Origin of the sequence: Paenibacillus sp. UMB7766-LJ446 (assembly GCF_030226665.1) — a bacterium.
GTDB lineage: Bacteria > Bacillota > Bacilli > Paenibacillales > Paenibacillaceae > Paenibacillus > Paenibacillus vandeheii.
This window is the reverse complement of record NZ_JASOYM010000014.1, coordinates 1-181,850: the sequence shown is the minus strand read 5'-3', so window position 1 is coordinate 181,850 and position 181,850 is coordinate 1. Positions and strand designations below refer to the sequence as shown.

Annotated in this window: 175 protein-coding genes, 2 tRNA genes and 3 pseudogenes; 37 read left to right on the top strand and 143 right to left on the bottom strand. The window is 46.4% G+C overall.

Annotation, left to right across the window (positions count from 1 at the left end; all coding sequences use genetic code 11):
- Positions 1-1,038: 1,038 nt before the first annotated feature.
- Positions 1,039-2,802 carry a methyl-accepting chemotaxis protein gene (locus QP794_RS27690; protein WP_483311961.1) on the top strand — a complete coding sequence of 588 codons (1,764 nt, stop codon included), beginning with the start codon at positions 1,039-1,041 and terminating at the stop codon, positions 2,800-2,802.
- Positions 2,803-3,054: 252 nt separating this feature from the next.
- Here QP794_RS27690 and QP794_RS27685 read toward each other — a convergent pair whose 3' ends face one another.
- The 5 genes from QP794_RS27685 to QP794_RS27665 all read right to left on the bottom strand — a co-directional run bounded on the left by QP794_RS27685 (position 3,055) and on the right by QP794_RS27665 (position 7,746).
- Positions 3,055-3,222: a DUF3934 family protein gene (locus QP794_RS27685; RefSeq protein WP_081718007.1), complete on the bottom strand. Its 168-nt coding sequence runs from the start codon at positions 3,220-3,222 to the stop codon at positions 3,055-3,057.
- Between the two features lie 142 nt (positions 3,223-3,364).
- Positions 3,365-4,585: an MFS transporter gene (locus QP794_RS27680; protein WP_024631260.1), complete on the bottom strand. Its 1,221-nt coding sequence runs from the start codon at positions 4,583-4,585 to the stop codon at positions 3,365-3,367.
- A gap of 39 nt (positions 4,586-4,624) precedes the next feature.
- Positions 4,625-5,224: a TetR/AcrR family transcriptional regulator gene (locus tag QP794_RS27675; protein ID WP_285079959.1), complete on the bottom strand. Its 600-nt coding sequence runs from the start codon at positions 5,222-5,224 to the stop codon at positions 4,625-4,627.
- A gap of 120 nt (positions 5,225-5,344) precedes the next feature.
- Positions 5,345-6,493: a S1C family serine protease gene (locus QP794_RS27670; RefSeq protein WP_285079952.1), complete on the bottom strand. Its 1,149-nt coding sequence runs from the start codon at positions 6,491-6,493 to the stop codon at positions 5,345-5,347.
- Between the two features lie 14 nt (positions 6,494-6,507).
- On the bottom strand, positions 6,508-7,746 hold the full coding sequence (locus QP794_RS27665) for an FxLYD domain-containing protein (protein ID WP_285079951.1): 1,239 nt from the start codon (positions 7,744-7,746) through the stop codon (positions 6,508-6,510).
- Positions 7,747-8,049: 303 nt separating this feature from the next.
- On the opposite strand from QP794_RS27665, the gene QP794_RS27660 reads away from it, so the two are divergent.
- A complete protein-coding gene (locus QP794_RS27660; RefSeq protein WP_285079950.1) occupies positions 8,050-8,805 on the top strand; it encodes a class I SAM-dependent methyltransferase in 756 nt (251 codons plus the stop codon).
- A gap of 102 nt (positions 8,806-8,907) precedes the next feature.
- On the opposite strand, the gene QP794_RS27655 is transcribed toward QP794_RS27660, so the two are convergent.
- The gene (locus QP794_RS27655) at positions 8,908-11,040 is read right to left on the bottom strand and encodes a penicillin-binding transpeptidase domain-containing protein (protein WP_285079948.1); all 2,133 of its coding nucleotides are present in this window, start codon (positions 11,038-11,040) and stop codon (positions 8,908-8,910) included.
- 147 nt (positions 11,041-11,187) lie between these two features.
- Here QP794_RS27655 and QP794_RS27650 point away from each other — a divergent pair, with 147 nt between their 5' ends.
- Together QP794_RS27650 and QP794_RS27645 are read left to right on the top strand one after the other, a co-directional pair.
- Complete coding sequence (locus QP794_RS27650; protein WP_024631266.1) at positions 11,188-11,592, top strand: CBS domain-containing protein; 405 nt, start codon at positions 11,188-11,190, stop codon at positions 11,590-11,592.
- A 279-nt stretch (positions 11,593-11,871) separates the two neighbouring features.
- The gene (locus QP794_RS27645; RefSeq protein ID WP_285079947.1) at positions 11,872-13,020 is read left to right on the top strand and encodes a hypothetical protein; all 1,149 of its coding nucleotides are present in this window, start codon (positions 11,872-11,874) and stop codon (positions 13,018-13,020) included.
- Between the two features lie 175 nt (positions 13,021-13,195).
- Here the strand turns inward: QP794_RS27645 and QP794_RS27640 are convergent, their stop codons facing one another.
- A complete protein-coding gene (locus tag QP794_RS27640) occupies positions 13,196-13,642 on the bottom strand; it encodes a hypothetical protein (RefSeq protein ID WP_285079945.1) in 447 nt (148 codons plus the stop codon).
- On the bottom strand, positions 13,639-14,088 hold the full coding sequence (locus tag QP794_RS27635; RefSeq protein WP_285079944.1) for a hypothetical protein: 450 nt from the start codon (positions 14,086-14,088) through the stop codon (positions 13,639-13,641). Before QP794_RS27635 ends, QP794_RS27640 begins: the two co-directional genes overlap by 4 nt.
- Before the next feature lie 359 nt (positions 14,089-14,447).
- Between QP794_RS27635 and QP794_RS27630 the strand changes: the two genes are divergently transcribed.
- Both QP794_RS27630 and QP794_RS27625 read left to right on the top strand, forming a co-directional pair.
- A complete protein-coding gene (locus tag QP794_RS27630; protein WP_285079943.1) occupies positions 14,448-15,017 on the top strand; it encodes a hypothetical protein in 570 nt (189 codons plus the stop codon).
- A gap of 121 nt (positions 15,018-15,138) precedes the next feature.
- Positions 15,139-15,351, top strand: coding sequence for a DUF6366 family protein (locus QP794_RS27625; RefSeq protein ID WP_285079942.1), 213 nt, complete (start codon positions 15,139-15,141; stop codon positions 15,349-15,351).
- 255 nt (positions 15,352-15,606) lie between these two features.
- Here QP794_RS27625 and QP794_RS27615 read toward each other — a convergent pair whose 3' ends face one another.
- The 15 genes from QP794_RS27615 to QP794_RS27545 all read right to left on the bottom strand — a co-directional run bounded on the left by QP794_RS27615 (position 15,607) and on the right by QP794_RS27545 (position 33,863).
- On the bottom strand, positions 15,607-16,638 hold the full coding sequence (locus tag QP794_RS27615) for a LacI family DNA-binding transcriptional regulator (protein ID WP_285079941.1): 1,032 nt from the start codon (positions 16,636-16,638) through the stop codon (positions 15,607-15,609).
- A 69-nt stretch (positions 16,639-16,707) separates the two neighbouring features.
- A complete protein-coding gene (locus QP794_RS27610; RefSeq protein WP_285079940.1) occupies positions 16,708-17,772 on the bottom strand; it encodes an ABC transporter ATP-binding protein in 1,065 nt (354 codons plus the stop codon).
- Between the two features lie 2 nt (positions 17,773-17,774).
- Positions 17,775-18,812: an ABC transporter ATP-binding protein gene (locus tag QP794_RS27605; RefSeq protein ID WP_285079939.1), complete on the bottom strand. Its 1,038-nt coding sequence runs from the start codon at positions 18,810-18,812 to the stop codon at positions 17,775-17,777.
- Between the two features lie 32 nt (positions 18,813-18,844).
- Positions 18,845-19,990: an ABC transporter permease gene (locus QP794_RS27600; RefSeq protein WP_285079938.1), complete on the bottom strand. Its 1,146-nt coding sequence runs from the start codon at positions 19,988-19,990 to the stop codon at positions 18,845-18,847.
- A gap of 2 nt (positions 19,991-19,992) precedes the next feature.
- Positions 19,993-20,991 (bottom strand): ABC transporter permease, encoded by a 999-nt coding sequence (locus QP794_RS27595; RefSeq protein ID WP_024631276.1) that lies wholly within the window; start codon positions 20,989-20,991, stop codon positions 19,993-19,995.
- Between the two features lie 95 nt (positions 20,992-21,086).
- Complete coding sequence (locus QP794_RS27590; protein WP_285079936.1) at positions 21,087-23,033, bottom strand: ABC transporter substrate-binding protein; 1,947 nt, start codon at positions 23,031-23,033, stop codon at positions 21,087-21,089.
- A gap of 419 nt (positions 23,034-23,452) precedes the next feature.
- Complete coding sequence (locus QP794_RS27585; RefSeq protein ID WP_285079934.1) at positions 23,453-25,567, bottom strand: DUF5054 domain-containing protein; 2,115 nt, start codon at positions 25,565-25,567, stop codon at positions 23,453-23,455.
- Between the two features lie 132 nt (positions 25,568-25,699).
- A complete protein-coding gene (locus QP794_RS27580; RefSeq protein ID WP_285079933.1) occupies positions 25,700-27,190 on the bottom strand; it encodes a Vps62-related protein in 1,491 nt (496 codons plus the stop codon).
- 388 nt (positions 27,191-27,578) lie between these two features.
- The gene (locus QP794_RS27575; RefSeq protein ID WP_285079932.1) at positions 27,579-28,718 is read right to left on the bottom strand and encodes a GntR family transcriptional regulator; all 1,140 of its coding nucleotides are present in this window, start codon (positions 28,716-28,718) and stop codon (positions 27,579-27,581) included.
- Between the two features lie 134 nt (positions 28,719-28,852).
- Positions 28,853-29,383: an HAD family hydrolase gene (locus tag QP794_RS27570; protein WP_053779262.1), complete on the bottom strand. Its 531-nt coding sequence runs from the start codon at positions 29,381-29,383 to the stop codon at positions 28,853-28,855.
- A 204-nt stretch (positions 29,384-29,587) separates the two neighbouring features.
- A complete protein-coding gene (locus tag QP794_RS27565; RefSeq protein ID WP_285079931.1) occupies positions 29,588-30,592 on the bottom strand; it encodes a phosphotransferase enzyme family protein in 1,005 nt (334 codons plus the stop codon).
- Between the two features lie 390 nt (positions 30,593-30,982).
- On the bottom strand, positions 30,983-31,570 hold the full coding sequence (locus tag QP794_RS27560) for a hypothetical protein (RefSeq protein WP_285079930.1): 588 nt from the start codon (positions 31,568-31,570) through the stop codon (positions 30,983-30,985).
- A gap of 5 nt (positions 31,571-31,575) precedes the next feature.
- On the bottom strand, positions 31,576-33,159 hold the full coding sequence (locus QP794_RS27555; RefSeq protein WP_285079929.1) for a glycosyltransferase family 39 protein: 1,584 nt from the start codon (positions 33,157-33,159) through the stop codon (positions 31,576-31,578).
- Positions 33,160-33,359: 200 nt separating this feature from the next.
- A complete protein-coding gene (locus QP794_RS27550; RefSeq protein WP_285079928.1) occupies positions 33,360-33,569 on the bottom strand; it encodes a helix-turn-helix domain-containing protein in 210 nt (69 codons plus the stop codon).
- A gap of 81 nt (positions 33,570-33,650) precedes the next feature.
- Entirely contained in the window at positions 33,651-33,863 is a 213-nt protein-coding gene (locus QP794_RS27545; protein ID WP_285079927.1) for a helix-turn-helix domain-containing protein, read from the bottom strand.
- Between the two features lie 119 nt (positions 33,864-33,982).
- Here QP794_RS27545 and QP794_RS27540 point away from each other — a divergent pair, with 119 nt between their 5' ends.
- Both QP794_RS27540 and QP794_RS33250 read left to right on the top strand, forming a co-directional pair.
- Positions 33,983-34,270: a DUF6809 family protein gene (locus tag QP794_RS27540; protein ID WP_285079926.1), complete on the top strand. Its 288-nt coding sequence runs from the start codon at positions 33,983-33,985 to the stop codon at positions 34,268-34,270.
- 97 nt (positions 34,271-34,367) lie between these two features.
- On the top strand, positions 34,368-34,448 hold the full coding sequence (locus QP794_RS33250) for a putative holin-like toxin (protein ID WP_350338901.1): 81 nt from the start codon (positions 34,368-34,370) through the stop codon (positions 34,446-34,448).
- A gap of 183 nt (positions 34,449-34,631) precedes the next feature.
- Here the strand turns inward: QP794_RS33250 and QP794_RS27535 are convergent, their stop codons facing one another.
- The 3 genes from QP794_RS27535 to QP794_RS27525 are packed head-to-tail and all read right to left on the bottom strand — an operon-like array spanning position 34,632 to position 36,305.
- On the bottom strand, positions 34,632-35,165 hold the full coding sequence (locus tag QP794_RS27535) for an isochorismatase family protein (RefSeq protein WP_285079925.1): 534 nt from the start codon (positions 35,163-35,165) through the stop codon (positions 34,632-34,634).
- A 48-nt stretch (positions 35,166-35,213) separates the two neighbouring features.
- Positions 35,214-35,600, bottom strand: a complete 387-nt coding sequence (locus tag QP794_RS27530) for an iron chaperone (RefSeq protein WP_285079924.1) — start codon at positions 35,598-35,600, stop codon at positions 35,214-35,216.
- 42 nt (positions 35,601-35,642) lie between these two features.
- Positions 35,643-36,305, bottom strand: coding sequence for a M48 family metallopeptidase (locus tag QP794_RS27525; RefSeq protein ID WP_285079922.1), 663 nt, complete (start codon positions 36,303-36,305; stop codon positions 35,643-35,645).
- A gap of 168 nt (positions 36,306-36,473) precedes the next feature.
- On the opposite strand from QP794_RS27525, the gene QP794_RS27520 reads away from it, so the two are divergent.
- A complete protein-coding gene (locus tag QP794_RS27520; protein WP_285079920.1) occupies positions 36,474-37,238 on the top strand; it encodes a GNAT family N-acetyltransferase in 765 nt (254 codons plus the stop codon).
- A gap of 51 nt (positions 37,239-37,289) precedes the next feature.
- Here the strand turns inward: QP794_RS27520 and QP794_RS27515 are convergent, their stop codons facing one another.
- Together QP794_RS27515 and QP794_RS27510 are read right to left on the bottom strand one after the other, a co-directional pair.
- Complete coding sequence (locus QP794_RS27515) at positions 37,290-37,709, bottom strand: ester cyclase (protein ID WP_285079919.1); 420 nt, start codon at positions 37,707-37,709, stop codon at positions 37,290-37,292.
- A 184-nt stretch (positions 37,710-37,893) separates the two neighbouring features.
- Positions 37,894-38,796, bottom strand: coding sequence for an SDR family oxidoreductase (locus QP794_RS27510; protein WP_024631293.1), 903 nt, complete (start codon positions 38,794-38,796; stop codon positions 37,894-37,896).
- 428 nt (positions 38,797-39,224) lie between these two features.
- On the opposite strand from QP794_RS27510, the gene QP794_RS27505 reads away from it, so the two are divergent.
- The gene (locus QP794_RS27505) at positions 39,225-40,208 is read left to right on the top strand and encodes a MerR family transcriptional regulator (protein ID WP_285079917.1); all 984 of its coding nucleotides are present in this window, start codon (positions 39,225-39,227) and stop codon (positions 40,206-40,208) included.
- A 26-nt stretch (positions 40,209-40,234) separates the two neighbouring features.
- Here the strand turns inward: QP794_RS27505 and QP794_RS27500 are convergent, their stop codons facing one another.
- The 13 genes from QP794_RS27500 to QP794_RS27440 all read right to left on the bottom strand — a co-directional run bounded on the left by QP794_RS27500 (position 40,235) and on the right by QP794_RS27440 (position 55,566).
- On the bottom strand, positions 40,235-41,695 hold the full coding sequence (locus tag QP794_RS27500; protein WP_285079916.1) for an alpha/beta hydrolase family protein: 1,461 nt from the start codon (positions 41,693-41,695) through the stop codon (positions 40,235-40,237).
- A gap of 268 nt (positions 41,696-41,963) precedes the next feature.
- Positions 41,964-43,343 (bottom strand): amino acid permease, encoded by a 1,380-nt coding sequence (locus QP794_RS27495; protein WP_094938936.1) that lies wholly within the window; start codon positions 43,341-43,343, stop codon positions 41,964-41,966.
- Positions 43,344-43,493: 150 nt separating this feature from the next.
- On the bottom strand, positions 43,494-44,015 hold the full coding sequence (locus tag QP794_RS27490) for a GNAT family N-acetyltransferase (RefSeq protein ID WP_024631297.1): 522 nt from the start codon (positions 44,013-44,015) through the stop codon (positions 43,494-43,496).
- Positions 44,012-45,220 (bottom strand): Gfo/Idh/MocA family oxidoreductase, encoded by a 1,209-nt coding sequence (locus QP794_RS27485; protein ID WP_285079915.1) that lies wholly within the window; start codon positions 45,218-45,220, stop codon positions 44,012-44,014. Before QP794_RS27485 ends, QP794_RS27490 begins: the two co-directional genes overlap by 4 nt.
- A complete protein-coding gene (locus QP794_RS27480; RefSeq protein ID WP_285079914.1) occupies positions 45,217-46,071 on the bottom strand; it encodes a metallophosphoesterase family protein in 855 nt (284 codons plus the stop codon). The genes QP794_RS27485 and QP794_RS27480 overlap by 4 nt, the downstream gene beginning before the upstream one ends.
- A 14-nt stretch (positions 46,072-46,085) precedes the next feature.
- Positions 46,086-46,865, bottom strand: coding sequence for a carbohydrate ABC transporter permease (locus QP794_RS27475; protein ID WP_285079958.1), 780 nt, complete (start codon positions 46,863-46,865; stop codon positions 46,086-46,088).
- Between the two features lie 151 nt (positions 46,866-47,016).
- On the bottom strand, positions 47,017-47,907 hold the full coding sequence (locus QP794_RS27470) for a carbohydrate ABC transporter permease (protein ID WP_285079913.1): 891 nt from the start codon (positions 47,905-47,907) through the stop codon (positions 47,017-47,019).
- A 130-nt stretch (positions 47,908-48,037) separates the two neighbouring features.
- Positions 48,038-49,405: an ABC transporter substrate-binding protein gene (locus QP794_RS27465; RefSeq protein ID WP_285079912.1), complete on the bottom strand. Its 1,368-nt coding sequence runs from the start codon at positions 49,403-49,405 to the stop codon at positions 48,038-48,040.
- A 42-nt stretch (positions 49,406-49,447) separates the two neighbouring features.
- Positions 49,448-50,314, bottom strand: coding sequence for a DUF6923 family protein (locus tag QP794_RS27460; protein WP_285079911.1), 867 nt, complete (start codon positions 50,312-50,314; stop codon positions 49,448-49,450).
- 172 nt (positions 50,315-50,486) lie between these two features.
- Complete coding sequence (locus QP794_RS27455) at positions 50,487-51,338, bottom strand: helix-turn-helix domain-containing protein (RefSeq protein ID WP_024631304.1); 852 nt, start codon at positions 51,336-51,338, stop codon at positions 50,487-50,489.
- Between the two features lie 175 nt (positions 51,339-51,513).
- A complete protein-coding gene (locus QP794_RS27450; protein ID WP_285079910.1) occupies positions 51,514-52,866 on the bottom strand; it encodes a sensor histidine kinase in 1,353 nt (450 codons plus the stop codon).
- Entirely contained in the window at positions 52,863-53,537 is a 675-nt protein-coding gene (locus tag QP794_RS27445; RefSeq protein WP_053779283.1) for a response regulator transcription factor, read from the bottom strand. Before QP794_RS27445 ends, QP794_RS27450 begins: the two co-directional genes overlap by 4 nt.
- 55 nt (positions 53,538-53,592) lie before the next feature.
- Complete coding sequence (locus QP794_RS27440) at positions 53,593-55,566, bottom strand: serine hydrolase domain-containing protein (RefSeq protein ID WP_285079909.1); 1,974 nt, start codon at positions 55,564-55,566, stop codon at positions 53,593-53,595.
- Positions 55,567-55,728: 162 nt separating this feature from the next.
- Between QP794_RS27440 and QP794_RS33245 the strand changes: the two genes are divergently transcribed.
- The 3 genes from QP794_RS33245 (at position 55,729) to QP794_RS27425 (ending at position 57,349) form a co-directional block, all read left to right on the top strand.
- Complete coding sequence (locus QP794_RS33245) at positions 55,729-56,100, top strand: DUF6713 family protein (protein WP_350338900.1); 372 nt, start codon at positions 55,729-55,731, stop codon at positions 56,098-56,100.
- Positions 56,101-56,359: 259 nt separating this feature from the next.
- The gene (locus QP794_RS27430; RefSeq protein ID WP_285079908.1) at positions 56,360-57,124 is read left to right on the top strand and encodes a DUF4003 family protein; all 765 of its coding nucleotides are present in this window, start codon (positions 56,360-56,362) and stop codon (positions 57,122-57,124) included.
- The gene (locus QP794_RS27425; protein ID WP_285079907.1) at positions 57,125-57,349 is read left to right on the top strand and encodes a DUF4003 family protein; all 225 of its coding nucleotides are present in this window, start codon (positions 57,125-57,127) and stop codon (positions 57,347-57,349) included.
- 89 nt (positions 57,350-57,438) lie between these two features.
- Here QP794_RS27425 and QP794_RS27420 read toward each other — a convergent pair whose 3' ends face one another.
- The 3 genes from QP794_RS27420 to QP794_RS27410 form a co-directional block, all read right to left on the bottom strand.
- Positions 57,439-58,431 (bottom strand): phosphotransferase, encoded by a 993-nt coding sequence (locus tag QP794_RS27420; RefSeq protein ID WP_285079906.1) that lies wholly within the window; start codon positions 58,429-58,431, stop codon positions 57,439-57,441.
- Between the two features lie 165 nt (positions 58,432-58,596).
- Positions 58,597-60,372, bottom strand: a complete 1,776-nt coding sequence (locus tag QP794_RS27415; RefSeq protein ID WP_285079905.1) for a SulP family inorganic anion transporter — start codon at positions 60,370-60,372, stop codon at positions 58,597-58,599.
- 169 nt (positions 60,373-60,541) lie between these two features.
- Positions 60,542-60,871 carry an ArsR/SmtB family transcription factor gene (locus tag QP794_RS27410; protein ID WP_285079904.1) on the bottom strand — a complete coding sequence of 110 codons (330 nt, stop codon included), beginning with the start codon at positions 60,869-60,871 and terminating at the stop codon, positions 60,542-60,544.
- Between the two features lie 175 nt (positions 60,872-61,046).
- Between QP794_RS27410 and QP794_RS27405 the strand changes: the two genes are divergently transcribed.
- A complete protein-coding gene (locus QP794_RS27405) occupies positions 61,047-61,331 on the top strand; it encodes a hypothetical protein (protein WP_285079903.1) in 285 nt (94 codons plus the stop codon).
- A gap of 19 nt (positions 61,332-61,350) precedes the next feature.
- On the opposite strand, the gene QP794_RS27400 is transcribed toward QP794_RS27405, so the two are convergent.
- Both QP794_RS27400 and QP794_RS27395 read right to left on the bottom strand, forming a co-directional pair.
- The gene (locus tag QP794_RS27400; protein WP_285079902.1) at positions 61,351-61,683 is read right to left on the bottom strand and encodes a hypothetical protein; all 333 of its coding nucleotides are present in this window, start codon (positions 61,681-61,683) and stop codon (positions 61,351-61,353) included.
- 474 nt (positions 61,684-62,157) lie between these two features.
- A complete protein-coding gene (locus QP794_RS27395) occupies positions 62,158-62,358 on the bottom strand; it encodes a hypothetical protein (protein WP_285079901.1) in 201 nt (66 codons plus the stop codon).
- Positions 62,359-62,728: 370 nt separating this feature from the next.
- On the opposite strand from QP794_RS27395, the gene QP794_RS27390 reads away from it, so the two are divergent.
- Entirely contained in the window at positions 62,729-64,069 is a 1,341-nt protein-coding gene (locus tag QP794_RS27390) for a lytic polysaccharide monooxygenase (RefSeq protein WP_285079900.1), read from the top strand.
- A 274-nt stretch (positions 64,070-64,343) separates the two neighbouring features.
- Here QP794_RS27390 and QP794_RS27385 read toward each other — a convergent pair whose 3' ends face one another.
- From QP794_RS27385 to QP794_RS27375, 3 genes are all read right to left on the bottom strand, one after another.
- A complete protein-coding gene (locus QP794_RS27385) occupies positions 64,344-65,174 on the bottom strand; it encodes a GNAT family N-acetyltransferase (RefSeq protein WP_285079899.1) in 831 nt (276 codons plus the stop codon).
- Positions 65,175-65,490: 316 nt separating this feature from the next.
- Entirely contained in the window at positions 65,491-67,671 is a 2,181-nt protein-coding gene (gnpA, locus tag QP794_RS27380; protein ID WP_285079897.1) for a 1,3-beta-galactosyl-N-acetylhexosamine phosphorylase, read from the bottom strand.
- 13 nt (positions 67,672-67,684) lie between these two features.
- Positions 67,685-68,704, bottom strand: coding sequence for a glycoside hydrolase family 88/105 protein (locus QP794_RS27375; RefSeq protein WP_285079896.1), 1,020 nt, complete (start codon positions 68,702-68,704; stop codon positions 67,685-67,687).
- Between the two features lie 171 nt (positions 68,705-68,875).
- On the opposite strand from QP794_RS27375, the gene QP794_RS27370 reads away from it, so the two are divergent.
- Positions 68,876-69,820, top strand: coding sequence for an AraC family transcriptional regulator (locus QP794_RS27370; RefSeq protein ID WP_285079895.1), 945 nt, complete (start codon positions 68,876-68,878; stop codon positions 69,818-69,820).
- 269 nt (positions 69,821-70,089) lie between these two features.
- On the opposite strand, the gene QP794_RS27365 is transcribed toward QP794_RS27370, so the two are convergent.
- The 4 genes from QP794_RS27365 to lpdA form a co-directional block, all read right to left on the bottom strand.
- Entirely contained in the window at positions 70,090-71,262 is a 1,173-nt protein-coding gene (locus tag QP794_RS27365; protein WP_285079894.1) for a DUF4317 domain-containing protein, read from the bottom strand.
- 226 nt (positions 71,263-71,488) lie between these two features.
- Positions 71,489-72,661 (bottom strand): ABC transporter permease, encoded by a 1,173-nt coding sequence (locus QP794_RS27360; protein ID WP_285079893.1) that lies wholly within the window; start codon positions 72,659-72,661, stop codon positions 71,489-71,491.
- Entirely contained in the window at positions 72,645-73,277 is a 633-nt protein-coding gene (locus QP794_RS27355; RefSeq protein WP_285079892.1) for a biotin/lipoyl-containing protein, read from the bottom strand. The genes QP794_RS27360 and QP794_RS27355 overlap by 17 nt, the downstream gene beginning before the upstream one ends.
- A gap of 262 nt (positions 73,278-73,539) precedes the next feature.
- Positions 73,540-74,943, bottom strand: coding sequence for a dihydrolipoyl dehydrogenase (gene lpdA / locus QP794_RS27350; RefSeq protein WP_285079891.1), 1,404 nt, complete (start codon positions 74,941-74,943; stop codon positions 73,540-73,542).
- 389 nt (positions 74,944-75,332) lie between these two features.
- Here lpdA and QP794_RS27345 point away from each other — a divergent pair, with 389 nt between their 5' ends.
- The gene (locus tag QP794_RS27345; RefSeq protein ID WP_285079890.1) at positions 75,333-75,902 is read left to right on the top strand and encodes a TetR/AcrR family transcriptional regulator; all 570 of its coding nucleotides are present in this window, start codon (positions 75,333-75,335) and stop codon (positions 75,900-75,902) included.
- Between the two features lie 81 nt (positions 75,903-75,983).
- On the opposite strand, the gene QP794_RS27340 is transcribed toward QP794_RS27345, so the two are convergent.
- From QP794_RS27340 to QP794_RS27300, 9 genes and pseudogenes are all read right to left on the bottom strand, one after another.
- Positions 75,984-76,691, bottom strand: coding sequence for a DNA alkylation repair protein (locus tag QP794_RS27340; RefSeq protein WP_285079888.1), 708 nt, complete (start codon positions 76,689-76,691; stop codon positions 75,984-75,986).
- 244 nt (positions 76,692-76,935) lie between these two features.
- Positions 76,936-77,643 carry a DUF7832 domain-containing protein gene (locus tag QP794_RS27335; RefSeq protein WP_285079887.1) on the bottom strand — a complete coding sequence of 236 codons (708 nt, stop codon included), beginning with the start codon at positions 77,641-77,643 and terminating at the stop codon, positions 76,936-76,938.
- A gap of 279 nt (positions 77,644-77,922) precedes the next feature.
- On the bottom strand, positions 77,923-79,083 hold the full coding sequence (locus QP794_RS27330; RefSeq protein ID WP_285079886.1) for a uroporphyrinogen decarboxylase/cobalamine-independent methonine synthase family protein: 1,161 nt from the start codon (positions 79,081-79,083) through the stop codon (positions 77,923-77,925).
- A gap of 255 nt (positions 79,084-79,338) precedes the next feature.
- A pseudogene (locus tag QP794_RS27325) lies at positions 79,339-79,446 on the bottom strand (tRNA-dihydrouridine synthase); the annotation flags it as partial.
- A gap of 11 nt (positions 79,447-79,457) precedes the next feature.
- The gene (locus QP794_RS27320; protein WP_285079885.1) at positions 79,458-80,474 is read right to left on the bottom strand and encodes a carbohydrate-binding protein; all 1,017 of its coding nucleotides are present in this window, start codon (positions 80,472-80,474) and stop codon (positions 79,458-79,460) included.
- A gap of 214 nt (positions 80,475-80,688) precedes the next feature.
- Positions 80,689-80,835: a histidine phosphatase family protein gene (locus tag QP794_RS27315; protein WP_143812670.1), complete on the bottom strand. Its 147-nt coding sequence runs from the start codon at positions 80,833-80,835 to the stop codon at positions 80,689-80,691.
- 13 nt (positions 80,836-80,848) lie between these two features.
- Positions 80,849-81,137, bottom strand: a pseudogene (locus QP794_RS27310) (NUDIX hydrolase); the annotation flags it as partial.
- Between the two features lie 135 nt (positions 81,138-81,272).
- Positions 81,273-81,977, bottom strand: coding sequence for a demethylmenaquinone methyltransferase (locus QP794_RS27305; RefSeq protein WP_285079883.1), 705 nt, complete (start codon positions 81,975-81,977; stop codon positions 81,273-81,275).
- Positions 81,978-82,037: 60 nt separating this feature from the next.
- On the bottom strand, positions 82,038-82,604 hold the full coding sequence (locus QP794_RS27300; RefSeq protein ID WP_285079882.1) for an SF0329 family protein: 567 nt from the start codon (positions 82,602-82,604) through the stop codon (positions 82,038-82,040).
- Between the two features lie 254 nt (positions 82,605-82,858).
- Here QP794_RS27300 and QP794_RS27295 point away from each other — a divergent pair, with 254 nt between their 5' ends.
- Complete coding sequence (locus QP794_RS27295) at positions 82,859-83,191, top strand: hypothetical protein (RefSeq protein WP_285079881.1); 333 nt, start codon at positions 82,859-82,861, stop codon at positions 83,189-83,191.
- Positions 83,181-83,306 (top strand): hypothetical protein, encoded by a 126-nt coding sequence (locus tag QP794_RS27290; protein WP_285079880.1) that lies wholly within the window; start codon positions 83,181-83,183, stop codon positions 83,304-83,306. Before QP794_RS27295 ends, QP794_RS27290 begins: the two co-directional genes overlap by 11 nt.
- Before the next feature lie 207 nt (positions 83,307-83,513).
- Here QP794_RS27290 and QP794_RS27285 read toward each other — a convergent pair whose 3' ends face one another.
- Positions 83,514-84,491: a tRNA dihydrouridine synthase gene (locus tag QP794_RS27285; protein WP_285079879.1), complete on the bottom strand. Its 978-nt coding sequence runs from the start codon at positions 84,489-84,491 to the stop codon at positions 83,514-83,516.
- Positions 84,492-84,941: 450 nt separating this feature from the next.
- On the opposite strand from QP794_RS27285, the gene QP794_RS27280 reads away from it, so the two are divergent.
- The gene (locus tag QP794_RS27280; RefSeq protein WP_024633494.1) at positions 84,942-85,148 is read left to right on the top strand and encodes a DUF2536 family protein; all 207 of its coding nucleotides are present in this window, start codon (positions 84,942-84,944) and stop codon (positions 85,146-85,148) included.
- Between the two features lie 195 nt (positions 85,149-85,343).
- Here QP794_RS27280 and QP794_RS27275 read toward each other — a convergent pair whose 3' ends face one another.
- Positions 85,344-89,795 (bottom strand): endo-1,4-beta-xylanase, encoded by a 4,452-nt coding sequence (locus QP794_RS27275; RefSeq protein ID WP_285079878.1) that lies wholly within the window; start codon positions 89,793-89,795, stop codon positions 85,344-85,346.
- 420 nt (positions 89,796-90,215) lie between these two features.
- Between QP794_RS27275 and QP794_RS27270 the strand changes: the two genes are divergently transcribed.
- Entirely contained in the window at positions 90,216-91,097 is an 882-nt protein-coding gene (locus QP794_RS27270; RefSeq protein WP_285079877.1) for a GNAT family N-acetyltransferase, read from the top strand.
- A gap of 184 nt (positions 91,098-91,281) precedes the next feature.
- The gene (locus QP794_RS27265) at positions 91,282-93,159 is read left to right on the top strand and encodes a leucine-rich repeat domain-containing protein (RefSeq protein WP_285079875.1); all 1,878 of its coding nucleotides are present in this window, start codon (positions 91,282-91,284) and stop codon (positions 93,157-93,159) included.
- A 473-nt stretch (positions 93,160-93,632) separates the two neighbouring features.
- Here the strand turns inward: QP794_RS27265 and QP794_RS27260 are convergent, their stop codons facing one another.
- On the bottom strand, positions 93,633-94,382 hold the full coding sequence (locus QP794_RS27260) for an SDR family NAD(P)-dependent oxidoreductase (protein WP_285079873.1): 750 nt from the start codon (positions 94,380-94,382) through the stop codon (positions 93,633-93,635).
- A 210-nt stretch (positions 94,383-94,592) separates the two neighbouring features.
- Here QP794_RS27260 and QP794_RS27255 point away from each other — a divergent pair, with 210 nt between their 5' ends.
- Positions 94,593-95,480 carry an AraC family transcriptional regulator gene (locus QP794_RS27255; RefSeq protein ID WP_285079872.1) on the top strand — a complete coding sequence of 296 codons (888 nt, stop codon included), beginning with the start codon at positions 94,593-94,595 and terminating at the stop codon, positions 95,478-95,480.
- A gap of 378 nt (positions 95,481-95,858) precedes the next feature.
- Here QP794_RS27255 and QP794_RS27250 read toward each other — a convergent pair whose 3' ends face one another.
- The 14 genes from QP794_RS27250 to QP794_RS27185 all read right to left on the bottom strand — a co-directional run bounded on the left by QP794_RS27250 (position 95,859) and on the right by QP794_RS27185 (position 108,780).
- Positions 95,859-96,020, bottom strand: a complete 162-nt coding sequence (locus QP794_RS27250) for a hypothetical protein (RefSeq protein ID WP_285079871.1) — start codon at positions 96,018-96,020, stop codon at positions 95,859-95,861.
- 647 nt (positions 96,021-96,667) lie between these two features.
- On the bottom strand, positions 96,668-96,811 hold the full coding sequence (locus tag QP794_RS27245; protein ID WP_285079870.1) for a YolD-like family protein: 144 nt from the start codon (positions 96,809-96,811) through the stop codon (positions 96,668-96,670).
- Between the two features lie 8 nt (positions 96,812-96,819).
- Positions 96,820-96,999 carry a YolD-like family protein gene (locus tag QP794_RS27240; RefSeq protein ID WP_285079869.1) on the bottom strand — a complete coding sequence of 60 codons (180 nt, stop codon included), beginning with the start codon at positions 96,997-96,999 and terminating at the stop codon, positions 96,820-96,822.
- On the bottom strand, positions 96,989-97,219 hold the full coding sequence (locus QP794_RS27235) for a LexA family protein (protein WP_285079868.1): 231 nt from the start codon (positions 97,217-97,219) through the stop codon (positions 96,989-96,991). Before QP794_RS27235 ends, QP794_RS27240 begins: the two co-directional genes overlap by 11 nt.
- A gap of 145 nt (positions 97,220-97,364) precedes the next feature.
- Positions 97,365-98,300, bottom strand: a complete 936-nt coding sequence (locus QP794_RS27230) for a glycoside hydrolase family 25 protein (RefSeq protein WP_285079867.1) — start codon at positions 98,298-98,300, stop codon at positions 97,365-97,367.
- The gene (locus tag QP794_RS27225) at positions 98,287-98,565 is read right to left on the bottom strand and encodes a phage holin family protein (protein ID WP_285079866.1); all 279 of its coding nucleotides are present in this window, start codon (positions 98,563-98,565) and stop codon (positions 98,287-98,289) included. Before QP794_RS27225 ends, QP794_RS27230 begins: the two co-directional genes overlap by 14 nt.
- 1 nt (position 98,566) lies before the next feature.
- Positions 98,567-98,962, bottom strand: coding sequence for a hypothetical protein (locus QP794_RS27220; RefSeq protein ID WP_285079864.1), 396 nt, complete (start codon positions 98,960-98,962; stop codon positions 98,567-98,569).
- 53 nt (positions 98,963-99,015) lie between these two features.
- Positions 99,016-103,107, bottom strand: coding sequence for an LPD38 domain-containing protein (locus QP794_RS27215; protein WP_285079863.1), 4,092 nt, complete (start codon positions 103,105-103,107; stop codon positions 99,016-99,018).
- Positions 103,108-103,120: 13 nt separating this feature from the next.
- A complete protein-coding gene (locus tag QP794_RS27210; RefSeq protein WP_285079862.1) occupies positions 103,121-103,699 on the bottom strand; it encodes a VgrG-related protein in 579 nt (192 codons plus the stop codon).
- A gap of 47 nt (positions 103,700-103,746) precedes the next feature.
- Positions 103,747-105,447, bottom strand: a complete 1,701-nt coding sequence (locus QP794_RS27205) for a hypothetical protein (protein WP_285079861.1) — start codon at positions 105,445-105,447, stop codon at positions 103,747-103,749.
- Between the two features lie 69 nt (positions 105,448-105,516).
- On the bottom strand, positions 105,517-106,017 hold the full coding sequence (locus tag QP794_RS27200) for a stalk domain-containing protein (RefSeq protein ID WP_285079860.1): 501 nt from the start codon (positions 106,015-106,017) through the stop codon (positions 105,517-105,519).
- A 78-nt stretch (positions 106,018-106,095) separates the two neighbouring features.
- Positions 106,096-106,818 (bottom strand): hypothetical protein, encoded by a 723-nt coding sequence (locus QP794_RS27195; protein ID WP_285079859.1) that lies wholly within the window; start codon positions 106,816-106,818, stop codon positions 106,096-106,098.
- Between the two features lie 10 nt (positions 106,819-106,828).
- Complete coding sequence (locus QP794_RS27190; RefSeq protein WP_285079858.1) at positions 106,829-108,226, bottom strand: hypothetical protein; 1,398 nt, start codon at positions 108,224-108,226, stop codon at positions 106,829-106,831.
- Positions 108,223-108,780 (bottom strand): phage adaptor protein, encoded by a 558-nt coding sequence (locus QP794_RS27185; protein WP_285079857.1) that lies wholly within the window; start codon positions 108,778-108,780, stop codon positions 108,223-108,225. The genes QP794_RS27190 and QP794_RS27185 overlap by 4 nt, the downstream gene beginning before the upstream one ends.
- 189 nt (positions 108,781-108,969) lie before the next feature.
- Here QP794_RS27185 and QP794_RS27180 point away from each other — a divergent pair, with 189 nt between their 5' ends.
- The gene (locus QP794_RS27180; RefSeq protein WP_285079856.1) at positions 108,970-110,058 is read left to right on the top strand and encodes an O-antigen ligase family protein; all 1,089 of its coding nucleotides are present in this window, start codon (positions 108,970-108,972) and stop codon (positions 110,056-110,058) included.
- A 27-nt stretch (positions 110,059-110,085) separates the two neighbouring features.
- Here QP794_RS27180 and QP794_RS27175 read toward each other — a convergent pair whose 3' ends face one another.
- The 11 genes from QP794_RS27175 to QP794_RS27125 all read right to left on the bottom strand — a co-directional run bounded on the left by QP794_RS27175 (position 110,086) and on the right by QP794_RS27125 (position 120,721).
- Positions 110,086-112,269 (bottom strand): right-handed parallel beta-helix repeat-containing protein, encoded by a 2,184-nt coding sequence (locus QP794_RS27175; RefSeq protein WP_285079855.1) that lies wholly within the window; start codon positions 112,267-112,269, stop codon positions 110,086-110,088.
- 2 nt (positions 112,270-112,271) lie between these two features.
- On the bottom strand, positions 112,272-112,853 hold the full coding sequence (locus QP794_RS27170; RefSeq protein ID WP_285079854.1) for a phage adaptor protein: 582 nt from the start codon (positions 112,851-112,853) through the stop codon (positions 112,272-112,274).
- Positions 112,854-112,864: 11 nt separating this feature from the next.
- Entirely contained in the window at positions 112,865-113,344 is a 480-nt protein-coding gene (locus tag QP794_RS27165) for a head fiber protein (protein WP_285079852.1), read from the bottom strand.
- On the bottom strand, positions 113,253-113,543 hold the full coding sequence (locus QP794_RS27160; RefSeq protein WP_285079851.1) for a hypothetical protein: 291 nt from the start codon (positions 113,541-113,543) through the stop codon (positions 113,253-113,255). The genes QP794_RS27165 and QP794_RS27160 overlap by 92 nt, the downstream gene beginning before the upstream one ends.
- Positions 113,544-113,584: 41 nt before the next feature.
- Positions 113,585-114,547, bottom strand: coding sequence for a Mu-like prophage major head subunit gpT family protein (locus tag QP794_RS27155; RefSeq protein WP_285079849.1), 963 nt, complete (start codon positions 114,545-114,547; stop codon positions 113,585-113,587).
- 30 nt (positions 114,548-114,577) lie between these two features.
- Positions 114,578-114,997, bottom strand: a complete 420-nt coding sequence (locus QP794_RS27150; protein WP_285079848.1) for a hypothetical protein — start codon at positions 114,995-114,997, stop codon at positions 114,578-114,580.
- Between the two features lie 14 nt (positions 114,998-115,011).
- A complete protein-coding gene (locus QP794_RS27145; protein ID WP_285079847.1) occupies positions 115,012-115,980 on the bottom strand; it encodes a hypothetical protein in 969 nt (322 codons plus the stop codon).
- 58 nt (positions 115,981-116,038) lie between these two features.
- Positions 116,039-118,114, bottom strand: coding sequence for a portal protein (locus QP794_RS27140; protein WP_285079846.1), 2,076 nt, complete (start codon positions 118,112-118,114; stop codon positions 116,039-116,041).
- Positions 118,111-118,332, bottom strand: coding sequence for a hypothetical protein (locus QP794_RS27135; RefSeq protein WP_285079845.1), 222 nt, complete (start codon positions 118,330-118,332; stop codon positions 118,111-118,113). Before QP794_RS27135 ends, QP794_RS27140 begins: the two co-directional genes overlap by 4 nt.
- 222 nt (positions 118,333-118,554) lie before the next feature.
- On the bottom strand, positions 118,555-120,009 hold the full coding sequence (locus QP794_RS27130; RefSeq protein ID WP_285079844.1) for a terminase large subunit domain-containing protein: 1,455 nt from the start codon (positions 120,007-120,009) through the stop codon (positions 118,555-118,557).
- On the bottom strand, positions 120,002-120,721 hold the full coding sequence (locus tag QP794_RS27125) for a terminase small subunit (protein WP_285079843.1): 720 nt from the start codon (positions 120,719-120,721) through the stop codon (positions 120,002-120,004). The genes QP794_RS27130 and QP794_RS27125 overlap by 8 nt, the downstream gene beginning before the upstream one ends.
- 336 nt (positions 120,722-121,057) lie before the next feature.
- On the opposite strand from QP794_RS27125, the gene QP794_RS27120 reads away from it, so the two are divergent.
- Positions 121,058-121,324, top strand: a complete 267-nt coding sequence (locus QP794_RS27120; protein WP_285079842.1) for a hypothetical protein — start codon at positions 121,058-121,060, stop codon at positions 121,322-121,324.
- 39 nt (positions 121,325-121,363) lie between these two features.
- Here the strand turns inward: QP794_RS27120 and QP794_RS27115 are convergent, their stop codons facing one another.
- The 10 genes from QP794_RS27115 to QP794_RS27070 all read right to left on the bottom strand — a co-directional run bounded on the left by QP794_RS27115 (position 121,364) and on the right by QP794_RS27070 (position 127,423).
- Positions 121,364-121,579 carry a hypothetical protein gene (locus QP794_RS27115; protein WP_285079841.1) on the bottom strand — a complete coding sequence of 72 codons (216 nt, stop codon included), beginning with the start codon at positions 121,577-121,579 and terminating at the stop codon, positions 121,364-121,366.
- A 31-nt stretch (positions 121,580-121,610) separates the two neighbouring features.
- Positions 121,611-121,967 (bottom strand): Acb2/Tad1 domain-containing protein, encoded by a 357-nt coding sequence (locus QP794_RS27110; RefSeq protein WP_285079840.1) that lies wholly within the window; start codon positions 121,965-121,967, stop codon positions 121,611-121,613.
- A gap of 71 nt (positions 121,968-122,038) precedes the next feature.
- Positions 122,039-122,114 (bottom strand) — tRNA-Pro (locus QP794_RS27105).
- A 7-nt stretch (positions 122,115-122,121) separates the two neighbouring features.
- A tRNA-OTHER gene (locus QP794_RS27100) sits at positions 122,122-122,207 on the bottom strand.
- Between the two features lie 134 nt (positions 122,208-122,341).
- Positions 122,342-122,953 carry an RNA polymerase subunit sigma-24 gene (locus QP794_RS27095; protein ID WP_285079839.1) on the bottom strand — a complete coding sequence of 204 codons (612 nt, stop codon included), beginning with the start codon at positions 122,951-122,953 and terminating at the stop codon, positions 122,342-122,344.
- 3 nt (positions 122,954-122,956) lie between these two features.
- Entirely contained in the window at positions 122,957-123,796 is an 840-nt protein-coding gene (locus QP794_RS27090; protein ID WP_285079838.1) for a hypothetical protein, read from the bottom strand.
- Positions 123,797-123,919: 123 nt separating this feature from the next.
- Positions 123,920-124,144 carry a hypothetical protein gene (locus QP794_RS27085; RefSeq protein ID WP_285079837.1) on the bottom strand — a complete coding sequence of 75 codons (225 nt, stop codon included), beginning with the start codon at positions 124,142-124,144 and terminating at the stop codon, positions 123,920-123,922.
- A gap of 3 nt (positions 124,145-124,147) precedes the next feature.
- Positions 124,148-124,546 carry a RusA family crossover junction endodeoxyribonuclease gene (locus QP794_RS27080; protein ID WP_285079836.1) on the bottom strand — a complete coding sequence of 133 codons (399 nt, stop codon included), beginning with the start codon at positions 124,544-124,546 and terminating at the stop codon, positions 124,148-124,150.
- Positions 124,536-124,808 carry a hypothetical protein gene (locus QP794_RS27075; protein ID WP_285079835.1) on the bottom strand — a complete coding sequence of 91 codons (273 nt, stop codon included), beginning with the start codon at positions 124,806-124,808 and terminating at the stop codon, positions 124,536-124,538. The genes QP794_RS27080 and QP794_RS27075 overlap by 11 nt, the downstream gene beginning before the upstream one ends.
- A 347-nt stretch (positions 124,809-125,155) precedes the next feature.
- The gene (locus QP794_RS27070; RefSeq protein ID WP_285079834.1) at positions 125,156-127,423 is read right to left on the bottom strand and encodes an AAA family ATPase; all 2,268 of its coding nucleotides are present in this window, start codon (positions 127,421-127,423) and stop codon (positions 125,156-125,158) included.
- A 167-nt stretch (positions 127,424-127,590) separates the two neighbouring features.
- Here QP794_RS27070 and QP794_RS27065 point away from each other — a divergent pair, with 167 nt between their 5' ends.
- Positions 127,591-127,833, top strand: a complete 243-nt coding sequence (locus QP794_RS27065; protein WP_285079833.1) for a hypothetical protein — start codon at positions 127,591-127,593, stop codon at positions 127,831-127,833.
- A gap of 72 nt (positions 127,834-127,905) precedes the next feature.
- Here QP794_RS27065 and QP794_RS27060 read toward each other — a convergent pair whose 3' ends face one another.
- The 12 genes from QP794_RS27060 to QP794_RS27005 all read right to left on the bottom strand — a co-directional run bounded on the left by QP794_RS27060 (position 127,906) and on the right by QP794_RS27005 (position 135,918).
- Positions 127,906-128,607 (bottom strand): hypothetical protein, encoded by a 702-nt coding sequence (locus QP794_RS27060; RefSeq protein WP_285079832.1) that lies wholly within the window; start codon positions 128,605-128,607, stop codon positions 127,906-127,908.
- Positions 128,608-128,621: 14 nt separating this feature from the next.
- Positions 128,622-128,873, bottom strand: coding sequence for a hypothetical protein (locus tag QP794_RS27055; RefSeq protein WP_285079831.1), 252 nt, complete (start codon positions 128,871-128,873; stop codon positions 128,622-128,624).
- Between the two features lie 2 nt (positions 128,874-128,875).
- Positions 128,876-130,456: a DEAD/DEAH box helicase gene (locus QP794_RS27050; RefSeq protein ID WP_285079830.1), complete on the bottom strand. Its 1,581-nt coding sequence runs from the start codon at positions 130,454-130,456 to the stop codon at positions 128,876-128,878.
- A gap of 10 nt (positions 130,457-130,466) precedes the next feature.
- The gene (locus QP794_RS27045) at positions 130,467-131,069 is read right to left on the bottom strand and encodes a hypothetical protein (RefSeq protein ID WP_285079829.1); all 603 of its coding nucleotides are present in this window, start codon (positions 131,067-131,069) and stop codon (positions 130,467-130,469) included.
- Between the two features lie 29 nt (positions 131,070-131,098).
- Entirely contained in the window at positions 131,099-132,175 is a 1,077-nt protein-coding gene (locus tag QP794_RS27040; protein ID WP_285079828.1) for an ATP-binding protein, read from the bottom strand.
- Between the two features lie 20 nt (positions 132,176-132,195).
- Positions 132,196-133,500 (bottom strand): AAA family ATPase, encoded by a 1,305-nt coding sequence (locus QP794_RS27035; RefSeq protein ID WP_285079827.1) that lies wholly within the window; start codon positions 133,498-133,500, stop codon positions 132,196-132,198.
- Positions 133,501-133,543: 43 nt separating this feature from the next.
- On the bottom strand, positions 133,544-134,023 hold the full coding sequence (locus QP794_RS27030) for a hypothetical protein (protein ID WP_285079826.1): 480 nt from the start codon (positions 134,021-134,023) through the stop codon (positions 133,544-133,546).
- 111 nt (positions 134,024-134,134) lie between these two features.
- Positions 134,135-134,383: an AbrB/MazE/SpoVT family DNA-binding domain-containing protein gene (locus QP794_RS27025; RefSeq protein WP_285079825.1), complete on the bottom strand. Its 249-nt coding sequence runs from the start codon at positions 134,381-134,383 to the stop codon at positions 134,135-134,137.
- Positions 134,384-134,582: 199 nt separating this feature from the next.
- Positions 134,583-134,888 carry a hypothetical protein gene (locus tag QP794_RS27020; protein ID WP_285079824.1) on the bottom strand — a complete coding sequence of 102 codons (306 nt, stop codon included), beginning with the start codon at positions 134,886-134,888 and terminating at the stop codon, positions 134,583-134,585.
- A complete protein-coding gene (locus QP794_RS27015; RefSeq protein WP_285079823.1) occupies positions 134,857-135,405 on the bottom strand; it encodes a hypothetical protein in 549 nt (182 codons plus the stop codon). Before QP794_RS27015 ends, QP794_RS27020 begins: the two co-directional genes overlap by 32 nt.
- Positions 135,402-135,710, bottom strand: a complete 309-nt coding sequence (locus tag QP794_RS27010) for a helix-turn-helix domain-containing protein (protein WP_285079822.1) — start codon at positions 135,708-135,710, stop codon at positions 135,402-135,404. Before QP794_RS27010 ends, QP794_RS27015 begins: the two co-directional genes overlap by 4 nt.
- Positions 135,697-135,918: a helix-turn-helix domain-containing protein gene (locus tag QP794_RS27005; RefSeq protein ID WP_285079821.1), complete on the bottom strand. Its 222-nt coding sequence runs from the start codon at positions 135,916-135,918 to the stop codon at positions 135,697-135,699. Before QP794_RS27005 ends, QP794_RS27010 begins: the two co-directional genes overlap by 14 nt.
- A 191-nt stretch (positions 135,919-136,109) precedes the next feature.
- Between QP794_RS27005 and QP794_RS27000 the strand changes: the two genes are divergently transcribed.
- The 3 genes from QP794_RS27000 (at position 136,110) to QP794_RS26990 (ending at position 138,239) form a co-directional block, all read left to right on the top strand.
- Positions 136,110-136,514, top strand: coding sequence for a helix-turn-helix domain-containing protein (locus tag QP794_RS27000; RefSeq protein ID WP_285079820.1), 405 nt, complete (start codon positions 136,110-136,112; stop codon positions 136,512-136,514).
- 5 nt (positions 136,515-136,519) lie between these two features.
- On the top strand, positions 136,520-136,927 hold the full coding sequence (locus QP794_RS26995) for an ImmA/IrrE family metallo-endopeptidase (RefSeq protein ID WP_285079819.1): 408 nt from the start codon (positions 136,520-136,522) through the stop codon (positions 136,925-136,927).
- A gap of 79 nt (positions 136,928-137,006) precedes the next feature.
- Positions 137,007-138,239 (top strand): tyrosine-type recombinase/integrase, encoded by a 1,233-nt coding sequence (locus QP794_RS26990; protein WP_285079817.1) that lies wholly within the window; start codon positions 137,007-137,009, stop codon positions 138,237-138,239.
- Here the strand turns inward: QP794_RS26990 and rlmD are convergent.
- Together rlmD and QP794_RS26980 are read right to left on the bottom strand one after the other, a co-directional pair.
- Entirely contained in the window at positions 138,224-139,837 is a 1,614-nt protein-coding gene (gene rlmD, locus QP794_RS26985) for a 23S rRNA (uracil(1939)-C(5))-methyltransferase RlmD (RefSeq protein ID WP_285079816.1), read from the bottom strand. The genes QP794_RS26990 and rlmD overlap by 16 nt on opposite strands.
- Positions 139,838-139,978: 141 nt before the next feature.
- On the bottom strand, positions 139,979-140,860 hold the full coding sequence (locus tag QP794_RS26980; protein WP_024633504.1) for a diacylglycerol kinase: 882 nt from the start codon (positions 140,858-140,860) through the stop codon (positions 139,979-139,981).
- Positions 140,861-141,481: 621 nt separating this feature from the next.
- On the opposite strand from QP794_RS26980, the pseudogene QP794_RS26975 reads away from it, so the two are divergent.
- A pseudogene (locus QP794_RS26975) lies at positions 141,482-142,188 on the top strand (NPP1 family protein).
- 67 nt (positions 142,189-142,255) lie between these two features.
- Here the strand turns inward: QP794_RS26975 and QP794_RS26970 are convergent.
- Complete coding sequence (locus tag QP794_RS26970; protein ID WP_285079814.1) at positions 142,256-142,672, bottom strand: DUF4395 domain-containing protein; 417 nt, start codon at positions 142,670-142,672, stop codon at positions 142,256-142,258.
- A 141-nt stretch (positions 142,673-142,813) separates the two neighbouring features.
- Positions 142,814-143,740 carry a ketopantoate reductase family protein gene (locus QP794_RS26965; RefSeq protein WP_285079812.1) on the bottom strand — a complete coding sequence of 309 codons (927 nt, stop codon included), beginning with the start codon at positions 143,738-143,740 and terminating at the stop codon, positions 142,814-142,816.
- A gap of 168 nt (positions 143,741-143,908) precedes the next feature.
- Here QP794_RS26965 and QP794_RS26960 point away from each other — a divergent pair, with 168 nt between their 5' ends.
- Entirely contained in the window at positions 143,909-144,469 is a 561-nt protein-coding gene (locus tag QP794_RS26960; protein WP_285079811.1) for a TetR/AcrR family transcriptional regulator, read from the top strand.
- Positions 144,470-144,493: 24 nt separating this feature from the next.
- Here QP794_RS26960 and bioC read toward each other — a convergent pair whose 3' ends face one another.
- The 8 genes from bioC to QP794_RS26920 all read right to left on the bottom strand — a co-directional run bounded on the left by bioC (position 144,494) and on the right by QP794_RS26920 (position 151,853).
- Positions 144,494-145,357, bottom strand: a complete 864-nt coding sequence (gene bioC / locus QP794_RS26955) for a malonyl-ACP O-methyltransferase BioC (protein WP_285079809.1) — start codon at positions 145,355-145,357, stop codon at positions 144,494-144,496.
- On the bottom strand, positions 145,347-146,135 hold the full coding sequence (locus QP794_RS26950; protein WP_285079808.1) for an alpha/beta fold hydrolase: 789 nt from the start codon (positions 146,133-146,135) through the stop codon (positions 145,347-145,349). The genes bioC and QP794_RS26950 overlap by 11 nt, the downstream gene beginning before the upstream one ends.
- A complete protein-coding gene (gene bioF, locus QP794_RS26945) occupies positions 146,132-147,310 on the bottom strand; it encodes an 8-amino-7-oxononanoate synthase (protein ID WP_285079807.1) in 1,179 nt (392 codons plus the stop codon). Before bioF ends, QP794_RS26950 begins: the two co-directional genes overlap by 4 nt.
- Before the next feature lie 13 nt (positions 147,311-147,323).
- A complete protein-coding gene (bioB, locus tag QP794_RS26940) occupies positions 147,324-148,322 on the bottom strand; it encodes a biotin synthase BioB (protein WP_483311960.1) in 999 nt (332 codons plus the stop codon).
- 6 nt (positions 148,323-148,328) lie between these two features.
- A complete protein-coding gene (gene bioD / locus QP794_RS26935; RefSeq protein ID WP_285079805.1) occupies positions 148,329-149,063 on the bottom strand; it encodes a dethiobiotin synthase in 735 nt (244 codons plus the stop codon).
- A complete protein-coding gene (bioA, locus tag QP794_RS26930) occupies positions 149,060-150,415 on the bottom strand; it encodes an adenosylmethionine--8-amino-7-oxononanoate transaminase (protein ID WP_285079804.1) in 1,356 nt (451 codons plus the stop codon). The genes bioD and bioA overlap by 4 nt, the downstream gene beginning before the upstream one ends.
- A gap of 365 nt (positions 150,416-150,780) precedes the next feature.
- A complete protein-coding gene (locus tag QP794_RS26925) occupies positions 150,781-151,560 on the bottom strand; it encodes a sirohydrochlorin chelatase (protein WP_285079803.1) in 780 nt (259 codons plus the stop codon).
- Positions 151,561-151,562: 2 nt separating this feature from the next.
- Positions 151,563-151,853 (bottom strand): YerC/YecD family TrpR-related protein, encoded by a 291-nt coding sequence (locus QP794_RS26920; RefSeq protein WP_017690665.1) that lies wholly within the window; start codon positions 151,851-151,853, stop codon positions 151,563-151,565.
- Between the two features lie 449 nt (positions 151,854-152,302).
- Between QP794_RS26920 and QP794_RS26915 the strand changes: the two genes are divergently transcribed.
- On the top strand, positions 152,303-152,929 hold the full coding sequence (locus tag QP794_RS26915) for a tyrosine protein kinase (protein WP_285079800.1): 627 nt from the start codon (positions 152,303-152,305) through the stop codon (positions 152,927-152,929).
- Positions 152,930-153,113: 184 nt separating this feature from the next.
- Positions 153,114-154,205, top strand: coding sequence for a DNA alkylation repair protein (locus QP794_RS26910; protein ID WP_285079799.1), 1,092 nt, complete (start codon positions 153,114-153,116; stop codon positions 154,203-154,205).
- A gap of 386 nt (positions 154,206-154,591) precedes the next feature.
- On the opposite strand, the gene corA is transcribed toward QP794_RS26910, so the two are convergent.
- The 4 genes from corA to QP794_RS26890 form a co-directional block, all read right to left on the bottom strand.
- A complete protein-coding gene (gene corA / locus QP794_RS26905; RefSeq protein WP_285079797.1) occupies positions 154,592-155,551 on the bottom strand; it encodes a magnesium/cobalt transporter CorA in 960 nt (319 codons plus the stop codon).
- Between the two features lie 353 nt (positions 155,552-155,904).
- Positions 155,905-156,894 (bottom strand): inorganic phosphate transporter, encoded by a 990-nt coding sequence (locus QP794_RS26900; RefSeq protein ID WP_024633520.1) that lies wholly within the window; start codon positions 156,892-156,894, stop codon positions 155,905-155,907.
- 14 nt (positions 156,895-156,908) lie between these two features.
- On the bottom strand, positions 156,909-157,526 hold the full coding sequence (locus QP794_RS26895) for a DUF47 domain-containing protein (RefSeq protein WP_024633521.1): 618 nt from the start codon (positions 157,524-157,526) through the stop codon (positions 156,909-156,911).
- A gap of 216 nt (positions 157,527-157,742) precedes the next feature.
- On the bottom strand, positions 157,743-158,804 hold the full coding sequence (locus QP794_RS26890; protein WP_285079796.1) for a DUF3048 domain-containing protein: 1,062 nt from the start codon (positions 158,802-158,804) through the stop codon (positions 157,743-157,745).
- A gap of 336 nt (positions 158,805-159,140) precedes the next feature.
- Here QP794_RS26890 and QP794_RS26885 point away from each other — a divergent pair, with 336 nt between their 5' ends.
- Both QP794_RS26885 and QP794_RS26880 read left to right on the top strand, forming a co-directional pair.
- On the top strand, positions 159,141-159,680 hold the full coding sequence (locus tag QP794_RS26885; protein ID WP_029881392.1) for a DoxX family protein: 540 nt from the start codon (positions 159,141-159,143) through the stop codon (positions 159,678-159,680).
- Between the two features lie 174 nt (positions 159,681-159,854).
- Positions 159,855-160,067 carry a hypothetical protein gene (locus tag QP794_RS26880; RefSeq protein ID WP_285079795.1) on the top strand — a complete coding sequence of 71 codons (213 nt, stop codon included), beginning with the start codon at positions 159,855-159,857 and terminating at the stop codon, positions 160,065-160,067.
- A gap of 178 nt (positions 160,068-160,245) precedes the next feature.
- On the opposite strand, the gene QP794_RS26875 is transcribed toward QP794_RS26880, so the two are convergent.
- The 3 genes from QP794_RS26875 to QP794_RS26865 form a co-directional block, all read right to left on the bottom strand.
- Complete coding sequence (locus tag QP794_RS26875) at positions 160,246-161,031, bottom strand: DODA-type extradiol aromatic ring-opening family dioxygenase (RefSeq protein WP_285079794.1); 786 nt, start codon at positions 161,029-161,031, stop codon at positions 160,246-160,248.
- Positions 161,032-161,211: 180 nt separating this feature from the next.
- A complete protein-coding gene (locus tag QP794_RS26870) occupies positions 161,212-162,042 on the bottom strand; it encodes an alpha/beta hydrolase (protein WP_285079956.1) in 831 nt (276 codons plus the stop codon).
- A gap of 348 nt (positions 162,043-162,390) precedes the next feature.
- On the bottom strand, positions 162,391-162,627 hold the full coding sequence (locus QP794_RS26865) for a hypothetical protein (RefSeq protein ID WP_079344063.1): 237 nt from the start codon (positions 162,625-162,627) through the stop codon (positions 162,391-162,393).
- 413 nt (positions 162,628-163,040) lie between these two features.
- On the opposite strand from QP794_RS26865, the gene QP794_RS26860 reads away from it, so the two are divergent.
- Entirely contained in the window at positions 163,041-163,877 is an 837-nt protein-coding gene (locus QP794_RS26860) for a DUF1129 family protein (protein ID WP_285079793.1), read from the top strand.
- Positions 163,878-164,189: 312 nt separating this feature from the next.
- Here QP794_RS26860 and QP794_RS26855 read toward each other — a convergent pair whose 3' ends face one another.
- A complete protein-coding gene (locus QP794_RS26855) occupies positions 164,190-167,369 on the bottom strand; it encodes a copper amine oxidase N-terminal domain-containing protein (RefSeq protein WP_285079792.1) in 3,180 nt (1,059 codons plus the stop codon).
- A gap of 293 nt (positions 167,370-167,662) precedes the next feature.
- Here QP794_RS26855 and QP794_RS26850 point away from each other — a divergent pair, with 293 nt between their 5' ends.
- On the top strand, positions 167,663-168,634 hold the full coding sequence (locus QP794_RS26850; protein WP_285079791.1) for a hypothetical protein: 972 nt from the start codon (positions 167,663-167,665) through the stop codon (positions 168,632-168,634).
- Positions 168,635-168,756: 122 nt separating this feature from the next.
- On the opposite strand, the gene QP794_RS26845 is transcribed toward QP794_RS26850, so the two are convergent.
- From QP794_RS26845 to purM, 11 genes are all read right to left on the bottom strand, one after another.
- Positions 168,757-169,344, bottom strand: coding sequence for a GNAT family N-acetyltransferase (locus QP794_RS26845; protein WP_285079790.1), 588 nt, complete (start codon positions 169,342-169,344; stop codon positions 168,757-168,759).
- 14 nt (positions 169,345-169,358) lie between these two features.
- The gene (gene ilvA, locus QP794_RS26840; RefSeq protein WP_079344059.1) at positions 169,359-170,651 is read right to left on the bottom strand and encodes a threonine ammonia-lyase IlvA; all 1,293 of its coding nucleotides are present in this window, start codon (positions 170,649-170,651) and stop codon (positions 169,359-169,361) included.
- A gap of 66 nt (positions 170,652-170,717) precedes the next feature.
- Positions 170,718-170,924, bottom strand: a complete 207-nt coding sequence (locus QP794_RS26835) for a hypothetical protein (RefSeq protein WP_285079789.1) — start codon at positions 170,922-170,924, stop codon at positions 170,718-170,720.
- Positions 170,925-171,200: 276 nt separating this feature from the next.
- Positions 171,201-171,806 (bottom strand): alpha/beta hydrolase, encoded by a 606-nt coding sequence (locus QP794_RS26830; RefSeq protein ID WP_285079954.1) that lies wholly within the window; start codon positions 171,804-171,806, stop codon positions 171,201-171,203.
- A gap of 14 nt (positions 171,807-171,820) precedes the next feature.
- Positions 171,821-172,771, bottom strand: coding sequence for a ring-cleaving dioxygenase (locus tag QP794_RS26825; RefSeq protein ID WP_285079788.1), 951 nt, complete (start codon positions 172,769-172,771; stop codon positions 171,821-171,823).
- Positions 172,772-173,070: 299 nt separating this feature from the next.
- Complete coding sequence (locus QP794_RS26820; RefSeq protein WP_094938660.1) at positions 173,071-174,153, bottom strand: hemolysin family protein; 1,083 nt, start codon at positions 174,151-174,153, stop codon at positions 173,071-173,073.
- 275 nt (positions 174,154-174,428) lie between these two features.
- On the bottom strand, positions 174,429-175,766 hold the full coding sequence (locus QP794_RS26815; RefSeq protein ID WP_285079787.1) for a hemolysin family protein: 1,338 nt from the start codon (positions 175,764-175,766) through the stop codon (positions 174,429-174,431).
- A 654-nt stretch (positions 175,767-176,420) separates the two neighbouring features.
- On the bottom strand, positions 176,421-177,692 hold the full coding sequence (gene purD, locus QP794_RS26810; RefSeq protein WP_285079786.1) for a phosphoribosylamine--glycine ligase: 1,272 nt from the start codon (positions 177,690-177,692) through the stop codon (positions 176,421-176,423).
- Positions 177,693-177,810: 118 nt separating this feature from the next.
- On the bottom strand, positions 177,811-179,358 hold the full coding sequence (purH, locus tag QP794_RS26805) for a bifunctional phosphoribosylaminoimidazolecarboxamide formyltransferase/IMP cyclohydrolase (protein ID WP_285079785.1): 1,548 nt from the start codon (positions 179,356-179,358) through the stop codon (positions 177,811-177,813).
- Between the two features lie 295 nt (positions 179,359-179,653).
- A complete protein-coding gene (gene purN / locus QP794_RS26800; protein ID WP_285079784.1) occupies positions 179,654-180,271 on the bottom strand; it encodes a phosphoribosylglycinamide formyltransferase in 618 nt (205 codons plus the stop codon).
- Positions 180,271-181,311 carry a phosphoribosylformylglycinamidine cyclo-ligase gene (gene purM / locus QP794_RS26795; RefSeq protein WP_024633540.1) on the bottom strand — a complete coding sequence of 347 codons (1,041 nt, stop codon included), beginning with the start codon at positions 181,309-181,311 and terminating at the stop codon, positions 180,271-180,273. The genes purN and purM overlap by 1 nt, the downstream gene beginning before the upstream one ends.
- Between the last annotated feature and the right edge of the window lie 539 nt (positions 181,312-181,850).

The window sequence follows — 181,850 nt, the reverse complement described above, 5'->3', positions numbered from 1 at the left end:
AGGATCAAACTCTCCAATAAAGTATTGAAAAGAGCGATATGCTCATTTTGAAACTGACGAGATTAAAAATCTCATTTGTGCTTCGAAATCATACGGTCCGAAGACGTGTACCGATTTCTCAGCGTCGATCTTGCAAGCAAGATCGTTACTCACTCGTTGTTCAGTTTTCAAAGATCAAACTTATTTCGTCACTAAGTTTCGTTCATCTCAGCAACTCTTATATATTATCACGTCCGAACCAACTTTGCAAGCATCTTTTTTTAAGTTTCTTTCGAAGCTTAATTTTCATTCGCTTGCCGCACCGTGTTTCTTGTGTTTTCTTGGCCGGATTAATAATATATCATGTTCTATTATTAATTGCAACCCATATTATAAATTATTTTATTTCACTACAATGACTATTGATTATAATTGTACTCTAGTGATTGATAAGCTAAAGGAATTTCGAGATACTCTCTAGACTTCTGACTTCTAGAGACAGCCTATATTGAATGTAATCCCAACGCCTAATCTCTAAAGGATAGTTTAACTCAGAGGGCCGTAAATGCTTTTCTTCATTAATGTAACTACTTATTAAGTTAGCTTCATCTATATACTGCTGTCTTTCATTATAGTAACAGGATAGTGTTCAGTGATTTTGCTGATTCACCAAAATCTTGCCTCGAGTCATTTTTGCGTAATAATGCATTTCATATATGCGCATATCTTTATTTCAATGTAAATCCCTCTTCCCTCTATGTATATACATGTTAGGCAACAATTCACTCATCAAAACGAACTCGCCTTATCCTTCTTGGCAATCCATTTTCTCAATCTTTAAGGAAATGGGCGTAAAGAACTTGCGCATTTTTCATTTATGAACACAATAGTGAAATAAACGAGAAACATTCTGAAAAACCTTGGTTCTAAAGCATCATTTTCATTCCAAATGCTAACATTAAACTAAATCTATTACGATATATCACATGGATACAAAGCACCATACGCAAAGCGAATACGCAACCAGATGGTCTCAATTAGAAAAAGGAGTGAAAGATATTGTTAGATAAGATACGGTGGAGTACCCTTCCTTTCTTTGCTAAAAGTCTCGTTATTTCGTTCGGTAGCATTATGTTGATTGGCGTCATCCTGATAACTGCGGGATATCAACTGCAAAAGGATATTTTGAGTCAACAACTGTACGATCAGGCTGAAGTTACGACACAGAAATGGTTTGATGACCTGGATACAGACAAAGTACTTGAAGCGGTAAACGAGAAAAGTTATTCCGGACCAGTTCAGAAACAATTAAGAGAATATCTGGATTCCATCCACGAGTTATATCCCAATATTGCACAAGCCTATATCTTCGGTACTGAACTGAAGGAAGGAAATCAGACGTCCATCATCGCGATTCCTACCAACCTGCTCGGGCCTTTTGAAGAAAGCAATATGGCAGCAGGTTCAATGTATCCATTACCACAGAAGAATGTTATAGCTCTTGAAGGTATGAAAAAAGATGAGAAGCCTGCATTAAGCAACTTTTATACGGACGAATACGGTACTTGGACTACAATTATGTACCCTATTAAAAATGCAGAAGGAAAAATGTACGCCGCACTTTACTTCGACGTTGATGCAAATGCTGTTCCAAAAGGACTTCATAAACTGATTACATACAGCAGTATTTTCCTTATCGTTTTCCTGATTCTGTTTATGGTACTACAATATATTCTGTTAAAGAAAACACTCAAGCCAATCCGTGACCTCATGGAGGGTATTGAGGCTGCCAGCTCTGGTAATCTGGATGTAACCATCCAAACCGGACGAGATGATCTAGGAATTATTAATCAAAAATTCAATACGATGATTCAGCGATTCAATGACACGATGTTCAAAGTCCAAACGACATCCCATCACCTCTCTGATTCATCCAAGAAATTATTAGACATTTCCGAAAAAAATAATGATAACATCCAGATGATCAGCAGTAATATTCGGGATATCTCACTGGGCCTACGTTCTCAGGATCAAGCCAGCGTGGAAAGTGCCCGAGCGATGACTGAGATGTCTACCGTTGTGCAGACGATTGCCAGCAGTTCTGCAGATGTAGCGGATGAGGCATTAAGCATGGAACAACGTTCTAATTCAGGCCATGAGATTATGCAACAAGTTATTGAGCAGATGAGACTGATCTCCGGTGCGGTGAAACATACGTCGGAATCTATACAATCTTTGGAAAGCCGCTCCAACGAAATTAGCAGCATTGTAAATATGATTACACAGATTGCAGAACAGACTAATTTGCTCGCCCTGAATGCTTCCATTGAGGCAGCTCGTGTTGGTGAGGAAGGAAAAGGATTCGCCGTGGTCGCAGGGGAAGTACGCAAGCTCGCTGAACAGTCCCAGGACTCAGCCAAACAGATCCGTACCTTGATTGACGGAATTCAACGCGATATCCTTCAATCCGCCGAAGCTATGCAGCTTGGCTCTCAAGAAGTAGAGAAGGGATCTAATGTCACCCTGGAGACAGGTCAATTCTTTGAGGATATTCTGACAGCTACGAACAAAGTCGCCAACCAAATTCAGGATATCTCCAGCTCTACCGAAGAAATATCCGCCAGCACACAGGAAATGTCAGCTACTGCGGATGAATTGTCTTCGAGCGTAAGCAAAGCAGCACATAGCAGCAAACAGATTGAGCAATCTATTGCGGAACAGGAAGCATCCATGGCTTCCATTGTATCGGCCTCGGATGAACTCTCCGCTGTATCAGCCCAATTGCAGGAACTGATTTCATTCTTCAAAGTAAAAGCCGGCTAGTCTTGTGTAGAGTGTAGCAAGCTCAATGAGGTCATTCATATCAAAGAACCAAGATGTTAGGGTAGTTCCTTGCGTCTTGGTTTTTTTTACTGCTCGGGGATGATTTAACCACACGTGCCGAAAACTCCGCTTCTCTAACCTTATTTCCTCAGCCTTTTTTCAATATATAAAGATGAAATAAAAAAAGAGACCGTCCCTATATATAGGTCAGATCTCTGCTCCATGAACTCCTCTGGTATCGTCAAGCCCCACTTACTGTGGCTTGTCAGTGGAAGCTTCGGTATCGTCCTTCTTCTTCGTGCCTTTACTCTTATAAGGCTTCGGGGCACTTTTCGCCCGGTTGGCGGCGGCTTGCCAACGGTTCCAGCCTTTTTTGCCAGTACCACGGCCGGTGCCACCTTTTCCTTTTGCTTTGCTCATGTTATCACTCCAATAATCCTGTATATGCTTAAAAATGACCGTCCTCGGTAACTTGTTATGCAACCCAGCCCATCTTCTTCACTTCCAGCATTTCTTATTATAACAAAATTGATGTCTTTACGTTCATTTACATAAATCAGGATTACATTTCAGCCTTCGCACTGCCTGTGGATTTAACACCTCTTAATACCCGCAGAGATAACAGGAAACAGATCGCCAGAACGGCAGCTGCCGAAACATAAGGGTAGTTAATATTCACATCAAATAGTGCTCCCGCTACAATTGGACCTGCGATATTGCCCAAACTTGTATAGGCTGAGTTCAATCCAGCTACAAAGCCCTGCTGTTCTTCCGCCAGTTTGGACATCTGCGTGCTGATTGCCGGACGCAAAATATCCATGCCCAGGAAGACGATGAATGTAACGACCAGAATCATCCAGTATGTGTTTACAAACAGGGTTAACAATACAAATACCGCCACAAAGAGCAAGCAGACCGAAATGACTTTTTTCTCACCAAATCGGTTTAACAACCAGCCAATCAATGAGACCTGTACCACAGCTCCCGCAATGGAACCAAACGTTATAATGAAGGCAATATCCTTGGTGGTAAAGCCAAATTTGTGATCCACAAATAGAGAAAAGACCGTCTCATAGTTAGCCAAGCCAAACGCCATAACAAATACGATGACCAAACTGAAAAAGTAGGGCTCACGGTACGAACGAAGCAGCTGGGAAACCATGCCCGGACCTTTGACCTTCGCTGCACCCGCGACAGGTTTGGTCTGTTCTCCAGTAATTCTGGTTGATTCCGGCAAAATAATCAGCGTAATGATGGATGCCAGCAAACCCGCAATACCTGCAGCATAGAAAGGAATCCGAATGCCAAAGTCCGCAATATATCCGCCGATCCCCGGACCGATGATAAATCCTGTAGTAATTGCGGCATTTATTAATCCCATACCTCTACCGCGTTCTTCCTCTGTTGTAATATCTGCAGTGTACGCCATAACCGCCGGGAAGATCATCGCTGCGCCAATCCCGCCAAGCATCCGTGCCGCGAAGAGCAGCGATGGTGCATTTACAGCACCAAACATAAACTCGGATACAGCAAAGATTAACATGCCGCCAACGATAATTTTTTTACGTCCCAAGATGTCTGACCAACGGCCCGCAATGGGAGAAAACAGAAACTGGGTGAAGGAGAATGCCGCTACCAGCAAACCAACCGTGAATCCAGTGATATGCAGTAGATCCATGTACGCAGGCATAATAGGCACAACAAGGCCTATACCTGTAAAAACGAGAAAAATATTAAACATTAACAGCAGCAATGCGCCCCTGTTCCGTGTAAGTAGTGCCATGATTCCATCCTCCGTAGTTGTCAAAATGTTACCTTAATCTTAATCTTTATCTTTTGCAATTCCATACAAGTATACGCTAGCCGCCTTGCGGTATAAGGCAAGAGCCTGTTCTGGCTCCATGCCGCGCGACAGCTGACTGAGACCAATAATGGTGCTTTCAAGAATGAGCGCTAGATGGTCTGCGTTGTCTGCTTTAAATTCCCCGCTCTCAATTCCCTGTTCCACCAATTGTTTGTTAAATTGAATATGCCGCTCAAACATTAAAGCTATTCGTTCTTCAATATCATTTTCTTTCTTCTCACCGGTAAAAAACTCATCTGCCGCCTTCGTCAGTGGGTGATTCATGTCATCAAGGATTAATTGTTCCGCCAAGCCGTATATCTTCTCCGTAGAAGTATGATACAGATGTTCCTTGGCTGCCCAATTTTCCTCCCACTCCCGATCCCATTCATCAATCAGGTAGAGAAACAGACCTTCCTTACTTTTAAAGTGGTAATATATATTGCCTTTACTGCTGCCCGTCGCAGACACAATATCTTCAATGGACGTTGCTTTATAGCCTTTTTGCACAAAAAGGGCTCTTGAGGCATCCGCAAGTTTCTTCTTGGTCTGCTCGGTTTGTAGTTGCTTTTTATTCATACTCATACATTTCACTCCACCTCTTGCATACTGAACGTTCGTTCTGTATTTTAACAGATGAATCGAACATAAGCAATCAAAAAGGAGAGCCGGCCAATTGGCCAACTCCCTTCCTACACTTTATTTCATCTTTTTGCCCTGACCATGCAATATTTTCAGCTGGCCATTCTCATAACCAACCTGATACGTAACCTTATATTTCGTGGTTACATACTCACCATCTCTACGCTCATCTGCTGTAATGACCGCAGTCACTTCCATCTCTTTATTTTCGTTGGTTGTAGAGGAAATATCACCGATAGTTACATAGCTCGTATTGATATACCCTTCGCGAAACTTCGCATACGTCGTCCCGCTCTGCCATTCGCTACCGAGCAATGCATAGGCGGTGACATAATCGCTCAGATTCAGGCTCGTATAAAAGTCCGTCACCAGTCCCTCTGCTTCCAATGCTGCTGAGCTTGATCCCGAATACGTATCCCCTGCCGTCTTAACCGCTGCTGTGCCGGAAGGATTTTTGGACCAGTTCTGCACCTGCTTGAGCACACTAGTCATAGGGATGCTGAATCCAATTCCACCCTCCTGCTCCACCACAGCTGAATTGATGCCGAGTACTTCGCCAGTCTCCGCACTAATCAGTGGTCCACCACTGTTACCATGGGTTATGGGAGCTGATATCTGGTAAAGGTTGCTATAAATATAAGGTGCTATTTCAAAGCTACGGCCTACACCACTAATAATCCCTGTAGTTACGGTGTTCTCTAACCCGAGTGGACTGCCCAGCGCCAGAATTTCGTCTCCGGTCTCAGCTTTGGATTTGGCAATGGATAGCGGTTTGATCTTTTTCATATCGGGTACCCTGACAACTGCTACATCCGTCTCTTCCCCTATCCCGATTACCGTTCCCTTATATTCCTCATGATTAAGGGTACGGACGGTCACTTCTTTTGAGCCTTCCACCACATGTGCATTGGTTACAATATCCCCCTGATCATTGTAAAGAAAGCCAGAGCCCAATCCACTGCTGCTCTCGATCGTAACGACTTTCTTCTGGCTCTCTTCAATAATCTGTTTGCGTGTCTTCTTCACAGGTTGCTTGGAAGCAGTCGTCGCTGCCGCATTTTCCGTTTCCTTCGCAGCGACAACTGCCAATCTGGGCCCATCCTGCAACTGATCCGTTGAATGCTGATGTATCCAGAACACGCCTCCTGCTCCAGCACCAATAATCATGGCACAGGATATGATCGTACTCCATGTTCGCTTGGCCATTCCAACTTGTCCTCCTATTCCAGATACCACGTTGCATTCACAACAGAGACTTCCGCTTCCTGATACACACCATAATAATAGGTTTCAAAGAACCCTTCTTCCCCCACATCCAACCAGCTTGGATATACATCCACATAAGACTGGCCCAAATAGCTACCGTCTGTACCATAAATGTCGACCATGACAGTGACGGAGGAAATCGGCCGGGTCGCATTGTTTACGATTGAACCGCTAATATAAAGGTCACCGTACATATCGAGCGCTGCGTCAACGCTCACTATGCTTACTGCCGCTGTTCGATTCTTCAGATCTTCTTCCGCAGCCTGCTGCTCCGCCAGTTCGATTCGTTCCGCTTCCGCTTTTTCAAACGCCTTTTTTTCACTGAGCACCCTATCACGATACGCAGTGAGTTTTTCATTTTCCGGCGCATAGGACAACCCTTGATCCACAGTTTGTAAAGCTGCTGTGAAATCCTTTTTCTTCACTTGTTGTTCAGCTTGCTTATAGCTAAGGCCAGCCATCTTGTCGATAATTTGTTTCTGAACCGCCTCGGCTTCTTTGCCCTTCAAATTCGATACGGTATCCAGCTTCTCGGCAAGTGCCTCTACCGTCGTCAAACTATCGATTTCCTTCTTCACCTTCAGTACGGCCAGTGTGACCTTTCTATTGTTTAATGTCGCACGCACTTTGGAAAATACTGGTTCTTCCCGCTCGTTCAGCACTTTGGTTACAGCCTGTATGGTCTTGTCTCCTGCTGAGAGTTTCCCTGTCTTCAAACTTGTGGCCGCCTCATTTAACTGATTCATCAGATTGAACGCCTTCGCCGTAATTTGGCGATCCTGTACAAGTGCATTATAGTTCGGTCGTTTTGCTAAAGCGGTGTCCAGCAACTGAAGTGCTTCTTTATACTTACCTTCCAGGGCTGCTTGTTCTGCCTGTTGATGCAGCGATTTCACCTCTGAATTAATACCCATCTCCTGCTTGTAATAGTACGTCAACAAAGCCCCCATCACCGCTGCCAGAAGCAGTGGAATAATCCAGCTAAATGCGCGACCTTGGTTGCTCTGCTTCGGTGCAGACTGATGCTGCCTGGATAATAAATTGACTGCTTTTCCCGCTCCACTCTCCAAACCAACCGCTGTTTCTGCCCAAATCTGTTCTTCTGTAGAGCCTGAGTCTTTTAATTTCGTTCTACACTTTCTACATGTGCTGTCCCCTGGACTGCTTTTGGTCCCACATACGTGACAATACACCCTGATCCCTCCATCAAAAAGAACGTATGTATACTATGCTTTTATTACATGAATCGACACTTATCATATAGCAAAAAGGTAAATTGCACCATATATTTGTGGTGTATAATGGAAGTATTCCAACTGTGAGGTGAAACGGATGTTATGTCGTATCGTTCGAAGTAATTAGTCGTCGGGCTGGGTCAAAACGCGTACCAGCTATCATGGGATACGTCTGCCCTTTTGAGCCTGTTCGGCATCTATCGTAACGATTTCGCACAACATCTGCCTAGAATGAAGAACTCACATTGGAGGGAAATTATAATGAAGAAAAAAATGGATTATACTGCTTTTTACGAACGCATAGGCCAAATGAATGGCTGGGATTTTAGCTCTTTGAAAGTGACTTCAGAAGACATTGGATGGAATTTTTACGAGGAAGTTACACGCTGCACCGAACCGTCCGATCTAATGCTTGATATTGGCACAGGTGGTGGAGAAGCTGTTCTTTCCATCGCGCATGCCGCACTGTTATTGGTTGGAATCGACCTTTCCCATGGCATGATTGAAACTGCACAGCGTAATCTCAAGGCATCCGGTTCCAAGTCGAATGTCCGTTTGGTGCATATGAATGCAGAGCAACTGACATTTCCAGATCAATTCTTTAATGTGGTATCCTCCAGACACTGTGATTTCTGCGCTACAGAAGTATACAGAGCTTTGGGAGATGGGGGTATATTCCTTACTCAGCAAGTCAGTGAAAACGATAAATGTAACATCTCAGAGGCCTTTGGCCTTGGACAGTCAATGGGCGTTCAACCAGGCACATTGATGGAACGATACAAACATGAACTTGGCGAAGCAGGTTTTCAAGATATTCAGGTTCGGGAATATAATGCTACGGAGTATTACACCACACCTGATGATCTGCTATTCCTCCTGACCCATGCACCGATCATTCCCGGTTTTGGTGAGAGGGAATTTGACTTCGAGTGTTTCCAACAGTTCGTCGAGCAAAATCGCTGCGATAAAGGGATTCGAACGAACTCAGCACGTTTTATGCTGACTGCCCGGAAATAAATCTATAACATAAAGGCAAAAATAAGAGCCCATCCACCATTTTGGTAACATGAATGGTGGATGGGCTTTTCAAATACTATTTAGATCGTATTTAGTACCAAATTACTGCGTGACTCCCTTTTTCTCCAGGAACGGCTTTAATTTATCCAACACATGATGACTGCCGCCTCGTCCGTTCACTTGTTCAATAACCGCGGCTATAAGGAAGGAAGGTGAATCCGTATCAAACACCACGACAAAACCGTTCTCCTGTCCCTTCTCTCCCTTTTTGGCCTTCAACTCGGCAGTCCCTGTCTTCGCCGCCAACCCTTCAGGAAGTGAGTCCAAGGAATGGGCCGTTCCTCCCGATCGGGTTACGACTTGGCCCAAGGCATCCTTCACCGTATTTGCGACTTCAGGCGTAATTACAACTTCCGGTTTGGTGGTTTCCTTTTCCTCGATCAGTACAGGCTTCACCATTTTCCCTTCATTAATAAAAGGGGTGAAGGAGGACGCCAGATGGATCGGCGACATCAACATTTCTCCCTGTCCATAGGATGTGTCAGCGAGCAACACCTCGGATGACAGATCGAGATGAGCCTCGTTCGCATACTGGCTTGGTTTCAAATACAGTTCATCCAGTCCAAAGTTATCTCCAAAACCGAACTTCTGGATACCCTCTATAAACTTGGCGCTGCCCATCTCAACAGCTTCCTTCGCAAAATAAATATTGTCCGAGTAGACCAGCGCATCAACCATGTTCACCGGGGTTACACTTTTCACACGCTTCACATAGTAACCGCCCCAGCTCTCATCCTTGCGCCATTGCAAACCAGAGATATCATGGGATTTATCTGCTGTGGTAACCTTCTCCATCAGACCTGCCGCTGCCGTAATGGCTTTGAAGGTTGAACCTGGTGCATAGCGATTCGTAAACCTATTGATAAAAGGAAGCTGCTCATCTGCTGAATATGCATCCCATTCTGCCTGTGTCAGTCCCGTAACCATCTTGTTTGGATTATAGGAAGGCGCACTGACCAGTGCCAGCAGATTACCATCCGTTGGATTCATCATCACCATCGCTCCGGCATCACCACCACTGGATAGTGTCTTATACAACTTACGCTGTTGCTCGGAGCTGATCGTCAGTTGAATATTCTGTCCATCCACTGCATCCTTGCGGATAAGCTCTGAGCGAGTGTTGCCAGATTCATTGGTGATCTCGATCAGGCCACCTCGTTCGCCGCGAAGCTGTTTCTCCAGTGATTGCTCCAGTCCGGCTTTGCCAATCCAATCTTCCGCACGATAATAGCCTTCCGTATCTTTCTCCAGATCCTCCTTGGTGGCCTTACGAACATAGCCGATCAGATGAGCGGCAGCCTCCCCAAGCGGATAATACCGTATTTCCTTGGATTGAACTTGCACACCAGCCAGTGCTGCAGGCACCCTGGAGTCCTCTGTTGAAGCAATGGGAACAAAATATTCCGGCTTCACCCATTTCTGTGCAAGTGCAGTGTTAATGATATCTGCTGTGACTTTGTAATGCTCCGCGATTCGGGCGATCATCGTGTCCGGATTTTCTCCCAGCTTCTCAGGTATGATCCCCCATTCATACATATTTCCCTTTGTTGCTAGGGGCAGCCCTTCACGATCAACAATGTCTCCACGTTCCGGGAAAAGCGTTCTCACCCGAACTTTGCTCCCTTTGACCATGTCGGTCAGAATCATGGATGGCTTCCAGTTGATCCGCCAGACTTTCGCTCCGTCCTCAAGCTCTTCACGTACCAGTTTCAATGTATGCGTCTCATTCACTTCCCCCAGGAAGGTCGTTAGTTGCAGGCTGTAGTCCACCTCATAGACATCCGGGTTTTGATTTTTATTTCCACTATTCGTCCCATTCTTGTTCTCTTTATCACCGTTATCCTTGCCTTGCTGTGAGCTGCTGTCCGTTGTCTCTTCGGTTACCTTCGGTATCAATTCTGCCTTTACCGCAGAAACCTCCATACCCGAATAAATCGCGTTGTATTTTTCCACAAATTGCTCACGGTTCATGCCAGACTCATTCAATGAAGCAGGCGTCATCAAGGGATACAGTTGATCGAATTCTTTCTTTTGTAAATGCGCTATGTATTGATCAACGGTTGCCTGGGGTTTCACTTCCTCTGTTTTGCTATTCTGCATGTATAAGTACATTCCAATTCCACCGGCAAACAAGATGGGAAGCAGTCCGTATATAATTTTACGTTTTGATTTCATGGTCATATCACCTCTAATATACACTATAGATTTCCAGCCGCATTTAAACAATGGAACAAATCTGACGAATTTATCATTAAAAATAGCCGAAAGCTCACATAATATGTTTAAATAAGGATAGTGAGATTACAGTAAAGGAGCCCGATGATGGAAATCAGCTATTTTTTACTCCCCAAAGCCGAAGTGGCCTATATCAAGTCTTCCGCTTCCATGAAAGATGCGATCGAGCAGCTTGAATTGCAACATTATACCGCCATTCCCGTGATTGACCAGGATGGAAAATATGTTGCCACCCTGTCCGAAGGCGATTTGTTATGGAAAATGCGGAGCACCCCCGGACTGACATTTGAAACGATGGATCAGGTTCAGGTGCATGAGATTGACAACCGGGTATATAATGAATGCGTCTTTATCAAGGCCGAAATGGAGGATATGCTGACGCTCGCAGCTGACCAAAACTTTGTGCCTGTGGTGGACGTGGATCGTGTCTTCCTTGGTATCATCCGTCGCAAGGATATTATTGAGTATTACACGCGCAACATATCCGACTGATTTTCAATTGAATATAGCCCTTTGCCGATGAAAGATGAAAGATATCAAAAGGCTGAAACAAAAATGACGAGCCCTGGCTTGTCATTTTTGTGTTGGGTGCTCATGTCAGATCACATCTTCCGCTTGGCGAAAACCTCTCACTGGAATGCGTATGGGTGCAATCCCTGCGTGACAAACAAGGTAACCTGTACACTGCACCCCAGGGCAAGAACGACATCTCTCCAGACGAACTGAACGAGATGGCTTATCTATATTCTATAGAGAGGAGGCAAGTAAAGCATGATCAAGAAGTGGAAAAAACTGACGCTTGTCGCCAGCCTTGCTGTGTTATGGAACGTATATCCCATTCAGGCTGTTCAGGCAGAGCAGCTCAAGGTGAGTGGGAATACACTCCATGAATGGAACAACGGAGCCAAGGTAGACGCCAGCGTTGATAACAAAGGCAGTATTCAGATTAAGACCTCCACACAGGGGCTCAAAAAAGGAAACTATTCGGCCTACGTCTATGAGCTGAAAAATCGGGACTGGTCAGGCTATGGTGCTTTGACTTTCTCCATCCGCAATGAGTCGGACCAAAAGCTGCCTCTTAATATCGTACTGACCCGATCGGATAAACTTTCCCTGACTGTGTCTGATAATCGAAACGTCATCGTAGTCGAGAAAGCAACCGGACAGGCTCAACTGGTTCGCCCGGTATCCGGCCTGATTGAGTTGGAGCCAGGATTTGTCGGACAGATCCGCATTCCCTTTTCCAGCCTAATGGTTCAGAACAAAGCCAACACGACAGGTCAAGTGATCTTGGGCAAAGTCATTGGTTGGGGCATTACAACCACTACTCCCGAAAACGCCAAGCTGAGCTTCCGCATCGGCAATATCAAGCCTTTGTCCAGGAAGCAAGCTGTGGCGGAGAACGGGCTCACTACCTTGCAAATGACTGGTGACGAGCGTGTGGTGAAGCCTGTAACCGGGGAATCCACAGTCCAATACGGTGTTCAATCCGCCTCAGAAGAAACGCCTGATGTAAAATTCCAGCTCGACACCCCCGTTCAGGGAGTATCCATTACACCGGATGGACTGCTTACGCTTCATACCGATGCCGATGCCGAACAGACCACCATCCGCGTACTTGTAAGTGGCAAATGGAATCTGACAACAACCGTCATACTGGATCGCTCTTCGGCCATGAATGTTCAGGAGAATGATGGGTCGCCACGTTCTATTCCTGACCCATCTGAAGTTACCAAGGTGCTCAGCCCTGCGGACCCACTGATGAAAACATCGGTGGGATGGTTTATTCGGCTCTTGTTAACAGCTGCCGGAATCCATGGACTCATACTCTACTGGCTATGGAAAAGACAACGGAAAGCCCCTGGCGCCAAGCGACGTTCCCGGGAAGATCGACAAGCAAGGCGTCCTTTTCGCATGTAAACGCACGTATTTGAATCCATATCGCCGCAGGATCTCGTGGATGAATTTTTTTCTTACGGAGCGAAAGATTAACCCGCTGAAAGATCATACTTATATAAAAAATTAAAAGGAAAGGGTACCCCACGGCCAATGATTTGGCAGATAGGGTACCCTTTTCATCTTGTAATCCGTAGAATCAGTTTCGTTCACGCTTCATCTTTTGTTCCTTATAATATTGCAAAACGTCACGCGGACTGCCTTGAAACGCTCTTTCCTTGCCATATGCGTATGCCTGGTTCAAATGAGTAAAAGCTTCATCATGCTGCTCTAGCCTCATGCAGACGATACCAAGATCAATTATAGGACCCGTATTAATATCCGAACCTCGTGTTTGCAGGGCTATTTCAGCCCACGGCTTCGCCAGTGCATATTGCCCCAAGTCCATATGCGCATTCATGTGACAGGAAGCAATCCAGCTCGCCATTTCCCAGTCGGTCTTCGGCTCAGGCAGCATCCCCCAAGCCTGATCATAATAGATCAGGGCTTGCTCATGCTGCTGCGTTTCATCCAGAACATTGCCTGCTTCTACCGTTTCAATAATTTCTCTCTCCAGTTCGGGATACTCCGGTGTCAGATCCTTCACACCGCAACCTCCTCCTCCAGTTCGAAATACCATTCCAGAAAGTTATTGAAACTCGCCCACTGCGGTGTGCTTTCACCGCTCAGAAAACGTTCGATCGATTCGCCCAGCTCCACCAGAGCCACATCTCCCGTTTGGCGGTTATAAAAGAATCCACCCTCGCCCTCAAAGCTGTCCAGCGGTATGTAGGCTTCTGGCAATCCCAACGTAAGTTGAGCCACTGTCATGTCCTCCAAGTATACGGTGTTTTCCATAACCCAGCAGATCTGATAGATCTCCTGATGTCTGCTGTAAAAGGTCGGACCATCATCAGCATGCAAATAAAACTGTGCAAACTCCGATTCAAGATCTATACCCAGTTGACGTAAAGCTTCTACATACTCTGCTGGTACATCTTCATGCCACCAACCCTGATTTTGACAATAATCAATCACTTTATTGGATAACATATTAAGCCTCCTAATGAATCAAACATGATGAGTGTAAGCCCTCTGGCTGTAAGATGGCTTTTAACTTTATAACCTAACCTGTTATCCCGTTAGACAACTTAATTGCAGAACGTATCGAGTGTGGTTGCCCATCACCCATTCATGAAACATATAAATACTGTATCAAAAGAAGAAGTCGAATGGAAATGGAGACATTTCTATTTACCCATCCAAAAGCCCACGATGAGCAGAACACTCCGCAACCAGCCTCAATTTCCTTATTCTGGCGCAACTTCCCCCTCATTCTTTCGTCTAATAATTGATTAACAACGAAGGAGATGACTATGCGAATAAGTTGCAGTCCTGGTTTCCCCGGAAGCATGATTGGTTCAATTGAACTCCAGCCGTCCAAGTTTAATACGGGCGTTTCCCATAACAGTGAGATTACTCATCATGTTGATCCTGACCTCATTGCTATTCCTTACATCGAAGACCCCGGATTCGGTTCATTCTTTGATGCGATGAAGATGATGAAGGGAACGTTCCAAGAAGAGTTTCACGTAAGCTATGATGTGGAATTTACGATTGATGTGGATAAAAAGGGGTACATCACCCAGTTTGAGCATACCTTTGCACTGGAGCGTTATCTTGATCTTGTGCGGACGAAGTCCTATAAAGTGATTAAGACGAATTGGAAGGGACGTTCCTTCCATGTCATGACTTACAGTTATATGGAGGAAGTGTGCAACCCGGATAATGTAATCTTCAAATGTAACCATGCAGAGGATGTTTTTGTCGTAGCAGAACTTGTCCCCTATTCTGTCGGTGGTGTTGTGGTGCAGCCCAACAATCTGTACCTTCACCTCCGTGCATTAATCTCGGCGAGAGATGATCTCTATCCGATCGACTATATGTGTGAACCTGATTTCGATCTAAGCATTGAAGCCTAAATTCCACATCATTTAAATACAGCAAAGAGCACAAGGCGTTCCTGGCTTACTCCGGATCACCTGTGCTCTTGTTTAATATAGGTTCTGCTTACCGAAAAAATCAAATCTCAGGGGTGGTTAAATGGATTTTCGAGAAGAAACACCCGAAGCCAAAAGAGAACGGTTGAGACAAGAAGAATTAAAGGGAAACTCCGTGGGTACGTTTGGTGATGGTATCAATCGTGCTCAATTTGGAAGCTTATCCGATTTAGTTGGCGGTTTGGGATGGAAAGGCACCGGAATTCTCATTATATTATTGGTAGTAGGCTATGTAATTTATAAATTAGCGTTCTGAGAAGGATAGGCATAACGATGCATTCTTTGCTACTTGAATAAATAAGCGTATTCAAAGCTTTCCACCGAACACGCTTATTCGTTTGCAAAATTACTCGCGCTGCAGATGTCAAACCTTTCACTTCAAATCCCGCCTTCATAATCAGCCCTGCTCCGAGAAAACCGCGGCCCGAGACAATCTGAGCTGCCAAGCACATTGGGTTCGGGATGTAACCGTTATCATATTTAACCTCACTACATCCGAAACTCATTCTGGCTAATTCTTGATCGAGGAACAAGAGTTTCTCTCTATTATTTTGCTCGGAACGATCCTGTTATTCTCGTACGTTCCTTCCAGAATACCCAGCTTATGCATGAGCAGCCTTACCGATTGAACCCCCAGCTCAGATGGCTGCAGATCCATTCCCGTCAAAGAAGGCCTTACCTGGTGCATCATGGACTGATCGCCGCAGATGACAAACAAAGAGATATCTTCCGGCACACGAAGACCCGCGTCGTTGATGGCATTATGGGCACTAAATGCAGTACGGTCGTCGTCTGCAATAATGGCTGTTGCTCTCTCCGTCTGGTTCTTCACATTATGAAGTGTCTCATCATAGCCATATTTAATATACTTGTCCGAATGAATGCCCGGTTTATAATGGATCATTCCGGGCTGGATCATAACACCATGCTCTTGCAGCACCCGGACAAACTCTTCCGTACGTTCAATGGACACGGTCATCTGCTCCCCGGCGTTCAGGAACATGATGTTCCGGTGCCCCAGCCCAAGCAAATAATCGCAAATATCGCGGATAATCTGTTTGTTATCGTTATTGACGGTAGCGACACCCTGAAGTCCCTTGTTAATAATTTTGCCAATGGTAACGAACGGGATTTCATGCTGATACAGCAGATTGATCCGGTCATCCTCTTCTGTAGGCCCCAGCACAATGGCCCCGTCAATAGGATAGCTCGCCAGTGAAGGTGTCTTCACCTCTTCCGCAGCAATCATGTCCAGAAGCACCCGATATCCGTAAGTGGAGGCTTCCAGAATGACGCCGTTGATAAACTGATTATGGAACACGCTGAAAAAGAATTTACCGTGCGGAATCGTAAGCCCGATCGCCATTGTTTTCTTGGTGACCAAGCTTCTTGCAATATGATTCGGCACGTAATTCAATTCCTTCGAGATTTGCAGCACTTTCTCGGTTACCTTTTTGCTCGTCGGCCTTTTCTGGCTGAATACGTTGGATACCGTTCCCTTCGATACACCCGCCAGACGGGCCACATCGTCAATCTTTGCCATTAGGAACAACCTCTCCTCAACACTAGTTCGATTTCATCCTCGCGAGTTTAAAGATGACTGTTTGTATCATCAGGTACATGTCGATGGTAAGGATGTCCTGGATTGCACCTCATCCTCAGTCTCGATTGGAACGCCGCGAAGCTGAAGCTGCTCGGCATAATGACAGGCAGCAAAATGATTATATCCTACTTCTCGGAGTTCAGGAACGTGCTGGATGCATTTATCCGTCTTGTACGAGCATCGGGGATGAAAGTGACAGCCGCTTGGCGGATTGGCCGGATTCGGCACTTCCCCTTCCAGTATAATTCGTTCTTTTTTGAAATCCGGATTCGGTTGGGGCACGGCTGACATAAGCGCCTCTGTATAGGGATGCTGAGGATGCGAAAACAACGATTCCGTTGTCGCCAGTTCCACAATTCTGCCCAGATGCATGACCGCTACCCGGTCGGAAATATTCTGTACGATGGAAAGATCATGCGAAATAAAAATATACGTGATCTTGAATTGCTCCTGCAAATCCTTGAGCAGATTGATAATCTGTGCCTGAATCGAAACATCGAGGGCTGAGACCGCTTCATCACAGACAATCAGTCTGGGCTGTGTAATCAGTGCACGTGCAATAGCTATCCGCTGCCGCTGTCCCCCGGAGAAGGCATGCGGGTAACGTTTCAGGTAACCCACATTCAGACCTGTTTTCTCGGCAATCTCCATTACTTTCGCTTCCACTTCCGCCCTGCTCAGCTTAAAGTTCGCAATCAGCGGCTCGGCAATAATATCGAATACGCTCATTCGGGGGCTGAGTGAGGAATAGGGGTCCTGAAAAATCATTTGGATGTCCTTGCGATATGCCTTGATCTCTTTCCCCTTCAAGTTAAGGTAATTCACTTCTTTTCCATCTTCCGCGTGATAGACTACACTGCCTGAGGAAGCATTCACACCTCTGACAATACAGCGTCCTAGCGTCGTTTTCCCACAGCCGGATTCCCCTACAATACTCAAGGTTTCCCCTTCAAGGAGTTCAAATGAAATTTCGTTCAGAATGTGAATGGGTTTGGGCTTTTTGAACAGGGCTTTTTTGGATTTGACCTGAAAGCTTTTGTTCAGGTTGAGGACTTCAAGAATGGGCTTGGTCATTGCTATTCTCCTTCTCTCTGGTCCGCGTACAGGAAACATCTGACCATATGCTGGTCTGAGATCGCGGTTTTCGGTACAGCCTGACGATTACATACGCCTTCAATCCTGTCCTTGCAGCGATCATAGAATCCGCACATCGGGGGCATGTTGATCGGCATCGGAACAGAACCTTCGATGGAATCCAGCCGTTTGCTTTTGTTTCCTCCCAGTCTGGGCATTGATTTAAGCAACCCCTTCGTATAGGGGTGCTTCGGATTGTTAAAGATTTCTCTCATTGGGGCTTGCTCAACAATTCTTCCGAGGTACATCACCGCAACCTCGTCACACATCTCCGCGATAATACCCAGATCATGGGTCACCAGCAGAATGGCCATGCCAAATTCCGCCTGCAGGCTTTTCATGAGTTCCAGTACTTGAGCCTGAATGGTCACATCGAGCGCTGTGGTGGGCTCATCGGCAATCAGAATTTCAGGGTTGCAGGACAACGCCATGGAGATCATCGCCCGTTGACGCATACCTCCCGAGAATTCATGCGGATATTGATCGAAACGCTTGGCCTGATCGGAAATACCGACTTTGCTCAGCATCTCTAATGCGATTTTTTTGGCCTCTTTTTTGTTCTTCGTCTGATGGATTCGGATCGCTTCCATGATCTGATTCCCGATGGTATACATCGGTGAAAAGGCCGTCATCGGCTCCTGAAAGATCATCGAGATTTTGCGACCTCGGATGGAGCGAATCTGCTTGCCCGTCGGTTTCAGGGATAACAGATTCAGACCATGGAGGGCCAATTCCGAGTCTGAATTGTAAGTGATTGTTCCACTCGTTTCACATTCCTTGGGATTGATGCTGATGATCGATCGGCTTGTCAAGCTTTTGCCGCAGCCCGATTCCCCTACAAGCCCAAGAGTTTTGCCTTTGTATATATTGAAGTCGACTCCATCCACGGCATTCATGACGCCGTTTTCCATCTGAATCCGAATCTTCAGGTCTTGTACGGACAGTAAAGGTTGCTCCTTATGAACAGCTTGAATTGCCATGCTATCCCCTCGCTTCCCTAGTATTTGGACAATTATTTTTTGTACGGATCTGCCGCGTCACGCAAGCCATCGCCGATAAAGTTATAGGTCAATACTGTCAGAATGACAAAAGCCAGTGGAATGAGCTTCCATGGATACAGAGCCACATTTTCAATCTTTTGGGCCTCCTGAAGCAGTACGCCCCAACTGGTTGCCGGCGAACGGACGCCAAGGCCGAGGAAACTCATCGCCGTCTCACCCAGAATCATGCTGGGAATCGCCAGGGTTGTCGCCACGACCAAATAACTCATGAAGCCTGGCAGCAGGTGTTTGATGATAATCTTGGCGTCCCCTACCCCAGCGATCTTTGCAGCAATTACATAATCTTCATTCTTCAATGAAATGAACTTGCCTCTGACGACCCGTGCCAGATCCGTCCAGCCAATAAAAGCAAAGATGATAACGATGTATAAATACATAGTCACTACCGGAATGCGCGGTGGAATTGCAGCGGATAATGCCATCCACAGCGGCAGCGTCGGAAAGGAACGGATGATTTCGATGATGCGTTGAATCAAGGAATCAATCCAGCCGCCGAAATAACCGGAGATGCCTCCAATAATCAAGCCCAGAATAAAGCTAATGCCTACGCCGACCAGCGGAATGCTGAGTGAAATTTGACTGCCCAACACGATCCGGGAGAACAGGTCACGACCCATGCCGTCCGTGCCTAGCAAGAATATTCTTCCTGGCTCATCTACGGCGAACAAATGCGTGGACATCGGAATCAGGCCAAGAAACTTATATTCTTCTCCTTTTACAAAGAATTTGAAGAAGTGCTTTTTTTCGGTATCCGGGACAAACATTTTACGCAATGTTTCGGGGTCACGCTCACTTTTCAGCTCATACACAAACGGCTTGATGTGAAACTTGCCTTCCGCATCGACAAATCGAAGTCCCATAGGCGGTGCATTGACGTACTTGCTGTCATAGCTTTGCAGCCCATAGGGCGCAATAAACTGCGCGAACAGCGCAATGACGTAAAATGCAGCCAAAATGAACATACTGATTCGGGCCAGCTTGTGTTTCTTGAATTTCTGATAGATCAGCCGCCACTGCGAGCTGTAAACGGTATCTTTGGGTACTGCTGTAATTGGGACTGCCGGCCTTTGACCTTTAAATAACGGTAGTGGTCTCATGATTAAGATCCTCTGAACTCTGTACGTATTTTGGGATCAAGCCAAGCCAGCAAAATATCGGAAATAAGCGTTCCGAGAACCGTCAGCAAAGCCATGATCAATAAAAAAGTTCCAGCAAGATACATATCCTGACCGAGCAGTGCATTATGCATAACTGGCCCTTGAATCGGCAGGTTTAATACGATTGCTGTAATAGTAGCGCCGGTAAAGATGGAGGATAATGACCAGCCAAAGGTACTCACAATGGGATTCAAGGCTGCACGTGTTGGATACTTGAACAGAATCTGCATCTCTGATAGACCTTTGGCACGAGCTGTGATGACATTCGGTTTATTCAGCTCATCGAGCATCTGTCCCCGCATGATCCGAATCAGATCCGCAGTACCCGAAAGTCCGATAACAATGACCGGAATCACCATATGCTGCATTAAGTCTTTTACCTTGTCCATGGACCACGGCGCATTCACGTATTCGTTGGAGAATAAGCCGAGCAACGGATTGCCGAACCACTTATAGGAAAAAAACATGAGAATGATAGCTAACAAAAAGTTGGGCGTTGCCATTCCGATAAAGCTCAGGCCGGAGAAGAAATAATCGCCCGCAGAGTACTGCTTTACCGCCGTGTAGATCCCGACCGGAATCGCGATTATATAATGGAAGGCCATCGTTACCAGCGAGACGACCAGCGTCAGTCCCATATACTGCTGGATTACCGCCATCACCGGTTTGTTGTAGTTGAACGAGAAACCAAAGTCGCCATGCAGTATTATTTTCTTTACCCAGACGAAATATTGTTCATAGATTGGCCGGTCCAGCCCGAGATTCGCCCGCATGTCATCCATTTCAGCCTGAGTCATGATATCCCCGGAAGCGGACATCTTGGCCGAGTAGGAGGATACGTAATCGCCAGGCGGCAATTGAATAATATAGAAGACGATAAAGGAGATCACAACAACAACGGGAATGGCCAACAGAATTCGTTTTAAAATGTATTCAAACATCTATTCCTCTCCTCTGCACCGCGTGAATGACACAAAAGGAAACAATAGCAAGGATAAATCCCTCCTCACTATTGTTTACCTGAATGCTTCACCAGCTATTGCTTGATGAAAAATTGTGCCGGATGGCCTTGACCCAGCGAGCGATACTCATCGGACCAGATGAGATCCGTAGGAATGTTATGAATTTTATTCGAAGCCGTAATCAGCACCGGAGTTGGTCCCGCATATCCGATGACCCATTGATTCTTCTGGTGCAGTTTTACGATTTCATTGCTATACTGATTGATTTCATCCAGTGTCTTGCTAGCTTTGACCTTTTCCCAATACTCAAGGATTTTAGCGACATCGCCTTCAGGCTTGATGCCTTCTTTGCCGCCAGATTGGGAGTACAAACCGTAATGACCGAACCATGGAGTGATTACACGGAGCGGAACCATGGTATCCGGCCGGAAGGCTACGTTGACGACAGAAATATTCTCGGTAGTCATCGGAATCTGGTTGGCATATTTCATATCAAAATGAGTGCCGCCGTCAACCACTTTCAGGTTCGTGCGCAGTCCCATATCCTCGTAGTATTTCTTAAGCAATTCGAGGAAGGATGCCGTATCGGTCGTGTTCTCGATCACGGTAAGCGTGAGCTCGGAGCCGTCAGGGTTCAGACGAAAGTTATCTTTATCCCGCTTGTTCAAACCAAGCTCGTCAAGAATCTGGTTGGCTCGTTCAGGATCGTATTCCGCCCACTGCTGAGCCCACCCTTCCTGATAACCCATTACGCCTTGCGGTACGGAAGCTTGAATCGGTTCGCCCAGTCCACTGGTGACAATCTCAGATACCTGGTTACGGTCTACCCCAATAGAGAGTGCTTCCCTGAACTTGATATCCTGAAACAATTTGCGGAGATTCGAGTCCTCTGTTGTCTGGTTTAACTGTATTCCGGCGCTGGACCAAGCTGGTTGTGTCCAAGGGATAATACGGTAGTCGCCTTTTTTCTCATTCTCTTTCAACACTGTGAAGTCTTTGGAATCAAAGATCACCAGGTTGTAATCACCGGCAAGGGTTCCAAGTACCTTTTGGCTTGGATCTTGAATCTTGGTCGCTACAATTCGGTCGATATACGGAAGCTGTTTGCCTTCTTTGTCTGTTTTCCAGTAGTACGGGTTGCGCTCCATGACAAACTGATCGCCGTTCGGATCATTGGTTGGCACCCATGCTCGGAGTGTAGGGATCTGGTAATGCAGCCAGTCCGTATACCCTGTTTCCATCAAGAACACTTTGGGATCTTCATAGCCCCACTGCTTCGTGATCTCTAGTGTTTTGGCATCACCAACAAACTCTGGAAGGATGGTTTTGTGGAAGTGTGCGGGAGCGAAGAACCACTTGTTATCAATGGCTACACGTTCCAGGAAGAGCACGCTCGGATATTTGTGGGTTACGGTAAACGTGTAGTCATCGACCTTTTTCACTTCAGCCAACGCTCTATCTCCGGTAACAGGGTCAACGGAATAATAAGCGTCATAAATCTTTTTGCCGAAAGTTTCTTTGGTCAACATATGCTCCCAATAGAAGAGGACATCATCCGCTGTGAAAGGAACACCGTCGGACCACTTCATGCCTTCCCGCAAATGGATGGTGAACACGGTGGAATCTTCATTCACTTCATAGCTTTTGGCTACGTTAGGCTCAACCTTGTTACCCTCCTTGTTGAAGCGGAACAGCGCTTCTTCTGTCGGTTGGCCTATGCTCCACTTATCAGGAACGCCAGTCCAAGGCATATTCCAATCTCCACCGTATTGCCCGATTTCTTCAACAACCTCTTCAACCATAATGTCTTTGGAAGCCGGCAAGCGCTCAGCCAGTGCAGGCAATTTACCTTCATCAACAAGCTTTGCCAGCATCGGCGCTTCTTTTGCACTGTTGTCCGTAACGATAGGTTCTTTCACATTTGATTCCTCATTATCGTTGTTAGCAGAAGAAAACGAACATCCTCCCAGCACAGTCGTGATTAGAACCAGAACAATTAACAAATTGCTTTTCCTCTTCAAGCTAAACCCCTCCACATTTGGATTTACCATTAAACTTGCCTGCATTGCTCTGGTTGGCGCTCACCTCCCTGACGGAATAAACCACTATGTAAATATGTAGGCATAATTAAACCGGTTTAATAATGAGGCGAAAAAGAAGTTCTCCTTGGGAAAACATCACTCCGAATTAAACCGGTTTAATTACTATATAAGAAAATGTAAAAGATTTATTTGTATCAAAATACTTGGCTTACTGTGTTCAAGCAATAGCGATTCATCAAGAAATTGTTGTTTCTTCAAAATGACTTTCAGGAATTTTTCAGGAACAGCTTGGTTCATTTCAAATCATATCCACACTCACAAATCCAAGTATAGGTTCCAATTGTACTTGGATTATTATCCAATCATCAATTTTTGGTAAAATTCCACAATATCTTCTTTTATTTGCGGTTTGCAGTTGTATTTAGTCGGAAGCGGAATTTGGCATCCTCGCCGTACCACATGGGAAAATTGGTGCCCCAGATATTGTTATGCAGATTAAACTGCCATCCGGATTCAAGCGAAACAAACGAATTGTCGAATTGCAGCAGTCTTCTCTGTCCAGGTGCGACTAAAGGAGAATCCAGCGTTTCAATAGAGGCGTGTCCATCTGTGCCCTCATAGAACACTCCCCTGTCTACAGCGTGTAGATTGCGGTTGCCGTCTTTTACAACATTCAACGGGGAGATTCGTCCACCAAGCTTATCCATCATCCACAGATTGGGGTTATCCACCTTGAGCCCGCATCCGAACCAACTGGCCTCCGGAAGACGATTGGCTTCTTTTCCAAACCATTGCAAGCTAACCTCAATCACTCCTGCCTGCGTAAAAGTGTACACCAGCTCCAGTTCCCTGGGTGCTCCGTACAATTCATGACTTTCTGCTGGCATGGATAACCGGAACCCGTACGTATCGCCATGAGCACTGCCTGAAATGTTCATGTCGGTCACGATTGGCAGGTACACCTGATGGCTTGGCTGCGGGCGCACAAATTCAAAGCCAGGCTTGCTGAAATCGGCATCTGCCCAAGGATGGGTCACCGGAAGGTTCTGCATATAAGTGCGGAAATATCGATCGTAATCCTCCGTACCGAAGGTCTCATAGGCATAGGCCCCGAACGGTTGCTTTGCGTCCACCCAATTCTTTCCCTTCCCGTCCTTCAGCTGAATCAACGCCCCATTGTTATTGAAGGCCAACTGATATCCGCCACTGTTATACACTTGATGGGTTGCTGCAAATACGTTGCTGGATAACACACTTTTAACCGGGTTCAATTGTTCAAAAGCTTGCTGCGCTTCCTTCTGTTTATCATCACTCAGGCACGCCACAGCCTTGTCCAAATAGCCTCGCTGTTCCGCCCAAGAGCGCTCTATCATGGAATAAGTGCGACGGCTCGTCTCAGAGGAAAATAATCCACTGGAATGACTGTCGAACTCATCCATGGCGAACGCACCGATATATTGAAACTTTGCTGGGATATCATCCACATCGACGTCATTAATTTCCCGCGCCCGGTTGAAGTCAGACTTAGCATAATTCCGGAAATCCGGAAGCCATTTCTTCACATCAAGCCCCCACGTATGTTCCACAACAAGCAGCATGGCATCACTCATGCCTTTATATTCAGCGTCTGCCGGATCGATCCGGCCTTCGGTCAGCCACTTGTCTCTTAACCGCTGCAACTGGCGGAATCGGGCTATTTTCAGCGGGTCGGTACCGCCTCCATGAATCCAGGTATCCCCGAGCTCTTCACGTACAACAGGCAGTTGGTCCCGAACCTGATCAAGATGCATTGCAAATGCATCCAGAGACGAAGCCATAATCTGTGCATCGGGGTAACGTTCCTGGATATGGTGGAACTGTTCACGAATCTCTTCTGCGCTTGGCGGTCCGCAATTGTCGCCCGTATGAGCGAATAACAGGATATCATAGATACCTTCGATTTCGACCGCCTCCCCGTAAGTGTCCGCATAGTTGACGATGATCTCACTGCCATCCGGTGCCTGCCACCTGAACAGCTTGGGCACATCCGGGCGCATGGAAGCCGGATTAACCCCAAGATGCATATAACGGATTCCGGCTTCACTCATTAAAGGCACCATGGACAGGGTATGGCCGGGTACATCGGTCATTTTTGCTGCAATGGTTGTTTTACCAAACTGTTTATCCAGATCCATTCCAATGGACAATCCGTAGCGAAATAATGAGGCGTCCATCAGTTCGGTATGCGTCGTGAACGGCAGACCGTGCCACACGATATGACCTTTGCGGATCGCCTGTTCCATGGCCTGTTTTCCCTCTTCGGACGCATGATTCAGATAATGGCGGATCAGCCAGGAGCCTGTGGTCCATATGAATCTCTCCCGTCCTCCCTCCGCTTCCAACTGCTCAGAAAGTGCGATTGCTTTGGGCACATATTCTTCCACGTACTGCCTTACGACATTTTCCGCCAAGTGGGTAAATCCGATATCCAGGTGCGTTTTGAAAACGACATGTACTCTTTTTGGGTTAGTCATTGTTGTCTGAGCCTCCGTTGATTCACAGTTATCACTGTTTTTTGAATAATCCCGGTCGATCTCTGGTGCAGTCCTTTAATAAGCATGGGAGACCCGCTTCACGTGAAAGCGAGTCCCCCTGTTTGATTTCGTTTAATCTAATATAACGTCATTCGTTAGTGCACCTTTTTCCTGCGGTCCTGTTGGTCCCCCTGCAAGCAGCGGCTGACCAAAGAAGGAGCCTTGAGACGGATTTCCAAATCTGTAAACCGACAGGCTATTGGGATTGCTGTAATCCCTGTCCAGCCATGACGGCCAAGCATTCCCCAGGCCACTGCCTGTCCGGTTATTCGGATCATACTGAAAAGCCTGGATGTTGTTCCAGGTATCCCATGCCGTTCCCTGATTGGTTACATCAATCAACTGGGTCACGACAAGTTCCTGATAGACATGATTGCCGGGGTCTTTCCACATCCCATGGGAACCAAACGCCGAATAGGCGACAGGATGTGTATTGTTTATTTTGTCCACTTCACCCCAGTTGTAAGTTGTACCGAAAGAATGTGCACCATAGTAGACTTGTACCGGTTTCACATAGTTACTGTTCTGATCGGTGAACTTCGCCAATCTGACCGTAACCCGCTCCCAGTCCCCCACATGATCTCCCACTTCCGTGCCAAACACCGTTTTCCCAAGATCATAAGGACTGAACTGGAAATATACCAGGTCAACGTTGTTATATTCCTTCTCCACCCAAAACGCGTAGATTGGCGCATTAGCCAGATCTCCTGTAAAGTACGGCAGTTTCAGGGTATAGGGGTTCAACTCTGTTTTTGTTTTGAATTCATACAATCCCGAATCTGGGTTCACATACCGATCCACATGAGGCAGCGTATGTTCTACCGAAGACGGAAAATAGTTCTCCCCCTGGGCAAACCAGATTCTTGGCGCAAAGGTTTGCAAAATTTCACGTTTGGCTGCATCACTGTAATTGTTACCCGGAACGGCAACCGATGTGTTATCCATCGGAGAGATGGCTTCAACCTTCAGGCTCGATACCGAATCATTAATGTCACTGCCAACATAAATCGCATCTGCGGTCAGAACCTTGGAGTAGCCGCCGAAATTGTAGTCTTTGTACAGTGTTACCCTATACCCGGGGGCTACACGGATTGCAGAGATGGTGTCATTCCCTACTCCAGACTTCAGTTCTTCCACATTATAACTGCCAGTATCAAACTGCTGCTCAAAACCTCCATAAGGCGAATTGGAATACGCGATAACCGGTTTATTGGGGCCTCCGATCTGCTCCACTTTCAGGCTGGAGGTCGCGTCGTTAAAATCATCCAACCATCCTGCGTCCCCGGTCAGCATTTTGGTACCTCCGGAAAAATCCTTGTCACGATATAAGCTTAAACGATATCCCGGGGCTACCTTTACCGAGGATATTTTATCGTTGCCCACCACGTTAAGCTGACTCACATTAAACAGGCCAACCCCAAACTGTTGGGAGGTGCCTCCAAAGTCTCCATCCTGGTACACTGTTACGGGATTATCCTCTGCCGCCTGCGCAGGCTGCGCCAGTGGAAAGAAAAGAGATACTGCCAAGAACGAAGCTGCAAGCAAGGATTTGATTGTCATCATCGGGCTCCTCTTCGAATATTGATTTCGTTTATTGCCAACGCTCGTACGTTCATTTCTTTTGGCTCTGCAGGTCATTTCCCAGGATGTATGGTGGCGCTTTCCGGGAGGCCCTCCCTTCATTCTTCTGGATACGTGGCATAACTTCACACTAATATATGTCATTGACATATACAATGATATAAAGTGTAAATCTTTCTCAGAAAAAACTTCATATAACTACTATAATTTACAATATATTTGCATAAAACAACGATAAATATAACATATTATGTATTTTCATAGGTTGAACAAGATATAAATAATATATGTCACTGATATAAAAAGAAGCCTTTCTTATCCTTAAATCAAGATAAGAAAGGCTTAAATGAGCGGAACTAACATCAATAGTTTATGGATTAAGATTTCGTACGGAGCTTCGTTTGATGATGGTTGTATTTACCTTGATGGATAGCGCACCTTCCCGGGAATTCTCCATCCGTTTGCACAGCAAATTCACTGCTGCTTGTCCAAGCTTCTCTGTGGTTTGTCTTGCCGTGGTCAGCGGAACAGGCAATAGACTCGCCAACTGGATGTCGGAAAAACCAATAATAGACAGCTCTTCAGGTACCCGCTTCTGGATGGACAAGGCCGTGTGCAGACAGGAAGTTGCGAGATAATCATCCGCACACACAACCGCCGTCATTGCAGGATTACTTTGAATGAAATGCACGAGTTGGAGATTGGATCCATTCAGGTTGAGCATGTAATCCTCTGCACAATCCAAGAGGATATTACGCCCATTGACCGTCAGCGCGTAGTCCAGCATGGCCTGCACATATCCTTTATATCGATCCTCCCGGCTTGTCACTCCATCAAACGGCATGGAAATATAGCCTATCTCCCGATGTCCTCTCTCAATTAAGTACTCTGTCAAGTTATAGGCTCCCTGATAATGGTCATGGTACACACAATCAATATTGACCTCACGGAAGATTCGATCGATGATTACCAGTGGATAATTCAGCAGATTAAGCTCCAGCACCTTCTCGCTGCAACGAGTTCTTCCCCGGGGGAAAAGAATAATCCCGTCAATTCCTTCCTCGTACAGCTCTTGCAGGTAAAAGCTTTCATCCTCTTTATCCGTGGTGATCCGAACCAACAGCTGACACCCGGATTTCCGCGCTTCCTGCTCGACGGATGCTATAATTCTGGCCACGTAATCATCCATGTTGGGGAACAACAAGGCAATTTTTCGCTTTACAGGCTTCTGGTCTGTAGTTACATTCCCAGGTAAAAGCTCTTTACCCAGACCGCTCAAATAATCACCTGACATAAATGTGCCTCGCCTCGCCAACCGGTAGACTATGCCTTGTTTCTCCAAAATTTGCAGCGCAAGCTTGGCTGTCATGCGACTGACTGAATACAGTTTGGCGAGTTCTCCTTCCGATGGCACGGGATCATGTGGCTGCAATTTCCGATTGCGAATTTCTCCCATCACCCAATCGGCAGTTTGCAAGTATAACAACGGCTTCCGATGTGGTTCTTCCATGTGAATCACCTACTCCAGTTCCGGATTTTATGATCATTCTATCGTTTTCTCAGGTGAAAAGTAAAAATAGCCCTTGAGCAGAAGGTTGAATGAGATTCTTTCCTTCTGCTCAAGGGCTGGTCGAAATTGATTATTTATTTGACCTCGGCATTCAGCCGTTCAATAAGTTCAAGCAACTCCAGCGGTTCACCAACTGTATGAGTTGGACGTTCTGTCTCATCCACCGGCTCATGGGGATAACGCGGCGTCCAGCTCTGAAAGATGCTGGTGATGCCGAGTGCGTTGGCTCCCTTCATATCACGGCTCAGGTTATTACCAATCATCACTGTCCTGGAAAAATCCCCTTCGGACAAATCAAGCGCACCAATTGCTGCCTTGAACATCCGCGGGCTTGGCTTGCTGGCTTTAATATTCTCCGAAATAATCATTGCGCTAAAATAATCATGAAGTCCATGCTGCTTAAATACGTTCTTGAAGGATTGTGCATCGCCGTCAGCAACCAGGGCCAGTGTGTATCCTTGTTCATGAAGCTTTTGAATCGTGATATCCGCACCCGGAATCAGATCCGCAGTTAGAACAATTCCTTCTTCGTCCCGAATCTCGGTAGATTCATCAACGATGGTATCGCCGCTGTCAAAAAAGATAATTAGCTTTTTGTCGTCCATGTCCGTTATGACCGTCCTCTTCATTCAATTGGTGTAACGACTTGCCGGCTTCCGTTTGACCATATACAATGATGTTCCAAAATAAGGTATAGCGCTTAATCCAATGTTACAATGGAGACGAATAAAAAATCAATCATTTTTTCGTCGAGCTCGTGCGGATACCTGATTTAAGCTTAATCATCTCGACCGAAAAAATAATCAGGATCAATTGGACGGTAGTTGTAGGTTCTGCTGCTTACCGAATTGCTTTGCTTTTTCTGCCATCGCTTTATCCAACCTTACTCTTAATCCACTCATCCATTCCGGCTCATGCGCCCATTGTTCTGCTCCAGATCGAAGCACACGTACGTAACCGTACAGATTGGCAAAGCGACGGCATGCAGGGAACATCGACTCCATATCATAGGTGTCTCCAGCTTCTGCCCAATACCCTTGCATAAACGTTTGCTTCTTCTGGTCCCATTGCTCCGGCTGGATTTCCTCCTGTAAACTATCGAGGCTCTGCTCCACATCCATTGCATACCAGTGGTACATCGCATCATCGAAGTCAATGGCGTAACAGGACACTCTCTCCTCGTCATAGAAGACATTATCCAGTTCAAAGTCATAATGAATTAACCCGAAGGTCTGCTGTGTAACGGGCCAATGTGCAAAAGAATCCCGGAGAACTCCTACCTCATTGAGCGCCGCAGTCTCGCCAGGGAACTCCCCCAGCACGTCCTTCATCCAATCCAGTACATCCGTATAAGTCCAGCGTTTCGCCTGTTTGGGTGTGTATTCGCGAGATAAACGATGCAGCTTACCCAATGCCTCACCCAAGCTGTGCACGATCTGGTCATTTAAATCGATACTGCCCATCTGGTTACCCGGGACTCGTTTGAATACGGAGGCATAATACATTCCCCAAGGCGTATGGGCCTCCACCAACTCATTTCCTTCACGGGATGGCACAGCTTCCATGACTCCATATTGGTTCAATTTAAGAAAGGACAGGAACTCCAGTTCCGCTGCAAGATTGGTTTGATTTTTCTCCTCTACCGGGGCAAAACGAAGCAAGTGAATCTCTCCCTGATCCCTGAACGGATACACGGCATTGGAGGATATACGATAATACTGAAACATGTCCAGTGACTCCGGATCATAACTCCAGTTTTTCAAAATCATCTCGGCGAGATCGTTATTCTGGAATAAATATTTAAGTTTTAACATGAGCGTATCTCCTTATGGGTCGTTTAATATAGAACGCTTTTAGGGTTCCAATTCCTATTTTTGCGCGCAAAAAGCCGCAGGCTATGCCTGCGGCTTCAAAAAATTCAGGTAGCACGAGGTATACTTTCATAAGCAAATAAACCTTGTGAATACCAGGATAAATGAGCAGTTATATCCCTATATGTCGGCAGACTTCGGATCTTCACATAAGCAAACGCCAAATGCTTCGCCATGCGTCCGTTGCTCTGCCGGATCTATTCAGTTCGTATTCACCTTAATTGTTGTAGTCATGCTTTGCATCATCTTAGCCCGTCGTTTCATGACGCTCACTCCTTCCGAAAAACAAGTTATTTCCATAATACTCCAATAAGCGATTACAGGCAAAGGTTATCAGGATTGGGTAACAACCATGCGTTCTACAGTCTCCGTGTTCTCCTTGTACCACACCATAACGATATCTCCCTCTTTCAGATCAGACACCTGAATGGAAGAATCGGCGCTTTGGTTGTTACCAGGTGCCCCCATGCCCATTCCTTGTGAGATGTTCACATCATCACCAATGTTCAATTTCATTTCGATGCCAGTATCCTTCATGTCTGTACTCCCGCCTCTGGAGGCGCCTGGTTGTCTTCCATTTCCATTCGTGGAGCCTGTGGATGAGTTGTCCTGCACCTCAAGTAATGCGATCGTGACTGTGCTTCCTTCAACGGAAGTAACTCTGCCCGTAAGGTCGGCATTCATTATTCCCCGCATCTCGTCCGGGCTGCCTGTTCTGCCATTCATTCCTTGGCCCCCGCCCCTCTGTGTTCCTCCGTTCATGCCAGGGCCACCGCCATTCATCATTCCGCCACCATTCATGCCTTGGGCAGAACCGGTATTCGTAATGTTCTGGGCAGTGATGGCGTCGCAGGCGGAGAGCAGAACTGTGCAGGTAAACAACAGGAGCATAGCCGATGTGAGATATCCTTTTTTTCGCATACGGATCACCTCTTTCTCAGGGAAGAGCGTTCCCAGCCGAGTTTTCTATGAAACATGAAATTATACGCATCTTTGAATCCCATGTACGACAACACAACCAGCAACGGATATACGGGGTAGATATATCTCGATTTAATCTCCCACAGAATATAGAATCCGATAAATCCGAGAATAACCAGAATTAAAGAGACCTCATCATACCTTTTTCCACGAATACTACCGATTAAGCGAATAACAATAAAGCAGTACATCAAGAAATTCATCACATAAACGACCCAGAGCACCCCCGTCCGGTAGACGGAATCTCCCTGGAACAAGTCTGTTACCGCATTGGTATAACTATAGGAGCCGGCAATTCCCCCACCTCTTCCTCCTCCCATCCCCGAGGAGCTTTCATTACCGATGCCATATCGATCCATTTGGTAGGTTCCTTCGGTCCAGGTCCATATGATCTTTTTGTAATACATCTGGGCCAAGTCACTTAAGCTGGCTTCTGACAGTTTCCGTTCAATCTCCTGCTTGTACAGCTCCGTGCTTTCAGCTTTATTATAATTAGCATCTCTCTGATAGATCTGGTAGCTCTCCATATTATCCCAGAAGCCGAATCTTTCGAGATTAATACCCATGTTTAGCCACATATAGACCGGAGCCGAATTTTCCCCAACAGGTTCACTTACAGCACCAGAAGAATTCAAGACCGCATTCTGAGTCCAACCTGGGACGTTAAACAACATAGCCAGCACAAAAATGGAGGCAATTCCTTTCTTGAATCCAATACTTCGCATATTCAGCAGAATGGTTAACATGGCAGCAATCAGCACAATCACGCCGACGCTTCGGAAGTAGTTTCCAACCGCGAGCAGAATGGCAGCGATAAGGATTGTTTTCCAGGACTTTTCACGTATGAATCGAATCAAAAAATACAGACAAGACGTGAGAAATGCCGTGGCAATCACATCGTTATAGATCAGGTTATTCAGAAACAGAGACGGCAGATACGTCGCCGCGAAGATCAGAACCCCGTAATCACGCTCCGTGGACTTGTTATTTAACTGTTTATAAATGAGATAAATCATTAATGTCGTTACGGTTGAAAACAAAATATTGAACAGCTTGATCACCAGATAATTATCCGGGAACAGGTACAGCAATGTTTTTAGATACAAGACGGTAGAAAAGTTAAACGGGAACATGTGCAAGTAACCGCCCGTTTCGAACGAGGAATAGTCCTGACTGTAGAGCATGTTCATGGAGAGCGAAAGCACCGTCTGTGAATCATCGGTAGGCACTCTTGGAAATACGAAGATAATTATGATTTGAATAGCTAGAGAACATAGCAGCACCACCGGAATAACAACCTTTGGGCTGGTTTTGTTCAGCTTCAGGCAAAGCCGGTATAGCAAGACACCGAATACAAGAAGCAATGCAATCACCGGGATAAAAATACTCCACTCCTGCGCGCCCAGAATCGGATTATCCCCGTACAAGGTGTAATTGTACTGCGCCCGGACAAACAGGGACGAAACGATAAACACACCGACAAAAATAAGCAGAATGAGATAAAGCGACTTATGGATCACCTTAGACATGCCAAAACTCCTTTTCCAGTACAGGATTCGGGAATAGTATAATGCCTCTACCTGAAAAAAGGCTGAATTCAGATTCGTGCGAATGAATACTCATTGGGAGATGATTTCAAGCACAAAAAAGACCGTCCCTTGGTTAAGGTAACGGTCCGTATGTCTATTTTTATAAAAGAGTATATGGGCTTTAAGCTAATCGTTGAAGATCACTTTTCGTCCTTAATAAACTCAATAATATCCTGGATCTCACAATCCAAAGCCTCGCATATTCGATTCAGCGTATCGAACTTCACGCCATCTGTTTCCTCATTATATAATTTGGCAATCCCATTTCTATGTAGTCCGGTTTGTCGGGATAAATCGGCAATGTTAATTCTTTTCTCTCCCATAATTCGAGATAAATGAATCTTAATCATACATGTTCTCCTCCAAACAAACAGGTATAACGCCATGTAAAAATGTACCCCCAGCCTGGTATTGCCTATTAAACATGACTTCTAGTCGTCAATATACTTGATCAGATCACCTGGCTGACATTCCAGTGCTACACAAATTTTCTCAAGGGTGTCGATTGTGATCGATTTGACTTCAAAACCGCTATCCGTTACCCATTGTCCAATGGTATTCGGACGAACTCCTGTTTTTTTAGCCAAAGCATACATAGACATACCCTTATCCTTCAGAACTTGTTCGAGAGTGAATTTGATCATCTGAAAACATCCCTTAACATAAAATATAGTAACTCTTTACGTTAATAACTAATTAAGATATCATAACTCCATGAGTTATTAAATCTCTATAGTTCAATTCATAGAAAGTAGGAGAATGCATGATAGAATCTCTGGAATCTTTGGCAGAACCGTTAATCCGAACGCGCTTAGAGTTATTATACAACAATTTGTCTCACACGCAGCCTGATTATACCCAACTATCTGAAGAATCTGATCATTATTTTCATACCATTCGCCAAGCTTTACCTGAACATCTGAATCAGACTATTTTTTTATATGAAGATACTCAACTTTCTATGCAAACACTTCTGGAAAGAGAGATTTATTTACAAGGGTTCCGGGATGCCCTGCAGCTAATGAGTGAGTTACATATACACAGATTCTGACGCCATAGCTTCTTACAAAATATGCTATAATCAACAAAGCAATAGAATAGGCTTAAAGGGTCGGTCGGCTACCTCGCCATGAAGGGAGGGATGCCCTGTGACAGTTTTTGAAGCAATCATGTTGATGCTTACCTTCGGTACGCTCATCGTTGCCATTCTGTCCGATAAACGCAAATAGACCGCCCCCATAGCAAAGGAATGCGGTCTATTTCATCGTGCCCTTATGTTACTGAAGCCCACCGCCCTTAAAAGCGGCTATTGCTCAGAGAGTCGTGTTACCAGCACGGCCCTCTTTGCATTTTACGTCTAATCTGCTCTAATTATACCATACTCAAATCTTAGAAGTCACATATAAACCGTGTTAATCCTCATACAATTCCTTATACTCGTGCAAATATAAAACCTCAATACAATTGGACCAGTTCAGAACCGAACCGACAAAGTCCTGAATGTCCAATCCTGGCATTTCATAAGTACCTTCTGTATTTACCGAACCCGTTGCATCCTCAATCAGAGTGACTTTGAACCCTTCATGCTCGGCCGCAATTGTCGTAAACAGGCAACAATATTCTGTATTAAATCCCACAATAAACACATGTTCCACCTGATGTTCATCGAGCAATTTCTTCAACTCCGGGTTGCTAAAGGCGTTAGGTTTACTTTTTTCCAGAATCGTATGCCGCCCAGTGTCGACTACAATCTCCAGACCCGCAGCATTCTTGTAAAATAGTGAAGATCCCTCGTGGTCATAGTCTACATGTTTCAAGTAAATGACCGGTTCATTCCGCTGTTCAAAATCAGCGATAACTGCTTCAATGTTCCCTACCTGTACTGTGAAATCCCTCAATGACGTAATCCCGTATTGCACATCCAATACAATCAGAGCTTTGTTCATATGCTTTCCCCTTGCTTTAGTTGATCGATAGACGTTTTCCCACTTCCACTACTTCTTTCGTTTCTTTTCCAAAGCCTTCTTCGCATTTTCCTGTACCCGAAATTCCACAATTCTGCGGATCAATTCTTCTGGCAATGGCTGATCTATGGGAAATTGCACCGATCCTTTGGCTCCTTTATACCGTGAGAGTTCTTCCTTAAATGCTTCGATCCCACTGGCACTCGGGTAAAATCCGATATGCTTGGCGTAAGCGGCAAAATGAACCAAGTTCCCGTGCTCTGCATATGTGGGCATCTTGTAACTGATCTTCTCCACCGCATTGGGAGCGGAATCGCGAATAATCTGTCTTAATGCCTGTAATTTAACTTGTACATCCAAAGGAAATTGCGAGATATATTCATCTACCAGCACATCAGAAGAGGTACTCTCTGACATCTTAAACTCCTTCCACCACGTCCATTCGTGGTATGGCATTTTTCACAACGTCATGGCTCGGCCATTTCGCATCAGATAATCTTCCTTGGCTTTGTAGTCTGGCATAATACTGCCAACACGACGCCAAAACGAACGATCATGATTCATGTGGTGAATATGACACAATTCATGAATGATCACGTAATCAATCACTTCCAGCGGTGCCATCGCCAAGCGGTAGTTAAACGTAAGTTTTTTGTCCCAGCTGCAGCTTCCCCACTTGGTCGCCGATTCCACGATATCCACAGACTTCGGCTTCACCTTCAACTCCTGCTGGTAACGGCCGATGCGCTCACCGATCATTCTTTTACACTCGGCAAAATAAAACTTCTTCAGATTCGCACGCAAATCTTCTTCCGAATAACCCTCTACGTCAATTAACTCATGCAGCGCATGTTCTTGGCCAAAAAGCAGGAACTTTCCCTTGCCTTCCTCTTCGTATTCCTTGGCTTGAGGACCATCCAGCGCCTGCTGCATCAAGGCTGATTTCGTCAAAATCACTTCCCCATGCTGCTCCACAAGTTGTTGAATCATTTCTTCGCTGGTGCCATTGGGAGCCTTGATTGTGACCATATAAGGTAAATCCATAGTGATGGAGACTTTCTTGCGTTTTCCATATTCAATATGACAGGTAATAGGATGATTGTTTATTTCAATAGTTAGCATAACGTGCTCCACTTCTTCCGATATTTCAATGTCAAAATTCTGATTTATTCTTCAGATTGTAACCTATTCAGTAACTCCATGCATAATGTTCAGCGAATTATAATTCTTTCATTGAATTTTTATTCATTAATATGTATTATTATCAAATTATAATATAGGAGGGTAGATATGACCCCTACATCGAATCCGGATTACAAAACCATTGAGGAACTATCGCTTAACCATTGGCAGCCCTTATCCACCTTGCTTTTTGACGGATGGTTACTGCGTTTTGCACGTGGATATACGAAGCGCGCCAACTCTATTCAACCTCTTCACTACTCGACCCTGGATGTGCATGAAAAGATCGAGCAATGCGAGCGAATTTACGCTTCCAATCAGTTAAGTACCATATTTAAGATTACACCGTTTATCCAGCCGGATCATCTCGACCAACTTTTGCATGAAAAGGGGTATGATGTTCTGGATCTGAGCCTTGTCCAGACTCGGAGCCTGGAAACCATTAAGGAGCCTGAGTACTCTGAAGTAAAAATAAACGATCAATTAACCGGAGAGTGGTTGGATCACTTTTGCAGATTGAATCAGGTGAATGATCTGCATCGGGGAACGATGGAACAAATGTTGACCAACATCCGTACGCGCACAGGTTTCATCTCGCTGTTCATCGACGGACAAGTCGTTGCTTGTGGATTCGGTGTGGTGGAACGAGGCTATATTGGATTGTATGACATCATTACAGACGCTAACTTTCGGAATCGGGGATTGGCCGAGCAGATGATCCTTCATCTGTTGCATTGGGGAAAAGAGAATGGCGCTACCTCCAGTTACCTGCAAGTAGTTGCTAACAATGCTCCCGCATTAAAACTGTATGCCAAGCTTGGCTTCTCGGAGATCTATACCTACTGGTATAGGGTCAAGGAAACCCAAGTCTGATCTAGATCGGACCTGGGCTTCGAACAATTGGAACGCAATCAGAGCTGGTTCTCAGCTCTGATTGCGTTCCAATTGTTTTTCGATCCCCAGCCTGTCAATCTGAATCCAGTATTCTGCAATTCGCTCATTCTCCACCCGGTATACCGCACTCGCAATTTCAATCACTGGCAGGTGGGTCGGCGCATATCCATCCACTTCTCCGACATGAGTACCCACTTGTCTCCAGCGTACATATACTTTATCTTCCTGTGCAAGCAGCTCCTGAATCTGCAGCGAAAAATCTCCGTACGCCTCCATCATTTCCCTCACATGATCCGCATAGTCGGAAGGTGTTCTTGTGACTGTCACTTCTTCTTCCGAAATTACTTGGTGAGCCAGCACCTGCTCGGCCATCAGTGTATTGGCATAATCAAGATTGCGACCCGAGCGTACTTCTTCAAAAAAAGTTCTGACAATCTGTTCTGGCGTCATCCAATCTACTCCATTTTTCGTTTTATCATGCATTGTACCAGAAGGAATTATTATTTACTAACTGTTTTTCTGCAACTTCAAGTACTATTTCAATTTATAATAGTGAGTCGACAATTATTAAATTTTTCATAAAAAAAAGAAGGCACTCCGCCCTTTCTGGACGTAGTACCTTCCTCTATCCCAATTACGGGCTAACCGTACCACCGTTTGCATTCAATGTCTCGCCGCTCACATAGCTGGATTCCTGGCTCGCCAGGAACACAAACGCTGGCGCCATTTCCGCAGGCTGTCCTGCACGGCCAAGCGGCGTATTGGAGCCGAAATCAGCAAGCTTCTCTACGGGTTGTCCACCAACGACCTGAAGCGGTGTCCATACAGGGCCTGGAGCGACGACATTCACACGGATGCCTTTGCTGCCGACTTGTTGGGCCAGCGCTTTGCTGAACGTGTTGATTGCTGCCTTTGTTGTCGCATAATCCAGCAGGATTGGAGATGGCTTGTATGCCTGAATAGAAGACGTGTTAATGATGGAGCTGCCTGGCTTCATGTGTTTCACAGCTGCTTTACAGAGCCAGAACATCGAATAGACATTGGTTTTGAATGTCGCATCGAATTGTTCTGTGGTCAGATCGGCGATCTGCTCAACAAACTGCTGTTTCCCTGCCACATTGGCAAGAATATCGATCCCGCCGAGCTCTTTTACAGCAGATTCAATAAGTTCTTCGCAGTATTTCTCATCCTTGAGGTCACCTGGAATCGCAACAGCCTTGCGGCCTGCTTCTTCGATCAGCTTAACCACTTCCTTCGCATCGGCTTCTTCCTCAGGAAGGTAAGCCAGGACGACATCCGCGCCTTCACGGGCAAAAGCAATAGCTGCTGCCCGACCAATACCGCTGTCTGCTCCGGTTACAACCGCTTTGCGTCCGGTCAGACGCCCGCTGCCTTTATAACTTTTTTCACCCGCATCAGGAACAGGAGTCATTTCCCGTTGAAGCCCCGGCTCCTCCTGCTGCTGCTTCCAATCTGATGTTGCCTTTGGATATTGTGTCGTCGGATCTTGCATGGTGTGCTGGTCTTGATTAGCCATGTTCAATTCCTCCTCGGATTAATTTACACCCTATAAATAGAACCAATTGATTCTACACTGGTCACTACGCGGTCAGAGCAACCTTCCGATCGCTGTTATCCCCAGATTTTTTCTATCCCTAATTAAGGGGAAATCCGGTGATAAAGGCGAAGCATATCCTTTCGAAGCAGCTTTCTTTTAGAAAGCTTTTAGTTTCACTTCTCCAGGCTTTCTCTGCCCTCTACGTTAATGTGTAGAAAATAAGTTCAATTTAAATAGACTGTGTAAATTTAAATTTATTTATTATGTTGTTGTCATAAAAGTTGCACTCTTTCCTTTGTAACCGAGATGGGTGAAATTTAAACTGGATCTGAACATTTCCATGGGAAACTTTTCGACTTTGAATCTCCAGTGACTGGAGGTTGTATAATAGATGATGAGGTGATCTCGTGAACCAAAGCAAAGATACTTATTCAATCGGTGAAGCGGCCAAAATGATTGGCTCGACGGTCAAAACGATCCGTTATTACGATGAAATCGAGCTGCTCCGGCCCTCTTTTCATACGGAAGGTGGTCACCGCCTCTATACACCGCAAGACGTGTGGCGGCTGGAACTGATCACAACGCTTCGCTACTTGAATTTTGGCATACCGGATATTCGCAAGCTGATGTCCGGTGAACTTGGCGTGTCACAGGCGCTGGATTTGCAGATTGAAGCCCTGAAAACCCAGATCGGAACCATGAATTCCATGCTCTCCATTCTGCAACAAGCCAAACAGCATGAAGCAGAAGATACGCTCCATTCCGGACAGTCTCTTGCGTATGTTACAAGTCTGGTGGATTCGTTAACCGCCAATGCCCAAAAAAGGAAAAAATTCATCTCCACCAAAATGGAAGAATCTCATCTGCTGGACGGCATTCCGCATGAATGGAGAGTTTCGTTTCTGCATTTTTTCGACAAATACATGATGAAAGATACAAAGCTGTCTGCCCAACAAACACTGGCATGGAAAGAAGTCCAGGAAATCATCAACGATCCGGCCTACATCGCCGATCTGGCCCGTCTTGAACTCCCCTTCTTCACTATGGCGAATCATCCACAGATTGAGGCAGACGCCTGGGTGAAAAAAATGGAGACCCTCCGCATTCGTGCCACCGAAGCTCTGGTGAAACGTTGGCCGTTAGATAGCCCCGCAGTGCAGAGCATGGTGTGGGATTTTGTGATGATGTACGCCAGTGTTGAACACGCTGATGATCCGGAAGCATTTTTTCGCAAACAGGCTCGTTATATGCTCGACTCCGTGACAGAGCGCATCCTTCGTTTTAACAAGCTCTGCAAGATCGTGAATCCCGAATGGAGCCAGATCGTAGACGGCATTAATCTGTTGCAGGAAGGCATGCGACTACGGTTAAACCAAATGGAAGAAGACTGAAATTCAGTCTTCTTCCATTTGGTTGTTCAGCCTTTTTTCAATGAATAAGATGTATGTTCTCCCACTTCACTGTCCAACTGGAGCGGTTGTCCTTTCAGATAGTGGTTGAAGAAATCGATTGTTGTATCGTTTATGATTTGGTGTGCTCCCTCTGCATCTACATCCTGTGACCATTCGAGAATAGGAGATATCAGATAGAGGTCCGAGAAGCTCAGATGTTTGGTCTGATTCAGCTCCATCCAGTAGTTTCCTCCTGCGGTCACCGGTTCATAACGGGTATATACTTCTTCGTAGTATTTCTCTGCTTCCGGGCGGGTCGTACCCATAGCTGCAATCTCATCGTCACTCATGACACTTGTGCCTGCAACAGTCGTGTCTGCACTCATCATCAGGAACGGTTTACCAACGCCTTCTGTCGGTATACGTTTCTCACCAAACAATACGCCGTCCATGTTCATGCCTGCTTTGACACGAGGATCATCCATCAGCATCTGTACCGTTGTTGCCCCGCCAAACGAATGTCCAAACATGCCGATGTTATCCAGATCCATATGACCGTTAAAACGCCCGTTTGGATCAGTTGCCGCCAGTTTTTCCACTTCATCCAGCACAAATTGCGCATCCTTCACCCATGTCTCGTTGAGCTTGTCCATATAACTAAATTGCAGCTGATCGAAGCCTTCCTTGCCCTCGGATTCAAACTGCGCCACACGCCCATCCGGGAACACGGAGACCAGACTGCTGTACGTATGATTAATACCCACAACAATATAACCTTGGCTGACCAGCTGCTCCACCTGGAACGTATTTTGATTTTCATAGCCATGGAGACCATGAGAGAAAAGGATGACCGGATACTTGGCTTCCGCATCAGATAATGATGCCTCCTGAATGGCATGGGTTTTAACTTGGCTCAGGCTTGTAAATAAAAGCTTTGGCAGCTTCAGCACATCATTAAAGGCTGTTGCATAGACCTTCGGATCATTCACATAAGGAGCCGTTGTTCCCTTGGTGTCTTTATCCGTCGGATACCAAATCTGCACCATCAGTTCCCTTTTGTCCCCGGCTGTACTCGTCAGCAGTTCCTCCCGGCTCTCATCCGTCCAGTCATAGGAAACCGTACCGATCCCGTAAGAACCTGTTGGTGTATCAAACGAAAATACCGGGAACAGAAGTGGAAGCCCAATGGTCACGACAGCATATACCAATACGAACAGGGATGTTCCGATGACTCGCACACGTCCGAATTTCCGCCCCACCGTTGACTTCGACCTCTTAGCGATTAACACAATCAGAGGAATCAGTGTGAGCAGATACGCCGGAATCATAGGCCAACGCAGTCCCTCGACCAACCCTTGAAAAAGTAATAACGCACCCGATATGACCAAGCCTCCCCATGCCATGTTCCGGGATTTATTCCTCCCTCCAATCAACCACACCAGCATTACGACATTGAAAATAAGATAAATCCATTCTAGTGTCCTCATCTGTCCTTGCCCCCTTCTCTGCCACAATTGAATTTTGAAGTTATATCGTGCAGCAGCTCTTCTATTTGCAATCATAAAACCTCCAGTAACAGGAGATTCAAGCCTCAATTTTGAAAAACAAAAAAAGCACTCCCTGCATCACACTGGATCTCCCGAAGGATTCCAATGTGGACAAGGAATGCACGTATGATGTTACGATATAAGCTGACTAGGGAAATTATACACCTTGCCACTACGAGTGCCGCACCATCTTATCTTTGAGCTGAGGCTAGTGGTCGTCTCCTCCATCTACCCGCTGTCTGTTCCCTATGCCAAATACGAAATATCCGATCACAACGATCGCCATAAATGTAGCCCCGACAATCAGCGGTAATCGCGTATCCGGGTTAAATGCCATACCGATAATAACGAGTGTCAGATATACGATGATGATGTAGTTGCTGATCGGGAACCATTTGGACTTAAAGGTGTGGTCTCCCATCTCGTTGCCCCAACGCTTACGAAATCTGAATTGACTAAAAGCAAGTGCGAACCACGGAACCATTCCCGGAAGAACACTTGCACTGTAGATGTACAGGAAGAGCTTCGAATCCGGCATCAGGTAGTTCAGCACCACACCGATCAGCAGTAAAGAAATCGTGATGATAATACTGTTGCGGGGAACCCCGCCTTTGGACAGCTTTTTGAAAAAGGCCGGTGCCTGTCCATTCTCTGCAAGCGTATAGAGCATCCGTCCTGCACTATAAATCCCACTATTACATCCTGACATCGCGGCAGTGAGTACAACAAAGTTGATAATGCCCGCCGCGGCTACAATCCCGACTTTGGCAAACGTCAGTACAAACGGACTTCCCGTTTCTCCGACTTCATTCCAAGGATACAATGTCACGATGACAAAGATCGCCCCGACGTAAAAAATGAGAATACGCCACACGATGTTTTTGATCGCTTTACGCAGTGTAACCTTCGGATTTTCCGCTTCGCCAGCCGTAATTCCGACCATTTCGACGCCCTGATAGGCAGCCGTTACGATACACAAGGCAAATAAAAATCCTTTTAGACCCCCGGGGAAAAATCCTCCGTGGCTTACCAAATTCGACAGACCAATCGGTTCACCACCGTTACCCAGACCGAAGAAGATCAGCCCGGTTCCGATTACAATCATGAAGACAATCGCCGTCACCTTGATCAAGGCAAACCAGAACTCAAACTCGCCGTAAAACTTCACAGCTGCCAAATTCGCCGCGGCAATAATAAGCACGCCAGCCAAGGCAGGCAGCCATTGTGGTATATCCGGGAACCAATAACCCACATAGATTCCAATCGCCGTCACTTCCGCCATACCCACCGTAACCCAGAGAAACCAGTAGCTCCAGGCAGTCAGGAACCCGGCAAGCGGGCTAATATATTTATGAGCAAATGTGGCAAACGAACCCGTCACTGGCTCCTGTATCAGCATTTCCCCCATAATCCGCATGACAAAAAAGATAATGATCCCAGCCAGCAAATAGGCTAACAGCACCGAAGGACCTGCCCACTTGATCGTACTTGCCGATCCCATAAACAATCCAACGCCGATGGTGCCCCCAAGGGCAATCAGTTCAACGTGTCTGGGCTTTAGCCCTCTAGATAGTTGCTTTGATTCCAAACGACATTCCCCTTTTCGTGTGTACATCTTACGATTGTAAGGTTACAACTCCACATTCGCATTACCGCAATGCAGAATTACTTCACCAAATTGTACGAGATGCGTCAGAAAAATACAACAAGGAATGTAAGGAAGCGGATTCATTATACACTAACTCATCAGTTCGTTGAATATCCTTTCCCAGCGACCACTATGCTCTTCCTCCACAAGTAAAGGAACAAACCCCAACCGAAGATAAATAGAAATGGCCGGGAGCCTGAAGTCATCGGTTTCCAGCAGGGCTGCTTGTTTGCCCTCTTCTCTCATCCGGTGCAAGGCAGCCAGGGCGATGGTATACCCCAGTCCTTTCCCGGAGTGTCCCGGCAGAGCGCCGACCATATGCAAATATCCACAGTTGATATCGGCATCCTCTTTCTCCCAGGCTACAGCAGTGGCGACAGCAAGTCCCTCATAACAGAGAAACAGAATCTTCTCCGGCATAAATGGCGGCTGGAAACCAATCTTGTCGCCGAAGGCAATTTCCCTCGCAAAGGAAATGCGGATCACATGCTCCCATTCTGTAACATCTCCGGGGTGAAATGATCTGAGCTTGTAACCTTCCGGTATGTCCAGCTGCGGCAGATCCGCCAACGTTTCCTTTTTCATGACCAGCTTGGAGCGTTCATCCCTCATTCTTCAGAGCCCGCCTTTCCTCTAAAATCCGGAAATGTCACGGTGTTCCCGCCCAACTTCACGGATTCCATGGAAAGGAAGAAAACCGAGCTCCAGGTCACGGCGTCATATACATCAACCAGCGGACTTCGATCTTCCTGAATGGCGGAGATGAACTCCTCCAGCACCAGAAAATCACCCCCGCCATGCTTCGTGCCGGCGGCCAGATGACCCCACTGCTTCCATTTCGGATGGTCGTATTCCGGCTGATAACGGGACATCTCCTCCCACATTTCCGAGCCGTCCTCCCCATTGACCGGAGAGCGGTCCTGGAGCCATACGAGGTCTTCCTCATATGGATGGCGCGCTGACAAATAAGCGCCTTTGGTTCCTTGCAGCATATAATGCGTTTTATTGTGGGGCCGGACGGAAACCCAATCGACACGCAGCGTAATTAGAACGCCCTTCTCGGTCTTCAGGGCGGCAACGGCTGAATCCCCTTGGCTCCAATAGCCTTCACGGGCAGCCGGGTGATCCTTGCCAAATTGCTCACTGAAATAATTCTGAAGCGCTCGCGGTTCAGAGACTTGCGCCGAAATGCTTTTAAGCCGATCGCCGCCGGGTTTATTCAGTGCTATCCATTGTGCGGCAGGTCCAATGGAATGTGTCGGATAATTGACTCCGTTGTAATTCTGGTGAAGCTGACCCCGCCAGGTTAGCGAGCCGTTCGGATGATGAATCAGATGGCGCAAATCATGAATATAGCCACCCTCCACATGGGTAATCTCACCGAATAGACCTTGCTGTGCCATATGATTAACCGTCAGGTTGGACCTGGAAAAGCAATAGTTTTCCGACATCATATATTTCAATCCCGTACGCTCCACCGTCTCGACCAATTCCCAGGCTTCCTCAAGCGACTGTACCGCAATGACCTCACTTAACACATGCTTGCCTGCGTTCAGCGCATCAATTGAATGCCGAGCATGCATATGCATCGGGCTGATCACGAATACTGCATCAATCGAAGCATCCTGCAGCATTTCCGAATAGTCACTGTACGTCCTGATTCCTGGAAAAATCCCCTTCCACTGCTCCAGCACCAATTCATTCAAGTCACAAGTAGCCGTCAAATCTATACGGTCAGCCAGAGAATGCAAGGCATTCAAAAAGCTTGCCCCCCGGTTGCCACCGACAATCGCCAGCCTGACCCGCTTGCGGCTCATGGCGTCATCTCTTTCTTGCCAGACGATAACGTAAAGATCAATTCTGTTGAATCATGGTCGCCTTTGGCATCAGGATGCGGCTCATAATCATACAACCCTTTGACAAACGTCCTCGCCAGTTCCTGATAGTGCGCGCCTTGCAGTTCAAACGTATGTATGCTCATCTGCTGGTCCTGAAGGTTGACGAGCACCACGGCAGGAATATCCGGCACAGCCGCGATTTGTACAAAATGCCACTGGTCTCGCTGGATGACAGACTGAACATGATTGTGTCCGTTAAAGTAAATGCCCTGACCCTGATGCTCCTTCAGGACAGACCATAGGTCGAGTTCCGGATCAAGAGACATCATCGGCTCTGTCGATCTGGCCGTTGTATCGTATACAGGATGATGGGCAAAGACGAGCAGCGTCTTCTGTCCATACTTGTTCATCTGTCCGCGCAGCCAATCCATCTGTTCTTCATCCATCATGCCGCCCCAGTGGTCGGGATTCTCGCGGGCAGTATCCAGCACCAGCAGGACCGCCTCTTCTTCTTCAATGGCCAGATAACGCTTCTGTCCGGTTGTAGCTTCAAGCTCGGCCTTGGAACAGGCATGGGTGTCATGGTTGCCCAGTGCGTACAGAAACCTCCCTTGCGGTAGCACCTTTTGAACTTTGCTCATAATAAAGTCGAACTCCAAAGCTTCACCAGCATGTGTCAGGTCACCAATAGATATATGATAGTCAGCCGAGAAGTCCAGAAATTCTGCCAAATACGCTGTATAAAAAGCATCCCTTGCCTCAATCATCTGGTCATCTGCATCAACTAACAGAGCAGGATAATGCAAATCCCCCATTATAATCAATCTCATCCTCGATCTCTCCCTTATCCTTTGATGCCCGAATGCATAAAGCTGCTGATGAACTGCCGCTGGAATACTAGAAAGCCAATCAGCATCGGCGCCGTCACGATCAGCGTAGCTGCACTGACATCCGTCCACTGCGCACCTGCTTCGGTTGATTTCGCAAACATGGCCAGCCCTACCGTCAGCAGACGATTCTCCGGGGAGTTCGTCACAATGAGCGGCCAGAGAAAGTCATTCCAATGAAAGCTGATGGAAACGATCGCAAACGAAAGGTAGACGGGCTTTGACAGCGGCATGTAAATCCGAAGCAAAATGCCCAGCGAGGAACAGCCCTCCACACGCGCAGCCTCTTCCAGCTCGTTGGGAAGCTGCTTGAAGGCTTGCCTTAGCAGAAAAACGCCGAAGGCAGAGGCGAAATAAGGCAGCATAACCCCGATCTTGGTATCCAGCAGTCCCAACTCGTTAATGATCTGATAATTAGAGAAAATGAGTACATCTGCCGGCACCATAATCTGCACAAGAAAGAGCATGAATAAAATATGTCGTCCCACAAACGCAACTCGTGCGAACGCATACGCTGCCAGTGTCAATGTGAAAATCTGAACCGCGAAGATCCCTGCGGTCACCAGCAACGTATTCCACATGTATTGTCCGAACGGTGCCCCTTCCCATACCCGACTAAAATTGTCCAGCGTAAATTGCCAGGACCAGCCGGCACCAATGGAAGCCTCTCTGGGAAGAAAGGCATTGCTCACCATCCACATCAGCGGAATCAGCCACACGGCAGCAAACAACAGCATGATTGTATGCCAAACGACTTGTCCGGCGATCCGGCGGCGCCGTGCGGATTGGAACTTCCTGTCCAGCGACAGGTTGTCCTTCTTCTTCATCGTTTTGACGGACAAGGACAGGTCGGCTGTATTCTTCATGATTGTCCATCCCCTCCACATTTTACTGATAATGAATCTTGCGTTCCCATCCGGCAAACTGAAGACAGGATATAATCAGGAGCAGAACGATCATTACGACGGTCATGGCCGCTGCCATCCCCTGGTCATTGTAACTAAAGGTCGTCTCATAGATGTAATACAACAGCAGACTGCTGGCATGATCCGGCCCTCCCTTGGTCATCATCCACAGATGATCCACCCATTTGAACGCATTCGTGATCGCCACAACAGTGACAAACAGTGTCGTAGGCATCGTTAGTGGAATGGTGATTCGCAGCTGCTGTGTCCACGCACTGATTCCGTCTACCGAGGCGGACTCGTATAAATCTTTCGGAATTTGCTGCATGCCAGCCAGATAAAAGATCATGAAGTATCCCGCTTCCTTCCAGACGGTCATTACGATCAGCGAGCCCAGCACCGTATCCGGATTGCCGAGCAGATTCACCTCACTGCCTGCGAACCAGGAAGCAAACCGGGCAAATAAACCAAACTGAGGCATATAAAGAAACAGCCAAATGCTCGCAGCTGCGATCATTGGAATCATATTCGGGTAGAAAAAAGCAACTCGGACCAAGCTTTTGCCACGGATTGCTTTATCAGCAAATAATGCCATGACAAAGGCCAGCGCCATAGACACAGGAACTGTACCGATAGCAAACCAAATATTATTTTTGAACACTTCAACAAAGATAGGATCATGCAGCAAAGCTTTATAGTTGTCCATTCCGACAAATACGGGAGTGCGAACAGCCAAATTCTGCTCAAACAGACTGAGCCATGCTGATTTAAGCATCGGATAATAAGTGAACATGCCAAGAAACAGAAGAGATGGCAGTACAAGCGCCCACCCAAACCCGTTGCGCCTAAGCTTCTCGTTCCAGCGGGTATTCATGCCCTAACTCCCCCTTATACATTATGCGCTTTGCTTTTCCATTCGCCGCTTATAAAGAGGTATGGGCGGGAGGCATATGAATGGCTTCCCGCCAGGCTCTCTTCATACTGAATACATGAATGCAGCAGCTTTATTTGTTAAAAGGAGCGAGCACACGATCCGCCTCATCTTGCGCGGCCTTCAATGCTCCGGCCGCATCAATTTTGCCAGCCAGCGCGGATTGAATCTGGTTCGTCAAAGCCGAAGACACCTTGCCATGGTTATGTGTGGATAATTCCCTGAACGCATACTGCAGCTGGTCGCGGGCAACGAGTGCCTGCGGAAAGCCATCGGTATAGGTCTTCATTGCTTCCGTATCATAGGCCGATTCGCGCACCCCAACATAACCGGATGACGAACTGAACAGTGCAGCCTGCTCAGGCGCAGTCATAAACTTGGCGAATTCCCAGGCTGCTGCCTGTTTCTCGGGAGTCGTATCCTTGAAAATGTACAGGTTTCCCCCACCTGTAGGTGATCCGTATTGCTTATTAGCGGGTGCGAAGGCTACACCGAAGTCGAATTTGGCATTGGTTTTCACATTTGTCAGATTGCCGCTGGTGTGCATCATCATAGCCGTCTTGCCTTCAATAAAGTCAGTTGGCGTAGCCGCCCAATCAATAACTCCCTCAGGCATTACCTTGAACTTACGGGACAAATCAAGCCAAAATTGCAGAGCCTCAACGTTCTCCGGCGTATTGAAATTGGCCTTCCTGCCATCGTTCCCCATAATGCTCTGCTTGGGATCGCTCGCATTCTGTCGGGCAAGCATCTGGAACATCCAGTAGGAATCGTCATTGCCCGGAATCTCCAGTCCCGTATGTCCATCACGATTCAGCTTTCCGGCATATTCCACCAACTCATCCCAATTCGTCGGCGGCTTATTCGGGTCAAGCCCGGCTGCCTTAAACATGTCTTTGTTGTAGTAAAGAATGATCGTGCTTCGCTGGAACGGTATGCTGTAGGTATGCCCATCCGCTTGGGTATCCTCCACGAAGGCCGGATAGAAGTCATCCTTGTTGTAATCCGCATCCTTGGCAATAAAATCATCGAGTGGAATAATCGCTTCCGTGTCCAGCATGCTGTACAGCTCGGTGGACATCATTACAGCCACATCCGGCGGCTGGCTAGCTTGAACGCCTGCCTGAATTTTGATCGTATTATCCCCGTAGTTTCCGGTATAGACCGGCTTAACTTTAATATCAGGAAACTTCTCCATAAAAGAATTCGTCATTCCGTCTATAACCTTGGTGAGCGGACCACCGACGTTGACCGGATAATAAAACGAGATTTCAACCGGCTCCTTGGATGTCTCAACTGAAGCGTTACCGGCTTCAGTTGTTGAAGTCGCTGTAGCTGTTCCCGCCTTTGAATCCGCTTCACTGGCCCCTCCCTGACCGCAGCCGGTCAACATGAACGTTAACCCAAGCGCAACCAGCATCATTCTACCCTGCTTTAGCATGTATTTTCTCCCCTCATATGTGCAGAACTTTTACGGCCCTGATTAAAATGCGTAATGTCTGAAATTCATGCTTACACGGTTCGAGCCTACATCAAGGATATGCAGGACCGCACCATCTGCCGTGGGAAGTACAGTGATGCCTTGCGCTTCATTGCTGCTTCCAAGATTCCGGTCAAAGGCCAGCGTGACAGCACCGGTTTCCGGATCAATCCGGTAGACGGATTTTTGTGAATTGTTATCGGAAGAAGCGTACAGCGCACCGTTATACATCTCGGCACCTTGAATGCGATCAATAGTCTGACTAAGCGGTACCGTTTTGATGAGGCTCATGTCACTGAGACGAAATACATTCAGTACCGGCGCATTATTCCATTGGGCTGTGTAGACTTGGCCGCGAGCGGCATCCACCGCTACCCAGGGCACCCCTCCGGGATGAAGGTTCAGCGGAAGTTCATAAGAGATTCCGGTGTATTGAAGGGTCGAGGCGTTATAAACGGCAATGTAAGGATGCTCGTATTTCTTGCTGTCTTCGATCGGAGCATAGATCAACCCGTTGTAATACGAAATGTCGCCAATGTGGTCTCCGCCCTTTAGAGCTATCTCAGCGGGGATGGCAACTGCATTTCGCGCCTGCACCGTCTTGCCGTCCAGTGCCGTCTTGAGCAGACCAAGCTGGGAGTTAAAAATCCATGAGTTTCCGTCTGTTGTGACGCCTTGGCCGCGCTCAAAGGCATCGGTAAGCCAAAAAGTCTGCTTGGACACCTCATGCCAGGATTCGGCTGCCTGTTGAGCGGCTACTGCATAATCCGCAGCTTCAGCCGCGACGGGGACCGACCATGCACCAGATGTTAAAGAACCTGCAAGCAAGACTCCAGCACAGACCCAACCAGACACTTTGTTCAGTTTCATTAATGGACTCCTCCTGAATTGTGGGCCTGCTTCTATAGTGGCTCGTCCATTATAGAAGCAGTAACCTCCGTTTTAGCCAGCAGAACTCACTGCCTGCTTGGCTTAAACATATTGTAGCGTTCAGGCTAAGGACGTCTGTTGGACAAAATGCTGTTTTTATTGAACAAAACAATCATTTTAGAATAATCCGGTTTGCAGAGACCTCGTTCATATACTGTTTGGGCGTCGTTCCAGCGATTCGCTTGAACATTCTGGTGAAGTGACCCTGGTCCGAGAAGCCGGCCCGGTCCGCAATTTCCTTCAAACCGTATTCTCCCTTGCTGATTAGCAGCTTGGAATATTCAATCCGCAAGCGAATCAGATAATGATGGGGTGTATGCCCCGTCTGCTGTTTGAACAGCCGAATATAATGGGACAGGCTGAGGGCAGCCCGGTCGGCCAGCTCCTGAATGGAGAGCTCCGCCTCCAGATTTTCTTTCATATATTCAATGGACTGATAGATTTCCTGATTGGTAGTCATTCTGGAGGGCGTACTCCCCGTGCATACCTGGGAATAGTGGTTCAGGAGATGTAAGGTGAGCATATTGGAGAGTGAATCACTGTATATTTTCCCTTGTCTGCCGCCATTCTGTAGCTCTTCGAGCAGCCAGAGGCCTAGTTGCAGCAGCTTGGGGTCCTTGACATAATACTTTAGCTGCAACTGAATAAACCCTTCCTTCAGCAATCCTGATTCGCGCGCGATGTGCTCCAGATATGAAGGGGGAATTTCAATTTGCAAAAAATATAGTGAAGCCTTTCCCCAGGAACAGAGAACGGGTTCTCCTGCAGGAAGGATATGAATGGTGTAGTAATTCTCATAATAAGCCGAACAATGGATACCAATCTGATGCTTCGTTCCGGTAAGCCCCCCGGCAGCATGCTGAGGACTGGGCCACCGGGCCACCTGCAGATGATCCCATCCAAGGGCTTGGCTTGTGAGTACAGGTTTGCTGTCGGCCGGATACACTCTTTCGATTGTTCTCATCCTATCACCCCTTTTCACCACGTTAGCAACCTACTATGCGGGATGTATAAACTGTGGGTAAAAGAGTTCACTATTTTGAATGTGAAGCGGCACTGTTACATTTGGTTTGACGATCTGTCTTACAAAAACAGGCTGCCAACAAATGAATGTTAGCAGCCCTGAATTTTTCTTACTTTTATCCTGAAGGCAGATGAACCATCACCGTCGTACCTTCACCCACCTGACTATTGATTTCGACATTTCCCTGATGCAGTGTCACTATTTTCTTGACGATCGCAAGACCCAGACCATTACCGCTAATGCTGCGGTTTCGCGATAGGTCTGTTTTATAAAATCGATCAAACACATAATCCAGCTGCTCTTGCGCTATTCCAATGCCCGTATCCGTAATGGTGAAGAGAATTTCATTCGTTAACTGGTCCGTGCGTATATGAATATGCCCACCTGCAGGCGTAAACTTCATGCTGTTCCCCAGCAGATTCATCCAAACCTGGTTTAGCTGGTCCCGATCCGCTGTAACTTGAATCGTATCTGTAAGTTCCAGATGAACCTGAATATTTTTGGCGGACCACTGCGGCTCGCAGGTCACGATAATTTGCCGAATCTGCTCATCAAGATGATACGTGGTGGCTTCGAATGGATGATGATCCGAGTCCAGCGATGCAAGCTCCAGCAGATTGTCGCTAAGTCTGGATAGCCGTCCACTCTCCGTAATGATAATATCGAGGTAATAATTACGGTCAGCCTCCGCGACCAGGCTACTGTTTTTCATCGCCATGGCAAAACCGGAAATGGATGTGAGCGGGGTTTGAATTTCATGAGATACACTGGAAACAAAATCCTGTCTCATCTGTTCCAGCTGTTTAAGCTCACTCGCCATTTCATTAAAACTGTGCGTCAAAGCTCCTATTTCATCCACACGTTTCGTTTGGATTTCCACGTCAAAATCACCCTTCGCCAGCCGCTTGGTTGCCCGTGTCAATACCTGGATCGGTTTCACCAAGTACCTTGCAGCAATAAGAATACAGAGGCTTCCGATCAACAGTGCGAGTAATAATATCAGGAAGACCATCCGATTAATGATATTTTCGTTCTGCGGGGAATATTGCATAAACACGGCGTGTGACTCCCCCTGGAATGGAAAAGGAATGCCGATAAAGGTCTGATCCACCTCAGCCGGAGATCGATAGACATGGCCCTGCAGCACCATTTGAACCACCTCTGGTGCAATATGAACCGTATCCGTATTGTCCAGATCATAGTACGTTGCGTTGCCGGAAGCGTCATATAGATGAATGGGATAGGTGGATACCTTCACCATACTTTTGATGAAAGCATCCCTGTCCTCAGGTTGCGTTTGCTCATAGAGATGTATCATCTCCTCCCCTGCTGCAATCATATCGTTCTGTCCGATATGATTAACTTCTTTTTTGAACAGGAAGAGCCCCAGGAAGAAAGAGGTCAGCAGGCTGAAGATGATGACGACCAAAAACGTGCAAATAATCCGAACATATAAGGTTTTGATCATGTGATGACTAACCGGTAACCCAGACTGCGGGCTGTTTCAATTTGAAAATGGTGTGCATCGCCAGCGAATTTTTCCCTTAATCGCTTAATGTGAACATCAACCGTCCGGTCATCCCCTTCATAATCGCTCCCCCAGATCTTCGTAATTAACTGTTCCCGGGTAAAAATCTGCCCTGGCTGGTTCGCCAGCATGAACAGCAATTCGAATTCCTTTAAAGGCAGATTGAGCGTGTCCTCTCCCCGGATCACTTGAAAACTGCGGCGATTTAGCACAATGCCACCTAGCTGTATGGTTTGGGAGGAGACAATCAGATACCTTTTCAGCAAGGCTTTGACTCTCATCACAAGCTCCAGCGGATCAAAGGGCTTCGTCAAATAATCGTCCGTCCCAAGCTGGAAACCCTTCACTTTCTGAGCCGACTCCCCCTTCACTGTAACCATTAAGAGCGGCATATTCAGATCCATGCGCCGGATCTCCCTGCATAGTTCCCAACCATCCAATCGTGGCATCATAATATCGAGAATGACCAGATCAATTTGGGATTTCTCAACAATCTCCAGTGCTTCCGCACCGTCTTTAGCCACCACGATCTCAAATCCCTCATTCCGCAAAAACAAGGTAATTAGCTCCCGAATATGCACATCGTCATCCACGACAAGGATTTGGGTCATATAAAATGCAGGCCTCCAATATCTTTCTTCTCCTCTTCCACACTGGGTGGAGGGTTCAACCAAAATGCCAGCCTAACAGATTCCAATGATAGAAAAATAAACACAAGGTTACTGCTGCTAGGGATACGAGAGTATAGTTCGCACGCTTCGGTAACGTCCAATAGCTGTTCTTCCATGCCAGAATGTTCATTGTTACAAGCGCCACACTCCATCCCACCAGAATAAGAGGCATGAACAGATAAAGACGCAAAGATAGTGGAATGTGGCTGAGTCGATCGATCAGATCCATGTTCATCACCAGAAGTGTTGCGCCCAAGGTCACCAATGACCACACAGAAGTAGCTGCCGACATCCGGACTCCCCATTTCTGCACCCTTGGCATCTCTTTGTTTTCGCGTCTGTGATAAATCGCTCCCAGCAATACGGTGAAGAACAGAACGGCCGAAATACCGAGCAATGGGAGCCAGAACTTCGATTGATTCATCAATGGGGCAGGTTCCAGAGGCATTGGATTCAACATATCCAGAAACAGATACGTGACCTTGCCCTCTGCATCGGTGCGGAACCCCATCTGATGTGTGCCTCCGACCTCCTGAAATAAATTCACGCCAATCGGAGTGTATACCTGCTGATCTGCACCACTTCCAATAAAGAGCCGGTTATCCGAAACCTCAATATTGATCTGAGTCAGAAAACTGAAAAACGTATCGATCTTCGTGTGATTACGACGTGTAAATTGATAGGAACCTGCATATTTCTCCAGAGGCTCCCCCAATTCAATAGAGGTTGCAGCAGGCTGCTTAGCCGTCTGGGCAGGATAGTAACGATCAAAAAAGGCTTGCGCCAACCCTCCCGCTGCCGTTCCACCTTCCCCTCCACTATAGGAAACAAAAATACCCATTTGTTTGTCCGGTACAAGATAAAGATCTGTATTAAACAGCTCGTCGGCCCCTGCATGAGAGATCACACGCAATCCATTCATATTCAACTCGTAAAAGCCCAGATCCATGGCGGGTAAACGTTCGTCAAACTGGAATGCCGGGGAATGCATAAGCCTGGCGGTTTCCGGCTTGAGAATTTGCTTATCCTCATATCGCCCGTCCTGTAAATGAGCAATCATGAAATGAGTCATATCGTTCGCCGAGACACTACCTGATCCCGCAGGCCGGAAGCCTCCCTCAAACGTTGGCCGCTTAGTTATAAACTCGCCATTGGCTCGGGCGTATCCTAGCACCGCATAAGGCTCCAAAGACGCTGGAACAGGCTCCTCTACCGTAGCATAATTCATGCCCAGCGGATCAAATATATTTTTCTGTATATAGTCATTATAGGCGACACCACTGACTTCTTCGACGATAAGTCCCGCGAGTGAGGCACCATAATTGGAATACGCCAGCATCTCGCCTGGAGGCTTAACCCGTGCAGGCATATGCTTCGCCATGGTTTCAGCAATAGAGACGGGGAGTTTCTCCGGATCGGTAGTGATCTGATAACCTACACCGCCTTCCTCGAAGCCTGCGGTATGGGTCATGAGATGGCGTAACGTAATCGGCTCCGCATAGGTTTTCGGTATTTTCACCGTTTTTAGATAGGTGTTGACGTCTGTATCGAGATCAAGCTTTCCCTCCTCGACCAATTGCATCACAGCGGTCCATGTGAACAACTTTGTTGTCGAAGCGATACGAAACAAGCTGGTTTGAGGATCAACGGGTTTATTTTTTCCGATGTCGGAATGTCCGTACCCTTTGGAGAGCAGAATCTTTCCATCCTTTACAATCGAAATGACTGCGCCCGGAATTTGTAAGGAGTTCATTTGTACATCCATCATTCCATCAATGAACGCTGTTAGCTGATCTTTGTCATCCAGGTTCGCACCAGCTCTCTGATCCAATTTACCGGAATTCAATCCGGGAGCAGATACCGCAACCGCTACGGGTGACATTGTCCCTAACCCCATTGTTCCTAATGTAATGCATAACAACACCAGTACCATTATTTTGCCAAAAATCTTCCTTATCGACGATGACATAATCAACCTCCACCACTCCGCATATTTTTTAATAACGTTTCCTCTTGCTTTCTTTCGAGAGCATATCAAGAACGTATGAACGGAGCGTGAACCTTTTTGTAATTCTTTGCCAAAGAGGATTAGCTTCAGTAAGATAGAGGAAGATTGAATTAGAAAAGGAGAATGGGAATGCCAGACTTGTTACTAGTCTTATTTTTGTTTAATTTATCTTTATTTCTTCTGCACGAAATGGATGCCATTAGACGATCCGAATGGAAATTGTTTATCGTGCTGAAAGACATGGAAGATGAGAAGGCCTATAAATTCTTCACATTCGTTCACCTGCCACTTTACACCGTCGTCCTCGCCCTGCTTTTCAGCTCTTACCAGACGATTACGTTCTGGGTACTGGATATATTTTTCATCATTCATGCGGTACTGCACCTATTTTTCGAGAAGCACCCTCGTAATGAATTTAAGAATACATATTCCAGATCATTTATTTACCCCATGGGGATAATAGGGGCCATTCATTTGTTAGCTTTATTAATGTAATTGCATCAGATTGTATATCAAGAAATAAGAAATTTTATGACCGCCGTGAAAATCACGGCATTCGCTGCCTGCGAGGAAATCCATAAACTTCTAGGGGATGCCATTTTTAAAGAACAGATGGCCTCTGGACGATGGTGCGCAGAACATTTTGAAATAGTCCCGTTAAACTCGGTGAGGTACACCAAATTAAGCGCTGTGTAAGCATATGCATTTATAGTAGACTGGGGAAAAAAGGTTCAATCATTCGGGAGGTTTGCTTATGCAAGAGCAACATGCAGCACGAGTCGAACTATTCGTTTCCAACAATCAGATCATCAAAAAATCATTCAAGTGGCAAAATGTGATGATGCACCGTCTGGCGGCCCTGCTATATGCAGCGGAAAATAAACAAGCCGATGGTGATGCCATCCGTCAAAGCCATGAATTGATCAAGCAAAACACGAATCTCTTTTCGGTCTTTCGGGGAAATTCGGCGATTAGCATCGCCACCATGCTCTCGCTTACGACAGAACAGGAAACAAAACTGGCAGATACCCTTCTGATCTATGATCTGATGAAAAAGAATAAATTTCGCACATCTGATTATCTGGTCATTGCGGCCTATCAGATTGCGGCTCACGCGAAGCCGGACCAGTTCGAGCATAGGGTGGAACGAACCAAAACATTTTACGATCACATGAAAGCCCAGCACCGCTTTCTTACTGGACAGGACGATTATATTTTCGCTGCCATGCTGGCCCTTTCCGATCTTAACGTGGAATCCGGTGTAACTCGTATGGAGCACCTCTATACTGAACTCAAACCTGAGTTCTCGCCGGGGAATAGCGTGCAGGCATTAACGCAGGTGCTGGTCTTAGGAGATGACAATCCGGACGCGGGCGCTCGTGTACTCGCATTAAACGAAGCATTCCGCAGGCGAGATATACGAATGGACAAAATGTACACTCTGCCCTCCCTGGGGATACTCTCCCTGCTGCCTGCTGACCGAGATACGCTAGTATCACAAGTTGAGGAAACGTATTAATTGTTGCGTACACAGAAAGGCTTTGGTGCCTGGTCGATTAACAAACAGGAATTGCTGCTGCTCTCGTCTTCGCTGGTGGCAGTGCAATATGTGGAGGATCTGCGAAACGGCGTTCTGACCACAGCTATCTCCGCTAGCATCACCAACATTATCATTGCCCAACAGGCGGCCATGGCCGCTGCTGCAACATCCGCTGCCGTCGTTGCTTCGTCCTCATCGAGCTAGAGGTCTTGAAGTATTCATACAAAATAAAAAGGCCCTCTGGTACCCTCCAGAAGGCCTTCTTCATTTGAATACAGCGTTGCTGTTAGTTACTACTCCCCCACGATACCCGTGCCACGAAACTCCTCAATGAAACTATTCAGCCAATCCGAACCATAATCCAGTGCTCCCATATCACTCTCAATAAAAGCAACATCCAGACCCATAACCCAAAATCTGCGAACGATAATGAATAGATCTACGGCCTTTTCATCTTGTGTAGAGAAGCTTCGAATGGAACGATAGCCCTTCAAGAGCGCATTCCATAATACTTCTCTCTGCTCACCAGACTGTCTCTTCCGAGCCTTCACCTGTGCCAGGTCGTAGGCACGCCAGCCTTTAGCTGCCCACTCAAAGTCATAATGGATAAACTGACTGTCCTGTTGAAAAGCGTTATTGTTTCCATGCATATCACCATGACACAGCCCTGTATCCAGACCTTGTTTGGTAGCGACGACGATGCGTTCTTTTAACTCTCTGGCAAACGTATGTAGAAATGATGATGCTTCATTTTTCTCACCGATGTAGTTAATGATTCGTTCAAGAGGCTCGTCAATTAGAAACTTCGTATCCAACTCATATCGTGGCAGCTCTGCAACCGCCTGATCCATAGCCTTATGCAATTCAGCCGCAGATTGACCAAATTTGTAACATGACTCTTCATCCTCAAGATTATTCTCCGTCCCCTCGATGTAGCGAAACATTACGGCCATTCGTCTGCCTTCTGCGGCATCCAGTACGGTATATCCGCTGCGATCTTTCTTCTCGATGTACTCTCCAATATCGGTATGTACTGCTGAACCTAGAATGCCCTTTAATTGAGATAACAGGGATAGTTCGTAACGTACATCGTTTTCCGTAATTTCAGTACGGTAGACACGAAGAATATACATGCCAGTGGATGTACGTACCCGGTAGGTGTCGTTTAACCCCCTCAGCCAAAACAAACATTCTTCCCAAGTACCGATATCATACTGATCCCTCAATGCAAACTCCAGATATTTAGGGTTGAGCACTGAACGCAAAGCAGTCGGTTGATTAAACATATGTATGCTCCTTATGTTTGGTATGATCTTTACTCTAGTTACAGAATAAATAATTCTTTCATCTATCAACCTATAACATAGTATATTTTTCATTTATTTTCCAGAATGTATTTTTATTAAAAGAATAGTCCCTTTCCCCCTGACGTTCCGTCCCTATTCAGCGGATTATACAGGGCTATTTGCCTTGATTCGTATCCCCGGCTCCAGCACACCTTTACGCTCAGGAAGAGCCCCTGCGCTCGACAATGTGGCACATTCACGAAAGGCAAAATGTTTACATCCCAAGCATTTCTGATGATCCAGATGTAATAAAGCATAATCGATGGCCTCTCCTGTATGCTCAAACATATGGTCAGGAGCTATTCGTTCAGCCAAACCCGTTCTTTTCAGCATGTCCATCGGCTGGGCCTGGATTCCAGAAAATAGAACTATTCCGTTTGATCGCTCAAAATGTTTCAATATACTGGCCAAATTGGATTCACCTGTGGTGTCGATAAAGGGGACTTTACTCATGCGCAACAGTAAAATGCCTGGCCGCCGATGAATTGAATCCATGACCGATTTCTCAAACGTGTCCGCTGCTCCAAAAAATAATGGACCTTCAATCGTATACATGCTCATTTGAGGACAGTCATGACCGTCATGGACCATGTGAGCCATTACTTTTTCGTGCTTATGATCGGGATCAGGCAGCACTTTGGCAACCTTCAACATCTCACTCATACGCTTCACAAATAACAGAACAGCCAGAATCAATCCAACCTCTACAGCCGTTGTTAAACTTGTGAATACAGTTAGCAAAAAGGTGATGAGTAACACGAGCGAATCACTTGTTCTCGTTTTTAACACATGTATGAACGATCTCCGTTCACTCATATTCCAGGCAACCATCATCAGGACTGGAGCCATACTGGCAAGTGGAATATGCGAAGCATACGGTGCGAATAGAACAAGTACCAGCAGGACCACTACGCCATGAATAACCCCCGACAATGGTGATACAGCCCCGGATTTAATATTCGTAGCCGTACGCGCAATCGCCCCTGTTGCAGGAATACCCCCAAATAGTGGTGTCACCATATTAGCAATCCCCTGTCCAATCAGCTCCCGATTGCTGTTATGACGACTTCCAGTCATGCCATCGGCAACAACAGCAGACAGCAACGATTCGATTCCGCCCAACATGGCGATAACAAAGGCCGGTTGTAGCAAGTTCACGATTCGCTCCCAAGTGATCACCGGCACATGAAACTGAGGCAAGGAGCTTGGTATGGCGCCAAAGGACGATCCAATCGTAGCAACCTGGCCTTCAAAAAAGAACGCTGCGACTACCGTCGATAGTACCAGCCCGACCAGTGATGCAGGCACCTTTGGTGCAAATCTCGGCACAAGCAGAATTACAGCCAGACAACTGCCTGCTGTCAGCAAGCTGTATATATTAACGGTTGAGATATGCATCCCAATCTCCATCATGTTGGACCAAAAATCTTCATGTTTCTCAATCCCGCTCAGTCCCAGAAAGTTAGCAATCTGCCCACTGAAAATAATGACGGCGATACCAGCGGTAAAACCAATGGTTACTGGCCGAGGTATAAATTTGATTAACACACCGAGCTTCAACAGCCCCATTAGTACCAGCATTATTCCGGCCATAATCCCGGCAATCAATAAATTTTCATATCCGTACTGCATCACGATCGCGAAGAGAATCGGAATAAATGCGCCTGTCGGCCCGCCAATCTGGAACTTGGAACCACCCAGCAAGGAAATGAGAATCCCTGCAATAATTGTCGTGTACAAGCCATACTCCGGCTTAACTCCGGAAGCGATGGCAAATGCCATTCCCAGCGGAATTGCAATAATGCCCACAATCAACCCTGATAACAAATCCTTGCGAAAAGCGGATGCATTGTATCCTGCAAATCTCCCCATCCATTTCATCTATTTCAACCTTCTTTTCTTTATATATTTGAATATTTGAATATAATAAAAAGACTACTCCCAAGGACGGCCCCTGTCAATCGTAATGCTCACTTTTGCCGACCAGATCATAACGCAAAAAACAAGAAGTTCCCTGCACTTGCCTCCCGGTTCCCCTTGTTTATTGTGTTTAAGTATCTTTTCGTATGTCTTCAAGCATCGAAATGGCGTCGACCAAATGATTATCAAAAATCTGCTTGGTGACTGTCAGCAGGTCCTTGATTAGAGGGTCACGAAGTGAGTAGATAACCGTGGTTCCTTCCTTGATTCCCTGGACAACGTTTTTACTGCGTAACACAGCCAACTGTTGTGAAACGGCGGAGCCTTCTGATCCGAGAATACTTTGCAACTCATTGACGTTTTTCGCCCCATCACTAAGCAACTCCAGAATTTGTATCCTCATCGGGTGCGCCAGTGCTTTGAAAAAATCAGCTTTGAACTGTTGAATGCTTTGATTCATACGTAATGCCCCTTTATTCAAACTTTTGAATGTATGAATATAATATCACACATAAGTCAACAAGAGCAGCAAGCCAACACGATGAGCAAGTGTCATTTCCCTGTCTTGACCTTGAAGTATACTTCAGACTTTATACTGTGGATGTCATACTTTATGGATGAGAGGCGGCGTAGAGATGAGTTTGAATAAATATAACAAAAAACGCTTTATAAAGAGCTATCTAATAGAAAAATACATTGGAGATTTAGATACCAAGAAGAATTTATCTACACGAGAAAATACCCTGAAGCATCTGGAGCACATGGGTGTTAAGAATACTAAGCCTTATCGGTTGGGTAAGGTTAAATTAATCTCCTCAGTAATCGAACGTACTTTTGAGGACATGCAGGTGTTTACTTTGAATGACCAGATGTCTGCTGACCAAAAAATGATTCTATATATCAACAAAAATACCCCATAGAGAGACTTTTTTAAAGTGTCTACTCTATAGGGTACAGTTTACAGTTACCTGGTCTCTTTTTTATCATCATAAATACAAAGCTGACTAAAAATAAAGCAAGATTAATCCAAATATACTTGAAAACCCCTTCACCGGAAGAGATATAAAGGCTTAATGGTAAAGACCAAATCACAAAAATCATAAATAATAAAATTCTTTGAGTTAAAGAAGCATAAATCACACCACAGGATGGAATAAGCAAACCAAAAACCAAAATAACGGTTGAAATTCCATTTGAATTAGGATCAATACTAACAAAAATAAAAGCAAGAATACCAATCAGACCACCGACAATACTCAATACTTTTTCCATAAACATACCACCTCACAAAAATAATGAAAAACTGGTTTACTTCATTCTATAGGTTTTTTCTGTTTAGGTCATTTTTTAAAAATGATGACTATAGCTTGCTCCCAAGCAGGAGACCTAATAGTCCCCTGAAGAAGACAGCCAAAAGAACACTTTATCTTCTGATGCTCATCTATTTTAGATACCCTACCCTCCATTCTCTTTATTGTTTGTCTCTTTTTGAGTAATAGAATATATTAATTGATGATGTACTTAGCTGCATTAGCTGGTGTGAATAAGCGATAACGGTCTTATTTTGAAGAGATGGTGAAGTCCAACATAATGATTTAAAAATATGACACCGTAGTCAGTCCTAGAAGTGCTTACGATATGATGTACTAACTGATTGCGACCTCAGTCTTATCTTACAGCGGTAATCCTCGATTACATAGGTTACAACAGTCGGACACATTCTAAAACTTAGGTCATGTCTTTTCTTTAAATTTTTAGAATTCTCATCCATCTATATAATATCAATCGAACCTTCTTCTGTTCTTCAATAGCCTTCTCTAAAGCATATCCAAGCACCAAACTCAAGGTGATGTATTCGTGGGGACTCTTCGCATCGATGTGGCTGGATATTCTTCTCATCTGCCCTTCTGTCATTTCACCCAGGTTACTTTTGATCAGTTGAGCCATAATCCACCAACCCCCGTTATTCCTAACCCCATCAATCCCCTACTTAAGGTAATCATTCCCTTCTGTCATTTCAGATAAATCATTGTATAATACGCACCTCACTTATCGATCAAGTCGGAAATAAAGGCCTTTGTGGAGAGATGATCTCTCAGCAAAGGCCTTTTGTATGTACTACCCAAGTGTGGAATAACTGGATAATCGTTGGAATTTATCCTTGTTCAGCGAATGTGCGTCCTTTACAATAACTTTATAAATTCCCGTATATCGATTTCTTCATTCAACAATATCCATATATGGTATAGAACTTCCTTGATTACGATATAAGCTCTTACTTGAGTTTATATAAAAAAATGATACAGGAGGCTATCTAATGTTCAGATTCATTTTACCGTCTTCCAAGCTAGTATTGATTTGCTGTCTGCTGGTGCTTTCAACGGTAAGCATGCTGTTCAACAGTCCAAAGGCGTTATCACATGGCTACGTAGAAGGGCCGGCAAGCCGCGCTGCACTGTGTGCTTCGGGAGTCAATCAGGATTGCGGCAGTATCGTGTATGAGCCCCAAAGTCTTGAAGCGCCTAAGGGCTTCCCTGGTGCTGGACCTACGGACGGCCATATTGCAAGCGCTAACGGTGTGTTCCCTAAGCTCGATGAGCAATCCGCTACGCGTTGGTCAAAAGTGAATATGTCTAGTGGCAGTAATACGTTTACTTGGAAGCTAACAGCTAACCATTCAACAGCAAGCTGGAAATATTATATTACGAAAACGAACTGGAATCCGAATGCACCTCTATCCCGTGATTCGTTTGACCTGACACCGTTCTGTTCCGTTGCCTATGACGGAAAGCAACCTCCGTTTAGTTACACCAACTCTTGCAACGTACCCGAACGTAGTGGTTATCATGTGATTCTAGCTGTCTGGGAGGTTGCGGATACTCCCAACGCCTTTTATAATGTCATCGACGTGAACTTCTCCGGGACGAATCCGGTTGATAATGTAGCTCCAACACCTCCAGCTTCCCTTGTGTCGACTGCAATTGCAGCTACGAGCACATCCTTATCCTGGAAGGCTTCCACAGATAATGTAGGGGTAACAGGGTATAAAATTTACAATGGGACTACCTTGGTAGGGAATGTGTCCGGCACAACTACAAGTTATACAGTAACGGGGCTGACAGCAAATACAGCCTACACCTTCACTGTCAAAGCAGTCGACGCAGCAGGCAACGAATCTGCAGCCAGTAATTCTGTAAGCGTTACCACAACTGCGCCTCCTGCTAATGACACTACCGCACCGACATCTCCAGGCGGGCTGCATGTGATGGGAACACCGACCGCATCCAGCATCCAGCTGATGTGGACGGCATCCACGGATAATGTAGCAGTGACAGGGTATAAAATTTACAACGGCTCTACTTTAGTTACAACGACATCCGGGACGGCAACTTCCTATACAGTAACCAATCTTGAAGCGAACACGACCTACAACTTTTCGGTTTATGCTGTTGACGCGGCAGGCAACCAATCAGCTGCAAGCACGGTCAGCGGTAAAACAGCCGCAGCTTCAACTGCACCTGCATGGGCAACCAATACCCAGTACACAGTGGGTACCATCGTCAGCTACAATGGTTTGACGTATAAATGCCTCCTTACACATAAGTCTCAAGTGGATTGGATCCCTTCGGCAACACCAACCCTCTGGCAATTGCAATAACGGGATTGACTGAGGATTAGATATAAAGGATTCCATACAGATCCAGATTTACAGCCACGCCGGTCCATTTCATGGGATCGGCTTTTTTTACACCATGCAAAATAAGACGCTTCCGGAAGGATTCCCGAAACGTCTTATTACTTACTTTTTACGTTCCCATACCGAATTTATCAAGCCAATATGGGCAATCCTGGTATCATATGGCCTCATCGCTAACCACATACGTCCATTTCCATGAACGACTGACTGACTTAACGCTGAAATGGCGATCACGTTATAATTCCAAGAGCATTTCATACTGGCCAACATGATACGCAAAGCCTGATTTGACCAGGAAATCTTCCATTGGTTTCAGATGAGATTCCACATTGAGGACACTGATTCCAGGAGATTCTGTGCGTTGGACCATCTCTGTCAGGATGCTGCTTGCAATACCTTTGCCCCGGTAATTTTGGCTTACTCCGAGCTGTGGAATATCACCTGTTTTTTTATCTATAATGCCATAGCCAACAATGCTATGATCCTGTCGTGCAACCACATAGATAAAAGCTTCCGGCACAGCGTAGATGGAATCAATTGAATTTTGCCAGGAGGGCTCCACATCCCAAAATTCCTTGAACTGCTCCAGATCGACTCTCTCCACACATTCCACCGTGCAGGTCGTTTGCGGTATGAATTTATCTTTTTGCAACTGAAAACATGAAAATTCCCTTTGAATTTTCATGTTTTGTTTACTGTAAAGCTGAACTGCAGATTCGTTGGATTGGATGACTTCCAACAAATATTGCTCTACATTTTTTTCTTTTAGCAGCATTTTTATATTCAAGAGCAGATCACTTGTTATGCCCTGCCGTCTGTATTCTTTTACAACACCTGTCCCCATGTCGTATGCAGTCGCCTTTCCATTCCAGTTTCGAAGTCCATTGATAACAAATCCGACCATTCTCTCATCCTTAAAGGCCCCCATAGATATTCCGGGATGATAACCTCTTCGTTGGAGCATTTGTTGAAACTTCCAAAAAGGCAAATCCATTTTAACCTGGTAATCGGAAAACGCATCCACAAACACTTGGTGAAGTGTTTCCATGCTTATCTTGTCCAACATTTTATAAGTGTACATTAGGACATTCTCTCCTTTGAAAAGATGAAAGCAATAACATATTAGGGATCATGATCTCCTGCCCTTATTTAAATATCCTACTAAATAATGTTAACACTATACAGTAAGATCCGCACTATAAACGTCATAGAATAAGAACAACCGAGCAAAAGTTAGAAATAAAATCGTGATTTCGATCAGATTATTCAGTTAGTGGAAAATGTTCAAATGGTTTGCTTTATAAAATGTTCATGAGTAAAATTCCTTTTAACTAAAATAGACCGCTCCCTGGTTAAGGAATACGGTCTATTGATTCATTATTCTAAGAGGATACCGATTTTGTTAAACCAATTTCGGTTATCTTGGTGTCATACGGATCTAATTCCACGGTTTGTTTTCCATACTCGGTATCGATCGTTGCGGTTTGAACTTGGTCACTGTTGTTAATGACGACCAATATTTTGCTTTCTGGATAATACGCACACTCGGTATACAAGTTATCTGTAATGTACCTCGATTCATGGAATTCATTGCCGGCAAAGCGAATCAGATTCAATAGCAACCTGGTGTTCTCCCAGCTAAATTCGAAGGAAGGCAGGTAGATCCCTTTTCCTTTACTGAAGTCAAGTGTAGACAGTGTGATCATACCATCCGTTTCATCCACTACAGCAGCTGTTCCATCGGTAAGAGCAATGTTTTTCTTAGGCGTTATGCTGGCCCCTTCAGGCACCAAACCATGCTCATCACAAGCCTCATGCGTCCATTTTCCATGAACCACCCTGGCGCCTGTATCCTCATCCACCCCAAGAACATGTGCCATCCTGAAAAAGCTGTCATACCCTTCTACCGCCGATGGCTGGTTGATGCCAATAAAGGTACCGCCTTCATATACCCATTTGGTCAGCAGGTCCACGCACTGGTGGTCATTCCAATGCGCTCCGCCGCTCCAGGCCGAACCAGCAGATCCAGCATTAATGACGACGTCAATATGTTGCAATGCGCCCTTACGGATATCTTCAAAATCAATGAACTGCACATCAACCGGTAAGCCAGACAAGGCTTCATTAATATGAATCAAGTCATGCATATACGTTTCATGGAAATGGCCGGACAAGGTCCACGATCTTAATTTACCCCAGCTATGCAGAACTGCTACCTTCGTCTTCATCTGATAGGGCTTGCCCTCAAGATGCAGCACTTTCATTTCCCTGAACTCGTTGGTAATTTTCTCGATGTAATCAACAAAATCAGGGTAAGGTTCAACCAGATGCAGATATCCACCCAATCCAATCCGGTCCATCGGCTCTCTGAGCAAAGCGCGCCTTATATTGATCCAGTACTTTTTGGCATCCAGCGTGGGATCTCCCCCCTCCTTAAAGGTAGGAAGTCCTCCTAAACCCACCGGGAATAAGTATGGATGCAGTCTTATCTCATGGGTGTCGACCTTGATGCCCGAACACATCCTTGCCTCGTAACCGGAGAACACACATTTAATCATGCCGTCGAATCCAAACTCATGAAAGCGGTCATTGTAAGGCTCCATACCAACCCAGCTGTCATCATAGAAGACATACGCCAGCTTGCCGTGGTTATGCACGATATCAATTAACTTCTTCCCAAATTCGATGACGAAATCATTGATAAATGCCATCCAGTCCAGCTTACGCTGCTCAGCCGGGATATGACTTACCTGATATTTTCCGCCATTCACAAAATCCTCCGCAGTGAGTGAATATCCATATTTTTTGGCGAACAGATCGAGCGCTCTTGAACTTACCGTAAAATCATATGAACCCCAGTCTGAAAACAGATGGCGATTACGCTCGTCGCTGCCCCAGATCCAGGCGAAATTATAAAATAATGAGGTGAACCGGACCACCGTTGTTTCCTGATGCTCCTGACACCAGTTCTCCATCCAGTTCAGCAGATATCCCTGCGTTTCCGGATAGATCGGATCAATTTGCATCAAGTGCTCTTTGTCCCAATGGTTCGTGGTGTGATTATACATCGAAATCTCTTCCCAAATCCGATAGGCCATGAAGCTTACGGTGTATTTATGCCAAGGGACGATACCAGTAATGACAACATGGCCGGATTCCCTTTCATAATTCCACTGCCCTCTTGGCACTTCCTCCCCGGTTGTCCGGTCAAAGACCTGCCAATATTTAAACGCCTCTTTGGAATCATTCACTTTGAATTGTTCAGCAAAAAAATCCTCCAGCAGATAGAACGATACATAATCTTGTACAGCTACCTTCGGATTCGTAATTAGAAAACACTGCTGCAGCTTATCTTGATTTCGGGATGCCCACTCGTTATGATCCCGAATGATACAGATGGTCGAATAAATGCCATACCCAGCGTTAATAATCTCATCGGACAACTGCGTGCCGTCACTGTCACGAATGACATCGGCTCCCCACCGTTCGGCAAGTTCCAAAGTCAGTGCCTCATAACCGGATTCCCCAGGTAAAGTAAAGGAGCCTTTTGTTGGTTTGGACAACGTGGTTCCCTCCCTATTTCAACATGTCGGATAGAAAAGCTAATGCCAAGCCCTGACCCCAGCCCTGAATCCAGTCTTTTGGAATATTGCGATACCCCTCCCGATCCTTCATCACCGCTGTACCGCCCGATACACCAAGCACGCGTCCATCTTCACTAATGTTGTTCAGGATACCTTCCAGTGCCTTTTGCACATATTTGGTATGCAATGGATTGCCGTTATTGATCATGGCTGCTGCAATACCAGCGGAAGCAGACACCTCTTCATAAGAATCTTCGTCATCCAAAACCGTACGCCACAAGCCATTCTCGGTCTGGACGAGCTTTAGAGCCGCCAGTTGATCCCGCAGTGAACATTCCACGTCCATGCACTGTGGATATAGATACCAGTCCTTCAATTGTGGTTTTACTTGTGACATGGTGTAGGCGCCCCAAGCGTTCGCTCTTCCCCAATATAATCCGGACATGTGGTCCTTGTTGACGTTATTGTAGCCGTGGTACCAAAAACCGCTGCTTGGATCCTGCAGGTATTTGATATGCCAGTAATATTGATTCAGAGCATCCTGGATCATTTCCTGATCCTTTATTTTGCTTCCTACACGGAGCAGGAAAAATGCCGCCATAAACAAGGTATCCGCCCATGCCTGCTCGGGAAAATCATTGGAAATAGACACGGTATGCTGCAGCACGTTATCTCCGAATCGAAGTGCATGATTTTGAAGATAATCCACCTTGCTCATTACAATATCCCAATATTTCTGGTTCCCTGTTTCTTCATATAAAGTAATCAGCATATGGCCCATCGCACATGTATTTACTGTCCAGTCCGGTAAGCCTAGCTCAATGTATTCATCCGCCCATTGGACAAGCCTGTCCAAATATTCCTGATTGCCTGTCGTTTGATAAGCTCTGGTTACACCATAGTACGCCACACCGCAAGGCCAATCCCACGTCAAATCCATGGCCAGTGTTTTTTGGGTAACGTTATCAATTACGTTTAAAATTTCTTCCCTGTCATATTTCACTTGCAGCATAGTGATTCCCCTCTCATAGCGCACACGCCCCCAAATGCGCTTGAGAGCTGTCCGTCTTCGGTTTGAAAACGCTTTACTTTTTCCATTGTACGCAGTAAAATAGTGTCAATCTAAGCATATTCGCAACAAAACTGCGCAATTTCAATCATTTATGAATGGGAGTTATCGAATGTGCCCAGAAAAAAGCAGCCCATTATTGAATATCGCCACTACAGCTTGCCGATCCACTTTCCTATTCTGCTGTTAAGCGGTGAACGCTGGAAGATCTCCGATATCAAAAGTGAACATCTCCATTTCCATAACCATCTGGAGATTGGCATTTGCCATTCAGATAGCGGCATTATGGAGATCAAAGGTGAATCTGTACCTTTTAAAGCCGGTGATGTGACCTTTATCCCTAGATATCTTCCTCATACAACATATAGTTCACCCAACGAAGCCAGTCTTTGGTCTTATCTCTTTTTCTCGCCAGAGGATCTCTTTCAACATTCGTTTAAGAGCAATGCCTGCAGTAACTTCGAACCCAATTTGTGGGCAATTAAGGGACTGAACTGCATTTTAAACAGGGAGGAACATCCGAGGATTTATACCCTTGCGACATCGGTCGTAGAGGAATTGAAGCAGAAGAAACCTTTGTATCAGGAAAGTGCCTATGGCTTATTGTTATCCCTTTATATCGAACTTCTGCGAATCCATTCCCAAAGTGAAACCTTTGAAGATCAAGAAACACAGCCTAATCTAAAAGGTGATTTTGTCATTTCTCCAGTTCTGGAGTATATCACCAAAAACTATATGTCGCCCATTACCATCGATTCTCTGGCTGATCTGTGCCACCTAAGCACTACTCATTTTCGCAGAAAATTTCATGATATTATGGGAACTGCACCTCTGGATTTCCTGAATAGCACCCGGATTGAAGAAGCCTGCAAGCAATTAAAAACCACGGATGCCTCCATTCTTTCGATCTCCGAACAAGTCGGTTTTCAGTCCATCTCCAGCTTCAATCGCTGCTTTTCCAAGCTTATGGGGAAATCGCCGAAAGAATGGCGCAAAGGCGCACAGTCTGAAGTGCAGTCCGCGAAAGCATCCATATTGGAGTTTACGGGTTGGGTATGAATTCATGTACACATGACGAATCTTCTTCACAATATAGATAAAAAAACAGCGCGCACCGATTGAATATCGATGCGCACTGGCAGCATAGCTTTTTCATCTGTCTACTTGAAAGGGGTAAGACCAAGACCACCATAGGCTTGGGCTTTTATTATATAGACAGATGGTACGTACGTCCATCCGTCCATTTTGATTTTAGATTGATAACACAACAAACCAAATAAAAGCTGTTCCACGCTATCCTCATGTGGCGCGTATGGATCACATTTTGTCTAGAGTGTCTCTGTAGTGAGCGTAAACCCTTCAATCACGACATCTTCGTCCACTTCAATCATGATACACCGTCTGCCTTGATAATTCACCTGTTTCACATACCTCAGGTCTTGCGGGCTTACCGAAATCGTAGCAACCTTGGTTTCAATCTTAATGGACTTGGACGTAAATTTCGGCATCACACTGGTTGCTTTCATTTCATAATTCTTGTTATCGACGATAGTTTCAAATGCACGTTCCACTTTCTCCGACGTCAGATCCTCTACACCGCTTGCTGTCAGCACACGTTCCAGGTCTTTATAATCCAGCTTCGGAGGTTCTTCCTCATGTGACTCTTCGTTAATTTCGATGACCCGGTTGATCTCCTCGTACACATGTGCAATTGTGGCTGAGTCGAGCTGTTCACCGGCTACTTCCTTCACGATATCTTCGAAGATTGCCCGTTCCTCCAGCGCTGTCACGGATCTTTCTCCATTCAATACATTTTCAACAAAATGCGGATCCGGGAAATTCGATTTCCCTGTACAATACAAAATACGATTAACATCGGAATAGTTGTCCGTCACACTCGGGTACAGGAAACCCTGCTCTGGTGTGCTTAATTTGACAACCGGATCGACAATCACGTTGTACTTAAATTCTCTCTCCACATAATCAAACAAGAGTGTTTTCCGCTGCTTCTCCGTGGAATTCACGCTGCACAGGATGAACGGATGTGCGAATACTTCGTTCTTCTCGCTTTCTTCTGCTTCATCGTTACGGGCCTTGGTCGGCAAGTAATACTGTCCACGCACGAACGTGATCACCATATCCCGTTCATACTTGGCATCTGCCATCATTCGTTCCACCAACAGGAGCATCAGGTCCTGCCATTCTTCCGGATCTCCTGTGACCAATGCTTGGTGAAGCATCACCTGAGCCGGCTCTTCCGCCTGCTCCTGAAACTTCAACTCAAACAATTTCTGATCCAGCTCACCCGTCAGCAATTTTTTGAAATTGCCCATGTACAGCTCCTGCTTCTCTCTGTCTACCAGCTCAAACGGATGGCGCTCCCAATGATAGATCTCGTTCGTTTCTTTCGTAATATACACGTTGAGAATATCGTAAATATTCATTAGATCATGATCCATTTTAAACTGTTTGCGGATATGCGCGACTTCTTTTTTATTCATGATTCGTTAGACAACTCCTCAAGTAAATTGGCCTTACAAGTATAAACGATATAAAAAACCTTCGCTATATAAGTTCAACTAAAAGAATATTTCAACTGGCACTCCGATGACAGAACAACCTTCCGATCGCTGTTATCGTAATATGTCATCTGCGGTAACTAAACAGAAAGACGCATCAGGAATGATTCCCGTGCGTCTGTTTTCGTTTCACTGCTTATCTTTTCGATTAACTGCTGCTCGGCAACACATCTGCATTCAACAGTAGTTCACGGCTGGGAGGAATTTTCCCCGCTTCACGCAGAAACAGTAATCCCATCAAAAGTGACACTACGCCAATAATAATCAGCAATGCCCCCAACTCCTGATTGTAGGCTGCCAGCTCCCCGTTCCGAAAAGCCATTCCGCGAATCAGACGGTTAAGCCAGTTCATTGGTAATGCCCATGCGAAAATTTGAAACGGTTCTGGAAATGCCAGCGGCGTTAGTTGAATTCCCGTAGCCAAAAAGGACGGATACAATACAAAACTGGTTCGTAGACTGACTTTGGACATGTCTCTGGCAGTGTATCCAATGAACATACCCAGGAGTGACAAGGCGAAGGCATAAATAACCAGTGGGATGATAAAAAGATAAGGCTCCGCTTCAAATCGCATTCCCCCCACCTGCTTTAACAATCCATAGGATAGCAGCAGTGAAAGGGAACTCAACACAGCATAAGGTACACACCGTATCCATAGCTGGAAAGGTGACTTTCCGTTTGCAAACAGCTTCCCTTCCTGACGCAGCCGAGGCGTTATCGAGCCCGCTGCGCTTGTCGTTATCATCAATACTACAATATTCACAAAGCCAAGCACCATAAAACCAACATAACTGGAGGTTGGATTAAACAGCATCCGCTGCTGAAGGGATAACGGCGACACGATTCCTTTAGCTGTTTCGGCATCCATTCCTTTCTGGACGAGACGTGTCATGGAAAGGGTCATATTCTCTGTCTGGATAATCTCCTGAATCGCGGTCCGAATCCCGGTTAGCCCAGAGGGCATCGTGTTATCCAGCAAGATGCCGATATTCGTCGATTTCCCTTGTTGTTGACGCAATCCCAACTGATTGGGGAGCATAATAACGGCTACAGCCTGTTCATTGGCAAGCAATGTTTCCGGACTCATTCGGCTGGCATACACACTTTTGACGCTCATGTATTGTGACGCATTTATTTTGGAGATCAGCTGCCGTGAATATTCACTATGATCCTCATCTATGATAACAACTGGCGATTTGCTAATTTGATTCTGTGAAAACATCAAACCAAAAAATAGGGCTGCTATAATCGGACCAATAAAGATCAGTCGAACATACTTGCTGCCCAATACGTATTTCCACTCATCAATCAGTGATTTCATCAAGTTTCACCTCTGCTGTCATCCCCGGAAGCAAATCAGCATTCGAATCCATCGATATTCGGACCAGATACATACTTAGATCGGCTTGCCCTTTTTCGCGCGACATACGCAAGCTCGCAAACTGTGGGGCAGATGAGATGGAAGTAACAACCCCGCTCACCTGTGTTGGCTGATCCAAATACGGAAAATGAACATCAATGCTTTGATTCACTTCAAGCTTTTGAATTTCACTTTCCTGCACATAGAGATCTGTGTAATAGTTATTCTTTTGCAGAATCGCCAGCGGAACTCCTGGTTGTACTTGGTCCCCCTGCTTTATAGTAACTCGGTCGACCAATCCGTCATACGGTGCGAGTACATCCACTTCTCCTTCCTCAGCTGATTTTACTTTGATCAACACCTCTCCCTCTTTCACAGAGTCACCTGCAGATGCACCCGCCTCTATAATCGCCCCAGGACTATTTTGATAAAATAATGTCGTTTGCTCTGCCTCAAGTATGCCTTGTTTCCTGCTCTCCGCCTGACTTACCGCATCCTTTCCTTTCACAGCCAGAAGTGAACCTCCAGCAATGAGCACCAGCGCAATTCCGATATACAAACCTGCTTTTATCTTCATTCTTTTATCTCTCCCATTCTAATTCCTCGTATATATAAGTTGAACTAAAGAATATTTACACTGGACACTCCGATGACAGAACAACCTTCCGATCGCTGTTATCCCCAGATTTTTTGATTCCTTTTAAAAAGGGGTAAATCCGGGGATAAAGGCGAAGCATATGCTTCCGATGCAGCTTTCTTTCAGAAAGCTTTTAGCTCCGCTTCTTCAGGTTCTTTCTGTCCTCTCCGTTTTGTGTAAATGTTTAGTTCAATTTATATAGTTAACTTTGCTGCGCATGTTTGCTTTTCATTATCATTTTAGTGACCGCATTCTCGGCAGCTTCCATGATGACTTCGCCCAAAGTGGGATGGGGATGAATCGTCATAGCCAAGTCTTCCACGGTCGCACCCATCTCAATTGCGAGAGCAAGCTCCGATATCAGTGTGGATGCCTCCACGCCAACGATTTGTGCGCCAATAACGATTCCCGAGGTCGGATCAGCTACAATTTTTACAAATCCTTCGGTTTCTCTTAAAGCCAATGCTCTTCCGTTGATCCCAAAAGAAGATTTTCCAATAACTACTGGAATGGATTGTGCTTTCGCTTCTGTCTCACTTACTCCAACACTGGACAGCTCCGGATCGGAAAAGACGACCAGCGGAATCACCTTGTAATCCACTTTGGAGGTAAGGCCAGCAATGGCCTCTGCCGCTACTTTGGCTTCATAGGATGCCTTGTGAGCGAGTGCCGGACCGGTTGTAATATCTCCAATGGCATAGATATGGGGGATCATTGTTCTGCACTGTTCATCCGTTTCAACCAGCCCTTTGCTGGTCACTGGCAAGCCCATTCGCTCCAGTCCTAACTGGCCATCTGTATTGGGTTTCCTGCCGATCGTGACCAATACATATTCCGCAGCAACCTGGTACTGCTCCTGATTTTTCGAATAATGCAGTGTAATGGAATCGGCATTCTGCTCCACCTTTTCAGCAATCGCTCCGGTTACGATCTGGATACCATCCGCCTTCAGTTGTTTGACTACAGGGGCTGCGAGTTCCGGCTCAAATCCGGGCAATACGTGTGCTCCTCCCTCCAGAATCGTTACCTTTGTTCCAAATTTGGCATACATCTGCCCAAGCTCCACACCAATATAACCTCCGCCAATAACAACCAGGCTACTCGGCACCTCCGCCAGAGACAGTGCTTCTGTGGAAGACAAGATACGTCCTCCAACCGGAAACGCTGGCAGCTCAATCGGACGAGATCCCGTTGCCAGTATGAGGTTTTTAAAAGAAATGCTCTGCTCCTGTCCAGCTTGCTGGATCAGCGATGTATGTTCATCCACCTGACTGGCCTCTCCTTCGAGAATGGTTACACCCGCATTCTTTAACAAATAGTGGACGCCACCTGCCTGTTTATTCACAACCCCCTGTTTAAAATGCTGTGCATTCTTAAATGTCGCTGCCGCGTCAATTGGATTGAACTGTCTGAGCAACTCATAGCGATGTGATTCCGCAATTAAAGCTTTGGATGGTATGCAACCCACATGCGTACATACTCCACCAAGCTGTTTACGTTCGACAATTGCCGTCTTCATCCCCAGTTGCGCAGAACGAAGCGCTGCCACATACCCTCCTGGACCTGATCCAATAACTAACGTATCTACAGATTCAAGCTTACTCATATCCTGATACCTCCTGAATTGAAGCGATTTAAAATATGATGATCATAATATATTATAACCATCATATTTTAAGGCCGTCAACAACCGTATTTGCCCTTTTGTAAATCAACAGATATCCAGTCGCCAAATTGACAGGCTTTATTATGATAACTATAATATTTTAAAAGTATAGAAATTGAACTACACATTTACACGAGAACGGAGAGGACAGAAATAACCTGAGGAAGCGAAGCGTTCGCCTTTATCACCGGATTTTCCCTTTTGGAAAAGGGAATCAAAAAAATCTGGGGATAACAGCGATCAGAAGGTTGTTCTGTCATCGGAGTGGAAAGTGTAAATATTTTTCAGTTCAATTTCTATAGAATGATGAAGCTATGGAGTGAATGACAATGCCCTATCCCAAAGGCCATAAAATAAAAGTACGAGGTAAAATTGTGGAGAGTGCTGCGCGGGCTTTTCGCACCAATGGTATCCAGGACGTCAGTGTGCCGTTCATTATGAAGGGAGCCGGATTGACTCATGGGGGCTTCTATTCACACTTTGACAACAAGGAACAACTGGTCGCCGAAGCCTGCGAATATGCCATTAGCGATACCATCGCACTTCTTCAGAAAGTCGCGGATCAGGAAGAGCAGAACCCCAAAATCGATACAGTCATCGATTATTATCTCAGTCCCTATCATCGCGACAAAACAGAAATGAGTTGCATTTTCCCTGCCCTTTCCAGCGAAATATCCCGCTCCTCTGAAGAGGTCCGGCAGGTATTCACTCATGAACTGGAACGGATGATTGCTTTTATCTCCAATCTGGCAGATATGGATGTGTCCAAAAGTCGTGCACTATTTAGTACATTAGTCGGCTCGCTTGTTCTTGCACGCTCTGTTAGTGATCCTGAACTGAGCGACAGCTTTCTCGCGGCGGGCAGGCAGCAAGCCAAAGAAATGGTTATGAAAGGTTAGAAAACATAAAAAAAACACGTCCATAGTGGCGTGTTTTCTGTAAACTTTTGTACAAATCCTTTTACCCGACAACTATTCAAATTAGCATCTTACATATTTACGCTTGAATCCAGTACGCCCCTTTTCCACTGCCTGTTGAATATTCGCAGAGGCATGCAGCAGCTTGCTCTTTGGCTTGTCTTTGTTGACTTCAACAGGTCCTATGGCCTTGGCCGTCTCCACTGCCTGATCGTGCAGCGGTTGATAGGATGTCGCGACGGTGTACAGGAAGTTGTTCATCGAATACTTGGTGCGTTCTGGTGATTCGTGGATCGTTTGCTCTACCTGTTTAAGCATATCGTTCAGCTTACTTTCGGAAAACTCAGCATCCTTCCGGCTTCCGAGTAACCAGCAATAACAGCTCCAGCCTGCTGACATTTTCAAATCATCCCCGCTCGCAATCCACTTGTCCGAAACCGTTTGGGCAATATCCGTCTCCGACAACGTGACGGAAACGATGAAGTCAGAGATCATGTAAAAATAAGCTGCATCGATCCAACGGTCAAAATCAGCTTCCGTCATCGTTTTGGGATCGGCAATGACGCCAGCAAAGTACATGGCATCATAGTTCCCCGTAGCGTAAAGCAGCTCAGCCAAAGGTTGATCCTTTTTTATTTTCTTCGCGATTGGTTTCATCGCCCCGGTTGCTACTCCAAAAAGCGGTTCCTGTGCGCCATTGGACATATATATTTTCTTTGTTCGTTCTTTCCCGAGCGCTTCAAGCTCTTGCATAACCTCTTCCAAATTCATTGTGCAAAACTCCTTTTTCATAGGACATATATATTTCTAATTTGTCGTTTATAGGGAATAAAGCTTCCGAGATGATCCGTACAACAATTTCATTTTCATTGTATCACAGCCTGTTGTCACGCCATACATCCAGATTCCACTAAATTCACTCCCATTCCAACATATCGTTTGTACACAAATAACCACTACTCTGAAAAGCAGTGGCCCATTATTGATAGTTATTTTCCTTGTTAACATCCTTGGTTTACAGTCTTTGACGACTTTTCCATTCCCGATAACGTTCAGTAATCATCGGCTCAATGATGTGATAGTTCTCCATGGAATCTTGCACATGGTAGATTGTTGGCAATCCAGCTGCCAATACGTTAGTAAAATCAACAGCCGTGTATAGGTCTTTATGGATATCTAAGTATTCACACGTAAAGGTATCCGCTTCCTCCGACAGTTCCTTCGAGCTGAGCACACCATCCCAGTTCTTGCGATAGAACTGAGCACCTGTCATTTCATTCCGTTTCACAAGATCGATATCTGATGCATCGTTTATAGCACTTCGTTTGCCAATCATATCGTTTTTGATTAACCACGTGATGAACATGCCCGTTGGAACATAGGCTTGAGTGCTGTCCAGTTCTTTTGGAAAGTCTCCCTCATAATGCCACTTCGCTTTGTCGTACACATATATTTCTTTTTCCGGGATCTGAAACAAGACGTCTATCTGCGTCTCCACAAAACCTTTAATTCTCAGTTCATTAGCTAGTTCATTCAGTCGATCAACGGTATCCTGCTTGGTAGGATAGGGTTCGTATGTCGGATTCATCGTCTTCTTATCAGGATATAATCGGCCTTTAATGATATTAAGAATGCATACCTCTGTTGCTTCCGTAATGATGAAATGTCGATAATCCGTAAACTTCTTTCCTGGTTTGATCAATACAAGCTCGATCTTTTCCATCTTCTCACCTCACTAATAATGCTAACAATTCCACATATGTCGGGTGATTAGCATCCACCTCTATGATATCAAAATTTTGAAAGACTAACATGAGTTACTCTATACAACTCATTCTAATGCGAGATTTATCCATTACGATTTGAGAAGAGCCACAACGTTGAGCAAGAAAGTACGATATATTGGGACAAAACCGCTGTATAAAAAAATAGAGATGCCTCGCAGGTCCATTGCTGGCGCTACGAGTCATCCCTTTTAGTTCAAGATGCTGCTATTCGAAATTTAGTTTTCCCAGTACTGCTTGGCAATCTTTTGGCCTTGATCGATCTTTGCCCATTGTTCGGCTTCGCTTAGTTCGTTACCACCATCGCAGGATGCAAAACCGCATTGATGGGACAATAACAGGCGATCCTTATCGATGATTTTGGATGCTTCGTCCAACAAACGTACGACACGTGCTTCATCATCAAGTGTACTTGTTTTGGACGATAACAAACCGAGTACAATCTCCGTTTCCGGTCTGTCCTTGAAAACTTCCAATGCTTCGATAGAACCCGCGCGATCATCATCCCATTCCAGGAAGAAGCGATCATATTTCAACTGCTTCAGAAACAGATTAGCGATTTTCGCGTAAGATCCGCCGCCCATGTTGCGGGAATCATAGTTTCCGCGGCAATTGTGTGTCCACATTTTTAAGCCCAGGCTATGACCGATGTCAATCACAGTATTGTTAATATCAATAAATTCTGTAGCGAGACCTTGTACTTCTTCTTGATTAATATGCTCCCCTGTAAATGGAGAGTTCGGGTTGTCGTCTGCAAAAAGCTCCCACAGGCAATCATCAAATTGCAGGATTTTACCGCCTACCGCAGCGAATTCTTCCACAAATTCCTTATATGCCTTCACAAGACCCGCTTTGAGATCCTGAATGTTCTGATAAACAGCATCCGTGCCGCCAATATTATCCGACCAGGAAAGTTCACCGAAGATATGGGATGGTGATGGTACGCAAAGTTTCGTTTGCTGGTCACCAGCCGTGTCTTGCAACTGTTTGAACAGTTGAATGAAATGATGATTCTTTCCGCTCAGTTCGCCCGTAATACGCAAGCCGATATCTTTGCGTGTTTCATATTTTGAAGATCCATCCACATCACGGAAAAAATAGCCATGGTCTGCAATATAACGCTCAACTCCACCAAAGCCCCACACAAAATCCAGATGCCACATCGATTTGGAGAACTCGCCATCTGTAATGATCGACAGGTCATGCTCGATCTCCTTCTTCACAACCTGTTGGATTGCCTCCGTCTCGCATTTCTCATAACCTTCGAAGCTTTCATAGAATGGATATTGGATATCATCACGATGTTCAATTTGCGTTTTATATGTCAGCAGCTCATCGGGCCGCAACAAACTCCCTACGATCTGGAACTTATCAGTCATGTAAAAAACCCCCTCGTTGTATACGATTATCATATCACGCCAAGCGAGGTTAGAAGAGATACTTAAAAACCATAACTAGTTATAGCTAGAAGCTATAACTAGAATGACTGCTAAGATTACTTTTGATACTGAATGTTTCCAAAAGAAAAAACACAGCCAAGTCGGCCATGTTTTCCAAAAATATTATCGACTGTCCATTTAATTTCCGTGTTCATCTACCTCAACATGACCATTAATTCCAAATTTATGAATATAACCCATATTAATATTGATGACTTTAAACCCTTCTTTCGCCATGCCGATACTCATTTGACGAAAGTATTCCGGCTTATCTCCCCAGATATGGGCTACCATCGGCTGTTCAATGTAACACCTTAATTCTTACCGCCATAGCCCTTATAAGTAGCGTAAACTGCATTTGCATATTGATCTGCCAGAATAGGACGGCCATAAGAATCCGTAGCTCCCGGATACCAGTTATCTCCACCGTTGTAGTGTAATAATCCGTTGTAGATATTTCCAAACTTCGTAATCTTCTCATTTAAAATCAATGCGCCCAGATATACCTGATCTTGTTCACTGCTATGATTATACGCACGGCCAAATTTTGAGCTGAATTGAGATAAATACGCATTGCGTGTGTTTGGTTCTACCTGCATCAATCCGTCGCCGGCCGATGGACTACCTGGTAAACCTGCTCCAAAGCTGCTTTCCTTTTTGATAACAGCACTTAGCAGTAAAGCAAAATCTCCGCCTTTCCCATAGGTATTGTCCGCATTGATGACATATGTCCAGATATGGCTTGGAACCTCGGCAGGCTTTGTTACTGTAGGAGATGTTGAACCCGTATAAATCTTGACCGATGACATTTTGTCATTGATCGTGTTGCCAACCCAGGAAGAATCTGAAGTAAAGGTCCACTTTGTTCCTCCAAAATTATCATTCTCATATACTTCAACCGTCCAACCGCTTGGAACCTTAAGAGACGACATCCAGTCATTCGGAATTCCGTTTGTGTTCAACTGAGACAGTGTATAATTGCCTATCCCGAGTGTCACTGCTTTTCCTCCATAGTTTATATCTGCATAGAATGTTACTCCGTTCGTTGTCGGTGGTGTGGTTGGTGGCGTAGTTCCGCCACTACCGTCTTTCTGCCATAAAGCAGGAACATTGGACGGTTCCCAACCTACGAGAGAAGTATGTGCCTGAAGACAGGTATAAGTGCTTCCACTATAGGTTACTGTGTCATTTACTGCATATGTGGTATTTGGAGCCCATGCTCCTCTAGCGGCTGCGTTTACTGACGGTAGGGCTACACAGAATGTGGATAGAAATACTGCTAAAACTACCAAAAGTGATAAGGGATTAAAAGGAAACCTTTTATTAATCATTTTCAAACCTCCTTGTTTTTTATTTATCTGTAGCGCTCCCGTGAGACATGCCACAGATTTTGAATGTACTATTATCTTATTTTATTTCCATTTTCTAAATTAATTCCACAATTTTTTTAATCAGATTATTACAATTCAAACAATACAACGGTAGGAGGATATGAAGATCGGGACCAAAAAGGTAATTAAAGTCGTGCTAAAAACAGAAGAAAGACTATGGACTTGAGATGATATAATCGATATCTTTGTTCGAGAGAAATCCAGCAAGTTTTTCCGCTTGTTCAGCACCAATCGCACTTAATTGAGCGTCAGGAGCTTGCCCGTCTGCTTTACAATGTCGAACAACATAAATATTTTTCATTCGTCGGTCCTCCCTATAAGCCAATGTTGCTTTTTAGACCTTTGTAGCTTCCTGACTCAGGAAAGCCTTTTTGAACAATCGCCATAAAATTCTCTGAGAATCCATAAGCTGCAAGTTTTTGGATCGGAACCATCTCCATACCACTTATAATCAAACTCGTTCGATGGGAAGCGTATTTCCCCACCTATGTTTTCGAGTAGGAACGTTATGTGTATTAGTGAAGGCGAAGCATCCGGTTTATCGCATATGTATAATAACTTAGAAACTTTAGTGTTAAGTCCTGTCTCTTCTTCGTTTTCTCTTGCAATTGGCCAAGGCTGTCTTCGCCAACTCTAACGAAGTCTGATTCTGATTGATAACGGACTGAGCCGGTGCTGAAACCGTTGTTTTACCTTGGGCAATGCTCTGCCTAGGGGCGATACCCCTCTTTCTATTATCTATTTTATCGCCTTATGCATTGCCGCGACACCACCACTATAGCTTTTTACATCTACTTTGGAAAATCCCGCTTCCAAAAACATTTGTTTCAGTGCATTTTTATTGGGAAAATGACGGGCTGATTCTTGTAACCATGAGTATTCATCATAACTTTTGGCAATAAACTTTCCAAGCAAGGGCATGATATAGCGAACATAAAAGAGGGATGCTTGTCTATAACCGATTAATGTGGGTTGGGATGTTTCTAAACAAACGACTTGTCCGCCTGGTTTAGTTACTCGATACATCTCCCGCAGTACGGTGGAATAATCGGGTACATTTCTTAAACCAAAACCAATGGTTACATAATCAAATGAATCATCTTCAAAAGGAAGCTCCATGGCATTTCCCTGGATAAGTGTAAGCTGCTTTAAAGCTTGTTGCTCTTGCTTATCTTGTGCTATTCTGAGCATGTTTTGGCTAAAATCTAATCCAATGACTTCTCCATACGTTCCAACAGCATTTGCTAAAGCAATCGCCCAATCCCCGGTTCCAGTGCACACATCAAGAGCTTTACTACCTACTTTCACATTCATCCGTTTCATAACATCATGGCGCCATGCGATATGTCTCCTGAACGTGATGACCGAGTTCATCGAGTCGTATTGATCCGATATCTTTTCAAATACCTGATGAACTCTTTCCGACTTTGTTTGTTCAGACATGAAATTCCCTCTCTTCCACAAGTGCAATATGATTCTTTCAACGAACATTATTTATTCTCATCACGCACTGCGCCGCAGTTCATAAAAATATTGCACAATCGGATGCTTTAACTTCATCATATCTCCCATGTTTAAAATCCGCTTTTTGCCAACTCGTCTGTCTATCAAAGCTAGAATATTCAATAAGATATCATCGCTCTCTATGCTTTCTTCTATAGAAGTAGATAAGAACTTATTCGCTGTAGCGACAAAATTGGATTTACTTAATGCAGCCTGTTCTGACAAAAGCCCCTTTGAGAGTACGGATACTTTTCTATTTCTTGCAATTACGTTTAGACGATCCTCTGGAACGGTCCCTTTTGTTTCCTTTCTGACGGCTTCCAATTCATCATCGCTGATCGGAATTTCGATATTGGGATCATTCTTAATTTCCAGCTCCGTCTGATACCATCTGATTGAGCTGGTTTTATCACTCATATTGAGTACGTTCTTTTTATCTACCGAAATATAACAAAGCCCTGCTTTATCAGGTGAATAGCGATAACCGGTTGCGCGATATTCAACTCTTCCAGCTAACGTAGGACTGAGAAAACTCTCCAGCTGTTGCTTCAATTTACTCCAGGACATAGATCCTCCTATTTTCAATAAGCCTACCGCTCGAATGGCGGCAGACATCTTAAATTAAACATCTACATGTACCTCTCTAATTCCAATAACGACATTCACCTAAAGTATAACACAGCACCACGAAATGGCCTCTCCTATTGATATAGAAACAGGAATTGGTAACCCAAGGTGCTAATATCAACATAGAGAATAAACAGGGGAATCCCCCCTTAGCTAAGGGGTTAGTCAATTGCAGGAATAGTGCTATTGTCAACATGGCGGAGATCTCCGCGATTCTGCTGAATGCCGGAGCATCGGTCACCCCGGCTATGAACGATGGAACTGCCCCCATTCAGATAACTGCAACCACCTGGTCCAAACAGCACCAAGAGCTTTGGGAATATCTCATCCCGCCTCAGGGCCATGCGCAAACGGTGCAGGGAGAGGTGATCCGCATCACAGGACGCGTCTCTCATGAAGTATTGAATAATGGCGGTGGAAACTGGGATGCTGAGTATCGTAAGACTGGATGCGCTGACTCGGCACCTTGGCAGTGGTGCGCCATTAGCTCCGGTACTTCTCCAAGAGGCAGCAGACTTGGCCGGTAAACTTCGCAATGGATCGGATTATGATGCGCCTGCTAGATTATGCGAGTTGGCGGTGTTATGGGTGCTTGCTAATCCTCAGCCCCTCGCGATGGCACAACTGGAGTATACGCGTTAATGCCCTAGGCCTTTTTCAATAAAATCGCGGGCTTATTCTTTATCTATTGAATTAGAAATAATGCAAAAAAGCTAAACTGCTTTCTCCCAAAATTATTTGGAAGAATTGCTGTTTAGCTTTAATTATATTTCAAACAGTCACATGGATTTCCAGTCTTCCCTCTCCCATTTCGCACATTCCCTTAACAAAGAGATGTTAACTTCCACGTTACTCCGCCTCATCGTGTTCCTTACTTCCAAATTCATCGAGCAAAGCACGCACTTCATTTGTTGATTTCGCGTTCATCAAGCTATTCCTGAGCTCACTTGCTCCTCGAAATCCCCGGACATATATTTTAAAGAAGCGGGCAAGCGGGCTGAACGAACGTGGCTCCTGTCCTGAATATTGATCAAAGAGATCCAAATGCAGCCGTAGCAGATCAAGGAATTCTTCACTAGTGTGTTCCTTCGGCTCTTTCTCAAAAGCAAACGGATTCTGGAAAATACCACGCCCAATCATAATGCCATCCACACCATATTGCTCAACGAGTTTCAAGCCGGTCTGACGGTCAGGAATATCTCCGTTAATCGTGAGAAGTGTATCTGGTGCTATCTCATCACGAAGTTTCTTAATCTCCGGAATCAGTTCCCAGTGAGCGTCTACTTTACTCATTTCCTCTCTCGTCCGCAAGTGAATAGACAGATTCACAATGTCTTGTTGCAAAATATGGTTCAACCAGTCGCGCCATTCGTCCACAGCCGTGAAACCTAGCCTTGTTTTTACACTGACGGGGAGCCCCCCCGCTTTGGCAGCCTGAATGATCTCCGCTGCGATTTCGGGACGACAGATCAGCCCGCTTCCTTTCCCATTCTGTGCTACATTCGCTACAGGACAACCCATATTAATGTCGATGCCTTTAAAGCCTTCTTTCGCCATCCCGATACTCATCTCACGGAAAAATTCAGGCTTGTCTCCCCAGATATGGGCCACAATGGGCTGTTCATCTTCCGTAAAAGTCAAACGCCCGCGCACACTTTTGTTCCCCTCCGGGTGACAATAACTCTCTGTATTCGCAAACTCGGTAAAAAACACATCCGGTCTGCCCGCTTCACTTACGACATGTCGAAATACAACATCCGTTACATCTTCCATGGGTGCAAGTATAAAAAATGGTCGTGGCAAATCACGCCAAAAATTTTCTGTCATATCAAAAACTCCTCTATACCTTCGAGGACAGTCTATGTCCTTATTAATAGTAAAAATCCGAACTCATGCATCTGTATGTTTATCATTTACATTAGCATTAGCAGTTTCGTTGCAATTTACATTTTGATGTCCTTGCTGCTTCTTCACTTGTACCATACAAATGTAACTTCGTTCAAACATCAGTTTATGTTATTGCTTCCAATAAATCTTCGGAATTCACCTTTCCCGATTTTATCACGTATTAGTGTAATTTTCAGCACGAGTTCATCAGTAGAACAATAGAACCACAACTTAACTTTCTCGTTTCGGTCTTCATAATAGAAAACAAGCTTCTTCCATCGTTAACTTTTTGGGCGATTACTCTTGCCGAACTGGAGAAGCTCCTCTAAAATGAAGCTCGGCAGGCTTTAAAACCTGCAAATCGTGATTTGGAGGAGGCCTGAATTAAACATGGAAATTACGCTGGATATTATTAAAGACAAAGTCGAATGCCTGCAGGCTTATGACTTCCGTGAACTGGAACGAGCGATCGAAGAACGAATCGGAATGAACAAAGCGCTTCTGCTCCGGGTGAAGCATGTTCAGCATCAAGTGACTTTCGACCCGCTTCGCAACAAAATGTTATATAGTGCAGTTGTGCATTTTTCCGCAGAGTGATGGACGAGTTTTTAATACTAGCTCCCATTACAAAAGTAGACCCGGTCGTTACGGAATCCATGGGGGAATCCGCCAAAGGTGGTATCTACATTCTCTCCACCGCCGAGCATTAGATATAAAAAAGTAAAACTACCCCCGACTAGATAACATACGAGGGTAGTCTTTTTTATCAGCCGATTTAATTAAACTTTACATTTACATTTCCCAGATCCGGTAGAGAACCACTGCTGCTTCAGCACGCGTCAATGGTTCGGCTGGTGCGATTTTGCCATCTTTGCCGTTGACAATTCCGCTTCCTACAAGGGAAGCTACACTATCCATCGCGTAAGTGGAAATGTTTGCAGCATCGGAATAAGGAGCTAGACTTCCACTGCCGGCAGATTGCTTACCAGCTGCTTTCAGGGCTTTTGCCGTAAGAACCATCATGTCTTGACGAGAAATGCTGCTGTCTGGTTTGAATGTGTTGTCTTCGAATCCAGAGGCAATTCCAAGTTCTTTGGCAATAGCCACGGCCCGTGCATAGTGGGCACTTGGCTGTACATCGCTGAAGGCTGCCGTGTTCGTGCCCAGACCCTTCAACTCAAGTGCTCTGACAAGCAAGGTGATAAAGTCTGCTCTCGTGATAGAAGCTGCAGGAGCGAAGCTGCCATCAGAGATCCCTTTAATAATATCGCGTGCAGCCATCGCTTCGACTGCTTGTTTTGCCCATAGGACCTTTTGCACATCCGCAAAAGACTTGGTTACGTAGGCTACAGCATAGGTGCTGAAATGAGTTGTTTTAAACACCATCGAGCCGGATTTAGCATCATAGCGTCCGCTTGGTACGGCTGTTGCCTGTCCTTGTTTGTCAATGTAAAGAATCACGATCTGATGTCCGTTGACAAGCTCCTGTGCAGCAGGAGTGTACTGAATAGATACCGTTATAGGTACCGCTGGGTTGTTCCAGGCAAGGACACGGTCACCAGCTTTTACGCTTAGATCGATCACCGGACGGCTGCCCACAATAGCGCGAACATCTGCGCTCAGACCATCTGCCGAGACTTTGTTAATCTGAATAGAGACTTGATCGGCTTGTTCCGTAATATTAGAAAGCATGTTGGACGGAATTTGAAGTGTTGCATTCTCCGTCTTAAGTACAAACTCAACATTATTGTTGCTTTGCAGGCTGGAAGTCGGCATCTGCACCACATAGGATTGGGCATTGGCCTGCTGTGGCACTTCGATGGTAACCTGCTTCTTGCCATTTGCACCTGGAGAAGCTTTTTCAATCGCTTTATTAAGGCTATCGCTCGAAACAGTTGCTGTGGCTGTTCCATTTTCGACTTTTATTACCGGTACAATCACTGAGTCGCTGCCTGGAAGCTCTGGTTGAGGCCGCGGCTGCTGAGTAGTCCCGGAGTTCGATCCGCCACTGCCGCCCCCATTGTTCCCCCCGCTATTATTGCCTCCGCCATTGTTTCCGCCTGAAGAAGGTTTCCCAGTAAGCGTCAATTCACCGAATACGGAAGTATCTTGGTAACCTTGACCGGATGGATCGTTCCATGCGTTCACGCTGATTCTGTTGCCGTCTTTGGCATCATTGATCTGCGCATCAAAGCCAATTTTGGCATTGTTTGCAGACTTAACCTTCTTGAACGGAATCTTCATTTCAACGGTGTAGTTGGTACCGGAAACAGAGACTTTGGATTCGAAGCCTGCTGCGATTTCCGCAGGATTAAAGGAAGCGGCGTTCTCGAAGTTCACTCTGTATTGTCCATCATCGTCTTGGAAGGTAGCTGTTTTTCCGTTATTTTCATCGACAAATACTTCGACGGAATCCTGCTCCCATACATTCGGGTTGGACTTGTTCAGTTGATCGTCTCTGACTTGAACCAACACATACAGATTGTCGTCATCCCACAGTGCTTTTGCTGTTCCTGTAGCACCTGACCATGCCATTTGCTTCGTATCCAGTTTCATTTCAGGAGCCTGGCTCCATACACTGTCTACGGAGCCATCAATAGTCGGTGTCCCATAATAAGCGCTTGATTTCTTGTATTCAAGCTCTTCAGGTGGATTTTCCGCCATGTACTTTTCAGGATCAACGACCGCGTAGAACGCCTCTTTTGCTTGAAAATTTTTATCGAACAAGGTTGGATTCTGCTCGGCTCTCCAGCTGGTGCTGTCATTTAATCCCCAGAAGGTGACACGAGAAATATGCTCGCTGTTCTTCTTATAGAGATCCATCAATTGGGCATACAGATAGGCCTGCTGCTTGGCTTCTTTTTCAGTGATTGTAGAATTGGTGCCTGCCATAATGTCCAACTCGGTGACACTGACTTCTATACCCAAAGATATAAAACGCTCGAGCGACATCTTGACATTGTCCAATCTCGTACCCAAATTGTAGTGGGCTTGCATGCCGATGCCGTCAATCAGTTTCTCGCCAGGGTGATTTGCGGCATACTTATCATTGATCTCTTTAACCATGCTGTAGATGGCTGTAGCTTTATTTTGGTTGTCGTCGTTATAGTCATTGTAGTAGAGCTTGATATCCCAACCGTTTTCATCAATGACTTCTTTTGCCGCAAGGAATGCCTCCTCAATAAATTCAGGGCCGATGGCTTGTAACCAGCCTGAATTACGCAATGCATTTTTCCAGTCTTCCGGATTAGGCGGGTTATCGTTCATCGCTTCGTTGACAACATCCCAGGAAATAACTTGGTCACCAAAGTGCTCAACGACCGTTTTAACATGTGTTCTTAGATTGGTCAGAGCATCCTCACGGCTCAATGGTTTACCACTCTCTGCCGTATGAAGCCATGTGGGTGACTGCGCATGCCATACGAGCACGTGACCGTGCAAATCAAGACCTGCACCCTTTACTCTTTGGACAAGAGCATCTTCTGCGGTGAAATCAAATTGTCTGTCCGTGTCATATGCATAATCCGGCTTCATGTCATTTTCAAACGTGACGACATTGTGATGCTTCTTAAGAAGCTTGAGCCGAGTCTCATCAAATGTAGACGGATTAACAATATTCCCAATCAGGAAATCATCCTCATAAATATCCTTGATATTAGGAAGATTTTCTTGAATCGGAGGTGTGGCAGCTACAGGTCCCACATATTTTAGAGCAAAGTCATCCAAGAAAAAGATACGGTTGCCTCCATCGTTGTTTGCTGTTTCAATATAAGCATTGAGTACGCTTGGAGTAGTGGTGAGCGTATACTTACCCGTTAAGTGTACCCATTCCTGATCGGTAACGGTTGCATTTGGTGAAACGTTCGCAAAGCCGCTTTCAGCATATTGAACACTTATACGAAGTGTTGTGGGTTCTTGTCCAGGTGCCATTTTCACCCAAGCAGACAGCTCATATTCGTGATTCTTTGCCATTTTGCCATCAGCATTAACCAAGGCTGCATCATATTGTGCCGTAGTCGTCACAAGCAAGCTTTGTTTGCCGCCAGATGTATGATTATCGTCTTGGGAAAGAGCTACCGTTTCACGGCCGTTCCGTGCTTTGAATCCATCCAGGCCATTCTCAAAATCGGCAGCGATGCCTGTTTTATCTACATTTTCCGGTGCGGTTTGATCAGATGTTACATCGGTGATGATGACTTCATCAATGTAAATATCCGAGGTTAACGTATTGTCCGATGGTTCAACATAGATGATGACCTCATTCGTTTTAGAAGGAACTTCGTAGCCTTTGGTTTCAAATAGCGTCCATTCGGAAGCGGTTACAAGTTTGTTCCCTATAATCCAAGGATACTTCTGACCATCCGACAATATTTCAGAATCTATCTTGGAAGCCAGATGGAACTGGCCTTCACCTGAACCGAGTCTAACCTTGAGGGAAATATCATACTTACGGTCCGATTTCATCTTGCCAGTAAGTTCGAGGGCAGGAACGGCCTTCTCATCGGTCCGGTTGAAGAACTTCAGAGATTTCGTACCTTCGGAGGCTACGTCGTTAACGACCGCAGTCTCCCCGTTCGATCCCCAAGACAGCTTGCCCCAGCCTCCGGTATTTCCATCTTCAAAACTTTGGTTAAGGACTACAGTAGGCTCTGCAGGTGCTTCTGCTTGGGTAATTGTGATATCCCCGATATAGAATGGAACACCTTTTCCGGCATCATCCGATTTGATCCGCAAAACTGTCTTGTCCACACTGGTTACGGAAAGATCGGAGGATAGCGTGATGCCTTGTCCTGCTTTAAAGTCAGCAGAGCTAATTCCAGTGTATCCCTCTGAGCCAGTAACGCCCTTATTAGATACAATCTCCAGGACTGCTTTCCCAGCTACAGGCGGGTTAGAATCCGTATCGACATAAACGGAAGCGGTTACAGAATACTCTTTGCCAACTGACAAACCAAGGTCATCAAAAGCGAGGTCCACGCCATCCCAGTTATTAGATCGGTTACTAACTTTTAGAGCTGCTCCATCATCATTACCTTCAAACGGCTTGCCTGTCGCAGCGCTCAGCTGGGCACCTCCTGATGGAGTTGCCTTGCCTTGACCATTCTGGAATGTTTCTTGATACACCATTTGTGAATTAGATGCCGCTAGATCCGCAGCGCTAACTGTCGGAGCTATCAAGCCGCCCGGAAGAAGCAGAGCCGCTGCGAGTAACCCGGAAACGACCTGCTTAAATGATTTCCTCATTCGAAGCATTCCCCCCACACCAAATTTTTTATAAAACATATAAAGCGCTTACATAATATATTGCAACCAACCTCCTTTCACCCCAGATAATACCACTTCATGAAAGAGAAATCTTACTCCAAATTAAAGGGGAATCTTAGTTTTTTACAGCACTATACCAATTCTGATCATTGTACGGACATGCTCTTCGTTCCGCTGATCAGGCCGCGGCAGATAAATTCGAGAATCTATATAAGTTGAAACGGTGTTCATTACTCGTCACGAAATTGTTATGTTCAATATCATGATAAATCTCTATCAAATACATAAAATCCACAGTCAAGCGTTTCCGTGAATCCGAAGCTTGTTAAACCAGCTTAAGTACTGGATAATACCATTAATATACAGACAGTCACTTTTGAGGACTAAGGGGGAAAGACCTTGCAGAAATTTATATTTAAGAAGGATTATAGAAACAATGAAGCACTTCGAACAAGTTTCTTCGAACTTGCTGCTAACACTTTTGATTTAAAATTTGAAAATTGGTACCAACAAGGGTTTTGGGGAGAACGATACATACCTTTTTCATTTGTAGATGGAGATCAGGTTATTGCCAATGTTTCCGTTAACATCCTTGAATTCATCATTCACGGGGAGAAGAAAAAAGCTATTCAAATCGGCACGGTGATGACACATCCTGATTATCGGGGGAAAGGACTTTCTGCACGTTTAATGAATAAAGTTTTAGAGGAATACGAGAACAAGTACGATTACATGTACCTTTTTGCCAATGAATCGGTGCTTGATTTTTACCCCAAGTTTGGGTTTAAGCCTGTGGAAGAACATCTTTTTTCAATGAATTATTCGGCAAAAAAATCACTGGAGCCTGCGAACATTCAGAAACTCGATGTTACTAACGCGGAGGATTTGCGCCTTATCCATAAATTTGCATCCGAAAGACTACCTGTTTCGCAGCATTTTGCAACTGATCATGCCCAGGGCATATTTATGTTTTACTGCCTGAATGTTTTTAGTGATGATATTTATTATTTGGAAAATGAAAAAGTCATCGTTATTTATAAAAAAGAGAAACATAACATCGACCTCTTCGATTTAGTTAGTTTAAACAAAATCCATATGACAGATATTTTACATCAGATTGCAGATGAGGATACGAAGAAAATAACCTTCCACTTCACGCCAGATGCAACAGATCATATCGTTCTAAAAAGTACAATCATCAATGACGGCTTATTTGTAAAAACCCCCGGCGAAAATATCTACCCTGTGCATGTTAAATACCCGATTACTTCGATAGCTTAATGTTTTATTTAATAATGCCTACCACCAGCCATACTTAAAAAAGATCAAAAAGGAGCAGGATTCCCCTGCTCCTTCGCTATGTGAAACTTCTTTCTCTCATCAATCGTAAATTCACAAGGTATAATGAAGTCAGATGACCGTTCAGCATGATCTTATGACCATCATAATGAAGGAGGGGACATTCGTGGCATTTATCCCGTTAAACTGTCCCAATTGCAACGGAAGAATTGAATACAAAGAGGGTGAAATTTTAAAGTGTCCCTATTGTGAAACAGAGCTTTTATTGAAACAAAATCATGTCTACTATGTGGATCAGACCATTAACCATTACCACGGGACAGTTCCTGAGGCCACGCCGAAGCCGTCCGTCTCCGTCTCTATCCCCCTAAGGCTGGTATTGGTCCTGATGTTAGTCCTAGCTGGCGCCATCGGTACTTATTTTTATTATAGCAACAGCTCCACCTATCCAAAAACAGAAGCCAATCTGCCTGTGCGAAAGATGCCCGAAAGCGAGGTTCTGCTCTCATTTTTGCGAGATATCTTCGATAAAGGGTCCGCCTTGCCCACAGAGGAGGAACTGGCTCGTCTTCGCTATTTAACCGTAGAGCATTCGGAGAATGATCAGTGGAAGTTTACATATAGCCTCTCCGATCCCTTCAGCGATGAACAGGCCGAGAAGATCACTTATGTTACTCAGGACAAGAAACTGAATAGCCAGCGGATTGATCAGCGAGATTTTGAAGCTTTTAAGGGACTGACGGCATTGGACCTGACGAATACCTATGAAATCTCCCAGACCGACCAAACCACTTTGGCCCATATGCCCGGATTAAAAAGTTATGGAGGCGCTTTTAACGAATCCTTTAGTACATTTTCGGGCTACTTTGGCGACAAGTCTAAAATTACGGAAATTTCCACTCAGCTTCGCAGCAATCAGGAATTGGCCCTACTGCTGGAATTTCCTAATCTGAGCTCTTTATCCATTACCTATGTGGATGAGTCCGTAACAGATTTCTTTCTGTTGAATAAACTGCCGCTCAAGTCCCTGTCGCTCACCTTTGTCGATGAACTCGGATGGTTGTCGTCCATGACCGGGCTATCATCCTTGTCCATACAGCACAGTGAAGCCACAGACCTGCAGCCGCTGTACGCCTTAACCCAGCTTCAGGAGCTTCAGTTATCCTATTTATCGAATGTAAAGTCCATCGACTTTGTACAAAATATGCCCGCTCTACAAACGCTAGATATTGAAAATGTAAACTTTTCCAACCTGGAGCACTTAATCGGCAAGGCCTCCATTACTAAACTACGCCTGGCTTCTCTAAGTCAGCTTAGCTCGGTAAAGGCCATAAACAGTCTTCCTTCTCTGCGGGAACTAGCTCTGTCCGGTTACTATGAGAACGCAGAGGCGTTATCTTTACCTAATGTGGGCCGAGTGGAAATTCCAAGCTCCTTTCTCACCGGGCTGAAGGCGCCCGCTACAACCAGCCTGACGCTCCGTGGCGGAAGCGGGGAATTGAACTTGGCTGCGCTGGGGAAATTCCCGAAACTGGAGCAACTCTCCCTCTGGGAGATCAGTGAAATAACCCATCTTGGCGCCCTGGACGGTTTGCCTCGTCTGGAGACTCTGAACATTTACGACTCGTCACTATATAAGGAGAGCGATGCTTTATTTCGTTTGAAGCAGATCAAATCTCTGATGTGCTCCGAGTGTAGGCTGAATTTCGGACAAAAATCGGCCGCAGAGAACGGCGTACTTGAGCATTTGACCTTAGAGCAGCCATATTTCAGCATAAACAACACCTCTGTTACTGAAGTTGACCAAATGATGCCTTACTTTGCCAAAATGTCCGCTCTACGTTCCTTCACTCTGCAAGACAGCAATTTGGCTTCTCTCGAATTTATGAGTAACTGGCAGGCCATAGAAGAGCTTCATCTCGAGAACAATGCCATTTCCAGTATAGAGACCCTAAGCCAGCTGCCTAATCTGCAAAAGGTATATCTATCCGGTAATTCCGTGCAAAACAAGTCCGTAGTTGGTGCGGGCGTGCATGTATATTAATGACCGTATGAAATAACGGATTATTAAACTCCTGTGATTAACAAACTACAGAGGGGCGAAAGCCCCTCTTTAATATTTTCACCAACATCCGATATTCATATCGAATACTGTACTATTTAGGCCGATACCAATTTTGATGAAGCATTTTAATAGTGAACTGATTTCAGGGGTGCTTGAGACATCCGGAATCTAGCGATACTGAGCATACAGGGATGCCACTAAGATAACACCGGGGCTGAAGCGACGTTCAAGCCCTTGGCAATAATTCGCAAGCCCATCCAACTTCTCCTCGTACTGATCCCGCTTGACCTGCGAGCGAGAGACTAACGCGATCTGGAGACCTTCCTATCGTAGACTAGCAAATTCCGCACTGTAATCCACTTCCACTATAAATTGTGTGAGAGCCGATTAGGTTCAATATTTTGCCTCCGTCGTTTCATCAAGATTCCGACTCTCATGTCGTCCTCACATTCTTAAAGCAAATGTCCGCCAGACACTTCAATGTCCTGGGCTGTAACCCAGCCGAAATCATCGGACAATACGTTTACAATGACCTTTGCAAGATCTTCAGGTTGACCGATTCTGCCAAATACAGACTGCTCAGCCAGCGGCTTGATAAATTCAGGTTGTTTATCGAATACTCCATCGCCGAAATTGCTGTGCGTAGGACCGGGAGAAACGGCGTTGACCCGAATTTTGCGAGGTGCAAGTTCTTTGGCAATATAGCGAGTCCAAGTTGAGAATGCTGCTTTTAACGAGCCGTAGATGGAGTATCCTGGAAATGCTTGGTTCTTGGATGAACTCGTGGTATTTACGATGGCTCCAGCATCATTCATGAATTGGATGAGTTGTTGTGTTAAAAAAGCCGGTCCTTTAAAGTTCGTATTAAGAATTTTGTCGAAGTACTCTTCGCTCATCTCATTGAACATCGCTGGCCCACCAACACCGCCATTATTAACTAAGTAATCAAAATTCGTTTTGTCCCAAATTTCTTTGAGGCTCTGTTTCACTTCTAGAACGAAACCCTCAAATGTTGATATTTGAGTCAGATCGAGCTTCAGTGCTACAGCCCGAACTCCATTATTCTTCTCAATTTCCTTAACGACAGCTTCTGCCCGGTCCTTATAGGAATTGTATGTGAGAATGACGCTAACTCCGCGCCTACCAAGCTCCGTCGCTTTCCCTATGCCATTACTTCCACCTGTTACAATCGCAATTTTCATAAAATCCTCCTTATTTTGTGTTCGATCTGTCTTCAATTTTAGTGGCATCTGTTGAAATAATATAGATCTAATAATGCCTATTGATTGCCTAAAAACACCATGTGTGATTTCCATAAACCGAGAATATTCCTTCTCTTTATTATAAGAAAATCCTAAAAATGCCGGTGCATTACTGAGTTGTTTTGAGGGAACATGTGATAAAATAAATGCATGAATACAATTGTAGATGAAATTATTGATCTAATGAAAAGTGCAGGAACTCGACCAATTGAAACATCGGTACCGGGGCTAAGTATGATTAAGGGAGATATTCCCGCACATCAGCTCGCAGCGCTCTACGAGCCGATGATTGGATTTACGGTTCAAGGAACAAAGATTCTTTCAATCGGGGAGCGTATCACTACCCTAAAAGGGCCCTCTTATTATGTGCTGCCAGTACATGTTCCCGCAACGGCGAGTGTACATCCAGACCCTGATGGCCGTCCTTACATGTCCCTTGGTCTTAAGCTGAATCAGAATGTTCTTCAGAGTTTATTAAGAGATCTCCCTGAAAATCTAATACCAACTTCTTCTGAGCAGTTCGCAGCTTGTGAAATAGATATTGAATTTATGGACGCATGGCTGCGCTTATTGCGATTAACGAATACATCAAGAGATATTCCCGCTCTTGCACCGGCTTATGAACGCGAGATCCTTTATCGCGTTCTGATAGGACCACAAGGATCGTATTTGAGGCAACTGGGTATGCGGGAGAGTAACTTCTTTAAGATTTCTCAAATTGTAAAATGGTTCCGCGATAATTTCATGAGACCGATAGACATCGGAGAGATGGCATCAAAATCTGGTATGGCTATAAACACCTTTCACCGTCAGTTTAAACGTGCAACCGGTTTAAGTCCGATTCAATTTCAAAAGCAATTAAGGCTTTTGGAGGCTAGAAACCTCATTTCATTCGAGGGCTATACAGTAGCTAATGCCGCATATCAAGTTGGCTATCAGAGTCCCTCACAGTTTAATCGAGAGTACTCCCGCTTCTTCGGTTCGTCTCCAGCTCGGGATAGTGAGAAACTAAGACGAATCGAAAGCGCCAGGGATTAGATATTCGGTATCCTTTTGGTAATGCATGTGGAGGGATATGTCGAGTATTAAAATTTTGTCTTAATATAAAAAAGGGAGAGGATGAATGGAGCTGGGATTCCTCCCTTTCTCCATTCATCCTCTCCTCGATTTATCACGTCTTTATTCGATTTTTAGCACAGCTTTATTATGGTATCAGGGGTTTATTAGTGTTCTACACCAATCCTCACCAACATCGCCACCGACTCCACATGCACCGTGTGTGGGAACTGATCTATCTAATTTGAATAGCTGTAAATCTTAAAAACCCTTGATTTATAAGGGTTTTTATTTTTTGTATCCTCGTCAATCTTAGCAGATATTAATAACTAAAAGTAGCTTTTGCCCCCAATTTGCCCCCTACGGCCTTCCAGCTAAAATTACTTCATGATCCTTATTTGGCGAGGAAATAGTTAATGTCACTGGAGTTTCTAATCTATACACTTCAATAAGAGCTCTTGCGAAAATTACTACGGTCCTTTCATTAAAATCGCGTTTAATTTTGACCTGATGATGAATCATAGATGTAGCCCCCTGTCATGTTTACCCTCCTAGCTCGTCAATGCTATAATCAAATAATTACAAGCAGTTGGAGGAAAATAAGTGAATATCTCCCGAGGGAGATGCAGACTGCTTGAACTCATTCATGCAAAGGGCTGGACTCAGACCGAATATGCTAATCGATCTGGACGATCCCAACGAATGGTATCCCATTTTTGTAACGACACCCGAGTAATGCTTCCTGAGGATATGTATACGGCCGTGCTGTTATTGGGTTGTAGATGGGAAGACTTATATGAGTTCAAGTAGATATTGCATATGGCGGTATAACCGCTCTCCCCCGGATAATTTAGAACAATTTGTTCTAAACTTGATAAGAAAATAATACCTTTTTCCTACGACAATCGGTGTCGCAATGTGTCGAACGACCTAAAGGTAAAACTTTACATCATTTTACGTCACCAAACCACGTATTACCTATTAAGGTAACGATATGGGTATCATTATATCAAGAACGTATGTTCCTGTATAGACCGAACATAATGTCGAATACAAGCACAGTATAATACGAAACCGACCGGATCAACGTCGATAATTGGGATGATTTTGGGCTGTTTCTGGCCATAAAAAAAAGAACCGCCAGGCATTGAACCCAGCGGATCTGATAGTCAGTTGGCACCAATAATATTCTTGAACGGGATAAAGCTGTAATCCTCATCCCCACGAACAAATTTGATCTCTTTCCGTCGATCATCAATTGCAGCAACCACTCCGGTCATTACGGCATCGTCAAACGGATCAAACAGCGTCAACGTAATTGCTACATGTTCCTAGTAGGATCCGTCAACCTCTCCCCGATCAGTTGCCACTCCTGCTCATCAAGCACTGGCCGATCCTTGCGGTTAAGCTCATGCATGTGAGCCACATACGCATCCCGGTGTTCGGGAAGAATCATTCGACTGCCTTCGAACACTCCGTTATCGTCCAACTTACCTGCCATACCTATCACCCTCCAAAATTTTAATACCCCTTGGCGTGCTCGTCGTCCGTTTAATACAGCCTTTTTTCTCCAAACGTTTTAGATAACCGTACGCTGTAGAAGATGAAGTAACGCCCATCATGTCTCCCAGCTCCCTGGTTGTTGGAGGGTACCCATGATCACGAAAATAATCCTTGATTACCCCTAAGGCTTCCTCTTCTCTGCGAGTTAGCTTCTTCAATATGTAGGCCTCCTTAGGTTATAGGAACGTACGTTTGTATTATATGCGATCATATGTTCTGTTATCAATAACAAAAAAAAGGCTCCACCAGCAGTATGCCTGTGAAGCCTTTAACCGATTCTTTCGGATTTCCTATATTATACAATTAATGCGACTCTAATTCAATCTTTTTGAGTCGGGAATCCAGCTCTTTTATATCCCCGTTATTCCCTGCTATCAAGGCCAGGAGATTTTTCCTCAACCGATTAGTTACGATTGCAGCTTCCTCCCGAGTAATAGTTGCCCCCGGACGTGTACCGTCAAAGTACCCATTGGCAGTGACCTCAGCCCAGGCCGCTGCCGCCCACTTGCTAGGTACATTAATATCGCGCTGCTGCGTCACTGGCTTGTCCTCCTTAGCTGGTTCACTCTCCTTCAAATACTTGCGTTTCAGCTCTGCAACCGTGCCGTCAAATTCATTTAGATCGACCGCTCCACTGACTCCATTAACCTTCCGATTACCTCGGGGGAGATACCCCCCTGCTGATCCGTCTGAATATTGCCAGAAGTCCCATCGAGTCCAACCTGAAGCGTCAGCTGGCGTTTGATTACTGTATCGGGCAATCCACAATGGATAAGAGGATAATCCCGTAAAGTTACCAATAAACGCAGGGTATGTGTACACCAACGGTTTCACCCCTGTAAGACTATGAATCTCCTCCAGGAATGTCTTAGCTACAGACGTAATGGTCGCTTTGCTATAGCCATTTTTATTTGATTCATAGTCCATAACTGGCGGGAGATCGAACACGCTAATCCCACCAGCATCCTGGATAGCTTTATAAAAGTTCCGAGCTTCAGCCTTAGCAGCTTCAACACTTCCTGCAGAGTCATCAACATAGTGGTATGCGCCAAGCAATAGACCAGCTGCTTTTACATCCTTCGCAAACTGCAGAAACTTTGACGATCGGAACGATTTCCCCTGAGTTGCTTTGATGAAGACGAAGGAGATCCCGTCAGCCGCTACCTTCTTGAAATCAATGTTTCCGTTATGGTGGGATACGTCGATCCCCTGAGCATTTCCTTGTTTACGCGCCTGCATCTGCATCAACCCCTTTTTTAGTTTGTTTGACAAGCTGATTACCAAACACCGCTACCGCCCCGACTAGAATCCCCTGGACGATGCTCTCTACTGATAAGCCCAGCATTAATACCACAAAAGTGATGGCCACTGCTGTAACGATATAAATAATCGTCCAGTCTGCTATGCGTGGTGTCTTCTTCAGCACGAAGCCAATGACCCAGCAAGCAGCTACAACAACAATTAATCTCGCATCGATCAGACCGTTAATGATTTCCCATTCCACACTACATTCCCCCTAATTTGATTCCAGCCCATACAGCTGCAATGATGATTCCTGTTAATCCGGTTAACGCAGATCCGTACACAGTACGCTTCAGCCATTTCTGATCCTCGTCATGCTTATTTAAACGTGTCAGCGCATCGGCCGCATTGCGCTTGGCTTCATGAGCTACATCGGTTGTCTTCTTCAGTTCAGCTTCAAGTTCAATAATCCGAAGAGTCATTTGCTGGGCCGCCTGTAGCGCTTCTTTGGAAATCTCTCTGACTTCTGCCAAGCCTGGAGCCAAAGCCGCCAGCGGTTTCAACGCTTCCTCGATCCGTGCCAGTTGAACTTTTAGATCCACTATCGTATTAACATCCTGCACCTGCATGTCCCTCACACCTCCTGGATTAGAATCCATCTGATTTCCCCCTTCTCTATGAAAAAACACGCCCAGGAGTTGAGCGTGTTGGTCTATTTTTGAAGTTTCGTGGCCTCTCTCGAAATCTCATTTCTCTGGGCAAGCAACGGCTCAATCTGGTCTCGTTTCTGCTTAGCCGATAAACTTGTATCGCCCTCTATCGTGCGGATCTGCTTATTGATCTTACTCATTTTTTCAGTTGCTCGATCCAGCACCTTCAACTCAAGCGCTTTGGACTTATCAAAAGGAACTCCATTTAATTTCGCTGAATCCTTCTCGTTGGACAGTTCCGTCTTGCGGGTATACAGCTTGTCTGTTCCCTTGTTTGATTGCAGCGGATCCACAAGAAAGGCTTTCAGGAATGGACGCTGCTCAAGGCGTTTTTCAGGACTCGCAGGTCGGTCCACTGCCCCCACGCCTTTCAGAATAGAGTCCATTGCCGACGTGGCGTAGGTACCGAGTCCGGCTGTCAGTCCCTGAATGGTGTTATCCATGATACGTGGCGAACTGAAGTTCTTCAGCATGCCTTTTTCGCCTGTCGCTTTGGACATAATTCCTGCCAGAAGCTTGGCCACCTCTGTCGTCCGAGTTGGATCGTATTGATCCTTATACTCCAGTCCCTGTTCACGCTGCGGGATGATGGAGCCTTCACGGAAAAATGAGTAGTTGGACATGCCCTCAATAAATGGCCATAATCCCGTGATCTGCACCGGCAACGCGGCATCGCTCATCGTACGACGCATGAAACCGTCGAACGCATCCGGATCCTTATCCAGGACAAACTGTGCGGCCCGTTCCGGAAGATTGGCGAAGATCGGCGCGATATCAAACGGCTTCGGGATCCGAGCCACCATATCGGTACCCGGGATCGCCATCAGCCAAAAGGTATCGCGCATCCAGTCTGGAGCATCCGCAATGGTCTGTTTCTGCGTTTCATTAGCAAACTGCCTGTTGGCCGAAATAATAGCCAGCGTAGGCAGTGTAGTTGCCGCGAACATACGAGTCGTTGTACCTACAGGGTTCTCCTTGATTGACCGGATAAGCTTGCTCTTACCCTGGATATTGGCATTGAGGAACGCGATAATCTTATTAGCCTGGCGTACACTAGATCCCGCACGCGCAAAGTCCATCAGGTCACGGGATCGGTAAGCTGCTTCCTGTTTACTAGCTCCCGATCGCAACGCCGCCCGATACTCGCCTACTTTGGTAGCTGACTCTGTGGTGTCTGTGATGGCCCGAAGCATATTGATGAACGATTTGCCTGTCACGATGTTGACGAACTTCTGCCCCGGCTTTTCGCGCAGGACACTCTCCAGAGCTTTTTTATGAACCTCTCGATCCATCGAAAGCACGTTACCATAGGAACCCAACTCATTAATCCATTCCTTGTACAGGGGTCCTTTCTTGATGGACTGAATCAAGCCAACCGTAAAGTCAGTAATAGGGTTAAATCCACTATTACTGGTCACGTATGCCTGCAGTACGTCACGCATTGGATTTCGTAGTGAAAACTCAGGCGTAAGCGTTGCGCCGGCACGAAGCAAGGATGCAGGCTTGGACAGGATATTGATAATCATATTGGATGATTCCTGGTCCAAATTAAGCATGGCGCGGTACACTTCTGGCTCCACTTCATACTTGACGTTTTCCCCGTTCACCCGGACATTGACCACGTTCTTCCGGCCCACTTGCTCGTCCGGACCAAGCTTACGGATGAAGTTTTCCTCCACATCGATGTCGGCCAGGCGTTTCAGCTGCGTGGCCACTTTATTCCGCTCAGCTGCGTTCGTAGACTGGAAGATATTCCGCACCATATTGATTAGCGGATCATCCACTTTACGCTCTGATCCCTTCAGAGCCTTGATCGGACTGGCCACATTTGCGAGCGCTTGGGAGACACTGCCGCCGAACCCTTCCGCAGTGTCTTCAAACGCACGAAACATCGGGATGTAGTTCTGCCACCGATCAGCAAGCACATCGGATAGTTCCTGGCTGACTACGCCGTTTTCCACTAACTCTTTCATCATATCTCGGTTGAGCTGTACCAAACCTTGCCTTGCTGCTTCCAGTTCGGTGTTGCCGTATTTCTGAATAATCGCATCGATCTCCGCATTGGTGAATCCGGATTTAATCCCTGCAGCATTAATATCCCGAGCATGTACAGCAACTGCATAGTTCCCCAGCTCGTCGGCTGAATAACCGGCATCTTCTATAGCATTAATTAGAGGAGCCAAACGCTCCTTGACCACCTGGTTTGCCTTCTCTGGCGTTCCTTTGAAAAGTCTGGCCATCTTATAAATGCTGTTCTCTGCGCTGGCCACTTTTCCGGTTACCCGTTTTTCCAATCCTTCTAGCGCGGTCACTTCATCAACGAACTGCGTCCGGACACGCTCCCATTTCTTCTCAAATGAAGTTGTTGATTTTTTAACGCTGCCTCTGCGCACTTTACCCGCGAACGTTTCAGCTGTACCTGCGCCGCTCTCGTTGAAAGCTTTAGCTGCCTGACCCTCTTTCGTGGCCAGTCGCTCCTGTTTGCGCAGCTCTTCTTTCGCCATCTGATATACCTTCTCTGCGCTCGGGCGGAATTGTTCACCAAGTTCCTGAACCATTTCCTCCGTCCAGTCCGAAAATTTGATTGTCCCTTTGCCCAGCTTGGCTGCTCCGATAATCGCGTAATCACCCCACTCTGGCAACGGGTTGGAGTTGATATTCCCCCGCCGCTTTGCAATGCGTTCACGGGCTGCCTGCTCTGCCGAGTCCAAGAAATCATAAACCCGATCCCGAACACGGGAGTTCTGAACGGTGTCCACAACCTGGGCAGCTTCCTGTTCCACGCGCGTGGATAGCTTCGGCGATGGTTCTGCAGACTGGACTGATCTACCTGGACGGCTGAATAGGAAATCGTCCGATGCCGGTTTAGGTGACGCTGGCACGGACTGTTCTGCTTGATATTTCCGAACTGCTTCAGTCCTTGGATTAGCCACTTGCGAGTTCGGGCTGATATTGGTTGCCGTGTCCACCTGATTCAAGGTCTGCTGCTGAGGTGTCACCGTATCAGGGACAACCGATTGTTGTCGCACGGTTGGAGTCGGTGAAACGTCAGGTTGCGCCGGCACAGTTTCAGGCAATCTTTGCGCAGGGTTTGTAGGCGCATTGGCTAGATCCGCAGCTTGGTTGACAGTTGGAGGCAGCGTGTCTGGTAGAGCCGCCCCTGCTCCCTTGGACTTGGCCAGCAAAGACCGTATCCCTGCACCAGCTCCGGCAATCAGCAGGTCACCACCTGCACCGAGACCAGCGCCCAAAGAGGCATTTTTCAGAATGTCACTATTGCTATGCTGCCCCTGGATCAGTCCCATATTGGTATTGCTGATCGCTCCTGTAGCTGCACCACGAATGGCCGTCTCAGCTACCCTTCCTGCTGTCGTTGGGCTCAAGCGTGGAAGGATCTTGTTAATGCCACCGCCTACTAAATTCGTCAGACTGTTCCCGGCACGGGTAGCCATCACACCATTTGCCGCTTTCCACGGTGCGGTGATGAGGTTGCCCCCTCCTGCGGGGTTAAAACCGGCACCGAGGATCCCACCAGCAATACCTGTTATGTCGGCCACTTTGTCCGCTGCAGCATTACCTGTTGACCCTGGAGCCATGGATGGGCTGCCAAGTAACATACCGCCGCCTGTACCTACTGCGCGCGTGACAAAGGAACCTACAGGGTTACCGTAGGTCAGATCATTCATCAAATTGGAAAATGGGGAAACAAAGTCAGCAAATTTGCTCTTAGCAGCACTGTCAGCGATTTTCTGTTTGTTAATCTCGTATTGACTCGGCTGAGGCGGTGCTGGCGTTAGGTCAAATCCGGTAGCTTGTTTGTAGGACTGTATTGCTTGCGGATCTCCGGCCATAGATCTGCCCAGGGTTGAATTCATATAGATGTCTGAGCCGGGCTGAGTAAGTGCAGGCGGCAAGGATGATTGCAGTTCTCTCATCGATGGCTGACTGGCGATATAGCTCTGTACCGCCCGGGTCCTGGAGTTAATCTGCGCATTCGGCTGCTGAAGACTAAGCGTCCCATTTAAAGCGGATTCGCGGATCTCCATCGCCTTCTTGCGCTGTTCTTCTGAAAACTGTTCAAGCCTTGTCGCCATACGCTTTACCCTCCTATAACATGTTAAGTGCGTCCTGAAGTTCTTTCTTAAATCGATTTGCTACGGATGATTGCACTTTAGCTGGAGACGATTTGAAATATTTAGCGCCATTATTCGCACCACGTTCAGCGTACAATCGTTCGAGAATTTGTTTGTCAGACATCATAGGTGTGATACCAGCGTTCTTCACGACCTTAGCAGCACCCCCTGCTCCGTGCTGTACAGAGGTAGACCAAAGCGCGGCTTGTACAGCTGGAGACCTTTTGTTAACATCCAATCCTGTACTTTTAAGGACTGACTTGGCAACAGGATCGTAAAACACCTTTTTGGCGTAGTCATGCTGATATTGACCAAAATTTTTATTTGTTGCAGCGACCTGCTTCCATGCATTGTCAAACGCTAAACTTCCAACTGGGTGGGAGACTAGGGTTTTATAAGCAGATGGGTCCGTATTTTTCAGGGACTGGACAAAGCCTTTTGCTGATCCTTGGTTGGTTGTAAATTGATATATCCCATAACTGGCTCCGCCAATGTCACCGCTTGTACGGGCGACCGTGCCAGTGTTACCACTTGATTCATATTTGGAGGACAATGCTCCTAAAGCTGCTGCTGAAGCTCCGGTGGCGGATCCAGAGCTAGTCAGTTTCCCGAGGTCACGCCATATTTCTTATCGAAGTCTTGAATATCTTTTTGAGTGAGACCCATGGAAAGCAACACCTGATCATCCTGACCTTGCGGCAAGCCGAAACCAGTGACCTGCATGTAAATCTGCTCTTTGGTTGCTGTGTCTTTAGGCGGGGCATATTTCTCAGTTGCTGGGTCAATATATTGCGACTGCAGAGCACTCAGTACCTGCCCAGGCGTCATGCCGCTATACTCGGCTGGTTTTGTATTTCCGAGACTGAGCCACGCTCGGGAATTTTCATCCTGGCTAATTCCCAGCATCGCGTTACGATAGGCGCTGTCGTCTTGCTGCTGTAACTGCTGAAGCGCATAGTTGAGACCAAACTGAGTAGCATTCTGCTCAAACTGTGCTGCCCATTGGCTATCTCCCACAGCATCACGCGCTTTCTGGTATGCGAACTGCTCCACAGCAAAATTGTTCTGCCATTGCTGCTGCCCTTGGTTGAACGCTTGATTCTGCCCAGCGAGTGTGAGCTGCCCGTTCGGGTTCGTTGCCTGACGTACCAGACCGCCCCAATCGGACTGTGGCGTGATCAGCTTGCCAGAAGCGTCCATATACATCCCAGCTGCTGCCAGATTCGCCTGCTTGTTGCCCAGATCCATCTGCTGACCTGCCAAGGTACGAATACCTGGGTTAACCTTCGCCGCATTCGAGCTGCTGACATTAGCCCCGTATTGACTGGCATCAATGCCCATAGACGTCAGCTGATTCCGGATAAAATCGGCTTGCTTACTCAGTGCCGATCGATCCTCTGCTGTGATGCCTTTCGTCTCGGCCTGCTGCTTCAAGCTGAGCAGATTATTAATGGCATCCTTGGCAGCTGTCGGAAGGTAATTACCCGTAACCTGTGCCTCCTGCAACGGATTCTGGAAGTACTCCTGGTTCTGCAGGCCGTAGAGATTGCCGAGGTTACCGATCGCATCCTGACCCACGCCGTAATTCATCTGCTGAACCTGCAAGTCGCGATTAGCATCATCACTGTAACGCTGATATGCCTGTTGCATGAGAGCTGGAACTAGATTATTCGCGATACTCTCCATTGCCCCAGTTCCGATCTGGTTGGCTACTGTCTCACTCCAGGACGACTTACCTTGGCCAGTTGCACGCAAGCCGGCATTAGTATCTGCTTGCTGTGTGGCCACATTCCGTTTAGCTTCAGCAAGCTGAGCCTGATAAGCTGGATCAGTTGTCTGATCGTACGAGAAGGCATCCGGTTTCGTGAACTGGAACCCGGACTGTTTATTAATGAAGTCATCGATGCGGCCCAAGGTTGCCTCTGTGCGACTACCTGGTATCGCAAAGTTGTTCTGCGCTGCAGGCGCTGCCTGAACGTTGGATGCCGCCTGAGACATCGGGGCCTGATAGCCCAGATTCGTATTCAGATACTTGGTCTGCGCAGAAATATCCAAGCCCTGGTTCTGCCGATTCGTGATCGTGGCCAGAGTCCTCGCAATCTCGCTTTGACGGTAGGCATCGTCGTTCTTAATCTGAGCCTGGTTATTCACAATGCTTTGACGCCCTGGCACATTTGCGGATGCGTAGTTGATCCCGCCGTTACCAAGGGTTGGCGAGTTGGCCGCACCAGTGACGGTAGGCGTCTTATTGGTAGTTGAGTCTTTCTTCTCTACCACTGTTCCAGTTGTTACATAGACCATAATGCACCTCCTTGTTGCAAAATAAAAAGACTCTCGGAAGAGAGCCTTTCAGATGTATTGATTATTGATTTAGTTAAGAGCTGCAAGCTGAGCTTTTAAATCTGCCAGTAAGGTTTGTTGTTCAGCAAGCTGGTTCTTCCTTACTTTCAGAACTTCCTCTTCACCAGAATCAGGTGAATTCTTAATAGCATACTCGCTCGCTTCGATCAGTTTATTCGTGTCAGATATTCTCAGTACTGCATCGGAAATACGTTCCTCCAATTTTGCCTTTTGATCTTCCACGCTCTGCCCCTTTCCAGGAGTTGTCACAGTCGCGGACGGCTTTTCATCCAGGATAATCTTCTTGTTCTGCATGCTCACATCATAACCTGCAGCTTCACCGATCACGCGAACGGGCGCATAACTTTTTCCATCCACAATAATCGCATTATCTAAAGCCTGGCCGTTCAATTCCACAACTGCCTCTCCCTGAATCTTTTTGCCTACTAACGATTTAATATCATTCGCGAAAGCTGTGGTGGAGAGGACGAATAGGGCACCAGCAAGGAAACTAGCAACATACTTTTTCATATTGAATCTCCCTTATACCATTTTCCACCAATATACCACAGCTTTCACGGTAGGCTATCCAAATTGCTCCAAAATGTATCATCTATCTTCAAGTGCTTCGATTCTATCAAAAGCTTCTCTTAATTCATCGCCTAATGTCCGCCCTGGATTTGTCGCATAAATCTTGTCCCAATTATCAAATCTAACTCTGGACGCGTCAATATAAATCGTGCTATTTGCTTTAATATCCATGGAACTGTAACTTTCAAACATTGGATATCCTAACAAATTGTGAATTCTTCCCCGAGGCGTGCCAGCTACTGTAAATCTTAATGCTGGAGATCCGCCATAGTCAGGCTCAATTACAACATGATTATTCGCATCTTGGAACGCACCGAAAACATTCCCCGTTGCACTCATCTCGCAACGCGGGTAAGCATTACGCCTAGTGGCAATGTAGGAGCCGTAGATCTCAATCGACTCGATTAGACCTGCGACGATATGCCCCAGGTTCGCGCTAATCGCAGAAAGCTGGTTCACGGTAATCTTATCGGCTGTAACTGCGCCCGCTTGAATCTTCTCCGTTGTGATGGCTCCAGCTTGTAGCTTCTCTGTGGTGATTGCTTCAGCCTTGATATTACGAGCTTCAATACCATCGGCGCGAATGTTCTTCACATCCAGGGTACCGTTAATCATGAAGTCGATATCCTGCAGGCTGCGTGCGATCTTGTTGATGTTGTCTTTCAGATACGCCTTGACTTCCTCTAGATCTTGAAAGGTTGGCGGGTTTCGAAATGACGGCGCTACGTCTTGAATCCCCATGGTGACCTCCTTAATAGAGCGGCAGCTGCCGCACCTGTCTTGTAATCTCATGAAGCCTGATCCAGCCGGTACCCTCCAGTTTTATCCGGACGGTGTTCTCCAAGGCAAACTTTCGGACCGGGATAATGATCCGTTGGGCAACTGAAGAAGAGGCCGTAATGGAACTCACCAGATCCCAACTCTCTCCGGAAGCTTGACTGGATAGGCTGATATTCAGAGTACTTCCTGTGGCCATCTCCGCCACAATCCACATCTTGAGCCAGCGCTGTTTTTGTGCGATGGATCCATTGGTGAAAGGCTTGGTCACGGCTTTCCAGGTAATCGGATTAGAGCTATCCACCATCCCGCCTAACCTGAGAACCTGACCGGAAGCGGTACCGATATACAGGTCCTGATCGATAGACGCGAAACATGTCGGAGCCGGAAGCATCCAACGGGACCAAACTCCAATCCTGGGATCATACACTAGCGTTTCACCGGCAGCCGTGCTGAAGAATGATCGCTTCCCATCAGATCCTGCTGCACTTGTAATGATGATGTTATTGTAAAATGTCCGGACCAGCTCACTGAATCCCTTGTCCGGCAATGCGGCAGCTGAATATTCATAGATTCCCGACTTGTGCATAAAACTTAGCGAACCTTCGCGTGCAGTGACCGCGTTATTATTGGCCACTCCCTCATCATCCGTAACTACACGGCTGTTGAAGTCTGAAGGCTGTCCACCCATCAGCAAATGAATGGAGGACGGCATCCCAATAGTCAACCGGTACAGGCTTCCTGATAACATGTTAATGTCTTCACCGTGCGACGACTCAATCGTTTTACGGTAGCTGTCCTGCTGATTCCCTGCGAAGGTGTTCCAATTCTGCGGCTGATCCAGTGCAGAGGACCACAGCTCATTCCCTACGGCGCACCAGAGTCTGTTCTGATACGTGGTAATGTATTTACCATTGGTAGGTGCACCACTCAGCACAGAGACACTGGAGCCGTTATATCGGCGCATGGAATCGACGCCATTGCATCCGATTAGGTTTACGCCATCCAAGTTGCCGTCAAAGTTTGTGAATGACCACTCCGCAGACGTATTCAGCCCACTTGCCAATGTAGTCCAGGCTGATCCGCTCCATCGGCGCCATGTTCCGTCATTGAATACTGCATGTAGCTCACGTCCACGCCAAACGCCCATACCAAGTACTCGGGTACCGAACGTACCAATAGACGTGTAACCCGGCCTTGTTGAGATAGCTGGGTAATCGTCAGTGGTCAAGTTCTGCATCTCAGTGAAGTACACATCCTCGATAGAGTACGGGTCAAATGTATTAAGGCCGCGAAACTCCCGAATCGGGATCGGCTGCATCATGCCTTCCAAAGGCTGATTCTGAGACGGCTTATATTGTACGGGCCTCATTGTACTGCACCCGCTTGATAGTTCTGTGATGCCACGTTCCACGCTGCCTTGTACTGATTCTCGTAGTTCGACGCCTTCACGCTGTCATCTTGGCTATTAGCCAGCATTGCAGCCAATGCCGGGATAAACGTCCAGTGGTACTCCTCTGGTGCGTCAGGCGGGACTGTGAGATCAGTAGACAAGAATGTGGTTGTAGCAATCCGATGGTATCGCAAAAAGCCTCTTAGATCAGCGTAAGGGGCTGGGTAGAGAGATATGGTATTGGTGGCATCGTCAAAGGCATAGGCGTTCTGTGCTGGCGTCACGTCGTCCCGATCCAGACTCTTATACGGGAACATCCCGATCATGACCAGATCGATATTCTTTTGTCGTGCATCTTGAGGAAGGATATAATCCACTTGTCCAGCTATGCAGTCGAACTTCGCAATCTTCGGAATCTTCACCACGTTGAAGAAATCCTGGTTCAGCGAGTTTAGCCAGATCACTTTATCTGCAACTGGAACGTCATTCGGCACAAGCATGTCTGCTTCAGAAATAACTTCTGACAATCTCATAAGATCCTCCTTAATGCCAAAATAAAAAAAACAGCCTATTATCACAGATAAATTAAATTAAAATTTATACTGAAAATTGTTGTATAATACTAAATGTTGCATTTTTGAATTAACTATCTGAGGTGATTTAATTTGAAGTCAGTGTTAAAATTTATTCTTTTCTTGGTTTTTTTGTCTAGTATCATTAATATGTCCTATCCAATTGCAAGGTTTCTTATTTTGGCTCTTTCTTTTCCTTTGATTCTCTTATTTATGCTTAAGCAGATTAAGAAGATTAGGATAAATATTAGCGTTTTTGTCGCTTTTATATTTTTTGTTTTCTCATCATTAATATCTGTTCTAGTTAATGCTGATTCAGGATCTATAATTAATGTGATGGCAATAGCTTACCTTTACATTTTTCTAGCTATTCTGTTTAATAGCATCGAGGAAAATCAACAACTAAATTTAATGCGTAGCAGTATTTTAAGTTCACACATTACTATCTTAATCATTTCCTTAGTCTTTTTTGGCGGGATTTCAGTACCATTTAAAGGAATGTTTTTAAATCCCAACTCAATGGGACAGTTACTTATAACTATTTCTGTAGTAGTTTCAGCGATTTTTTACCAACTTATCTATAACAAAATGTTCTTAAATTTAAAAATAAAAAAATCAAAGCTATTCTGGTCTTTCGTTTTAGCACTTATAGTTTTGTATTTATCCATCCTTACGAAAAGCAGAACTAGTAACTTAGTGGTAATAATTGTTTACATACTTCCTTTAGTCTATATTTTCTTTAAATCTTTGAGAAATTTAAAAAATGTAACAAACTTGATAGTACTATTTCCATTTGCAGCTTTCGCCGTTTGGGCATTAATCCGTTACACAGGCATTTTTAACCTTTTTAATAATCTGATATTAAGTAAATTCGTCATTAAGTCAAACGATTTAACAGATGGCAGATCGTATGTGTGGAAGTATACGATTGATAATACTGGACTGTTTGGTAATGGTCATTACTTTTTTGATAATACAGTTGGCGCTCACAATACTTTTATTGATATATTAGGAGAGTATGGTTGGGCATCTCTTATATTTTTCATTATTTTTACATTGTTAACACTTATAAATTCATTAAAATATTTAAAAGGAAACCACGATAATAGGTTTGTACCCTTCCTCATGGTTGTTGCATTTATAGCTACATCAATGACAGAAGGACAAATGTTCAAACCTCTAATGATCGGATTGTTCCTTGTATCTGGAATACCTACATTAAAGCCTAATTCTCATTAGGCTTTTTTGTTTCATACAATTAATATTCTATGGTCGCGCTGTCCCGTCAGCCCAAACCCACTTGAGCCCTGTCCATGTCGCTAATTTCCCATCCGTCGTGGCAGATGTATCAATAAATTGCAAGCCCATAAACTGGAGCTTTTCAGCATCTGTTGTTGGCATAGTGGGCGGTGTGTTGTTTCTGTAGTTTACCCACTCAATGGGTCGCCACCAATTTGTACCACTGCTATTGTATTGATATACCCATTTTGTTACTGGTGAGGCAATTGCATCGAATCCAGTATTAATACAAATATCCCCTGCGGTAAAACTCCCGGTTAATGGCGGCATACGATACGCACTTATTTCCCTTTGCCGCCCACTTCCTAAGCATTCCGCGTTCTTGTCTGACCAATAGTTCTTACCGAAGTATGTTCTTTTTGCAGTGTTGGTCGACAAATAAACAAGAGTATTGTTTCCAGATATATGAGTATTATCTTTTACCGACCAGTTACTATAGTTTACATCCAATCCACTTTCTAGATAATAAAACGATTGTGGATTGGTAAACATATTGCTTCTAATCATTATATCTTTTTTGTATCCTGTTTCCTCTGATCTAACTGCATAAGTGTTGTACGGTGCCGGCGTGTCTTCAAACATCGCCTGATTGTTTTCAAAGGTGACTTTTTCGGAATCACCAATCTGCAACAGAATGCCGCCGACTTTCCCCATGTTAACGATGTTGTTTGCAAACTTAATGTTCTTTGAGAATTGACCAATCAAACCGCCATTACCAGTATAAAATATCCTCACGCTTCCCATATCAGCCATGTTCGGCAATACATCTGTGACGCAGTTGATTGTGTTACCTACTACATTGACATCTTCACAGGCTAATGCTCTAAGCCCTATACTCTCAGCAAATCCTTTGTAGGTTCCGTCATCGTTCACCTGTTTTCCGAATTCCAAGAAAGTATTATTCGATATATTACCGGTCTTCGCCAGTAGAGTATAAATCGTTCTTCCTACACAATTTACAAACGTGTTGTGGTGAATTGAAAAGTTTGTAATTAGCTTGTCATAAATTCCATCACTTGTCTGACTTGCTAAAAGTAAAATACTCAATCTGTTGGTTATGTTGTCAGGGTAATAATTCAATGATTTTCCCGAGAATTCAAAACCACAGCTTGAAATTTCAAAGTTATCGCATTTCTCTCCACGATCTGCCCAAACTTCAAAAAGTTGTTCATCCCTGGAAGCTCCACTCGTTACAACACTATCCCAACTCACCTGGTACTTAAAATTTATTCCCAGCACCTTAAAATTTGAACAGTTCCGAATTCTAACTAAGCGATAGTTAGGCGTTGAATTCGTTACAACAATCGGATTACAAAATACTTCAGCACCGTATCCGATCACTGTGAAGTTGGCTTTATCTTTAATTAAGATTCCGCCTGCCCCACTGGGTGAAATCAGATATTTCTTAGGCGGTAGAAATAAAACACAATCACCGTCTCCCATCGCTTCAACCGCTCTTGCGAATGCTGCAGAGTCATCTGTCACACCATCGCCTATAACTCCGAATTCAGTAATATCAATCCACTGTTTTTTTGCTTTCCCTGCCAATTCAGATGTTACTTCAGAATTTTCGGTGTCTAGTCTGGCTCTCATCGTAGGATATACTGTTCCTGAGGACGAAATCCGAGCATCGACGATCTCAACCACACTATCACCGCTATGCGCTATGAAATATTCCACGCGGTTACTAGTTGTATCAATAGCTCCCTTTACAGTTGATGCATCAACTAACCCAGAGTAGGTATGATTTGAAGCATCCTTTGATTCAGGTGATAACTTACTTAAGGTAATATTTTCATCCTTTATTTTTTCTGTCACTACCGAGTCATTTTGTATTTTTGGAGTAGTTATTGAGTTGTTCTGAATCTTAGAGGTATCAACGCTTTCATTTGCAAGTTTTTCGTTTGTAACGGCTTCTGGAGCAAGCTTAGTTTGCGTTACCGCTTGATTGGCTATCTTTGACTCAACGACATTATTGTCACGTATTTTTGGTGTCGTTATAGACCCGTCAACCACGCCAATCTCAGGGAGATTAGAAAATTTATCAATACCTTCATCAACTTTGTCTTGTGCCCCTCCTGGCGTCTCCCACTGCGGCGGCTGTCCACCTGCAATGTCTACACTGGTATCTCTCCATGGGTATCGATTCATGTTTACCACCTCTCATCAACGGCATATCTTTCATAGCCATTGGCAGCTGACTGATATTCCGTATAAAGTTGCATATACTTGTTGTTATACTCCTCTGCCTCATTACCGCTGGTGATCTCTCGCAGCACACCATATACCAGTAACATGTCATAGTCTGGATCAAATCCGGTATCCTTGTCCATATCAGTCAGCCTTAACGGGTAAAGAACAGGCGCATGAAATATCTTGATTCCATACGTCACGTCTTTATCTGGCGTTGGTACAATACCAATCTGACCAGCTTGGAAGTAGTGATATGGCTTGATCGATGCGTTGTGGAACTGCCGTAGCGGCAGCCGTACATACACATCATTACTCAACATAGTCACCTCGGTCACGGCACTCTGGGGGCATGGCAATGTGTATGCCAGCTGATCTTTAACCAGGTCAATCGCCGTACAAACCGTTTCGGATTGCTGCTGTGCTGAACCCAGGTTACGCAAAAGGCGATCCCGCACCTGAGTAATCTTGCGCAGGATCGATGCCGGTGACAGCGTATGTGGTGACTTCTCGATAATCTCTTCTACTACATCGCTCACCTTCATGTCTGAACCCCCTATGAAATGACGCCAGCGGTACGCAGCTTGGCCAGCAGTGCATTGAAATCAGCTACTAGACCAGCAACGTCGGTCGCTGTACTGTTAGCCTGTGCCGCTGCCTTCGTCCCGGTCAGCTTGGCATCCAGCGCAGCCTGCAGACCCGTAATGGCCGCTACAGCGTGTGCGTGGTTCCCTGCTGCTGCAGTTGTGCCTGTCGTGCCGATTGCCAGATTAGACGTTCCTGCTCCAATCGCTGTGCGTGCTGCAGCTGCATCTGTCGCCTTCAGAACAGATTTACCTGTGCTGGAGGCATCCGTGATATTGTCCGAGGTAATTGGTCCTGATCCACCGCCACTTCCGCCGAGATCAATAGGCGTACCGTCTTCATCTACAAAAACAACGTAATCAGCTTCCCGTTTTTCGGGAAGTCTTGGTGCTTCGGCTGCGGGAATTACCTTCTGGTAGTTCGGCTGCCGTGTGTGATTGATTGGCATCATTAATCCCTCCAATAAGTTTTTCAATTAACACATTCATTTGCTGCGGATCCTGTCCTTTGGGCTGCGTTCGGAAACGTCTACTCCTGGCAGACTGTCTACCCCGAACCCGACGACTAACCACGGGGCGCTCCAGCAGTTGATTGGTGCGCTTCTGTTCTTCGTAAATGGCGTTCAACGCCTGTAGTTCATCCCGATACATGGTACACCTCCAAAATAGAAAAAGAGGGGCCGAAGCACCCTCTAGTCTTGTACGTTATGGCCGTAGATGAACGAGTAGTTCGTGAACCCGTAAGCCCAGCGGCCGATGGCTTTGAACTTGGATACCTCAGTATCGAAGTCCGTCAGCGTACCATTCTCAATCTTCCGTCTCCACTGCCAGATGTTGAACTGCTTCAGGCGAGCGGAGTCAGCTGCAAACCAGTTTTTCCGTTTAGCTGCAGAGATGAACGGATTGACAATGACATTGATCGTGCCCTGGTACATGTTCACATCAAAGTGATTGCTGCCTGGCTCATACTTCGGCAGATCAGAGTCCGGCAAGCCAGCAATTTTAAATGCAGGGCGGGCGTTGTACGGGGAAACGATCAACGTATCCGGAATCACAGCCATGACATCTCCACGGTCATCCACCCATTCCTGCATGGCCACCGCAGTGTCATCCCAAGAGTCAATGGTCAAAGCGCTGTTGCCCAGGTTTGATTGAACGTCAGTACTGTTCGTTGGGCTGTATGGGTGATCCGCAGCGAACAGCGGCTTGCCATCAGGTCCCACATACTTATCAATACGTCCCCGCCAGTTCGGGCCCTCTACGTCAAACCCGTTATTTAAGAACTCGACCGCCTGCAGCTGCTGCGTCTTGTAAACCGAACCGGACAACGACTTAATGCGTCGTGCGATCTCCGAAAGTTTCAGGTCGTCAATAAAATCACGATCGATAATACGACCATCGCTGAATTTCCTGTTCTTCAGGATCTTCTCCCAAAGCGCATCGATGTCCTCATACTTCACCTGGTTGTTCGAATGGCCCCACTCTTCCATGGTGCCCTCGCTACCGATCCCCGCGTAAGACTCCATCGCTTTGTTGGAATTAGTCACGTTGTAAAGCAGCGGAATAAAGTCCTTTTTGTTCTTCATCTCCAAAGCGTAAAGCTCTTTATAAATTGGCTCCAATACTTTCGGATCCCATCTCAATGCCGTTTGCATAGGTCAATCCCCTCTCTTATCTTCTCTGAATTAGGACAGTTGGCGGTTCTTGACTTTGAACCGAGCTGTCTTTTTATTGGTGTTGATTTCAAATACAGCAAGAGGTCCACCTGTTACCGTAGCGGCATTGGCAGATAGCCCGTCAGCAGCCAGAGCAATAGCACTTGCCCCTGTGACAAAGCCAGCCGCAGCTGTGCCTGTGTAAGGTCCCTCATACCAATCGCCCTCACGAGCCAAGATGAACTCAGTCTCCTGATTGGTTCCGGATTTAACGTTGGATGTCAGAAATCCGGCAATGGGGTCTGTAGCTCCTGCTTTGGTCACCCTACCTGCAACAATCTTGATCGCTTCGCCGGCAAGGCCTGCCTCTCCATCCGTCATCAACTGGGACGTGATCCGTGTTGGATCCTTACCGTAATCGTTGTAAATGTACTTAAATCCTTGTGCCATCGTGCACAACCTCCCTATTTTTCAAAGTTTTTAGCGTACTTCTCTGCCGTCTTAGGATCCAGGCCGAACGCGGAGAACGCATCACGTAGCTCCCGCGGTGCCTGCGGATCCAAGCTACCTGGTGGATTGGTCTCCACCTGTGATCGCTTGTTAAGCCGCTGGTTCTTAATGAACGTCTGCTCGGCCTGCTTCCGGGTCTGAGCGGAAAGCTTATCCCGGTGAACCAGCTCGTAGGCGTCAACCGGGTCATAGCCTCGCTGAATCCGTGCCTGCATGTCCTGCGTAAGCCAGGGGGCTGAGGTGCCGTCCTCGGAAACCTCTTTAGCCAAATCAGGATACTTCCGGAAGAACGACTCCCACGCCTCAACTTGCTGCTGTTGCTCCGCTTGTTGCTGACGATTCGTTTGGGATTGCTCGGATTGCTGAATTAGCTCCTGGGCCTGCTGCAGAAGCGGGTGCTGCTTCAAATACTGATCCAGTACATCCGGATCGATCCCCGCACTCATCGCATCTTCCCTCAGGCTCTGTTCCAAACCATCAAAGTCATCTTTCCGCTTCTGAACAGCAGCCTGTTCAATCTGATCCAGGTTATCCAGTAACTCGGCATGATCCTTATATCCCTGCTGTTGTGCAAGGCGATCCAGGGCAGATTCATACTGTTGATTACGCCCCTTGATCTTGTCGTAATTCATGCCCTTCTCCACATAGCTCCGAACCTCTTCATCCGGCACCAGTGTCTCCTGGCCGTTGTACTTCACCTGAAGCCCCTTGATCTCCGCAGCAGTTGCTGGATCTATGGCGGGATCCTCGTCTCCTGGATCGATATCTGGGTCTTCATCCAGATCCTCGTTCTTATCCCCTGGCTCATCTGTACCTGGATATTCGATACCGAAAGCCTCGTAATACGCTTGGATCTCTTCTTCACTATGACGCTCTTGCTCTTGTCCCTCTTCGCTTTGGCTGGCGCTTGAGTTGATATTCATTGCTTGCATCCTCCTAATCCGCTATGGCTGGCGGCATGATAAATAGGCCAAAGGATTCTCACCCTTGGCCTGGTCGTTGCGGTTGCATCAATTGGTTGGCAGTCTTAGCAGCTTCCAAATTCATTTTCTGTTGCTTCAGTCCCTGTTCAAAATCCCGGTCCCGTTGTTCACGCTCCATCTGCTCACCACTGAATTGCTGGATGGATTGTTGCATGGACTGATTCTCCTGGGTGAGCTGCTGCACCTGAGCTTGAGCCTCCTGTGCCTGTTGCTGAGCCTGCTGCAATTGTTGCTGCATCCCTGACGCCTCTTCAATCCGTCTCTTGATGACGTCCATGGGCTCCATGCGTCCTGTCTGAATGACGAAACGGACAGCCTCAGCATCCACCATTGGAAGCTGTGTCACCGGATCCCGCAGGTTCATCAGGTTAAAGATGAGCTGCAGCCAGTATTCCCGGTCCTGTGGTTTGTCCACGCTTATATTAACCAGGATGTCAAACTCAGGAACAAACTCCTCATCCACCGGAATCGCCTCTGATTGCTCTTCTCCGGTCTCTGGATCTATCAGGGTATTTCCGGTTTCATATTGTGTTGGAACGCGAGAAATGACGGCATTCCGGCTGATAGAGACGTTACGGCCAGTGACCCGAGCAATTCTCTCTGTAGTGTAAAACTGAGCGATCAGCTCCACATACTGAGCAAACACCTCTTCCAATGCTTCCTGGATCATGTCGGATGCGGTATTGAGGCGGGTACCTGCAGCAGCCATGAGAGCCTTAGCCTGTTCACCACTGGTCACCTTACTGTTCGCTTGACCGTTTGAGCTGTCAAACTGGCCAGGGATCTTCTGCAACATCTCGTCATAGTAGTTCAAGCCGTTGAACACGGTTGCCGGCACATTGACACCCTGCAGCTCCTTCACGTCGTTCAGACGGCCAGGTGCTACGGGAAGCATAGCTGCTGGCTGCCCCCGTTGTTCCTGCCAGGTACGTGGCTTCGTAATGGCCCCCTCTTCATAAGCAATAGCGGGACCACCCATCTTGGCTGACGTTTCGATGGCAATCTCAGCAAACTTGTTCTTCATGATCTGCGGCTTGATCATGTCTCTGGCAAACCCTTTACCCCAGGCTGAACCTTCCTCGGGATAAAGCGTACGTGCCGTGAATGGGTACTGGCCATGGTCATATACATACGACTTATGTTCCAGCATGACGCCTGACGTGGAGACGTAGATACAGTGCACGCCATCCATATCCCCCTTGGCCTTCGCCATCAGTTCGGATGGATCGTTGCCAAGCGCCAGAGCGTCCTCAGCTAAATCGTTAAACAGCTCTTTATCCTCTGGCGTCATAATCTTCGGCAAGCCGCGGTACCAGTACTCGATCAGTCCTGACGTCTTATCAGTGCTGTGGCTCCGGCTTTCTGTGGAGTCGTCGAACACATCTATGTCAGACGAGCCGTTATCCGGTTTTACCTTAGCCCCTTGCTTCTTCCATCGCTTCTTGAAATACTCCAGCGGCTGCCGGGTATGCACGATAATAGCGGACATCTCCTGCAGGTAGATGAAGTCATCCACACGAGGATCCGGAAAGAAGGTAGCCAGGTTCACCGGAAGAATGTCGTTGCGCCCTGTGTACTTGTTCGAGCCGCGGCCACCTTCCACTGTGGGGTCAAAGATCGTCTTATAGATCAGTGGGCCATGAATGACCATCCGACGTACAGCTCGCATGTGCTTCTGCTTGAACTTGATCTTGCGCAGCTCATACGGCATAAAGTCGTTCAAGTCCCGAGCCTTGGTTTCATCCCCTGGCTCAGGTGCACTGAAATCCGGATAGGGCATCCAACCTGCCAGCTTACCAACAATCGACTCCAACTGCGAGAATACAATATTGTCCACGGAATCAGGTCTGCGCTTGGAAGCTGCATCGGTACGTAGACCGTGCCAGTGATCCCCCATGTAGAAGCGCTGTTCCTTCCGCCAGTGTTCCTCCACCGGCTGCCTGGCTGCTTTAAACACCTGGTAGTCCTCGTTAACCACTTCCCAGATCCGCTGCTGTTCAGGCGTATTGGGATTTGTGGAGTCGGAAGCATCCTCCCCGCTGAAGATCCCTTTCACCTTGTCGAGTATACTCATTCGTCATCACCTTCCACCGGATCGTCATACCAACTCATCCGCTTAGGCGGATCATCGTTAGGGGGGCGTTCGTACTCAGTCCGTGTCGACAGATACTCGCTGTGATTACGGGCCACTAGTCGATTCGTCAGGTCCTTGATGGCCTTGTCCTGTTCACGCAGCTGGAGCACCAAGAAGCCAACCACAACAACATTAATAACGGCGAATACAATTTCCATTTCTCATTCTCCTGTCTGCATAATGACTGTATAAAATCAACGCTGGTACAAAATGTAAAATACTGTAACCATGCGGGTTTACTGGCTCTTGCATAAACGATGCATAAACGTTTCGGACTGAATACCCTATCGCCCCTGATGTACCAAGGGTTTGAGGTTTCAGACTATTGCACAAAAGCCCGGATTTGATACACAAGTACTGCATAAATAATGCATAAGAAATTACCAAAAGCCCTCGACCTCTGGCTGATCATCGTCCTCATCATCGTCGAAGTCCTCCCGCTTGCCTGGCAGCGATTCCGGATTGGCTCCCCACGGCTTCTCACCTTTTGCTGCAGTCGGTTGACTCATCACCCAATAGCGCAGCGCATCCGGTATATGATCCAGCGCGTGAGCTGCCACGTCCTCCACCTTGTGCGGATCGTGCATCATCGCTGGAATAGCTTCGATGGCTTTTACGCACGTACTGAATATCTTGAGCTTAGCTGATTTATATAGATTACCGTTCACCCAGTCCACTTCATCCGTCACGTGCAGCCACTCACGCAGTCGCTTCCAACCATTGACGCGTTCCTTCTTAGCCTGGATCAGTGGAACGTCCTTCTGCGCGAAGATCTCTGCAGGCGTGATGTTCTCCGTCTTGGACTTGTTCCAGAATGAGGTGTCGGCCACGTTGTACTCATACCGCTCTCTTACTGGGCTATTCAGCTTGGTGATCTCCACCTGCTCACTGGTTAAGAGCTTGGTCTGAGCCAGCTCACGATAGAGGTATCCGGTACCGTCAGGTGCCAGCGCAATCCACAGACAAACGAATGGATCAGTGTAGCCCTCATCCAGTGCCCGGTACTTCTTCCATTCCCGTGGGATCTCGAACGGATCCACGACGTGGACGGCTCGGCTGAACTCACTGAAGTACTGACCGGCGAATACATCCCAATCCCCTTCAAGCAGCTGCTTCCGCTCAATGTCTGGAAGTGACAACAAACGCGCCAAATAGCCCGGATCCGATTGGACCAGGGCCTGATTGTCGTGGACGTTAGCGGGAATGAAAATACGGCTAAGAATAATAGGTTCCCCCGCCTGAGGTGTCCCTTCTGGCCAGTACAACGTATTGCCCTCGTCGTCAGTCTCAGTAACGTGTTGTATGGTCTCTGCTGGACCAATGGAGACGAAACGCTTTTTCACCCAGGTATGGCCTACCCCGCCTGGATTTGTTGTACTCTTCACTGAACGGGGAAATGGCTTACTACCCCGAAGCCGGGATAACATGTACAGATACCATTTTTCCTCGAACTGGGTTAACTCCTCCCACCGGATTACGTCATACTCTGCACCCTGGTAGTTCGTATAGTTGGATTCATTGTCCCAATAGGCCAGCTCAATAACAGATCCGTTGATGAAAGACCACTCATACTTGGATTGGTTGTACTTACCTAGCTCCTTCGGATAAACCTGCAACGTCCTGGCAATGATGGAACGCTTCAGGTCGGGGAACGTACGACGGAATATGATCTGACGGCTGCCTGCATACTGCATGGCGTATTTCAGTGCGTCCCAGATCGTCGCCTCTGACTTACCGCCACCAGCAGCTCCACCGTATAGGATCTCGTCTGCTTCGGTCTGGTGGTAGACCTGCTGTCTCGGTTGCGGCTTGTAGGGGATAACGACCTTAGTCATCTTTAGTCATCCCCTTATCAAAGATCACCTGCAGCGCGCCGCCATCTTGACCCGTCAGCTCCACCTTATCCTTGAACATACCCAGGTGCCGGGCCACGTTCTCCAGCGCCTTCGCCTGATCATGCATCACGATTTCAAGCCCTGCCTTCGTCTGCTTAATGCCTGAGTACAACAGCTTAGCGCCGCCCTGAAGCTTACGGGTGTCCTCAATGTGCAGATCCGGACGACCCTCGCCGCGGCACTGAGGACAGAATGGATGTGGATCCGCCAGGCGATCAAAGCCATATCCCCCAGCTTCACTCGGCAGGATCTCTTGTAACGGCTTATCCAGTTCTTCTGCTTTAGCCTCTGCATCGTTAATCGCATCCTCTACCGCCTGGGCATATTCAGCCGCATCGACCCATTGGTACTGGTGGCCGATCCCATGGCAGTGCCGGCAAGCCAAACGCCTCAAATGAATGAGCTCGTTCGGATCTGCAGTGGCCAAATCCCACCAGCGTCGAAGCACCATATCGGCTGTAACCTCAACCTTGGCTGCTCTCTTATCCATAGCTTTTTGAATCGCTGCCTGAACCTTAACATTACTTAACAATCTACTGGCCTGCTGTTCAGCCGTTTTGGGGCTATATCCTGCTCTGATCGCTGCCTGCGTGGCATTGAGGTCAATCAGGTATTCTTTTACAAAGTGTTGTTGCTTGGCCGTCAATGCCATCGCGATCAGCTCCTTTATGTATTTTGGTTAAAGAAAAAGCACCACGACGGGTGCTCTCTCTCTTCTTGCTACTTATTTCTCGTAGATAACCAATACCTCATGAGAGCTCGGGGAGGTAGATAGTTTAACGTCTCTGACCTGCTCAGCCTTCAAAGTTCCGAGAAATTTATTAACCGCAAACTCAACGTCGCTTCTGTTACTGCTACCAAACATTTGTACATGCACTCTTTTATGCATCGTATGTAACACCTCCTCTCCTATGTCGTATTTCGACGTATAGGAAGGATTTCCCTCTTTTGGTGTCGAAAGAACTAGGACGAAAGGAGGTGTTTCCAGATGTCTGTACTCTTAGTGAGCTATGATTTGAATAAATCAGATAAGGATTACAACGGTCTCTACGAGGTTTTGAAATCCTTTGGATATTGTCATTACTTAGATTCAACTTGGTTAATTTCTACTGAACTTACACCAACTGAGCTCTACAATAGACTTAGCTCTCATATTGATGAAAATGACTTTTGCCTTGTCATTAAGGTTACTTCTGAATACTATGGCTGGCTCCCTACAGAAGCTTGGGACTGGCTTAAACAGGCATTAGGGTAGCTCTAGCTTTATCTAGTTTTATTAAAACGTACTTCAACTTTAGACTCCGTCGCTATACGGGGTCTCTTGCTCTTCCACGTAATCCACATACTTCACTTGGATCCACGGAATAAACGTCTGGTTGCCATGCTGATTCGAGATCACAATCCCGAACTCATCTACGGTGTACAACTGCCGGTTCTCAGCCGCGTTTCCGTCTTTCGTGAAGACCGTCACCTTACTGCCGATGTGGTCCACGATATTTGCATGTGCCAAGATGCTCACTCCTTTTATCCAGTTTGGAATACTAAACGGTATGGGTGCCTTCTACTCCGCGGGCTTCTCTATCCGCTGTACGCTTACGCAGCCACATCAGGGACTCTTCCAGCTTCGTAATGGCAACGGCATTTTCACGGCAACGGAAATCGCTATTCTGGAATCCGTTCAGTCTGGCGATAACCATCGAAATCAGATCCTCGTTCATGACGCCATTAATGCCGGCTTCTTTGATCGGACCTTCCTGAAAGTTCACTTCTGCAAGCACATTACCCTCTACAGATCGCACCTCGAAGTGATGAGGTGCATTGAAGCTGTAGTCCTTCTCGTGATAGACCTCAGTATATTTACTTGTTGCAAGACCATTGATTATTCGGGCTTTTTCCACCTGGATCCTCTCCCTAAAAATAAAATGACCGCCTCCGAAGAAGCGGTAAATGTGAAGCAAGGTTATGAAAATACGAATGGCAGGATTTGAACCTGCGGTCTCCTCCTTCCAAGGGAGGCGAGAACGGCCAAACTTCTCTACATCCGTGCGTTAGCGCCGACACCAGGACTTGAACCTGGAACATTCTGCTCTCTGTTTTGACAGGGCCCCGCAGCGCTCTACCTATTGAGCTATATCGGCGATGAAAAGTCGCGTCACATGCAGGCAACGCCGTACATCAACGCGACTTTTTATAAATTGTCCATGGTAGCATAATAACACGGGATTTCGGGGTTGTGTTCTCAAAGTGTTCGCATTATTTTCGCAAAGTTTTCTCAGACTGCAATTTTCGCAAACTCCCTAAGCGCTTTTCCTCGCATTCGGTAGTATCCGTCTTTGGACAGACACATGACTTCTGCCACTTCAGTCCAGGACTTACCCTCGACAAACGCTTGTTTTAAAAGCTCAGCATACTCGGGCTTATAATCTTCCAGCAACTTCATAACCTGGTCCACTCGCTCAATCTCAGCCTGCAGATCCTGCAGCTCGGCCAGACGTTCCAGCACATCGTCCAGATCACTCTTGCACCCGCTCCGCGAATCGATCACTTTGCTAATCTTATCTCGTAGTTGCTGCAGTAGAGAATCATCTTCCTCGTACAACCCGACGTGGGGCACTTCTGCAAGCTGCGCCTTCGTTCCTGCAGGGTAGCGTTCCAGATATGTGTGTGCCATAGTCTCCAACTGCTGCTCCTTCTGGGACAGGTACATGTAGCTCGGACGTCCGCGCAAACGGCGGTGAAGCTGCTGCAGCTCGTCCTCTTCGGACAACCGGCTGATCGTGATTCCACCGCCGACCTTATACGTTCCAAGCGCCTGCAGACGGGCCTGCTTCGCTTTGTATTTGCTCAATTGCTCGATGACCTGCTGTTCTCTCGTGTTGGTCATAGGTTATTCCCCCGATGCAGACAGACGGCCAAGAATCCAACGGGCACGAGTCAGATCCTGAATCGCTGAATCCAAACGCTGCACCTCAGTATCTGGCACCACACTCGCAGGCGTCTGCTGACTCAGCTGCGCATCCAAAAGATCGGCATTACGCTCCACCAGACGGCTATTCTCAGCAATTAGACTATCACGATGTTCTCGTAATGAGTTGATCGTTGCCAGATGTTCTGATATTTTAGCTGTTTGATCCTGATTTAGTTTATAGCTTTTCTCATACATCAGTTTGTACTCGTCTCGACCTCGTTCAGCGTTTTGATCACGCAGCCGTTCAACCTCAGCCCAAGCTTTTGTTGCTTCCACATGCGATCGGGTCATTCGTTCCTCCAGGCGCTGATTTTCCGTCGTCAGCCGCTCAATCTCCTTCTCTGCTTTATCCAGCAGCTCCGCTTTCGGATCCGCTGCAGGTGACACATCTTTCTCCCGAAGCAGCTTCTGCTGCGCTGGCTTCCGCGCTTCCGTCCACTTGCTGATGTGATTATAGATCGTTGCCTCGGAAACGCCTTGTTCCTCTGCAATTTGCCCAACGGTCTTCCCTGCAGCACGTTCAGCGTTGAACTGTTCTTCTGTTAGATTAAATTTAGGTTTGGCCATATCGTTGTCCCCCTTGGGTCTGGTTTTAATCTCCACTGGCTTCTTGAATGCTTTATCTCGTTTCGTTGCTGGATACTTACGCCGGATCTCCTCCAGTTCTTCAGGCGAGAGTTGAGTCGTAACAACAGGAGAACTCACAGCAGCTCGTAATTCATTTTCACGCTTAGGGATTCCATAGTGCCAATTACTCAAAAGGCTCACCCTCTCCATGTAGATCTATATCAAAAGCAATCTGCTCTGCCCTGAAGCCGCAACTCATGCATACATGCAGATCCGTCTGAATCTCGTTCATGTCGTTGCAGCACTCCGGACAGGTCAACCTGCCTGCCTCTGTTTCTCGTATACTTCCTCCAGCCACTCGATCATCATCACCATCTGCTTTACGGCCAGCCGGTTATCATCGTACTTTGCGCAGATCGCCCCTGCAGAATCAGCAACCCATTTCCAGAAGTCAGGATTTTGCATACCGAACTGTCTCGCTGCATCATTCACACTCTGCGTCCAAAGGAACATGTCCCAAAAGAATCCCTGGTAGTCCATCGGCTACAGCTCCTCGATCTTGACGTAAATTCCTGGTAGGCTTGCCCAAAACTTCTCCACAATCTCCGAAGCAACAAGTGCATCATCTTTCCAGTAGCCACAATCCGTCATACAGTCCTTCAGGAGTTTCTGGAGATTGTCCGTATCTGGTTTGGTCGCTTTCCACTCACCGTTCTGATGCTTGCCCTTGATCGGGAAACACCACTTGACCATAAGCCTCACAGCCCCGGTGTACTTCCTTTCCGGAACATGCTGCCCAAGGTGTGCCATCAGTTTCGCTCTAGCAGCCTTCAGTTCTGGTGGCTCGTAGAATACTGGAGCACCGTTCACACAGGCCACTTGCTTCTGTTGGTGCGTTGTCGTCGGCGGTGACTTCATCGGCATGAAGAATTCAGTCACCATCGCACTTATTCTCCATCAGCTCTTCCCAATCGTTAATCGTACCGCGCAGATAACTGGCAGCCTCGTCATCCGAGAACAGAGCTTCCCGATCCAGAACAAACTTTACCTGAAACACTTCCTCGCCTGTCGTCTTATTTTTGAATTTGGTTCCGAACTGCAATTTGCCGGCTTGGTCATAGCACCGCATAAAATTCCCGTTGCCATACTCTATCGTTTCAGGGGTTTCGTTTTCCCAATATTTGTTGTCGTATTTTTTTGACATCTTTTTTTCTCCTCTCGCGCGGAAGACTTTAAGGGGGATGGAATGTTACAGGGGAGGAGGGAGCGAAAGCGGACACTCCCTCCCCCATTACGTACATTCCCTCCCCAGTCTTATAGACTTACATAATCATGATTTAAGTCTTAAACATACTACTACGGGCGCGCGTTATATCGCGTAATATAATCGCGCGTATATATAGGGGGCATTCCCCGCAACTATTTTGCAGAATTGCGGGGTTGCGGTGACCATGGTGCCCGCAAGTTGCGGCAATCATAAATTTATGGTGTCCCCGCAACTTTTCGCGGATTGCAACCACCATGATTTTTATGGTCGCCCCGCAACAATTTTTAATCTGCAGCATCCTCTTTTTTGACAATTCGGTAGCCAATAGAACGGTCAATCTCGTAGCCAAATTTCTTCACCCAATCTCTGACGGTTCGTTCGGCAACCTCTTTTCCTGTCGAACCGTACCAAGAAAGGATATCCATAATCGTAGGCGGTTCTCCGAAATTACAGTTGTTCACCGCGTCCTCAAACTCATCTGCTTTACTTCGGCGTTCCTCTTTAGCCTTACCCTTGCGCTTATCCGCTGCCTTCTTCCAAGCAGGCTGACTACCACCGCTATCTCCATCTGGATCAATGTCCTGAAGGCTGCCCACTTCATCGATGCGGTGCACCGGATACTGGAACCACATATTTACTGCCTTGAACTTGGCATACTCCCGAAGTGTACCCTCCACGCGCCAGGCTGAACGCCCATGTACAGCTTCTATAACACGATCAATCTGAGGCTTAATGTTTGTCATAACCTGCGGGATAGCCCGCTTCGCGTGATCCTCCATAGCCTTAGCGCTCAGCTCATCGTCCTGGGAAACGTGTTCCTGCAGGTACCCAGGGTTGTGTTGCATGAATAGTCCCTTGTACATCGCACAGATCGCCTTGTTCTCTTCCTGATTGCGGAGAGCTTCCGGAACGTCCAGTTCAACCAAGTCAATCAATGCATCCGGATCCCGAGCAAATACGCCGCTGCCTGAAGCCCTGTCCATCGACTTCTTGCCACCTTGTGAACCTTTAGAGTGATGGTGACAATAGATCACGCTTGCGCCCAGCTCAGTAGCAACTTTGTCGAACTGGTTTGTAAAGTGCGCCATCTGATCCGCGCTGTTCTCGTCACCTGTCAGAACCTTATAGATCGGATCGATGATAACGGCAATATAATTCTTCTTTGCAGAACGACGAATCAATTTAGGAGCCAGCTTGTCCATTGGTACCGTCTTACCCCGAAGGTTCCATATATCGATATTGCCGAGATTATTCGGCTGCAGACCGAGAGCCTGGTACACATCCTTGAATCGATGCAGCCCACTTGCTCTGTCCAGCTCCAGGTTGACGTAAAGAACCTTTCCTTTGGTACACTGCCAGCCTAACCACTTATCTCCCTCGGCTATCGCAATACTAAGCTCGATCAACGCGAAGGACTTACCTGCTTTGGATGGCCCGGCCATAAGCATCTTGTGACCCTGACGAAGTAAACCATGAATCAAAGGTGGAGCCAGAACCGGCATGTTATTCCAGTAATCCGTCAGACTCTCCGGATCCGGAAGATCGTCGTTCACACCCTCGATCCATTCATGCCACTCTGCCCAGCTTGCGCGGCCAATGTTGGTATCCACAATGAACTGTTTTTTTCCGTTACGTTCAACGCCTGGCATTCGAGAAAGCCTGGAAGGATTCCGATTCTGCTTATCGATATTTAGGCCGTTTTTCTTACAAACGTTGTATAGGTAATCCACGCGTTTGCGGTATTCGTCGTAATTGGCAGCATCCACTTTCACGATAGCGTGAACACTCTTCCCTCCACTGTAGACCATCACAGCGATTGGCAACTCCAGCTCCCGCATAATGGCATTCTGCTTCTCAATATCCATCGTGTCACTTTCAACCAGTGCATATCTGAACTCAGTTACATTGTCGTTCTTGACACCTTTACCATCCAACGGATTGAATCGGATCCACGCGCCTGCAGCTGAATCGTAATCACCAAACACGGATCTAATATCACCGTCTTTATCTTGGTGTAACAGTTGGATCAGCTCACCTGCAGTCCGATCGTACGCCCCTTTGGTGGGTAGATACTTGCCTTCTTCGTTCTGCCACGTGTCCGTTACATAGCCCACGTTCTCCGATGCTTCGAACAGCGTCTGCAGGTATGTGGTGAGTTGCTGAATCGGATTCCATACGGTTGGTTCGTGGATCTCCTTACCTTCGATCCAGTTCTTGTCCACGACCACATAATCCCCGCCTGCAATTTCATCATCCCAGCCGAGCTCCCGATCCTCCCGACCTGCAGAGCGTGGTACCCAGCCGTTATCCTTGGCCATCTGTGTAATCGTTGCACCAGTAACAGGGATGCCGGATCCTTCAAAGGAAGTCCACTTTTTGAAGCACTCCCCGGGACGGTACCGGCCGCTGTCCCGCTTGCTCCAATCATCCCAATCACTGGCCGTATAACCTTCATATTTCAATGCCATCCCAACGTTGACCCATTCCTGGTAATCCAAGAACGACGGATCAACGTGGTCAAGCAATGTCCTAAGATCCAGTTTGTGCTCCATAGTTGCCTCCAAATTTTTGAGAATTATTAGAAAAAAGCGCTTGACACGGCTTTTGAGCAAAAATCCATCCTCGGATTCGTCAGTGACGATTCCCAAGGCTCTTAATTTTACAAAAATGCATTTTGATACAATATCACTGTACCTATCTAATACAGGGAGGGCATTACATGTTAAAAACAAATGGTGTAATGAAAAATGCTGCAGATCGAATTCTTAGACAGGCAGTAGGAATGTCTCACAATCAAAAATTTGTTGTCCCTAACTCCATGGAGAGATACACCAAACGCCAATTGCAAGATATTTCATCCGGAATTCTCAATTATAAAAATTCTATCGGTAATGGCGGCGGGAGTGACTCTACTATGAGAAGGCTCTACCCTAGACTAGCTGCTTGGGCAGGCATCAAGTAATCTCAAAGTGTGTAATCTAACCCTCTAGATTTAGAGGGTTTTTACATTTCGTGACTGTGTCCAAAGCCTTAATTATGACAAGTGATCAGCTACGAAGAAATTGCCCCAGTCATCTCGTTGTAGCGGCTGAGCGTGAACAGCTTCGCGCACCTCATGAACGGATCCGCAATCGTAGCATTCAACTGTCTTCTCCTCAGGAAGAATGTAATGATTGCCTTTACCCCGGCATTTTGGATTCTTGCACCAGTACCGGCACTTGTAGTGAGCTACGCCGTCCTTGTGCTTGATCCCAGTCACCATATAGTCCTCTACCTGCTCGTTCGTCTCAGTGGAGTTGGAGATCGCGTTCAGAGAATCGGGATCGATCTTCTGATAGGCTTCGGCCAGCTTTTCACCAAGTGACGTTGACATAGTGCGATCCGAGTTGATCATAGCGGGCTTTGTGACCCTCTTTGCATTCTCCTTCACAGCATCTTTCAAGATCTCCTTCACAGCCTGCTTACCTTCAATCGTGCTGGCCATCACTTTAGCCGGTAACTCTGAAAAAAGTTGTTGAGATTGTGATAAGGGTGCAGAAGGTACAGACGGCGAAGAATGGTTGTAGTAAGGAGCAACGGTTACTACAGGTGCAGTTGATTCTCGCTTGCTCTCCTTCAGCCCGAATGCTCCGAAAAATCCAGCAACAACTGCAGAAATATCACCTGCCCCTAACTGATCCATTTCCAATTCGCCTGATAATTGATCGTTAAAAATGTTCATGCGTACCCAGCTCATATATGTTTGCTCCCTTATTGGTTATTTGAACGACGTTTGATGCCCACAATCGGCCCTGTGTAACCTGCTAGTTCAAGCTGCCGCTGTGCCTTGCGGAAAACATAATCAATGTTCTCGCCTTCCTTGATCTTCCCATTCACTTCGAGATGTTTATTGGGAATCCACACATTCTGATTCGTGCCACCAAGCGTATAACGCTTAGCAGCACGCCCCTCATATTTCCGATTAATCAGTTCTAATCGAATGCCCTTATAGTCCTGCATCATTGTTATTGACCTCGATATTCCTTCGGCTCAACACCTGCAGGTACTTTCCAACCGTTGCCAGCGATTCGATCAATCATCTTTTTGGCATGATCAAAGGACCAGGTACCCACATGTTCAAAGCCACGTTGCTCCAAAAAGCGGATCTGCTTTGGTGTAGTTAGCCCTTCCTCACGACGCTTGTCTAAACGCTCCAGCAGCTTCGTCGCCTTGCCGGCATTATCAATCTGTTCTGGCAAGATACCCAGCTTCTCAAGCGTCTTCACCTGAGCATCTGATGGTGGAGCCATTTCCCAACCGAAGGACGGTACATAGCTGGATAGATCCTCAGCTTGAATACTCATTTCGAATTGGAGCGGATCGACCAAGGCACGTTTACGCCGTTTCATCTCAGCCAGCTGCTTGGCCAAAGCTTCCTCGCGCTGTGCAACGACATCCTCAGCTGCCTGTTTCTCCACGTCCTCCAGATCCAGCGCGATGCCTGCCTCCTCGATCTGCTTGGTCATCGCCTGGGCAATCTCTTCATTCTCGGCAATAAGATGTGCTGGATGGCAAAGCTCGTGCCGCTCGGTATGCCACAGGAAGTCCAAGAGGAGTAGTTCTGTCTTGCCTGGATGAAGCCGGGTACCACGCCCGACCATCTGACTGTATAAGCTGCGAACCTTCGTAGGCCGAAGCACAACCACACAATCCACACTCGGACAGTCCCATCCTTCAGTCAGCAACATGCTGTTGCATAGCACGTTATATTTATCGTTATCAAAGTCTTCTAATATCTGTGATCGATCCTGCGAATCCCCGTTGACTTCCGCTGCTCGGAACCCAATCGAGTTTAGAATCTGAGTAAATTTCTGACTGGTCTTCACAAGTGGAAGGAAAACAACAATTTTTCTGTCTTTGGCCACCCGTAACATTTCATCAGCAATGGAATCCAGGTATGGATCCAACGCGGTTCCGAGATCCTGCGTTTTGAAGTCTCCTGCCTGTTGGCCAACTGCTGATAAGTTGATCTGAAGCGGAATGGTCATCGCCTTGATCGGGCTCAGGAAACCTGCCTTAATGGCTTTCGGCAATGTATATTCATAGGCTAGGCTTTCGAAGAAGCTACCTAGATTACGCATGTCACCACGATCTGGTGTAGCTGTAACGCCAAGAACGTTGGCCGTTTCAAAATACTGCAGCACACGCTGATAACTGTCAGACAAACAATGATGCGCTTCATCGATAATGATCGTGTCAAAGTGATCTGCAGCAAACTGTTGCAACCTTTTATCCCGCATAAGGGTTTGGATACTACCTACGACTACGCGGTACCAGCTGCCTACTGATGTTTGATCTGCCTTCTCGGTTGCTGTCTTAAGTCCGGTGGATTTCTCCAGCTTGTCTGAAGCTTGATCAAGCAGCTCACCCCGGTGGGCCAGGATGAGCACACGCTCACCCAGCTTAACCCGGTCTTCTGTTACTTTTGAAAATACAATCGTCTTACCGCATCCAGTGGGTAGAACAAGCAACGTCCGCTTGACCCCTTTGTTCCATTCAGCTTGGATGGAATGACGCGCTTCTTGCTGATAGGGTCTAAGTTCCATCGTTTACCTCCTAGAATTGGCCAGGATTCCAGCTCCCGGACTGCTGTTGTCCAGGGAAGGGCTGCTGTGTTTGCCCTGGCGGATTATACTGCGTCTGAGGCTGACTATACTGCGGCGGCTGTTGATGCTGTTGCGTTTGTGGCGGTTGATATTTTTGTTGTCCGGATGGCTGATAGCTAGGTTGTGGCTGGATTTCATCATAAGGATAGAACGTCTTGATCTCGTTAGCAGAGCGTTGCTCACCCTTAGAGGTATAATTCCGGATCTCGATTTTCAAACGACCCTTACGTCCCAGCGTAGCTGGCCAGTTCATTTTCAGTGGCTCACCTTTCTTCTTTAGGCCAACACCGGCAAAGAAGTTTGATAGGAAGCCCTCTGTCTTACTGTGCAACAACAAATTGTGGCTTAACGTCACATCACCATGTTCAGGAGAATGAACAATAATCTCCATCTTAGCCTGATTACAAGCAGGCATTTTTTCACTGCCGGCGAAACGTCCACGCTCAAACTTGCTCACCGTAAAGTTGTAATCTCCTGGAGGGAGAAGAGTGAAGCCAGTCCCTCCTTCGTTGACAATCTCGTCATCCCAACCAAATTCTCTTTCTTGAGTCATGTATGAGTCCTCCTAATGTCTAATGAAATTTATGAAAACGGAATCTGATTTCGCATGTCTTGAACCATGCCGTACACTTGTTGCCAAGCTCCGACCAGCACACCATCTACGAATCCAGGATCGTAGTTAGCAATCGGTGTGTCGATGGTGTAGTAGCCTTTTTGACTAACCACAATCTGAATATCGTTCTCTGTCACCTGGTACTGTACCATCAGATCCCGAAGAGATGCTGGGATATTCGGATTCAGTCCCTGGCTTGCATCTGCAACTTGTACAGGTGCTGAAGGAGCTGGTGTCTGCACAGATGCAGGTGGCGGTGTTGCAGGTTGTGCTGGTGGTGCTGCAGGTGTTACTGGCGGCGGTGGAGTAACAGGCGGTTGAGAAGGACTGGCTTGCACCACCCCGTCAAAGATGTGTGCAATATGGCCATAATCTAATGGCAGCTCGTCAGGGAGTTCTTGCCGGTTCTTTGCATCCCATGCAGGATGGTGTGTCGTGTACATGGTGCGGCTGCCGCCCTGGGCTTTGTGCTTCTTACCTTTCTCGTCAGCAGCCACACTGAATGTCTTGTAATTGATGAACAGAACCATGTCTGCCCATTCCTTGACGAGTGGTGCTGTCCGAGATCCAGTCTTCGCACCAAGCTTGAGTTGGTACCGATCATAGGCGCCCATTTCATCCGGCTGTTCAAACTTCGTAATTTGAGCATGAGCTGTCAGGACAACATGGATCCCCGAATCAACTACGTCCTGAAGAAGATTCAAAAATCGTCCAATCTCTTCGGCGACGATAATATATCCTTTGCCATACCCAAAGTCCTCAACACTACTTTTGTTGTGAATCGCGCATACACTGCTCACGGCAAGCATTTCTGCCCAATCGATGGTATCAATGACCAAGGTACCGAAGCGGTTACCCTGTTGCCGCACCCATCTGACTTGCTCATTGAGCATCGTCCAGCTTGTAGGCTTAGGTAAACGGTCAACTTCCATTTCAGTAGTCGAACCTTCTGTATCAATGAATACAGGTCGTGGGAACCGTCCAGCAAGGGACGACTTGCCAATTCCCTCGGGTCCATAGATGACAACCTTCTTAGCTTTCTGCACTTTTCCACTGATGACTTGCATCAGAATTCACCTGCTTTCCATGTCTTTGTTTCGGCTGGTGGAGTTGTCGGTACTGCAGATTGCTCCTGTCCCGCAACATAGCCGTCTTCAATAATGATGCTACACTCGTCACCAGTGCTGACCCGTGTCGCAATGGCCTGCAGACCTTCTTGCTCCAACCATGATCCAAACTCATTCAACGTCTGCAGATCCATTTGTTCGAGCTTGTCCAGGAGAATAAAACCACAGTCTGGCTTTAGCTTACGAACGATGGCCGTGGACACCTTCAGCTGATCGGATCCGCTCATGTTATCCCAGCGTTGTCCGTTGTACACCAGCTCTCCCTCATCCACAGACAAACCATCCAATGGCAAATTCGCATTGTTCAGTAGCTCTGCTTTCTTCTGGCGGATCTCATTGATCTCAGTTGAAAGTTGGTCATACTGAACGCGGTATTCGCTGGCATCCGACTCCGCCTTGTCTTTATCCAAGTTCGCCCGAACTTTCCGGTTGATATCGTCAATCTGACTGATGTTCTGTTCCAGTTCTGTAGTAGATTCATCTTTCAGATCCAGTGCATCCTTCTGAGCAATGCCCAGATCCGTCTGCAATTGAGTGTATTTCTCTTGAGCTGCGTTCAGAATTGCAGTCAGCCGAACAACCTCACGGCCTTGTTGCTCAAACTCGGATTGGATCTGTGTCACACGTTGACGCTTCAGTTGATTTTGGCCATTGCGTGCCAGGATCTCCTGTTGCTGACTGATCAGCTCTGATGCTGAGATAGGTTCCTTCGGTGCATCCGTAAAGTATGGCTGCTCCTTGGCAAACTTCGCTTTCTGGTCAGCAATCTGGCCAATAGTATGGCGACGGCTGTAAACTTCCTGTTCCTGCTTCTCAAAGGCATGAAGCTGTTCACCAACACCGATGATACGAAGAAGGATGTTCGCCTTCTCTTTGTTGGTCGCGTTCATGAACTTAGGTAGATCGATGGCCAACTCTTCCACGAAACTATCTAGGAGCTGCTGACCACCCTTCTGGCCATTCGGATCAATCACCTTCAGGTCGCTATTTTTACCCTTCCGTTCCACGACCAGGCCGTTGGACAGAGTGAGCTGCAGATAAGGTACTACCATCGAACCCTCACGGTTCGCTTGTGAAGGACGATATTTATTGCCGCCAAGAGCCCATGCAATGGCATCCAGAACGCTTGTCTTGCCTTGGTTATTCCGGCCACCGACAAGCGTAAGCCCCGCACTGGAAGGCTCCATTTTGACAGCCTTTACCCGTTTCACATTTTCGATTTCGAGCTTATTAATTTTGATCATGTACGATCCCCGCTTCCCAAATATTTGTGCTGCCCGTTCACCTTCACGATCTCGTAAACACTTTGCCTCCGAGCTTACCTGCCTTTTGTCGCGACCATAAAGGTTCAGTTGCTGCACGCTCAAAATCCCAACCCATACATTTGACCCGACGAGCGAAGGTTACATAAGCAATGCCGTTCTGGATCGCTAGATCTACATACTTTTTAGGGTAAATACGGATAGCTTCTGTTGCTTTAATTGCCTGTTCTCTAGCCTGCTCCGGTGTCTGCAGAGGTTCAGTTGCTGCACGTTCCATTGACCAACCTCTATTGATTCGAGACATGAAGGCAACATAATTAACCCCGTTCTTTTCCGCTTCAGCTCTCCAATGTTTTCGATCTACACTCTTACGTGGTGGCGTTGTCATAGCTCGACACTTTGACCAGCCCTGCTCACGAATACGCCGATCCAACAAGGTCGAATTTATTCCAAGCTTTGCTGCTTCTGCATACTCATCTGGGGTGACATAGAAGTAATGCCCCATTTCCCCTGTCGCCTCCTTGGCGGCGGATCCGGAAGGACTTTGAAGACCTCCCCGATCACGTTGCCGCTATCGTCTGTGACAATATCCCAAGGGATATCCGATTTATATAGGTCAGTGAACATTCTCAGCTGCCTGCTTAATGCAAGTGGTGCAGATATGTTTACCATGGAATAAGCGCAGACCATCTTCGTTACCACACAGGACGCAGCCTGGTTGATACTTGCGAAGGACGATTTTGTCACCATCAACGAAGAACTCAAGCGGATCTCCGTTCTCAATACCACGAACTTTGCGAAGCTCCTTCGGGAGAACAAGACGACCCAAATCATCAATACGACGAACCATACCTGTAGCTTTCATTTGCAAATCCTTTCTGCCAGTGCTATGCTGGCGGTAGAATAGTTTTTGTTAAGGTTATCGACGGCTCCTACCCCGTGATAGCCTTTTTTCGTTTTCACTTGCTGCATAAGCCAAGCACACCATGCGCTCCTCAAATGTCAGTTCCAACCAAACTTGTCCAGTGACGTTCAACCCCTCACCTCCTCTCAAGAACCCACATTCAACCGAATCGTATTTTGAGTGCTTCATGAACTAGCGCTAAATTGTTACTGTCCAGATAATCCATATCGGCCAGATTGACCTTAGCTAAGTTAGCATTGAATAGGTGTAAGGCCAGGTTAAGCATGAACTTTTCCGCTAGGCTCCAGGGTTTGGAAAGCCGCTTCAGCGCTGCTGACTCGATGATGCCACCCTCCAGGTCAAAATACTTGGTAGTCAGGCACCGACGAAGACTCGGTTGATTCATGAACAGATACAATGTGCTCCGCCAGTATTTATCCTGGTATAGATGTTGTGGGATCTCCAACGGATAAGCTCCTTTCCGGAATTTCGATATCATACAAATCCAGATCAGCCAAGATGATCCGACGTTGCTGCTCAGTGAGCTTATCAAGATTCGCTGTGAGCCAATCCACTTGTTTAGGTGTAGGCTCGTCCCACACGAAGCAGTGGCAAGCTGAGTCTCCTGCGGGTCCAGTAGATGAGCTGCAGCCAAACTTAATGAAATTGGCAACTTTGTTGCTGTCGCCATCAAAGGCGATGTTATACTTGGCAACCAGCTCAGCAGCTAGTTCACGATGCTTTCCATAAGGGCAGCCATAGAATTTACCGTCAGGAGCCAGGAAGCCAGACACGCCGAACTTCACTTTCTCCCCAGCTGTAATTGTTGCGATGCCAATTGACTTAGCTGCACAGCCCATTTTGCAGTAAAGGTGCTGGCCATAACGTACAGCGAGCTGACCCTCCACGATCTCTGCAGCACATTCAGGATTAGCGCAGAAGTCCATTACTTCTGGCGGTGCTAGGCTTGGTGTTTTGTTCAAGTCGATAAACCTCCATTCGGTCTGTAATTACGAGCTTCTTCATCCCTTTTCCATTGATTAAGAGAGTTACTGCTGAATAGGTATCTAGGGTTCTTACTCCCTTCGGCTCCGTGCATCCGATGTGGAATTGCCTTAGATTTAACGAGTTTTCTAAGCGTGTAATCCGAAATACTAAGGTACTCACAGGCTTGAGCAAAAGATAAAGTACGATCAGTATCCGCAACTAGACTTTCCAAAATCCGCTTCTCAGCTGCAGATACTTGAGTCGCTACGATGTCAGCAATTGCTTGTTCAAGGGCTGTCATTATCACTCACTCCTAGCACCAACGCATCCAACGAAACGCCCAGCGCGTTTGACAATTTAACCAATGTTTCAGCATACGGACCTTGTTTTTTCTTTCCTATGTTGTACAATGCTGATACGGCAACTCCGCTTTCTTTTGATAGGCGGTAAATTGTCCACCCTTTTGCATCAATTAACTTCTGGATATTTACCTCGATTGTTTGACCCACTGTGCTCACCTCCTGAACACATGATATAACTCCATTGTGTTATAAACAACCGCCGTTATAACCCGATAGAGTTACAAAATGCGACATTCTCTCCCGTTTACTTTGAATCGCTTGACTTATCTCCCTTTTCTGTTTTATTATAACTTCATAGAGTTATAACCCAATAGAGATATACATAGGAGGCATTTTAGGTGGACTTAGCAGAAAAGATATTAGAACTAATGGAAGAACAAGGTATCACTACATACCGACTCTCTAAAGAAACTGGTGTCTCCTATACAGGTCTTACTAAGATTCTTTCTAGACAAACAAAGCATCCACAAATAGATTCAATTCAAGCAATAGCAAATTATTTTAGTAAGCCCGTCGACTACTTCACGGATCAAGAAGAAGATCACGACAAACCTGAATGGGCAACAACCAAAGATATGAGAGATTTCAAAAAGATGCTTGAGGAAGATGAGCCTATTATGTTTGATGGAGTTCCTATGAGCGCCGAAGATAAAGAAAAAGTAAAACGTGTTATGGAGGCTTTATTCTGGGAAGCCAAAGAATTGAACAAAAAAACATATGGTCGCAAAAAGAAAGAGGACTAAAACTTATGGACGATATCGTTCAGGGACTCATCAAGCGATTCAAGACAAACGACCCTTTCATAATTGCAGAACGACTTAACATTCATATACGATACTGTAATTTAGGTAACAGCACTCGAGGGTTTTATTACAGGAAATTACGTCGGAGATTCATTGTTATCCATGATGGACTCAATGATCCTTGGAAAAGGTTTGTGTGTGCCCATGAACTCGCTCACGACCGACTTCACCCAGGCATCAGTAGATTTTATATCGATGAACAGTCATTCTTTAGTGCAGGTAAGTTTGAACGACAAGCTAATCTGTTTGCTGTTAAATTGCTTATGTCAAATACGAGCGCTGATCCAGGAGAAACTAAAAAGCAGCTACTTCAACGTTGTTCTATCCCAATAGAATTGCATAAATATTTGTAAACTTGCGCTTTCACTGCCGCGAGGCGGTTTAACATACACAAAAATAGAACACTAGTTCTTTTGAAGGGAGAAATTGTAAATGGCTTACAAAGAAAAACGAGGCGTGAATTCCTGGAAACTTGTAGTAGATGTTGGAGAGAAAGCAGATGGCTCCCGAGATCGTAGATCCAGAACAATCCGCGTTGAAGACAAAGCGCTTCTAAAAACAAAAAAGAAATTGGAGACCTATTTGGAAGAGGAGCTCCTAAAATTTAAAATGGAAGTGGAATCAGGTGAGTATATTGCACCAGAGAAGATGACTTTTGGTGCTTTTGTAGAAGAGTGGCGATCAAACTATGCATCAGATCATCTTGAGGAGAAGACCTTATATTCTTACGAGGTTAATTTGAAAAAGCATATACTTCCTACCCTTACGCACCGGAGATTGGATCAGATCAAGCCACTGCACATCGTCAATCTTTTAAAAAGTCTCGCTCAACCCGGAATGAAAAGAGGCGGCGGAGTACTGTCTTCGGCTACTATTCAAATGGTTCATAGAATCGTGAAAAACATATTTACTCGGGCTGTTGAGTGGAAGGTTATTAAAGACAACCCAGCCGCAGCCGTGCAAAAACCAAAAGTGATTAGCAAAAGAAACATACCCTACAGCGAAAAAGAAGTTACGGAGATGCTTGCAGCCCTTCAAAAGGAACCTATCCACTGGAGGCTTTTTGTAACTATGGCAGTAACTTCGGGATTGAGAAGAGGTGAGCTTTTAGGCTTGGAAGAGAAACATATCGACCTCTCTACTGGAGTAATAACTGTTGAACAAAGCGTATCTATCGCTATCGCAGGGACTGCGCATGTTAAACAGCCCAAAACGGCAAATTCGATTCGGAAAGTAACCTTACCTAGTGTTGTATTAGAGGAGTTGCGGGAATATCTGGAGAGCCGAAAAATAGAACGTGAGGCTTTAGGCGAGACGTGGAATGACGGAGGATACGCTTTTATCTTCTCACACCCTGACGGTAAAGCCTTCCACCAGGAGCGTCCTTATTTATGGTTCAGAAATTTTCTGAAGAAAAATGGACTAAGGTATATTAGGTTTCATGATTTGCGGCACACCTCAGCTACTTTACTCATTAACCAAGGTGTTCACGCTAAGATCATTTCTGAACGATTGGGGCATGGGAACATCAGCACTACAATGAACATATACGGACATGCTCTTCAGTCAGCTGACCAATCTGCTGCAGATAAATTTAATTCACTTTTTGATTCTCGCCCCCAATTTGCCCCCAACGATGATGAAAAACCTCAAAAACCCTTATAGATCAAGCATGCCACCGACTCCACATGCACCGTGTGTGGAAACATGTCCACCGGCGTTACCTCAACCGTGCGATACCCACCATCCTCCAGCACACGCAAGTCACGTGCCAAAGTGCTCGGATTACAGCTCACATACACCACACGCTCCGGTTTCATCTCCAGAATCGTATCCAACAAACGTGGATCGCAGCCCTTACGGGGCGGATCGACAACGATGACGTCAGCTTCGATGCCTTGTTCTTTCCAGCGTGGGATAACATCCTCTGATGCACCCACTTCAAACTTCACGTTCTTCATCTCGTTCAACAGCGCATTGCTACGCGCATCTTCGATGGCTTCAGGCACGATCTCCACTCCGTACACCTGATCCGCATGTTGCGCCAGGAAAAGAGAGATCGTACCGATGCCGCAATAGGCATCGATGACTGTCTCTTTGCCGCTCAGTCCTGCGTACTCTACCGTCTTCCCATACAGCACTTCCGTCTGTACCGGATTCACCTGATAGAACGAACGAGCCGAGATTGCAAACTGCACATCACCGATATAATCATAGATCACATCACGGCCCCACAGGACGCGGGTCTCATCGCCAAAGATGACGTTGGTCTGCTTTTTGTTCACATTCTGGCAGATGCTCGCCACATGCGGAATCGCTTCACGAATACTGCCGATCCATTCGTCCTTGTACGGAATGTCTCGACCATTCGTGACCAGAACGAGCATCATCTCGCCTGTACGGAATGCCTTCTTCACAACGACATGACGCAGCAGACCGCGACCTGTCTCTTCGTTATACGCGCTGATGCCGAGATGGCTGCCTAGCTCCTTGACCTTGGCGACGACTTCATCGTTATGCTCATGCTGAATGAGGCAGGTGTCCATGTCGATGATCCGATGACTTCCTTTGGCGTAAAAACCACCTACCAAGCCGCCCTCGGCTGCACCGATAGGCACCTGCGCCTTGTTGCGATATCGCCATGGCTCGTCCATCCCCATGGTAGGCAGCACACGAATGCCTTGTTGCTCTGCACCTTCTGCATCCTCCACCAGCACATTCAGCTTGCCGATCCGCTGCAAATTATCCACCACCAGCTGGCGTTTCCACGCAAGCTGTCCGGCGTAACTCATATGCTGGATTTGACATCCGCCGCATTGATCGTAGATCGGGCAAGGCGCGGATACACGATCCGGGCTGGCCTTCACAATCTCCAGTAATTTGGCGTAGCCGTACTGCTTCTTGGTTTTCATCACTCTCACGCGCACGGTTTCGCCCGGAAGCGCACCTTGCACGAAGAGCGTGTATCCATTGGCACGGCCGACACCCTCACCATCATGGTTCATGCCGATGATATCGATGACAGTCTCTTCATTTTTGCTAACCGGAAGTCCTTCGATTGGTGCAGATTCACGTTCCCGTCCCTTTGGACGAACGGCAGAAAGAGATGCGCCTTGTGGTCGCACCTCTTTCCCTTGCTGACGTGTTGATGGACGAGATGATTTGCTCGACTGACGGGATGCTGAAGCATTCCCTTGCCGCCCCTGAGAGGCAGCCGAATTCCGGCGGTTTTTTCCACGACCGCTGCGGTTCGTATTAGACAACGTACATTCACTTCTTTCTTCTTATATGTTCATCCCTTGTGCAAGGGAGATTTAATTCATTTTCAGGCTCCATGAGATTATACGTGATCCCATTGCACACGGCAACAGGAAATCACGCTTTCTCCCCGATCCATACTACGCTTAACGATACAACATCAGGTGATGACGCAGGTTCGTAAATGCGGCTGGCAATGTACCGCCCAGCTCACCATCCAGGTTCAACTGCACATAGCCCGGCGATGTCACTTCCATATAATCCGTTTGGAAATGAACGACCTTTTTGTCATTCAGATGTTCACCACGCAGCGCAAGGGTTACGAGGCGAATCATGTCAGCCAAATTACATTTGCGCACACCGATCACATCGAACAAGCCATCATCAATGGTCGCACCCGGAGCCAGCTTCTCGAAGCCCCCGACGGAGTTTGTATTGGCAATGAGGAACAGCATGAATTCATCATGAATCTCTTCCTGTCCTGCCGCACGGATAACCAGCTCCTGCGGAGACAGGCTCGCCATTTTCTCAATACCCTTCATATAATAGGCAAGTTGCCCAATCATCGTTTTCAGACGACTTGGCACCTCGTAGGTCAGTTCCGTTAACGAACCCCCACCTGCGATATTGATAAAATATTTATCATTCGCCTTGCCCAGATCGAGCGGACGAAGCTGCTGGTTAATAACCAGATCCACGTAATCTTCCCACTGTCTCGGAATACCCAGTGCACGCGCGAAATCATTCGTCGTTCCCAAAGGAAATACACCCAGCGGTGGACGATTCTCACGCTCGGCCATACCATTAATGACTTCATACAACGTACCGTCGCCGCCAGCGGCAATAATCATGTCATATCCGCGCTCAATCGCCAGCTCCGCCTCCCGGGTTGCATCTCCCTCACCCGTTGTTGCGTGACAAGAGGCTTCAATGCCACCTTGATCCAAACGCTGCAAAATATCAGCCAGACGTTTCTTCATTTCTTCCCGGCCCGAGGTCGGATTATATATTAAGCGAGCTTTTTTCATCTCATACGCCACCTATTCCACATTATCCATGAGTCTTAATGACCTCATTTTGTTTCCACCTGCGAGTGACCACAGCCGGGTATCATTTTACACAATGATTCATTTCCGTTAATCCTTCGCCAACACTTTTTCTACCTATATATATGCATAAGGAATTCCGTCTCATTCCATAGCCTTTATATTCTATCATATCATCAAATGTGAAGATGTCCTAGCCTATGATGAATAAGTAATTATTATCATATCGAATCAGTTCAAAATTTTACATGAGGATAACATTATCAATATATGCTAAAGAATTCACTTACTCCACACTAGCCATGTATTGGCATTTATGCTTTCTGTAACTTCCGAACCTATCTATCCTTTACAAAATAAACCTTTCGCACTCGTCTTGAATCTAGTCCTATCGTCTTCCTGTCGTTCACAACCATCCATCACCATTCTGCCCGCTTGGGCCGGAAATAGTCTTATCCCCTCTCAAATCATGAGAACAACCATGCCCTTCAAAAATTTTACAAATATCTAAACGAGATGACAAATAAAATGAAACCTTTTCCAATATAGTCGTAATGCATCCTCAACAAATCACACTATCATACCCATGAAGGAGATTACCCAATGAAAAGAATCGTATTATTGCTCATGGTTTCACTCCTGGCCTGTATTCCCTTTGTCACAGCCGTTGAAGCAGCCGTAATTAATCATGATCAGGTTGTCGGATTCCAGGAAGAAAGCCCCGTCACAGTCACGCAAATAGCAGCCAAACGTTTTCAACCTTACCTAAAAGTCTACCATGGATGTGTTCCATTCCCCGCAGTGGATCAGCAGGGCAATACCAACGGCGGCTTGCAAACTTCCGGTTCCTCGAATGGAAACTGCAGTTCAAGCACAGGCCAAGTGTACTCCCGTTCGGCATGGCACAATGGCGTATGGGCGATTATGTATGCATGGTACTTCCCGAAAGACTCTCCTTCCTCCGGCCTCGGTCATCGTCATGACTGGGAAGGTATCGTTGTATGGGTAGACAATCCCAATGGATAGGATTTGAGGATTTTGTGCTGCGACATGGGCAGTTCACGAATGTTGCACCAAGTAATACGAACCTGAAAGGTACCAATCCGTTGATTAGCTATAATAGTACCTGGCCTCTAAATCATGAGCTTGGTGTAACGGGGACCGTGGGTGGAATGCAGCCTTTGATCGGCTGGGATGATCTAACGTCTGCCGCGCGTAATGCGCTGAATACAACAGATTTCGGCAGTGCCAATGTTCCGTTGAATGACAGCAATTTTACAAACAATTTAAACAAGGCCTGGTTCAGATAAAAAAGTAAAATCCCCTTCAAGTAGACCACAGAACTTGGAGGGGATTGTTTTTGCAACTACATATAGTTTAAAAGCCAATTTTTCTGCCTGCACGTAATTGCTTATACCAGAAATATACGGTGCAGCCCACACAGTAACCGAGCAATGCGGCACTTGCAGCGAGGAGAAGCATCGACGAGAAAATGTAACCTGCTACCTGCCAACCAAGGCCGAACGAGATAAGTGCCAGCGTAAGAAATAATACTGCCAAAATATTGTTGAAGCGTTGCAGTTCCACTGCCTGCGTCTCTGTCCCTTTTCCAGTTAACACGGCCTTCGCAATCTGCACAAACAGATTAAGCTTACCTCCGGATACCAGACCGACGACTTGGATGATCCATAATGCTCCCAGAATTAACGGCTGGTTGAACAGAAACGACAGGACGACAAATAGAACAATCCCGATCTGGTTCGCTTTGACATAGCGCATAGGTACTTCTCGCATCTGCATATCTCCTTATCCCCATTTTATTAGTTGGTTTAATTGTAGTCGGGATTGGGACATTGAGCAATAGGAAAATGTGTGCAGGATGCTCACTATAGGCAAATTTTCAGAAGAAATTTCACTTTTAAACAGTGAGCCATCTCATTTGAGGTTAGAATATTCCTTTTTGAGTACATCCCAATGAGGAGTGGGCGTGTGGGTAGCCTTTTTCCAATCGGTAAATGCATCATTTAACGCCTCGATCTCTCCATAAGAACCCGCAACCAGTTTATACACCGGAAGCATACTATAAATCTTCAATAGAAGGTAAAACATCCGTTGATGCTTGCGAATCAGTTTGGCCTGAATCTCCGGTATTATCGTTATGCCCATAGCCTCCAGCACGCGAAAACCCTCATCCATCGCCCCAATCATATGCTGGAGCTGCTTTCTGTTCCCATCCAGCTTGATCATTTCGTGCTTCTCATTAAAGCTCACCGCATTAAGCATCAGAATGGGCACCATATGGCTTTTTAGCCAGGCATCGATATCGTCCAGGTAATTCAACTTGTATTTCGTCTTCTCAAAAGCTTGATCCAGTATCGATTTAAAGGCAATTTCACGGTCCAGCCCACCAATCACCATTTGCCCGCTTGCTCCACCAATGGATAACATCCTCTCTTCTTGCCGCCTCCCACCGCTGACCTGAAAACCAAACGCGATCCTTTTTTCCTCCTTGCTGTTTTCCTCCAAAAAGATTTGCATGCGTCGTGCATCTGCGTTGTTGCCGACAATCACAATATTGCTGCTCTGATTGGCCGCCAGAATGGGAAGCACGGATGGAAAATCGTTATATTTCATAACCACGAAGATAAGATCATAGCGATCATTCTCTTCCAACGTTCTTGTTACCCGAACCGGATCAACGGTTGTTTTAAACTGGAACACATGACGAATGACGATACCATCCCTCTCCAGTTCCTCTGCCCGCTTCCCTCTAGCCAGAATGGTGACGTCATTTCCCCCGCGCACCAGAACCTGCGCCAACTGACTGCCCAGAACGCCTGCGCCATACACTAATATATTCATTAGTTATCCCTCTATTTCAAATTTTTATGGATATTCGTTGCTTTATCAACAGTTGTTGATAAAATAAGAGTAACAAAGCATCTGCAACGCTTCAATCGCTAAAACATCCGTTTTTGTTGAATAATCAACGAATGAATCCATATTGTTGAAAACTTCTGAGGAGAAGCCATGGACAGACGAGTTGCCAAAACAAGAAAAGCCATAACCGAAGCCTTTATCGGGCTGTTGGAAGAGCGTGATTTCGAGCAAATTACGATTAATGACATTGCTGATCGGGCCGATGTTAACCGTGGTACCGTCTATTTACACTATACAGACAAGTTTGATTTGCTGGATCAAAGCATCGAGACGTATTTGCAGCAATTGGTGGAGAGCTGTATGGTCGAGAGTCCTACTACTCCCATGACCGTTAAGGAGGCTTTGCTCCGAACCTTCCGTTACCTGGAGCAGCACGCTCCCGTTTATACCACGCTATTAACTCGAAAAGGCATCCCGGCATTCCGAAATCGACTCATGACGCTCCTGATTCAGGGGGTCGAAGAGCAGGTTGATGCGTGCGGCATTCACAAGGGACTTAACAGGGAGATCACTATACAGTTTCTGGCCTCTGCCGCTGCTGGTTTGCTGGAATGGTGGATTATGAATTCCATGCCTTATCCAGCAGAGGAGATCGCCGAAGAATTAATCTCTATGCTGGAACTTCATCTGATTCTTCCCGCAACGGTATAGGGGAAATATCGCTTTATTCCATAATTAATACAGGGCCAATGATTGGATAAATAGGAGATCGTAAGTTGCTGCGACTCCTCCCTGCATGCTGAACTTATTCTCATACTCCCTATACATATCAGTGAACAATCGTCGCAAGCTGTAACCTGATACCGTTACTGCTTCTGAAGTGCTAGCTCCCATCCCTTTAACCGAATACAGAAAATCTCTTGCGGAAGCATACTTTTCCTTATGAATTGAACGCTCACAATTGAAATTCGAAAATCCGGATTCCTGGAGCATGGTTTCCCATTGGACAGGCGATGCAAACGACAGTCCATGTCGCTGTGGTTCCATTCCGTTCACTCGATAAACTTCATTAAACGCTTCATGCATCTCACGAAATGTATCCGGCCCGAAGGTCGTAAATATCAGCAAGCCTCCGGGGCGCAGCATACGCCGCAGTTGACTCAGTGTTTCCTGCGGAGAATTTAGCCATTGAAAACAGGCGTTAGAGACGATGATATCCACTGAGGACTCCGGAGCATTTACGGCCCACATTTCGATATCTGCCTGTAGAAAACGTAAATTATCCGTTGTACAATCCCCAGTATCTGGATGCTGTACTGAACGGAACCGTTTCGAAGCCAATTCGATCATCTCGGGTGCAATGTCAATTGCAGTGATCTTCGCACTGGGCCATGCATTCACTACGATTTGAGTCAGAGCCCCCGTGCCACAACCGATTTCGAGAATGCTCGGCTCACCTGGCATCCCTTTATTTTTCCATTCTGCGAGAGATCTTGCTAACTGATCAGCCATCGAACGCTGCACATGCGCATGTGTATCGTAAGAAATCGCACTACGATTAAATTGGCGTTGAACAGCACTATTTCTACTATTGGTCACGCCACCACCTCCTCCATTCATCCGCTATGTGTGCTTCCCTTCCCAAAAAAGGTGCATGCCCGCAGGCGGTTATTGAAATTAACTCGGCATGGGGTAATTGAGCCACAAGCTCCAATCCAGCACCGTAAGGGCAAATTTTGTCCTCAGTCCCGTGAAAAAGAAGAACCGGACAATCTATACTCGGCAGTTGAGATAAGCAATTTTCGGTTCGTAACAACTGAAGACCTGCCAGTAGTGCTTGGGTTGTCCAGCTACCCATTTGAGGTAGACTTTCAGCAAGGCCTGTTTCCCATTCTTGCTCCGTAAACATCATCTTTCGAAAATTCGTTTCAACTGCATATCGATCCCTTGAGATCCCTTTGATCATCTGCCTAACGTATGCATCTGCCATGCCACGGTCAAGCTCTTCTTTGGATCGGGTAAAACGCGCGGTTGCACCGAATAACACAAGACCATCAGCGTAGCCTTTAGCCGCTAATCTAAGCGCCAGCATACCTCCAAGCGACCAGCCTGATATCAGAAGCGGACCATGAAGTGCCTTTTCCCTGCAAGCCAACCCTCCACCAAATAAAATATTCCTCACTGCCGTCTCAACTAGACATAGCATGTTCTCCGGAGAATCGGCAGTGCTGTAATCAACCGAAATATGCTGGAAATCAGGCAACAACAGGCGAAGACGTTCAAACACCGTATCAGGCATACTCCAACCCGTTAGCCACACTATGGTTCCGCTTGTCTCTTGCTTTATTTGCAGTAAATTCTGATCCGGTGCACTCATGAGTTCACCACCCCCAATTGAAGCCCGATCTTGCCGATTAGTGCAACTGCATCGCTCAGTTCCTTAGGGGTATGATCAGCTGATAAAGAGAAGCGAATTCGCGCTGTGCCGTCAGGAACAGTAGGCGGCCTGATGGCAACTCCGGCAATACCACCTTCTTCAAGGGCCGCACTGAAACGAAGAGCTCTTTCGTTATCACCGACGACTATTGGAACAATAGGAGAATCCCCGGGCCCAACGTTAAATCCGGCATCACCAAGTGAAGAACGAAATAACTTACTGGCTGAGTAGAGACGTTCACGACGCCAATGATCATTTTGTACCAAGGTTAACGCTGTTGAAATCCCTGCGACGAGAGAAGGAGGTAAGGCCGTTGAATAGATAAGCGGCCTTGCTTTGTTAATGAGAAAGCGGATTAATGTACGGCTGCCGCAGACATAAGCTCCATATAAACCAAACGATTTGCTAAATGTCCCCATATGCACATCCACATCATTTTGCAGACCAAGCTTAGAGCATAGTCCTTCACCCCGTTCCCCGTAGATCCCCCCGCTGTGGGCCTCATCCACCATCAGCATTGCCCCGTACTCCTGTTTGAGCGCAACGAGCTCACGCAAGGGTGCTTGATCCCCATCCATGGAAAAGACGGCATCCGTAACAATCAGCTTACGTCGTTTATCCCGGTGTTTGTTCAATAACACCTTCAGATGCTCCATATCATTATGCCGATACCGGGCATGCTCTGCGCGGCTCAGTACAATCCCATCCACGATACTCGCATGGTTTAATTGATCACTGAAAACCACATCCCCCCGGCCCACGAGTGCACGAATGACACCGGAATTAGCCATATAACCATTTGCAAAAACAAGTGCTGCCTCACTATGCTGCCAAGCGGCCAGCGCTTCTTCCAGACGGCTATACAGCGGACGGTTCCCAGTGACAAGGCGAGATGCCCCCGAACCCCCTCCTTCGGTAAGAAGCGTCTCGCGAATCGTATTGATGATAGCGGGATGTTGTGCAAGTCCCAGATAATCGTTGGAGGCCAGGTTGAGGAGCACTCGATCTCCTCTCAACGTATAACCTGGACCATCCGGAACCACGGCACTGTCACGAAAGTAACGTTCATTGGAAGCATTCGCCAATAACGCAAGTTCTTTTTCCATCCAGTTCATAGTCTTTACCGCCTTAAAGAGCATTTAGCTCAATCTCAAAGCCCAAATCTTCAATCATTTGATGATCGTTTGAGATTTCTTGACCTGCCGTCGTTAGATAATCACCTACAAAGAGTGAATTTGCCGCATACAGTGACAAAGGCTGCAGTGTACGAAGATTGATCTCACGCCCGCCCGCAACACGAATCTCTTTGGATGGGCAGATGAACCGGAATAATGCCAGTACCTTGAGTGCCTTCATCGCCGGAGTGCGACCCGCGCCTTCCAAAGGAGTTCCCGGTATCGCATTGAGAAAATTAATCGGAATCGAATCTGCATCAAGCTCACGCAGTGCCAAAGCCATCTCGATAATCTCCTGATTACTCTCCCCCATACCGATAATGACACCGGAGCAGGGGGACATGCCGTATGCTTTTACCTTTTCCACGGTTTCAATTCGCTGGTCATAGGTATGCGTGGTGGTTATCGACGGGTAATTGGCTTTGCTTGTGTTCAGATTGTGATTGTATCGGTGCACACCTGCGTCAGCCAAACGTTCTGCTTGGCCATCTTTCAAGATTCCGAGACAGGCACAGATTTTAAGCGGCATCGTTTCACGGATTTCTTTAACCGCTTCTACAACTTGATCCAGATCCTTATTGGTCGGACCTTTCCCTGAAGCTACAATGCAATAGGTTCCTGCTTTACGCGCCATAGCCTCGTGTGCTCCTGCAAGCAATGTTTCTTTGTCGAGCAAGCTGTATTTTTGAATGGGTGCCGTTGATACGATGGATTGAGAGCAGTAACCGCAATCTTCCGGGCAAAAGCCGCTTTTGGCGTTGATGATCATGTTCAGCTTTACTTTTTTGCCGTAAAAATGTCGTCTTACATGAAAAGCAGCTTGCATCAGCGGCAATACCTCATCGTCGTTTGCTTCAAGCACAGCAAGCCCCTCTTCAATTGTTAAGCATTCGCCATTCAATGATTTCTTTGCAAGCGACAACCACTCTTGATTACCTGTCAATGTGTTCACCTTCATTCATCCTCCCATGGATTGAACTGTTATAGCCTGTCTGATTGGTGTTAACTGGATCTTCTCTCGAATCAATTGGATCAACAATTCCGTATTGATTTCGCCCGTTAAGCGCGGAACGCGTCCGAGAAAGGAGATGCCGCAATAACGTTCAATCAGTTCAGCGTTCGTTGCAGCGCTCGAGTCGTTAGACATTTCGTTTGAATCACCGTCGTTCAGAATGAAGCCTATAATTGGAACCCCATGTTGCTGAAGGTAAGACACCGTAAGAAGTGTGTGATTAATTGTACCTAGACCTGAGCGGGCAACGATCAGAGCTGGTATCCGAAGCTCCGAGATCAGATCTACTACAAGAGAGTCTTCAGTCAGTGGAACAGCAACGCCGCCTGCCCCTTCGATGAGTACCGATTCATATCGATGGATTAGCGGCTGACCAGCGGTGATTATCTCCTGTAACGTTATAGTCACTCCTTCCTGCTTGGCAGCGAGCATCGGGGTAAGAGGAGCTTGGAATGTAAATGAGGTCACCTCCCCGGCGCGTTCATGAATTCCGCTGTATTGCAATAGACGTTCTGCATCGGTTTCTCCGCGGCCCAGAAGTGCACCGGACTGCACGGGCTTCCAGACGCCTACATTCAGATTTTCAGCACGAAGCGCAGCAGCAAGAGCTCCTGTAACGATTGTTTTCCCAACATCGGTGTCCGTTCCTGTTACAAATAATCCGCGAATTACATTCATCATTCCAAGCCACCTTCGGTGACATCAAGAATGGATTTCATCAGAATATCGGTCATTGCATCAAGCTCAGCCTCTGTGCTGGCAAGAGGAGGAATGAACACCACAACATTGCCAAGCGGTCTCGTAAGCATGCCAAGCTCTCTGGCCCGCCCGGTTACACGAACGCCGATACGTTCAGCCCAATCGTAAGGTTCGCGAGTCTCCTTATCCCTTACAAGCTCAATTCCTACCATTAATCCCTTCTGCCTGATATCACCGACATGCGGGCAATCGTTAAGCGCTGCGAGCTTGCCTTCTACAAAAGTCGCCTTGGCTCTTACACCTTCTACCAAGTTGCGCTCTTCAAATAGTTTCAAGTTAGCCAAAGCTACTGCACAACCGAGCGGGTTACCTGTGAAGGAATGACCGTGGAAAAATGTTTTCTGCTCTTCATAATCGGCATAAAAAGCGTTGTACACTTCATCCGTTGCCAATGTCGCTGCCACAGGCAAATAACCGCCAGTAAGACCTTTGCCTATCACCATCAAATCAGGTGATACCTCTTCGAGATCACAAGCAAACATAGCGCCTGTCCGACCAAAGCCTGTCGCCACCTCATCGGCTATAAACAGTACGTCATAAGAACGGCAAAGTGCTGCCATCTCGCGTAAACAGCCCTCTGGCATAATAAGGATGCCACTAGCCCCTTGAACAATTGGCTCCACAATGATGGCCGCGATTTCGTCTGCGCTGGTTTCAAGTACATTACGCAATGCAGTTAACGTAGCTTGCTTGGCTTCCCGTTCGCCGTCATCATGTCGATAAGCGTAAGGATATGGAATGACATAAGTAGGGAACAGCATCGGACGGAACACATCATGGTACAGCGGAATTGCACCGACACTAACCGCACCAATCGTATCTCCGTGATAGGCTTGATTCATCGTAATAAACTTCGTTTTACCCGATGCCCCTCGGTTTTTCCAGTACTGAAACGCCATTTTCACTGCGATTTCTACACCGGTTGCTCCCGAATCCGAATAAAATACTTTATTTAATCCTTCTGGTGAAATCTCTACCAGTTTTTCTGCAAGCTCAATCGCAGGCACATTGGCCATTCCGAGTAGCGTAGCATGTGCGACACGTTCCAACTGATCCGTTATGGCTTGGTTCAGCTCCGGTACGTTATGCCCGTGAACGTTAAGCCACACCGAGGAGAAGCCGTCGTAATAGGCACGTCCTTGGACGTCATATAGCATAACGCCTTCGCCTCGCTCGATAATGAGAGGATCGGAGTTATTGTAATCTTTCATTTGCGTAAAAGGGTTCCATAGATGAGCCTTATTTATAGCTGCCAGTCGTTCATAATGTGTCATAAGATATCACCTTCCGTTAGATCATTTCAATTGTTAACCAAAATATTTTGTTTTGGTTAACAATTGAATGTTGACATCTTATCAGACAAAAACTTTCCTGTAAAGAGAATCATTTCTGAGTCATAATCCTGCTCCTCCATTCTGTCTGACCGGAATGAACCCGGAATTTCACCTCGTAAAGGGCTCTACCGAATACAAAAAAACACGCCTGATTTCGGCGTGTTTTAGTGTTTGATAGAGATTAGAATACTGAGCACTCCCCATGTCTAAAGTGCAAACAAAAAAAACGGCATCTCTGCCGTTTTGGTTTAAATCTGAGGTTAAAAGCTACCGGAAATGAGCGCTTCCAGCGACCCTTTTCCCTACTAAATCTCAACCTCATTGTATTTTTCCAGTAAATGTTGAATCTGGCGCTCTAGCCAATGACCTAACAGCGGATGTGGAAGCAGCGTCTCGCCACTATACACATAATCCAGTTCCTTTAGTCGGCCCGGAATCACCTTCATGGTGAAATAACCGGCACTCAAAAACAGCGGCGCCACAATCACCCGGCTCCCCCGCTCTTCACTCCAGTATTTCGCCTTGTCGTAAACACTATCCGGATTAAGCAGCGCATAATCCGTATGAGCTACACCACTGACTTCCTGCACCCGCTGTGCGAGCGAAGAAATACCCGCTTCCCAGCGCTGACGGAATCCATTGTGAATGCTCCCATGTCCGACGAGCAGAATCGTTTCCTGCTCTGGTTGCCGTGAAAGGGCTTTTACCTTGTCCCAGACCATGACCGCAATATCCGGATCATTATCCACTGGATAACCGAAGTGGACTTGTGCCTTCACCACGAATGGTTCCAGATCCGTCTCACGCTCCGGAGCATCTTTGGCACCGATAGCATACTCTATCTCATCCACATGTGTACTTCCGGATGAAACAAACAGAGGTACGACCAATATATCGGTTACGCCTTGTGCTTCCAGTCGGTCGATACCGTCCTGGATCAGACGTCCTTCCACAAGTTCAAGAAACCCGGCTTCCACGGGCAATGGTTCAGGCAGTTTCAACCGGGAGACCGCGTCATCGACGGATTCTACCCAGGTTTTCTCCTGAGAACCGTGACTAATGATGAGTACACCCGGTTTCTTCATCCTTAACGTCCCAGGCGTTCCAGTGTCATTTTATAACCGTCATTGCCGTAGTTCAGGCAGCGTTTTACACGAGAGATCGTGGCTGTACTTGCACCTGTCTCAGCTTCAATCTGGTTATAGGTATTTCCTTTGCCAAGCATACGTGCTACTTCCAGCCGCTGGGACATGGATTGAATCTCGTTTACGGTGCAGAGGTCATCAAAAAACACATAACACTCTTCAATATCTTTTAGAGTCAAAATAGCCTCAAATAATTGTTCAATGCTTTTATCATTTAGCTTTTTCAGCTGCATTTCATCATCATCCCCTAGCGGTTACTGTGTACCTTCATTGTACTCACCCTGAGTTGGTATTTCAAGCGTTAACGATTTCACGCACTACAGAACAAAAATACATGTTACCGCTTACATGGTGTATTAATGTCCTCCCTGCGCGCACAATTCCCCTCTATCTCACGGTTTTCAACCTTTTCCCACGTATATTTCCGATTAAATTTGTAGGTATTTACCCATTTTAAATGTGACGAATTTGTGTCTAAACGATAAAATTCTACTGTAAACCTCTCATCCTCTCCTGCGCCCAAATCCGCAAATATCCCGCTTTACGGGATACTCGCCTACGCCGTCTCTCCGCTAATGACATACAGTATATCAAAAGGGAGTTCCATCTCGGTCTGTTATGCACATTGAGCAGCTGAAGGAACGCAATTCCGAAATCCAACATAGAAGGAACGTGATAGTTCATGCCTCAGCATTATTATCACCGCCGGCCCGCTCCACGGCAGCGTCCGTCTTCCCATACGCATCGGCAGCCACATACTTCTGCCTATATGCCGCCTGGGGCGATCCCGCGGTCATTGAATGAAGGCCAGGTTCAGCCCATGTATCCTGGTGTAGATCCATACTATCCTCCACTCCAAGAAGTTGAAGCATCGGCACTTGTACCTTATAGTCCAGGTGGTGGAGACTTGTTAGGCGGGGGAGCTCCTCTTGTTTCTCCTGTTCCAGTGGAAGCGCCTGCGTCTTCCTCAGGCTTTTCCCTGGCCAATATCGGCGAACTGAAAGGAATGATCGACCGCTTCGGTGGAATTGATGGCATCATGAGCGGAATCGGCAAAATGCAAAAGGTCGTTGGCGGTTTCCAGCAGATGGCACCAATGATGAAACTGGTGATGGGGATTCTGCCTTTTGGAAAAGGAAAAAAAAGCAGTGCGGCGGATAAAGATTATGAAGAGTATTCTCCACCTCGCTCACGCAAACGCCGTAAGAAAACGACTTCTGCTCCACGCAGACGTAATTCGAATAGCAAATCCGGCCGTAATAAGTCCAATTCCACCAAACGTCGTCCCAAAAGAAGCAAAAAAACCTAATTTTTTCCCCAGGCGCCCTCTTTCATTAGGGGGTGCTTAATCCACTTCAACCTTATTCTTCCCCTTCACTCCATTCATTCTTTCTTTCATAGTAAGGACCTATTCATAATAGATATTTTTAGGAACCTATGTTCTTATTCCTATGATTTGAGGTATACTGGATAGTAATTAAAGGAGGCGGACTATGGAACTGTTTAAAGATAAGTATACTCCCGCATTAATCGAACGGACGGGAGAACGGTTACACCAATTTTACCCCAAGCTGGACAAGCAGCAATTTCGTGAACTTGTATTCGCCGAGGGCTGGGGAGAGCTGGAATTCAAAGCTCGTATCCGCCGGATTACACTCGCTTTGACCGAGGTTCTGCCTGACAACTATGAAGAAGCATTGCATGTGATTGAGCAGGCAGCACCACAGATGCGAGGAGTCGAGTATCTGTTCGTACCGGATTTTGTCGAAGTGAATGGACTTGCACCGGAAAACTACGAGCTATCCATGAAGTACTTGACCCTCTTCACACCTTATTCCAGTTCCGAGTTCGCGGTACGCCCGTTTATTGAACGATATCTGATCGAAACGATGAAACGAATGATGCAGTGGACAAGCAGCCCCAATGAGCATATTCGCAGACTTGCCAGTGAAGGCAGTCGCCCACGTCTACCATGGGGCTCCAAACTGCGGGGATTCATCACCGATCCAACACCAGTACTTCCCATTCTTCATGAATTGAAGCAGGACGAGTCCCTGTATGTCCGGAAAAGTGTAGCCAATCACCTGAACGACATCTCGAAAGATCATCCGGCACTGGTTCTGGATTTGGCCTCCAGCTGGTATGGACAACATGAGCATACCGATTGGATTGTTCGTCATGCAAGCCGTTCCTTGCTGAAAAAAGGGCATCCGAAGGCGCTAAGTCTCTTTGGCTATGTCGAGCAGGATGCGACACATATCGAGCATCTTAAGCTTGCAAGTGATACCGTGGCCATTGGAGAGGATCTTCATTTTTCCTTTGATGTCGTGAACGAAAGTGGTCAGTCCCAGATGCTGCGGATCGAATATGAAATTGGATATATGAAAGCGAATGGCAAGCAGGCACCCAAACGGTTCAAATGCTCAGACAAGAATTACCCTACCGGGAGAACCAAGGTTGCAACGAAGCAATCGTTCAAAGTCATTACGACGAGAAAGCATTACGCTGGCTTGCATACGCTAACGATTGTTGTGAATGGACAACCTGCCGCTACGGCCACTTTTGTACTGGAGCCATCCGAGTAACCCCTGAATGGCATGTAGCAAGTTAACTTAGGATGAACACTTAGCACGGTTCATTTCATTTAATGATATCGATCCCATGTTGACATTCAGATCATGGAATCCGCTCCTTGAGAAATTCCCTACGGCGTCTTCATACTGAAGATGCCTTTTACCTTTTACCTTTTTCCCCTGTTCGTAAAAGCCCCAATTCCCTCAAAACCTAGTTATGCACATGATGCTTCTTCATTTATCTTATCCACATGTGGACATCTATTCAGACAACGAATCAATATGTACTCCTATATGTACTTTATACACATCTTTCACAGGCTAAAGAAGCGATCTTTGCAGATCGCTAACCTTTATCTTACTATTTACTTGTTATCCCGCTTAGCTTCTATTCTTCCTTACTTAAACCAGCCCCGCTTCACAAACCAGGCCACCATGCTTCCGCCCAGAACAAACATCAGCAGCAGCACTGCCCCATACCCAAACTTCCATTGCAGCTCAGGCATATAGGCAAAGTTCATGCCATAGATCCCCGCAATCAGCGTCAGTGGCATAAAGACGGTTGTAATCACGGTAAGGGTCTTCATAATCTGGTTCATTCGATTAGAATTCAAGGAGATGTAACTGTCGCGCAGGTCTGCCGTCATTTCCCGATCGGCTTCAATCATGTCGGTCAACTTCAGCAGATGATCATAGATATCCGTAAAATATACCGTATGCTCCCCGGATCGCTGCACATGTTGGGAGTTGACCACCCGATAGAGCAAATCCCGCATGGGCACTACCGTTCGTCTAAGCTTCAGCAATCGACTGCGCAGGTCGAACACCTGATTCATCAGGTCTTCCACCGACTCCTTGCCGCCCCGGTTCTCCAGTTCAGCCAGCTCATCCTCAATGGCAAACAGAGACGGGAAATAATGATCGACCAGCTTGTCCATCACCGTATACGCCGCTGCCACCGGACCCCGAGCCCAGATGGTTCGTTCGTGCGCATGATGCAGCAACCGATCCCACGCTTCATCGACTTCTTCCAACACCCCATGATGAAAGGAAACTAGGAAGTTCGAACCTAGAAACAGATCCACCTCCTCCGCTTCCAATGTGGAAGGGTTCAGCGCATGCAGCACAAGGAACTGTAAGTTGTCATAATAATCGAGCTTGGGCCGCTGCAGCACAAGCATACAATCCTCAATAGCTAATGGGTGAAAATGAAAATATGTATCCAGCAACCGGCTTTCCTCTTCCGAAGGCTGATTGAAATCCGCCCAAACCCAAGCGTATTCCTGCAGATCCAGCTGTGTAAGCGGTACATTTACAGATACCTGATGATCCCGTGAGATGGCGAGTGTACGAATCATAAATTAGACCACGTCCTTGTCTTGTATCCTTTACGTTATTGTACAACTTTAACCATTGAACTGTTCTCCTGCAACAGCCCATTATACACACGTTATCCTGTGAACGCGACAACAAAAAAAGCCAACCCTGTTGGCTTCTCTCATTTCCCTATCCACAGTTTCCTGTATCCACAGGAATATCTTCTTTTGGTTTATCATTCCACGGATGGCTATCCACATATCCAGCCTGTCCACACGTTCATGCACAGGCGTCTCTTCGTTTTGATTGTATAATTGTCCACATATCCCGATATTCACACAGTTATGAACAGTTTGTCTGAACCACCGAATTGGTTCCTGAATACTTCTTCTAATTAGAAAATGATCCAGTACAGCAATCCTGCCAGCGCCCCGGAAATCGGAATCGTAATAAACCACGTAATAATGATACGTCCAGCAAGTCCCCATTTGACGGCTGAGAAACGCTTCGCTGAACCTACACCCAGAATGGCAGATGTGATAGCGTGAGTTGTACTCACCGGCAGGTGGAGCAACGTTGCCGTGAAAATAACAGACGCGGCTGACAGATCAGCTGCAAACCCGTTAATCGGTTCAATTTTAAAAATTTTGGTTCCCATCGTTTTGATGATTTTCCAACCACCGATGGAAGTACCCAGAGCCATCGCTGTTGCCGCGGAGATTTTAACCCACAACGGAACATCCAGATGATCCTGTACACCTGCTGCGACTAATGCAAAAGTAATGATCCCCATTGCCTTCTGTGCATCATTGGTACCGTGCGTAAACGCCTGGAGCGCTGCTGTGAAAATCTGTACCGTACGGAAACCTTTGTTCACATTATGCGGACTGCGTTTGGCAAAAATATATTTGAGAATGGTCATGACCACATAACCGATGGCAAATGCGATCAGAGGAGATAATAACAATCCTCCGACGATGTCAATAAATCCACTCCATTTGACTTTATCAGCTCCTGCGCCAACAAGTACAGCTCCAGCAAGAGCGCCAATCAGTGCATGTGAGGATGAAGAAGGGATGCCGAACCACCATGTAACGAGATTCCAGATGATCGCGGCGATCAAGGTGACTATGACGACCTCGATCCCGTTATCCAGCGTGGTGGGGTCTGTTACACTTCCCCCAATCGTCTTCGCTACTCCAGTAAACATCATGGCACCGACAAAGTTCATCACCGCAGCCATAAGGATTGCCCGGCGCGGAGTCAGTGCCCGTGTCGAGACCGAAGTTGCAATGGCATTCGCCGTGTCGTGAAATCCGTTGATGAAGTCAAACGCCAGTGCAAGGAAGACGACTATACCCAATACCCAAATCGTTGTTTCCATTATTCTCTGGCTCCTTAAGAATTACGCATGATGATGGATTCGAGCACATTCGCTACGTGTTCACAAGCATCCGTTGTCGTCTCAAGACGTTCGTAAATTTCCTTGCGTTTGATCAATTCAATCGGATCAGGCACGGTAGCGAAAAGGTTCTTGATACAGTTACGCAGCACTTCGTCGCCCTGGTTTTCCAGATCGTTCAGACGAATGGTGTACTCACGAATCGCCAGCAATTTTTTCTGAGACAGCAAATGAATGGCCTTCTGAATTTCGTAAGCCGATTGGCGCAAAATTTCAGCGAATTGAACGATATATTCGTCCGGGTCAGTCAGTTGGTACATATAGAAACGGGAAGCCGTTGCTTCGAGTCCGTCCAATACGTCATCAAGTGTCGTTGTCAGCTCCATAATATCATCGCGTTCGATCGGCGTGATAAATGTTTTGTTGAGTTCCGTAATGATCGTGTGCACATAGTCATCACATTGGGACTCGTACTTCTTCATTTCATTGGCAAAAAGAGTCACATCCTGAAGGTTGGAAACATGTTGGGAGAAATAATCTGCCGCTTGCACGACCGCATCTGCCATGTTCTCTAGTGTCTCAAAAAATATATCCTTCTTCTTCTTAAGCTTCATAGCTCTATCCCCTTTACGAGAAATTGCCGATAACCGATGAAACATGAAATGACAACCTTTGATATCTTATCATAAATGTTTCACGGTTTGTACATAAGGCATGATCCTTTTTTATATTCTTATCACATAAATCTGAAATGAATCTTAATTATTTGGAATGACTGGAAAAATGATGATGAAATTTTACACTGCGTTTACATTTCTCTTCAAATTGGATTAATTTTGAATTTTAATATGCCCTGCAAAGTCAGGCTGATTCGGAACGATACTGATAAAAGTCTTGCCAGGAACAAGAGCAACTTCAGTCCCATTTTGTACAAATCGAATAATATCACCTGGTTTTTTGATCCACTGACCTCGAATCATTTTACCTTTCTGAAACAGCAAGGCTTCCCCACCCTGCTCCAGATTAACCGACAGTCTGCCCACGTTGTCGAGCACCTTGTGATCCGCTCCGGCTACAATAATGTTGGCTGCTCCAATCTGAGTGCCGTTATCCAGATCCTGATCAGCCTTTCCGTTCACCAATCTCATATATCGTCCACTAACTTCATCGTAATCATACGTAACCCGGTAACTCTCCAATAAATAATGAAGCTCGAATTGCTTCACTGACTCTCCAGCAGATGTCGCACCTTCTTCGTTATACGTATACACAGGGGACTTGAAGTCGTGACTATAGCCTTTGGTATCTGCGCCTTCTCTTAGCTTGTCCGTCGACGTGTACAGATTGTGAGGTGCTTTACGATCCGAGGAACGCCAGAAATAAGGGCCACTATTCGATATCTCATCCATATGCTGTTTCTGCTGCTTTTGCAAAATGGAATACGCATCCGGGCTGCCACCCGCATGTACCAATACACCATCATAGCTCTCACCAAGCTCGATCAAATACGGGCGGATACTACGTATTGGTCCAACCGTCTCTGCTCCGCCTTCACTCTGGAAGATGGCAATAAAACGGGTAATGCCTCCCTCTGCGAGCACTTCGATAATAATATCAGCCGCACTCAGACCTGATTGGGGCCGTGCTGCAGGAGCATTGTTAATCATAACCGCCAGTGGACGACGCGTAATTGCTGCATCAACAGGCAGACCCGTCAGTGGTGCTGTGTAGAGCGACGTGGCAGGTTCTTCCGTTACTTGTTCCTCCTGTACAGGTGTAGGAACGGGCTCCGGGACCTGGACCATCTCCTTATTTTGGCAAGCGACCAGACTTAGGGCCAGAATAAGCAGCGACGCCGCAGAAATCGTTGTGTTCCATTTCAATTGCTTCAATATATGTACCTCCTGAACGATATGGCTGAAATCTAGGCTGTAGTTGCTCTTATGTAGGTGACCATTTCACGTATTTCTTTCCATTTAATCACACACAGCACCATTTGTCTTCGATAAGGAGAGCATTTTCTACCCTTTGTTTTAAGTTTGAAACGTGAGGCAGGATGAAAAATATGTCCTAAATGTGAACTTCTCAAACCTTACTTAAAATTTGAACTAGATTGTGATAATAATCACAAACAGGATGACTTTTGAACTATACAATAAAGACATCAAAGGTGATCACTTAGAAAAACAAAAACAACACACACTAGATTCCATGAAGGAGTGGTTTATATGTTCAGCATCAACCAATGGCTTAGAGAAAACAAAGTGGCAATGTGGATTTTGACAGTACTTCGGGTGTATATCGGTTACGACTGGATGACACACGGATGGGGCAAACTGACTGGCGGATTTGAGGCAGGTGGCTTCCTTGCAGGCGCTGTAGAAAAAGCAACAGGTGATCATCCAGCCGTTCAAGCTTGGTGGGCAACTTTCCTTGAGAAATTCGCAGTACCAAACGCAGGACTGTTCGACTTCGTTATCCCGATGGGTGAATTCCTTGTAGGTCTGGGCCTCATTCTTGGATGCTTCACAACACTGGCAGCACTGATGGCAATGGTCATGAACTTCGCGTTCCTCTTCTCGGGAACCGTAAGCACAAACGCTCAATTGGTTCTGATGGAAATCTTCCTTGTAGTCGCTGGTGCAAATGCTGGTAAAATCGGTTTGGATCGTTGGGTAATGCCTTACCTTCGCGGATTATTCACTCGCAATAAAGGCAGCCAGCCTAAAGATACACCAACGATAAACCATACGCACAAAACAGCCTAAATATTAAAAAGTATAAAAAATTAAATAGTATTCGCGGTCCTGCTCCCCTCCCCCTGGAGAGCAGGACTTTTTTTGTTCTTTATAAATGCTTGTACATCCATCTGACTTGCTCATCTACAGAAACACGTATTATGATGAACGTATCGAACGAATCTAATTAAAGGAGCACATGACATGCCAACCCAGCGCCGTCTTGAAACCGATGCCGACTTCCAGGAAGCCATGGAAATGAAGTATAAGGTTCGTGTTTTTAAAGATAACCACCAAATTGATTCTGGTGGCATCATTATCCGTTTCGACAGCAATACCATTGTTGTGCAGTCCAGTGTAAGTGATCTGGCTTATCATTCGCGTACAGCGTGTGAGCTTTTCGAATTTCGCAAATAGCTGCACCAACTTTCAAAATGTTAAAGTCATAGAAAAAGGTTTCTGAAGCCATCATGCTGGCAGCAGAAACCTTTTTCTGTTCAACGATTTATTAACCTAAGTCAGGCGGTCAATGATCTACCGTTTATTGGCATAATATGACCTATAGACCTGTTCACGTTCTGTTGTCTGCGCCAAGTTATACGCCGTCACCAAACTGCCAGCAGTTCAAACTGAGCGTACCGTAAGGATACGACTGGAATAGTCGTTTTGCAGATCGGGACATGTCAGCCGTACCCATGGCATAGAACAAGGGCGCAATGTGCTCCATTCCATAAGATGGAACTGCCGTGCGGGCGTGGGGTGCTTTTTTGTCATATTGAAACAGCTCTCTCGTGTTCCACTGCTCAAGCCGCTCGCCAATCCAGTTATCAAATTCCACTGCCCAGTCTTGTGGTTCATCATTGCTACCAAGCATGCGCAGATTATGGACTGTTCCGCCACTGCCAATGATCAGCACATTATCATGACGCAGCTGTTCCAGCATCCGGCCAATATCATACTGTTCCTGCGGGGAACGCAGCGAATCAACAGATACCGCAATAACAGGAATATTGGCTTCTGGATACATGTGTAATAGTGGTACCCATACACCGTGATCCAGACCTCGGCCTCGAACTGGTTGATGTGCAAGATTACTGCGAGTGAACAGAGCACAGATCTCATTCGCCAGGTCTGGCTGACCAGATGCTGGGTAATTCATTGTATACATATTAGAGGGAAATCCGTAAAAATCATGCAAGGTCTGATGTGTATCATCCATTGTCACGGACGGTTCGGGACAATCCCAATGCGCCGTAAATACAACAATGGCTTTCGGAGCCGGCAGCCTGTCTCCAAGCTGGTTCAAAAAGTGAGTGTAGTCATTGCTCTCCACCGCGAGAGCGGGAGAACCATGCGCAATGAATAATGCGGGTAATGTCATTGCTGCCAACCTCCAGACACGGATAGGATGCTTACCCTTCTATTTTACCCCGAAGAAGGCGCTTTTCCAAGCTATCATCCCAATCAGGATGCATTCCGTGCGCGCATGTTGCCTTTTGAATCAGCTCATGTTGACCATGCCATGCTTCAGACCAACGAAAAAGCTTGGCATAAGACCACTTTAGATCATCCAATGCTGCCAATCCTGTTCGATCTTCTGACGCTCTCCCAGCCATTCTCTCGTACGTGTGATCAGCTGTTCCCGCTCTTTACCGGAAGAGAAGGTATGATCGCCCTGGAAAATAATCTCCTTGTCGCAGCGGCCTTCCTGGCGCATCCAGAATACCTTTTGATACAGAAACGCGTAGTCGACAGGAATGATCTCATCCGACGTGCCATGCACCACCAGAACATCCCCATTAAATTTACCGGCTTCCTGGAACGGCTGATGTTCAGCCAGTGATTCAAAGAATGCGGGTGTAAACTTGTAGCCGAGATAATCAGCAGATCCCAGTTTCACCCCTTCATCGTACACATTACGTCCCGTAATCTTCACAATATCATTGAAAGGATATCCTACGGATGACCACATGACAAGATTCTTGACTCGTTTATCACGGACAGCAGTCAGCAGAGCAACAGCTCCACCCAGACTATGACCTATCAGCGTCACACGGGTTGGATCTACATCACTGCAATTTACGGCATAATCCAGCACAGAACGTGTTTGGGTAATCATGGATTCAAGTCCTTCAGCTCCGTACTCACCGCTGCTCTCCCCGCAGCCGATATAATCGAAGCGCAGTACCAAATACCCATCTTCGGCCAGCTCACGAGCGGTCTTCACAAACAGACGATCCACACCGATCCGACTTCCTACGAATCCGTGGCAGATGACAGCAAGAGGCACGCGCTGTTGGTGATCTCCCTCCTTGATGTCTTTGACGACCGGATAATGAATCGTGGCTGTTAATTCTTCCTGCCCATGACGAATACTAATCTGACGCTCCATGCCCATTTCCCCTTTCCATTCTTCCCTGCTCTTGTTCATTTTTTTAATTATATATAAATCCGATAAGTTTAATGTGTATTAAGATATATTAGTATATTATCATCCTGTGAACCTCAAGTCAACGTGAGGAAATGTCCATATCCAGACATATCTTATCTACATTTTATCGGCAAAAACGCGAAAAAAATGAGCCAAGCTGACTACAGCTGACTCGAATTATACCTGGTGCTAATATACTGGTGCAGAACCCTAGAAACTGAAATTTCAGCTCAGCTTTTCTTAATAAGCGGGTTGAGTAATACCAATACGCTGCCATCCATATTGGCGACCTGAATCTTCTGTTAGAAATTACTCATAGCTGCGACGAAACATCTCATGGGTCTCCACTCGACCCTGCCAATCGTTTTCATAAACCGAAGTTGAGCTTTCCCAAAAGCTCCCCGACTGAAAGGTTCCCTCTGTATACTCTTCCGCATATTCAGCATCCTCCAACGTCTCTTCCATCGGCACAACTTCATCCGTTACGCCGCGGGAGTTGCTATTCAGCAGCAGCTTCCTTGTTAATTGCTCCTTTTGTTGATCCATATCTGCCACACTCCAATCCCTGGTTTCTGTTGGAAATGCTACTATTGTGGTGGATTCGGCTGCACTTTATTCATTCTTCACACAATCGTTGGAACTGAACTCTCTCTTACGCATATTAACGGCGAACCAAGGAGAACCTAAACAATATATCATAGCCAACATTTGCCTCCGATTCCTTCTGGCGAAAGGGTTGAAATCATGGAACACATCTTGGAATGGATTCGTATTCACGGTAAACTGGTGCTGCTATGCACCTGTGTCATTCTGGCCTGCGCAGGGCTATGGTCGAATCGTAAACAATTGTTTTATAAGGAATGACTTTGCGAAACGAGAGCCCTTCCCGTATACTAAAATACCGTCAGGGTCTCCAGATCACCGGGGATCAGAACGTGTGTAGACAGGGGGAGCAATCATTGGGGATTTCCTATAAGAAGTTGAAAGAAATACAGAATCGGCAAATGACCGAAATGAGTAAGATGACACCGGAACATGTCAAACTGTTTGACCAGATCAGCACCATTGCGCGCCAAGCACCAGCCGATGAGAGAACGCAAGAAGAATGGATTCTCTTTGCCGGGAGAGCTATCGTACAAGCTCAGCGTGACGGTAAACCTGCGCGCGAGTTATATGGACCTGATCTGGAACAGGATATCTATTCACAGCTAGGCGTGGCAACTAATCATGAGGATGCTGATCCTGTTGAATCTAATATCGCCCCATCCAAAACTTCAAGTACGGTTGCAGCGGGCACCCGAAGCAACTCCAATAAACGTAATGCTTCAGCCAAGAAGGCAGCAACAGTTGAAGCCGAATCAGCGGAATCTACGGATCAGGTTAAACGAACGCCCAAATGGTATGTCATGATCTCCTGGGCAGCTTTATCTTTTGTCATGCTGATTCAGGGTGCTGTTGGGCTATTTGTTGGCTGGACAGGTGGAGATACGGAATCGTTTAGCCATATTAGCCTGTTCTCTCTTATCGTTGCGGCGGTTGGCGGGATTGCACTCGTTGAAATGCTTCGTCGCCTTGCAGAGCGTCCAGATGATCAGGGAGCAGACAAGACTGCCAGACCACAGGTCAATCTTCGCGGGATCGCCATCTATATCGTTATCGTTGTGCTTGTCCTATTTGTAGGATATCCACTGCGTGACAGCCTTCCCGTATTTACGCTGGCTCCATGGATTAGTCTCGTGATTGGAATTGTGGGATTGGCAACGTTGAGACCACTTTTCGGACAAAAGAAAGCGTAAGGATGCCTTTTTGGAGCAGCATCATTGGGTATATCATGCAGGTGTATGATGTGCGAAGAGGAAGTACGACATTCGGTGATGAGATAGAATATCGAGTGTCAAAAAAGAGGCCATAATGGCCCCCAGCCAGCTGTTGAGAAATTCTCGACAGCTATTTTTATTTTCAGACCGTTCAGGAAAACTTCACAATACCCTGTGGTCACGTACTCCTGTTATGTATATTGATTACTGGGTAGTAATTGAAAATGCTCCCTTTCAGTTGGGAAAGGGAGCATTTCTTTTTGCGATTAGTTCATACCATTCATTTTAAATCTATTGTTTATTCCCACTGCTCTGAGCAGGATCAGCAGTTGGATTCGTAACTTGAACAGAAGCATCAGGTTTGGCTAATTCCAGTTTGACTGCGCTTGATGCAGCTGAAAGAGCATTGCTATACGTTGTTGTATTTCCAGCTACAGACAGAATATATACTTTGTACTCACCGCCAACAGAAATATCAGCTCCTGTAGAATCTTTTGTGCCTTGTGTCAAGTTAATTTCCCCCGATGCAAGTTCTCCCGGAGTGATTGCTTTATACACTGCTGTTGCTGCTGAGGCTGGATTCAGACTATCTGATCCCTTAACTACAATAAGTCGATATTCAGATATTCCAGTTTCAATTGATGGTTTACTAAAAAATATCTTATAACTGGCTTCCGTTGCTGAACTGGTATTCCGAAGTTCATTGATCGTTGATGCTTTTACTTCAGTAGCTTGTGCAAAGATGTTAAATTCATTGGAAGCAGCGGACAAATTAGAAGCACGAGAACTGCTGTCTGATACGGATAAAACAAAGACCCGATATTTCTGCCCTACAACAAGTGGCTTATTATTAATATCTCGATGACCATTATTCAAGAAGACAGGACTTGAAGCATCATTTTTGTTGATATCAATATTATAAGAAATTCCAAGTGCAGAAGAAATACTAAAACCACTCACTTGATTTGCTGGTACTATAAACGCTTTATAACCCGAAATCCCATTCTCACTGGAAGCCTTGCTGAAGCTTATAGATACATCCGACGCATCTCCCGCTTGCCCTTGGTTTTTCACCGTTGCATTTACATTACTCACTGCGGCTACAGCCGTATTGGAAGCCAATGTGATCACTCCCGAGCCTGAAGACAATGCATTAGCAAGAGAGCCGTTGTTATTTACTGCCATTACATATACTTGGTAGGCCACTCCATTAACAATATTGCTACCATCAGCGGTTTTTGCACCACTCGAGAGATTAACCGTTTGGTTGTTTCCATTTTTGCTTACATACGTATAATTCGCACTACCAACTGCATTAGCTGATGCCAGATTGAAGCTGGTGCCCGACTTTACCACAAACACCCGATAGTGATTCACATTCGTCTCATCCGCCGATTTTGTGAACGTCACACGCAGATCACGTCCATCTAAGTTATCCCCAATATCTGTTGCTGCCACATTGCTTGGTGCAGTCACAGCTGCATTGGCAGTCAGCGTAATTTGTGAAGAATAAGAAGATAAAGCATTCTGACTGGAATTTCCACTTGTGCTTACCGACAGGACAAACACGCGATAGCTAACATTATTGGACAATGTGTAACCGTTGGTATCCACCATATAGTTAGGGAGGGTAAATGACTGATTTCCACCTGTCTTGTTCACCTGATAATAATTGTTCGATGCATTCGCTGCGCTCAGTGTGAAGCTGCCTGCATTTCCGGAACGTACTACATATACACGATATACGGATACGTTAGATTCATCCGAAGCTCTATTAAACGAAACCCGCAGATCGCGTCCATCACCGTAGTCACTCACATCAGCCACCCCAATGTTGCTTGCGACTCCAGCATTACTATTCGTTGTCAGTCTCAACTGCGTCGACGAAGAGGACAGCGCATTGGTATATCCATTCTGCTGGTTGCCTACAGCCATAACGTAGATCCGATAATCCTGCAGATTTGTTACGTTATAACCACTTGTGTCCTTCATGGAGGATGGCAGTGTGGTTGTAATATTGTTTCCTGTTTTGTTCACATTATAGTACAAGCTGGAAGACAGATTACTCGCCGTAGTCAGATTAAAGCTGCTGGATACCGAGTTGCGTACTACGAAAATCCGATAATTAGCAACTTTAGACTCATCAGATGAACGGTTGAAGCTCACTTGAATGTCACGACCGTCTCCATAATCCGAATTGTCTCTCACTGACGTGATAACAGGTGCTGTTGCTGTGTTTACACCCAGCGTAAGCGAAGATGATACAGAGGACAGCTTGTTGTCTGCTGTTGCCGCGTTGGAGCTCACTGACATGATGTACACGACATATGATGTGCCGTTTTTGATCAATTCCCCGGATGTATCACGCGTTGAGGAACTAAGCAGGCTTTTGACGGCTGTACTGTTACCTTTATAAATAATGGTTGAATTCGAACTGGTTACATTATTGGCCGTAGTCAGATTGAATGAAGAAGCGTCTTTTGCCTTGACTACAAAAGCACGGTAATACGTAATATTGGATGTGGTACTCGGCTGTGTAAAGTTAATTTCCATGTCACGGCCATCCCCATAGTCACTGATATCTGCGATCCGAAGGCCTGTAACAGGTTGAACCGTCGTTTTCACATTGTTAAGTTTCAAGGACTGGGAAGACCAGGCCAGCAGATTTTTGTAATTATTGTTGCTGTTCCCCATAGTAAGTACATACAGACGATAGGTTTCACTTGTATTTAACAAATCCCCATTTACGTCGCGTGTCTGGGCATTCAGCGTCAATCTTGGATCAGTGCCATTTGGAGAAACGGATGTATAATTACCGGATGGTACAACCGATGCCGCAGACTCATTGAAACTGTTCACATCACGCGTTTTTACCAGCATAATCCGATATGAGGATACTGCCTTCTCGGACGTCGGACGTGTGAAGCTTACAGTCAGGTCACGACCATCCCCATTGCTTCCGGATACAGAACCATAAATGTTCCATGCTGCATATTTCGTTTCATCCACAGGAGGTGTGGACGTTGTTTTGATATCTACCCGCTGATTGCGGGAATTCCAGAATACTTTCTCCCCAAAAGCTTCACTAACAAAACGAATCGGAACCATCGTATTTCCTTTGATTGTATTCGCAGGCACATCCAATGAGATTGCTTCACCGTTGATGTATGCCGTTTTGGAGCCTAGCTTCAGGATCACCTCCTGATCTTCACGGACTGCTGTAATCGTTTTGGTTTTGTTCGTATACTTTACTGTCGCATCCAATCCTTCAAAAATGGAGCGCAACGGAACCAGTACGCGTCCGCCTTTCATGACAGGCGCTTGTGCTGACGACAGCTCCGCGTCGTTAATATATATACTAATTCTCGCAGCTGCATCCATAACCGACGTAGGTAGTGCTGACATCAACATGGCCGACACAGCCAGTGCTGACATCACCTTTTTCACTTGACGTCCTCCCGCTTTCTTCATATCCAATATCCCCATTCTCTTCATGGTTTAAGTTAAAATGTGATCGTTTTTGAATATCATTTTATTCCTGTAATTTCCTGTGCACATCTAAGACGTATGAATAGGAGTAAAAGTTTCCAATCCCACAAAAAATATTTTCGCAGAAATGTCCTTCCACCATCTACCCTCCAAAGGTTAAAAATAACAGAAGAATTTGTCATTATTCCGAAACAACATCCTTCGCATATTCGGTTAATGTAAAGTGACTAGTGTATTGCAGCCTATCATCTCTAAACTACGGGAGGTTCACCCTTATGACACCAGCGTCCATTTTTTCCAAACGTAACGTCATCCGTACCATCATTACAGCAACTGCCGTCGCCATGCTGCTTCAGACTGGTTCCGCTCCTTTAACAGGGTTCGCTATTGCAGCTCCGTCGAGCGCGGAAACCAAAGTAACTACGAGTAGTTCAACCGCCATATATAAAACATTTCAATCCATGCTCAAAAAAAAGAACGGCTTGCCCGCCGCTGACACTTATCTGGAATCCAATATCAAAAAGGTAACAACGCATCACGCTACCCTGATGGTGCTTCAATTGGAGAATGCACGTCTGAAGGCTCTAACCTCCATGACGGACCGCTTGCTCGTTCCTAACGTTCAGGACAAGATGCTCAAGGCATACCAACTGAACGACAGCTTCACCAAACTAATGGAGCGTACCCAGGACTCGAATCTGCGTGCACTGTTAAAAGAAGCCCGTGACAGCGGTTATCGCCTCGTCATGCTCGAAGGCTCCCTCTATCCCATTATGAATTATGCGGCCCTCGTGAAATATAGCTCTGATATTACAGAGGATATCTCAAGCTACATCAACATCATGATGAAGGAAACGAAAAACTTGCCTGCGGATGACGGAGCACTGGTCATTGGCTATCAGGAAATTCTCCTTCGAGCACTCAGTCAGGAAAGATTCTTGGAGCTGCATCCAAAATCGAATCGGGTCAAGCAGGTGCAGGATCTGTTGAACAGGTATACCCTGTATACCTTTTATGGGCTGAACAACACACCGCTGTTTGATTATGACACGAACAAAATGGTTGCGAACGCCCAAAGAGGCTATAACGGCGTCTTGCAGCGTCTTGCATCCGTCGATAGTGAATTCCTCCCCAAGTTGGATGCCTTTATGGATGTGGTTAAGGAAGCGGAGTATGAGAAAACGGCTGCGGTGGAGAAATGGCTGGAACAGAATGTTCCGACTGGGTCAGATGGCAGCATGCAATGATTCATCCGATTAAACTCCTCATAAACGCAAAGAAACCGACACAGGATCGCGCTCCCTTGTCGGCTCTTTGGATTCTATCGTTGAATTGCATCTCCTATACCAGACTAACGCAGATTCATAAACTACGCAATTGGCTTGACCATATGGCTATACTCATGTCCAGCAATGACAATCACTTCATCCTTGATATAGCCCTGCCGTTCGTACAACATCAAGGCCCGGCCATTGTTACGTTCAACAATGAGGGATACCTGCGAGTGTCCAAGTTCCCTTCCCTGCTGCTCAAAAGCAGCCATCAATGCCTTGCCGATGCCCTGCCCCTGATACGCTTCGCTTACGGATAGAGTATCCAGATAATACTCCCCGGGACGGGTTTCTTTGACCAACGTATATTTCTCATCTGTACTCCGACCAGGCCGATCCAGAATTGGCTGATCCAGACGATCTGCCTCGCCGCCATCATAAGCCACCAGTATTCCTGCGACTTGCTCATCCTGTTCCATGACCGTTACGTTACGGTAGCTGATTCGATTGTCTTCCTGCATGTAAAATTGCTGCAATATCTGCATCGCTTTCTCATGATCTCCTTCACCAGCAAGAGCATAGGCAATATCATCAATCGCCTGATAGAGTAAAGGAATCACTTGTGCGGCATCTTCCTTACGAGCAGGTCTGAGCAGAGGCCGTGCCTCACTACGGTCCGACTTCACATTGGAATAATTCATCAGATTAACATGTTGAACAGATTGAGATTTTTGTTCAGCTCGGTATACGCGATGCCTTTACGATTCATGCGTTCAATCAGCGGCTGGTAGTCTTCCTTGTACATCAGCTCGATGCCCACCAAGGCAGGCCCATTTTCCTTATCATGTTTCTTCGTATATTCAAAACGGGCAATGTCGTCATTGGGTCCCAATACTTCCACAAGGAATTCACGCAATGCTCCCGCACGCTGCGGGAAATTGACCATGAAATAATATTTCAGACCTTCGTAGATCAAAGAGCGTTCTTTGATTTCCTGCATCCGGTCGATATCATTGTTACCACCACTAATTACACAGACTACCGTCTTGCCCGCAATCTGCTCGCGATACTGCTCCAGTGCAGCAACCGCCAGTGAACCAGCAGGCTCTACAACAATCGCATTTTCATTATATAGCTCCAAAATGGTGGTGCAGGCTTTGCCTTCAGGCACCTTCACAATGTCATCCAGCGTACTGGTGCAGATGTCAAAGGTCAGATCACCAACACGTTTCACCGCAGCACCATCCACGAATTTATCAATATCATCCAACGTGACAACCTGCTTGCGGAACATCGCCTCACTCATGGAAGCCGCGCCAAGTGGTTCTACGCCAACGATGCGGGTTTCCGGGCTAACCGTCTTCATGTAGGTTCCAACACCGGCAGCCAGACCACCACCACCAATTGTGACGAATACATAATCCGCTTTTTCATCCAGACTCTCCATGATTTCCATCGCAACGGTACCATTACCTGCAATAATCTTGGGCTGGTCGAATGGATGGATAAACGTCATGCCCTGTTCATTACACGCACGCATAGCTTCCTCATAAGCATCGTCATACGTATCACCTGTCAGTACAACTTCAACATTATCTCCACCAAATCGACGTACCTGTTTCACCTTCTGATTTGGAGTTGTGCTCGGCATGAAGATTTTACCGTGGATGCCCAGCGCGTTACAGGAAAAAGCAACCCCCTGCGCATGGTTGCCCGCACTCGCGCAGACAATACCTTTCTCCAGCTCAGCTGGAGTCAGACTACGAATCATGTTGTAGGCTCCACGAATTTTGAACGAGCGTACCACCTGCAGGTCCTCCCGTTTAAGATACACATTACAGTTATATTTGGCCGACAATACAGCATCCCGCTGCAGCGGCGTTCTTACAATGACCTCTCTCAGCACATGATGTGCGCGCACGATATCTTCCATGCCAACACTGGCACGGCCGGAATTGGTAGTTCCCGTTGGTTCCTGTTCCACTGGTTTCATCTCTTCTCCACACTCCGCTTATCTTGGTTGGCAATGCAAGCATTGCTTTTTTCTCTCTTTATTGTATCACTTTTGTTCTGTTCTTGCGCCTGAGCTCGCCTCATGTATCATTGACACGATTTCATTAATAATGATCTGGGGATCCGTAAACATGACCATATGGCTGGATTGATCGGCTCCGATCCACTTGGTATTGGTCAGTGAGCTTACCGTTGGACGATGTGCTTGTATAATAACGGGTCTTATTTTACGCTCTCCCATGCCTGTTTTCATACCTGAAATGACGCTAACTTCCAGATTACCAAGATCAAGAGGATTAAAATAACCGAATCTAATTGAAAATGATTATCAATTACTTGATTATAGATTATTCCACTCTTTTGGACAAGGCATATTGTCGGATTTGCTGGCCTCCTCAACCTTCATTGTTTCCCATCCATATCAACGCTTTTTCCCGAATAGCAGATCAAAAACCCGATCCATTCATGGATCGGGCAGTAAAACAAACTGTGACTTCGATATTCATAACTTCCTACTCTAGGCAACCAATTACGCCTGAGTTTTATACCAAGCTGCCGCGGCTTCTGCCTCCGTACGGGTCAACTGGTGCCCCTGACGCTCCCAGTGCATGTGCACATCGGCACCAGCACCGCTAAGCAGTGAAGCGAGTTCATCCGTTTCACGTTTTGGCACAATTGGATCGTTCTCTCCTGCTCCTATAAACACAGGCAGCCCTTTCAGGTCCGGCAATTCCAGACCACGAAGCGGTACCATCGGATGGTGCAGAATCGCTCCTTTAAATGCGTCAGCCTGATGGAAGATCAGACTTGCTGCGATATTAGCTCCGTTGGAATAACCAAGGGCATAGACATTCGCACGATTAAAGCCATACTCCACAGCAGCTGCATCCACAAAAGCACCCAATTCCGCTGTCCGTGCAATGAGATCTTCTTCGTCAAACACGCCTTCCGCCAAGCGGCGGAAGAAACGGGGCATCCCATTCTCCGATACGTTACCACGCACCCCCAGAATACCTGCTCCTGGCGCAATCATCTCGGCCAGACCTACCAGATCATTCTCCGTTCCACCTGTTCCGTGCAGCAACAACAGTGTAGGGGCATCCGGTTGTGCACCTGCTTTATAAATATGTTTCATTGTATTGGTAGAAGTCATGATTTGGACTCTCCTTTCCATTCACGTACTTGAATAGGTGGCAGCAGCTGTTCAATCTGCTCACGCTGTGGTTCATACCATTCAGGCAGCATCAGCTTTTGGCCCATGCTCTCCTGTGGTTCATCCCGTGCAAATCCTGGAGGATCCGTAGCCAGTTCAAACAATATACCTCCCGGTTCCCGGAAATAGACGGCGTTGAAGTACTGGCGGTCAATGACCGGCGTTGGATGATATCCGGCTTTTTGAAGATCCTGCTGCATTTGTTCGTGCTCGACGTAATCTTTGGCACGCCATGCAATATGGTGTACTGTCCCTGCTCCGCCAATTCCCCGCTGGATTCCAGTAGATTGAATGTCAATCAGTTGACCGATGTCACCCGTCGCCTGTAAACGAATGATTCCATCCTCTTCACCTACCTGCTCCAAACCGAGCATCGTTTTCAGCACATCCGTTGTTTTGTCGGGTACATGGCTGAATAATACAGCACCACCAAAGCCTTTGATCGCATGCTCTGGCGTTACGCCATTGAATGACCACTGACTTGCCTGGCCTCCTTCACGCTCAACCAATTCGAGCAACAGGCCGCCTTTATCGAAGAAGCGAATGTACTGCTCGCCAAATCTTGTTTTATTTTCGAATGGAATATCGAAGGATGTCAGACGTTCTTTCCAGAATTGCAGGCTGCCCACCGGAACTGCATATACGGTTACGCCCGTCTGTCCTGATCCAATTACACCTCTTCTGGCATTTTGCTGCGGGAAGAACGTGATAATGGTACCCGGTGCCCCATCCTCATTGCCATAATACAGATGGTACACATCCGGTGCATCAAAGTTAATTGTTTTTTTCACCAATCTTAGTGCCAATACACCTGCGTAAAAATCAACATTTTTCTGTGCATCATCTACAAAAGCCGTAACGTGATGGATTCCTGAAGTTCTGAACATACTCTCCACTCCCTTGGTTTTATTAGTAGCATTGTTATATTTAGCAGTTTGTTATGCATTGCTTTTTGTTATTTATCTTTAAATTAAGATTCTTTAAATTTATATTAATCCATTCATTCTTATTTTGCAAGCTTTTGTTTTAAAATTAAGATACTTAGGGTCTTTGACCTGCTGAAATACCGCTTGAGTATAATGACATGGACAAAAAAACAGGCCCCGAGCACTCGGGTACCTGCTTTTCTTGAATCTTATTCCATTGCCGCCATACAACATCGGCCCTTATAACTTCGCATGATGCTTTAGGTCAATTTTAATCGCTTAGGCGGTTGTACCAGATCTTTGCCATCATACTCATCCTTGATATCTCCAACAATTTCTTCAAGGATATCCTCCATCGTAACCAGACCAACCGTTGTCCCCTCCGCATTATGAACTGCAGCGATATGGGAACGACTTTGCTGCATCTGGATCAATACATCCTTAATTGGTGATAGCTCCGAGAATTTCAACATGTCATGAACAAAGGTATCCATATTGAACGCCCGGCCTGCGGCAACACTCGTGAGCATCTCCTTCGTGTGGATAAATCCAACGAATTGGTCCAAATTTCCTTTTTCGATTACTGGGAAACGTGTATATTCATGCTGCTTCAGAACCTCAATCATACGATCCAACGGCATTTCCTTATCAATCGTGACAATTTTATCTTTGCGAATCATAATCTCTTGAAGCAGACGCTCATCAAAAGCAAAAATGTTTTTGAGATAGTCCAGCTCCGTCTGATTAATCTCTCCACTTTCATAACTCTGCGCCATGATCAGCTTCAGTTCCTCTTCAGAGTGAACTGTATCGTGACCTGCAGGCTTTATACCAAATATGCCAAGCAGCAGACGTGCAGCCCCATTCAGTGCATAGATGAACGGATTCATGATCTTACCGAACCAGTACAGCGGCGGTGCGAGCAACAGAGTCATTTTCTCTGCAAATTGGATCGCGAGCGTTTTCGGTGCCAATTCACCTATTACGACGTGCAGGAACGTGATGATCGCCAGAGCAATACCGTACGACAGTACCGTAGATAAAGCCGCTGGAACCTCAAGTCGTTCAAACAGCGGATGAAGCATTTTCTCAACAGTAGGTTCACCCAGTGCACCCAATACCAGCGCCGTGATGGTGATACCCAACTGACAGGCAGATAGATAATAATCCAGATTGTGAGCCACTTTTTTGGCCAATACCGCTTTTTTGTTGCCTTCCAGGATTAACTGATCTATTCGAGACATCCGTACTTTCAGAATTGCAAATTCCGCTCCAACGAAAAAGGCGGTCAGACCGATAAATACGGCTACTAAAAATAAGTTTAAGGCTATTATTCCGTCCAATGATTTCCCTCAAGTTGAGGGATTCACCTCCAAGTTGATCATTTTAATTAAGTTTTCAAATAAAATTGCTTAGCCACTCCGATGACAGAATACCCTTCTAACCGCTGTTATCTCCAGATTTTTTGATTGTATATTTAAGAGGAGAAAATCCGGTGATAAAGGCGGACGCTTCGCTTTTTCAGTCTTTTCTGTCCTCTCCGTTATCGCAAAACATATTTGAAATCTCTAACGTTTTTGCAGTTAGCAGTGAGGAAAGCACTTTAAGAGTAATCAAACTAGGCCAGGTCACTGGCAGATTCATTAACCTGTGCGGCATTTACACGTTCAAGCAGAACCTGCTTAATGTGAAAATTTTCTGCGTCCACAACGGTCCAGACGTAATCACCGTGTTCTATCGTATCGCCTTGTTCCACACCGACACCCTTCTGGAATTGAATCCACCCGGCCACGGTATCCATCTCTTCATTACCTTCAAACACAAGCCCAAACTGCCGCTCCAACTCATCCAGCAGCACCCGGCCGTTAATGAGATATTGGTTCTCTCCGGTTTCCTGAATGTCAGCAACTTCATCGGCATCGAACTCATCCCGAATCTCGCCGACAAGCTCCTCCAGAATATCCTCCATTGTAATGATCCCCGAGGTACCTCCGTATTCATCCACGACCACGGCCATGTGCACCCGTTCCTGCTGCATCTTGATCATGGCATCCTGAATACTTGTAACTTCAGAAACGTAAGGAATTTCACGAACAAAATCGACAAGTTGGTGCTCCCTAAGGGCAACCATATCAGGCAAAATCTTTTTCACATTTACTACACCGACAATTCGGTCCTTATCCCCATCCTCAATGACGGGATAACGTGAATAATTATGCTCATCCAATATCAGGATAATATCGTCGTAGGTCATATTTTGACTCAGTGTTACTAGTTCTGTCCTCGGAACCATGATGTCTTTGGCATCACGCTCATCGAACACAAATACATTTTCCAGATACGAAAGCTTGGTCTTATTGTTCTCGTCCCCTTCATAACTCTGGTTCATGATGATTTTGATCTCATCCTCAGAGTACGCCTGCTCATGCCCGGCAGGTTTAACGCCAAAACCACGAAGAATAACGCGAGATGCACCATTCAGCGCCCAGATGAACGGGTACATAATTTTCCCGAACCAGTACAATGGTGGTGAGAGCAGCAGCGTCAATTTTTCCGAAAATTGAATCGCCATCGTTTTGGGAGCCATCTCACCAACAACAACGTGCAGGAACGTGACAAGTATGAACGCAATCGCATAGGATGCGACGGATGATACGGAAGCCGATACGTTTAGATACTCAAATACAGGATATAGGAGCCTTTCAACAGTTGGCTTACCGAGTGCACCCAATCCCAGGGCAGTGACGGTAATACCGAGCTGACAGGCAGACAGATAATAATCGAGATCCGTGACGACTTTCTTGGCCAATATGGCCTTCTTATTGCCCTCGGCAACAAGCTGATCTACTCTTGATGTACGAATCTTGACCACAGCGAACTCCGATGCAACGAAAAATGCGGTCAACGCAATCAAGATAATGAGTAATGCAATATTCAATACGGTAATTATGTCCAATGATTTCCCCGCTTCTCAGGGATTCACCTCCAGAGATAGTTACAGCGTGATCCGTTAATCTGGTTAACCATTCAACAGCTGATTGACGTTCAATACGGCGTATGCCTTATATGAAATCGATTAATGATAAAGTTTGTATATGTTATACTCTGACCTTGTAAAATAGCAAAACAGGAATTCAGGATGAAGTTAATCACTTACAGAAACTACTTCACTAAAACCAGGGTTACCCCTCATGCTGTCGCTTGTTTCTCCGATTTACTCCACCAAAATTCTCCATTTGGACAGTTTACAATATCGCCTTCCCAATAGATATCCACCTCCCCTCTCATTCATTCCTGTTTCAGAAAAGTATAACACGATCTGCACCAAACCATCCAGTTGCACGTTATGGTTTGTAGCACTACATATTGTATTGTTCACAAAATAGTCTTTATGTATGAAGATTTCATTCATTATGGCTAGACTAGACGGTTTTACAAAAATAATACCCTCTGCCAAGATTGCTCAAACAACTCAGGAGTCTGGTTTTCTTTCCTTGACCTGTGGGTAAATAGAAACAGCTTTGCCCCATAGTCATGTATACGCAACAAAAGGCTCGCAGGATGCAAACACCTTTTCAGGCGAGCATCTTACGAGCCCCTTGTTGTTGAGTTATTGGTTAACCAAAGCCTTGGCAGCAATATCAGACCGCTGATGTTTGCCATCAAAGCGGATTCGGTCCGCTTGAGCATAAGCTTTGTTTCTTGCATCGGCGATATCGGCACCAAGACCTACCACACCCAGGATACGTCCGCCATTGGTAAGCCACTCTCCGGATTCATTGCGCGCCGTACCCGCATGGAAGACTACCGCTTCGTCGACTTGATCCAGCCCTTCAATCGCTACGCCTTTCGCATAAGGACCCGGATATCCGCCAGAAGCGAGCACAACACATACGGCAGCTTCTTCGCTCCATTCAATCTCGATATCCGCCAATTTCCCGTGCACGGTTGCTAAGAAAATGTCGAGTAGGTCACTCTTCAGACGTGGTAATACGACCTGAGTCTCGGGATCACCGAAACGGGCGTTGAATTCAATCGTTTTGGGTTTGCCATCCGGTGAAATCATCAGCCCAGCAAACAACACACCCTGGAACGGACGTCCTTCGGATACCATCGCTTTGGCCGTTGGTTTGATAATCGTCTCCACTGCTTCTTCAATGATGGATGCCGGGATGTGCGGCAGTGGAGAGTAGGTTCCCATTCCACCTGTGTTTGGCCCCTGATCGTTGTCAAATATCGGTTTGTGATCCTGTGCAGCTGCCATCGGACGAACGGTCTCTCCATCCACAAAAGCCAAAATCGACATTTCCTGACCTGCCAGGAATTCTTCGATGATGACCTTGGCTCCTGCTTCTCCAAACACTTTATCCACCATAATGCTCCGGAGCGCCTGATTAGCCTCTTCACGGGAATAAGCTACTGTAACGCCTTTACCAGCTGCCAGTCCATCAGCCTTAATCACCACAGGAATGGCTTGCTCATTCAGATAAGCCTGCGCTTGCTCGTAATTGTCGAATTTCTCATAGGCTGCAGTCGGAATATTGTATTTGTGCAGCAGGTCTTTCATAAATGTTTTGCTGCCCTCAATCTCTGCTGCATTACGACGTGGTCCAAAGACCGGAATGCCTGTCTTGTCAAAAGCATCCACAATGCCGTCTGCAAGCGGATCATCCGGCCCAATAACAACCAAGCCCACATGAAGCTCCACAGCGAGCGCTGTCAGTTTATCAAATTCATTTACTGCAATCGGATGACACTCGGCGAGCTGTGCAATGCCTGCATTTCCCGGCGCACAGTGAATCTTGCCTGCCTTCGGGCTTTTCGCCAGTGCCCATATGATTGCATGCTCCCGGCCACCGCCGCCCACTACCAGAATATCCATTAGCGTTGTTCCCTCCATGAATTTCAGGATTTTTCATTTTCTCTTGGTAATAAAGCTTCAAAGGACGATGAACAAGCCTATTCGCTTGTTCATCGTTTGGAAGCAGTATAGTTATCGTTTAATGTTTGAAGTGACGAACGCCAGTGAAGACCATGGCAATGCCGTATTCATTCGCTACTTTGATGGACTCTTCGTCCTTGATGGAGCCACCTGGTTGAATCACTGCTGTAACTCCAGCTTTCGCTGCGAGCTCCAGTGTGTCGCCCATTGGGAAGAACGCATCAGATGCCAGAATGGCACCTTTGGCTTGATCGCCTGCTTGTTCAACCGCAATTTTGGCTGCACCGACACGATTCATTTGACCTGCGCCCACACCAACAGTCATGTCGTTTGCCGCCAGCACGATCGCATTGGATTTCACATGCTTAACCACTTTCCAGCCAAACAATAGCTGTTTCAGTTCTTCTTCGGATGGTGCACGATCTGTTACTACCTTCAACTCGCTCGCTTCAATGGAATGCACATCGCTTTGCTGTACGATCATGCCGCCGTCGATGGAAGTTACTACGAATTGGCTCTCCCGATTGCGAGCAGCGTTCAGTTCACCCGTTTTGAGCAAACGAATGTTTTTCTTTTTGGTCAGGATATCGAGTGCCTCTTGAGTAAAGTCAGGAGCCAGAACGATTTCCAGGAAAATCTCACTCAGTTTAGCCGCTGTATCGCTGTCGATAATGCGGTTGGCTGCCACGATTCCACCAAAGATGGAGGTTGGATCAGCAGAATAAGCTTTACCATAAGCTTCGTAAATACTTTCGCCAATACCTACGCCGCAAGGATTCATATGTTTGACCGCCACAACAGCTGGTTCTTCAAATTCCTTCACAATCTGCAAGGCTGCGTTCGCATCGTTAATGTTATTGTAAGACAACTCTTTGCCATGCAATTGCTCGGCTGTTGTCAACGTATCTTGGGCTGCCAGCGGTTTGCGGTAGAATGCCGCCTGCTGGTGTGGATTTTCGCCGTAGCGCAAATCCTGGAGTTTTTCGTAAGTAACCGTCAGACGCTCTGGCAGCGGATCACCGTTCAGGTTGGAGAGATAGTCAGAAATAACTGCATCGTAAGCCGCTGTATGACGGAACACTTTTGCCGCAAGCCGTTTGCGTGTTTCGAGTGTAGTGTCTCCACTGCTGCGAACTTCTTCAAGCACCTTGCCATAATCTGCTGTGTCAACAACGACACTAACAAAAGCATGGTTTTTGGCAGCAGAACGAAGCATGGTTGGACCACCGATATCGATGTTCTCGATCGCGTCTTCGTACGTTACATCCGGTTTGGCAATGGTATCTTGGAAGGGGTACAGGTTTACGACAACGAGGTCGATATAATCCAATCCGTTCTCTTCCATCTGGCGCTTATGCTCTTCGCTGTCACGAACAGCCAGCAACCCACCATGAACTGCTGGATGCAATGTTTTAACACGTCCGTCCATGATTTCCGGGAATCCGGTCACATCCGAAATTCCGATGACGGGTACGCCTTCCTTCGACAACAGACTGCTTGTACCTCCTGTCGAAATAATCTCTACACCCATTTGCGACAGCTCGCGGCAAAAATCCACGATGCCTGTTTTATCCCATACGCTGACCAGCGCTCTTTTGATACTCACAATATGCTCCTCCTTTAATGTCCCATGGCTTCGCGTTTCATGGCGAAACACAACCGATTTATTTCCCGAGAAATATCACAAAATGCGTACCAATTTTCGACTTCTGTTATACAAGTTGAACCAAGATGTTTACACGGGACACTCCGATGACAGAACAACCTTCCAATCGCTGTTATCCCCAGATTTTTCGATTCCCTTTTCTTAAAGGGAAAATCCGGTGATAAAGGCGAACGCTTCGCTTTTTCAGGTTTTTTCTGTCCTCTACGTTAATGTGTAAAAAATTTTTAAACTTATTTCAAACCGGTTTGTTAACAGTGACGTGACGTCCGTCTAACTGAACCAGACCTTGCGCGAACCAGGAAACAACCTCGGGGTATAACTGCTGTTCGGCAGCATGGATGGAGCGACTGACGGATTCAGCTGTATCCTCTGGCAAAATCGGAACAGGCTGCTGGGCAATAATCGGCCCTGTATCCATGCCTCCATCCACAAAGTGCACGGTAACTCCGGTAATTTTAACGCCGTACTCTAGTGCCTGTCCTACTGCATCTTTGCCCGCAAACGCTGGCAACAAGGACGGATGAATGTTAATCAGCCGTCCTGCATAGCGATCCACGACCACTGAAGTCAGCAATCTCATGTAACCGGCAAGAACAACCAGATCAATGTTTTTGGATTCAAGCACTTCCATAATTTCAGCCTCGTAGGCTTCGCGGGAATCATAATTTTTGGGAGTAAACAGATGGCATTCCACGCCTGCATCCTGCGCCCGCTGCACAACACGTGCAGCCGGCTTGTCACATACCAGCAGATCTATGGATGCACCCAGCCCTCCGTTCCGTGCTGCATCAACCAATGCCTGAAAGTTGGACCCTTCACCAGAGGCAAATACAGCAATACGGTAGTTCGCCATTAAACATCCGCTCCCGTGAAGGTTACTCGCGCATCTCCTTCTGTAACACGGCCAATGATGTACGCTTCTTCGCCAGATGCCTTCAGATGTTCCAGCGCTTCACTTGCATCTGCTTCGTTCACAACCAGCACAAGTCCAATCCCCATATTAAACGTGGTGAACATGTCACGGTTCGATACAGATCCTTTTTCTTGCAGCAGGTTGAAGATTGGCAGAATCGGCCAAGAGCCGTAGTCGATATCTACATTCACGCTGCTTGGCAGCATACGCGGGATGTTCTCGATGAAGCCCCCACCTGTAATGTGAGCCATGCCTTTTACTTTTACCTTTTCAAGCAGGGACAGGAGTGGTTTTACATAGATTTTCGTTGGTTCCAGCAGTGCGTCACCCAGCTTGCCACCCAATTCAGCGACTTCATCCTGCAAGCCCAATCCGGCTTGTTCCAGCAAAAGTTTGCGTACCAAGGAGAAGCCGTTGCTGTGCACACCGCTGGATGCAAGTCCGATCACCGTGTCGCCAGGAGCGATAGTTGTACCGTTAATGATTTTCGCTTTGTCCACGATACCCACCGTAAATCCGGCAATATCGTATTCACCCTCACTGTACATGCCCGGCATTTCAGCCGTTTCGCCACCGATTAGTGCACAGCCCGACTGATGACATCCTTCTGCGATTCCCGCAACAATGGCTTCGATTTTCTCCGGGATGACTTTGTCACACGCCAGATAGTCGAGGAAGAATAACGGCTCTGCGCCCTGTACTACTATGTCGTTCACACACATCGCTACCGCGTCGATTCCGATAGTATCATGACGGTCCATGGCAAATGCGATTTTCAGCTTGGTTCCTACACCGTCTGTACCGGATACAAGCACCGGCTCATCATATTTATCTTTGTTCAAACCGAACAGGGCGCCAAAGCCTCCCAGATCTGTCATCACTTCCGGACGGAAGGTACGTTTCACGTGTTTTTTCATCCGTTCAACCGCTTCGTTGCCTGCCGCGATATCGACGCCGGCGTTTTTGTATGCTTCGGACAAGTGGAATCCGCTCCTTTTTTTTCGCCCCTCCTAAATCCTCCCGCCCGGGAGGACCCCAAAGGACCTTGGCAGGCCCTCTGGACACCCGCCAATCAAGCGGTGCAGGGGTGGCTCGTATGATCTTGCTATGGTTGGTTCGTGCGTGTGCTCGCGTTTTTGTTCGCCTTTCCCGTTGGCCGTAGGCCATCGGGAAAGGCGAACCCCGCTCGACTGCGCTGCGGGGCTGCGCCCGCTGGGGCAGCTGCTTCGCTTGGCTGCCCTGGCCCCTGTTGCTCCGCAAGGCGGGGCTTAAGGGCTCGGGCTGCGCCCGGAGGCAGCTGCTTCGCTTGGCTGCCCTGGCCCCTGTTGCTCCGCAAAGGCGGGGCTAAGGGCTCGGGCTGCGCCTGCTGGGGCAGCTGCTTCGCTTGGCTGCCCTGGCCCCTGTTGCTCCGCAAGGCGGGGCTAAGGGCTCGGCCTGCGCCTGCTGGGGCAGCTGCTTCGCTTGGCTGCCCTGGCCCCTGTTGCTCCGCAAGGCGGGGCTTAAGGGCTCGGGCTGCGCC

Bases quoted from the DNA above. Each gene is read 5' to 3' on its own strand.
- QP794_RS27685 (WP_081718007.1), bottom strand. From the start codon at position 3,222: ATGAGCAAAGCAAAAGGAAAAGGTGGCACCGGCCGTGGTACTGGCAAA.
- QP794_RS27680 (WP_024631260.1), bottom strand. From the start codon at position 4,585: ATGGCACTACTTACACGGAACAGGGGCGCATTGCTGCTGTTAATGTTT.
- QP794_RS27675 (WP_285079959.1), bottom strand. From the start codon at position 5,224: ATGAATAAAAAGCAACTACAAACCGAGCAGACCAAGAAGAAACTTGCG.
- QP794_RS27670 (WP_285079952.1), bottom strand. From the start codon at position 6,493: ATGGCCAAGCGAACATGGAGTACGATCATATCCTGTGCCATGATTATT.
- QP794_RS27660 (WP_285079950.1), top strand. From the start codon at position 8,050: ATGAAGAAAAAAATGGATTATACTGCTTTTTACGAACGCATAGGCCAA.
- QP794_RS27655 (WP_285079948.1), bottom strand. From the start codon at position 11,040: ATGAAATCAAAACGTAAAATTATATACGGACTGCTTCCCATCTTGTTT.
- QP794_RS27650 (WP_024631266.1), top strand. From the start codon at position 11,188: ATGGAAATCAGCTATTTTTTACTCCCCAAAGCCGAAGTGGCCTATATC.
- QP794_RS27645 (WP_285079947.1), top strand. From the start codon at position 11,872: ATGATCAAGAAGTGGAAAAAACTGACGCTTGTCGCCAGCCTTGCTGTG.
- QP794_RS27635 (WP_285079944.1), bottom strand. From the start codon at position 14,088: ATGTTATCCAATAAAGTGATTGATTATTGTCAAAATCAGGGTTGGTGG.
- QP794_RS27630 (WP_285079943.1), top strand. From the start codon at position 14,448: ATGATTGGTTCAATTGAACTCCAGCCGTCCAAGTTTAATACGGGCGTT.
- QP794_RS27625 (WP_285079942.1), top strand. From the start codon at position 15,139: ATGGATTTTCGAGAAGAAACACCCGAAGCCAAAAGAGAACGGTTGAGA.
- QP794_RS27615 (WP_285079941.1), bottom strand. From the start codon at position 16,638: ATGGCAAAGATTGACGATGTGGCCCGTCTGGCGGGTGTATCGAAGGGA.
- QP794_RS27610 (WP_285079940.1), bottom strand. From the start codon at position 17,772: ATGACCAAGCCCATTCTTGAAGTCCTCAACCTGAACAAAAGCTTTCAG.
- QP794_RS27605 (WP_285079939.1), bottom strand. From the start codon at position 18,812: ATGGCAATTCAAGCTGTTCATAAGGAGCAACCTTTACTGTCCGTACAA.
- QP794_RS27600 (WP_285079938.1), bottom strand. From the start codon at position 19,990: ATGAGACCACTACCGTTATTTAAAGGTCAAAGGCCGGCAGTCCCAATT.
- QP794_RS27595 (WP_024631276.1), bottom strand. From the start codon at position 20,991: ATGTTTGAATACATTTTAAAACGAATTCTGTTGGCCATTCCCGTTGTT.
- QP794_RS27585 (WP_285079934.1), bottom strand. From the start codon at position 25,567: ATGACTAACCCAAAAAGAGTACATGTCGTTTTCAAAACGCACCTGGAT.
- QP794_RS27580 (WP_285079933.1), bottom strand. From the start codon at position 27,190: ATGATGACAATCAAATCCTTGCTTGCAGCTTCGTTCTTGGCAGTATCT.
- QP794_RS27575 (WP_285079932.1), bottom strand. From the start codon at position 28,718: ATGGAAGAACCACATCGGAAGCCGTTGTTATACTTGCAAACTGCCGAT.
- QP794_RS27570 (WP_053779262.1), bottom strand. From the start codon at position 29,383: ATGGACGACAAAAAGCTAATTATCTTTTTTGACAGCGGCGATACCATC.
- QP794_RS27565 (WP_285079931.1), bottom strand. From the start codon at position 30,592: ATGTTAAAACTTAAATATTTATTCCAGAATAACGATCTCGCCGAGATG.
- QP794_RS27560 (WP_285079930.1), bottom strand. From the start codon at position 31,570: ATGCGAAAAAAAGGATATCTCACATCGGCTATGCTCCTGTTGTTTACC.
- QP794_RS27555 (WP_285079929.1), bottom strand. From the start codon at position 33,159: ATGTCTAAGGTGATCCATAAGTCGCTTTATCTCATTCTGCTTATTTTT.
- QP794_RS27550 (WP_285079928.1), bottom strand. From the start codon at position 33,569: ATGATTAAGATTCATTTATCTCGAATTATGGGAGAGAAAAGAATTAAC.
- QP794_RS27545 (WP_285079927.1), bottom strand. From the start codon at position 33,863: ATGATCAAATTCACTCTCGAACAAGTTCTGAAGGATAAGGGTATGTCT.
- QP794_RS27540 (WP_285079926.1), top strand. From the start codon at position 33,983: ATGATAGAATCTCTGGAATCTTTGGCAGAACCGTTAATCCGAACGCGC.
- QP794_RS27535 (WP_285079925.1), bottom strand. From the start codon at position 35,165: ATGAACAAAGCTCTGATTGTATTGGATGTGCAATACGGGATTACGTCA.
- QP794_RS27530 (WP_285079924.1), bottom strand. From the start codon at position 35,600: ATGTCAGAGAGTACCTCTTCTGATGTGCTGGTAGATGAATATATCTCG.
- QP794_RS27525 (WP_285079922.1), bottom strand. From the start codon at position 36,305: ATGCTAACTATTGAAATAAACAATCATCCTATTACCTGTCATATTGAA.
- QP794_RS27520 (WP_285079920.1), top strand. From the start codon at position 36,474: ATGACCCCTACATCGAATCCGGATTACAAAACCATTGAGGAACTATCG.
- QP794_RS27515 (WP_285079919.1), bottom strand. From the start codon at position 37,709: ATGACGCCAGAACAGATTGTCAGAACTTTTTTTGAAGAAGTACGCTCG.
- QP794_RS27510 (WP_024631293.1), bottom strand. From the start codon at position 38,796: ATGGCTAATCAAGACCAGCACACCATGCAAGATCCGACGACACAATAT.
- QP794_RS27500 (WP_285079916.1), bottom strand. From the start codon at position 41,695: ATGAGGACACTAGAATGGATTTATCTTATTTTCAATGTCGTAATGCTG.
- QP794_RS27490 (WP_024631297.1), bottom strand. From the start codon at position 44,015: ATGAGGGATGAACGCTCCAAGCTGGTCATGAAAAAGGAAACGTTGGCG.
- QP794_RS27485 (WP_285079915.1), bottom strand. From the start codon at position 45,220: ATGAGCCGCAAGCGGGTCAGGCTGGCGATTGTCGGTGGCAACCGGGGG.
- QP794_RS27480 (WP_285079914.1), bottom strand. From the start codon at position 46,071: ATGAGATTGATTATAATGGGGGATTTGCATTATCCTGCTCTGTTAGTT.
- QP794_RS27475 (WP_285079958.1), bottom strand. From the start codon at position 46,865: ATGCTGTTGTTTGCTGCCGTGTGGCTGATTCCGCTGATGTGGATGGTG.
- QP794_RS27470 (WP_285079913.1), bottom strand. From the start codon at position 47,907: ATGAATACCCGCTGGAACGAGAAGCTTAGGCGCAACGGGTTTGGGTGG.
- QP794_RS27465 (WP_285079912.1), bottom strand. From the start codon at position 49,405: ATGCTAAAGCAGGGTAGAATGATGCTGGTTGCGCTTGGGTTAACGTTC.
- QP794_RS27460 (WP_285079911.1), bottom strand. From the start codon at position 50,314: ATGAAACTGAACAAAGTGTCTGGTTGGGTCTGTGCTGGAGTCTTGCTT.
- QP794_RS27455 (WP_024631304.1), bottom strand. From the start codon at position 51,338: ATGAGAACAATCGAAAGAGTGTATCCGGCCGACAGCAAACCTGTACTC.
- QP794_RS27450 (WP_285079910.1), bottom strand. From the start codon at position 52,866: ATGATCAAAACCTTATATGTTCGGATTATTTGCACGTTTTTGGTCGTC.
- QP794_RS27445 (WP_053779283.1), bottom strand. From the start codon at position 53,537: ATGACCCAAATCCTTGTCGTGGATGACGATGTGCATATTCGGGAGCTA.
- QP794_RS27440 (WP_285079909.1), bottom strand. From the start codon at position 55,566: ATGTCATCGTCGATAAGGAAGATTTTTGGCAAAATAATGGTACTGGTG.
- QP794_RS33245 (WP_350338900.1), top strand. From the start codon at position 55,729: ATGGGAATGCCAGACTTGTTACTAGTCTTATTTTTGTTTAATTTATCT.
- QP794_RS27430 (WP_285079908.1), top strand. From the start codon at position 56,360: ATGCAAGAGCAACATGCAGCACGAGTCGAACTATTCGTTTCCAACAAT.
- QP794_RS27420 (WP_285079906.1), bottom strand. From the start codon at position 58,431: ATGTTTAATCAACCGACTGCTTTGCGTTCAGTGCTCAACCCTAAATAT.
- QP794_RS27415 (WP_285079905.1), bottom strand. From the start codon at position 60,372: ATGAAATGGATGGGGAGATTTGCAGGATACAATGCATCCGCTTTTCGC.
- QP794_RS27410 (WP_285079904.1), bottom strand. From the start codon at position 60,871: ATGAATCAAAGCATTCAACAGTTCAAAGCTGATTTTTTCAAAGCACTG.
- QP794_RS27405 (WP_285079903.1), top strand. From the start codon at position 61,047: ATGAGTTTGAATAAATATAACAAAAAACGCTTTATAAAGAGCTATCTA.
- QP794_RS27400 (WP_285079902.1), bottom strand. From the start codon at position 61,683: ATGGAAAAAGTATTGAGTATTGTCGGTGGTCTGATTGGTATTCTTGCT.
- QP794_RS27395 (WP_285079901.1), bottom strand. From the start codon at position 62,358: ATGGCTCAACTGATCAAAAGTAACCTGGGTGAAATGACAGAAGGGCAG.
- QP794_RS27390 (WP_285079900.1), top strand. From the start codon at position 62,729: ATGTTCAGATTCATTTTACCGTCTTCCAAGCTAGTATTGATTTGCTGT.
- QP794_RS27385 (WP_285079899.1), bottom strand. From the start codon at position 65,174: ATGTTGGACAAGATAAGCATGGAAACACTTCACCAAGTGTTTGTGGAT.
- QP794_RS27375 (WP_285079896.1), bottom strand. From the start codon at position 68,704: ATGCTGCAAGTGAAATATGACAGGGAAGAAATTTTAAACGTAATTGAT.
- QP794_RS27365 (WP_285079894.1), bottom strand. From the start codon at position 71,262: ATGAATAAAAAAGAAGTCGCGCATATCCGCAAACAGTTTAAAATGGAT.
- QP794_RS27360 (WP_285079893.1), bottom strand. From the start codon at position 72,661: ATGAAATCACTGATTGATGAGTGGAAATACGTATTGGGCAGCAAGTAT.
- QP794_RS27355 (WP_285079892.1), bottom strand. From the start codon at position 73,277: ATGAAGATAAAAGCAGGTTTGTATATCGGAATTGCGCTGGTGCTCATT.
- lpdA (WP_285079891.1), bottom strand. From the start codon at position 74,943: ATGAGTAAGCTTGAATCTGTAGATACGTTAGTTATTGGATCAGGTCCA.
- QP794_RS27345 (WP_285079890.1), top strand. From the start codon at position 75,333: ATGCCCTATCCCAAAGGCCATAAAATAAAAGTACGAGGTAAAATTGTG.
- QP794_RS27340 (WP_285079888.1), bottom strand. From the start codon at position 76,691: ATGAATTTGGAAGAGGTTATGCAAGAGCTTGAAGCGCTCGGGAAAGAA.
- QP794_RS27335 (WP_285079887.1), bottom strand. From the start codon at position 77,643: ATGGAAAAGATCGAGCTTGTATTGATCAAACCAGGAAAGAAGTTTACG.
- QP794_RS27330 (WP_285079886.1), bottom strand. From the start codon at position 79,083: ATGACTGATAAGTTCCAGATCGTAGGGAGTTTGTTGCGGCCCGATGAG.
- QP794_RS27320 (WP_285079885.1), bottom strand. From the start codon at position 80,474: ATGATTAATAAAAGGTTTCCTTTTAATCCCTTATCACTTTTGGTAGTT.
- QP794_RS27315 (WP_143812670.1), bottom strand. From the start codon at position 80,835: ATGAAAAATATTTATGTTGTTCGACATTGTAAAGCAGACGGGCAAGCT.
- QP794_RS27305 (WP_285079883.1), bottom strand. From the start codon at position 81,977: ATGTCTGAACAAACAAAGTCGGAAAGAGTTCATCAGGTATTTGAAAAG.
- QP794_RS27300 (WP_285079882.1), bottom strand. From the start codon at position 82,604: ATGTCCTGGAGTAAATTGAAGCAACAGCTGGAGAGTTTTCTCAGTCCT.
- QP794_RS27295 (WP_285079881.1), top strand. From the start codon at position 82,859: ATGGCGGAGATCTCCGCGATTCTGCTGAATGCCGGAGCATCGGTCACC.
- QP794_RS27285 (WP_285079879.1), bottom strand. From the start codon at position 84,491: ATGACAGAAAATTTTTGGCGTGATTTGCCACGACCATTTTTTATACTT.
- QP794_RS27280 (WP_024633494.1), top strand. From the start codon at position 84,942: ATGGAAATTACGCTGGATATTATTAAAGACAAAGTCGAATGCCTGCAG.
- QP794_RS27275 (WP_285079878.1), bottom strand. From the start codon at position 89,795: ATGAGGAAATCATTTAAGCAGGTCGTTTCCGGGTTACTCGCAGCGGCT.
- QP794_RS27260 (WP_285079873.1), bottom strand. From the start codon at position 94,382: ATGAAAATTGCGATTGTAACAGGTGGAAGTAATGGCATAGGGAAAGCG.
- QP794_RS27255 (WP_285079872.1), top strand. From the start codon at position 94,593: ATGAATACAATTGTAGATGAAATTATTGATCTAATGAAAAGTGCAGGA.
- QP794_RS27250 (WP_285079871.1), bottom strand. From the start codon at position 96,020: ATGATTCATCATCAGGTCAAAATTAAACGCGATTTTAATGAAAGGACC.
- QP794_RS27240 (WP_285079869.1), bottom strand. From the start codon at position 96,999: ATGGCAGGTAAGTTGGACGATAACGGAGTGTTCGAAGGCAGTCGAATG.
- QP794_RS27230 (WP_285079867.1), bottom strand. From the start codon at position 98,300: ATGCAGGCGCGTAAACAAGGAAATGCTCAGGGGATCGACGTATCCCAC.
- QP794_RS27220 (WP_285079864.1), bottom strand. From the start codon at position 98,962: ATGGATTCTAATCCAGGAGGTGTGAGGGACATGCAGGTGCAGGATGTT.
- QP794_RS27215 (WP_285079863.1), bottom strand. From the start codon at position 103,107: ATGGCGACAAGGCTTGAACAGTTTTCAGAAGAACAGCGCAAGAAGGCG.
- QP794_RS27205 (WP_285079861.1), bottom strand. From the start codon at position 105,447: ATGGTCTATGTAACAACTGGAACAGTGGTAGAGAAGAAAGACTCAACT.
- QP794_RS27200 (WP_285079860.1), bottom strand. From the start codon at position 106,017: ATGAAAAAGTATGTTGCTAGTTTCCTTGCTGGTGCCCTATTCGTCCTC.
- QP794_RS27195 (WP_285079859.1), bottom strand. From the start codon at position 106,818: ATGGGGATTCAAGACGTAGCGCCGTCATTTCGAAACCCGCCAACCTTT.
- QP794_RS27190 (WP_285079858.1), bottom strand. From the start codon at position 108,226: ATGAGGCCCGTACAATATAAGCCGTCTCAGAATCAGCCTTTGGAAGGC.
- QP794_RS27185 (WP_285079857.1), bottom strand. From the start codon at position 108,780: ATGAGATTGTCAGAAGTTATTTCTGAAGCAGACATGCTTGTGCCGAAT.
- QP794_RS27180 (WP_285079856.1), top strand. From the start codon at position 108,970: ATGTCCTATCCAATTGCAAGGTTTCTTATTTTGGCTCTTTCTTTTCCT.
- QP794_RS27175 (WP_285079855.1), bottom strand. From the start codon at position 112,269: ATGAATCGATACCCATGGAGAGATACCAGTGTAGACATTGCAGGTGGA.
- QP794_RS27170 (WP_285079854.1), bottom strand. From the start codon at position 112,853: ATGAAGGTGAGCGATGTAGTAGAAGAGATTATCGAGAAGTCACCACAT.
- QP794_RS27165 (WP_285079852.1), bottom strand. From the start codon at position 113,344: ATGATGCCAATCAATCACACACGGCAGCCGAACTACCAGAAGGTAATT.
- QP794_RS27160 (WP_285079851.1), bottom strand. From the start codon at position 113,543: ATGTATCGGGATGAACTACAGGCGTTGAACGCCATTTACGAAGAACAG.
- QP794_RS27155 (WP_285079849.1), bottom strand. From the start codon at position 114,547: ATGCAAACGGCATTGAGATGGGATCCGAAAGTATTGGAGCCAATTTAT.
- QP794_RS27150 (WP_285079848.1), bottom strand. From the start codon at position 114,997: ATGGCACAAGGATTTAAGTACATTTACAACGATTACGGTAAGGATCCA.
- QP794_RS27145 (WP_285079847.1), bottom strand. From the start codon at position 115,980: ATGAATATCAACTCAAGCGCCAGCCAAAGCGAAGAGGGACAAGAGCAA.
- QP794_RS27140 (WP_285079846.1), bottom strand. From the start codon at position 118,114: ATGAGTATACTCGACAAGGTGAAAGGGATCTTCAGCGGGGAGGATGCT.
- QP794_RS27135 (WP_285079845.1), bottom strand. From the start codon at position 118,332: ATGGAAATTGTATTCGCCGTTATTAATGTTGTTGTGGTTGGCTTCTTG.
- QP794_RS27130 (WP_285079844.1), bottom strand. From the start codon at position 120,009: ATGACTAAGGTCGTTATCCCCTACAAGCCGCAACCGAGACAGCAGGTC.
- QP794_RS27125 (WP_285079843.1), bottom strand. From the start codon at position 120,721: ATGGCATTGACGGCCAAGCAACAACACTTTGTAAAAGAATACCTGATT.
- QP794_RS27120 (WP_285079842.1), top strand. From the start codon at position 121,058: ATGTCTGTACTCTTAGTGAGCTATGATTTGAATAAATCAGATAAGGAT.
- QP794_RS27095 (WP_285079839.1), bottom strand. From the start codon at position 122,953: ATGACCAACACGAGAGAACAGCAGGTCATCGAGCAATTGAGCAAATAC.
- QP794_RS27085 (WP_285079837.1), bottom strand. From the start codon at position 124,144: ATGGACTACCAGGGATTCTTTTGGGACATGTTCCTTTGGACGCAGAGT.
- QP794_RS27080 (WP_285079836.1), bottom strand. From the start codon at position 124,546: ATGGTGACTGAATTCTTCATGCCGATGAAGTCACCGCCGACGACAACG.
- QP794_RS27075 (WP_285079835.1), bottom strand. From the start codon at position 124,808: ATGTCAAAAAAATACGACAACAAATATTGGGAAAACGAAACCCCTGAA.
- QP794_RS27070 (WP_285079834.1), bottom strand. From the start codon at position 127,423: ATGGAGCACAAACTGGATCTTAGGACATTGCTTGACCACGTTGATCCG.
- QP794_RS27065 (WP_285079833.1), top strand. From the start codon at position 127,591: ATGTTAAAAACAAATGGTGTAATGAAAAATGCTGCAGATCGAATTCTT.
- QP794_RS27060 (WP_285079832.1), bottom strand. From the start codon at position 128,607: ATGAGCTGGGTACGCATGAACATTTTTAACGATCAATTATCAGGCGAA.
- QP794_RS27055 (WP_285079831.1), bottom strand. From the start codon at position 128,873: ATGATGCAGGACTATAAGGGCATTCGATTAGAACTGATTAATCGGAAA.
- QP794_RS27050 (WP_285079830.1), bottom strand. From the start codon at position 130,456: ATGGAACTTAGACCCTATCAGCAAGAAGCGCGTCATTCCATCCAAGCT.
- QP794_RS27045 (WP_285079829.1), bottom strand. From the start codon at position 131,069: ATGACTCAAGAAAGAGAATTTGGTTGGGATGACGAGATTGTCAACGAA.
- QP794_RS27035 (WP_285079827.1), bottom strand. From the start codon at position 133,500: ATGATCAAAATTAATAAGCTCGAAATCGAAAATGTGAAACGGGTAAAG.
- QP794_RS27030 (WP_285079826.1), bottom strand. From the start codon at position 134,023: ATGGGGCATTACTTCTATGTCACCCCAGATGAGTATGCAGAAGCAGCA.
- QP794_RS27025 (WP_285079825.1), bottom strand. From the start codon at position 134,383: ATGAAAGCTACAGGTATGGTTCGTCGTATTGATGATTTGGGTCGTCTT.
- QP794_RS27010 (WP_285079822.1), bottom strand. From the start codon at position 135,710: ATGACAGCCCTTGAACAAGCAATTGCTGACATCGTAGCGACTCAAGTA.
- QP794_RS26995 (WP_285079819.1), top strand. From the start codon at position 136,520: ATGGACGATATCGTTCAGGGACTCATCAAGCGATTCAAGACAAACGAC.
- QP794_RS26990 (WP_285079817.1), top strand. From the start codon at position 137,007: ATGGCTTACAAAGAAAAACGAGGCGTGAATTCCTGGAAACTTGTAGTA.
- QP794_RS26980 (WP_024633504.1), bottom strand. From the start codon at position 140,860: ATGAAAAAAGCTCGCTTAATATATAATCCGACCTCGGGCCGGGAAGAA.
- QP794_RS26970 (WP_285079814.1), bottom strand. From the start codon at position 142,672: ATGCGAGAAGTACCTATGCGCTATGTCAAAGCGAACCAGATCGGGATT.
- QP794_RS26965 (WP_285079812.1), bottom strand. From the start codon at position 143,740: ATGAATATATTAGTGTATGGCGCAGGCGTTCTGGGCAGTCAGTTGGCG.
- QP794_RS26960 (WP_285079811.1), top strand. From the start codon at position 143,909: ATGGACAGACGAGTTGCCAAAACAAGAAAAGCCATAACCGAAGCCTTT.
- QP794_RS26950 (WP_285079808.1), bottom strand. From the start codon at position 146,135: ATGAGTGCACCGGATCAGAATTTACTGCAAATAAAGCAAGAGACAAGC.
- bioF (WP_285079807.1), bottom strand. From the start codon at position 147,310: ATGAACTGGATGGAAAAAGAACTTGCGTTATTGGCGAATGCTTCCAAT.
- bioD (WP_285079805.1), bottom strand. From the start codon at position 149,063: ATGATGAATGTAATTCGCGGATTATTTGTAACAGGAACGGACACCGAT.
- bioA (WP_285079804.1), bottom strand. From the start codon at position 150,415: ATGACACATTATGAACGACTGGCAGCTATAAATAAGGCTCATCTATGG.
- QP794_RS26925 (WP_285079803.1), bottom strand. From the start codon at position 151,560: ATGAAGAAACCGGGTGTACTCATCATTAGTCACGGTTCTCAGGAGAAA.
- QP794_RS26920 (WP_017690665.1), bottom strand. From the start codon at position 151,853: ATGCAGCTGAAAAAGCTAAATGATAAAAGCATTGAACAATTATTTGAG.
- QP794_RS26915 (WP_285079800.1), top strand. From the start codon at position 152,303: ATGCCTCAGCATTATTATCACCGCCGGCCCGCTCCACGGCAGCGTCCG.
- QP794_RS26910 (WP_285079799.1), top strand. From the start codon at position 153,114: ATGGAACTGTTTAAAGATAAGTATACTCCCGCATTAATCGAACGGACG.
- corA (WP_285079797.1), bottom strand. From the start codon at position 155,551: ATGATTCGTACACTCGCCATCTCACGGGATCATCAGGTATCTGTAAAT.
- QP794_RS26900 (WP_024633520.1), bottom strand. From the start codon at position 156,894: ATGGAAACAACGATTTGGGTATTGGGTATAGTCGTCTTCCTTGCACTG.
- QP794_RS26895 (WP_024633521.1), bottom strand. From the start codon at position 157,526: ATGAAGCTTAAGAAGAAGAAGGATATATTTTTTGAGACACTAGAGAAC.
- QP794_RS26885 (WP_029881392.1), top strand. From the start codon at position 159,141: ATGTTCAGCATCAACCAATGGCTTAGAGAAAACAAAGTGGCAATGTGG.
- QP794_RS26880 (WP_285079795.1), top strand. From the start codon at position 159,855: ATGCCAACCCAGCGCCGTCTTGAAACCGATGCCGACTTCCAGGAAGCC.
- QP794_RS26875 (WP_285079794.1), bottom strand. From the start codon at position 161,031: ATGACATTACCCGCATTATTCATTGCGCATGGTTCTCCCGCTCTCGCG.
- QP794_RS26870 (WP_285079956.1), bottom strand. From the start codon at position 162,042: ATGGAGCGTCAGATTAGTATTCGTCATGGGCAGGAAGAATTAACAGCC.
- QP794_RS26865 (WP_079344063.1), bottom strand. From the start codon at position 162,627: ATGGATCAACAAAAGGAGCAATTAACAAGGAAGCTGCTGCTGAATAGC.
- QP794_RS26855 (WP_285079792.1), bottom strand. From the start codon at position 167,369: ATGAAGAAAGCGGGAGGACGTCAAGTGAAAAAGGTGATGTCAGCACTG.
- QP794_RS26850 (WP_285079791.1), top strand. From the start codon at position 167,663: ATGACACCAGCGTCCATTTTTTCCAAACGTAACGTCATCCGTACCATC.
- ilvA (WP_079344059.1), bottom strand. From the start codon at position 170,651: ATGAAACCAGTGGAACAGGAACCAACGGGAACTACCAATTCCGGCCGT.
- QP794_RS26835 (WP_285079789.1), bottom strand. From the start codon at position 170,924: ATGAAAACAGGCATGGGAGAGCGTAAAATAAGACCCGTTATTATACAA.
- QP794_RS26830 (WP_285079954.1), bottom strand. From the start codon at position 171,806: ATGAAACATATTTATAAAGCAGGTGCACAACCGGATGCCCCTACACTG.
- QP794_RS26825 (WP_285079788.1), bottom strand. From the start codon at position 172,771: ATGTTCAGAACTTCAGGAATCCATCACGTTACGGCTTTTGTAGATGAT.
- purD (WP_285079786.1), bottom strand. From the start codon at position 177,692: ATGGATATTCTGGTAGTGGGCGGCGGTGGCCGGGAGCATGCAATCATA.
- purN (WP_285079784.1), bottom strand. From the start codon at position 180,271: ATGGCGAACTACCGTATTGCTGTATTTGCCTCTGGTGAAGGGTCCAAC.